The organism is Ohtaekwangia kribbensis (genome assembly GCF_042676245.1).
Classification (GTDB): Bacteria; Bacteroidota; Bacteroidia; order Cytophagales; family Cyclobacteriaceae; genus Ohtaekwangia; species Ohtaekwangia kribbensis.
In genome coordinates this window covers 1,211,099-1,441,784 of the sequence record NZ_JBHTKA010000001.1, presented here as the reverse complement: position 1 = coordinate 1,441,784, position 230,686 = coordinate 1,211,099, and the positions used below count along the sequence as shown (strand labels likewise).

General features: G+C 43.1%; 191 protein-coding genes, 1 tRNA gene and 1 pseudogene (2 of these 193 cut by a window edge). 128 read left to right on the top strand and 65 right to left on the bottom strand.

The window, feature by feature from the left end:
* Nucleotides 1–2,449: the 5' portion of an ELWxxDGT repeat protein gene (locus tag ACFQ21_RS05685; protein WP_377576049.1), read on the bottom strand. It extends 1,151 nt beyond the left edge of the window; 2,449 of the gene's 3,600 nt are visible here — the first part of the coding sequence; the start codon lies at nucleotides 2,447–2,449; its stop codon lies beyond the left edge, outside the window.
* A 254-nt stretch (nucleotides 2,450–2,703) separates the two neighbouring features.
* Here ACFQ21_RS05685 and ACFQ21_RS05680 point away from each other — a divergent pair, with 254 nt between their 5' ends.
* Both ACFQ21_RS05680 and ACFQ21_RS05675 read left to right on the top strand, forming a co-directional pair.
* The gene (locus ACFQ21_RS05680) at nucleotides 2,704–5,895 is read left to right on the top strand and encodes a SusC/RagA family TonB-linked outer membrane protein (RefSeq protein WP_377576046.1); all 3,192 of its coding nucleotides are present in this window, start codon (nucleotides 2,704–2,706) and stop codon (nucleotides 5,893–5,895) included.
* Nucleotides 5,896–5,921: 26 nt separating this feature from the next.
* Nucleotides 5,922–7,397, top strand: a complete 1,476-nt coding sequence (locus tag ACFQ21_RS05675; protein WP_377576044.1) for a SusD/RagB family nutrient-binding outer membrane lipoprotein — start codon at nucleotides 5,922–5,924, stop codon at nucleotides 7,395–7,397.
* A gap of 85 nt (nucleotides 7,398–7,482) precedes the next feature.
* On the opposite strand, the gene ACFQ21_RS05670 is transcribed toward ACFQ21_RS05675, so the two are convergent.
* From ACFQ21_RS05670 to cysS, 5 genes are all read right to left on the bottom strand, one after another.
* Nucleotides 7,483–8,937 carry a Gfo/Idh/MocA family protein gene (locus ACFQ21_RS05670; RefSeq protein ID WP_377576042.1) on the bottom strand — a complete coding sequence of 485 codons (1,455 nt, stop codon included), beginning with the start codon at nucleotides 8,935–8,937 and terminating at the stop codon, nucleotides 7,483–7,485.
* A 122-nt stretch (nucleotides 8,938–9,059) separates the two neighbouring features.
* The gene (locus ACFQ21_RS05665) at nucleotides 9,060–9,719 is read right to left on the bottom strand and encodes a gluconate 2-dehydrogenase subunit 3 family protein (RefSeq protein WP_377576039.1); all 660 of its coding nucleotides are present in this window, start codon (nucleotides 9,717–9,719) and stop codon (nucleotides 9,060–9,062) included.
* A 73-nt stretch (nucleotides 9,720–9,792) separates the two neighbouring features.
* A complete protein-coding gene (locus ACFQ21_RS05660) occupies nucleotides 9,793–11,538 on the bottom strand; it encodes a GMC family oxidoreductase (protein ID WP_377576036.1) in 1,746 nt (581 codons plus the stop codon).
* A 56-nt stretch (nucleotides 11,539–11,594) separates the two neighbouring features.
* Nucleotides 11,595–11,888: a membrane protein insertion efficiency factor YidD gene (gene yidD, locus ACFQ21_RS05655; RefSeq protein WP_377576034.1), complete on the bottom strand. Its 294-nt coding sequence runs from the start codon at nucleotides 11,886–11,888 to the stop codon at nucleotides 11,595–11,597.
* A 56-nt stretch (nucleotides 11,889–11,944) separates the two neighbouring features.
* Nucleotides 11,945–13,447 (bottom strand): cysteine--tRNA ligase, encoded by a 1,503-nt coding sequence (gene cysS, locus ACFQ21_RS05650; RefSeq protein ID WP_377576031.1) that lies wholly within the window; start codon nucleotides 13,445–13,447, stop codon nucleotides 11,945–11,947.
* A 462-nt stretch (nucleotides 13,448–13,909) separates the two neighbouring features.
* Here cysS and ACFQ21_RS05645 point away from each other — a divergent pair, with 462 nt between their 5' ends.
* From ACFQ21_RS05645 to ACFQ21_RS05615, 7 genes are all read left to right on the top strand, one after another.
* A complete protein-coding gene (locus ACFQ21_RS05645) occupies nucleotides 13,910–17,179 on the top strand; it encodes a SusC/RagA family TonB-linked outer membrane protein (RefSeq protein WP_377576028.1) in 3,270 nt (1,089 codons plus the stop codon).
* 21 nt (nucleotides 17,180–17,200) lie between these two features.
* On the top strand, nucleotides 17,201–19,078 hold the full coding sequence (locus tag ACFQ21_RS05640) for a RagB/SusD family nutrient uptake outer membrane protein (RefSeq protein ID WP_377576025.1): 1,878 nt from the start codon (nucleotides 17,201–17,203) through the stop codon (nucleotides 19,076–19,078).
* 133 nt (nucleotides 19,079–19,211) lie between these two features.
* Nucleotides 19,212–22,754, top strand: coding sequence for a VCBS repeat-containing protein (locus tag ACFQ21_RS05635; RefSeq protein ID WP_377576022.1), 3,543 nt, complete (start codon nucleotides 19,212–19,214; stop codon nucleotides 22,752–22,754).
* Between the two features lie 137 nt (nucleotides 22,755–22,891).
* The gene (locus ACFQ21_RS05630) at nucleotides 22,892–23,227 is read left to right on the top strand and encodes a TM2 domain-containing protein (protein WP_377576020.1); all 336 of its coding nucleotides are present in this window, start codon (nucleotides 22,892–22,894) and stop codon (nucleotides 23,225–23,227) included.
* A 28-nt stretch (nucleotides 23,228–23,255) separates the two neighbouring features.
* Nucleotides 23,256–23,669, top strand: coding sequence for a DUF2752 domain-containing protein (locus tag ACFQ21_RS05625; RefSeq protein WP_377576019.1), 414 nt, complete (start codon nucleotides 23,256–23,258; stop codon nucleotides 23,667–23,669).
* 13 nt (nucleotides 23,670–23,682) lie between these two features.
* Complete coding sequence (locus ACFQ21_RS05620; RefSeq protein WP_377576017.1) at nucleotides 23,683–24,114, top strand: DUF4870 domain-containing protein; 432 nt, start codon at nucleotides 23,683–23,685, stop codon at nucleotides 24,112–24,114.
* A 2-nt stretch (nucleotides 24,115–24,116) separates the two neighbouring features.
* Nucleotides 24,117–24,980 carry a M48 family metallopeptidase gene (locus ACFQ21_RS05615; RefSeq protein WP_377576015.1) on the top strand — a complete coding sequence of 288 codons (864 nt, stop codon included), beginning with the start codon at nucleotides 24,117–24,119 and terminating at the stop codon, nucleotides 24,978–24,980.
* Between the two features lie 585 nt (nucleotides 24,981–25,565).
* Here ACFQ21_RS05615 and ACFQ21_RS05610 read toward each other — a convergent pair.
* From ACFQ21_RS05610 to ACFQ21_RS05590, 5 genes are read right to left on the bottom strand one after another with little or no spacing between them, the layout of a single operon-like run.
* Nucleotides 25,566–26,519 carry a DUF72 domain-containing protein gene (locus ACFQ21_RS05610; protein WP_377576012.1) on the bottom strand — a complete coding sequence of 318 codons (954 nt, stop codon included), beginning with the start codon at nucleotides 26,517–26,519 and terminating at the stop codon, nucleotides 25,566–25,568.
* A 49-nt stretch (nucleotides 26,520–26,568) separates the two neighbouring features.
* Complete coding sequence (locus ACFQ21_RS05605; RefSeq protein WP_377576009.1) at nucleotides 26,569–26,766, bottom strand: hypothetical protein; 198 nt, start codon at nucleotides 26,764–26,766, stop codon at nucleotides 26,569–26,571.
* Between the two features lie 44 nt (nucleotides 26,767–26,810).
* The gene (locus ACFQ21_RS05600) at nucleotides 26,811–27,356 is read right to left on the bottom strand and encodes a DUF1579 family protein (protein WP_377576007.1); all 546 of its coding nucleotides are present in this window, start codon (nucleotides 27,354–27,356) and stop codon (nucleotides 26,811–26,813) included.
* Between the two features lie 10 nt (nucleotides 27,357–27,366).
* Nucleotides 27,367–27,651: a winged helix-turn-helix domain-containing protein gene (locus ACFQ21_RS05595; protein ID WP_377576005.1), complete on the bottom strand. Its 285-nt coding sequence runs from the start codon at nucleotides 27,649–27,651 to the stop codon at nucleotides 27,367–27,369.
* The gene (locus ACFQ21_RS05590) at nucleotides 27,651–28,223 is read right to left on the bottom strand and encodes a hypothetical protein (RefSeq protein ID WP_377576003.1); all 573 of its coding nucleotides are present in this window, start codon (nucleotides 28,221–28,223) and stop codon (nucleotides 27,651–27,653) included. Before ACFQ21_RS05590 ends, ACFQ21_RS05595 begins: the two co-directional genes overlap by 1 nt.
* A gap of 130 nt (nucleotides 28,224–28,353) precedes the next feature.
* Between ACFQ21_RS05590 and ACFQ21_RS05585 the strand changes: the two genes are divergently transcribed.
* Entirely contained in the window at nucleotides 28,354–28,944 is a 591-nt protein-coding gene (locus tag ACFQ21_RS05585) for a riboflavin synthase (RefSeq protein ID WP_377576001.1), read from the top strand.
* Here the strand turns inward: ACFQ21_RS05585 and ACFQ21_RS05580 are convergent, their stop codons facing one another.
* Together ACFQ21_RS05580 and ACFQ21_RS05575 are read right to left on the bottom strand one after the other, a co-directional pair.
* Entirely contained in the window at nucleotides 28,945–29,541 is a 597-nt protein-coding gene (locus ACFQ21_RS05580) for a phosphatase PAP2 family protein (RefSeq protein WP_377575998.1), read from the bottom strand.
* The gene (locus ACFQ21_RS05575; RefSeq protein ID WP_377575995.1) at nucleotides 29,525–31,513 is read right to left on the bottom strand and encodes a sensor histidine kinase; all 1,989 of its coding nucleotides are present in this window, start codon (nucleotides 31,511–31,513) and stop codon (nucleotides 29,525–29,527) included. Before ACFQ21_RS05575 ends, ACFQ21_RS05580 begins: the two co-directional genes overlap by 17 nt.
* Before the next feature lie 208 nt (nucleotides 31,514–31,721).
* Between ACFQ21_RS05575 and ACFQ21_RS05570 the strand changes: the two genes are divergently transcribed.
* A complete protein-coding gene (locus ACFQ21_RS05570; protein WP_377575992.1) occupies nucleotides 31,722–33,206 on the top strand; it encodes a dihydrolipoyl dehydrogenase family protein in 1,485 nt (494 codons plus the stop codon).
* Between the two features lie 244 nt (nucleotides 33,207–33,450).
* On the opposite strand, the gene hisIE is transcribed toward ACFQ21_RS05570, so the two are convergent.
* Genes hisIE through hisG form a run of 8 tightly spaced genes read right to left on the bottom strand, consistent with a single transcriptional unit; the run spans nucleotide 33,451 to nucleotide 40,647 of the window.
* Nucleotides 33,451–34,050, bottom strand: coding sequence for a bifunctional phosphoribosyl-AMP cyclohydrolase/phosphoribosyl-ATP diphosphatase HisIE (gene hisIE, locus ACFQ21_RS05565; RefSeq protein ID WP_377575990.1), 600 nt, complete (start codon nucleotides 34,048–34,050; stop codon nucleotides 33,451–33,453).
* Between the two features lie 43 nt (nucleotides 34,051–34,093).
* The gene (hisF, locus tag ACFQ21_RS05560) at nucleotides 34,094–34,852 is read right to left on the bottom strand and encodes an imidazole glycerol phosphate synthase subunit HisF (protein WP_377575987.1); all 759 of its coding nucleotides are present in this window, start codon (nucleotides 34,850–34,852) and stop codon (nucleotides 34,094–34,096) included.
* A gap of 52 nt (nucleotides 34,853–34,904) precedes the next feature.
* The gene (hisA, locus tag ACFQ21_RS05555) at nucleotides 34,905–35,618 is read right to left on the bottom strand and encodes a 1-(5-phosphoribosyl)-5-[(5-phosphoribosylamino)methylideneamino]imidazole-4-carboxamide isomerase (protein ID WP_377575983.1); all 714 of its coding nucleotides are present in this window, start codon (nucleotides 35,616–35,618) and stop codon (nucleotides 34,905–34,907) included.
* 43 nt (nucleotides 35,619–35,661) lie between these two features.
* Entirely contained in the window at nucleotides 35,662–36,246 is a 585-nt protein-coding gene (gene hisH / locus ACFQ21_RS05550; RefSeq protein WP_377575981.1) for an imidazole glycerol phosphate synthase subunit HisH, read from the bottom strand.
* 31 nt (nucleotides 36,247–36,277) lie between these two features.
* Nucleotides 36,278–37,393: a bifunctional histidinol-phosphatase/imidazoleglycerol-phosphate dehydratase HisB gene (gene hisB, locus ACFQ21_RS05545; protein ID WP_377575978.1), complete on the bottom strand. Its 1,116-nt coding sequence runs from the start codon at nucleotides 37,391–37,393 to the stop codon at nucleotides 36,278–36,280.
* A complete protein-coding gene (gene hisC / locus ACFQ21_RS05540) occupies nucleotides 37,390–38,439 on the bottom strand; it encodes a histidinol-phosphate transaminase (RefSeq protein ID WP_449290172.1) in 1,050 nt (349 codons plus the stop codon). Before hisC ends, hisB begins: the two co-directional genes overlap by 4 nt.
* 40 nt (nucleotides 38,440–38,479) lie before the next feature.
* Nucleotides 38,480–39,763, bottom strand: a complete 1,284-nt coding sequence (gene hisD, locus ACFQ21_RS05535; protein WP_377575976.1) for a histidinol dehydrogenase — start codon at nucleotides 39,761–39,763, stop codon at nucleotides 38,480–38,482.
* A gap of 23 nt (nucleotides 39,764–39,786) precedes the next feature.
* On the bottom strand, nucleotides 39,787–40,647 hold the full coding sequence (gene hisG / locus ACFQ21_RS05530; protein WP_377575974.1) for an ATP phosphoribosyltransferase: 861 nt from the start codon (nucleotides 40,645–40,647) through the stop codon (nucleotides 39,787–39,789).
* Nucleotides 40,648–41,088: 441 nt separating this feature from the next.
* Between hisG and ACFQ21_RS05525 the strand changes: the two genes are divergently transcribed.
* Both ACFQ21_RS05525 and ACFQ21_RS05520 read left to right on the top strand, forming a co-directional pair.
* Entirely contained in the window at nucleotides 41,089–42,105 is a 1,017-nt protein-coding gene (locus tag ACFQ21_RS05525) for a tetratricopeptide repeat protein (RefSeq protein ID WP_377575972.1), read from the top strand.
* Between the two features lies 1 nt (nucleotide 42,106).
* Nucleotides 42,107–42,736, top strand: a complete 630-nt coding sequence (locus ACFQ21_RS05520; protein ID WP_377575969.1) for an NUDIX hydrolase — start codon at nucleotides 42,107–42,109, stop codon at nucleotides 42,734–42,736.
* An 85-nt stretch (nucleotides 42,737–42,821) separates the two neighbouring features.
* Here the strand turns inward: ACFQ21_RS05520 and ACFQ21_RS05515 are convergent, their stop codons facing one another.
* The 3 genes from ACFQ21_RS05515 to ACFQ21_RS05505 form a co-directional block, all read right to left on the bottom strand.
* A complete protein-coding gene (locus ACFQ21_RS05515; RefSeq protein ID WP_377575967.1) occupies nucleotides 42,822–44,378 on the bottom strand; it encodes an NFACT RNA binding domain-containing protein in 1,557 nt (518 codons plus the stop codon).
* Nucleotides 44,379–44,454: 76 nt separating this feature from the next.
* A complete protein-coding gene (locus tag ACFQ21_RS05510; RefSeq protein ID WP_377575965.1) occupies nucleotides 44,455–45,216 on the bottom strand; it encodes an MBL fold metallo-hydrolase in 762 nt (253 codons plus the stop codon).
* The gene (locus ACFQ21_RS05505; protein ID WP_377575962.1) at nucleotides 45,213–45,503 is read right to left on the bottom strand and encodes a hypothetical protein; all 291 of its coding nucleotides are present in this window, start codon (nucleotides 45,501–45,503) and stop codon (nucleotides 45,213–45,215) included. Before ACFQ21_RS05505 ends, ACFQ21_RS05510 begins: the two co-directional genes overlap by 4 nt.
* Nucleotides 45,504–45,851: 348 nt before the next feature.
* Here ACFQ21_RS05505 and miaA point away from each other — a divergent pair, with 348 nt between their 5' ends.
* The 3 genes from miaA (at nucleotide 45,852) to ACFQ21_RS05490 (ending at nucleotide 48,719) form a co-directional block, all read left to right on the top strand.
* Nucleotides 45,852–46,745: a tRNA (adenosine(37)-N6)-dimethylallyltransferase MiaA gene (gene miaA, locus ACFQ21_RS05500; RefSeq protein WP_377575959.1), complete on the top strand. Its 894-nt coding sequence runs from the start codon at nucleotides 45,852–45,854 to the stop codon at nucleotides 46,743–46,745.
* 41 nt (nucleotides 46,746–46,786) lie between these two features.
* Entirely contained in the window at nucleotides 46,787–48,085 is a 1,299-nt protein-coding gene (locus ACFQ21_RS05495) for a glycosyl transferase (protein WP_377575956.1), read from the top strand.
* Nucleotides 48,086–48,290: 205 nt separating this feature from the next.
* A complete protein-coding gene (locus ACFQ21_RS05490; protein ID WP_377575954.1) occupies nucleotides 48,291–48,719 on the top strand; it encodes a hypothetical protein in 429 nt (142 codons plus the stop codon).
* A gap of 63 nt (nucleotides 48,720–48,782) precedes the next feature.
* Here the strand turns inward: ACFQ21_RS05490 and ACFQ21_RS05485 are convergent, their stop codons facing one another.
* Nucleotides 48,783–49,193: a MerR family transcriptional regulator gene (locus ACFQ21_RS05485; protein ID WP_377575951.1), complete on the bottom strand. Its 411-nt coding sequence runs from the start codon at nucleotides 49,191–49,193 to the stop codon at nucleotides 48,783–48,785.
* Between the two features lie 170 nt (nucleotides 49,194–49,363).
* Between ACFQ21_RS05485 and ACFQ21_RS05480 the strand changes: the two genes are divergently transcribed.
* Entirely contained in the window at nucleotides 49,364–49,741 is a 378-nt protein-coding gene (locus tag ACFQ21_RS05480; RefSeq protein ID WP_377575949.1) for a hypothetical protein, read from the top strand.
* A gap of 3 nt (nucleotides 49,742–49,744) precedes the next feature.
* Nucleotides 49,745–50,653, top strand: coding sequence for an alpha/beta hydrolase (locus ACFQ21_RS05475; RefSeq protein ID WP_377575946.1), 909 nt, complete (start codon nucleotides 49,745–49,747; stop codon nucleotides 50,651–50,653).
* 138 nt (nucleotides 50,654–50,791) lie between these two features.
* Here ACFQ21_RS05475 and ACFQ21_RS05470 read toward each other — a convergent pair whose 3' ends face one another.
* Entirely contained in the window at nucleotides 50,792–51,415 is a 624-nt protein-coding gene (locus ACFQ21_RS05470) for a GyrI-like domain-containing protein (RefSeq protein ID WP_377575943.1), read from the bottom strand.
* A 103-nt stretch (nucleotides 51,416–51,518) separates the two neighbouring features.
* Nucleotides 51,519–51,731, bottom strand: coding sequence for a hypothetical protein (locus ACFQ21_RS05465; protein WP_377575941.1), 213 nt, complete (start codon nucleotides 51,729–51,731; stop codon nucleotides 51,519–51,521).
* A 285-nt stretch (nucleotides 51,732–52,016) separates the two neighbouring features.
* On the opposite strand from ACFQ21_RS05465, the gene ACFQ21_RS05460 reads away from it, so the two are divergent.
* The 4 genes from ACFQ21_RS05460 (at nucleotide 52,017) to ACFQ21_RS05445 (ending at nucleotide 55,481) form a co-directional block, all read left to right on the top strand.
* Nucleotides 52,017–53,405 carry an ATP-binding cassette domain-containing protein gene (locus tag ACFQ21_RS05460; protein WP_377575938.1) on the top strand — a complete coding sequence of 463 codons (1,389 nt, stop codon included), beginning with the start codon at nucleotides 52,017–52,019 and terminating at the stop codon, nucleotides 53,403–53,405.
* An 80-nt stretch (nucleotides 53,406–53,485) separates the two neighbouring features.
* The gene (locus ACFQ21_RS05455) at nucleotides 53,486–53,770 is read left to right on the top strand and encodes an ArsR/SmtB family transcription factor (RefSeq protein WP_377575935.1); all 285 of its coding nucleotides are present in this window, start codon (nucleotides 53,486–53,488) and stop codon (nucleotides 53,768–53,770) included.
* 156 nt (nucleotides 53,771–53,926) lie between these two features.
* Complete coding sequence (locus ACFQ21_RS05450) at nucleotides 53,927–55,030, top strand: alkene reductase (protein WP_377575933.1); 1,104 nt, start codon at nucleotides 53,927–53,929, stop codon at nucleotides 55,028–55,030.
* A 37-nt stretch (nucleotides 55,031–55,067) separates the two neighbouring features.
* Entirely contained in the window at nucleotides 55,068–55,481 is a 414-nt protein-coding gene (locus ACFQ21_RS05445) for a DoxX family membrane protein (RefSeq protein WP_377575930.1), read from the top strand.
* A gap of 136 nt (nucleotides 55,482–55,617) precedes the next feature.
* Here ACFQ21_RS05445 and ACFQ21_RS05440 read toward each other — a convergent pair whose 3' ends face one another.
* On the bottom strand, nucleotides 55,618–55,986 hold the full coding sequence (locus ACFQ21_RS05440; protein WP_377575927.1) for a DUF4260 domain-containing protein: 369 nt from the start codon (nucleotides 55,984–55,986) through the stop codon (nucleotides 55,618–55,620).
* A 149-nt stretch (nucleotides 55,987–56,135) separates the two neighbouring features.
* On the opposite strand from ACFQ21_RS05440, the gene ACFQ21_RS05435 reads away from it, so the two are divergent.
* The 7 genes from ACFQ21_RS05435 to ACFQ21_RS05405 all read left to right on the top strand — a co-directional run bounded on the left by ACFQ21_RS05435 (nucleotide 56,136) and on the right by ACFQ21_RS05405 (nucleotide 59,785).
* Entirely contained in the window at nucleotides 56,136–56,567 is a 432-nt protein-coding gene (locus tag ACFQ21_RS05435; protein WP_377575924.1) for an SRPBCC family protein, read from the top strand.
* A 92-nt stretch (nucleotides 56,568–56,659) separates the two neighbouring features.
* The gene (locus ACFQ21_RS05430; RefSeq protein WP_377575922.1) at nucleotides 56,660–57,112 is read left to right on the top strand and encodes a GyrI-like domain-containing protein; all 453 of its coding nucleotides are present in this window, start codon (nucleotides 56,660–56,662) and stop codon (nucleotides 57,110–57,112) included.
* A gap of 52 nt (nucleotides 57,113–57,164) precedes the next feature.
* Entirely contained in the window at nucleotides 57,165–57,329 is a 165-nt protein-coding gene (locus ACFQ21_RS05425) for a hypothetical protein (RefSeq protein ID WP_377575919.1), read from the top strand.
* A gap of 206 nt (nucleotides 57,330–57,535) precedes the next feature.
* On the top strand, nucleotides 57,536–58,054 hold the full coding sequence (locus ACFQ21_RS05420) for a dihydrofolate reductase family protein (protein WP_377575918.1): 519 nt from the start codon (nucleotides 57,536–57,538) through the stop codon (nucleotides 58,052–58,054).
* 61 nt (nucleotides 58,055–58,115) lie between these two features.
* A complete protein-coding gene (locus ACFQ21_RS05415) occupies nucleotides 58,116–58,580 on the top strand; it encodes a nuclear transport factor 2 family protein (protein ID WP_377575915.1) in 465 nt (154 codons plus the stop codon).
* A gap of 58 nt (nucleotides 58,581–58,638) precedes the next feature.
* The gene (locus ACFQ21_RS05410) at nucleotides 58,639–59,214 is read left to right on the top strand and encodes a YkgJ family cysteine cluster protein (protein WP_377575912.1); all 576 of its coding nucleotides are present in this window, start codon (nucleotides 58,639–58,641) and stop codon (nucleotides 59,212–59,214) included.
* Nucleotides 59,198–59,785 (top strand): hypothetical protein, encoded by a 588-nt coding sequence (locus tag ACFQ21_RS05405; RefSeq protein ID WP_377575909.1) that lies wholly within the window; start codon nucleotides 59,198–59,200, stop codon nucleotides 59,783–59,785. Before ACFQ21_RS05410 ends, ACFQ21_RS05405 begins: the two co-directional genes overlap by 17 nt.
* On the opposite strand, the gene ACFQ21_RS05400 is transcribed toward ACFQ21_RS05405, so the two are convergent.
* On the bottom strand, nucleotides 59,777–59,980 hold the full coding sequence (locus ACFQ21_RS05400; RefSeq protein ID WP_377575907.1) for a hypothetical protein: 204 nt from the start codon (nucleotides 59,978–59,980) through the stop codon (nucleotides 59,777–59,779). The genes ACFQ21_RS05405 and ACFQ21_RS05400 overlap by 9 nt on opposite strands.
* A gap of 235 nt (nucleotides 59,981–60,215) precedes the next feature.
* Between ACFQ21_RS05400 and ACFQ21_RS05395 the strand changes: the two genes are divergently transcribed.
* Nucleotides 60,216–60,767 (top strand): thioredoxin family protein, encoded by a 552-nt coding sequence (locus ACFQ21_RS05395; protein WP_377575904.1) that lies wholly within the window; start codon nucleotides 60,216–60,218, stop codon nucleotides 60,765–60,767.
* 80 nt (nucleotides 60,768–60,847) lie between these two features.
* Here ACFQ21_RS05395 and ACFQ21_RS05390 read toward each other — a convergent pair whose 3' ends face one another.
* Nucleotides 60,848–60,976, bottom strand: coding sequence for a hypothetical protein (locus tag ACFQ21_RS05390; protein WP_377575902.1), 129 nt, complete (start codon nucleotides 60,974–60,976; stop codon nucleotides 60,848–60,850).
* Nucleotides 60,977–61,253: 277 nt separating this feature from the next.
* On the bottom strand, nucleotides 61,254–62,399 hold the full coding sequence (locus ACFQ21_RS05385) for a tetratricopeptide repeat protein (protein ID WP_377575899.1): 1,146 nt from the start codon (nucleotides 62,397–62,399) through the stop codon (nucleotides 61,254–61,256).
* Between the two features lie 131 nt (nucleotides 62,400–62,530).
* Between ACFQ21_RS05385 and ACFQ21_RS05380 the strand changes: the two genes are divergently transcribed.
* From ACFQ21_RS05380 to ACFQ21_RS05345, 8 genes are all read left to right on the top strand, one after another.
* Entirely contained in the window at nucleotides 62,531–63,034 is a 504-nt protein-coding gene (locus ACFQ21_RS05380) for a nuclear transport factor 2 family protein (protein ID WP_377575896.1), read from the top strand.
* A gap of 104 nt (nucleotides 63,035–63,138) precedes the next feature.
* Complete coding sequence (locus ACFQ21_RS05375; RefSeq protein WP_377575894.1) at nucleotides 63,139–64,221, top strand: ligase-associated DNA damage response exonuclease; 1,083 nt, start codon at nucleotides 63,139–63,141, stop codon at nucleotides 64,219–64,221.
* Between the two features lie 50 nt (nucleotides 64,222–64,271).
* Entirely contained in the window at nucleotides 64,272–65,843 is a 1,572-nt protein-coding gene (locus ACFQ21_RS05370; protein WP_377575891.1) for an ATP-dependent DNA ligase, read from the top strand.
* A 134-nt stretch (nucleotides 65,844–65,977) separates the two neighbouring features.
* Nucleotides 65,978–66,373 (top strand): OmpA family protein, encoded by a 396-nt coding sequence (locus ACFQ21_RS05365; protein ID WP_377575889.1) that lies wholly within the window; start codon nucleotides 65,978–65,980, stop codon nucleotides 66,371–66,373.
* 210 nt (nucleotides 66,374–66,583) lie between these two features.
* Nucleotides 66,584–67,270 carry an ABC transporter ATP-binding protein gene (locus ACFQ21_RS05360; protein WP_377575886.1) on the top strand — a complete coding sequence of 229 codons (687 nt, stop codon included), beginning with the start codon at nucleotides 66,584–66,586 and terminating at the stop codon, nucleotides 67,268–67,270.
* Nucleotides 67,271–67,275: 5 nt separating this feature from the next.
* Entirely contained in the window at nucleotides 67,276–68,631 is a 1,356-nt protein-coding gene (locus ACFQ21_RS05355) for a TolC family protein (protein WP_377575883.1), read from the top strand.
* Between the two features lie 226 nt (nucleotides 68,632–68,857).
* A complete protein-coding gene (gene rpsA / locus ACFQ21_RS05350) occupies nucleotides 68,858–70,849 on the top strand; it encodes a 30S ribosomal protein S1 (protein WP_377575880.1) in 1,992 nt (663 codons plus the stop codon).
* Nucleotides 70,850–70,988: 139 nt separating this feature from the next.
* Nucleotides 70,989–71,059, top strand: a tRNA-Cys gene (locus tag ACFQ21_RS05345).
* A gap of 144 nt (nucleotides 71,060–71,203) precedes the next feature.
* Here the strand turns inward: ACFQ21_RS05345 and ACFQ21_RS05340 are convergent.
* The 5 genes from ACFQ21_RS05340 to ACFQ21_RS05320 are packed head-to-tail and all read right to left on the bottom strand — an operon-like array spanning nucleotide 71,204 to nucleotide 74,159.
* On the bottom strand, nucleotides 71,204–71,491 hold the full coding sequence (locus ACFQ21_RS05340; protein WP_377575877.1) for a helix-turn-helix domain-containing protein: 288 nt from the start codon (nucleotides 71,489–71,491) through the stop codon (nucleotides 71,204–71,206).
* Nucleotides 71,492–71,499: 8 nt separating this feature from the next.
* Nucleotides 71,500–71,976, bottom strand: a complete 477-nt coding sequence (locus tag ACFQ21_RS05335) for a 3TM-type holin (protein ID WP_377575875.1) — start codon at nucleotides 71,974–71,976, stop codon at nucleotides 71,500–71,502.
* A 17-nt stretch (nucleotides 71,977–71,993) separates the two neighbouring features.
* On the bottom strand, nucleotides 71,994–73,379 hold the full coding sequence (locus tag ACFQ21_RS05330) for a hypothetical protein (protein ID WP_377575872.1): 1,386 nt from the start codon (nucleotides 73,377–73,379) through the stop codon (nucleotides 71,994–71,996).
* A 22-nt stretch (nucleotides 73,380–73,401) separates the two neighbouring features.
* Nucleotides 73,402–73,902: a JAB domain-containing protein gene (locus tag ACFQ21_RS05325; RefSeq protein ID WP_377575869.1), complete on the bottom strand. Its 501-nt coding sequence runs from the start codon at nucleotides 73,900–73,902 to the stop codon at nucleotides 73,402–73,404.
* A gap of 14 nt (nucleotides 73,903–73,916) precedes the next feature.
* Nucleotides 73,917–74,159, bottom strand: coding sequence for a hypothetical protein (locus tag ACFQ21_RS05320; RefSeq protein WP_377575866.1), 243 nt, complete (start codon nucleotides 74,157–74,159; stop codon nucleotides 73,917–73,919).
* A gap of 1,295 nt (nucleotides 74,160–75,454) precedes the next feature.
* Here ACFQ21_RS05320 and ACFQ21_RS05315 point away from each other — a divergent pair.
* From ACFQ21_RS05315 to ACFQ21_RS05145, 35 genes are all read left to right on the top strand, one after another.
* Nucleotides 75,455–79,471 (top strand): PKD domain-containing protein, encoded by a 4,017-nt coding sequence (locus ACFQ21_RS05315; protein ID WP_377575863.1) that lies wholly within the window; start codon nucleotides 75,455–75,457, stop codon nucleotides 79,469–79,471.
* Nucleotides 79,472–79,474: 3 nt separating this feature from the next.
* Complete coding sequence (locus ACFQ21_RS05310; protein WP_377575861.1) at nucleotides 79,475–79,885, top strand: hypothetical protein; 411 nt, start codon at nucleotides 79,475–79,477, stop codon at nucleotides 79,883–79,885.
* A gap of 62 nt (nucleotides 79,886–79,947) precedes the next feature.
* A complete protein-coding gene (locus ACFQ21_RS05305) occupies nucleotides 79,948–85,371 on the top strand; it encodes an Ig-like domain-containing protein (RefSeq protein WP_377575858.1) in 5,424 nt (1,807 codons plus the stop codon).
* A gap of 11 nt (nucleotides 85,372–85,382) precedes the next feature.
* Nucleotides 85,383–86,198 carry a hypothetical protein gene (locus tag ACFQ21_RS05300; protein WP_377575855.1) on the top strand — a complete coding sequence of 272 codons (816 nt, stop codon included), beginning with the start codon at nucleotides 85,383–85,385 and terminating at the stop codon, nucleotides 86,196–86,198.
* A gap of 243 nt (nucleotides 86,199–86,441) precedes the next feature.
* Nucleotides 86,442–86,882 (top strand): hypothetical protein, encoded by a 441-nt coding sequence (locus ACFQ21_RS05295; protein WP_377575852.1) that lies wholly within the window; start codon nucleotides 86,442–86,444, stop codon nucleotides 86,880–86,882.
* Between the two features lie 129 nt (nucleotides 86,883–87,011).
* Complete coding sequence (locus ACFQ21_RS05290) at nucleotides 87,012–87,620, top strand: hypothetical protein (RefSeq protein ID WP_377575850.1); 609 nt, start codon at nucleotides 87,012–87,014, stop codon at nucleotides 87,618–87,620.
* A 627-nt stretch (nucleotides 87,621–88,247) separates the two neighbouring features.
* Complete coding sequence (locus ACFQ21_RS05285; protein WP_377575847.1) at nucleotides 88,248–88,709, top strand: hypothetical protein; 462 nt, start codon at nucleotides 88,248–88,250, stop codon at nucleotides 88,707–88,709.
* An 810-nt stretch (nucleotides 88,710–89,519) separates the two neighbouring features.
* Complete coding sequence (locus ACFQ21_RS05280) at nucleotides 89,520–89,735, top strand: hypothetical protein (RefSeq protein WP_377575844.1); 216 nt, start codon at nucleotides 89,520–89,522, stop codon at nucleotides 89,733–89,735.
* A gap of 880 nt (nucleotides 89,736–90,615) precedes the next feature.
* Nucleotides 90,616–94,338, top strand: a complete 3,723-nt coding sequence (locus ACFQ21_RS05275; RefSeq protein ID WP_377575842.1) for a hypothetical protein — start codon at nucleotides 90,616–90,618, stop codon at nucleotides 94,336–94,338.
* Nucleotides 94,339–94,346: 8 nt separating this feature from the next.
* On the top strand, nucleotides 94,347–96,251 hold the full coding sequence (locus ACFQ21_RS05270) for a DUF6443 domain-containing protein (RefSeq protein WP_377575839.1): 1,905 nt from the start codon (nucleotides 94,347–94,349) through the stop codon (nucleotides 96,249–96,251).
* A gap of 10 nt (nucleotides 96,252–96,261) precedes the next feature.
* Entirely contained in the window at nucleotides 96,262–96,678 is a 417-nt protein-coding gene (locus tag ACFQ21_RS05265) for a hypothetical protein (RefSeq protein ID WP_377575836.1), read from the top strand.
* 12 nt (nucleotides 96,679–96,690) lie between these two features.
* Nucleotides 96,691–102,345 carry a leucine-rich repeat domain-containing protein gene (locus ACFQ21_RS05260; protein ID WP_377575833.1) on the top strand — a complete coding sequence of 1,885 codons (5,655 nt, stop codon included), beginning with the start codon at nucleotides 96,691–96,693 and terminating at the stop codon, nucleotides 102,343–102,345.
* Nucleotides 102,346–102,363: 18 nt separating this feature from the next.
* Nucleotides 102,364–102,762 carry a hypothetical protein gene (locus ACFQ21_RS05255; RefSeq protein WP_377575830.1) on the top strand — a complete coding sequence of 133 codons (399 nt, stop codon included), beginning with the start codon at nucleotides 102,364–102,366 and terminating at the stop codon, nucleotides 102,760–102,762.
* 60 nt (nucleotides 102,763–102,822) lie between these two features.
* Complete coding sequence (locus ACFQ21_RS05250; protein WP_377575827.1) at nucleotides 102,823–103,281, top strand: hypothetical protein; 459 nt, start codon at nucleotides 102,823–102,825, stop codon at nucleotides 103,279–103,281.
* 61 nt (nucleotides 103,282–103,342) lie between these two features.
* The gene (locus tag ACFQ21_RS05245) at nucleotides 103,343–103,870 is read left to right on the top strand and encodes a hypothetical protein (RefSeq protein WP_377575825.1); all 528 of its coding nucleotides are present in this window, start codon (nucleotides 103,343–103,345) and stop codon (nucleotides 103,868–103,870) included.
* Nucleotides 103,871–103,928: 58 nt separating this feature from the next.
* Nucleotides 103,929–105,395, top strand: coding sequence for a hypothetical protein (locus ACFQ21_RS05240; RefSeq protein WP_377575822.1), 1,467 nt, complete (start codon nucleotides 103,929–103,931; stop codon nucleotides 105,393–105,395).
* 314 nt (nucleotides 105,396–105,709) lie between these two features.
* Nucleotides 105,710–106,453, top strand: a complete 744-nt coding sequence (locus ACFQ21_RS05235) for a hypothetical protein (protein ID WP_377575819.1) — start codon at nucleotides 105,710–105,712, stop codon at nucleotides 106,451–106,453.
* Nucleotides 106,454–106,759: 306 nt separating this feature from the next.
* Nucleotides 106,760–107,032, top strand: a complete 273-nt coding sequence (locus tag ACFQ21_RS05230; protein ID WP_377575816.1) for a hypothetical protein — start codon at nucleotides 106,760–106,762, stop codon at nucleotides 107,030–107,032.
* Complete coding sequence (locus ACFQ21_RS05225; RefSeq protein ID WP_377575813.1) at nucleotides 107,022–107,501, top strand: hypothetical protein; 480 nt, start codon at nucleotides 107,022–107,024, stop codon at nucleotides 107,499–107,501. Before ACFQ21_RS05230 ends, ACFQ21_RS05225 begins: the two co-directional genes overlap by 11 nt.
* 59 nt (nucleotides 107,502–107,560) lie before the next feature.
* A complete protein-coding gene (locus tag ACFQ21_RS05220) occupies nucleotides 107,561–109,303 on the top strand; it encodes a hypothetical protein (protein ID WP_377575810.1) in 1,743 nt (580 codons plus the stop codon).
* Nucleotides 109,203–109,625 (top strand): hypothetical protein, encoded by a 423-nt coding sequence (locus tag ACFQ21_RS05215; protein WP_377575807.1) that lies wholly within the window; start codon nucleotides 109,203–109,205, stop codon nucleotides 109,623–109,625. Before ACFQ21_RS05220 ends, ACFQ21_RS05215 begins: the two co-directional genes overlap by 101 nt.
* A 2-nt stretch (nucleotides 109,626–109,627) precedes the next feature.
* Entirely contained in the window at nucleotides 109,628–110,191 is a 564-nt protein-coding gene (locus ACFQ21_RS05210) for a hypothetical protein (RefSeq protein WP_377575804.1), read from the top strand.
* A 173-nt stretch (nucleotides 110,192–110,364) separates the two neighbouring features.
* Complete coding sequence (locus ACFQ21_RS05205; protein WP_377575801.1) at nucleotides 110,365–111,093, top strand: hypothetical protein; 729 nt, start codon at nucleotides 110,365–110,367, stop codon at nucleotides 111,091–111,093.
* A 13-nt stretch (nucleotides 111,094–111,106) separates the two neighbouring features.
* A complete protein-coding gene (locus ACFQ21_RS05200) occupies nucleotides 111,107–111,487 on the top strand; it encodes a hypothetical protein (RefSeq protein WP_377575798.1) in 381 nt (126 codons plus the stop codon).
* A gap of 89 nt (nucleotides 111,488–111,576) precedes the next feature.
* Nucleotides 111,577–111,978, top strand: coding sequence for a hypothetical protein (locus tag ACFQ21_RS05195; RefSeq protein WP_377575795.1), 402 nt, complete (start codon nucleotides 111,577–111,579; stop codon nucleotides 111,976–111,978).
* A complete protein-coding gene (locus tag ACFQ21_RS05190) occupies nucleotides 111,975–112,286 on the top strand; it encodes a hypothetical protein (protein ID WP_377575791.1) in 312 nt (103 codons plus the stop codon). The genes ACFQ21_RS05195 and ACFQ21_RS05190 overlap by 4 nt, the downstream gene beginning before the upstream one ends.
* A 49-nt stretch (nucleotides 112,287–112,335) precedes the next feature.
* Complete coding sequence (locus tag ACFQ21_RS05185) at nucleotides 112,336–113,151, top strand: hypothetical protein (protein WP_377575789.1); 816 nt, start codon at nucleotides 112,336–112,338, stop codon at nucleotides 113,149–113,151.
* A gap of 2 nt (nucleotides 113,152–113,153) precedes the next feature.
* Entirely contained in the window at nucleotides 113,154–113,333 is a 180-nt protein-coding gene (locus ACFQ21_RS05180) for a hypothetical protein (RefSeq protein ID WP_377575786.1), read from the top strand.
* 26 nt (nucleotides 113,334–113,359) lie between these two features.
* Nucleotides 113,360–113,758: a hypothetical protein gene (locus ACFQ21_RS05175; RefSeq protein WP_377575783.1), complete on the top strand. Its 399-nt coding sequence runs from the start codon at nucleotides 113,360–113,362 to the stop codon at nucleotides 113,756–113,758.
* A gap of 4 nt (nucleotides 113,759–113,762) precedes the next feature.
* On the top strand, nucleotides 113,763–114,731 hold the full coding sequence (locus tag ACFQ21_RS05170; protein WP_377575780.1) for a peptidoglycan-binding domain-containing protein: 969 nt from the start codon (nucleotides 113,763–113,765) through the stop codon (nucleotides 114,729–114,731).
* Between the two features lie 23 nt (nucleotides 114,732–114,754).
* Nucleotides 114,755–115,279, top strand: a complete 525-nt coding sequence (locus ACFQ21_RS05165; RefSeq protein WP_377575778.1) for a glycoside hydrolase family 108 protein — start codon at nucleotides 114,755–114,757, stop codon at nucleotides 115,277–115,279.
* 243 nt (nucleotides 115,280–115,522) lie between these two features.
* The gene (locus ACFQ21_RS05160) at nucleotides 115,523–116,191 is read left to right on the top strand and encodes a hypothetical protein (protein WP_377575775.1); all 669 of its coding nucleotides are present in this window, start codon (nucleotides 115,523–115,525) and stop codon (nucleotides 116,189–116,191) included.
* 70 nt (nucleotides 116,192–116,261) lie between these two features.
* Nucleotides 116,262–118,028: a hypothetical protein gene (locus ACFQ21_RS05155; protein WP_377575772.1), complete on the top strand. Its 1,767-nt coding sequence runs from the start codon at nucleotides 116,262–116,264 to the stop codon at nucleotides 118,026–118,028.
* 467 nt (nucleotides 118,029–118,495) lie between these two features.
* Nucleotides 118,496–119,224, top strand: coding sequence for a hypothetical protein (locus tag ACFQ21_RS05150; protein ID WP_377575769.1), 729 nt, complete (start codon nucleotides 118,496–118,498; stop codon nucleotides 119,222–119,224).
* A gap of 164 nt (nucleotides 119,225–119,388) precedes the next feature.
* On the top strand, nucleotides 119,389–120,546 hold the full coding sequence (locus ACFQ21_RS05145; RefSeq protein WP_377575767.1) for a pYEATS domain-containing protein: 1,158 nt from the start codon (nucleotides 119,389–119,391) through the stop codon (nucleotides 120,544–120,546).
* Nucleotides 120,547–120,572: 26 nt separating this feature from the next.
* On the opposite strand, the gene ACFQ21_RS05140 is transcribed toward ACFQ21_RS05145, so the two are convergent.
* From ACFQ21_RS05140 to ACFQ21_RS05110, 7 genes are all read right to left on the bottom strand, one after another.
* Nucleotides 120,573–122,051: a hypothetical protein gene (locus ACFQ21_RS05140; RefSeq protein WP_377575764.1), complete on the bottom strand. Its 1,479-nt coding sequence runs from the start codon at nucleotides 122,049–122,051 to the stop codon at nucleotides 120,573–120,575.
* A 13-nt stretch (nucleotides 122,052–122,064) separates the two neighbouring features.
* Nucleotides 122,065–122,565, bottom strand: a complete 501-nt coding sequence (locus tag ACFQ21_RS05135) for a hypothetical protein (protein ID WP_377575761.1) — start codon at nucleotides 122,563–122,565, stop codon at nucleotides 122,065–122,067.
* A gap of 5 nt (nucleotides 122,566–122,570) precedes the next feature.
* Nucleotides 122,571–123,311, bottom strand: coding sequence for a hypothetical protein (locus ACFQ21_RS05130; RefSeq protein WP_377575758.1), 741 nt, complete (start codon nucleotides 123,309–123,311; stop codon nucleotides 122,571–122,573).
* A gap of 220 nt (nucleotides 123,312–123,531) precedes the next feature.
* A complete protein-coding gene (locus tag ACFQ21_RS05125; RefSeq protein ID WP_377575756.1) occupies nucleotides 123,532–124,077 on the bottom strand; it encodes a hypothetical protein in 546 nt (181 codons plus the stop codon).
* A gap of 65 nt (nucleotides 124,078–124,142) precedes the next feature.
* The gene (locus ACFQ21_RS05120) at nucleotides 124,143–124,439 is read right to left on the bottom strand and encodes a helix-turn-helix domain-containing protein (RefSeq protein ID WP_377575753.1); all 297 of its coding nucleotides are present in this window, start codon (nucleotides 124,437–124,439) and stop codon (nucleotides 124,143–124,145) included.
* Entirely contained in the window at nucleotides 124,436–124,639 is a 204-nt protein-coding gene (locus tag ACFQ21_RS05115) for a hypothetical protein (protein WP_377575751.1), read from the bottom strand. Before ACFQ21_RS05115 ends, ACFQ21_RS05120 begins: the two co-directional genes overlap by 4 nt.
* Before the next feature lie 106 nt (nucleotides 124,640–124,745).
* Nucleotides 124,746–125,363 carry a hypothetical protein gene (locus ACFQ21_RS05110; RefSeq protein ID WP_377575749.1) on the bottom strand — a complete coding sequence of 206 codons (618 nt, stop codon included), beginning with the start codon at nucleotides 125,361–125,363 and terminating at the stop codon, nucleotides 124,746–124,748.
* A 279-nt stretch (nucleotides 125,364–125,642) separates the two neighbouring features.
* On the opposite strand from ACFQ21_RS05110, the gene ACFQ21_RS05105 reads away from it, so the two are divergent.
* A complete protein-coding gene (locus ACFQ21_RS05105; protein WP_377575747.1) occupies nucleotides 125,643–126,341 on the top strand; it encodes a hypothetical protein in 699 nt (232 codons plus the stop codon).
* A gap of 134 nt (nucleotides 126,342–126,475) precedes the next feature.
* Here ACFQ21_RS05105 and ACFQ21_RS05100 read toward each other — a convergent pair.
* Both ACFQ21_RS05100 and ACFQ21_RS05095 read right to left on the bottom strand, forming a co-directional pair.
* A pseudogene (locus ACFQ21_RS05100) lies at nucleotides 126,476–126,997 on the bottom strand (IS256 family transposase); the annotation flags it as partial.
* Nucleotides 126,998–127,383: 386 nt separating this feature from the next.
* Nucleotides 127,384–128,121 carry a hypothetical protein gene (locus tag ACFQ21_RS05095; protein WP_377575743.1) on the bottom strand — a complete coding sequence of 246 codons (738 nt, stop codon included), beginning with the start codon at nucleotides 128,119–128,121 and terminating at the stop codon, nucleotides 127,384–127,386.
* 316 nt (nucleotides 128,122–128,437) lie between these two features.
* Between ACFQ21_RS05095 and ACFQ21_RS05090 the strand changes: the two genes are divergently transcribed.
* Complete coding sequence (locus ACFQ21_RS05090; protein ID WP_377575741.1) at nucleotides 128,438–130,159, top strand: hypothetical protein; 1,722 nt, start codon at nucleotides 128,438–128,440, stop codon at nucleotides 130,157–130,159.
* 93 nt (nucleotides 130,160–130,252) lie between these two features.
* On the opposite strand, the gene ACFQ21_RS05085 is transcribed toward ACFQ21_RS05090, so the two are convergent.
* Nucleotides 130,253–133,459 carry an ATP-binding protein gene (locus tag ACFQ21_RS05085; protein WP_377575739.1) on the bottom strand — a complete coding sequence of 1,069 codons (3,207 nt, stop codon included), beginning with the start codon at nucleotides 133,457–133,459 and terminating at the stop codon, nucleotides 130,253–130,255.
* 506 nt (nucleotides 133,460–133,965) lie between these two features.
* Here ACFQ21_RS05085 and ACFQ21_RS05080 point away from each other — a divergent pair.
* Together ACFQ21_RS05080 and ACFQ21_RS05075 are read left to right on the top strand one after the other, a co-directional pair.
* Entirely contained in the window at nucleotides 133,966–134,304 is a 339-nt protein-coding gene (locus ACFQ21_RS05080) for a PadR family transcriptional regulator (protein WP_377575737.1), read from the top strand.
* Nucleotides 134,301–136,907, top strand: a complete 2,607-nt coding sequence (locus ACFQ21_RS05075; protein WP_377575734.1) for an ABC transporter permease — start codon at nucleotides 134,301–134,303, stop codon at nucleotides 136,905–136,907. Before ACFQ21_RS05080 ends, ACFQ21_RS05075 begins: the two co-directional genes overlap by 4 nt.
* A 74-nt stretch (nucleotides 136,908–136,981) precedes the next feature.
* On the opposite strand, the gene ACFQ21_RS05070 is transcribed toward ACFQ21_RS05075, so the two are convergent.
* A complete protein-coding gene (locus ACFQ21_RS05070) occupies nucleotides 136,982–137,530 on the bottom strand; it encodes a GNAT family N-acetyltransferase (RefSeq protein ID WP_377575731.1) in 549 nt (182 codons plus the stop codon).
* A gap of 174 nt (nucleotides 137,531–137,704) precedes the next feature.
* On the opposite strand from ACFQ21_RS05070, the gene ACFQ21_RS05065 reads away from it, so the two are divergent.
* Complete coding sequence (locus tag ACFQ21_RS05065) at nucleotides 137,705–138,157, top strand: hypothetical protein (protein WP_377575729.1); 453 nt, start codon at nucleotides 137,705–137,707, stop codon at nucleotides 138,155–138,157.
* A 45-nt stretch (nucleotides 138,158–138,202) separates the two neighbouring features.
* On the opposite strand, the gene ACFQ21_RS05060 is transcribed toward ACFQ21_RS05065, so the two are convergent.
* Complete coding sequence (locus tag ACFQ21_RS05060) at nucleotides 138,203–142,345, bottom strand: T9SS type A sorting domain-containing protein (RefSeq protein WP_377575726.1); 4,143 nt, start codon at nucleotides 142,343–142,345, stop codon at nucleotides 138,203–138,205.
* Between the two features lie 282 nt (nucleotides 142,346–142,627).
* A complete protein-coding gene (locus ACFQ21_RS05055) occupies nucleotides 142,628–143,509 on the bottom strand; it encodes an NmrA family NAD(P)-binding protein (RefSeq protein ID WP_377575723.1) in 882 nt (293 codons plus the stop codon).
* Nucleotides 143,510–143,808: 299 nt separating this feature from the next.
* On the opposite strand from ACFQ21_RS05055, the gene ACFQ21_RS05050 reads away from it, so the two are divergent.
* Both ACFQ21_RS05050 and ACFQ21_RS05045 read left to right on the top strand, forming a co-directional pair.
* Nucleotides 143,809–144,975, top strand: a complete 1,167-nt coding sequence (locus ACFQ21_RS05050) for a zinc-dependent alcohol dehydrogenase (RefSeq protein ID WP_377575720.1) — start codon at nucleotides 143,809–143,811, stop codon at nucleotides 144,973–144,975.
* Between the two features lie 40 nt (nucleotides 144,976–145,015).
* Complete coding sequence (locus ACFQ21_RS05045) at nucleotides 145,016–145,537, top strand: hypothetical protein (RefSeq protein WP_377575718.1); 522 nt, start codon at nucleotides 145,016–145,018, stop codon at nucleotides 145,535–145,537.
* Nucleotides 145,538–145,625: 88 nt separating this feature from the next.
* On the opposite strand, the gene pncA is transcribed toward ACFQ21_RS05045, so the two are convergent.
* A complete protein-coding gene (pncA, locus tag ACFQ21_RS05040) occupies nucleotides 145,626–146,243 on the bottom strand; it encodes a bifunctional nicotinamidase/pyrazinamidase (protein ID WP_377575716.1) in 618 nt (205 codons plus the stop codon).
* A complete protein-coding gene (locus tag ACFQ21_RS05035; protein WP_377575713.1) occupies nucleotides 146,240–147,649 on the bottom strand; it encodes a nicotinate phosphoribosyltransferase in 1,410 nt (469 codons plus the stop codon). Before ACFQ21_RS05035 ends, pncA begins: the two co-directional genes overlap by 4 nt.
* Nucleotides 147,650–148,017: 368 nt before the next feature.
* Here ACFQ21_RS05035 and ACFQ21_RS05030 point away from each other — a divergent pair, with 368 nt between their 5' ends.
* Nucleotides 148,018–148,140: a hypothetical protein gene (locus ACFQ21_RS05030; RefSeq protein WP_377575710.1), complete on the top strand. Its 123-nt coding sequence runs from the start codon at nucleotides 148,018–148,020 to the stop codon at nucleotides 148,138–148,140.
* A gap of 161 nt (nucleotides 148,141–148,301) precedes the next feature.
* On the opposite strand, the gene ACFQ21_RS05025 is transcribed toward ACFQ21_RS05030, so the two are convergent.
* Entirely contained in the window at nucleotides 148,302–150,959 is a 2,658-nt protein-coding gene (locus ACFQ21_RS05025) for an ABC transporter permease (RefSeq protein WP_377575707.1), read from the bottom strand.
* On the bottom strand, nucleotides 150,956–151,285 hold the full coding sequence (locus ACFQ21_RS05020) for a PadR family transcriptional regulator (RefSeq protein ID WP_377575705.1): 330 nt from the start codon (nucleotides 151,283–151,285) through the stop codon (nucleotides 150,956–150,958). Before ACFQ21_RS05020 ends, ACFQ21_RS05025 begins: the two co-directional genes overlap by 4 nt.
* 619 nt (nucleotides 151,286–151,904) lie before the next feature.
* Here ACFQ21_RS05020 and ACFQ21_RS05015 point away from each other — a divergent pair.
* The 9 genes from ACFQ21_RS05015 to ACFQ21_RS04975 all read left to right on the top strand — a co-directional run bounded on the left by ACFQ21_RS05015 (nucleotide 151,905) and on the right by ACFQ21_RS04975 (nucleotide 160,745).
* The gene (locus ACFQ21_RS05015; RefSeq protein ID WP_377575702.1) at nucleotides 151,905–152,666 is read left to right on the top strand and encodes a ParA family protein; all 762 of its coding nucleotides are present in this window, start codon (nucleotides 151,905–151,907) and stop codon (nucleotides 152,664–152,666) included.
* A gap of 6 nt (nucleotides 152,667–152,672) precedes the next feature.
* Nucleotides 152,673–155,039, top strand: coding sequence for a methyl-accepting chemotaxis protein (locus ACFQ21_RS05010; protein ID WP_377575699.1), 2,367 nt, complete (start codon nucleotides 152,673–152,675; stop codon nucleotides 155,037–155,039).
* A 93-nt stretch (nucleotides 155,040–155,132) separates the two neighbouring features.
* Nucleotides 155,133–155,642: a chemotaxis protein CheW gene (locus ACFQ21_RS05005; RefSeq protein WP_377575697.1), complete on the top strand. Its 510-nt coding sequence runs from the start codon at nucleotides 155,133–155,135 to the stop codon at nucleotides 155,640–155,642.
* Nucleotides 155,639–156,094: a chemotaxis protein CheD gene (locus ACFQ21_RS05000; protein ID WP_377575694.1), complete on the top strand. Its 456-nt coding sequence runs from the start codon at nucleotides 155,639–155,641 to the stop codon at nucleotides 156,092–156,094. Before ACFQ21_RS05005 ends, ACFQ21_RS05000 begins: the two co-directional genes overlap by 4 nt.
* An 18-nt stretch (nucleotides 156,095–156,112) precedes the next feature.
* The gene (locus tag ACFQ21_RS04995; protein WP_377575692.1) at nucleotides 156,113–156,469 is read left to right on the top strand and encodes a response regulator; all 357 of its coding nucleotides are present in this window, start codon (nucleotides 156,113–156,115) and stop codon (nucleotides 156,467–156,469) included.
* 10 nt (nucleotides 156,470–156,479) lie between these two features.
* Nucleotides 156,480–157,520: a chemotaxis-specific protein-glutamate methyltransferase CheB gene (cheB, locus tag ACFQ21_RS04990; protein WP_377575689.1), complete on the top strand. Its 1,041-nt coding sequence runs from the start codon at nucleotides 156,480–156,482 to the stop codon at nucleotides 157,518–157,520.
* Entirely contained in the window at nucleotides 157,517–159,223 is a 1,707-nt protein-coding gene (locus ACFQ21_RS04985; protein ID WP_377575686.1) for a chemotaxis protein CheA, read from the top strand. The genes cheB and ACFQ21_RS04985 overlap by 4 nt, the downstream gene beginning before the upstream one ends.
* Nucleotides 159,220–159,834 (top strand): hypothetical protein, encoded by a 615-nt coding sequence (locus tag ACFQ21_RS04980; RefSeq protein ID WP_377575683.1) that lies wholly within the window; start codon nucleotides 159,220–159,222, stop codon nucleotides 159,832–159,834. Before ACFQ21_RS04985 ends, ACFQ21_RS04980 begins: the two co-directional genes overlap by 4 nt.
* A 65-nt stretch (nucleotides 159,835–159,899) precedes the next feature.
* Nucleotides 159,900–160,745, top strand: a complete 846-nt coding sequence (locus ACFQ21_RS04975; protein ID WP_377575680.1) for a CheR family methyltransferase — start codon at nucleotides 159,900–159,902, stop codon at nucleotides 160,743–160,745.
* Between the two features lie 45 nt (nucleotides 160,746–160,790).
* Here ACFQ21_RS04975 and ACFQ21_RS04970 read toward each other — a convergent pair whose 3' ends face one another.
* A complete protein-coding gene (locus ACFQ21_RS04970; RefSeq protein WP_377575677.1) occupies nucleotides 160,791–161,018 on the bottom strand; it encodes a hypothetical protein in 228 nt (75 codons plus the stop codon).
* 282 nt (nucleotides 161,019–161,300) lie between these two features.
* Here ACFQ21_RS04970 and ACFQ21_RS04965 point away from each other — a divergent pair, with 282 nt between their 5' ends.
* The 9 genes from ACFQ21_RS04965 to ACFQ21_RS04925 all read left to right on the top strand — a co-directional run bounded on the left by ACFQ21_RS04965 (nucleotide 161,301) and on the right by ACFQ21_RS04925 (nucleotide 173,489).
* A complete protein-coding gene (locus ACFQ21_RS04965) occupies nucleotides 161,301–161,648 on the top strand; it encodes a hypothetical protein (protein WP_377575675.1) in 348 nt (115 codons plus the stop codon).
* 48 nt (nucleotides 161,649–161,696) lie between these two features.
* Complete coding sequence (locus tag ACFQ21_RS04960; protein WP_377575673.1) at nucleotides 161,697–161,864, top strand: hypothetical protein; 168 nt, start codon at nucleotides 161,697–161,699, stop codon at nucleotides 161,862–161,864.
* 422 nt (nucleotides 161,865–162,286) lie between these two features.
* Nucleotides 162,287–162,631, top strand: a complete 345-nt coding sequence (locus tag ACFQ21_RS04955) for a hypothetical protein (RefSeq protein ID WP_377575670.1) — start codon at nucleotides 162,287–162,289, stop codon at nucleotides 162,629–162,631.
* Between the two features lie 55 nt (nucleotides 162,632–162,686).
* Nucleotides 162,687–163,238, top strand: coding sequence for a hypothetical protein (locus ACFQ21_RS04950; RefSeq protein WP_377575668.1), 552 nt, complete (start codon nucleotides 162,687–162,689; stop codon nucleotides 163,236–163,238).
* The gene (locus ACFQ21_RS04945; protein WP_377575666.1) at nucleotides 163,228–163,854 is read left to right on the top strand and encodes a hypothetical protein; all 627 of its coding nucleotides are present in this window, start codon (nucleotides 163,228–163,230) and stop codon (nucleotides 163,852–163,854) included. The genes ACFQ21_RS04950 and ACFQ21_RS04945 overlap by 11 nt, the downstream gene beginning before the upstream one ends.
* Nucleotides 163,855–163,866: 12 nt before the next feature.
* Entirely contained in the window at nucleotides 163,867–165,639 is a 1,773-nt protein-coding gene (locus tag ACFQ21_RS04940; protein ID WP_377575663.1) for a response regulator, read from the top strand.
* Nucleotides 165,639–169,928 (top strand): hybrid sensor histidine kinase/response regulator, encoded by a 4,290-nt coding sequence (locus ACFQ21_RS04935; RefSeq protein ID WP_377575662.1) that lies wholly within the window; start codon nucleotides 165,639–165,641, stop codon nucleotides 169,926–169,928. Before ACFQ21_RS04940 ends, ACFQ21_RS04935 begins: the two co-directional genes overlap by 1 nt.
* Before the next feature lie 293 nt (nucleotides 169,929–170,221).
* Nucleotides 170,222–172,015, top strand: coding sequence for a hypothetical protein (locus ACFQ21_RS04930; protein WP_377575659.1), 1,794 nt, complete (start codon nucleotides 170,222–170,224; stop codon nucleotides 172,013–172,015).
* 61 nt (nucleotides 172,016–172,076) lie between these two features.
* Entirely contained in the window at nucleotides 172,077–173,489 is a 1,413-nt protein-coding gene (locus ACFQ21_RS04925; protein ID WP_377575657.1) for a T9SS type A sorting domain-containing protein, read from the top strand.
* A gap of 30 nt (nucleotides 173,490–173,519) precedes the next feature.
* Here the strand turns inward: ACFQ21_RS04925 and ACFQ21_RS04920 are convergent, their stop codons facing one another.
* Nucleotides 173,520–177,749, bottom strand: a complete 4,230-nt coding sequence (locus ACFQ21_RS04920) for a hybrid sensor histidine kinase/response regulator (RefSeq protein WP_377575654.1) — start codon at nucleotides 177,747–177,749, stop codon at nucleotides 173,520–173,522.
* Between the two features lie 233 nt (nucleotides 177,750–177,982).
* On the bottom strand, nucleotides 177,983–178,972 hold the full coding sequence (locus ACFQ21_RS04915; RefSeq protein WP_377575651.1) for a helix-turn-helix transcriptional regulator: 990 nt from the start codon (nucleotides 178,970–178,972) through the stop codon (nucleotides 177,983–177,985).
* A 101-nt stretch (nucleotides 178,973–179,073) separates the two neighbouring features.
* Here ACFQ21_RS04915 and ACFQ21_RS04910 point away from each other — a divergent pair, with 101 nt between their 5' ends.
* Both ACFQ21_RS04910 and ACFQ21_RS04905 read left to right on the top strand, forming a co-directional pair.
* Nucleotides 179,074–179,802, top strand: coding sequence for a siderophore-interacting protein (locus ACFQ21_RS04910; protein ID WP_377575648.1), 729 nt, complete (start codon nucleotides 179,074–179,076; stop codon nucleotides 179,800–179,802).
* A 103-nt stretch (nucleotides 179,803–179,905) separates the two neighbouring features.
* Nucleotides 179,906–180,859, top strand: a complete 954-nt coding sequence (locus ACFQ21_RS04905; protein ID WP_377575644.1) for a bifunctional helix-turn-helix transcriptional regulator/GNAT family N-acetyltransferase — start codon at nucleotides 179,906–179,908, stop codon at nucleotides 180,857–180,859.
* A 53-nt stretch (nucleotides 180,860–180,912) separates the two neighbouring features.
* Here the strand turns inward: ACFQ21_RS04905 and ACFQ21_RS04900 are convergent, their stop codons facing one another.
* Nucleotides 180,913–181,272, bottom strand: coding sequence for a SnoaL-like domain-containing protein (locus ACFQ21_RS04900; RefSeq protein WP_377575641.1), 360 nt, complete (start codon nucleotides 181,270–181,272; stop codon nucleotides 180,913–180,915).
* 252 nt (nucleotides 181,273–181,524) lie between these two features.
* On the opposite strand from ACFQ21_RS04900, the gene ACFQ21_RS04895 reads away from it, so the two are divergent.
* Nucleotides 181,525–182,568 (top strand): NAD(P)-dependent alcohol dehydrogenase, encoded by a 1,044-nt coding sequence (locus ACFQ21_RS04895; protein ID WP_377575638.1) that lies wholly within the window; start codon nucleotides 181,525–181,527, stop codon nucleotides 182,566–182,568.
* Between the two features lie 143 nt (nucleotides 182,569–182,711).
* Here ACFQ21_RS04895 and ACFQ21_RS04890 read toward each other — a convergent pair whose 3' ends face one another.
* Complete coding sequence (locus tag ACFQ21_RS04890; protein ID WP_377575635.1) at nucleotides 182,712–184,046, bottom strand: sensor histidine kinase; 1,335 nt, start codon at nucleotides 184,044–184,046, stop codon at nucleotides 182,712–182,714.
* Nucleotides 184,036–185,403, bottom strand: a complete 1,368-nt coding sequence (locus ACFQ21_RS04885; protein ID WP_377575632.1) for a sigma-54-dependent transcriptional regulator — start codon at nucleotides 185,401–185,403, stop codon at nucleotides 184,036–184,038. Before ACFQ21_RS04885 ends, ACFQ21_RS04890 begins: the two co-directional genes overlap by 11 nt.
* A gap of 210 nt (nucleotides 185,404–185,613) precedes the next feature.
* Between ACFQ21_RS04885 and ACFQ21_RS04880 the strand changes: the two genes are divergently transcribed.
* From ACFQ21_RS04880 to treZ, 4 genes are all read left to right on the top strand, one after another.
* A complete protein-coding gene (locus ACFQ21_RS04880; protein WP_377575629.1) occupies nucleotides 185,614–187,974 on the top strand; it encodes an ABC transporter permease in 2,361 nt (786 codons plus the stop codon).
* Between the two features lie 203 nt (nucleotides 187,975–188,177).
* Nucleotides 188,178–189,035 carry an aldo/keto reductase gene (locus ACFQ21_RS04875; RefSeq protein WP_377575627.1) on the top strand — a complete coding sequence of 286 codons (858 nt, stop codon included), beginning with the start codon at nucleotides 188,178–188,180 and terminating at the stop codon, nucleotides 189,033–189,035.
* A 202-nt stretch (nucleotides 189,036–189,237) separates the two neighbouring features.
* Nucleotides 189,238–190,854, top strand: a complete 1,617-nt coding sequence (locus tag ACFQ21_RS04870; RefSeq protein ID WP_377575624.1) for an alpha-amylase family glycosyl hydrolase — start codon at nucleotides 189,238–189,240, stop codon at nucleotides 190,852–190,854.
* A 26-nt stretch (nucleotides 190,855–190,880) separates the two neighbouring features.
* Entirely contained in the window at nucleotides 190,881–192,722 is a 1,842-nt protein-coding gene (gene treZ, locus ACFQ21_RS04865) for a malto-oligosyltrehalose trehalohydrolase (protein WP_377575621.1), read from the top strand.
* A gap of 37 nt (nucleotides 192,723–192,759) precedes the next feature.
* On the opposite strand, the gene ACFQ21_RS04860 is transcribed toward treZ, so the two are convergent.
* Nucleotides 192,760–193,926, bottom strand: coding sequence for a DUF748 domain-containing protein (locus tag ACFQ21_RS04860; protein ID WP_377575618.1), 1,167 nt, complete (start codon nucleotides 193,924–193,926; stop codon nucleotides 192,760–192,762).
* 56 nt (nucleotides 193,927–193,982) lie between these two features.
* Nucleotides 193,983–194,180: a hypothetical protein gene (locus ACFQ21_RS04855; RefSeq protein WP_377575615.1), complete on the bottom strand. Its 198-nt coding sequence runs from the start codon at nucleotides 194,178–194,180 to the stop codon at nucleotides 193,983–193,985.
* A 112-nt stretch (nucleotides 194,181–194,292) separates the two neighbouring features.
* Between ACFQ21_RS04855 and ACFQ21_RS04850 the strand changes: the two genes are divergently transcribed.
* The 8 genes from ACFQ21_RS04850 (at nucleotide 194,293) to ACFQ21_RS04815 (ending at nucleotide 203,911) form a co-directional block, all read left to right on the top strand.
* Nucleotides 194,293–194,754 carry a low affinity iron permease family protein gene (locus tag ACFQ21_RS04850; protein ID WP_377575613.1) on the top strand — a complete coding sequence of 154 codons (462 nt, stop codon included), beginning with the start codon at nucleotides 194,293–194,295 and terminating at the stop codon, nucleotides 194,752–194,754.
* Nucleotides 194,755–195,264: 510 nt separating this feature from the next.
* Nucleotides 195,265–197,847, top strand: coding sequence for a sensor histidine kinase (locus ACFQ21_RS04845; protein ID WP_377575610.1), 2,583 nt, complete (start codon nucleotides 195,265–195,267; stop codon nucleotides 197,845–197,847).
* Nucleotides 197,840–198,208 (top strand): response regulator, encoded by a 369-nt coding sequence (locus tag ACFQ21_RS04840; protein ID WP_377575608.1) that lies wholly within the window; start codon nucleotides 197,840–197,842, stop codon nucleotides 198,206–198,208. Before ACFQ21_RS04845 ends, ACFQ21_RS04840 begins: the two co-directional genes overlap by 8 nt.
* A 7-nt stretch (nucleotides 198,209–198,215) precedes the next feature.
* Nucleotides 198,216–198,884: a response regulator transcription factor gene (locus ACFQ21_RS04835; RefSeq protein ID WP_377575605.1), complete on the top strand. Its 669-nt coding sequence runs from the start codon at nucleotides 198,216–198,218 to the stop codon at nucleotides 198,882–198,884.
* A gap of 113 nt (nucleotides 198,885–198,997) precedes the next feature.
* Nucleotides 198,998–199,495 carry a GAF domain-containing protein gene (locus ACFQ21_RS04830; protein ID WP_377575602.1) on the top strand — a complete coding sequence of 166 codons (498 nt, stop codon included), beginning with the start codon at nucleotides 198,998–199,000 and terminating at the stop codon, nucleotides 199,493–199,495.
* 140 nt (nucleotides 199,496–199,635) lie between these two features.
* Nucleotides 199,636–200,361, top strand: coding sequence for a sensor histidine kinase (locus tag ACFQ21_RS04825; protein ID WP_377575600.1), 726 nt, complete (start codon nucleotides 199,636–199,638; stop codon nucleotides 200,359–200,361).
* A 160-nt stretch (nucleotides 200,362–200,521) separates the two neighbouring features.
* Nucleotides 200,522–200,968 (top strand): Hpt domain-containing protein, encoded by a 447-nt coding sequence (locus ACFQ21_RS04820; protein ID WP_377575597.1) that lies wholly within the window; start codon nucleotides 200,522–200,524, stop codon nucleotides 200,966–200,968.
* Nucleotides 200,969–200,995: 27 nt separating this feature from the next.
* Nucleotides 200,996–203,911: a PAS domain S-box protein gene (locus ACFQ21_RS04815; protein WP_377575594.1), complete on the top strand. Its 2,916-nt coding sequence runs from the start codon at nucleotides 200,996–200,998 to the stop codon at nucleotides 203,909–203,911.
* Nucleotides 203,912–203,930: 19 nt separating this feature from the next.
* Here ACFQ21_RS04815 and ACFQ21_RS04810 read toward each other — a convergent pair whose 3' ends face one another.
* The 3 genes from ACFQ21_RS04810 to ACFQ21_RS04800 are packed head-to-tail and all read right to left on the bottom strand — an operon-like array spanning nucleotide 203,931 to nucleotide 208,114.
* Entirely contained in the window at nucleotides 203,931–205,832 is a 1,902-nt protein-coding gene (locus tag ACFQ21_RS04810) for a response regulator (RefSeq protein ID WP_377575591.1), read from the bottom strand.
* Nucleotide 205,833: 1 nt separating this feature from the next.
* Nucleotides 205,834–206,286 carry a response regulator gene (locus ACFQ21_RS04805; RefSeq protein ID WP_377575588.1) on the bottom strand — a complete coding sequence of 151 codons (453 nt, stop codon included), beginning with the start codon at nucleotides 206,284–206,286 and terminating at the stop codon, nucleotides 205,834–205,836.
* A complete protein-coding gene (locus ACFQ21_RS04800) occupies nucleotides 206,273–208,114 on the bottom strand; it encodes a PAS domain-containing sensor histidine kinase (RefSeq protein ID WP_377575585.1) in 1,842 nt (613 codons plus the stop codon). Before ACFQ21_RS04800 ends, ACFQ21_RS04805 begins: the two co-directional genes overlap by 14 nt.
* Nucleotides 208,115–208,554: 440 nt before the next feature.
* Between ACFQ21_RS04800 and ACFQ21_RS04795 the strand changes: the two genes are divergently transcribed.
* From ACFQ21_RS04795 to ACFQ21_RS04750, 10 genes are all read left to right on the top strand, one after another.
* Nucleotides 208,555–211,311: a triple tyrosine motif-containing protein gene (locus tag ACFQ21_RS04795; protein ID WP_377575582.1), complete on the top strand. Its 2,757-nt coding sequence runs from the start codon at nucleotides 208,555–208,557 to the stop codon at nucleotides 211,309–211,311.
* A 265-nt stretch (nucleotides 211,312–211,576) separates the two neighbouring features.
* Nucleotides 211,577–213,970, top strand: a complete 2,394-nt coding sequence (locus tag ACFQ21_RS04790) for a GAF domain-containing protein (protein ID WP_377575580.1) — start codon at nucleotides 211,577–211,579, stop codon at nucleotides 213,968–213,970.
* Nucleotides 213,971–214,048: 78 nt separating this feature from the next.
* Nucleotides 214,049–214,453 carry a hypothetical protein gene (locus ACFQ21_RS04785; protein WP_377575577.1) on the top strand — a complete coding sequence of 135 codons (405 nt, stop codon included), beginning with the start codon at nucleotides 214,049–214,051 and terminating at the stop codon, nucleotides 214,451–214,453.
* A gap of 31 nt (nucleotides 214,454–214,484) precedes the next feature.
* Nucleotides 214,485–216,170 (top strand): GAF domain-containing protein, encoded by a 1,686-nt coding sequence (locus ACFQ21_RS04780; protein WP_377575574.1) that lies wholly within the window; start codon nucleotides 214,485–214,487, stop codon nucleotides 216,168–216,170.
* Nucleotides 216,171–216,271: 101 nt separating this feature from the next.
* On the top strand, nucleotides 216,272–216,721 hold the full coding sequence (locus tag ACFQ21_RS04775) for a hypothetical protein (protein ID WP_377575571.1): 450 nt from the start codon (nucleotides 216,272–216,274) through the stop codon (nucleotides 216,719–216,721).
* Nucleotides 216,722–216,798: 77 nt separating this feature from the next.
* A complete protein-coding gene (locus tag ACFQ21_RS04770; protein WP_377575568.1) occupies nucleotides 216,799–217,767 on the top strand; it encodes a hypothetical protein in 969 nt (322 codons plus the stop codon).
* Complete coding sequence (locus ACFQ21_RS04765) at nucleotides 217,767–218,336, top strand: YfiR family protein (protein WP_377575565.1); 570 nt, start codon at nucleotides 217,767–217,769, stop codon at nucleotides 218,334–218,336. The genes ACFQ21_RS04770 and ACFQ21_RS04765 overlap by 1 nt, the downstream gene beginning before the upstream one ends.
* A 53-nt stretch (nucleotides 218,337–218,389) precedes the next feature.
* Nucleotides 218,390–221,557, top strand: a complete 3,168-nt coding sequence (locus ACFQ21_RS04760; RefSeq protein WP_377575562.1) for a SusC/RagA family TonB-linked outer membrane protein — start codon at nucleotides 218,390–218,392, stop codon at nucleotides 221,555–221,557.
* Nucleotides 221,558–221,576: 19 nt separating this feature from the next.
* Nucleotides 221,577–223,229, top strand: coding sequence for a RagB/SusD family nutrient uptake outer membrane protein (locus ACFQ21_RS04755; protein WP_377575559.1), 1,653 nt, complete (start codon nucleotides 221,577–221,579; stop codon nucleotides 223,227–223,229).
* A gap of 31 nt (nucleotides 223,230–223,260) precedes the next feature.
* Nucleotides 223,261–224,691: a glycan-binding surface protein gene (locus tag ACFQ21_RS04750; protein WP_377575556.1), complete on the top strand. Its 1,431-nt coding sequence runs from the start codon at nucleotides 223,261–223,263 to the stop codon at nucleotides 224,689–224,691.
* A gap of 55 nt (nucleotides 224,692–224,746) precedes the next feature.
* On the opposite strand, the gene ACFQ21_RS04745 is transcribed toward ACFQ21_RS04750, so the two are convergent.
* On the bottom strand, nucleotides 224,747–225,967 hold the full coding sequence (locus tag ACFQ21_RS04745) for a sensor histidine kinase (protein ID WP_377575553.1): 1,221 nt from the start codon (nucleotides 225,965–225,967) through the stop codon (nucleotides 224,747–224,749).
* Between the two features lie 421 nt (nucleotides 225,968–226,388).
* Between ACFQ21_RS04745 and ACFQ21_RS04740 the strand changes: the two genes are divergently transcribed.
* The 4 genes from ACFQ21_RS04740 to ACFQ21_RS04725 form a co-directional block, all read left to right on the top strand.
* Nucleotides 226,389–227,582, top strand: a complete 1,194-nt coding sequence (locus ACFQ21_RS04740; RefSeq protein ID WP_377575550.1) for a transcriptional regulator — start codon at nucleotides 226,389–226,391, stop codon at nucleotides 227,580–227,582.
* A 45-nt stretch (nucleotides 227,583–227,627) separates the two neighbouring features.
* A complete protein-coding gene (locus ACFQ21_RS04735) occupies nucleotides 227,628–229,208 on the top strand; it encodes a tetratricopeptide repeat protein (RefSeq protein WP_377575548.1) in 1,581 nt (526 codons plus the stop codon).
* Between the two features lie 260 nt (nucleotides 229,209–229,468).
* On the top strand, nucleotides 229,469–230,389 hold the full coding sequence (locus tag ACFQ21_RS04730; protein ID WP_377575545.1) for an alpha/beta fold hydrolase: 921 nt from the start codon (nucleotides 229,469–229,471) through the stop codon (nucleotides 230,387–230,389).
* 47 nt (nucleotides 230,390–230,436) lie between these two features.
* Nucleotides 230,437–230,686 carry the 5' portion of an OsmC family protein gene (locus ACFQ21_RS04725; RefSeq protein ID WP_377575542.1) on the top strand. It continues 161 nt past the right edge of the window, so only the first 250 of its 411 coding nucleotides appear in the window; it begins with the start codon at nucleotides 230,437–230,439; the stop codon falls past the right edge of the window.

The following is a 230,686-nucleotide window of genomic DNA, read 5'->3' as shown; positions in this document are numbered from 1 at the left end:
TCCAAAGCGTGCGTATGCTGCCATCAAACGCTGTGAAATATAAAAAGTCGTTAACAGCGAGAAGGTTTGCCGGTGCCGCGCTGACTGCCCCGGTATTTATATCCGATACGATGACTGTTCCCCCTGCCGTACCGTCACTCTTCCAGAGTTCCACACCATGGGTGCCATCATCTGCCGTGAAATATAGTATACCATTGGATGCCGTCAGCTGGCTGATGTTGGAAGATGCTGCACCGGGGTTGATGTCCAATACCAGGCTGGTATTTGCTTCAGTTCCATCGGTCCGCCATAATTCTTTTCCACTCACACCATCGTTCACTACAAAGTATCCTACACCATCCACTTCTTCAAACTGAAGTATATCCGTGCTTACAAAACCTCCTGCAGCGTTGGGGTTAATATCTTTCACCAACACAGTGCCGGCATCGGTGCCATCGCTTTTCCAGAGTTCAAGTCCATGAGTTCCATCATCCGCAAAGAAATATAGCGCTCCGTTTTTGTTCTTTAATCCTTTCAGAAAAGTAAACGTCTTGATTACGTTCGTACCTGTATTTAATTCACCACCATCGCTGGTCCATAACCCAGCAGTGCCTGCATCATTGGCAATGAAATATAGTTTGTCGTTGAAGTTAGTGAGTGAAGCAGGATTGGAACTGATGGAACCGCCTATATTAGCAACACGCTTGGTGCCAATTACAGTACCATCACTCTTATATAGTTCGATAGCAACATTGTTGGCTTCATATCCCGGGAAAAAAGCAATGTTACCTACACCGGTAATTTCAGAGCCATCCGAAGGTTTGGCACCTAATTCAATGGTGCCGGCTGTTGTTCCATCGGTCTTCCATAAACGTATAGGCTCTTTACTCATATCCCTTGCCGTAAAATATATAAGGTTGCTTATATGTTTCAGGTATGACGGATTGGACGAGCTATCGGCATTAAACCAGATTTCTTTCAGCAGCGCAGTGCCTGCACTGGTACCATCACTTTTCCAGAGCTCCTGGCCGTTGCCAGTATCGTAAGCAGAGAAATATAGGGCGTTGTCGAGGGATTCAAAATGTCCCGGATTTGAACCCGCATTTGTTACTGGTATATCGGTTATGCGATCTGTGCCTGCGAGTGTACCATCTGTTATCCATAGTTCGTTTCCGGTATTGCCATCATCAGCAACGAAATATAGTGTTGTGCCAAGGGGAGTAAGATCATTCGGAGGCCGTGTGCCCGGTGTTGTGCCTTTTGCTATATCCGTAACCAGTACGGTGCCTGATTCTGTTCCATCGCTTTTCCAGATTTGAAGACTGGCGCCTGCTGTCAGATCTTTCGGTGCTACAAAATATAGTTCACCGTTCATGTTGGCGAAATCAGCAGCATAGCTTCCTATATTTTTATAGGTAACGGTACCTGCAGCGGTTCCATCGCTCTTCCAGAGTTCGGATGTATTGGCAGTAAAATATAGTATACTTCCGACAGCCGTTGTGTTTTCTATGATACTGAATTCTCCGAGGTTTTTAACGAAGGTAGTTCCGGCCGCTGTTCCATCACTTTTCCATAGACCATTAATGATCGTGCCATCAGAAGCTGTAAAGAAAAGCGTGCCGTTTACATTGGTAAGCAGATCAGGCGATGAACCGTCTGTTCCGGGCAGTATGTCCAATACGAGTTCGGTGCCTGCATCTGTTCCATCACTTTTCCAGAGCTCATAACCGTTGGTGCCATCTGTGGCAATGAAATATAGCATACTTCCTACGGCACTGAATCGGGCAGGCGATGATGAGCCTGTTCCTGTATTTATATCTTTTACCAATACAGTTCCGGCTGATGTTCCATCACTCTTCCAGAGCTCAACACCGTTGGCTGCGCTGTTACCGGTGAAATATAGTGTGCCGTTCGCCTGACCAAAATACGGACTGCTGCTGGCGCTGATGATGTTGTTTCGGAGCAGTACAGTTCCGACTTCTGTCCCATCACTTTTCCAGAGGTCGAGAAAGTTGGAGCCATCGGTAATGGTAAAGAAAAGTAAATTACCGGCTGCAATCATGTTGGATATATTGGCTGAGCCAGACCCGGTTTGTATATCTTTCACCAATAGCGTACCTGCTTCGGTGCCGTCACTTTTCCAAAGTTCGGTTCCTTCTGTACCGTTGTTTGCGAGAAAATATACTATACCATTTACATCAACCAGACTGGATGGACTTGAAGAGCTGCTGCCCGGATTTATATCCTTCACAAGTATAGTTCCAGCTTCAGTGCCATCGCTTTTCCAGAGCTCTTGTCCGGCACCGGATCGTCCATTGAAAAGCACTACGCCATTAAGTGGTGTTATACTGTACGCATCTATACCCGATCTGTTTGGATCTGCTGCCTGGTTGATATCCTTCAGAACGCTTAGCTGAGCATGGCAAAAAGTAGTCGCCAATACAAAAAGTAAAAGTAAAAGTCTCTTCATGAAAGGGGAATTTTCTTCTAAGATAGGCACTATCCGCTAAAGAAATCACGTATCACATGAATTTTGGATGTCCGTTGTTGTAACGTTTATTAAAAAATATTTAAGTTTTTTTTAAGTCTACAACAAACGATTTAGTGCCCCAAAACGGGTGATAATTTTGGGTTATTGGCATATACAATACCCTCTTTGGTGGTATTTGTATTTTGTAGTATAAAATTTTGCTGGTAGTTTGGTTTAACCTAAACACAAACTATATGAAGAAACAACTACTAGTAATCCTAGGGGTTGCGCTCGCATTTCTGTGCTTTGAAGTGCGCGCGCAAAACCGAACGGTCTCAGGAAAACTTACCTCTGCTGAAGACGGATCAGGCCTGCCTGGAGTAAACGTACTCGTGAAAGGCACTACCATCGGTACCGTATCTGATGCGGAAGGTAAGTATACATTGTCAGTCCCACCGGAAGGCTCCGTCCTTGTCTTCTCGTTTATCGGACTCCGAACACAAGAAGTAGAAATTGGCGATCGCTCTTCTGTTGATGTCCAACTCAGCCAGGATATTCAACAGCTCAGTGAGGTAGTCGTTACAGCCCTTAACATTCCCCGCGAAAAGAAATCACTTGGCTACTCAGTACAACAAGTAGATGGCTCCGCAGTGTCTGATGTAAAGACGAATAACTTTGTAAACTCTTTGTCAGGAAAGATTGCAGGTATAGCTGTAAACGGTTCTCCTGGTGCTATAGGCGGAAGTACACAGATCATTATCCGTGGTATAAAATCAATTACCGGTGATAACCGTCCGCTATATGTAGTAGATGGTACGCCTATTGACAACTCGAACTTTAACGGTGCTCCTAAATCATCAGGCGGAAGTTCTCCGGAAGCAGGTGCCGGTGGTACCGACTTCGGTGATGCTGTTGCTGATATAAACCCGAATGATATAGCATCCATCACGGTACTGAAAGGCGCCAATGCTGCTGCCCTATACGGTTCGCGTGCCGCCAACGGTGTTATCATGATAACGACCAAGAGCGGCAAAGGAAGAAAGGGTATAGGAGTAGATATCAGTTCCAGTGTTGAGATCAGTAAAGTTGCTGTTCTTCCAAAATACCAGAATGAATATGGTGGCGGTTACGAACAGGAATTCGAGCTATACAACGGACAGCCTATTGTAAACTATGCGGCTGATGAAAGCTGGGGACCTCGTATGGACGGACAACTGGTGCGTGAGTGGTTCTCATGGTTTCCGGATGATCCAGACTATGGTAAATTAACGCCCTTCTCACCACACGCTGATAACGTAAAAGATTTTTACGAAACCGGTGTAGCATTGAACAACAGTATAGCATTAAGCGGTGGTAGTGACCAAACGAGTTTCCGTATAGGCTATACCAACTATAATGCAACGGGTACTTTCCCGAACGATGAGCTGAAGAAGAATAACATCTCCGTTAACCTTACCAGCAACCTTACTAAAAAGTTAACGATATCAACGCATGTTAACTATGCACATTTTCTGCATACCGGTATACCTACATCCGGATACTCCGATGCGATGGGTAATACCAACAACTCAACAAGCTTTAACCAGTGGTTCCAGCGTCAGTTGGATATGGAAAAACTGAGACAGTATAAAACACCAACCGGTGAACAACGCAGCTGGAACATCAGCAGTCCGACAAACATGCACCCGCTCTATTGGAACAACCCTTTCTGGGAAGTATATGAGAGCCCGACAAACCAGGCACGTGAAAGGGTGTTCGGTGATATATCGCTCAAGTATGAGATTGCAAAAGGACTAAATATACAAGGCTGGGCACGTACAGATTTCTATACGGATCGCAGAGAACGCAGACAAGCTACCGGCTCACTGGATCAGCCCTACTACGATGAAGATGTGCGTGAAGTACGCGATAACAACTTCGAACTTCACCTGACCTATAGCAAAGATCTGTCGAAAGACTTTTCGCTGAACGTACTGGCTGCAACCAACGTACGGAAACGTAAATACTATATCAACTACGGTCGTACGTCCGGAGGTTTAAGTTCACCGAATTACTTTAACCTGAATGCCTCTGTAGACAGACCAATCATCAACGATGTATACCAGGAGAAAGAAGTACAATCGGTATACGGACAGGTAAGTCTTGGTTACAAAGGTTTAGCATACCTCGATGCGACTATACGCAACGACTGGTCATCTGTTTTACCAAAGAAGAACTGGGCCTATACTTATCCATCTGTAACGGGTACACTTGTATTCTCTGAATTATTACCGGCACAGGAGATCGTATCATTAGGAAAAGTGCGTGCAAGCTGGGCGCAGGTTGGTAATGATACTGACCCGTATCGCATTGCAACAACCTATACCGGAGAAACTGCTTTCGGTTCGTATCCTACCTATTCTGTAGCGAACGCATTGAACAATCCGGATCTGAAAGCGGAGTTGTCTACAACAGTAGAGTTTGGTGTGGAGATGAGCTTCCTGCAAAATCGTGTAGGCTTTGACTTCACATACTACGATATCAAAACTACCGATCAGATCATCAACCTCGATGTATCTGCAGCGAGTCGTTATTCTTCTGCATGGGTAAATGCCGGAGAATTATCGAACAAAGGTTTTGAAGTAATGCTATACGGCACACCCATTAAATCAGCTTCAGGTTTCACCTGGGATATAACGGCTAACTGGGCGCGCAACCGTAACAAAGTTGAAAAGCTCTATGGCGATTTGAACAACCTCATCATCAACAGCTATAGCGTTACTACCAACGCAAGGGTAGGAGAGTCGTACGGTACATTTGTACTCATTGGCTATAAGTATGATGACAACGGTAATAGAGTAGTTACACCGGCTGGTGCGTTTGTGCAGAACCCGAACCAGGTGTTTGGAAGTTACCTGCCTGATTGGACCGGTGGAGTTACCAACACTTTCAGCTATAAAGGATTTAGTCTCGGTGCTACGATCGATATACGACATGGTGGTAATGTATACTCTACGACCAACCGTTATGGACAATATTCAGGATTGCTGGATGTTACTGCCGGTTTGAACGATAAAGGAAATCCGAAGAGAGATCCGGTTGCTGAAGGCGGAGGCGTACACGTAACAGGTGTTACTGCTGCCGGTGAGACATTTGATGATTATGTAGAAGCCGTTGATTACTTCGCGAACCAGTCAACCATTCGTGAGAACTATCTATACGATGCAAGCTTTGTTAAACTGCGTGAAGCAAAATTGACATATTCACTTCCGGGTACCATAACTTCCAAAACTCCTTTCACCGGTATATCGGTAGGTATATATGGAAGAAACCTGGCTATACTTCATAAGAATACACCGAACATCGATCCGGAAACAGCATTGGGATCAGGATCTATTCAAGGATATGAAAACGGTCAGCACCCAAGTACACGGGTAATCGGATTCAACCTGAATTTGAAATTATAGTATCCTGTCACTAAAAAATTAAGGAAATGAAAAACTATAGAAGATATAAAACCAAGATAGCAGCTGCGATTACAGCAGCTCTGATGATCGGGTGTACAGGAGATTTCGAAGAGATCAACACCAACCCGAACGATCCTGTTGTGGTGCCTACTTCGTACTTGTTAACACAAGCACAGCGAAATACACTGGCGCAACAATCATACTTTACAACGAACCTGTATGCGCAGCTGTTTGCCGAAACACAGTATACCAATACTTCGCGCTACGAAACCGAGCAAGCTTCGTTTGATGGTTTCTACCAGGGACCGCTGGCAGATTTGCAGGAGATCATTGATCTGAACACAAATGAATCTACCAAAGAATCAGCAGAGGTATTGAGCTCAGGTTCCAATGCCAATCAATTGGCAGTAGCGCGTATTCTGAAAGCCTATAATTTCCAGATTCTGACGGATACCTGGGGAGATATACCCTATAAAGATGCATTGCTGGGTATGGAAAATCTTTCACCGGCCTACACTCCGCAGAGTGAAATATATACCGACCTGGTGAGCGAGCTAAAGGCTGCCGCAGCACAGATCGATGCAGGTGCAGGTGTGGAAGGTGATGTTATCTATGGTGGTGACATGGACCTCTGGAAAAAGTTTGCCAACTCGTTGTTGTTACGGGTAGGTATACGCATGTCCGAAGCAAACCCTGATCTGGCGAAAGACGCTATAACATCTGCGCTTGCCGGTGGTGTATTTGAAAACAACGATGAGAGCGCGGTGTTTAATTACCTCAGCGCTTCGGTAAACTCCAATCCGATATACTCACACTTCCATGTGTCCAATCGTACCGACTACGCAATCAGCAATGTGCTGGTAAATTTCATGAAAGGTGTTAGCGATCCGCGACTTCCTGTATATGCAAATCCTACGGAGAACTCGGTAGAAGCAGGTACACCGGAATATGTAGGTGAACTATATGGTGTTACACAGGCGCAAGCGGGAGCAACCACCAATGCTTCCATATCATTCCTGGGGGATTATTGGAAAGAGAGCCCCGCTACAGCCATTATCATCATGAGCTATAGCGAAGTGTTGTTTATACAGGCTGAAGCTGCAGCGAGAGGCTGGGCAAGTGGTGATGCTGAAGAATTATACAATGCTGCTATTGAGGCATCCCTGAATTATTATGGTATAACGGATGAAGATGTTATTAACGATTATATAGCACAGACCGGTGTACAATTTGATGCCGGTAACTATAAGAAATCTATAGGTGAGCAAAAGTGGATTTCGCTTTATGCTGTAGGACATGAACCATGGTCTGAATGGAGACGATTAGGATATCCTGTATTATCTCCTGCACCGGCAGCGGTGGAAGGTCGTGGTATTCCGCTCCGTTTAACATACGCTACGCGCGAGTATACCTTGAACGCGGAGAATGTAAACGAAGCTGTAAAGAGACAAGCAGCATCGGGAACTCTTCACATGAGCGATGCCGTTTGGTGGGATGAGTGATAAGTTAAATACGCAAAGAAAAACCGACCTGTAAAAGGGTCGGTTTTTTATTTTATGGTATATCTATATATAGCTCTGTAGCGTGTTACCATCCGGTTCTGTACTCACGCTTTACAAACTGGTTGGCCTCATCGAAGTTGGTGATCTTCATGTTGGCACCGTCCCACATCAGTTTAATGTTCCGTCCCGGAAAATCGAATTGTTCAGCGTTGTCTTTCTTCGGGATACGAACATCGTAGCTGCGTATCGCGAGGTTACCCATCAATACTGTTTCGGTAAGCGGACCTGCAATTTCGAATGGCGAACTAACTTCCATTTTTCCATAACCTGCCTGGCAAGCTTCTACCCATTGTGCATAGTGGCCGTCAGCTCCGCCTGGTACACGCTTTATAGTCTGCGGTATATTTACTTCTTTATTTCGGGATGTTGGTATCAGGGATGGATACATACCGTAGGTACCGCACATCATCTTGCCTTTGGTACCAACAAATATAGCACCGTTGCCACCATCACCCATGCGTTCATTTGGTCCTAACTCTTCCGGTCTTTCCGGTTGTATACCACCGTCCATCCAGTGAAGTTTTACCGGAGGTTTACCGTTCCGTGCCGGGAAGGTAAGTACAATATAGGAGGAAGGAGGACAGCTCTCCGGGAAGTAGCCACGCTTGAATTCATCTACATATACACTACCGACACTCGCAGTTACATCCGTAGGATATTGAAGTCCTAATACGCGGAACGGAGGTTCAATAATGTGACATCCCATATCACCGAGTGCGCCGGTACCGTAATCCCACCAGCCGCGCCAGTTGAACGGTACTAATTTATCTACATAATCTTTTTGAGGTGCAGTACCTAACCATAAATTCCAGTCAAGCTCTTTTGGTATTTCTGTTTTCTGTGCAGGCCAGCTAATGCCTTGTGGCCATACCGGGCGGTTTGTCCAGCAATATACCGTGTGTACATCACCGAGTAACCCTGCATTATACCACTCCATCAATTGACGCACATCATTACCGGAAGCGCCCTGGTTACCCATCTGCGTAACTACTTTATACTTCCTGGCAGCTTCGGTAAGCGTACGTGCTTCATATATATCATGTGTTAGCGGCTTCTGTACATATACATGTTTACCGAGTTGCATAGCTGCCAGTGCCTGCACCGCGTGGTTGTGATCCGGAGTAGAAACTGATACAGCATCTATATGTTTATGCTCTTTGTCGAGCATAATGCGATAGTCTTTATAGAATTTTGCTTTCGGAAATGCAGCAACCGATTTGGAAGCTCTGCGTGTATCTACATCGCACAGGTATGCAATTTCTGCTTTACCGCTTTTTGCAAAGCTTGAGATATCGCTTTCACCTTTACCACCTACACCTATACCGGCCACGTAAAGCTTATCGCTGGGAGCGCGATAACCTTTACCGCCCAGCACAAAGCGCGGCAGAATGGTAAATGCAGCGGCCGTCATTCCTGCATTCTTGATAAAATTTCTCCGGGAGAGGTCGGTGGTTGGAGGAGTTGATTTTTTCAGTGGCATCTCGTCTGTTGGATTTGGGTTAAATGATTGTATCGGTATAGCGGCACTATAATTCTATACAGCTGTGCTATTCATTAAACGGGCTTCACGATATATACTATATAGGGTGAAGCCCGGAGTAACTACGCATTATCAAATTTTACACTGATCTCCAAAGTACGGTCATCATACTTCAAACCGTATTGATCCAGTACATCCTGCGGAACACCATCCCACTGGTTGGGTTTATTACCAACGTAGCCCAGATCTTTTATTCCGATCTTGCTGGTAAAAAATCCGCATGCTGTTAAATCGCGCATTGTGTTGAAGAAAGCAACACCTTGTTTCATTTCCGGCTTTGCCTGTTCAGGATACGCTATATCATCTACTATTTCAATTTGCTGTTCTGCCGAGCACGATACAAAGTCGGCATTGAATCGCTTCATGCTTTGAACATCCAGCCATTTTATACCACCGCGTAATGGGGTCTGGTAATCGGGCATATCTTTTACAATAAACTCGATGAAGTCCGGTACACCCGCTTCGGAAGCACTGCCCGATATTTCATCCTTTGGAATGATGATGTCGGAAAGAACAGTGATGGTTTTCATCTCATGCTCATCGAAGAATTTTTCAGCAGCAAGTTTTTGTTCACGCACCTGCTCGGCCGCGTAACGATCGATGGTTAAACCTTTCGGTGCTTCAACCACTTCTTTTTTCTCTTCAGGTTTGCACGCCTGGAAGAGTAAACCTGCGCCAGCGGTGCTGACAGCAAGTGTTTTTAAATATTTTCTTCTATCCATGATTTACACAGTTCGGTTGCGGGCGTTCCTACAGATATAAGACAGATATCCTGTAAGAAACCCTTAATTGATTTTAGAGATTTTGCTTTTTCATTTCTTCAATAATATACTCGGAAGCACGCATCGAGAGCGCGAGGATGGTCCACGTAGGATTTTTATCAGCCTGTGATACAAACGGACCTCCATCGACCACGAATAAATTTTTAACCTCGTGTGCCTGGTTGTATTTATTGACTACCGATTTTTTCGGATCATCTCCCATACGGGTGGTACCGACTTCGTGGATTATGCGGCCCGGAGCTTCAAGACCGTAATTGGTATCAGCACCAGCTTTACCCCATGTTACCTCCGCGCCCATCTTGTGAATGATCTCTTCGAAAGTTTCCTGCATGTGCTTGGCCTGCTTGATCTCCTGGTCGCTCCAGTTATAGTGGAAGCGTAACACCGGTATACCATATTTATCTACGACAGTCGGATCGATCTCGCAGTAATTATCTTCGCGTGCAATTGCTTCACCACGGCCTGCCATACCGAATGTAGCTCCGTAGAAATAGCGGTAATCATCTTTCAGTGAAGCTCCATATCCTCCGGCTTGTTTTTTCTTTCCATCGCGTCCGGCATATTTACCATTCACGCTGTCCATACCAAAACCAAAACCATAGCTAGGCATATCCATACCACCCCAGTATTCAATGTGATAACCGCGGGCGAAGTCGAGCTTTTTGTTATCGAGCCACCAGGGAGTATATACGTGCATACCGCCCACACCATCTTCATTATAGCGCTTGCGTCCTACGAGTTTCGGAAGAAAACCTCCCATCGCAGAACCGGTGGAGTCGTGCAGATATTTACCCACCACATTGCTGCCATTAGCCAGTCCGTTGGGAGTGCGCGATGATTTGGAGTTGAGTAACAAACGTGCCGATTCGCAGGCACTCGCAGCGAGTATTACAATCTTGGCTTTAACGGTATACTCTTGCTGATCATCCTTATTTACAAATGAAACTCCGGTTGCTATACCTTCATCGTTTGTTATTACTTCGCGTGCCATGGCATTCGGTATAACATCAACGTTGCCCGTTGCTATAGCGGGTTTGACAAGCACAGATGAAGATGAGAAGTCACCATATACTGTACAGCCGCGATTACACTGCGAGCAGAAGAAGCACGCACCGCGATCTTTATTACCGGGCAGCGGTCGTGTGAGTATCGATAGTCGTGAAGGAATTACCGGTACACCTAACGATGTAGCTGCATCTTTAATAAACAATTCATGCAGACGCGGTTTCGGTGGAGGCAGAAATATACCATTCGGTTCGTTCGGTAAATTTTCTTTCGAACCGAACACACCAATGAGCTGATCTACTTTATCATAGTAAGGTGCTACATCTTCGTAGCTGATCGGCCAGTCATCACCGAGTCCGTCAATACTTCTGTGTTTGAAATCTTTCGGGCCGAAGCGCAGCGAAATTCTTCCCCAGTGATTGGTGCGACCGCCCAGCATGCGTGAGCGGAACCAATCGAACTGTGTTCCATTCTTGTGTGTATAGGGCTCGCCTTCGAGCTGCCAGCTTCCATAGGCTGCATCAAAATCTCCGAAGCCTCGATAATAGGTAGACGCGCCCCTGCGTGGAGATTCCCACGGCCATTTTAATTGCATTACATTTTTAGCAGGGTCGTACATCGGACCTGCTTCGATCAATACTACTTTTACTCCGGCATTCGCCAGGGTATACGCAGCCATTCCACCACCAGCTCCAGAACCAACAATGCAAACATCGTATGATTTTGAAGTCTCTTTAATTTGAAATTTGGGCATAGAAAAGGTTAAAGATTTAAACTAAATGTAAATCTTTCCCCGCTAAATGCTACTTGTTATTTCTGTTTACTTGGCGATTTATGATGATGACCGGTGCTGTTGGGCTGTGTGTTTTTAGGCACGGGGTCGTAACCATGTGTTCCCCACGGATGGCAGCGTGCAATTCGTTTCATGCCGAGCCAGATGCCTTTAAAAACGCCCCACTCCTGAATGGCTTCAATGGTATATTGTGAGCAGGAGGGAGTATGCCTGCAGTTGGATCCTAACAACGGTGAAATGCTTAGCTGGTAAAAGCGGATGGGCAATATGAAAATTTTGCGAAGCACTTCTTTACTGGTTATATACTTCATCCTAACTGTTTTCGCTTCAGAAAAGTTGTCGGGATGAAATATATACTATGGTTATGTTATTCAATCGTAAAGTTTATCTCTCCGTCTTTGCCGTCTTTTAACTGCACGCCCAGTTGTTTGAGGTCATCGCGTATTTTATCGGAGAGTGCATAGTTCTTGTCGACTCTCGCTTTTTTGCGCAGGTCGATCAATACATTAATAACACCACTTAACAATTCATGATTGTGCTCTTCTTCTTCGCGAAGGCCGAGTACATCTTCCATGATCTGTATGTAGGCATTCCTGAATGCATGAAAGGTTTCTTCACTGATGTTCTTCAGCGATAGATTACCTGATTTAAAATCGTTAATGCGCGCAGACATTTCAAACAATGCAGCCAGTGTTTTAGCCGTGTTGAAATCATCGCTCATGTTGCTATAGCATGCATCCACCATTTTCAGAAGATCATCGCGCAGTTCTGCGTTGTCTGATCCTCCGGTATGCTCAAGCTTCTTCACCGTGCCCAGGGCATTGGATAATTTCCTGAATCCTTTTTCAGCAGCATTCAATGCTTCATTTGAAAAATCAAGTGTGCTGGAGTAATGCGATTGGAGCATAAAGAAACGTACCGTCATCGGGCCGAATCCTTTTTCAAGCAACGCATGATCTCCGGCAAATAACTGACGCGGTAAAAATGAGTTGCCTAATGACTTGCTCATCTTCTGTCCGTTTACTGTCAGCATGTTGGAGTGCAGCCAGTAGTTAACCGGTTGCTTGCCATTGGCACCTACGGCTTGCGCGATCTCACATTCGTGGTGAGGGAACTTTAAATCCATACCACCACCGTGAATATCAAATGTCTCACCGAGGTATTTTGTACTCATCACTGTACATTCAATATGCCATCCTGGAAAACCTATACTCCACGGAGAAGGCCAGCGCATGATGTGATAGGGAGAAGCTTTCTTCCACAAAGCAAAATCAATCTTGTTGCGCTTCTCATCCTGACTGTCGAGTTTTCTTCCGCTTTCAATCAGGTCTTCAATCACACGCCCCGAAAGTATACCATAGTTGTGACTGGTGTGATACTTCATCACATCAAAATATACCGAACCGTTTACTTCGTATGCTAAACCTTTATCAATAAGGTTCTTGGTAATTTCAATCTGCTCAACAAGATGTCCGGTAGCTGAAGGTTCAATGCTGGGAGGGAGGATGTTGAATTGACGCATTACTTCATGAAAGCCTTCGGTATAGTGTTTCACTACTTCCATCGGTTCCAGTTGTTCAACGCGTGCTTTCTTCGCGATCTTGTCTTCACCTTCATCAGCATCGTTCTCGAGGTGCCCTACATCGGTTATGTTACGCACATAGCGCACTTTATAGCCAAGATGTCGGAAGTATCGGGATACAATATCGAACGTGAGAAAGGTTCTTACATTTCCCAGGTGTACGTCATTATATACCGTAGGTCCGCACACATACATACCGATGTGACCGGGATTAACGGGTTTGAAGACTTCTTTTTTGCCTCCCAGGGAGTTGGACAGATGAACCGGATATTTTTCGTAAAGCGCCATAGCGTAAAAAAGTGGGCCGAAAATAACGTATTTACCAGATATAATACGATAAAGCACATCCCCGAAAGGGAGCGTTATATGTTTTTTAACAAATGGGGTGCTGATTTTTGTACTACGCCGATTTCAGGATTTCCATGAGCGGTCGCCGAAAACGTTTTCGTTGAATTCCTTGCTTTATTTTTTAATATTAATGAGCTTAGCAATCGATTTCATTTTCCCCTCACTTTTCTAGAACTCTCAACTTAATCCTTTATTTCATGCTAAACCCAACGTGCGATGGAAAACGGCCTCACAAACGCTTTCACTATCGAAACCGTAAACGTTTGTGAAAACGTTTACGAAAGTATTTTTAATTCTTTATGATTGAAGAATTAACAAAATTTTTATTTTCGAATGATGCATGATTCGCAATAATGTTTTGTGCGTCGATTTTTAACCAAATCAATTAACCCAAATCTATCTATGAAAAAACTCTACAGGAGCATGAGTTTGTCATTGGCAATGATGCTGATGCTTGCTTCAGTGGCGCTGGCACAAGAGCGAATTGTGACCGGTACGATCACTGACGAAACCGGTACCGGAATGCCGGGAGTGAACGTTCTCGTAAAAGGCACTTCGGCAGGTACAGCAACCGACACCGAAGGAAAATTCAGAATCGCGGTGCCTAATTCAGACGCTATCCTTATCGTAACATTTGTGGGCTATTCAACTACGGAAGTCCCCGTAGGCTCAAGGTCAGTGGTAGATGTTGCCCTGAATCCTGATGTTACAACCTTCCAGGAAATTGTTGTTACAGGTTATACTACGGAAAACAGAAGAGAAGTTACCGGTGCCGTATCCACTATACGTCCGGCAGAGCTTGTTGCTGTTCCTTCCGGTAACGTTGAGCAGCAGCTTCAGGGACGCGTGCCGGGTGTAACGGTAATCACCAACGGTCAGCCCGGTACAACCAGTGTGGTTCGTATCCGTGGTTTCGGTGCGTTTGGTGGTAACGATCCACTCATCATTATTGACGGTCTTCCGGTAGGCGCCAGTGATTTCCTTTCTCCGGATGACATCGAATCAACAACGGTGTTGAAAGATGCAGCCTCAGCTTCTATATATGGTGCCCGCGCAGCGAACGGTGTAATTGTATATACTACCAAAAAAGGTAAGAAGTCTGACGGTAAACTTCGTGTAAACTACGATGGTGTTTTAGGGGTTACTGTTCCCGGTAAAGTAGATAATATTATGAATCCACAGGAACAGGCTGACTGGACCTGGAATGCGATTCGTAACACTGCAACTCAGCTTGGTGAAACACCTGAGTTCAAGAGTGATCAATATGGCAACGGGGCAACGCCTGTGCTACCCGACTATCTGAAAGTTGGTGATGCATCGGGTGTGGTTGGATCAATCGATCTGAATGCTGAGCGTGCCAAGTATAATAATGATGCTTCTAAAGGTGCAGTATATTTAGTTATACCTGCTAACAAATCAGGAACAAACTGGTGGGATGAAATCACTCGTCCGGCAAGACTGCATCGTCATAACCTGAGCTTCTCAGGCGGTGGCGACAGAAGTGCATTCTATGTGAGCTTGGGTGTGCAGGATCAGGACGGTATCCTGATTCATCAGAACTTCAAACGCTATACATTCCGTATCAACTCGGAACATAACGTTCATAAAAATTTCCGCATCGGTCAGAACATTCAGTTCACATACCTGAGCAGAAAAGGAATTATCGGTGGTAGCGGAGGTCGTGGTGCAGCAAACGAAGAAAGCGATGTATTGTCTGCTTTCCGTATGCCAGCCATCATTCCGGTGCACGATGCTTTCGGCGGTTATGCCGGTACAATTGCAAAAGGATTTAACAACCCGCGCAACCCGGTGGCTGCACGCGACAGATCTTCTGATAACGGTTCGTATAGCATTCTTGGTTTCGGTAATATATATGCGGAACTCGATCTCCTTAAGCATCTGACATGGCGTACCAGCTTTGGAGGTGGTTTCAGCAATAACTACTTCAATAGCTATACTTTCCCGTCATACGAGAACTCTGAAAACAACTCGTCTTTTACCTATGCTGAAGGCGCAGGTTCATTTGCTACCTGGACACTTACCAACACTGCCCAGTATAAGAACAAATTTGATGCACACAGTATAGATATACTCGCAGGTGTTGAAGCGCTCAATACCGGAACAGGAAGAAGTGTTAACGGTTCAGGTTTGAATCCTTTCCTGTATGATTTAAACTATATCAACGTTACCAACACACAGCCAGGTGGCCGTGTTACCGGAAGTACCTATAGCAAAGGTGTTAACTTCTACTCAATCTTCGGACAGTTGAAATATAATTTCAACGAGAAGTATATGTTAACAGGGGTTATCAGACGTGATGGTTCTTCACGTTTTGCTTCGCGTAATCGCTTCGGTGTGTTCCCTGCAGTTTCAGTGGCATGGAGAGCTTCTGAAGAGGAATTCCTGAAAGGCCTGAACTTCATCTCTGATCTGAAGATCCGCGGTGGTTGGGGTGAAATGGGTAACTCGAACAACGTAGATCCTAACAACCAGTTCAGCCTCTGGAATGCAAGCCTTGGTCTTGCAGCGTATGATATAGCAGGTTCTAACTCAGGTGTAACATCCGGTTTGTACCGTTCAAGAATCGGTAACCCGAATGCGAAGTGGGAGACTTCTTCTACAACCAATATAGGTTTCGATGCTTCGTTATTCGATGGTAAAATAGATATAGCATTTGACGTGTGGAGAAAAAATACACGCGACCTGCTATACGGATCAGAAACTGCTGCCGTGGTTGGTCCACAGGCAACCGATCCTTCTATCAACATTGCGAAAATGCGTAACGCAGGTGTGGATATCGAAATTACCACACGTGGCGATGTAGGTACATCGGGTGTAAACTACGAAGTGAAAGCAACCGGATCGTTCCTGAATAACGAAATCGTATCACTGGTTCCCGGAGTTGAGTACTTCGATGGTGGTAACACCCGCAACGGTAACGTTATACGCAACCAGGTAGGACGCGCTATATCTTCATACTTCGGGTATAAAGTTGTAGGTCTGTACCAGGATGCTGCGGATGTAGCAAATTCTCCTACACAGGAAGGAGCTGCTCCCGGTCGTTTCAAGTACGCAGACATCAACGGACGCGATGCTGAAGGTAATTTAACAAACGCTCCTGATGGAAAGATCAACGCGGATGACAGAACATATCTCGGTGATCCTGTTCCTGATTTCTCGGGTGGTATCAACATCAAGCTGAAGTATCAGAACTTTGAACTCGAAACATTCCTCGGTGTATTCTTAGGATTCGAGAACTATAACTTCTCCAAGTGGTTCACAGACTTCTATCCTTCCTTTACCGGGGCTGCGATCGGAACTAACGTGAAAGATTCATGGACGTTTGAAAGAGGTGGTAACACAGTACCAATCTTTGAAAACGTTTCAAACTTCTCAACCAACACACAGTCTAATTCATACTATATCGAGAAAGGTAACTATGCACGTCTCACCAACCTGCAGATTGCATACAACCTGCCTTCTGATATGCTTGGTAACTGGGGTATAACACGTGCCAGAATTTATCTGCAGGCTACTAACCTCTTTACAATCTCTAATTACTCAGGACTTGATCCAGGCGTAGGTGGAGCAGCGGATACAACACTCGGTCTGGACTTCGGTAACCCTCCGGTAACAAGAGGTTTCAACATCGGTGTTAACCTGGGACTTTAATCACTTAATGAGATTACAGATATGAAATTTATATATAGAAATAAAAAGACAACGATATGGGTACTGGTTGCCGCCATTGTGCTGGGGCCTATTGCCTGTAAAGAAAGCTTCCTGGAAGTGCCGGTAACCGGTGAGCTTCAGGAAGGACAGATACTGAACCAGAAAGGTGTTGAAGGTTTGCTGATTGGTGCTTACTCAGTTCTTAACGGACGTGGTAACGGCTGGCACTCCGGTGCTTCCAACTGGATGTGGGGAAGTATACGCGGTGGTGATGCCAACAAAGGTACCAATGCCGGTGACTTTAACGCGATGAACCCTGTGCAGCGTTTTGAAGTAGATGCTGTGAACGGTGAAGTAAACGGTAAATGGTTAGGTGGCTACGAAGGTGTTAACCGCGCCAACTATGTGCTATATCTGTTGAACAACGATCTGGTTGAAAATATATCAGATGCTGTGAAAACAAGAATTATAGCAGAAGCACGATTCCTTCGCGGACATTATTACTTTGAACTCAAGAAGAACTTCAACAATGTGCCTTGGGTAGATGAGACAACCAACAAGCCTGCAAGTTCATCTGACCAGGAGATCATTGAGAAGAGTAATGTTCCGAACAATGTAGATATATGGCCTAAGATCGAAGCCGATTTTCAGTTTGCATACGACAATCTTCCTGAAACACAATCTGAAGTTGGTCGTGCCAACAAATGGGCTGCTGGTGCTTATCTGGGTAAAGTACTGGTATACCAGGCAAGCTGGCCGGATAATGACGGTGTGATTGTAACGAACGCAGCAAAATATACACAGGCAAGAACTGTGTTGGCAGCAGTAATCGCGAACGGTCAAACAACCAATGGCAAGAAGTATGCACTTGTGGCTAACTTCGAAGATGTATTCAAAGGTGAAAATGAAAATCACTCTGAATCTGTATTTGCATTCCAGGCAGCTGCCGGTACGGGTGATATAAATAACACCAACCAGGATCTTGCGATGAACTATCCGTATAACACAGGTCCTACAGGTCCGGGTGAGTGCTGCGGATTTTTTGCGCCAAGCTTCGATCTCATCAACTCGTATAGAACCAATGCATTGGGTTTACCGCTGCTCGATAACTCATACAGGGATGCTGACGAAGAGCTTGCTGATGACCAGGGTATAAAGAGTGATGAAGAGTTTGAAACAGACTTGACACACGAGGTAGATCCTCGCCTTGACCTGACGATAGGTCGCAGGTATGTACAATTCCTGGATTGGATGCCGCACCCTGGCTTCGACTGGATCCGCGATCAGTCGTATGCTGGTCCGTTTACACAGAAAAAATATTCGTATCGCAAATCTGATAAAGGTAAATATCAGGATGGTAGCTCCTGGACTCCGGGCTATCACTCTATCAACTTCATGATTCTGCGCTATTCAGATGTACTGTTGCTTGCTGCAGAAGCAGAGATTGAAGGTGGCGGTGATCTGAATCTGGCGATGGACTATATCAACCAGGTACGTCAGCGTGCAGCAAACTCTACCTTTGTAAAAGGAAGACTGACAGGTTTTGGTACTACCAGCGGTGCTACCGACTACAAGAAACCTATACTGGATTTCGATGAAGATGCTGCTGAGTATAACATTGGATTGTATATAGCATTTGCCAACCAGGCGGAAGCCCGTGCAGCACTTCGCTTTGAACGTAAACTTGAGCTTGCGCTGGAAGGTCAGCGCATGTACGACCTGGTTCGCTGGGGTATAGCAGAGGAAGAACTTAACGATTACCTCGACTATGACGGAGGTAAACTTCCTACAAACCTGGGTGGCGCAACCTATACAGCTACCGATCAGTTCTTGCCTATACCTCAACGTCAGATCGACTTGCAAGGTGCAGACGTGCTGAAGCAGAACAAAGGATATTAATCGTCCTTGAGCCGTTAATTGTTATCCGTTAATCGTTAATCCTGATATACAGATAACTAATAACGGTTAACGATTCAATAAAAAATACCAGCAAGACCAATGTATATTGGTCTTGCTTTTTTATGTTAGTACTATGAAAAGAATCTCTTCCCTGATACCCGCCTTTATTTTACTCGCCGTATTGATCAGCAGTTGTAAAAAGGAAAGCAATACGTTGTTTCGTCTTTTACCTGCGGCTGAAACAGGAATTACATTCAACAATGTTATACAGGATAATGACTCGTTTAATATTTTGTCGTACGAGTATATTTATAATGGTGGCGGTGTAGGTGTAGCTGATTTTAATAACGATGGCTTGCAGGATGTTTTCTTCTCCGGGAATCTCGTTCCCAACAAACTATATATCAATAAGGGTGAACTTGAATTTGAAGATGTATCAGACGTAGCCAATATATCCGGCAACGGACGCTGGTGCTCAGGTGTAAGTGTCGTGGATATCAACAACGATGGGTGGATGGATGTATACGTTACAGCGACCATGCATGCCGATTCTGCCGATCGTAAAAACATGATGTTTATTAACAAAGGTCTTAATAAAGATGGTATACCGGTGTTTGAAGATCAGGCAGCGAAATATGGTATTGAAGTTTTTAAATATAGTATTGCCTCTGCATTTTTTGATTACGACCGCGATGGTGACCTGGATCTGTATGTACTCATCAATCAGCGCCTCAATAATTTTCCGACCAACTATCGCCCTAAAATGACTGACGGAAGTTCTCCGAACAACGACAGACTCTATAAAAATAATGGCGATGGAACCTTTACCAATGTTACCAACGCAGCCGGAATTACTTACGAGGGATTTGGATTAGGACTGGCCATAGCTGATTTAAATAAAGACGGATGGCCGGATATATATGTTTCCAATGACTACCTCTCGAATGACCTGCTATATATCAACCAGCAGAATGGAACTTTCAAAAATGAAATTGCAAGTTATATAGGGCATCAAAGTCAGTTCTCTATGGGGAATGACGCTGCCGATTTTAACAACGATGCATGGCCGGATATCATTACACTGGATATGTTACCCGAAACCAACGATCGCAAGAAAACAACCATCAGTAATAAAAGTTACCAGACCTATATCAATAACGAGCAGTATAAATATGAGTATCAGTACGTGCGTAACATGTTGCACCTGAATAACGGTCTGGCACAGGGTATAAAGTTCAGTGAAGTAGGACAGTTGTCCGGAATATATCAAACGGAATGGAGCTGGTCGCCTTTAATGGCTGATATTGATAACGATGGATTGAAAGATATACTCATCACCAATGGGTTCCCCAAAGATATTACCGATAAGGATTTTGCAAACTACCGTGCTGATGTAGGCAATTTTGCAAGTATAGGTCACCTTAACGATTCGATACCGGTTATTAAAATTCCGAACTATGCTTTTCGGAATAACGGAGACCTTACGTTCAGCGATGTTACACGTAAGTGGGGACTGGATGCACCTTCGTTCTCTAACGGAGCAGCCTTTGTGGATTTTGATAACGATGGTGATCTTGATTATGTTGTCAATAATATCAATGCAGAGGCATCAGTTTATGAAAATACACTCTATGCCCATGGTGGTAAAAAAGATTCTGTAAAGAATAATTTTGTGCGCGTTGCTCTCAAGGGCCCATCACAAAATGTACAGGCGCTTGGTGCGAAGGTAACGCTCTATCAAACGGGTAAGGTGCAGTACCAGGAAAACTATATATACCGGGGCTTCCTTTCATCCGTAGAAGGTGTTATGCACTTTGGTCTGGGCGATGCAGCACAGTTTGATTCAATAGTAGTGGAATGGCCTGATGGCAAAGTCTCCGTTGTCAGCAACGCAAAGGCAGGGCAATTGATTACAGTTGATCATAAAGACAGTAAAGCCGTGGTAAGGAAAACATCAGCTTCAGCGCAGTCTGCCTTGGTACATGAAATATCAGAATCACTCAATATACATTTCAAACATTCAGAGGAGGATAAGATCGACTTCAATCTGCAACGTACACTGCCGCATAAATTTACACAGGACGGTCCGGGTGTAGCGGTAGGAGACGTTAACCAGGACGGTCGTGAAGATTTTATTGTTGGTGGCGCTGCGAATACTGTTGCCACTATATTTACCCAGCAGGCATCCGGTACATTTGTTCAGAGTCAATTGATAGCGGCAACAAAAAAGGTTGAGGAAGATGAAGGATTGTTGCTTCTTGATGTGGATGGAGACCGTGACCTCGATCTATATATAGTCAGCGGAAGTATAGAAGGTTCCTCCGATGCCGATTACCAGGATAAGCTATACCTGAACAATGGCAAAGGTAAATTTGAATTGGCAACTGATGCCGTGCCCGATACAAAAGCAAGCGGCTCGTGTGTACGTGCAGCCGATTATGATGCCGATGGAGACCTCGATCTGTTTGTAGGAGGCAGAGTAATTGCCCGCGGCTACCCGATGCCGGCAGCAAGCTATATACTTCGTAATGACAAAGGTAAATTTACGGATGTTACTGCGGAGGTTGCCTCAGCTCTTCAACAGGCGGGTATGATTACCGATGCACTGTGGACTGACTTTGATAACGACACTAAAATTGATCTGCTGGTGGTGGGAGAATTTATGCCGGTAACCTTCTTTAAGAACGATGGCGGTAAATTCACAAAAGCACAAGCAACGGGCATCGAGAAATATACCGGCTGGTGGAACAGTATAACCGCAGGCGACTACGATCGTGATGGTGATATCGATTATGTAGCCGGCAACCTTGGCATGAACAATAATTACCAGGTAACGGAGCAATCGCCACTGAAGGTTTTTGCAAAAGACTTTGATGGCAACGGCAGTGTAGATCCGGTTATGGCTTGCTATATGCGCGCGTCCATGGCATCGGAGGCAAGGAATCTATACCCGGTACATTTCTGGGATGAACTCAACTCGCAGAGTCCTAAATTCAGGAACAAATATTCGCGCTATCGTCAGTACAGTAAAGCAACGATGGATCAGCTGCTGCCTGCAGATGATCTGAAGGATGCCGTTGTACTCGAAGCCAATCACATGCAGACAAGCTATATCGAAAATAAAGGCAACGGTAAATTTGAGATGCGCGCACTGCCGGTGCTTGTGCAGGTTGCCCCCGTAAAAGGACTCATCTCTTTTGATGTGAATGATGATGGCAATCTGGATGTACTCATGACAGGCAACGATTATGGTAATGAAGTATTTGCCGGCCGGTACGATGCCTTTACGGGATTGATACTATTGGGCGATGGTAAAGGTAATCTCACCCCGGTACCATCAGCCACCAGCGGCTTTTATATACCAGGCGATGCCAAAGCTCTGGTGCACCTGGCCGGCATGAAGGGGGATTTATTTATAGCCACTCAGAATCGCGACAGTTTGCGTGTCTTTGTCCCGACAAAGAGCTCGACAGTAAATATGTTTAAACCGGAATTGCAGGATGTATATGCTCAGCTTATCTACGCAGACGGGCGCCAGCAGAAGGTAGAGTTTTATTACGGGGCCGGTTACTTGTCTCAATCCACACGAACCATTCGTATACCGGCAGGTGTAAAGGAGCTTAAGGTATATGATGCACAGGGGCAAAGCAGAACTGTGGCAGTGGCGGGGAGTTGACTATAGAAGCTGATTCTGCGTGTAGCCCACCCGGTTTTAGCCCCTTAAATCATGAAAAGTAACAACATTTCTGTCGTGTCCATTGAATTTCCTCCGGTTATAAATATCTTTCAAAAAAATCTTAATCTACCTTACTTATGGATGCACAAAAAGTTGACATGTACCTTATGACCAATGGAAAGTTTTTCGAAGGTCACCAGATCCCAATGGTCCGCGAAAAACTCCTGGCGATGGACGAAGCCCGTTTTGCTCAATTGCACTCTATCAATCTGAAAGATCCTACAACGATCCTGATCGTATCAATTGTTGGTGGTGGTTTGGCTATCGACCGCTTTATGATCGGTGATACCGGACTTGCTATAGCGAAACTGCTTACCTGTGGTGGTCTTGGTATATGGACTATCGTTGACTGGTTTATTATCATGGGCCGTACCCGTGAAGTAAACGCTACGAAGTTTTTCCAAATAGCGTAATCAACAAGGAGTACGTTTACATTCCGATATGAAACCGAATAACCGGAAGATATATTGGATACTATCACTCATTTCACTGGCCGGGTATGCATGGATCGGGTTTCATATTCTGGAACACGATCACACGGAATTTTCCGTATGCATCTTTAAAAATGTAACCGGTTGGGCTTGCCCTTCGTGTGGCATTACCCGGTCAGTACTTTCACTTCTGCATGGGCGCATAGGGGAGGCGTTGTGGATCAATCCACTGGGTATACTGGCTGCTTTGCTGCTGATACTGGTACCGGTGTGGCTGATCAGAGATGTTGTACTGAATCAACAAACCCTCTTGAAAGTCTTTCGCCAGGCAGAAGATGCAATCCGCACAAAAAAAAGTATCTACATTCCGTTGATCATGCTGGTTGTGATCAACTGGGGGTGGAACATCATGAAAGACCTGTAATACCTGTATCATTATGGCAGAAGTTGTAGTATTTCCATACCGGCCCGATGACTATGAAAGTGAGAAGGCTTCCAATAGTTATCTCATGTCGCTTATAGCGGTTATTGCCGGGTTGCCGTTACCAATCATCAACCTGCTGGCTACCGGTTTCTTCTGGCTCAGCAATCGCAAGGGAACATTCTTTGTACGCTGGCATTGTATGCAGGCATTGCTGTCGCAGGTCTTTGTGCTCATGATGAACAGTGCCGGGTTCTATTGGACACTATCGATCATCTTCGGCGATAACGAAGTTTCCAATACCTATATAGCCTACCTCATCACCATCTTTATTTTTAATGTGGGTGAATTTATCATGACTATATATGCAGCTGTCAATACCCGTAAAGGACAGCATGTTTACTTCTGGTTCTTTGGTCCGCTTACTGATCAAATCTGCAAACCCTGATTATGGCTAACAAGATCTTAACCCAACTGGTAGTTATTGTAGTCTCATTTTTCGGATTATGGTTTCTGCTTAGTCAGATTGAATATATAGGAGAGGGCGACATGCATCGTTTTGCCAAAGAGAGTGAGAAGAAGCTCAGCGAGATGATCCTCGAAAGCATTACCAATACACACGATGAGATTGAAAACGAGAAAGTAAAAGCTATACTTGATTCGATCAAAGTTCGTTTGTGTGAAGCCAAAAAACTGGATTGCGACAAAATTAAAATTCACCTGGTGCGCAGCAGCGAGATCAATGCATTTGCGTTACCGGATCATCACATGGTGATCTATACCGGCTTGTTGGAGTATGCGAAGAATGCAGAAGAAGTGGCCGGTGTTATGGCACACGAGATTGGTCACATGGAAAAGAACCACGTGATGAAGAAGCTGGTAAAAGAAATTGGCATGGAGATGCTTTTCACAATAGCAGCCGGAGATGCCGGCAATGATATATCACGCGAGACTGCCAAAGTCTTATCATCTACAGCGTTCGATCGGAAACACGAACGTGAAGCTGATGCGTTTGCCGTAGAGACACTTGCCAATGCCGATATAGATCCACAACATCTGAGCAATTTCTTTTTCCGACTGGCCCGTAAAGACAATTTACCCGAAGAACTCGCATGGATCAGCACACACCCCGATACCAAAGAGCGTTCAGCCGAAATCATCAAACAAAAGAAAGAATATACCTATACTAGCAAACCGATACTGGTTACTCCCTGGGAGAGTATACAGCAGCTACTTGTCAACACAGATGATGAAGATGTTGATGAAATAGAGGAGGTTGTAGCCGATGCTATTGATAGCACGGAGGTTGAGTAGTTGGTATTGGTTTGTTCTACCGTAAAATTCTCTGATATATCCTATGCCGGATAGATCTGGTATTGTGCACTTTGAGCATGTAATCTTATTCATGATCGACTCTTTATAGATGAAAACCGTGTAGCGGGCGATTTTGATTTTTTCGTAACTATTTTTGAAGACAATACTGGTGGATGGTATTTCTTATTGCCGGAAGGGACTTCTCAAACAGTACCTTCGCTGGAATTGCCTTCGTCTTTAAGCATCTATACATTTCCTGCCTTTGGCACACCAAAAGGCTATGGTGTATATGATGTGAAAGCCATCACGGATTAGGAAGGTTTGAAAAGTTATATACGTCAATCAACACGCGGCCTGGATACTATTTTTGACATCGGAGGCGCCTATACATCGGTGACGTATATAACGGACTCCAGCGGGGGCAGGGTAAGCAAACCTTCGCATCGTTCTATGCTGGGTTTGAATGCAAAGTGATTTTGCGCGCTTGAAGTGATATACTTTCAGTTTTATAGAAAGCCTTGCATAGTGATGTGCAAGGCTTTTTTAATGTCAGGGTCGATTGCTGCCAGGTATATATGTAAAAACTCACGAAGCCTTCTTCCGTGGCGCTCTTTTCTTCGGAGGTGCAGCACTGCCGAATAACTCCATGTCTTGTTCCACAAATTTAGGCACCGGTATAGATAGGCCGCAGTGGTTGTTGAGCTGCTCAATCAGGTATTTACTTAATTCAGGTGAGTGAAGTTCTTCGTGCTGGTGCATGAAGAAATATACTCTTTCTATACCTTGTGTCATCCATTGTTTGATGCGTTGTACCCAATCGTCAATGCGCGTGTAGTCACTGGGATGTAAGCCGTTGCCGACAAAACGGATGAAGGCTTCCGGTGTAGTGAGACGCATGTGTACGCAATCTCTGCGACCGGATGCATCGGTAATTACAGCACCTGCCTTATTCTTTTCTAACATGCTGAATGCGGATTGAAATGCTGTCTCATTCGAGAACCACTCCGGGTGTCTGAACTCAACAAAGAGCTTAATATCTTTTGGCAGGGATTGTATAAAAGCCTCAATCGTGTCTTGCGTTTTGGGAGCCATGCCGGGGTGAGGCATCAGAAATATAGGGCCCAGGTTTTCTTTGAAGCCGGATATACCTTCCAGGAAACGATCCGTTGCTTCCTTTACATCTTTTAGTCGTTTGATGTGTGTGATCTGGTCGGTAAACTTCGGACAGAATTTAAAATCACTTCCTACTTTACTGCGCCATCCCTGCGTTTGTTCAACCGTTGGCATGCGATAGAAAGTAGCGTTCAGTTCAATGCAGTTAAAGTGTTTGGCGTAGTGATTCAGAAATTCTGCTTCCTTCGTGCCCTTCGGGTATATCTTTCCAACCCAGTCCTTACGACCCCATTTAGCGCAGCCCACAAAAATTTCAGGCTTGGCTGATTTTGCTGATGCTAACAATCGCGTTGTTTCCTGGCGATCCGGAGGAAGTGTAAAGTCCACTTTCTCAAGTTCTTCTGATGTGATGCGTCCGAATTCCATAGTGAAAGATACACATCCGCGAACGATCACCCAAGAGACCTGCGAAATGTTAGCGGAACCATTTCTTTACTACATGTCCTTTCCACATCCAGAAACCGGAGAGTATTACGAGCGGAAAGATCACCCAGCGCACCATGGTTACGGCTTCGGGCATCGTAGACACGGGGCCGTATACAAAGCCAATGATCGGAATACTGGCCAGTATATGAAACCATCGGATGACCTTTCGCTCGGTTGCTGCTTTCATAACAATACTATATATACGTTGCTATATATTTTTCCGACAGCGCGTTATTCAGTCTTGGTAAGGTGCATGCTGAAGAACTTCATCCACGTGTTGCCGTCTTGTGAAAATTCTCCGGTCTCATCCCATGTCTTCTTTACCGGGTCGAGTACAATGCTATAGCGTGTTTTACCACGACCGGGTATATCAAATCCCCATTGAAATGTATTCTCGCCGGTAGGTTTGATCCAGGCATCGGTACTGCGACCATCTTTCAGGTACGATCGAAATTTATACTGCTCTGTATTTTTATCGTACGATAATACCGCGAGTGCATGGTGTACTACAATTTCCTGTTTGGATGCATCCTGTGCTTTACCTACGCCTTCCACCAACAGTACCATGCCATCGAGTTTGGCCTCAACACGTTCGTCTACTTTGGATTTGCGTGGCTCGCCCGGTCCCATCTGCATAGAGCCTTCGCCTTCCCAGCGGCCTATCCAGTTGGTGAATATTTTCATTTTTTCTTTATCGCCCATTTCCTGCGCAGCGGTGTTGCCGGTTGCTATAGTATAGAGTAAGGCAGCGAGAATAATGATCAAAAGGTTTTTCATATATAGGGGTTTATTTGTTGATATACTGTTTCAGGTTATTGACATAGTCTTCGAATGCTTTGATACCTTTTTTAGTGATGCTGCAGGTAGTTAAAGGCTTTTTACCACGAAATGATTTTTCTACACGTATATAGCCGGCTTCCGAAAGCTTGTCGAGTTGTACACTCAGGTTACCGGCCGTACTGTTGGTTTTCTCTTTCAGAAATGTGAATTCTGCTGATTCAACACTGATCAGCAATGACATTACTGCCAGCCGAAGCTGCGAGTGAAGTAAAGGATCGAGATCGTTGAACATTATTCTTCGCGCTTGTTCTTCAACATATAGCCGGGTATCAGGTAGCCGCAGAGTATAGCAACGGCACCGGCAAGTGATTGCATATAGGTTGGTAACAAGAACCCGATGATGCCGAAGACCCAGAAGAGAATGCCGCCAATCATGAGTGGTTTGAAACGCAGGATCATGCCGGAAATGAATGTAGGCAGCGCACTGACAATTAGTATAACGGGACCTAACTGGTAATTTATTTTATACCCGAATGCTACCAGGGTAAATATACAGATAGCATAACAGATCCACAGGGCTGCGCTGATGCGATCGAAGTGCGAGGTAGTGGTTTTATCCGTGCTGTTTTTAAAGCCGTGATACAAGGTATAAAACCATGCTGGTATGGTAATGAGCCATACTATATAGGGATGTTTATAGTGAAGTATAGATAAGGTAAACATGCCGAGGTTGGCCAGCACAACTACCCAGCCCCAAAGCAGAAAGTAGAAACTGTTTCGTTGAACATTACCTTTTGCCTGGTCGATCATACTGGTAATGATGTCGAGACTTTGCTGGGCACTTAGATTTTCAGAGTCTTTCATTTTATATACAGGTTAAGGGTTATTGCATTGTAGTGGCGTGTTGTTATACAAGTATACGACATATTCATAAACTGGTTTATATTATAAACCAAAATATTTTTAATAAACCGTTTTTAGCTATTTTTGCCGCATGTTTACAGGAATCATTGAAACAGTAGCTGAGGTTACGTCCATTCGCGATGAAGGCACGAACCGTCATTTCAAAATAAAAAGCACATTAACCCGCGAGTTGAAAGTTGATCAGAGTGTATCACACAACGGTGTCTGCCTTACGGTGGTGTCGCTGGAAGGTGATGCATATTGGGTAACGGCTGTTCAGGAGACTTTGCAGAAATCCAACCTGTCTCATTTAAAAGAGGGAAGCAAGGTAAACCTCGAACGTTGCATGCTGAACAACGGCCGGTTCGATGGACACATAGTTCAGGGGCACGTTGATCAGACCGGAGTGGTTAAATCAATCGAAGAGGTAGGCGGAAGCTGGCTCTTTCATTTTGAGTATGATGCTGCTCATGGAAATGTTACGGTTGAGAAGGGATCGATCGCGGTGAACGGTGTAAGTCTTACCTGTTTCAATAGTACAGCAAACAGTTTTACCATTGCTATCATTCCCTATACTTACGAGCACACCAGCTTCCACCAGCTGAAAGCGGGAGACGTTGTAAATCTGGAGTTTGATATTATCGGTAAATATGTAAAGCGCCTGCTCGGTATAGCCAAGTAATCACGAAGAGCGGAGCTGCCGCCTGTGGTATTGGTCTTGCAACCATTGATGAAAGGTATAGCTTATCATGCCGGCAGCAATGCCAACAAAGGCTCCTACAATTACATCGCCCGGGTAGTGTACACCGAGGTATATACGTGTATACGTTACGAGTATAGCCCAGAGGAATATCAGCCCGATGCGCTTTCTTGTTTTACGAAGCAGCAGGAAAAGTAATGTTGCGATACCAAAGGTGTTAGCTGCATGACTGGACGCAAATCCGAAACGTCCTCCTTTATAGAGTTCGCCACTTGCCTTGCGCGCCAGATGTACCAGGCCATCTAATGTAGGCTCGTGCGAAGGACGAAGTCTTTCAAAGTAGGGTTTCATCAAACCACTGGTAGTCTGGTCTGCAATAACGATAGTAAGTACAATAGCGATGATCGCAATCCATACTTCTTTTTTATACTCTCTGAAAAGCAGGTATAGCAGCACAGCATAGAGCGGCACCCACGCAATGGTTTGGGTAAGAAAAAGCATAACCTGGTCGAGCCAGGTTGTATGAAACCCGTTCAGGTAAAGAAATAACTTTTTATCAAGCTCAATTAACCTTTCCATTCGTTCTTATTTTCAAAGCTATCTTCTCATTCTCCGATTCAATCCACTCCACGGCATCCTGCATCGATGTAAAGTATCGTTGCGTGATACCGAAAGGCGCAGTAACGTCCTGTATACTTTGAATATAGTTGTCAATGTGGCTATCGGCATTTGGGTGTACCGTAGCAATACGTGTCAATCCGTTACGCGCTGATTCAGGAATTATCTCGCGGAACATCCATCGCTGGTCCTCCTTGTCAATATATCCGTGGCGCGAAAGGTCGGCAATAAAATTGGGAGTATTATATACTTTCACAAAATCTAATGTCTTCGCGAAAGCATGGCGGTATTGTTCGCTGGTAACAGACTCCTGCCAGATTATACCGGTAGCGTTAAGTTGTGCATCATAAAAGATCTCGGCATACCGCTCTTTCAGTAACACCTGGCGCTGTATATCTTCCGGCTTCTTCAGGTACACTGTAAATTTAGTATAGCGATTTATTTCGCTGTCAACCGTAATATGTCCTCCGAGCGCTTCTACCTGTAACTTCACCAGGTATAGCCCCAAACCTTTTCCTTCGGTGTGAAAGTGAAAACGCTTGTATAGCTTGAAGAGGTTATCGCGGTTTCGCTTCAGATCAATGCCCAGCCCGTTGTCCTGTACCTCCAGGATATAGTACATTTCATCTTCCGATGATGTTATTTCAATAATAACGGGTTGCCGTTCCGAGGAGCGGTATTTCAGTGCATTGTTCAACAGGTTATACACAATGCTGTGCACCATCGGCTTTACTGAGTATATATAGTGCTGATGAATGTTCTTGACCAGTATTACGTCCGACTGCAGCGTGTCTTTGTGCAGAATCGCGAATGTCTCATCGATCTCTTCCTCAATGCTGATCTTCTGGCGGATCTTGAATATATCATGACGAATGTCGATGATCTTGGTGAGATCTTTAATGATCATGTCCAATCGTTCGGTAGACGTGCGAATGTGATCGAGTATCTCGGCATCACTCTGAGCGAGTGCTGTAGGCTCCAACAGGTTGATCAGTCCGAGTAAGCTGGCTACCGGTCCGCGTAAATTATGAGACACCGTATAGGAGAACTGTCGCAGCTCGTTGTTGTGTTTGATCAGTTCCGAGTTTGTCTCCGTCAGATCTTTATTCTTTTCGAGTAACTCCGAGGTGAGTGATTGATTTTGGGTGAGCAGCCTGTTCTTTTGTTCTTCAATCATCCGATACGCATCGAGTAATTGCCGCTGGTTTGTTTCCAGTACATCACTTTGTGCCTGCAGCTCGGAAGTCTGTGCTTCGATCTCTGCATTCTTCTCTGTCAGAATTTCATTGGTATCATTCAGCTCATCGATTAACTCCATGTTTCGGGCTTCGTTCCGTTCGGATGTCCACTTCAGAAAAGCGAGTGCACTTACCAGTAAACAATAGGATATAAAGATGACAACATTGGCAAAGTAATACGTGGATGCTTTCAGACGATCCTGTGAATAACCAACACTGAACCACTGATGAAGCGGATCGTACGCCAGTAATATCACCATACCTGCGAGTGAACAAAACAGCAATAACTTTTTCTCGTGCAGGGAGAACAACACCCAGGGAAATGAGCAACTGCCGAGTATAACAAAGCGGAATGTAAAGTAGTCCAGCTCTTCGGGCGAGTTATAGTAAATTGTTTTGGAGTAAATAGAAAGCGCAGTAATGATAACAGGTATCAGAAGGCACGTCCATATACGGCTGATGTTAACGAACCCGAAACGATTTAGTAAAATCGTATTGGCCGCCAACAGCCCGATAGCCGGAATCGCACCGGTAACAACACTCCAGCCATACCATGTATAATAAAATACAAAGAGCAATAACGTTAATGCAACCAGGCTTAGTCCGATGGCATTGGCTATAGTAACGCCCCTTCTTTCAGACAACGTTCTGGTATACTGACGTCCGGAAAATACAACTGAGTAGATCGGTTTCATCCAATGCGCGATGGTATCAGGGCTTTGTTTCAAATTTAAACAATAAACGGTTACTTCAATCTGTATACCCCACAGATCAAAAGCTTATGGCCAGTACGTTGGTTACCATAAATATCGCCACGGTGTTTAAGTTTTTCGTTGATTTAAACCTGACGAAAGTCGTACCTTGGTGTGTAAAACAAACCATTTTGCCTTTAGTTGCTTTATTATGAATAGATATGATCTGGTCGTTATCGGGGCAGGCCCTTCCGGTTATGCTGCCACGATGCGCGCGTTGGACTTCAGAAAGAAAACACTTCTCATTGAACGGAACCTGGTAGGAGGTGCCGGTGTCGTGAATGGTGCACTGTCTTCCAAAACGTGGTGGGAGCTCTCGCGCGAAACGGCATCGTTCCTGAAGAACCTGAAGCGCTTCAACCTGCAGGTACCAACCATTAATTATAAAGAGATACAGGATGAAGTAATGCGTGCCATTGATGAACGCAAAGGTATGCTCGAAGAACATCTGCAACTGATGAAGAGCTCGCAGTATGCAGACCTGGTATCATTCAAACAGGGCACAGCAAAATTACTGAGTCAGAACGAGATCGAGATCACACAGGAAGACGGAACGCGCGAAGTAGTGTGGGCCGATTATATTATACTCGCTACAGGAAGCAGACCACGATATTTACCGGAGTTGCCGATCGATGAAAAGAGCGTAATGACCAGCGAGGGCATTGAGAAGATGGAAGATTTTCCGGAGAGCATGGTGATTGTCGGTGCCGGGGTTATCGGATGTGAATATGCTACAATCTTTTCGGGCTTTGGAAAAACAAAGGTACACCTGATCGATAAAGGCAATCGTATACTGCCGTTTGAAGATGAAGATATAGTACATGTTATTGAACGTAACATGGAGAACAGCGGTGTACTCATTCACCGTAACTCGCGTCTCATTCGCATGGAGATCAAGCACGGACGTGTAGAGTATGAATTGGAATACGATGACGGAACCAAGTCGGTGTTCAATGTAGAGAAAGCGCTTGTTGCTGTAGGACGTATACCGAATTATGAAGACCTGTGGGATGAGAAGGTTGATATCAGCATTTCAAAACGTGGCATTGAAGACAACGATACGCAAACAAATATATCCAACATTTATGCGGTAGGGGATATCACAGCTGATATATCACTGGTAAATGTAGGTGAACTCGAAGGACGTTATGCCGTAGAAAAGATATTTGGTAGTCCGGAGCGGAAGCTGGTATATGAGAACATCAGCACGATTATGTTCCTGAACCCGGAAGTGGCGGGCGTAGGACTGAATGAGACACAGGCACGCGAAAAAAATATAGATTACAAAGTAGTAACGCTGGACTATAGCTGCATTCCGCGCGCTATCGCGAAACGCAATACACAAGGATTTATCAAGCTGCTCGTTACCAACGATGATCACATGAAGATACTCGGTCTCAAGATTATCGGTAATCATGCCTCCAGCGCTATACAAGCCGTAGCATTGTTGATCTGGATGAACAAAGGTATAGAAGAACTGGCCGAGTGTGTCCATCCCCATCCATCCATCACCGAAGGTATACAGGAATGTGTACGCATGCTCTTAGGTAAATCACTCTTCAAACCCGATGCACTGAAAGGTAAACTATCCTGCCGCACCAGCATGAGTGGAGTCTACGCAGACATTCGATTTTAGGTTTGGCTGCGTGTATGCCATGGATGGCGATTTACCTATAGCAGTTGCTAGCTTCTGGCTACTAGCTGCTAGTCGTTGTTGCTATGGCTACTATTGCGTTAAATAAGCTGCTAGCCCCCGGACACTCACTAACTGCTAGACGCTCTTCTGTTAGTTGCTGATTGCGTTAAGTGGCGCAGTGCCTCTGCATTCTCCAGTAGCCAGCGGACAGAAGCCAGCAGCCTTTCTCGCGGCTCGCAGCTTTTTATTTCGCGTGTCGCTTCTTCAGCACGTCCAATACTTCATTCAGTGTATAGCCTTTCGCAGTAAGCAGCACAAGGTAATGGTATAGCAGGTCGGAGGCTTCTCCGAGGAACAGGTCTTTGTTGTCGTCTTTGGCTTCGATTACCAGTTCTACGGCTTCTTCACCAACTTTTTGTGCTACTTTATTTATACCTGAGTCGAGCAGCTTGTTGGTATAGGAACCTTTCTGCGGATTGACTTTACGATCTTCGATGATGGCCGCGAGTGAAGAAAGATTCCAGTCATCGTTCGTTTCGTTGAAGCATGTATCGGCACCGGTATGACATGCAGGACCTTTGGGATTTGCTTTGACAAGCAGCGTGTCCTGGTCGCAGTCGAGGAGTATATCTACTAATTCAAGAAAGTTGCCGGATGTTTCTCCTTTTGTCCAGAGGCGTTGCTTGCTGCGGCTGTAGAACGTTACACGCTTGTCGCGCAATGTTTTTTGATACGCGTCTTCATTCATAAAACCCAGCATCAGCACTTTGTTGGTGCGTGCATCCTGAACAACAGCCGGAACAAGTCCGTTAAGCTTTGAGAAATTTATTTTAAGATCTTTCATTATCAGTTCGGTTGAGGTACCATCGGATAAACTATATATAGTGTCAGTTCATGCGCATGGTAATGTTCTTGGTATTCAGGAATGCTTTCAGTTCCGGGATCTTGATCTCACCGAAGTGAAATATACTCGCTGCCAGTGCAGCATCTGCTTTCCCGAGAATAAAGGCATCGATAAAATGTTCTTTTGTGCCGGCCCCTCCGGAAGCGATCACCGGTATCTGTAACAAGTCGTGAAGTTTGCTGAGCGGATCGTTGGCGAAGCCTGCCTTTGTTCCATCGTGATCCATACTGGTAAAAAGTATTTCACCGGCACCGCGTTCCTGTCCTTCTTTTGCCCAGGTGAAAAGTTTTTTATCGGTAGCATTTTTACCACCGTGCGTATGTACAGTCCAGGCGTTGTCGATCTTGCGGGCATCAATGGCGAGTACAATGCACTGCGCACCAAATGCCTTTGAAAGTTCATCGATAAGATTTGGATTGCGTACGGCCGCTGAATTTATACTTACTTTATCGGCACCCGCTTCGAGCAGCGGAGCAACATCGGCAACGCTGCTGATACCACCGCCCACGGTGAATGGTATATTGATTTGGCGTGCTATATCTTTTACCAGCGAAGCAAATGTTTTACGTTGCTCATTTGTGGCGGATATATCGAGGAACACGAGTTCATCAGCACCTTGCTGCGCGTAGGTTGCGCCCAGTTCTACCGGGTCGCCAGCATCGCGGATGTTTACGAAATTTATACCCTTTACCGTGCGGCCATCTTTAATGTCAAGACACGGTATAATTCTTTTTGTCAGCACGGAAATATAGTTTAGTTCCTGATCGTATTTTCTGTTGCTATAGCTTATTATACTATAGCAGTGCCAGTTCTTCCAGTTTTACGCGTCCTTCGTATATAGCTTTCCCTACAATGACACCGTCTACACCAATCCGCTTCAGCTCCTGCAGATCTTCCATAGTGCCTACACCACCGCTTGCTACCAGGTGAAGCTGCGGGAAACTTAGTATTAATGTTTTATAGAGTTCAATATTCGGCCCGGTAAGCATACCATCTGTACTGATGTCGGTGCAGGTAACATATTCAATACCATTCTCAATATAGTCGCGGAGGAAATTCCGGATGTTGATGGAGGAACTTTCCTGCCAGCCGCTGATTGCGATCGTGTTATTCTTTACATCGGCGCTGAGAATGATTTTGTCTGACCCAAACTCATCGATCCACTGGATTACTTTCTGAGGTTCCTTCACCGCGATACTTCCTAAATTTACCTGCCGGATACCGCGCTCAAAAAGTTTTCGTATCTCATCGTCTGTTTTTATACCGCCACCAAAATCAACAATAAGCTTCGTGTGCGCAGTTATACTTTCCACCACTTTCCAATTGGTAACTTTTCCGGCTTTGGCGCCATCCAGGTCTACCAGGTGTAAATATTGCAAGCCCTGGTCTTCAAACGACTTGGCAACATCCAGTGGATTTTCGTTGTATACTTTTTTCTGAGCATAGTCGCCTTGCGTAAGCCTTACACATTTGCCGTCTATCAGATCAATGGCAGGAATAATTCTCATGAGGTTGATGCGGTTGGGTTGTTATTATCGCGTTAAAGTTACATTATACCTTCAAAAAACTTTTCAGTACCAGTTCACCGGCTTTGGCCGATTTCTCGGGGTGAAATTGTGCCGCATAAAAATTATCGCGGTGCATAGCCGAGCTGAAGGGTGTAATATATTCGGTTACAGCCGATGTATAGGAATTAACGGGTACATAATAGCTGTGTACAAAATAGGCGTACTGATTTTCAATAGCAGGATCGAGCCATCCGTTGGCTTTCACAACGTTGTTCCAGCCCATGTGCGGTACCTTCAGATCATCTTTCGGAACAAACAGTTTTACCTCTTCATCAAATATACCCATGCAGGTTGTATCGTTCTCTTCCGAGTGTCTGCACATCAGTTGCATGCCCAGGCATATACCCAGCACCGGCTGTTTGAGTGCAGGTACCAGCTGATCAAGTTTTTTATCACGCAGGTATCGCATGGTGGTGCTGGCTTCCCCTACACCCGGAAACAATACCTTATCGGCTTTCATGATCTCTTCCGCATTGTCGGTTATGGTAAAATCAACACCGAGTCGTTCGAGGGCAAACGAAACGGATTGAATGTTACCTGCATTATATTTAATGATTGCGAGCTTCATGTTTGTGCTACGTCCTGTTAAACGTTTGATGTTATAATATACCTTTGGTACTGGGCAGTTGGTTCCCTTCTTTACGGACTGCCATTTTAATGGCCTTCGCGAAAGCCTTAAATATAGCTTCGATCTTATGATGCTCGTTCGTGCCTTCTACTTTCACATTCAGATTGCTTTTGGATGTATCTGAAAATGATTTGAAGAAGTGATAGAACATCTCCGTTGGCATCTCACCGATCTTCTCACGCTTAAACTCGGCATCCCAAACAATCCACGGTCTTCCGCCAAAATCAATCGCTACCTGTGCGAGACAATCATCCATCGGTAAACAGAAACCATAACGCTCTATACCACGCTTGTCGCCCAGTGCTTTCAGGAAAGCTTCACCGAGTGCGAGCGCTGTATCTTCAATGGTGTGATGTTCATCAATGTGCAGATCGCCTTTTACTTTTATAGAGAGGTCTATATTACCGTGCCGCGCCAGTTGATCGAGCATGTGATCGAAGAAACCAAGTCCGGTCTCCATCTGCGATTTGCCGCTGCCATCCAGATCGATCGTTATGTCAATATCGGTCTCCTTGGTGGTGCGTTTTACTGTTGCCTTACGGTTAGGCCTGGTGAGGAAAGTATATATATCTTTCCACGATGTGGTTGTGAGTGCGCAGTGTTGCTCCAGGTTCTGCGCTTTCATTTTCTCTGCGAGACTTCCGTTGTTGAGCAGTATACCTTGTGCTCCTAAATTTTTGGCAAGTTCTACATCCGTGAGGCGATCGCCCAATACAAATGAATTCTTCAGATCATACGCATCGGTAAAGAATTCGGTAAGCATGCCGGTGCCCGGTTTACGCGTAGGTTTGTTCTCGCGCTGAAAACTCCGGTCGATATATATCTTGGGGAAATGTATACCTTCATTGGACAGCGCCTTGAGCATTTTGTTTTGAGCGGGCCAGAAGGTGTCTTCCGGAAAACTGTCTGTGCCGAGGCCGTCCTGGTTCGTTACCATCACCAGTTCAAAATCCGTTTCAGCGGCAATCTTGCTGAGCCAGGTGAATACACCAGGATAGTATTCCAGTTTTTCAAGGGAATCGATCTGCTCATCAGGTGGTTCGATGATGAGGGTTCCATCGCGATCTATGAATAATACTCTTTTCATAATTCTTCCAGGGCTTTCATGAGGCGTTCGTTTTCTTCCGGTGTACCAACGGTGATGCGGATGCAGTTATAGCAAAGCGTTACACGCGAACGGTCGCGCACAATGATGCGGTGTTCGAGTAAATATTGATACGTAGCCGGAGCATCTTTTACCCGTACCAGTATAAAATTACTGTCGGAAGGGTATATATTTTCTACGATCGAAAGTTTTTCGAGTGCTTTAACAAGCTTCGTGCGTTGCTTGATAATTTCCTTTACCCACTCTTCCATAACGTGTACATTCTCGAGTGCATCGAGTGCAAGCTCCTGCGTACGGATGTTTACGTTGTATGGATATTTGATTTTGTTCAGGATGTTGATGATGTCTTCGGATGCGAAACACATACCGAGGCGCAAGCCAGCAAGTCCCCAGGCTTTGGAGAAAGTCTGCAGCACTACCAGGTTCGGATATTTCGTAAGGTCTTCGAGGAAACTTTTACTCTTGGCAAAATCGATATAGGCTTCATCGATCACTACCAATCCGTAGAAGCGTTTTAATACTTCCAGAATTTTGTCACGACTTAATAAATTACCCGTTGGGTTATTCGGACTACACAGGAATATAATTTTTGTAGTAGCATCAAACGTTCTGGGGAACGCATCGAGGTCTATATCAAAATCCGGGGTGAGTAATACACGCTGAACGTTCACGGCATTAACTTCGGCACATACCGAATACATACCGTAGGTTGGCTCGGTGATGAGTATAGAATCCTGGTTTGGTTCGCAGAACGCGCGGATCAGTAAATCGATAGGTTCATCACTTCCGTTTCCTAAAAATATCTGCTTGGGATTTACATTCTTGATCGCAGCGAGTTCCTTCTTTACATTCCACTGCAGCGGATCCGGATAACGATTATAAGGCGATTGGTATGGATTCTCGTTGGCATCCAGGTATATTTCTGCTTCACCTTTAAATTCATCGCGCGCGGATGAATAGGGTTTCATGGTCAGAATGTTTCTGCGAACGAGGGTGCTGATATCCGGAAATGATTTCTTCTTACTCACTGTTTACGTGTTTTGGTGTTTATGTGTGCGGGTGTTTATGTTACTTTAGTTTTTCAAGGCGAATGGTTACGGCACGTTTGTGGCCTGCGAGTTGTTCGGCTTCCGCCATTTCTTCTACAACAGGACCGAGTGTCTTTATACCAGCTTCGGTAAGTTTCTGAAACGTTATATACTTCATGAAACTTTCGAGTGATACTCCGGCAAATGCTTTTGCAAAACCATTCGTTGGCAAAGTGTGATTGGTGCCCGATGCATAGTCTCCTATAGCTTCCGGAGAATAATTGCCGATGAATACAGAACCGGCATTGCTCACGGCTGCAGCAACGGCATCGGCATTTTTTGTGTTGATGATAAGGTGCTCGGGAGCGTATTCATTAATGAAGTCGAGTGCTGTTGCCTGATCGTTGATGATGATGACGCGGCTGTTGGCGAGTGATTTCTCTGCTATAGCTTTGCGCGGCAATTGATCGAGTTGTTTACTGATTTCGTTTTGTATAGCAGAAACCATGGAGTCATTGTTGAGTACCAGCATTACCTGGCTGTCTTCACCGTGCTCGGCTTGTGAGAGTAAATCTGCTGCGATGAACGATGCATCGGCTGTCTCATCGGCCATTACCAATACTTCGGATGGACCGGCTGGCATATCAATCGCGAGACCTTCTTCCATTACCAGTTGTTTAGCTTTGGTTACATACTGATTACCGGGGCCAAATATCTTGTGAACCTTCGGAATACTTTGTGTACCGAAGGCCATCGCTGCTATAGCCTGTGCACCACCCGCTTTGAAGATGCGTGTAACACCAACAAGTTTAGCTGCAAAGAGTATAGCCGCGTTGATCTTTCCGGATTTATCAGGCGGTGAGCAAAGCACTACTTCTTTACATCCCGCGAGTTTAGCGGGCACACCCAGCATGAGTACCGTAGAGAAGAGAGGAGCGGAGCCCCCCGGTATATATATACCTACTTTATCGATTGCTACACCTTTGCGCCAGCAGGTTACACCGGGCAATGTCTCCACGGTCATTACATCGCGCTTTTGGGCTGCATGAAACTTTTCGATGTTGGCAGCGGCTGTTGTAATGGCTTGCTTCAAGGAAGCGGGGAGTGATTTTTCGGCTTCAGCAAGTTCAGCCTCGCTTACACGCAGTTCCTGTATAGATACTTTATCGTATTGCAGTGTCAGCTCGCGCAAGGCATCGTCACCGGATTTTTTGACGCGGTTCAGAACGTTACGAACGGAGCTGTCCAGAAATTCAAGTTCCAGTTGTGGACGTTTGGACAGTTCGGTCCAGGTTTCCTGCAATGGATTGGAATATATCTTCATACTCTATTTATAAGTGATGTGTACTATACGATCATCTTTTCAATCGGTACAACCAATATACCTTCCGCACCGAATTCTCTTAGTTGGTCGATGCGTTCCCAGAAATCATTTTCATCAACCACAGAATGTAATGAGCTCCATCCTTCACGCGCCAGCGGTATAATGGTTGGGCTCTTCATGCCGGGTATAACACGTGTAATCTGTTCAATCGCTTCATTGGGACAGTTCATCAGTATATATTTCGTGTTCTTCGCCTTGCGTACAGCTTCAATGCGGAATAAAAGTTTTTCAAGGATCTTTTTCTTCTCAGCATCGAGTGTAGGGTTCGCAATGATCACGGCTTCGGATTGCATCACCACTTCTACTTCTTTCAGTCCGTTGCTTAACAACGTACTGCCTGTACTCACAAGGTCGCAGATAGCATCTGCCAAACCTATACCTGGAGCAATCTCAACCGAGCCGCTGATCTCATGAATACCGGCCTTGATATTATTTTTCTGAAGGAAGTCTTTAACAATGTTCGGGTAGGAGGTAGCAATGTTTTTGCCGTTGAGCCATTGTACACCGGTATAATTTTCAGAACGCGGCACCGCCATTGACAAACGACATTTTGCAAAGTCGAGTCGTTTTACCAGCTCATTGTTCTTTTTCTTTTCGCAGAATACATTCTCGCCAACAATACCAACATCGGCAACCTGGTCCTCAACATACTGCGGTATATCATCATCGCGTAAGAAGAGAATCTCTACAGGGAAATTCCGCGCTTGAGTTTTTAGTTGGTCTTTACCGTTGCTGAAAGAGAGTCCGCTTTCGTGTAACAGATCGAGAGAACCTTCCTGCAGGCGTCCGGATTTTTGAATGGCGATTCGTAACAAAGTACTCATAGTTGTTAAAGTTTTAGCAGCGTATTGCTGCCGATTCCTGTGCGTAGTGTGAACTATATATTCTTAAAATGCAGTAAACAAAAAGGGCTTGCCACACCGTGACAAGCCCATAAATTTTTTCTATTTCAAAATTCACTAAAAGGCGGTGCCACGCATCGTGTTGTTTCCATGATGGTGGTGGTGTAAGCCTGATGTGATGTTGTTGTTCATTGTTCTAAAGCGATGCGAATAAATCAAATTGTTGTGAAAAGTCAAAATCTGTAACGGCTAATTCAGAAAAATGATTAAAAAAATTAGCAATAGTTCCTGATATTCCGTACTAACCACCGTTCGGGAACTATGTAGACGGAACGAAAGGTATTGTTTGGTGTTTTAAGTTTTGAGAATCAACTTGCAGCCATAGCATTAAATATTGACGTGCACATTTTTGATTTCGTGTGAATGAGAAAGGTATTGTATTGGATCGCATTGGCAGGATTAGCAGCAGCCTGCAGCGATAGTAAGGAAACCAGACTGCAACGATATTTACTTCAGGGCAATGAGCAGGTTGCGCTGCGCAATGCAGAAGGAGCAGAACGTTACTTTAAAGAAGCGCTTCGACTGGACTCCTGTTTTGCAGACGCCCTTAATAACCTGGGCACTTTATATTTTACGCAGAAGAAATATACCGAAGCGGTTGAACAGTACGATCGTGCACTGACCTGCCGGCCCGGGTATATCGATGCCCTGCTGAATCGCGCCAACGCTAATTACGAACTGAAAGAATATTATCGCGCTTTGCAAGATCTCGATAAGGTTGTAAAAGTCAAACCGGATACTGCCATTGTATACTTTACACAAGGACTGGTATATACCAAGCAACGTAAGTTCGATGATGCGTTGGCAGTGTTTGGTAAAGCGGGTACCATTGAGCCTGAAAATGCGGAGATCGTAGTAAATATAGGTACACTCTATTTTTATAAGAAAGAGTTTGATCGTGCTGCGGCGGAGTTACAACGTGCTCTTCAGATTAATCCGAAGGAGGCAAACGCACTGAACGCGTTGGCCATGATCGAAGCAGAAAAGAAGAATTACGATCAGGCGCACGTATGGCTCGCACAGGCATTGACGATTAAACAGGATGATCCGTTCTTCCTCAATAACCGCGGCTATATATACCTGATGACAGATAACATTGACAAAGCACGCAGTGATATTGATCAAAGTATCAGTCTCGACCCGTACAACGGATGGGCGTATCGTAACAAAGGCATTTACTACCTGCAGACGAAACAATACGAAGACGCTGTTCGCGTGCTGAAGCAGGCGGAATCAATGGACCCGTTCATTGACAAAGTATATATATACCTGGCAGAAGCTTATCTGCAGACGAAAGACTTTGAAAATGCGTGCAAGGCATACGAGAAATCGGTTGCCAATAAGGAGGGCGGTTCCACGAGTATGAAACCTTGTAAGTAACATGTTTTTTGAAGAGCTGACACAAAAACTTTCTGAACGCTTATTGCTGGAATTGCCCGGGGCTACTGCGCATGAGCCCATGCGTGCTATACCGATCGGCTCTACCATTCCTAGATTTGAGCACAAGCTGCCTGCAAAACCCGGCAGCGTTTTGATACTGCTATACGAGGAAGATGGTATTGTGAAGTTTCCACTGATCAAACGTCCTGAGTATCTGGGGGCACATAGTGGTCAGATCAGTTTGCCGGGCGGTAAAGCTGAGAGCGGAGAGAACCCGATTGAGACAGCGTTGCGCGAGGGAGAGGAGGAGATCGGTATAGATGGCAGTAAAGTAAAAGTACTCGGAAGACTATCAGATTTTTTCGTGATACCCAGTAATTTTCTGGTAACTCCGATTGTAGGCACTATCGAGAAACCAATATTTACTCCTGATAAAAGAGAAGTAGCGCGAATACTGGCTGCTGATCTCTTCGATTTACTCCGTGAAGAAGCCGTACTCCAAAAAGAAATTATAGCAGCAGGACAGTATAGAATGATGGCTCCTCACTTTGAAATAGATGGTGAAGTAGTATGGGGTGCTACAGCGATGATGCTAAACGAACTTCGATTGGTGGTGCGTGGGCTTGAATAATTTTTTTTAACCCGCAGAGGACACGGATTTTTGCAGAGCAAACGCAGAATGTAAGTAACACCAACACTTGAGCACTACATGAGCACTACAATTGCTTCGGAGGCTCCACGAGAATTACTTCCTCGCGCTCCACAACCACTGCCCCTGCAGGATCTCCTTTTCTTTTGCGTACAAATTTTTTAGGCGTTACAATTACCGGACACAACGTTTCAGTTTTGCGTTTTGAATTGTAGGCTGCGAGCTGTGCTGCACGCTCAATAACATCCTTCGGATAATTTTTACCAGATTGATATTTGATCAGTACATGAGAGCCCGCTACATCTTTGGCGTGAAGCCATAAGTCTTCTTTAAAACCGTATTTGAAAGTAAGTATATCGTTATTCTGTGCGTTGCGTCCTACCCAGATTTTGAAACCGCTCATTTCGAACTCGTGAAATGGTAACGGTGCACTCTGCTTTTCTTTTTCATCAGAAAGTCCTTTGCTGGAAATGGTTTTACGGAGCGTCTTTAATTCCCCGATTGTTTCAAACTCGTGAAGTTGTTGCTTGAGGTTTTCGATCTCTTTTTCTTTTGCTTCGAGTACTTCCTGCAGACGTTGTATTTCGATGTGCTGGTTTTTGGCTTTGCGATAAAATACTTCTGCGTTCTTCTGCGGAGGTATATCTTTTTTTAGTTTTATCTCTACCGGTTTATTCTCGTGATAAAAATCAGGCAGCGTTACTTTTTCTGTTCCGGGTTTGATCTCGTGCATATAGGCCATGACCAGATCTGCCCACACTTTATAGTGGTTATCGCTTTCTACTTCAGTAAGTTTGTCGAATGTTTTTTGATAGTATGCTTCGGAGCCTTGCAGTTTATTGCGTAGCAGCGACAGCGTGGATGCTTTTTCACGGATGAAGGCAGCCTGCTGTGTATAGGTATAAAAGAACTCGTTGGTGGCCTTTACAGGATCACGAAATTCCTTTAGTGTATGTCCATATTGTATCAGCGAAAGCGCCAGGATATTGTCGGCTTGACTAATGAAATATACCGGGTTCTCAAGCTGCTGTTTTATGGTTTGAATTTCCTGCCATTGTTGTTCGGGAGAAAGTGCTTCAAAATTTTTTGTGGCGAGACTTTTCCAGATAATCTTTCCAAAGGTAAAATATAGCGACTGTAGTTTGGTGCGATGTTGCAGGAAGCTTTCATAGCTCCAGTCGATGGTGCGATCGAGCGCATTGAGCCGAAGTGTTATATCAGCCGGTATATTATTACGAAAGAGTTGTGCCGGTATATCTTTCTCAAAGAGTATAATGTTTGATCGGTTGCCATGCATCTTAAAGAGCAACGATTTGTCATCCGACAGAAGTATAGCAAAGCTGCGCTCATTTTCAAACTGACGGATACCGGCAACGCGATGGCCGATCATGTCACCAAAAAGATCAACACTGTTTTTTCTTGCACGACTAAAATCTCCCGGAAACGAAAGACAGGTAAACGAAGGGTCAAGGCTTGCTTTGATAAAGAAAGGCTCGGTGTGTGTCTCAAACCGAATTACAAGCTCATCTTTATTCTGACTGAAACACTCGGATATAACCGTTCCTGTTAAAGTTGTCTCTAACGATTTACTGAGCTGCCGGAGAAAGTAATAATTGTTATGCACAGAACTGAGTCCGATAAAATTGCGCTACCTGTTATGGGTAAAGATAAAACAAAATCAATAGCAGCGCGGTGTGATGTTACAGATCCAACTGCAGGCCATCGTAGGCGAGCGATACATTGTCTGGCAGTGTTTTCTCAATGGCAGCATGCAAACCCATTCGGTGACTCATGTGTATCAGATAGGTTTTCCTCGCATTGATCTCTTTTGCTTTGATCAACGCCTGCTCAAGATTGAAATGCGATACATGTGGTTCGTGTTGCAAGGCATTTAATACAAGTGTCTCGGTCCCTTTCAGGCGCTCCAGCGTTTCATCCGGAATAAAATTAGCATCCGTAATATAGCTGAAGTTGCCAAAGCGATAGCCGAACACCGGCATGCGTAAATGCATTACCGGCAAGGGTATAATTTCAAAACCTCCTATAGTGAAAGGCGTAGCATCGATCTCACGCAAATCAAGACGCGGTAATCCCAGCGGAGCATTTTTCTCGAACGCATACGCATACTCTACACGCAGTTGATCCAGCGTAGGCTTTGTGCCGTAGATAGGCATATCGATCTGCTGCCAGAAATTATAGGCGCGTACATCGTCAAGTCCTGCTGTGTGATCGCGGTGCGCATGGGTAAAGATCACAGCATCGAGTCGGTCTATGTGTTCGCGTAACATCTGCTGACGAAAGTCCGGTCCGGTATCAATCACCCAGCTTTGTCCATCCAATTGTATATGCAGCGCTGTTCGTAAGCGTTTGTCACGATAGTCAAGCGAACTACAAACTTCGCATGTGCAGCCAATCACAGGAACACCTTGTGAAGTACCCGTGCCTAAAAATGTTACTCTCAAGCGGCAGGTGATTGTTGTTGTTGCTGTTGTTGCTGAGTGAGCTCTTCATGGAGCTTCAGACTTTTTTCAGAGAACTTGGCGGGGTCCAGGGTAACGCCTTTTAATATATCCAGCAAGGCATTGATCTTACCTTCGGTTGTAAAGAACTTGTTCACGATCATGATTTTCTGATCCTTCAATACACAATATCCGGCTTTAAAATTTCCCTTTTCGTAACGAAGGGTATAGTCCGATTCCGTAATCATCTCCTCGAGCTTTAACAGGAACTGAGTTGTATACTTGATCATAGTGGTTGTATTCTCAGGCGCAAGATAAGCAATCGCGGGGAAAGTCGGAGAAGTCGGGAAGACAGGAAGTCGGAGAAGACCGAAAGTCCGGAAGACAGAAAAGCCGGGAAGTCGGAATGATGGGAGAATGAAAATTGGAAGTGATATGGCCTGAAGTTTTTATCTGAAAGGTTGAAAGAGATGATATTGAAAAGTTAGGGATACAGCCAAACCTGATATAACAAGGTAAAAGATATAGGATGTCGTGAGGTAAAGCCCTAACGTTCTTCTTTTCTTTCAAACTTTCGGTCTTCCCGTCTTCCGGACTTCCCGACTTCCTTCTCTTCCCTTAACTTGCGCCCTCGAAAAATGGCAAACCAGAAACTCATTGTAATTGTCGGGCCTACTGCTGTAGGGAAAACATCGGTGGCGATCCAGGTGGCGCGGCATTTCAATACGGAAATTATTTCTGCGGATTCGCGCCAGATATTCAGAGAGTTAACGATCGGTACTGCCAAGCCCGATGATCTTGAATTAGCCCAAGCGCCTCATCATTTTATAAACAGTCACTCGATCAAAGATGCGTATGATGCTGCCTCGTATGGGAGGGAAGCGCTTGCGCTGATTCACGAGCTTTTTAAAAATCACCAGTACCTGGTTCTCTGCGGTGGTTCCGGACTCTATGTAAAAGCAGTGCTGGAAGGTTTTGATGATATACCGGAAGTGCCTGATGAAATCCGTGAACAACTCACTGCGAATTTTGAGAAGCACGGTATAGAGTGGCTGCAAGACCAGATGAGACAACTTGATCCGGAGCATCTGGCGGTTATCGATCAGCAAAATCCACATCGCCTTATTCGGGCTCTTGAAATAAAAATCGGTACCGGAAATTCGATTTCCAGCTATCGGAAGCAAAGCAAACTCGAGCATCCGTTCGAGGTGGTGAAGATCGGACTGGAATTGCCGCGCGGAGAACTCTATCGCAGAATTGATGATCGCATGGACCAGATGATTGCTGCCGGGTTGTTTGAGGAAGCAAAAGAACTATATATATATATAGATCATAACGCGTTGCAAACCGTGGGCTACCAGGAGATCTTTGACTATATGGATGGTAAATATGATCGCGATGAAGCGGTGCGGTTACTGAAGCGTAACTCGCGCAGGTATGCCAAGCGTCAGCTCACCTGGTTTAAGCGTGATGAAGAAACACATTGGATGCATCCGCAGGATATAGCGGGTATATTAAAATTGATTAACTAGCAGAAGTATATATTAGTTAAAGCACACGTTCCGGAAGTTACATGGAAAAGAAAGTATTGATCATAACCTATTACTGGCCACCGAGCGGAGGGAGTGGTGTGCAACGTTGGCTGAAGTTTGTAAAGTATTTACCTTCTTTCGGATGGAAGCCCTATGTATTTACTCCGGAGAATCCATCGTTTGCCATTCGAGATGAATCGTTGTTGAAAGATATACCTGCCGAAGCCAACGTAATTCACTTTCCGATATGGGAACCTTATGAAGCATTCTTTAAACTATCCGGATTACTCGGCAGTAAAAAATCGGCCAAGCCAACGGATCTTGTATCGGGTAAAAAGAAATCGCTCTTTCAGAAGATCAGCACGTGGATACGCGGGAATTTTTTTATACCCGATCCGCGTGTGTTTTGGGTAAAGCCTTCGGTAAAATTTCTGCTGCGTTACCTGCAGGAGAATGATATACATACGATCATCACCACTGGTCCGCCTCATAGTGTACACCTCATCGGTCTTAAACTAAAACAGAAGCAACCAACTCTGAAATGGTTTGCAGACTTTCGTGATCCGTGGAGTGACTGGGGTTTGTTGGATAGTCTTATGGTTGGATCGATCGCGCGTAGCTTTCATAAAAAACTCGAAGCACAGGTAATGCGCACGGCTGATGAAGTAATTACCATAACACCCTTCTATGTACGCAAGTTTGAAAAGTTGTCGGGTAGAAAAGTACAGTTACTCACCAATGGTTTTGATGAAGATGACTTTAAAAACCTGGTGGTTCAAAGGCATGAGCGGTTTATTATTCGTCATGCCGGTATTGTAAATGAGAAATGTGACCCGCGCCCATTCATGCTCGCAGTGAAAGCATTGTCTCAAGAGCATACTGCATTTCGGGCTGCCGTGCAGGTTGATTTTGTTGGTGAGGTGCATCCGGATTTCCGTGCGTTTGTTTTGAACGATGACGTGTTGAAAGGTATCACTACGTTTACCTCCACCATTCCACACAAGCAACTGATGAAATGCTATGGCGAGTCTGCTATACTCTTGCTGGTGCTGACGGGCTACAAAGATGGTGAAGGATTTTTACCCGGAAAGTTATTCGAGTATCTCGCCACAGGACTGCCCGTGTTGGGTGTTGGTCCCGAGTATGGTGATGCTGCTGCATTGCTGAAGACTACAGGAGCCGGAGCGATGATCGATGGCGAAAAGACTGCCGCTATAAATACATTCCTGCTTCAGAAATTTGAGACATGGCAACAAGGCGAGTCAGTGGCACAGCCTGCCGGCTTCACCGAATATTCGCGCAGAGGAATTACACGAACACTCATCGACCTGCTTAGATAATTCGCGAGATGGTATATTTTTAGAAAAGAAATTCCCATTTTGAATATATACCAGACTATACACTTCTAATTACCGCCATCCGTGCACTGTTGTAATCTTTGATTTTGAGACAGAAACAAAGTATCCGAAAAAAATATCGTTGGCACGCGAGCATTCGCTCTATCTGGACCTGCATTTGTAAATGTTGAGGTAAGATTCATTAGCTATGACGACTTTTTTTGAACATCAACGATCAAGTTACAAGCGTAATTACATGCGTAACCTGATCTGTCTGGCTTCCCTGGATGGAAAGCTTGATGAAGAGGAAAGAACCCTGATCCAAAAGATCGGAGCGAAGCGCGGCTTGAAAGTATGGCAGGTAAGTGAGCTGGTTGAAAGCCCGGGAAATTGTGAGATTTTCTTACCTGAATCAATGAACAACCGAATGGATTTGGTATACGATCTCATGCAGATCGTACACATCGACAATGAAGTTACGGAGTATGAAACCGAATTTATGATGACGATAATCGAGGCATTGCATTTGCAGCCGGAGATCGTGAATCAATTAATGGCGATGTTCCAGGAAGGAGTTCCTTCGGTAGAAGAATGGAAAGAGTTTGTGAGTTTTACACGCGAGTGTGAGAACGGATAATTAACGCAGGGAGCCCATCCTCAAGTTGTGAGGCCAGTCTGTTCCAGAGCAGGCTGGCTTTTTTTATTTCTCCTTCTTTACGCCATTCACTTTGCCGCGTACCAGCCGTGTTACATCGCATACACCGGTTTCGCATTGATCGATCATGATCAGTAAATTATTTTTTGTGCGCGCCAGCTCGTCCAGTTGCTCCTGAACAAGTTTGAGTTTTTTTTCAAGATACTTCTTGGCGCGTTTAGGGTCCAGTGATCCATCGTTTATCAAGGTGATGATGCCGCGCGCTTCTTTCAGTGTAAACCCTCGGGCCGTAATTTCTTTAATGGCGGTAATGCGACTAAGCGTTTCTTCCGGATACTCCTTGTAATTGTTTTTACGTCTCGATTGCTCAGGCACTTGTATCAACCCGAGTTTCTCATAGAACCGGATCGTGTGTCTGGACAGATTTGTCTTTTGTGCAAGTTCACCAATCAGCATAAGCAACTGTTTAACGAGTGTAGAGTATACTCTATGGTTGTGTTTGATACTTTAAAATTAATACATCCTTCGAAAATAAACCATGCATTTCCTCTTGACAGTCGACTATACTCTACGCTATACCTTCGTTGTACGAAATCAATTTTCTAAATGCTTAAACAAAAAAGATCATGAAACAGGTTGGATTAATAATGTTGCTTTGCTTCACCTCGTTCTATGCCATCGCGCAGAGTAGTGTTGAGATACCCAAAAAAGAATTTACAGTACATGCCGATGCGCAGGCTGTAGACATTGCTGCCGGCAGCACCGGGAAAATAAATCTGCAGATCATGCGGTCGAAGAATTTTCAAAAGTCGGAAGCATCGTTTCGTGTTGCATCATCACTTCCGGAAGGTATAACGATTCGTTACGATGCACAGAACGAATCTGATTATGCAGCGGTTATCACTACAACAGCGCAGGTAACGCCCGGTACGTACCAGGTCATTATGAATTGTACCATTCACAACAAGACAAAAGGTGTTATTGTAAAACTCAAGATCATATAATGCATGGAGACTGTGATGAACAATACCGTGGTGAACCGATCTGCAGCGACATCAGCTAAAAAGAAATTTCACATCCCCCTGGCTATACGCTTTATCCGCTGGACGTTGCCGCGACTGGAGATGATCGCGCCTCGCTATGCACACAACTGGTTTGTGGATTTGTTCTTTAGTCCGCCACGGTATACTATACCACAGGTTGAACGTGAAGTGTTACAGCAGGCACAACGATCAAAACTATATATAGGAGATGTGCCAATAGAAGTATATACCTGGGGAACCGGGCCTGCTGTTCTGCTCGTACACGGTTGGGCTGGTCGCGCTTCTCAATTCAGAAATTTTGTTCTGTATTTAACCGATCGCGGTTACCAGGTTATAGCGTTTGATGCACCTGCACACGGAAACTCCAAAGGTAATCGAACCAATATCTTCCAGTTCAGGGATGCTATTCTTCAACTTGAAAAAAGGGCCGGAGCGTTTCGTGCCATCGTTGCACATTCTATAGGGGGCGCTGCTGCTATATTTGCGTTGGCGGAAGGTATAAAAACGCAAACGGTAATAACCATTGCTACGCCTTCTATCGGTGATGAGATCATCCACGAATTTGCACTGCGCATCAACGGCTCCGCAAAGGCTGAGGAAAAGTTGAAAGCTCATATCCTGAAAACATTTCAACGCCCGTTCCATGAGTTGATGGCTTCGCATTTCGCGCAGCAGTTAGATCAGAGTATAGACTGGCTCATCATCCACGATGAACATGACAAGGAAGCCTCGATGCAGAATGCACAGCGACTATACGAAGCGTATCCGCGAGCTACAGTTAAAATCACATCTACTTTAGGACACACGCGTATTCTGCGAGATGAAGAGGTTATTGCAACTTGCCTGAACTTCATTGAAAATAGAACAGTGTAGGGAAAGTTCATCCCCGCGGAAATTGCAGATATATGCAGGAGATTCGCATTTAACCTCTGCGCCAATCTGCTATATCTGCGGCAAAAGAAAAACGTCACGGCCATATATACTATACGTTCGTGACATTTTTTATTGATATCACTTCACCGGCTCGCGTAAAATAGTTTTGAGTTTTTCCGGTGCTGTCTTTCTGAAATCTGAAAGGTATATTTCGTGGTGGAGGCCGTTTTTCTTCAGGTTATGTTTTTCTATAAACTTTTGCATTTGCAGTAAAGTTTCAGGTTCCCGATCGAACGGTCCTACATGCAACATTTGAAGCACTTTGCCTTCGGCTAAAGTATATAAAGATGTCTCTGCTACGCTGGGTATATTTTTCTTTTTCGATACCGTTGCTTTAGCTTCTTCCACCATCGCTTCAGTGACAAAGTCAGGCATGCGTATCAGTAAACGCCAGTACCATTCGTCACGTGGTATACGTAGTGGAGCTTCCTCCATGGTTAGTGTTCCAAAGCGTTCGTCATCAAACCACCACAGTCCTTCGAGTTTGGGCACTGTAAAATCGTGTGCCGTTGCTTTTGCCATAAACTTTATCGCATACGCAACCGGGTATAGCGTCTCCAGTTTGTCTGCAAATGCGCGCGAGGAGGGATCTCCTTTACCGGTTATTGTCAGGTATGGTACAGATGGGAGTTCTATAATTTCTGGTTGTTGCTTGGCAGTATAATAGGATTTAAACTTTTTAGTGAGGTCTAACTTTTCCATACGTTGTTTTTGCACAAAGTGAATCTCACCCGGTGACAACACTATGTCAGTTGAGGTATGGGAGTTAAAATAATTTTAAGAAACAATGTGAAAGCAAATCCACTTATAGTTCATCAGGCTTTTGAAGTATTTCGTCCTGCATCTCGGCTAATAGTAAATCGGCATTGATGTGAATCGATTTACTCAGGCGATATTCAGTAGCTATATAGTCAATCCAGGCTGTAACGGATTTTTGAGGGACATGCGCAAGGAGCCAGAGTAAAACTTTGCGGTCTATCTCATCAAGTTTAAAGAACTCCAGTTTTTCGTTTTCCATGACTGGTAGGGGTAACGGTAAGAGCGTGGTCAATTTAGTACTTTATGACAAGCTTGTGAAGAAGCTTTCATAACTTATTCATCTGTTATAACAGCATTTGAAATACGGATACCAGAAAGCCGTATTTCGTTTGCATTTATAGTGGTATACCCTATACCCGACAGGGCTTATTTAGTAAGCTATAGTTATGTAGTATACGTATATTCTAAATTTATGTGCCTGCATTTCATGGATTAATGCACTATAATTCTTTCTATTTTCAGAAGGGCGATTAGTTTTGCTTCCATGATAGAACTGAGGAATGTAGAGGTTGTAAAGAACGGCAGGCGTTTATTTGAGACTCTCAATTGGACTATAAAACCGAACGAACATTGGGTTATAGCGGGGCCCAACGGTAGTGGAAAAACTATATTGCTGGAACTTATAGCCGGTAACGCACACGCAGCGCACGGTGAAGTGGTATATGATTTTGTGAACGGCAATACATGGGATGAACGGTTTATTCAGCGGAAACAAAACGTGCACTATATTCCTGCACATGCCATTCAAACATTCCTGCAGCACCACGAGTTGTTTTATCAGCAGCGTTACTATAGTATAGGAGATGAACGTATTCCGCGGGTGCGCGATCTGTTTGGCGATGATGTGGCGAGACTGCATGCGCTCGATTTTCCGCCAAGCTTCAACATCGATGGGTTATTGGACATTGAAGTAACAAGGCTCTCCAACGGTCAGCTCAAGAAGGTGCTGATTCTTAAAAACCTCGTGCGCGACTTGCCAAAAGTATTGCTGTTCGATTACCCGTTCGAAGGATTGGATCACGCCAGCCGTAATGATCTGATAGTTTTTATGGATCATCTCGCCATTACGTATGGTATACAGGTTGTGCTGGTAGATCATGAACATCACCTGCCTGCTGTAATAAACCGAAAACTTGTACTCAATCAATTCAAAATTGTTTCGGAAGAAGAAGTCAGGCATCAGCCGGCTTCGGTCATTCCAAACGATACTATATATAGCTATACAAACGGCTCGGGTACGCCTGTTGCCGAAATGAAGAATGTTACCATTCGCTATGGCGAGAAGGAAATCATCAGCAACCTTAACTGGAAAATTTATGCCGGTGAACGTTGGGCGCTAACCGGACGAAACGGTTCTGGTAAAACCACGTTGTTCAGTCTCATCTTTGCCGATCACCCGATGGCTTATAGTCAGAAGGTATATTTGTTTGGCAAGCGCAGAGGGAGTGGTGAGTCCATTTGGGACATCAAGAACCGCATTAATTACCTGGGGCCAGAGCTGATCAGTTATCTGAATCCTCAGCACATTACCATGACGGTAAAAGAATATATGCTGGGGCAGCAAAAGACCATGAGCGTTGCGGCACTGGAGCGTGTCATTGCCTTTTTCGATGCACAGTCATTTATAGCAAAGCCGGTTAAGCAACTTTCATCGGGACAGCTGCAGTTAACGCTCATTATGTTGAGTCTGCTGTCCGATAAAGAATTGATTTTGCTGGACGAACCTTTTCAGTTTCTGGACACCAATACGAAAGATCGCGTGAGTCAATATTTACAGGAGCATCTGCACGAAGACACTACGCTGGTGCTGATCACACATTATGAGCAGGACATTGCCCGTTGGACGAAGCAACGATTGCATTTGCAGCGTTAATAGTGTGCATACGTGTGGCTGAACCTTTTTGTGTGTCTTTGTGTACTTAGAACATATTGATATATTTGCATTTATTAGCGATGGCACTGAGCACAAAACAAATCGAAAAGATCTCCAAGGCATTGGGAGATAGTAATCGCCTCAAGATCCTTCAGCATATTTCCAAGAAGGGTGGTTGTGGTCACTGTTCGCAAATACAGGAAGAAAGCGAACTGGCACAGCCTTCTGTAAGTCACCACTTAAAAGTATTGATCGAAGCCGGTCTTATTGAGCCAGAAAAGGAGGGTAGAAACCATAAATATATTCTGAACGAGAAGGTGTTGAAGGAGTACACCCAAAGCATTAACCAGTTGAAATTCGTGTAGTTATATTTTTTTTATAAAATATATTGAAGAATTTCAATGCATCGATGAACTAAACGAGAACGTTTCGCATTGTAGAGTTTAACTGGCCTGACCGGCCACTTTTTTTAAATTAACGTATTGAAATATTTAAATGTATTAATTAAAATCCCTTGGCATATGAATACTAAAACTGCATTTTCCGCTCATCAATTAGGAGGTATAGCATTGAATAATCGTCTCGTAATGGCTCCGATGACACGCAGCCGTGCGCATGACAACAAGCCGAACAAATTGATGGCGACATATTATGAGCAACGCGCATCTGCAGGGTTGATTATATCAGAAGGAGTTTCTCCTTCACCCAACGGTTTGGGCTATGCACGCATGCCGGGTATTTTTTCAGAACAGCAGGTAGATGCCTGGAAACAGGTAACCGCAGCCGTACACCGCAGAGGCGGAAAAATATTTGCACAGCTAATGCACGCAGGTCGCATGGCACACGGACTTAATTTACCAAAAGGTGCACGCGTACTCGCACCATCTCCCATCGCTGCTGATGGACATATATGGACTGACCAGGAAGGCAAAAAAGAATTACCGATACCACAGGGAATGAGTGCAGGACAGGTAGAGGAAGTTATTGTTGAATTTATAACCGCTGCGCTGAACGCCATTGAAGCAGGCTTTGACGGAATTGAACTACACGCAGCCAACGGATATTTACTCGAACAATTTTTATCACCACACACCAACAGACGTACCGATAATTATGGTGGAAGCATTGAAAAACGCAGCAGGCTGTTACTCGAAATAGCAGAAGCGGTAGGCGATGCTATCGGCAGAGATAGAGTGGGTGTGCGTATATCTCCATACGGTGTAGCAGGCGATATGCCAAACTATCCGGAGATTGATGAAACCTATACATATGTGGCTACGAAGTTGAATGATCTCGGCATAGCGTATATACATATAGCGGATCACAGTGCCGGTGGTGCACCCGAAGTACCGCTTACATTGAAGCGTACCATTCGCGAACAGTTTACCAACACCCTTATTCTTTCCGGTGGATATACTATATCCCGTGCGGAGGAAGATCTCACATCGGGCATCGCAGATCTGGTAGCATTTGGTAAACCATTCATCAGCAATCCCGATTTAGTAGAGCGCCTGAGTAAAGGATTACCGCTCAATATTAAACTGGATGCCAGCACACTATACTCTTCAAATGCAAAAGGCTATACCGATTACCCGGTGTTTGAAGAAGAGATGGTCAATGCCTGATCAACAACAGAAACCTACTTTAAAAACTATATAATTTATGTCAGCTAAAATCAAATCAGTTGCAGTAATTGCAGCACGTGTTGTATTGGGACTTATCTATTTTGTTTTCGGTCTCAACTTTTTCTTTCACTTTATACCAATGAACGGCCCTACACCTACTCCACAAGCTGAAGCTTTTACTACCGGGTTGTTTCAATCAGGATACTTTTTCCCATTCCTTAAAGGACTGGAAGTGATATTCGGAGCCCTGTTGCTGGTGGGATTATTCGTGCCGCTCTCCTTGGTAATTTTAGTGCCGGTAAGTCTGAATATACTGCTATTCCATGTATACCTGGCACCGGAAGGCTCCGCGATGGGCGTAGTTATACTACTCCTCAACTTGTTCCTCGCGTGGGCATATCGCAGTGCCTTTAAACCATTGCTTGCCAGCAAAACAACTGCAAGCTTGTAAGCAGCACACACTTTATATATATCCAGTATCGCAAACCACGGTCTGCGATACTTTTTTATTTATATATAATACCATTCCAACTCAACCAGACCCTATACCCACACTCCCCACACAAACTTCCCGACTTCCGGACTTTTTACTTTTTACTTCTTACTTCTCTCCCAATCTCCCCCAAATGCGTAAACCTAAACCCGCTCTCATACTTCAACCCATATCCCAGCATCCGGTCCATCGTAGCGTGCGAGAATAGAATCAGTCCGATAAACTCAACGACTATATTTCCGAGAAAATATCCTCCAAGCCAGACAATAACTGCGAGGGCACGATGGTGAGCTATATTGTAGAGCCAGGCCCCCGTTCTGGCATTATGTATATACCCAATCATGCTTATGTCGGGCAACAAGATGCAGCCCGCGAACCACCACCAGCTCAAACCAAGAAAGTTAAACAGCACCAGCGTTGCCAGAAACATTATAAATTCTTCGAGTTGGATAAGTTTTTTCATGTGTGATAATATGATAGAATAATAAATCGATAGGTGAGGAGGTAAAGTAGCAGATTCCGGACGTTCCTGAAAATTTTAGAATCTTTTAAAAACTTGTTGACATACCGTTGTCACGGGCGGGGTGTTGCTTTATGGAAAAATCAAACCGTATGCGATCCATTCATCAACAAGTAGAAATTAACTGGCCGGTGCGGGCGCTGTTCAACTATGTGTCTGACATCAGTAACAATGCATCGTGGCAGCAGCGTGTTGAAGACACGGAATGGCTGAACGATGAGCGTAACACTTCTGGCGCTCGCTTTAAAGAAGTACACGCCAATGGTAAGTCGCACGTACTATGCGAGATAGCTGAGTTCATTCCATATCAGAAACGTTCGGTGGTTAGTAAGAACAGAGCTTTTCAATCGACCTGCACGTTCGAGTTCGAGCCCTGCCACAGTGGTACCGTTATGAAGGTTACGATGCAGGCGCGTGCCCGTGGTTTGTATAAACTCTTTGATCCTTTTGTTTCGAACCGGTTCCTCGAAGAGCGGTCGCGTGATATTTTCCGGTTGAAGGAAATGCTCGAGCTCGAAGATTAATCAATTTTCTTTTTTACTGATGACACAGGGCTGTCATGTCGCGATCGTTGATTTACAGAAATATAGTTCATAACCCTCTAAAAACTATGACCATGAAAATTAAAGAAGTTAAACCAATCAATTTTTTGTTCTTCCGTACGGAGACAAAAGTAGAAGAGCTTCATGCTTTTTTACCGATAGGACAGCAACTTTTCCGTGAAGCTGTAAAACAGCAACTGAGTATTACTGGTCCTGTGCACTGGCATTACTATGGATTTACGGGGGATGAAAGTAAACCGTTTACGTTGGAGGTAGCACTGCCTGTAGCCGATGTTCCGCACGACTACGATGGCGAGTTTCACTTTAAGCGAACCGAGGCCTTCAAGTGCGCTACGATGGAACACGAAGGTGCGTGGAACCTGATGCCACAAAGCTATGGCAAGCTCTTGCAATATATAGCCGACAACAAACTCACACCTAAAGCCGTGAATCGCGAGATCTACGTGAATGTCGACTTTCAACATCCGGATGCCAATGCAGTAGAGATACAGATTGGTGTTCAATAACAGAATAACTGTGCTATACCTGGTTAAACTATACACCTTGAAAAATCAGACTATGAAAAAGATAATTATCCTGATCGGTATACTGGTCGGCCTTACTGCTATATTCATAGCGTACTCGGCTCAGGGCAAGCGATTACTGGAAGCTGCACTGAAAATGGAATCAGGGAATATACCGTTGATCTGTTTACAATACAGTGAAGCATATGAAACGAATTGAATCCGCGCCACAGATCAGCTGCTTTCGCATATAGGCGGAAAGTCTGGCAATCGCGTTACAATACGTTTTGAAGAACTGGGATAGATCGAAAAAGATCCGCAGAGCAAACATTTTCTGATTACAACCCAAGGTGAAAAAGAGTTTAAAAAAACTGGGAGTAGACACTGCAGACCGATAACTAAAACAAACATAAGTATATATAGCAGATGAGAAAAATAACATTAGGACTTGCCGTAACATTGGATGGATATATAGAAGGACCGAATGGTGAATACGACTGGTGCTTTACCGACCAGGATTATGGTATAACAGAATTTGTAGAAAGCATTGATGCTATATTTTACGGTCGAAAAAGTTTTGAGATGGCCGGAGGAAACCTGTATCCCGATAAGAAGGCCTATATATTCTCTAACTCTTTGAAAACTGTACAGGAAGGAGCTGAGCTGGTATCCGGAGATATCATTGAGGCTGTAAAGAAGATTAAACAACAACCCGGTAAAAATATATGGTTGTTTGGTGGTGCCAGTCTTACTACAGCTTTTATCAACGCAGATCTTGTTGACGAGCTCTGGTTATCCATCCACCCGTTGTTGTTAGGCAGTGGTAAACTTTTGTTTCAGCAGATACGCGAGCGCAAATACTTTAACCTCGTCAAGACAAAGCACTATGAAACCGGACTGGTATCGTTGTGGTATACGCGGCAGGAGCAAGAGTTGAAGAAGTAATTTTCAGGGTGATGTTTCCGTTCGTCAGTATTTTGTTACTTTGATGTAAATGCTGAATGAAATGGAGCACAAACAACTGATTGAACAATTCTATACCGCGTTTCAAAACCGCGACTATACCACGATGCAAAACTGCTATCATGCAGACGCTACATTTCACGATCCGGCATTTCAGGATCTTCGCGCAAATGAAGTCCGGGTGATGTGGCAGATGTTGTTAACGTCAGCCAAAGATCTGAAGGTATCGTTCGATAATGTGCAGGCCACCGGCAATACCGGTTCGTGCACCTGGCAGGCGTGGTATACTTTTTCCAAAACAGGCCGGCCGGTGCATAATGTTATCCGGGCATCATTCGAGTTCAAAGAAGGAAAGATACTTCGCCACCGCGATTCATTCGATCTTTGGCGTTGGTCGCGGCAGGCGCTGGGAGCTTCCGGTTTATTGTTGGGCTGGAGTCCATTGGTGCAAAACAAGATTCACAGCAATGCCAAAGCTGCTCTTCAGAAATATATAGCAGGCCGTTAGCACTACAGATCATTTATTCATTTTTCGGTTAGCAATCCTTTCTTCGTAACTTTGTGCTATGGAGTTGGAAGAAAAAGTACGGGCGGTAGAGGAGGTCTTTGAAAAGCTCGATCGTGAGATCGCTTCGTTTCAGTCCTGGTCAGGACTTCACTGTGCGTGGGGTTGTGGCAAGTGCTGCTACAAGGCCGATATTGAAGCTACCATTCTTGAGTTTCTTCCATTTGCACATTATTTATACCAGCAAGACCTGGCCTATGCCTGGTTTGAAAAATTACAGGGTAACGATTCTTCTCTTTGTTTGATTCTTAATCCGACACAGGGAGGCGCAGGTTTATGTTCCGAGTATAAACATCGCGGATTGATCTGCAGGCTGTTCGGGTACTCTGCGCGAACTAATAAATATGGTAACCGCGAACTCGTTACCTGCCAGATTATCAAAACAGAACAGGCCGGTAATTATCAGCAGGCTTCACAAAAGATAGAAGAAAGCGAAGGAGAATTGCCGGTAATGAGTCATTACTACATGCAGCTTCATGCTATTGATTTTGAGTTGGCACGAGATTTTTTCCCGATTAACGAAGCCATGAAGCGGGCAATTGAAGTTATATTGCATTATTATGCATACAGATCGTAGCATATTTTCAGGAAGAATAATTTTATCAGCGCTGTTACTCTTTTGTACAACAGCACTGGTTGCTCAGGTTAGTGACTCTTCCAGTTCAAAGCCCTTTCAATATTACTGGACCAAACCACGGCTTGTACCCAAGGTTGGCGTGGGTGTACAAGACCGCGCTTTCTTTGAAGCCGGAGTATACTGGCAGAATATTTACAAGCATCCGTTAAGTCTTGCATCGAAAGGTCCTTATTGTACCATCGATATATTTATTGATGACAAGAACTTGCTGCTGGGGCCGAAGCTTGGTTATGAATTTACTGCGGGTATATTGGGCGTTGCTGCAGACATGACTTACTTCATTGATCGTAACTATAACGATGCAGGCCATGATCGTAAATCATTAGTGTTTACACCAAAAGTTGGCTTAACGATTCTGGGGTTTGCTGATTTCTTTTACGGGTATCAAATACCTCTTTCTGATGTTGAGATCACCACGATATACCGGAACCGTTTTTCTCTGGTATTTAATCTTAACCGCGATTACTTCAACCTGAAGGAAGCTCCGCGCAGATCAGGTAGATCAAAATAAAATCACTGTCATTACTTTTTCAGCAAAGCTATCGGCTGTAGAAACGAACGATGGTAACAATCCGGGGTGCGTAATGGTATAGGATGAAAGCTCGTGCGACTGCCGGTTCATGATGGTGAAGAGAATAACAATAGCCACCGCCACGATGATGCCGATGATAAGTGTGAGTTCGCGGTATGTAAAATGTTTTTTCACGCCATTCCTCTTTACCAACGGTGTGCCAGAGGTAAAAGACCGCTTTTTGGTCTGATCCTTGATTTGTAGCACAGTATGTTGTTCACTTATGAACATGGCGTCATTATATTTTCGTACAGAGATTACCGTCTTTATCGGAAAAGGTTACTACCAGCCGCCTGGAAATGATTAAGCACCGACAGAGATTTATTTAATCACTAAATTTGTTAACTACCAAGGCATAGGATTACAGCGTATGAAGAAAATATTATTAACAGCTACAGCACTGATTGGCGCGATGATGATCACCTCGATGACGTTGATTGGACCAACAGAAGCGATCGAAGAGGGACCTGTAAAATGGATGACCTTTGCAGAAGCGTTGGAAAAATCGAAGAAGAGCAAGCGCCCGATCTTCATCGATGTTTATACGGACTGGTGCGGCTGGTGTAAAGTAATGGATAAGAATACATTCAGCGATCCGAAAGTAGCGCAGTTACTGAACGAGAAGTTTTATGCCGTGAAGTTCAATGGCGAGCAGAAAGAAGATGTTGTGTTTAACGGCACTACATTCAAGTTTGTACCCAGCGGAAGAAACGGATATCATCAACTGGCAGCGGCACTGCTCAACAACCAGTTAAGTTACCCAACCGTAGTATTTCTCGATGAAGACTTCAAGATGATTCAGCCACTTCCGGGCTATCGGCAGGCTCCTGAGTTTCACATGATTGCCCAGTACATTGGCGAAGGGCACTATAAGAGTGTGAAATGGGAAGAGTGGCAAGCGAAGTATAAATCTCCGTTTTAAGACATAGGAGAGTACGTAAACAAAAAAGCCTTCATGCAGCAGCATCAAGGCTTTTTTGTTTTATAGCATGTTGATCTGCGTTAGTCTTTCTTCTGTTCCTTTTTAACTTTAAGGAAGTCTACATAGCCGAGGGCAGTTGCAAACCCTACGATTACAGCTACGATCGCGATGAAAATATTAGCTCCGTCTCCAATAAACTGTTGAAACATGGTTGTAGTTGTTTAACGGCAACAAAGGTATGTGTTGAACCCTAACCATGAAAGCATTTATGTTTAAAAAATTAACGTGCTTGAAACGGTTTTGACCCTCAGCAAGTTTCGTCCCCAGGTCCCCTAAACTTCAATCGATAGCACCGATAAGGACATTTTTAGACTTCCTGATTTTTCGGACTTCCCGTCTTTCTATACTCCCCGTCATTTTTGTCGCTTCCGGTCTTCCAAACTTTCCGACTTCTCGTCCTCCGGACTTCCCGACTTTCGGACTTTCCTAAACCCTCCGAATCTTCCTCCTATGAAAATAAAAGTTCAGCGCACCCAAAACCACGAGCCCTGCTAAAATGAAAAGCACAATGAACAAGCGGCTGTTACGAAGTTCAAGTTTGGTTATCTCGTCTTGCTGCTTGAGCAGATCGAACTCCTTATCCTTTTGCTGAAACTCCATGATCATTTCCATCTGCGCGATGTTACGGGTACTCTCTTCGCCATAGATCTTTTCACGCGTCTCATCATATTTCAACTGCGCTTCATACGCTTCCTTCCACTTGCCGAGGTTCGAGTAATTTTCGGCAATGGTTTTGTAAATGGTAGGATGGAAAGCATACGCCTGCAACTCGTTGGAGAGTAGCAGTGCTTCATCCAGGTATATTTGTGCCGGCTTCGGCTGCTTGGCTTTGGTATAGGTAATGCCCAGGTTGATAATAATGTTCAGCGCACCCAGCTTGTTGTTGCTTTTGCGTTCAAGCTCAAGTGCCTTCTCATAATTTTCAACAGCACGCTGATAGTTGTTCTGGCGGAAGTATAGGTTCCCCATGTTCATCAACGGATCAGCGTATATATTCCCTTTCTTCTCGCTTAGCTGGTATGCCTGCGAAAAGTAGCTCATGGCTTTTTCATATAGCTGTATTTCGCTGTGCAGGTTGCCGAGATTGTTCATTGAGCGGATGATCTTGTCTTCATCCCTCATCTCTACAAACAACGCGTACGATGCTTCCATATATTTCATAGCCTGCCCGTAGTCTTTCTTCATGGAGTAGATGGTAGCTATATTACTCTTGGTGGTAGCTATACCTTCCTTGTTGGTCAGCGATTCGTAGATGCGCAGCGAGGTAAGGTAATATTCCAGCGCCTTATCCAAAGCGCCTTGTGTTTTATAGGCTATACCGAGGTTGTTATAGGCGGCAGCCTGTCCTTTCTTGTCGTTGATCTCGGTAGCGAGGTTCAGGGCTTCACGCGCATAGCCAACCGCGCGTGCCGGGTCCTTTTCATGATAAGCTCGGAAAAACTCATTGAGAGCCTTTACCTTATATTGATTCTTGGCGGTATCGAGGGCAGCTTGAAGACTGTCAGACTGTGCCCATCCAGACAGCACGATAACGGAACAAAGCAAGAGCAGGCAGAGCTTTTTGTGGGTCATAAGAGTTGTAACAATACAGTGATAAAAGTAAGAAATATTTTGGCAGCGAGAGCGCATTATGCCCGTTAACGTAAATGTTATTCGGTGATTTGCGCGCTTTATACCATCTTTCGGTTACGAATATATTCTTTATGAAACACTGCTACTGCCTGATCATCTTCACATTCGGATTTTTTATTGCGGCATCTGCTCAAAAGAACACGATAGCTACAGACGAAGCGGCCGTGCAACAGGTAATTGCCGATCTCTTTAAAGGAATGGAGAAAGGTGATAGTGCGTTGGTGCATTTAACCTTTGCACGCGAAGTGACGCTTGCTACCATGGCACGTAATAAGAACGGTGATCCTATACTGCATCGCGAGTCTTCGCTGGACGGTTTTCTGAAAGCTGTGGGCACGCCACACCAGGAAACCTGGTACGAGGAAATCTGGAACCTGAAGATTCAGCTCGATGGCGATTTTGCACAAGCGTGGTGTGACTATGCATTCTATATCGATAAAAGTTTCAGTCACTGCGGAGTGGATGCCTTTCACCTGCACAAGGGTAAAGATGGCTGGAAGATCTTTCACCTGGCCGATACACGCAGAAAAACAGGATGTGACATCCCTAAAAAAATACAGACCAAGCATCAGTAGGGTTTGACGTTTTATTATTCCTGAAAGCATTCATTCTTGAATCTTAACCGGCCCGGTATATCTTTTTAGCAGATTACTTGTTAAACACCTGAAGTTTAAACACTATGGGTTTACTTGAATTTACAGAAAGAGGCATTTACTGTCCGAAGGCCGATGTTTACCTCGACCCGTGGAAGCCGGTAGATCGTGCTGTCATTTCGCATGGGCACTCCGATCATGCCCGTTGGGGACATAAAAATTATTTGTGTTCCGCTACGGCCGCTCCTGTAATCCGGCACCGGCTTCAGCTTGATACCATTGAGACAGCAAATTATGGTGAACCGGTATACATACACGGTGTTCAGTTTTCCTTTCATCCTGCAGGACATATACCCGGCTCTGCCCAGATTCGTGTAGAGCATAAAGGTGAAGTATGGGTTTTTACCGGTGACTATAAACTTGAACCTGATGGACTCTCGGAACCTTTTGAATTAGTGCGATGCCAGAACTTTATAACCGAGTCAACGTTCGGGCTACCGGTTTATCACTGGAAACCGCAGCAGGAAATTTTTGACGAGATCAATGCATGGTGGAGGAAGAATCAATCCGAAGGAAGAGTATCAGTAATAGCAGGATATACTTTGGGAAAGAGCCAGCGGCTGTTAAAAAATGTAGATGTATCCATTGGCAAAATTATAGTGCATGGTGCAGTAGATGCCGTTAACCAGGTAATGCGACAGCAAGGTATAGCTTTACCGGAAACACATCGCGTTACCAAAGATAGCAGGAAGCAGGATTTTGATGGAGCATTGGTGATATGTCCTCCATCCGCAGTAGGTTCTCCCTGGATCCGCAGGTTTCTGCCGTACTCCCTTGGTATAGCTTCCGGTTGGATGAGTCTTCGCGGAGCCCGTAGAAGGAGGGGAGCCGATCGTGGGTTCCCGTTATCCGATCATGTAGATTGGAAAAGTCTCAATATAGCCGTGCGTGAAACCGGTGCTGAAAAAGTTTTTGTAACGCATGGATACTCCGAAGTATTCTCGCAATGGCTGAATGAGAATGGTATAGAGTCGCACGTGGTAAAAACAGAGTATGAAGGCGAATTGAGTGAAATGGTGGAAGGAACAGCTACGACTCCTGCCGGTGCCGGTGAAAATATACCAGTCACTACAAATGATACTCCAAATGATGATACAGAGCAGTTGTGATGCTTGACTATATATATGATACAGGTTTAGATACGATGGTGTGATATACTATGAGGAACTTCGCGCAACTCTTTACGGATCTCGATCGCACGACCAAAACACTTGGTAAAATAAAGGCATTGACAGAATACTTTCAGAAAGTGTCAGACCACGATAAACTATGGTCTATAGCCTTGCTATCGCATCGCAGGCCGAGGCGTACTATCAACACAACATTGCTCGGTACATGGGCATCGGAGCTTTCAGGTTTACCTGCGTGGTTGTTTGCTGAGTCGTATCATGTAGTAGGCGATCTTGCTGAGACCATTACACTTCTTCTTCCGGAAACTGCTGAGCAATCGGATGAGTCACTCACCTATTGGATCGACTTCATTCGTTCACTGGAACCATTGACCATCGAAGAGAAAAAAGGAAAAGTATTGTGGGCCTGGAACAGACTCGATCAAACTGAACGATTCGTTTTCAATAAATTAATTACCGGTGGATTTCGCATGGGGGTATCACAACAGCTCATGGTAAAAGCGTTGGCAAAACATACGGGTACACGTGAAAATATAGTAGCACATCGCCTGATGGGAAACTGGTCGCCCGAGACTGATACATTTCAGCAACTGATGCTGGAAGAAGATCAGAAAGATATATCCAAACCCTATCCATTTTACCTGGCGTATGCACTGGAAGGTGAAGTATATACCCTGGGAGATCCGCAGGAGTGGTTTGCCGAACATAAGTGGGATGGCATACGCGGACAAATTATCGTGCGCGATCGCCAGTTGTTTGTGTGGTCGCGTGGTGAAGAACTTGTTACGGATAAATACCCGGAGTTTGCAACGCTGCTGGATATACTTCCGGATGGTACGGTGCTGGATGGCGAGATACTTCCGTTTAAAGATGATCAGCCGTTATCATTCAACCACCTGCAAACACGCATCGGCAGAAAAACACTGAGCGCTAAAGTATTGAAAGAAGTACCCGTGTCATTTGTAACGTACGATATACTGGAGTGGGAAGGTATAGATATACGTAATTGGACAATGGAAGCACGCAGGCGAAAAGTAGAAGAGATCTGCTCTGCCGAACATCCGGTATTGAGACTTTCGGCATTGGTGAATTTTGAAACCTGGGAAGAGCTTGCGCAGGAACGTTCGCGTGCGCGAGACTTGTTCAGCGAAGGCATTATGCTAAAACGCAAAGAATCTATATACCGTAACGGACGCAGGAGGGGAGACTGGTGGAAGTGGAAGATCGATCCATTTACTGTAGACGCTGTGATGATCTATGCCATGCACGGTGCTGGCCGCAGAGCCAATCTATATACCGACTATACATTTGCTGCCTGGGATGGTGAACAACTTGTTCCTTTTACAAAAGCCTATAGCGGTTTAACTGATGATGAAATTCGTGAAGTAGATCGCTGGATAAAACAAAATACGATCGAGCGCTTCGGACCGGTGCGCAGTGTAAAGCCCGAACTTGTATTTGAAATTGCGTTTGAAGGTATAGCGCAATCAACGCGTCACAAGTCCGGTATAGCATTACGCTTTCCGCGTATCAGGCGGTGGCGTAAGGATAAGCCGGCCAGTGAAGCCGATCGCATCGAGAACCTGCGTAAGCTCTTGTAGGCGTTAATCGTTATCCGTTATTCGTTAACGGTTATCTGTTGTCTGTCGGCTGCTATACGGATAACTTATAACCAATAACGATAACGATAGAATAACTTTTCCTATATTCACTTATGCTCCGGTGGTATATCATAATGCTATTCGTATTGCCTGCTGTTGCAAAGGCACAGAGCGAGTCGCCTGACGAAATCAGGATGAGCATTTACTTTGGCGGAGGCAGTTACGACATAGACGAATTTCAGGCTACTGAACTATACCATTGGCTGGACTCTGTTCCCAATCTTCTGGAGAAATACCAGATACATCTGATCAGTCATACCGATCCCATTGGAGGAAAGCAGTTCAATGAATGGCTCTCTAAAATGCGAAGCGAATCAGTGCAGCATTTACTCCTGAACAAACAGATCCCCGAGCACAAGATCACGATCAAGAACTGGGGACTTGAAAATCCGGTCTACAGCAATCAAACTTATTCAGGTATGCAGATGAATAGACGCGTTGACGTTATTCTGTACCCGATTGTTTTCTGATGTTCGTTTCTGTCCGATTTAGGACACCGTTTTGCACAACCGGACGAGCACATCCATTGTAAATCTTCATTTTCAGGCATTCAAACGCTAAAAATCCATTGGCACATTGTTGGCAAAGGGGAGACTCGGAAAGGATTATGTATTTTAACACGTATTGAAAAAAATCTATCGTGTCTAAAAATTCTGATCCCAATGCCTCAACCACAAATTATGATTAAACTACGTGATATCGACAAGTACGTGGACTCTCGTTTCCAGCGCACTTTTATTCTGAAGGGTGTAAACCTCGATGTTCAACAAGGTGAATTTCTAACCATCATGGGGCCGAGCGGTGCCGGTAAATCTACGCTGATGAACATCATCGGTATGCTCGATGAACCTTCTGCCGGAGAGTATTATTTCTTTGATGAGCCTGTGCACAAGATGAAAGAAAAACAGAAGTCTGACATGCACAAAAATTATATAGGCTTCATCTTTCAGGCCTATCACTTGATCGATGAACTAACCGTATACGAAAACATAGAAACTCCACTGCTCTATAAAGGTGTAAGCGGAAGCCAGCGTAAAAGCATGGTAGCAGAAATGCTCGATCGCTTTAACATGGTAGCCAAGAAAGATCTTTTCCCCGAGCAGCTTAGCGGAGGTCAGCAGCAGTTGGTAGGTATAGCACGTGCTATTGTTGGTCAGCCTAAATTATTACTGGCCGATGAACCTACAGGTAACCTGCACTCCGATCAGGGTAAACAGATCATGGAGATCTTCCAGAAGCTGAACGAAGAAGGTATAACTATTATACAGGTAACACACAGCGAAGAGAATGCACGCTATAGCAAACGCATTGTTCGCGTTGGTGATGGAGCCATCGTATCCGATGAAAAGGTATTGGTAAATGCATGAGTAACATGAAGAAAAAATTACTGACATTACTTTTTGCAGGATCGGCAATAGCAGGGTATAGCCAGCAGCAGCCAACTGCTCCTGCAGCATTGAGTTTCAAAGACGCAGTGAAAATTGGTTTGGATAATAACGTAACGCTGAACCAGCAAAAAAATCAGCTTGAGTATACACAGATTAACAAAACGTCTTCGCTGCTTCAGCTTGGTCCGAGTATAGAAGCGAACGGAAGTGCTTATCGTAACGATGGTAACTCCTTCAACCAAAACCGGGGCGAAGTTGTCAACGGGGTGATCGACTATGTGAATGGATCGATCAGTGCCAGCATGCCTGTTTTTAACGGACTATATCAGTTCAATTCATACCGACAAGCGAACAATGCCAATGAAGCGCAGCTTCACCAGGTAAATCGATCATCACAGGATGTTATTCGGGATGTGTCTAATCAGTATCTTCTGTGTATGTTGGATCAGCAACTGGTACATATCAACGAAGAGAATGTTCGTACACAACGCATACAGTATGACCAGATCAAAGCGCAGGTTGAGCTCGGCAGCAAAGCTGAAGCGGATCTATATAACCAGGAGTATCAATTGAAAAACGCAGAACTTACTTTGGTACGTTCGCGCAATACCTATAAGAATGATAAAGCTAAACTCGCAGTTACATTACAGCTTGATCCGATAACATTTGAAATCTCCGATGTTGATTGGGATATAAACAGTGTAATGATTGATAGCTTGTCGCTGAATGAGATGTATGCTACAGCTGTTGATCGCAGAAGTGATTTGAAGCAAGCTGAGTTTAACGAGAAGGCAGCACACTTCGGATATTCTGCTATGAAGGGAAGGTATATGCCAAGTTTATATGCAGGTGCCTCGTATGGTTCGCGTTATAACTATGTATATGGAGGACAAGACGAGAATCGCTCTTTCAATGATCAGTTCACGAAAGACAATACACAGCTTAGTTATGGTTTAAGTATAACGATACCCATCTATAACGGTTTACGCTACAGAGCACAGGCGGCACAAACAAAAGTTACATACGAGAATGCAAAGATAGCATCCAAGAATACAGAGATTGTTGTAAAGACCGATGTGTTGAATGCCTTCCAGAATTTTAACGATGCCAAAGCAGCGTATGAAGCTTCAGAGGCACAGCTACGTGCTGCAGAACTATCATACAAAGTGGAAAAAGAACGATACGACCTTGGCATTTCAGACATAACACAACTTACCGTGACGAACCAGGCATATGTGAAAGCACAGGGAGACTTTCAGAGCTCTAAATTTACACTGATGTTTCAACGTCTGTTGATCAATTATGCGATCGGTACATTGAAGTTTGAAGATATTCCATAAGAAAGAATTTTTCACCCAACCCCTAAAAGGCCCTTTCTGCTTGACAGAGGGGCTTTTTTGTTTCCTTCCGAAAACATCAATGCAAGAGATTTACACCTTGTTATAATTTTGTATCTTTGCACCCCTGTTCGGTTGAACGGGCCTCTTCATAAGTTTTGAAGGGTGATCTAAAACAAATTTGTAGCGACTCAGCCCGGTTAGCTACATGTATTACGAGGGCGTTTACATGGCAAAAACACAAAAGCCTGGTGAAAGACCCAGAAAACCTGCCGACACGAAGGAGCCTGTGAAAGGTGCTTCAAAAGCAAAATCAAAGATTGATGTTGACGAAGAAGATCCGTTGGCTGAAATCAAAAATCTTCAGAAAGAAGAAATCTCAACAGAAGCCATCCCGGTTTCAGAATTAAAGAAAGCGAAGTACGAAAAACAGATTCCTGGTCAGTTTGACTTTGAAGCATTCGCCTCTAAAGGTTTTGGAGAAGGATACTCAAAAGAGAAACGTGCAGAGATGGAGAACATGTACTCTGGCACCGTTACTTCTGTAAACAGTGGTGAAGTGGTAAAAGGTACTGTAGTAGGTATCAACGACCGCGATGTTATCCTGAATATTGGTTTCAAGTCAGATGGTCTTGTGCCATTGGCTGAATTCAAAGAGATGACCAACCTGAAAATAGGAGATGTTGTTGACCTCTTCATCGAAGAGCGTGAAGACGCAATGGGTCAGCTTGTACTCAGCCGCAGAAAAGCGAAACTTGTTAAAGGTTGGGAGTATGTACAGAATGCATTGGATAAAGATGAGGTTATCGAAGGTTTTGTTAAACGCAGAACAAAAGGTGGTCTTATCGTGGATGTATTCGGAATCGAGGCATTCTTGCCAGGTTCACAGATCGATGTTAAGCCGATTCGCGATTTCGATATCTATGTAAATAAGAATATCGAAGTTAAAGTTGTGAAGATCAACTACACGAACGACAACGTAGTTGTATCGCACAAAGTACTGATCGAGAAAGATCTCGAGCAGCAGAAGGCAGCTATCCTTACTAACCTTGAGAAAGGTCAGGTATTGGAAGGTGTTATCAAGAACATGACTAACTTCGGTGTGTTCATCGATCTTGGTGGTGTTGACGGATTACTTCACATCACAGACATCAGCTGGGGACGCATCAACCATCCGGAAGAAGTGCTCAAGCTTGATCAGACTGTTAAAGTTGTTGTGCTTGACTTCGATGAAGACAAGAAGAGAATTTCATTGGGTATGAAGCAACTTACAGCTCATCCTTGGGATGCGCTTGCTGCTGATATCCAGGTAGGTTCTAAAGTAAAAGGTAAGATTGTTAACGTAGCTGACTACGGTGCATTCCTTGAATTGCAACCTGGTGTTGAAGGCTTGATCCACGTAAGTGAAATGAGCTGGTCACAACACCTGCGCAATCCTCAGGACTTCATGAAAGTTGGTGACGAAGTTGAAGCTGTAGTATTGACGCTTGATCGCGATGAGCGCAAGATGTCACTCGGTATCAAGCAACTTACTGAAGATCCTTGGACACGTCAGGATGTTCTTACTAAATATGCTGTTGGTACGAAACATAAAGGTATCGTTCGTAACCTTACTAACTTCGGTCTCTTCATCGAGCTGGAAGAAGGTATCGATGGCCTTGTGCACGTATCAGACCTTAGCTGGACGAAGAAGATTAAACATCCTTCTGAGTTCGTGAAGGTTGGCGAATCAATGGAAGTACAAGTTCTTGAACTTGATGCTGCTAACCGCAGACTTGCATTGAGCCATAAGCACCTCGAAGAAAACCCTTGGGATACTTTCGAAACTGTATTTACAATCGGTTCAGTACACAAAGCAACCATCATTAGCAAAAATGATAAAGGTGCAGTACTTGAATTACCATACGGTATCGAAGGCTTCGTAGCAGCGAAGAACTTGGCGAAAGAAGATAACTCAAAAGCAGAAGTTGGTGAATCACTTGACTTCAAAGTACTTGAGTTCTCTAAAGAGGATAGAAGAATCGTTCTTTCACACAAATCAATCTGGTCAGCAGAGGAAGAAAAACCTGCAGCCGGAGCGAAAGGTGGCAAGAAAGCTCCGGCAAAAGGAGCATCGATCCAGTCTATCAATCAGCAGAACGAGAAGTCTACATTGGGTGATCTTGAAGCGTTAAGCGCGCTGAAAGAGAAAATGTCTGGTGGCGAAAGCAAAGGCGAATAACCTTTAGACTATAGAAATAGATAAAGGTGACTGAAATTTCAGTCACCTTTTCTTTTCTCACCGTTGCAATCACAATTGATTTTTATACTTTTGTGCTTTGTTGGCAAACGAACATAACGCGATGCTGACATACTTTGATGGTCTCGTGGCCGAGTGGCTAGGCTGAGCTCTGCAAAAGCTCCTACAGCGGTTCGAATCCGCTCGAGACCTCTAAAAACCTCGGATATAGTATATATTCGAGGTTTTTTTATTTCTTAGTTGAACAATTAGTTGAACAAAATATGTAAAAAATATTTTCCAATAAACGAAAAGAGCACCTATACTCAGGTGCTCTTTTCGTTTTTGGTTCCATTTTTAAGGTCGTAGCGAAGCTATAAATGCTTCGATATTTTCCTTTGAATATAGGACTCGCTTACCAGCTCTTTTGGGAATTAATCGCCCTTGTATTTCGTATAGCCTTAGAGTTGGTAAAGTGATTCGAAGTGCATTAGCTGCTTCCTTCCTAGTATACATTTTAGGTTCTGCTTTAATATCGGCTACCCGTTGTTGAAGAGTCTTTGTTACAGTATCAACAATTACCTTCTCAAGTTTTTGAATAAGGTCATCTGGTAAGTCTATTTTCAGATTAATAAAATTCTCCATAAGTGATATTATTTCTTTTTCGTGTTGAATAGAACCGGCCCCAGATTCTCACTGATCTTCTCTAGCGAACGTCCTGCGACATAGCCGCCCACACCCAATTCCATAAGTTGCCAGATGTGTTCATCAAGTACCGTAACTGGTATACCGAAGTATGGAACAAGTATATAGTTGTTGGCCATAATGAACATACAAACACACATCAGCATCGGACGCCAGTTTCGTTGCAGCCAGCTTTCGCCTCTCGCTTCACTTTGTACGATAGTAGATTTATTTTCGAGTAGTTTGCTCTCATAGTCAATACAAGCTCCTTCCATTTTCATCAGGAGTTCTTTGTACTTTAACTGTAGTCCCAATTTCTCATCAGACTTGTCAATCTTGTCAATCGCATTTCCGATAGAGTCTACAGTTTCTTTTACATCGGCACCGAGAATTTTAGACAAAAATCCTCCCAGGCCCGGCCCTCTGCCTGCTGTATTTGTTTCCATAATATAGTTTGTCTTTATTAGTTTATGTCCCCATCATCGGTTGATGCTGTATCTTCCGATGGTATTTGATTCATCTCATCTATTATTGGATAAGGTTTAGGTGTTGAGCCGCTATAGGACGGAGCTTCGCTCGATAATTTCTTCTTCCATTCGATACCGAATTGCCTAAAGAAGTTCAACGAGCTATTAGGTGCATATCTGTTTTTAGTAATGGTAATTATACCTTTACTAACTTCAGCAACGATTTCAGCATTATGCTCCCAATCTTTACCACCTTTGAAATATCCCCCTTTAGTGTGCTGAAGTATAAATAGGAATGCAGCTTTTGGATACTTTGCACGCAACTTGTCGTAGTCGCTTTCTTTTACCTTAAGGTGATTCACAGAATCAAGGATAATGAAATCATATTGCGAAAGGTCAGGCTGTTTAAGGTTCTCTGCGAAGTGCAATCGTTCGGGCCTCGCAGTTAAGACATCTTGCACCTTTTTAGTCATTGTAGGGGAGGAGAATTCTTCAGAAGATATATATAGGACGCTTCCGAATGTCTCGGCTAAGTATTGTGAAAACTTTAGAAGTAATATTGTCTTCCCGTTCCCCGGCTCGCCATGAAACATCATGGTAAAATTTCGCCCAGGATTTCCAAACAAATCAGCCCAGAATGAAGAGAATTCAAGTAGGTCGAGTTTTCGGCTCGCCATCTCCTCAGCAGTCAGAACGCCGCTCAATCCTCCATTGTGCGAGCATGCTCCTTTATTTTTTGAATCAGTGAATGACTTCTTCCTGCAAGGGCGCAGTCCCTTTATTTTTTCGGCTTTACTTTTCTTGATCCTGTAAATTTGACCAAGGTCTTTATTGCACTTACATGACTTTGCGATTGACTCTAGGCCATGTAACTGTTGATTTGAAACCGATATAGTGTTACCCACGCGGTTAGTGAGCTTACTATGTATATATTTGATTTCTTTTGCGTACGGATCGTTCTTGCCAATCTTTCCGTTCTTAAATGCATTCTCTAACGCTGAAGCTAATGCCTCAATTTTCTTTTTCTCTTGCTGCTGGCCCTGAAGGCTGATAAAGCGTTTAATTATATATATAGACGGGTATACTTTTTCTCCGCCTACAATGTCAATCATTCGTGCAATATCATCGGTAGGTATACTTATAACCTGTTCTCCATGCATATTTTTATATGCTTTGATGAGATAGTGCTGAATCGATTCAATTTCACTAGCTAGGGGTGATGTCTTTCGAATCAATTTTTGTACGATTGATCGCTGCAAACTTTTAATGAAGCTTAAGATTTCATTTGGGGACTTCTTCTTGTTATTGAGGTTGATAAATCGTTTTATAAACTTCACCTCCTCCAGGATTCGCTCCACCTTCTTCTCCTCTTTCCTTTTCATACGAATCTTTCTTTATAGTTGGTTATATTCTTCCTTCGTCTGCAAATGAATAGTATCCATTTATTGTAAGAATCAGGTGATCCAGTAAGGTTATATCAAGCAACCTTCCTGCTTCTTTTACCTTCCTGGTTAAGTCTATATCTGCCTGGCTTGGCTGTAAATTCCCACTTGGGTGATTGTGCGATATAATAATCCCCGAGCTTGCACTGGCAAGTGCCGTAGCATAAATCAAACGCACATCGGTTGTTACCCCCGTAATGCCACCTATAGCATGATTGTAATAGCCTAAAATTTTGTTTGCTCTATTTAAGTATAGGACTATAAACCTTTCTTGCAATTCTATACCTCCTGACGGATAAACAGTTTTAAGAAAATCGTAGGTGCTCCGGGAACTAGTCAATGCACCTGGATGCACCTTTCCATTTGTGTTATAGCTTATAGAAATCTCAGGAATCTCTTTTGATTTAATATTGTCATCCGACTTCGATGAACCCATTTTTTTTCGAACACTTGATGCACTCATTTCTGTAGATAATTTTATGTCAAGGAAGGGAGTGTTTTTGTAGGTCTATACATCGGAGGATATATAATTTCTATATGCAGTGGTAAGCCTAGCTTTTCAATGATGATGATGACTTGCTTTACAGTAAAGAGTTGTCCTATCTTCTTTCCAATTTCCTCTTCAAAGGGTTTGATATGTTTTTTGAATATTTTAAAGGAAACTCCATATATCTCCATGAGACATTTTGTGGTGCATGGTTGAATCGTCCAAGTTTTCATAGATGTAGTTTTTTGTTTTTTTTTCGAAATATATAGACGCTATAAAGTGCGAGTATCAGGTTAAGTCAGTGATTGGAATGAAGTCATCAGCGAATGGAAATCTTTGGCACTTAAATGGATTTTTTTTAACCACAAATGGCTGTGAACGAAAGATCGCTCGCAATCCATATAGTTAATCGTTATACCAAAGAGTATATATGTATGTGAAGCCCACGCTGGGACCAACTGTGTTTACGCCAGAAATGAATGAAAGGCTATCAATTTGAAGGTTTTCTGGCGTGCTATTGCAAGTGAGAGAAGTATGCGCTCTCTTACTTAAGAGACTCGCCCTGGATACACTATATGAATATTAGATGGTGGTCCTAGCTTGTCAAATATGATTAGTATTTGTCTGATGGTATAGAAGTAGCCAACTTTTTTTCCGATGGCTTCCTTTATTGGCTCAAGATGCTTCCTAAAGACACGTTCAGAAAGGCCATAAAGTGCAGCGAGTTCCTTGAACAAGCAAGGCTTGAGAATCCAGGTTTTCATATTGTTTACATTTAGTCTGTCTTTTCATAGAGGGTGTGAAATGACCGAATGCGTACTCAGAAAACTGTCAGGGAAGAATTTTTCGTGAGTATATATGAAGGCGTTGAAATCTTATGCTAAGATAGCAGATTGATATAGCCCCATGCTGATGGTGTTGGGTGTAATACTTACACTACACAAATTAGAATATTCTTATATGCGATAACCAATATGAAGCGCTGCATGCGGAATATTTCTAAGTTGAGAGACGGAAATTCTCTAGTATATTTTTACTAAGTACGTAGTACAATTTTACCATAAGTGAGGGTTGATGCCTGGCATTCGATGCCGTGTAGAATTATGAATGGCGTTTACAACTTTTGAATGGTATCATTTCAAGCTATTCTAAATCTTACATCTTGCTTTTGCAGATTCGTGGCAATGAGGGTAAAATTCCTTGTTGAAGAGGAAACTTTTAACTGTTGGAGAGATGAAATAGGGCAATAGAAAGGTGCTAAAACAATAAAAGGAGCTGACGCGAGAAGATATTGCTGTGAAATGAAGGAGAAAAAATAAAAAGAAAGGATGATTTGAAGTGATGGTGGGTTTTTAAGATATTTGTTTTAACACTATTGTTTGTGGCATAAAAAGTCCTGCGTTATTAGCGATTCCAAGCGTTTGAGGTAATGGCCGGTCTTCTATAAATGTATAATCATCTAGTGGTATTAAGTTTTTGTAACAACCTGTAGGGTTGTGCTATCTATTGTTTCTAACCTAACCTGAATATGAAAAAACAGGCATTCCTGTTGGCAGTAGGATGTATCTATTCTTGTGCCGTCTTGGCGCAAGGAGAAGTTCCGGTGGATATGTTTACTGGAACACCATCAATTGAAATTCCACTTTGGACCGTATCTGATCATGATCTTGCACATCCGGTATATATGACGTACCGGGGAGGCGGTGTACGCGTGAGTGATGCTACCGGCTCTTATGGTATTGGATGGGATTTGCTGGCGGGCGGTAGCGTGACCCGTGCACTTAAAAGCTTGCCAGATGACTTCACAGGTTCAGGCACAGATGTTCGAAGAGGCTGGTTATATAAGAATGCATCGAATGTAGGTGTAGGAAGCGCAACAAATAGCTTCGGTAACACTTCTGATCTAAGTACAGCTACCTGCACGGATGAAACCAGTGACTATACCTATCTAAATGGATTGAATTATAACATGGACACAGAGCCGGATGTGTTTTCTTTTTCGGCAGGCTCTCTTGCTGGTAAATTTGTGTTTGACAACAACGATCCTAATACAATAAAACTTATTCCTTTTCAGGATGTAAAGGTTGAAGCTATACCTGTCTCCGGAACGGATAAACGGATTGCCAGTTTCAAAATAACTACGAATGATGGTACAGTATATACCTTTGCAGAAGTGATCACAGCTAATCGCTGGACTATCAAGGGATCGGGTATTAGCACCGTAGAGTTTAATAAACGCATATTTGAGTTATATGATCTGGCTCGTTATACGACAAAGATTGCCTATACATCTGAATGGAAGCTTAGTAAAATAGAATCACCTTCCGGAGCTTCTATTGACTTCGGTTACTCCACCTCTCAATTAAACTCTTCAAGTGACACCTTAAAAGTTGGCATTCGTAGTGGTTCCAGTAGTGCGCTTGTCTCTAAGAATATCTATATAGCCAAAACGGACACAGATCAAAAGAAACTTCTTACGATAACAGGTTCTGCTGGCTCCAGAGTAACATTTTCGTATTTGGCTGATTTGCTGAATACTGTTTCCGTTACAGATACCAAGCGGGAAGGGTTTTCCGTGACATCGTTCAGCTTTACCTATAAAAATGCTTCGTTCAATCGTAGTTTTTTGACATCTATTCAGGAAGTACCTGGCTGTACCATTATACCTCCATATAAGTTTACTTATATCGGTATCGACCTAGCTACCGGTAAGAACAGTTTACCCTCAAGCTACAGTAATAGTAAAGATTTTTGGGGTTTTTATAATGGTAAGAAAAATTCGCTGCCCTACCCAAAACTATATGTATATCCAGCATTAGCACCAGCAGAGCGGTATAGACTTTTGCCAATACCTGGATATAGTGGTCAGGTTATTACGCTGGATGGAGCAGATCGAACACCTGATAATTATGCTATGCAGATTGGTTCGCTTGAAACGGTATCTTATCCGTGGGGAGGTGTTTCTTCGATCAACTATGAACCTCATACATATTACGATGATGCAAGTGTGCAGACTTACCAAGGCGGAGGCCTGCGCGTGAAGTCGGTGGTATATTTTGATGGTGTTAATAAGTCAGCAAATATGGTAAAGCAATTTAACTATGATGAGAGCGCTGGCAAGACATCCGGGCGCCTGCTGGTTAAGCCAATATTCGCTATACCAACCTTTGAATATCGAAATCCGGATGATGCTTCCGTAAAAAGCTATGCTACGCTTGCTGCCGGAACTGCACAAGACCTGTATGAGCATCTAACAGTTCGGACGCGTGATGATGTTATTGCAGACCAGCAAGGTAAACCGGTTGGATATAAGAATGTAAAGGTTACTCGTCCTGGTGCTGGTTATGCAACGTATGAGTTTTCGTTGCCTGGTATATTTGGTCAGGCTTCGGACGGTGCATGGACAGCTACAGAGAATAAGTTTGCACGTTCATCATCGTGCCCTTCCATGGGAGTTGTGACAGGTGGCGGTATATTTTCATATCCACATGCTATAAATCCGAATTACGACTATGAGCGAGGTCAGCTTATGAGACAAGCAGATTTCGATGCCACAGGGGTAAAGGTGCAAGAATTAGTTTATACCTATCAACTTTTATACAAGACCGGAACAACCGCTTCAAAGGTATGGGGCTTAGCCTACGAACAATATCCAAATAGTAGCGCAGGTGCTTACATGTTCGGAAAGTATTATTATCTGACTGATGTTACTAAAGCTGTTCAGATAGAAGCGGTTACTACAATTGATGCAGTCAATAGCAGCAGCAGTATAGCAACACAAAAAGAATATACCTATGGAAGCACATATCATAAGCTACTGACACAGGTAAAAAGTACAAACAGCGATGGTAGCATCAGCTATACCCGGATGAAGTATCCTCTTGATTTTGGTACTCTTCCTGCCAATGTTGACAAGGCTCTTGAAATGATCACCAGATTGCAAACAACTTTCCGGAATGGCGTTGTAATTGAACAAGTAAATACGTTGGTAAAACCAGGTGACACGGAAAAGACGATGGGTGCCTCACTTGTCAGGTATAATGATTTTGGAACAACACAGGCATTGCCGGAAAACTGGTCAACACTTCGACTGACAGCAGGTATAACGAATTTCGTTGCAGCTGATAAAGTCCTACAGGGAGCTACTTATGTACTTCAGCCTGATACTCGTTACGAAGTTGTCAAGACCGTTTCGGCTTACGATAGCTACGGTTTGCCGTTGAGTGTAATTGGTATTGATAAGATACCGGTGAGTACGCATTGGGGACAGAATAAAACTGCACCATTCCTTTCTATCCGCAATGCTTTACACGGTCAGGTTGCATATTCAAATTTTGAGACCAACCCCATAAGTCCATTACAACGGACAGGCTACGAGTTTTCGTTGAGCTCAAGTATATATGGAGCAGGCCGTACGGGTATAAATGCCGTACACCCGATTGTTAAATTAACGCGTACGGTTGAAAAAGCATCTGTTTCAAACTATAGGTTGTCGTTTTGGTTAAAGAAAAAAGATGTTGCCGTGAGCTATAGACTCGTGGTGAAAAATACTGCACTTACTACAACATATTATGATCAGACCTTTACCGTGACGCCTACTGGAAATAAATTCGAATACTTTGAAAAACTAATTCCAGTTACATCATTCCCTTCATCTTTTGTAGTTGAATTGCAAGGGCAATTTACCGGTATCACACCGGTTTCTGCACCGGACCTTCTACCAGTTATGGATGACGTAGCGTTCTATCCGGAGACCGCTGATATACTGATGTATAGTTATGATGTTCCGTTCGGCGTTAATGCTGTAACCGACTCGCGTGGTATATCTTCCTTTACCAAATACGATGACATCGGAAGGGTGAAATATGTACTGGATCAGGACTATTCTATTTTGAAAAAGAATACCTATCAGTTTTCTTCCGTGGCAGCACCTACTCTAAAAGCAAACATTTCCATACAATCACCTTATTATGATTATACCGCGCTTGCCTTTACAGCAACCGGTAATGAATGTCTGGATGGAGACGCTACTTACGAATGGAACTTTGGTGGCGGTGTAATACTCTATGGTAAAATGGTTAACTATACCTATACAACAACCGGTTCTAAAACTGTTACGCTAACTGTTACACATCCTGCGTTTGGGAGCGCTGTTACAGATACTGAAACCTTCACAGTTACGCTAAAACCCCTCGATGCCACACTGTGTGCAAAAGGTATACGTGAATTTGATACCTGTCCGAGTCCCGGTAATGTGGTCTATACGTTTACATGTGCTGGTATAACGGAGACCCCCGCTGACTACGCGACTATATTTAGTGCAGGAGGATATACGCTACCGGGAGGTGAGACTATTCAATCCTATCAATGGAAGAAGAAGTTTGTCAGTGAAAGTAGCTGGAGCAACGCAGTAACTACTGCCACCTATACCGCAACCAAGATCAATGAGTATACCTCCAACCTGCAAGTGCAGTGTGAACTGACTACATCCAGCGGACGGAAAATATACTCGGATATAATGACCATAACAGTTTATTGCAATTAAGTTATGATACGCTTCCTTATAGTTTTTGCATTTACGTCCCTTTTTGTAGTAACGACAACTTGGGGCCAGAATATACAGCAACAAACTATTCGATGGTATTCTTCGAATAGTGAAATATTACCAGTTGGTGAAACGCTCTCTTCTAGCTGTACGATTGAAAGTTCTCCTGCCAATCAGACGATCACAATAGATCAAAATGGAAGAGAGCGTACTTTTAGTATAACCGGACACGATGGTACATGGACTGACGTTCAAAGTGTCGGGAGTATACAGTATGATGTAGCATACGATACTTTCAATGGTACTATAACTTTTTTAAAAGATGAAACGGGTATTACTGTATTAGTAGACTTTAGTAATAACCCTGCCGGAATAAAGCGTAAAATTTTTATTGATAGAATTGTACTTCCATGAGCCGCATTAACCTACTTGTTTTTGTATTCATTCTTCTTGGATGCATATACACGCCCTTATATTTGCATGCGCAGTGCGAACAGATACGCGGTACATTTACTACTACGGTCGGAAGTTCTGTAAGCTATTCATATTGCTATAGTAGTGGCACGTTTTTTAGTGCGCAGTGGACTGCTACGCTCGGTACAATTACCAGTACAAGTTTAAGTCCTGACGGAACCACGGCATACGCCACTGTACAATGGACTTCTCCGGGAACCGGTACCATACGCATACGCGATGGTGCCATACTCGAAACTCGGAACGTTACCATTTCCTGTGCAGTGGGTAATCCATCGTTTTCTCCATCTTCCCCATCCGTGTGTGGATCCGGGAGCATTTCACTCACTGCTACCACCGGAAGTCAAGGTACTACGGTTCGTTGGTATAATGCGATTACAGGAGGAACACTTCTTACCACAGGAGGAAGCTACACCACACCGGTTCTTTCTTCCACGACCACGTATTATATATCCAGCTATAATAGTACTACGGGGTGCGAGAGTAGTCCGCGTGTAGCTGTTACGGTAGGTGTTAATGCTATACCTGCACAGCCTGCTGTTATCAATGCAACAATATGTATCGGTAAAACGGCAACACTTTCAGCAACGCCAGGTTCGGGAGGACAAGAAGTGCAGTGGTTTGCTGCATCAACCGGAGGAACGGCTCTGGCTACGGGATCGACCTTTGTTACGCCTGCGTTGACTGCCAGTACTACGTATTATGCCGCTACGCGTAATACTACTTCAAATTGCTCTTCCACACGAGTAGCTGTAACAGCAACAGTAGTATCGCCACCTGGTGATGCATTAGGAGGGAACTACGAAGAAGTTATATATGGTTCAGGTTCACTTTCGATACAAGTGCCTGCGGGCAGTGGCGGCAGCACGGTGCGCTGGTATACCGATGAGACTACCAGTACGGTACTTTATGAAGGTACAACCTTTGCAACGCCCACGCTCACTCAAAGTAAAACGTATTATGTAAGTACCTATAGCGCTTCATTGTCTTGTGAAAGCGCGCAGCGTACTCCGGTAGTTGTTACAGTTGTGCCGTTGATAACTCCAAGTAATATGAAGGAGGAGATAATTCGCGTTGAGGGTATTCAGCAAGACAACCAGATATACTCACTTACAGCAACGCAAAAGTCGTCAGTGATGTCTTATTATGATGGTTTGCTTCGTACACATCAACAGGTTGTTGTTAAAGGTAGTCCTAATGGATACGATGTTGTGCAGCCTGTAGAGTTTGATGCTTTAGGAAGGAGTTCGAAACGATACCTTCCTTATGTTGCCAATACAACAAATGGTACTTTACATTCTACTTTTAAAGCAGATCAAGAATTGTTTTATGCCACCGCGAATGATAAAATTGCTAACGATGCCAATCCTTATGCAGTATCGAGCTTTGAAAACTCCCCGTTAGGCAGAGTATTGGAGCAAGGTGATTTTGGACAAGACTGGCAGCCTGGTACTACGCACACCAGCCGCTTTGCTTATAGCTATAACACAGGATCTACGACCAGTGGTGCTGAAGATGTACGCATACTAAAGTCGGACGGCTCGAGTTCTGCGTTTTATGGAGCTAATGTGCTTGTTCGCTCTGAGGTAACTGATGCTAACGGCAATAAGGCGATACAGTTTCATGACAAATGGGGACGGTTGCTTGTGAGTAAAGATCAATTGGATGAAACGATTGACAATGTAACCGTGAGCTATCTGGAGACCTATTATATATATGATGACTTTGGACGCATAAAGTATATAGTATCTCCTAAAGGGACGGCAGACTTGAAAAATAATGGATGGACTTGGACACAGACATTTGCAGATAAATATGCCCACCAGTTTGTGTATGATGTACGTGGACGATTGATTGAAAAGAAAGTGCCAGGACAAGGGTGGCTCTATTATGCTTATGATAATTTGAATAGATTGGTATTAGCCCAAGATGGACTTTTGCGCGCGCAGAACAAGTGGAGTTTTGTGAAGTATGATGTCAAGGGGCGTACTGTGATGACCGGATTGTATCTTAATGCTACGCAAACAACGCGTGCTACTATACAAACGTTGCTCGATGGGCTATATGTGACCGGCAATGCAACTTATCCGGAGACTGCACGCTATGAAGACCGTGGAACTACATTACACGGGTATACGAATATAAGCTTCCCAAAAGTAAATGGGAATAACACAGCATTGGAAGTCCTATCTGTGAATTACTATGAGAGTCACGATTTTGATTATAACAAGAGTCGTGACTATAAATATGACAGCGCTACATTTGCGGGGCAGTCAACTACATCTTACTGGCAAGCTCGTGGACTTCCTACCGGCTCTAAGCGATTGGTGTTGGGGACAACTACTTGGTTATATAATTATATATTCTATGACAAATACGGTAGGCCGATCCAGGTTCGAAGTAATAACCATTTGAGCACAACCATTGACAACCTGCAAACAATGGTTTATGATTTTGAAGGAAAGGTTCTAAGTGTTAAAAATTATCATTCAGCAGGAAGTGGCAAGATTACTACAGTTATTAATCGCTACGAATATGATGCGCAGGGCAGGTTGGTGAAAATTTACCAGAATAACAACAGTGCATCTACGGATCAGTTGGTGGTTCAATATGTTTATAATGAGTTGGGGCAATTGGTTGATAAAAAACTTCATAATACTTCTGGTACATCTTTCCTTCAGTCCGTTGACTACCGCTATAATTTGCAGGGCCAATTGCAGTCAATTAACAATGCGCAGTTGAGTATAAATGCAAGTACCAACGATGAGACGGATGATTTTTTTGGTATGGAGTTTCTCTATAATACCGTGGAGAGCGGTCTGAGCAACAGTGCATATTACAATGGAAATATTAGTGCTGTAAAATGGAAAGGAGCAGGTGCAGCTTCTGGAGTAGCTGACCAAAAAAGTTATAAGTATACTTATGATAAGTCGTATAAGTTGAAAACGGCATCATCGCAGGCGACTAATGGAAGTGGAGTATGGAGTAACGAAGTCGGGGCCTTAAACGAAACTATAGCGTATGATCAGAATGGGAATATTAACAGCCTGCAACGTAATCAGCGCAAGCATCAACTAAATGGGTTGGTCGCTAGTTATACGGCAGAGACGATTGATAACCTTTCGTATGCCTATAATAGCGCTCAAGCAGACCAGCTTCTAAAGGTTGAAGATGGCAGCACTGCAGCCGGTTTTTCTAACGGAAATAGTGGCACGAACAATGATTATACTTATGATGTAAATGGTAATGTGTTGACTGATGCTAATAAAGGAATTTCTAATACGGTATATAATATATTGGGTAAGCCTGTTACAGTAACCTTCAGCGATAGTCGCAAAATCGAGTACGTATATGATGCAAGTGGTAACAAACTTACCATGAAGGCTTACAACACCAGTGCGCAATTGGAAAGCACTACTGATTATGTAAATGGATTTGTTTATGAGAACGCAGTCTTAAGTTATTTCGGATCACCGGAAGGACGCGTGGTAAAAAATGGAAGTACGTTGGATTATCAATATGCGATCGCTGATCATCAGGGAAATACACGAGTAGTGTTTACTTCGACAGCACCAACAGCTGATGTAAAGTCCACAAACTTTGAGACTACTGATGCGGGAGGTTTTCTTAACTATCCGACAGGAGGAAGCCGCAATGGTATGGAGCTTTTTGATCACACTGATTTTTCTGGTACTACTTATACGTATTCGCAGCTGCTTAATGGAGGTAATAATTCGCAAGTTGGTGTAGCCCGGACTTACAAAGTTTATCCTGGCGATAAAGTCAAAATTGAGGCATATGCTAAATACTATAATGCTCAAAGTAACAGCAGTAATATTGCAGGTTTCGCTGCAGCGTTAACACAAGCGTTTGGAGTGACGGCAGCATCAACCGGTGAAGCAGCGAAGGCTTACCAGGCATTGAATTCTTATGGAGGTTTAGTTGCTTCAGGCGGTGGTCAGGGGTCTTCAAGCTTTCCAAAATTGTTTGTGAATATTTTACTGTTCGACAAAGACTATAACTTCCTGGATATTGCTTTTGAACAAATTGATGGTGGTGCCCAGACTGGCATTACTCCCAAGGCAGCACATGACTATATGAGTCGTGAATATACGGTCAAGGAAGTCGGTTATGCATACGTATACATATCCAATGAAAGCTCAACGTACGTTGAGGGATACTTTGATGATATTGTATTCACGTACACGCCAACAAGAGTACTTCAGTATAACGAGTATTATCCATTTGGTTTACAGGCAAACAGTAGCTGGACTCGTGACAATAACCAGAATGTATATCTGTATAATAGCGGTAGTGAACTGAATAAAGTTGCCGGTTGGTATGAGACTAATTTCCGAGGCTATGATCCTGCCATGGGCAGATTTTTACAGGTGGACGGTTTGGCTACAGTATCACACAATCAATCGGTATATCAATTTGCCGGTAACAATCCTATTATGTTTAATGATCCGACTGGTTTAACACAGGAGGCGAGTAATGCCAATGCTTGGGATGAGGAAGGATTTGGTAATGTAAATCGTGGCAATGGTGGAGGCGGTGCTATGATACCTGTACGCTTGCATGGTAGCGTGTGGGAATACGCCAGAACTGGGCCGGGATCAGGCCGCCATTGGACTGATCACGTTGCTACTGTAGAACGGAACGCTGTCATGATGAGTCGCAGTACTTTTGATAATTTCTATGGGATTCATTCGGATGAGGAACGAAGAGAGTTTTGGAGAAAACAAGGTCAACAGGTAACTGGTTACATGACATATGTAATAGGTGCTGATGGAAACATCGTTGGAGATATTGAGATCACTGTTGATGATGTAGAAACGACTGCTTATATTTTGGGTGCCCAGCAGCAACAGGTGGGAGCCGGTAATCTTGTAATTAGTTTTGTCCCTATTGAGCACGGTGGCTACAAGGGAACAGCTTGGGACGTGAGTCCAGCGAATTCATTACAGGATGCGCTTCGTATAGCAATTGACTACAGAAATAAATACGGATTGCAGAATTTGATACTATTGTCACATGGTCGCTCAAATAGTCTGAGCTTAGGAGATACAAAGTTCTCTACGCACGACCTAATATGGCATACTTATAATTTAGCGGATATGATTTCGTTGTTTAATACCGTCAATTCAGGTGGGACGCTTTTATTCTACGGTTGTACTGCTGGGAGGTTATTAGGGCCACCGCTTCAGGAATACGCCAGATGCGATATTAACACATATATGAATACAAATTTCAATGTTGGCATTAGTATTAACGATCAAAGAAAAAATGCTGTAAAGATGAATGGGCCCATTACTGAACCGATCTCCCGAGATTATCCAGGACTTTTAAATCTACGAGATGGTTCTTTTACTTATGATATGATTATTAATAGTAATGGATCATTCAAGCCAGTAAATAAATAAAAATGAAAAATATGAAAGTTGTAAAAATTGTAATCTTATTGTTGTTGTGTCATGTAGGATGTAACGGCCAAGAAAAATGTCAAACGGTTTCGTTAGGCGATCTTTTTTCAGTTCTAACGGCGAACACAAGAAATGCATTACCGGTAAAATATGTAAAGTTCAAGGATTTTGATTTTAAGATTTTTAAACCTCTGGATGGGAGTATAGATCAATCTAATTTTTATGAAATCGGTTATGACAAAAGTGGGTCGATTACTGAGATTATCCATTTTCAAAAACTTCCAGTTGAAGTTAAGCAGAAGATACTGGTCAGTGAAGATGGTAATTTTAGAGTCCTTAAATATCAAATAGAGGATAATGGTAAATATTACTTTTTGCCGATTGCGATATTTATGATGAAAATTTTTGATGAAAAACATCCTCGAAATTTCATGATTAACACGTTGCCGTTATTTGGCGACGAAAACAATATTTACCGCCCAGGAAAACTGTATACTAATTTTCCGATTAGTGATGTAAAAAGCATTTCGGTAATTATGATTTTGAATGACGAATTATTTCCCGTTGACATTTTTAAGCTGTATGAAGGGAATGTTGTTTTTCATTCACAAGTATACTATACAGCATCCAATCTTGTGGACTATGAATTTGCAGGTATATATTATAAGAAAACTGATGATCTTACAATTACCGAGTCAACATGTATTTCTCAGTTAATGTTTCACAAGACCAATCCTGACATGACTCTGTCTCTACACCCAAAAGTAAATGCTTTAACTAAGGTACAGCCCCTGTGGATACGTGGTGGCGCACATGAGTATGAATAACTATGCTTCACGAGAAGTTAATTTCATTCACTTTACATAATGATTCAGACGATCTATTTATACTATCAATTTTGTTAGAGGTCACGTTTTCATATATCCAACAGCTTCGTTTAGGAAATACGATATGTAGTGGGATTTTTCGCACGCTTAGGGAAATACAACATCCGTTCTTTTTAAAGATGCTAAAGATTACGAGATACACATAAGTTGGTCAGAGAATGACTGGGAATTTAGAAGGTAACTATGAAGACTTATATTGATTTTTTGCGATTTATTGTCACACTTCTGTTGTTGACGTATATGGGGAGTTGTGATAAAGGTGTTATGCATGTGGAAAGTAATGAGCCTATTTTTGATGCCGGTGTCTATCAGTTAGATAACCCCAATTTAAAACTTGACATCTATATTGAAAACGATCTAGTTAGGTATAAAGTGACTGAAGCAAACAGTAAAAAGATTTGTAGCCATCAAAATGACATAAGTACATTTCAAAAATGGGCATTTTGTTGGGATCAGAATGCCACCCAATGGGTATTTAGTAGTGATGTTGGACATACCTATTGGAAGTATGATACTTCCGCTAGTGCGTACGAGTATCATGAAATGGAATATCGATTTGATAAAACTATAGTGCCTCAGGAGGTACGTGAGGCAATGAAAGGCGCTTTCAGCAATTTGGAGTAATCACACTATAATGTGACGTCCGTTATCTAATTACATGCACTTCCAAGAGAGTACATAGAACAATTGTGGCACCACTATAGGCACCTAACCCGAATCCGACACGGGCTATTAAGTGAATGGATGACTAATATGAAATTACTTGTAATAATATTGTCATGTACACTTCCATGTGCCTTTGCCCAAGATGTCACTTCGAACCCGATATCCTTAACGATTTCAGGGGATAGTTTAATCTGCTCTGGAGTATGCAGAACATTGGAAGTTTCCTTAATCTCTAGCAATAATTCAGATCATGATGTTCATGTTTATGGACTTAAAAATGGTGGGCCATACCCAGTGTCTTTCAGTCTTTCTGAATTATGTGATACAGAGAATGTGGGGACTGGAATTGGATTCGCTATATATAGTGGGAGTACACAGATGAAGCCGATTCTAACCACTGGTGGCAACAGAAAGAATAGGCGGGTGACGAAAGAGAAACTTGATAGTGCTCTTCTAAAGACCAAAGTAGATTTTTTGAAGAGCGGTATGGTATTAAAAAAGCATGAATCGATAACACTTGAAAAAATGGTGCCTCTTGAGGATTTTAATTTTGGGCCTGGAATTTATTACCTACAAATTGCATACTACTGCGGCAAAGAAAGTTTGAATATCTTAAACTTAGAGAATCGAAATTCCCCTCTGACCAATTTGTTCCAAGGATGTGCCACCTCCTTTAAAATCCCCATTTATAATTAATAAACTATTGGATCTCTTTCGAATCTAGAAATCATTATTTTTTGAGCAACACCAGATAAATGATATAAGACTGTCAGCTAGTACTCGAATTGATACCGACTTAGGCTGCCTGTCCTTACAAAGAGAAGCAATACTCCACTCGAAACAAAGAGCATTGATTTATATCCGGAATGTCAGATTTAAATAAATCAACGCAAGTACTATTCTGGGAAATAAAATGAGAGCTGTAATTAAAATACCGTTATTAAGCATCGCCTCTGCTATTATCACCATAGCGATAATAACACTTACACCTAAATTGCTGGGTTATATTACTTATCCCTTCATGCTATTGAGAGGCACAGAACGATTCGAAGGTGAAACAAAATTTGTTGAGATGTTCTTTATTTCAGATTACATTCTAACTCCAATAATTTTTGTAATAACGATATTGTTATTTGCTTTTTTTAAATGGTGAAAGATAAAAAACACTCGCACCGTCTAAAGATATAATGAGAAGGTTCTGGAAATGTAAATAATAGTGGTGGAGGTGGGCGGAGACCAAAACAGCAAATATTATGTAGCCTCCTCCGAAAGCCTAATGAATGGGAACTTGAATTTAATGACGTTAATTCCTAAATGAAGATTATGAGATTTATAGTATATACAGCTGTTATGCTTTTGTATTTAGATTTCACCAGCAGAGAAACAGTTCCTTATGTAGTGCAAAAAAATCAATTGAAAGATCCAAGGCTTAATTCAATACTGAGAGAATATACAACTGAAAATCATTTGTTTGATGTTGAGGGTGTACTTCAACTGAAGTATAGTAAGGATTCGTTGGAGAATTTTTATATTGGGTATATGGTATATAACGAACTTCCTGCTGATCCTCCAAGTTACTATACTATTGTCGATAATAAGTTGATTTTAATCTACTCTGGTCTTGAAAAGCATATGATTTACGATAAAAATAGTTTTAGAGAGGTCAGTAAGGATTGTAAGAATTGCTTTGCAGAAGGACCAATCATAGTTGAGCCAACTTATTGGAAAGTTAATCTTACCAAAGATGGCTATATAAAGCAGGAAATTAAGCAGTTACCGTATTAGCGTTTGACGTTGCAGGAATAGTATTGGAAATTTCTTTATTGTCCTTGGTATCAATGCCAATATGTGTAATATTCACTCTACGGAGCTAGGAGAATATAGAATTTGCCAGCGTTGTGGTTTAGAACAAGTAAATATCGTTACACAATGAAAAGATATTTTTGTTTCTCGGTTTTGATGATTTTGAACATCAAGGTTGCTCGAGCACAGGAAGCCTATATAGTGCAACCTGTGGATATCAAGAATTCCTTACTGTGAAAGCGATACAGGACTACATCATGGGGCATAGATTTAACTTGTGACGTTTCCAATGATAATTACTATATAGGTACATGCTTTTTAATTCAGAAGTAATTAAGCGCCCGCCTGCGTTTTTTATGAAAATCAACGGTAAGATTATTTAAATATACACTGGATTCGAAAAAACAACTTACCTACGAATCAAGGAGTTTTGATAAGCTTTTTAAAGCGGCAGGTAAGGAATTGGAAGATTCATCGGCAAATTCGTTCTATGCCCTGCGATATGGAAAATATCATTTTCACATACTGGGTATTTTAAAGATGTGGTAGTAAAAGTTCCTTCGTTATATAAGTAAATTAATAGTCAGTTCGCTAAGTTTGCTAAGGGACTTGTTGCTGAGGTATGGGAAAGATATATATATGAAAGGGGTCAAGTCAGATTTCAAGTAATTAATTCAATCAATAAAAGATTGTATTCATAAATACCTAACCGAAGATAACAAAAAGGCAATTTTAGGAATTCAAGAAGAAGATAGAATATATACTATTCTTGGTGAAAAGAGTATATACTATATGGCTTCATTAGGTACAGAGGGAGAAGTATCACATTCATACTTTTTAAAGATACTCACTCAAAATGCATTGAGCCAGGGAAAGGCTGGAGATTTTGCTTTTGTTATGGGTGAACTCGAACGATTCTGTTTGGTTGAAGGATGCGGGAACAATGAATGCAATTTGGAATACTGTTCTTTTATTAAGCAAGAGGTGAATCGATTTGGAGATGTTTAAGTGTAAAATAATTTTGTTTTAGCTTTTATTGCTGGGATACCATGGTGAGGTATAGAAACAGTTCGATGTATTTTACCTCATGGTGGCATTAATGATCCTCTCGCGGAGATAGTAAAGCAAAATCCGTATAAATACGTAGAAGTATATATGTAAATTCATTTTTGCCGTTGACTAAATTGTGTATTGTAATTTTTAGGATATTTGAAATGGAAATTCTGATTTACGTAACTGCGTCCGTTGTAATCCGGCAATTGTCATGTGGCGCATCGTATTATGGCATGTTGATATAGTGTTGTTGATTTAAGTAAGCCTTCAAATTCCGTCTTGTCTGCATTTATAAATGTATGTAACGATTCTATGGGAACAGGTTTTTTGTACGTGTACAATTAACTTGTTTTATAGAGTATATATAAGTGTACTGCTTGTTGAGGCCATATTTATACAGGTATCTCAAGAACAGGTGGAAGGCTCTTGTCCATGGATGCGAACTTCTTTGTGACTTCGGTAAAGGTCAGGATTATGACTAAAGTCGGTGTTATAAGGGAGATAGTATCTGTAAACAAGTGCTTAAAAAATTTGTGACTCGTCATTTTGGGAAATGTAAAGCGTAAGAGATAATTTCTATTCCCAATAAAAGAAAATGAGAATGCTTGATGCTGCAACATTGATTTTGAAAAGATCAAGCAACAAAGAGCGACTGCTTTGAATTTCGAGGATTTGACCAGAAAACGATGGATTGAGCTACAACGAAAATTTCGAAAACTATAAAAACTAAAATTGGTGCAGAATTTGAAAACCTATTTATTTATAAGTTGAAGGAATGATAATCCGTTTTAAATAAAGAAAGTATTTTAATAATTTCTAACCTGTCTATAAAAATATGCCTCATCTCGTTGAAAGTGTAGGGAACAAATATTGGCGTTGCAATAAATCCAATCGCTATCATTCCAAAACAACGTTACTATTACTTGTATTTTTGTTAACGATGTTAGCCAATACTGAGCTGTTAGCACAAGGCCAGCTACCTAAGATAATACCACCGTCTCCGAACGCGGCAGCGTTAGCTAAATACGGAAATATTCCTATTTCAACATATACCGGCCTACCAAATATAAGTATCCCAATATATGAGATAGCAGCACGTGATATAAAAGTACCAATTTCAATTAGCTATCATGCGTCAGGTATAAAGGTTTCTGAAGAGGCTAGCAATGTTGGACTTGGCTGGGTATTAAATGCAGGTGGAGCAATTAGTAGAAATATTGTCAATAAGGATGATTTCTTAGTCGATCCGAGTGCATATTTGAGTCCATCAAATAATTCTCCTATTATCCCGCAGGGCCCTGGCTTTTCATTCCCTTATACAGCTACTGCCGGAACTACGTTGACATACTATAATAATGGTGGAGATCCGGGTGGTCCTACTCAGCAAACATTAAATCTTTTGGACTATACGTACGGTGCAGACTACGACTTTGAGCCGGATCAGTTCAACTATAATTTCGGTAATTACTCTGGTAAATTTGTGTTAACGCGCGACCGCCAGGTCGTGCTTGAAAAGAAAGAGAAAGTCACCATCAAGTCTCTAACACAAGATGGTTCATCATGGGAAGCAAAAACACCTGATGGGTTTACATATAAATTTTCTGTGTTTGAGTACTTCGTAGATTATAACAATACTCAAGGATATCAGCAAAAGTCAGCATGGTATGTTACTGAAATCATATCACCGCAAAACGAACATGTATACTTTAATTACTCGAATAATGGCACGCAAATGATCAGCCCTGTAGGATCTTATATGGAGACTATCGAGCCAGTAACGCTAAGTTGCACAGGTTCTAATTGTCGCCCACAGTTCGCTTCGCCGCAAACAGGTACAGTGCCGCGTAAATCTTATTCGAAAGTATCACTACAAAGCATTACATGGACACATGGTCGAATTGAATTTGCAATGGTTAATGATCGTCTGGACATAGAAGGTGATCAAAGGCTGGAATCAATTAAGGTCTTTAGAGCGGGCGCAACTGTACCAGAGCAGGAGTTTATTTTTCAGCAGCAGTATTTTCTCAGTGGGAGCATAGGTGGTTTTCCTACTTCTGTATCTGCGGATTACTTGCAAAAGCGTCTCAAGCTTTCGTCCGTTACTAAACAAAGTCCGGCTTCAACTCAAAAAGAAATACACCGGTTTGCTTATTATGAAGATAAGCTATTGCCAGTTAAGAACTCGTATGCAAAGGATCATTGGGGTTATTATAATGGACGCGGAGGATCATCTTTTATTCCTTCTTTTGAGACTATAGGGGGTACTAATCCTCAATCGTTAATTGGGATTATGGGCAAGGAGCGTGATGCTTCTGCTTCAGATATGTATGCCTATAGCCTGAAATCTGTGACATATCCGACAGGTGGTAAGTCCACGTTTTATTATGGAGCCCACGACTATCAAGACAATCCCAATCATCACAATGTTACACTTCCGGAGTCGTGGCAGGATTTTGTCAGTTTTTCCTATGATATATCGCAACGTGGCACTATAGAAGAGAGTACATTTGATATAACTGATGAATTTGTTGATGCCTACGGCCACGTGTTGCCAGTAACTATTGACGCAGCATTCAGATTAAATATTCCTTGTAAAGATCTGACAGCCAATCCTGAAGTATATTTCGAATTATACAATGAAAGTGGCGGACGCATAAGTCGGGTTGATTTAGGACACAGCAGTTGTTCTGTTAACACGGACCAGAACTGCCTTTACTGCGATCGTAGTTCTAGTTCCCAAAGTCCGGTTTTTACTTTTTTGAATACTTATACACTGTATCCGGGTAAGTATACATGGAAAGCATTCATTAACGGTGCAGAGACAAGATTCGAAAATATTATAGCCACTTATGCTTATTGGGTTGATACGGATAAACGTGCGCCTTCCAGTGCGGGTCCTCCTGTTTACTATAGAACTGGTGGCGGCTTACGAATCGAAAAGATCGAAGATTATGATATTGAGACGGCTAAAATAGCCTCAGTTCGAAAATATATATACCGATATAAAACTGATCTTGATGAGAATGGAATCCAGGAGGAACGCTCTTACGGAAAATTGATGGTATATCCGGAATACTCTTACTTTGATGTAAGCAGGCAACAAAACACTGAGCCCGGTATTCCAGAACCTGTAGCCTGTTTAGAGTGTGTTCACCTGCTTCGTCAAGCGGATAGTAGTCTGCCATTGATGAATTCTAAAGGCACTGTTGTGGGGTACGATAAAGTAATCGAGTTATTCGGAGAGCAAGGCGAATTTGGTCGAATAGAGCATGAATACAACAATGAGTTTGATGCAGTAAATCGTTATAAATATCCATATAACCTTGCCTACTTTATAAGGCCGTCAACAGTTGCTACAACTACGAATGATCTTAATGGTCTTCTGAAGAGACAAGTCTATTTTGATGCTACCGGTAAAAAAGTAAAGGAAATTGTAACCAACTATGAATCTAAGTTTCCATCCACGATTTATGGTATTGAAAAAAGAACTATAAAAGTTGATCCGGGATTGGCGATAGGACCAGCTCAAACTATTATGTTGTGTGTATACCCTGCCATACGTTCATCCTTTACATTTCTAGAGTCGTCAACGACTATAGATTTTGGTCCTTCTGAAATTCAGACTTCAAGTGTTAAAACAAGCTATAGTTATGGTAATTCAAATCACTTGCAACAAACGCAAGTAATTAAGGAAGATAAAAGCAGTAAGCATAAGACTATCGTAACCTATACATATCCGGCTGACTATTTAGAATCAGAAAGTAATTCAGTAATAACTTCTATGAAAGGTGATAAGCACCTACATGATAAAATAGTACAAACAACAGTGATTGATGAGGCTCCTAACGGTGATCATAAGGTTGTAGAAAGAAGCTTTACGGAATACCAGGATTTTTCGGGAATCATTTTACCTCAAAGCCAGGTGTTATTGGTTAATAGTAAAATTCTTCTGGAGAACGAAGTCCCTAAATATATACCTGCGGTTTCATACGATCCGGTGCTGTATCGCAAAAGCTATACCTCGCAGTATACATCTACAGGTAATATTTCAAGCATTGCAAAGTCGTTTGACCAGCCTGTTTATTACCAGTGGGGTTATGCAAATACTTATCCGGTTGCAGAAATCAGAAATGCGACAACAGCTGAAGTATACTATAATGGTTTTGAAGATAATGGTACTGATGGTAGCCCTAGTCTTCCTGCAGGAGCTGGTAGTCGATATCGCGCTGGCGGTACATACACCATTCCTTTTACACCGCCGGCTGGACGAACCTATTTAATGTCCTACAAGTACTATAGTGATGGTAAATGGAACACAAGAGTTCTGCCTTTTGCTTCCAATATCAGCGAAGGTTCTCATTTGGACGAGGTAAGAGTCTATCCAATCAATGCACAGCTAACTACCTATACATATGATCCTTTGTATGGGGTTACTTCCATTACAGATTCTAACGGCAAGACAGCGTACTATGAATATGATGCCTTTGGTCGATTATCACTAATCCGTGATAATGAGAAGAAGATTTTAAAAACCTTTCAGTATAACTACCGAAACTAGCGATGTATATGAAGAAAGTTAAATTTGGTTTTGTTGTTTTCATAGGTTTGCTATTGCCTGTTTTTGCGGCTTTGGCACAAATCTCAGGTCCAACACCTGTAAACCTTGGACAAATAGAAACATATAGGTTTTACAATGGTACTACGTATACAGGCTATTCTTGGGGGACTGGAGGTAAAGGGTATATAGTTTCGACAAGTAATGAAGGTGCTAACTTCTATGTAAGGATTCAGTGGCTCGTGGCTGGTTCAGCTACTATCACTTTTTTTGATAATAATCGAAATCAGATGGGAAGCCACTCTGTGACGATTAACGACAATGTATCTACTCCTACAGCAACTTTTACGATTGCGCAGAATTGTAATTCCACTACAGTGACACGTAGTGCAAATACTTCTGGTGTGGATTGGTACTGGCAAATTTCCCCTTCGGGGACGACTACCAATCTGGGGGACGTCAATACCATTGTGCGAACCACTCCGGGACCTTTGTACCTGCGAGCACGATTTAGTGGCACTGGTACATGGAGTTCGGGTTACCAAACTGTCGGCGACATCAACATTGTTACATCAGTAGGGTCACCAACTTCGTCGACCGATGGACACAAAATTTCAAACAGTCCAAGTGTGTCAGTACAACTGCTTGTGTCATCTGTACCGGGGTCAGAATCCTATATATGGTATACTGATCCCACAGGAGGCAATGCAATATATAGCGGTATGTTTGCAACATCGTATAACGCGCAACTTAATGGGAATAAGACTTTCTATATTGAAACGATTAACGGACCTTGTATAAGCACACCGAGAAAAAGCGTCACAGGATACATACATCCTGAACCTATTGTAACGGTTTCCAATGGCGGTAAGCTTTATAATGGGAAAGCAACTCTTACAGTAGATAATTATACTTATGACACATATACGTGGCTGAATTCGTCTAAACAGGCGATTTCAGGAACTACAGGCAATAATTATATAGTTGATGCTGCAGGTACATATTATTTGCAGGTAACAAAAGGGAATTCCCCTCCCTTTACCTCTGGGGCGATAACGGTAAGCTCTATTAACTATATTATAGGAACCGATGTTTTAGTTGATAACGTATATACTACAAACGATGCTCACCAATTGCCCGTTGGTTCCCGAAGTCAGACAACTCAATTCTTTGATGGATTAGGACGACCTCTTCAAAATGTTGCATGGCAGGCGTCACCAAGTAATCAAGATATAATTCAACCAGCGGTGTACGATGCTGCCGGACGTGAGGCAAAAAAGTACCTGCCTGTGACAGGCGGAACAGATGGATGGTACAAAGGAACCAGTACAATAATTGATCCTGCTACAGGAAATTATATTGGAATTGCCCAGCCATTCTATCAACCTGGTAGTGACAATGCCGTGGCTGATGATATTGTACCTTATTCAGAAACGATTTTTGAAGCATCTCCTCTCAACCGACCAACAAAAACGTATGGTGCTGGCAGTAGTTGGGCAGCGCAAAGTACAGCCAATCCGGATGGCGCTGATAAGTATATAGAGTCCCAATATACTGTTAATGTACATGGTGAAGGATTGTTGCCAGAAGAGAAAATAACTGCATGGAAGATAAATTCTTCCGGTTCTTTAGAGAGGGAAATTGCAGTAACAGGAACTATTGAATCTGGCGGATACTATAGTTCGGGACAATTGAAAATTCAGATTACTATTGATGAATCCGGCAACTCTGTACGCGAATACGTCAATAAGGAAGGTAAAATTGTTCTCAAGAAAACGCAGGTAACGGCAGGTTCTGCGAATTTGAATAACGCTATAGATTGGGCACTTACATACTACGTCTATGACGATTTTGGAAATTTAGCCTTTGTCCTTCCTCCAGAGGCCGTTGAAGCTGTTAAATCATCATCTAACTGATATACTATATATGAGTTTAAGGATATTACTATCTATAATATTTGTCTTCACAGGCTTAGCCTTGCATGCACAGAGTATTGTCACTGAGAACCTATCTTGGTATATCTCATCTATGGATGATATTAATAATGGTGAGCGCGTTGCAGCAGAGAACGAAAAACTTATTACGTATGGTGCTGAACGTATAGAATGGCTCAATGCCGATGGGAGTATAAAGCATACCTATTCGGTAAATAATGTAGGGGGAAACTGGGAAAATGTGAGCAGCAGTGGTTCAATTATCTACCAGTTTAAAGATGGCGATCAACTAGGTACAATAACCTTTGAACGTGCAAAAAGTGAAATCATAGTTCGTGTATTGCTTGGTAAAGATGATGCACTACCTGAAATCTATGAAATTAAAATTCTTAAAATTACCACACTATAAATAGTTGGCAAGATGCGATCTACTTTACCTGTTTTTATTTTAACGACTATACTCACCGGAATACTAAATTTTGGTGGTTATGCTAAATCGCCTGCACCTGTTGATGCGATACCGGATGCTGTTGAATTCGCAGCACTTAAGGCTATATATGATAATCTTGGCGGAGCCAGTTGGAAAACAAAGACGAACTGGCCTGCCAGCGGAAGTTGGCCTACATCAGCCACCAGTGCCCAGTTTGGTACGTGGTATGGTGTGACGGTAACCAATGGTGATATTACGAGCATAGCGTTGGGGAACAACAACCTGATAGGCACAATCCCCTCTGAAATAGGAACACTGCAAGCGCTGAATACCATCAACCTGTATAACAATCGCGGTATTACCGGAAGTATACCAGAGTCTATCGGGCAAATCAGTACTTTGAAATATGTATATCTTTATACCTGTAGTCTGGCAGGTACTATTCCTTCATCTTTGTTTGATATAAGCGGGTTGCTATGGGTGTCAGTTGCGGATAATAAACTGAGTGGCAGTATTCCTTCCAACATTGGCAATGCTACGGCACTTACCTATATAGGTTTTCATGCGAATGATTTGACAGGTACCATTCCTTCGAGTATTTGTAATCTGGTTAATCTTACCGGATTGTATCTTTATGAGAATAACCTTACCGGAAGTATTCCATCTGATATTGGGAATCTTTCGAAACTTGTTAATCTTTATTTATACACTAATCAATTAACAGGAGCTATACCATTCAGCATTGGCAACCTTTCAAAGCTTACTAACCTCTGGTTGTATACGAATCAGTTAAGTGGAGACATTCCATCTTCTCTATGGAACATGACCACTTTGGTGGATTTACGATTAAGTACTAACCAGTTAACAGGTGCTATTCCTTCATCTGTAAGTAATCTGGTAAATCTTCAAACGTTCACGCTTCACACCAATAAATTGAGTGGTTCGATTCCTTCTGAAATTGGCAGCCTCACAAAGCTGGTAAACTTATATCTGTATAATAATCAACTCACTGGAACTATACCTTCATCGATCGGTAACCTTGTTAACCTTGTTTACTTCCAGATTCACAACAATAAGTTGAGTGGCAGCTTGCCTTCGAGTTTAGTTAACCTTACCAAGGTGAAATACTTTTATGTTAACGACAATCAACTTACGGGCAACATTCCGGCAGGCTTCTCCGCGCTGAACCAGATGGTGACGTTCTATATCTATAATAATAAATTTAGTGGTGAACTTCCTGCAACTGTTTTTAATGGATGGAATAAAGTAACGGCAATGAATATCTCGAATAACCAGTTTGTCGGAGCATTTCCTTCATCGATATCTTCCTGCGTGGCTCTGGCTAGTATAAATGCACTGAAGAATCAGTTTACCAGTCTCCCTTCCGGGTTACTATCGTTGCCAGTTTTCAACAGTACGAACTTTAGCTATAATGAGCTTACAAGTCTTCCGGATTTTACTACACACGTAAACAAGGCAAACCTATATTTAAATATTTCTTACAATCGCCTCGACTTCGGTACTTTGCAACCACTGGTAGGAGCTGGGTTTCGCTCACTGGTATTAACACCTCAGAGGAATATTCAGGACGTGCTCTACGTGACGGCTGTCATAGGATCATCACTAACTGTACCGGGACGTTCAGGCGGTAGTAATGGAACAATCATTTGGGAGCGACAGCGGGGAGGTGGCGATTGGGAAAGTGTCATTGTTCAAAATCAGGGGCCTACGAATACAAGCTATGTTCGCAATGCATTTGCTGCTGAAGATGAAGGTATATATCGTATTAGAATGACGAATACTTCCTTTGCCGGAATTACGATTGCAAGTGAGCCGATTAAGGTTAAAACTGCAATGAACCTTGCTATCGACAACTGGGGTTTCCAATATAAATATGACGGACGCAGACGTATGACACATAAAAAAGTGCCGGGTGCTGACTGGGTATATATGGTATACGATGAACGTGATCGATTAGTGATGACGCAGGACGGAGAGCAACGCAAGAACAATCAATGGCTTTTAACTAAATACGATGCTTTAAATCGTCCGATTCTGACAGCAATTTATACTCACAGCGAAGCAATTGATCAAGCTGGGATGACCTCTCGCATCAGTACAAGTGCGTTCTATGATGCCTTTGATGGTACAAGTACTTTTCACGGATATACCAATACTGTGTTTCCAACGGATCTAACAAAGCTTAATGTACTTACGGTAACGTATTACGATTCGTATGATTTCAAGAATGTCATCAATGACGAAAGATATAGCTATAAATCGGACGAGCTGATAGATCAATATAAATACGATGCAGCAGGGAACAGCTTCTTTGGCGTTATTGGTCAAGTTACCGGAACAAAAAGCAAAGTATTAGGACAAGGTAATTATATAATTACAGCATCCTATTACGATGATAAGTATAGAGTGATACAAACCGTGTCCAATGACATGCATGGGAGCACTGATCGGATAACCAATCGATATGATTTTGCCGGAAAGGTAAAGGAATCTAAGACTACACACACTGATTACGCTATTACATGGACTAATGTGGTTGGTACGGCAACTGTTAATAAATTGAACAATACACTGAGTACAACGGGAAGTGGTTGGGTATCAGGTGCATCTTCTCAGGAGATTTTGCCAGCTGGTCAGGACGGCTGGATGGAAGTGACAGTTTCTGAACTTGGAAAGAACCGGATGGTAGGACTTGCTTCATCGGATCCAGATGGTGGATATAGCAGCATTAACTATGCGTGGTATATGTATAGTGGTACTAACCCAATGTGTATATATGAGAGTAATAGCCTGAAATATCAGGCTGCCGGCTTAGCTACAGGCGATATTCTACGTATTGAGCGAAAAGGGACAGCGATCATCTACCGATGCAATGGTAGAAAGATTACGCCAAACGTAGCTTCAGCGCAATCAACCAGCGACCTACGTATAGACGCTGCGTTGAATATCACAAGTGCAACTCTTCAGGACGTACGTGCTTCGTTTGCAGCGCGCGCTACCAGTGTAACAAAGACATTTGAATACGATCATGCAGGTCGATTGCTAGAGGTATGGCATCAGGTGAATGCTTCACCGAAGGTATTGCTTGTTAAAAATGAGTATAATGAACTAGGTCAATTAATCACGAAGAAGCTTCATTCAGAAGATCAAGGAACCAGCTTTAAGCAACATGTTGATCTGCGGTATAATATTCGCGGCTGGCTTACGCGTATAAACAATGCAGACCTCACACCGGAAGAGACCAATGATCCACGTGACCATTTCGGAATGAATCTTGCCTACAATGAATCTGTCGCGACATTGAATAATTCCCCGCAGTTCAATGGAAATATCTCAGCAATGCGTTGGAGTAATAATCAAGGTTTTGATGATGTAAAGGAGAATGCCTATGCATATACTTACGATGCTATGAACCGGATTGCCGGAGCAAACTTCCGTCAGAAACACGCTTCGAATTGGGGACTCCCTGAGCATAAAGATGCAAACGACAATACTGTAACCAGCGAAGCCTTTACGGAAGCCGGGTATAAATATGACCTGAATGGTAACTTACAAGAACTCTCCAGGAAAGGTAAAGATGGTATATCCATGGATGTGCTTAGTTATGACTATGGCACGGGGGCAGCAAAGAGTAATAAGTTGCTAAGTGTAAGTGATGCCGGTGATATACGACAAGGCTTTACCGATGGAAATATAGGCAGTGATGACTATACCTACGATAACAATGGCAGCATGAATGCCGATAAGAATAAAGACATCAGCGCCATTACTTACAACCATCTGAACCTGCCACTACAAGTAACGAAAGTTAGTGGAGATTACATCAAATACTTCTACGATGCTGGTGGCAGAAAGCTATGCCAACAAGTATACACGAGCGCAAGTGTATTGACGAAGCAGACTGATTATGCAGGCGAGTTATTTTATGAGAACGATACATTGAAGTTCATCAATTATGAAGAAGGTCGTGTGGTGATGACAGGGACAAGTCCTGAATATCAGTATCACCTGAAGGATCACCTGGGCAATGTTCGAGTAACATTTACTGCTAAAGTAGAAGTGGAGAGCCCGGTAGCGACCATGGAGACAGCGAACGAAGGAACAGAGCGCAATGACTTTTTATACTATGACGAGGCTGTAAAAGTAAACTTCGAATTGTTTGATCACACGAATGCAGGCACAACCTACTACTCGACTCGTCTCAACGGTACGGCTAGTGAACGAACAGGCTTAGCCAGATCATTGAGTGTAATGCCGGGTGATGTGGTCAAAGCTGAAGTATACGCTAAATACCTGGATACCAACACAGCTAACTGGTCTACGGCCGTTACGAACCTGATTGCTTCGATCGCCAACGGAACAGCAGCAACATCGGGAACATACGTGGATGGCGGTGCTATAGGAAGTATCGGAGGAGCAGTGAACCCATTTGCAGGCCTTCTTAGCAAGACAAATGAAACAGGCACAGGACCAAAAGCTTACTTGAACTACATAGTCTTTGATCGCGATTACAATGTACTGGATGGCGGCTTTGTGCGATTGACAGAAGCAGCCAAAGAGAGCGGCACAGACGTGCCTCATGAACTACTCTCCAAAGAGCTTGTTATAGAGAAACCAGGATATGTTTATCTTTACCTGAGCAATGACAACGTGGCTTTAGGTGGAAGCTCGGTAGAGGTATATTTTGATGACTTTAACGTAGAGCATACCAAATCGCCTGTTATTGCAAGTCAGGAGTATTATCCTTTCGGGTTGACGTTTAATGCTTACTCTAAGGAAAATTCAATGCCAAATCTTTATCAATTTAATGGGAAGGAAAGACAAAATGAACTTGATCTTGACTGGTTGGATTATGGGGCAAGGATGTACATGGTAGATATAGGCAGATGGGGTGTTGTGGACCCGTTGTCTGAAAAAATGCGAAGACATAGTCCATACAATTATGCCTTTGATAATCCAGTTAGGTTTATTGATCCTGATGGAATGAGGCCTGAAGGGGCAAATCGCGAAGAACAAAAGGGAAATGGTATTACTGTATCAAGGAAAAGATTCGATAAAGATCATAATGAGTTAAAAGGTTTAAAAGGTTTTTTTAAGCGGGCAGCAAGCATAGAAACTACTGTTACAATAAATGGTGCGAAGATTTTTAATAATTCTGATACTAAACTTACCGGCGAGCAATTAAAGCATGCAGGAGAGATGATGGTGAAGGAGATTGTTGATACTTGGACTGTTAAACTATCTGAGTCTGGTAAGAACGTCAGCACAACTGTAAAGTTCGAGGGAGATATAGAGGTCATCAACGATAAAAGTCAGGTAAAGAAATCTGAATTTTTAATAACTGTTAATAATAATGGAGAAAGTGCCCCAATGACACATGGGTCCTTTGCAGGTACTCGGCGAGGTTCTAACCATATTGGGATGGATGTGGGTGCAGTAGGGTATTTTTCTTCGAACTCCACTGCATTAAAGGGCTACAGTAATGGTCGGACAGCGGCACACGAATTTGGTCACGTAGGTAATCTTGGGGATAGATGGTATAAACCTGAAGGAGGTATAATGTCTGATTCAGGTCACTCCCCTCCAGGATTTGGAGAATTATGGAATTTTTTCCGAGGCAGATAATTTCTAAAATATAATTTCATGCGCTGCATATTATTTTTTCTCATTCTTCTATGCTCCTTTGAAGCGTTTGCCCAAAGAGATTCTATCACCGTATATTTTCTTGGTTATAACAAGAAAGGAGAGAGTTATCGGGTGTATAATGATGACAGATTGGTTCTTGATGTTAAAACAAGCGACTCCTTCATGTATTCATTTAAAATTCCTAGGGACACTTCTCTAAAAAGCGATATGGTTGGTTTTAGGTCCATCAAAGTTTATAAAAGAAAATTATTGGGTTACCGTGTAGTAGGACCAGTGACTGTCTATCAAAATAAAAAATACTTCGTGATTAGACGTAGTCCTCTTTTGAGAAGAAAGTTTTCAATTGAATTTTTTTGGACGGATGATGAACCTAGAAATCCATATTGGCATCCCTAATTACTTAAGTAATCATGATACGACTTTGAAACGAGAAGCGGGGTGGCGGTTAAACTTTTTATGAAGTATATAAAATTAATAATTCCATTGATTTTCATTGCTTGCTCAAGTACGTCTAAGATTTATAATAATAAGGCAGGTAGGGTGCATACTTTCATAAGAAAAGGGTATTTCAGTGGAATCACATATCTAGTGATTGATAAGCATGATTCCATTAACGAGGGGTTAAAACTACATTTTGATTGCGAATGCGATAATTGGAAACAAGGGTTATCAAAAGAGTTTAAGTCTTATTACTGGAAGGCTGTTACCGATACTATTCAAGTATGCAAGTTCTATGATTATGAATTGAGTGGTTCACTGACCAAACCAATGCAGTTTTTACCAATAACAAGAGAGGAAAGTTTATTACTTGAAAAGGCAATTTCGTTGTCTGCTGAATCATGCTGTAACAACGCCAATAAGCCAGTTGGTAAAATAATAGGATTCGTTAGAACAGATATTAAGGTTAAAAATTAATGAAGGAAGGTTTAAAAGTGATGCTGTATTGCAGAATACAATAAACCTATCTTTTTCTGCTATGAAAAAAGTATTTTGGATTATACTCCTTTTGATCTTTATATTACTAGTCTATATAGTATACCAATGGAGATATATTCATACAACTAATGATATGCCGTATAAAAATCTTAGCTATTTTGGTACGGGAGGTTGTTTGATTTATGCTAACATAGAATATGATGGGGTTATCTATCCAGTGGTACAAACTAATATCTTTATGGTAGAGCGATTGTCCATTAGGAATAAATTTGTACGCATGAATTTGTATCCTATATATTTAAAGGAAGCTATTAAGCATGAATGGAGTATAAAGGTTGATAAAGAATTATTTGATGAATTTAGTTACGATATAGTAGATAGAAAGTTAATTGCTTTATATAGTAAAATAGATTTTAAGACTGATACAGCTATACTTAAGGGAGATCAAATTGCTGAAAAATTCAAAGGAGAACATTATAAAGCAATATTGTACGTATTGCTTAGACAAGGAATAAACTGTTGTATAGCCTGTGAATCCGGAACTATTTTTATAGGCTCGGATCAGTAAAGGAGAATGGATATTAACGAGATGTATCTGATATAGTTTTTTATATTATGTTTTGTTCATGCGTTACGCATACCTAATCTTCCTGCTCACCGTTGCGGCTTCTTTACAGGCTCAACAAGCTGATAGCCTTTTAAACAGGTTGTCTCTCGATAGCATTCCTGTTGTGAAAGCGGATGCGTTAGATTCCATTCAGTATTCGTTTTATGGTAAGTCAGATAGTCTGAAGCTTGAATATAAAACAAAGTTTAATTCGATTGATTCAACACGTAACGGACTTCGGACAAAGATTGATAGTCTGAACGCGTTACAACTCCCCACCGATAAGTACACTCACAAACTTGACAGTGTGATGCAGCAGCGCGAAAAAGCTGTGGCTTCGCTGAACGAAAAGATGGATGGTCTTAAATCAAAAGCGACCGATAATATTAATAAGCTGGAGTTGTCTCCAGAGCTGCAAAGTAAAGCGGATGCATTGACAGGTGATATTCGGGGATTCAAACTTCCGGTGAAGGATATGAATATACCATCATTGGATTTACCCGATAGCCCGTTGAAAAATTTAGATGGACTGAATACTTCAATCGATTCACCAGTAGGCAAGATTGGTGAATTGGACGGTCTGCAAGGGATAACCGGAAAAGCAGGTAATCTTTCTTCTCTAACGCAGCAGGCCGGTGGCTATCAAAGCGACATTCAAAATTTAACAAAAGGTAACATGCAGGACGTAAAACAACTTCCGAATGCTCTGGAGTCTAAAGCCGGAGATGTGGCAGGTGTTGGCGATCTCAAGAAATCAGCAGAGTCGTTGACTCCGATGTTAGACGCTGCACAAAATCCGGATGCTATGAAAGAGCAAGCTGTGAAGAAAGTGAAGGAGGTAGCCGTGAATCACTTTGCCGGTAAAGAGCAAGTACTGCAGCAGGCGATGGAAAAAATGTCGAAGCTGAAGAATAAATATTCGAGTCTCAACAGTTTGAGTGAAGTGGGAAAGAAGCGCCCGAATGAAATGCGCGGTAAGCCGTTGATCGAGCGGCTGCTTCCCGGTATAGCATTACAGATACAACGCAAAGGCGATAATATACTTGTAGATTTTAATCCCTATATAGGCTACCGTCTTTCTGGTCGACTCACATCCGGATTAGGTTGGAACCAACGGTATGGCTATGATACAGATCGCAATACATTTAGCGCAGGAACAAGAATATATGGTCCTCGCGTTTACTCCGAATTCAAGATTGGTAAAGGCTTTTCTCCACGGGCAGAAGCAGAGTTAATGAATACATCTGTGCCACCACGACTTCATTCTGGCCCTACTGATCCACTGGGCAGAGAATGGGTACCCGGTGCATTTGTTGGTTTGAAGAAGGATTATAAATTCATGCGAAAAGTAAAAGGCACAGCTCAGATCATGCTTCGTGTATTCAATCACGAAAATAAAAGTCCGTATGGCGATGTGTTGAATATGCGTGTTGGCTTCGAATTTCCGATGAAGAAAAAAACTATCAAACAATCTAAGACTTTATAGTGGTAAAACAGAAATACATCACGAACGAGTTCAACTGCCAGGGCCCTACGTTTTCAGCATAGGGCTTTTTAGTTTTGAAGTTAGAATCTTGTTTTATATTTGTGTTCCTCCTGAATACTCAGGTAGGTTAGGAATCAAAAGCCGATAAGTCCAGACGGGATATATCGGCTTTTATACTTTAATAACTGAGCCCTTGATTGTTGGAATAAATTCGATGTTATCGCTTAATCTCACAATTCTAAACAGCTTGATTCAATTCTTAAATAAGGTTTGTACATTATAGTTAGATACTAGCCCCGTTAACACCAATTATTATGAAAACAAAAGATTTAATTGTTTACTCTCTCATTATGTTATTTGCTATCCTAGGTTGTAGTGAATCAGACACTGCATCCGACCAACAGGTATTTTCTTCAACATCTGTATTTGATAAAGACTTAGGAGACTATGTTGCCACAAACTTTTATGATTATGAATTCCAATGGGTGGACGCGAAAAATGGACGCACTGAAGGTTTATCTGCTAATCAAGAGATAAGGTTAGGAATTGAACCTAATTCTAGTCTTGAGGCTGATGGAGCTTTGCCTGCAGGTACTGTCCTAACCGGCATTGGCGCGCGAGTTAATAGTAATAGAAATGTGTCAACATTAACTTTAGAGTACAGGTATTTAAATGCTGATGGTACATTAGGCCCGAGGTACAGAATTCAGCTTGGTACAGAGCCACAATACACCCCAACTGAAGTTTGGTATGCAGTTCCTCCTGACAACAAAGTAATAACAGGCGTAGGATTCAGAGCACGCTATAATAATATGCAGACAATGTGGGTTTATTATAGATCTGTCATTGCACAATCTGACGGTACATTGTTATTGTCAGGATTACCACAAGAGGTTAGGGTTGGAGTCGAACCTAATTATCAGTGCGAGGTTTTGTATACGCCAAACTTTGGAAATACAGACAACGACAAAGCTATAATTACAGGTGTCGGCCTTAGATGCGACAATAATAGTAATATAGCAACTATGAAAATACTAGCTGCATTTATGCAGCCGTAGGCGTTATCAGTTAGTCATTATTCATTGGGTCTAGTATCTTCTTTTCTTTTTGAATTATATCCACCTACCTATACATATATGGATATAGTCTAATGTTTCACGAAGAACATGTAGTACTGAAAATGTCCAATCAGGTGTCAAATATTGCCGGTCGCGCACAAAACATATCCAATCACAGACAGTAGATTGCTAATCACGGCTTAACATATCCAGTCACTGACAATCAAATTCCATTGTTATACAACATATATCGAATGTAGGTCGGAAGGAGGGAGTCATGCTTTGTGGTCGTGCTATGTTTACATCATGAACACGACAACACCAACAAACAACAGTGCAGGAAACAACTGGTTTGCTTTTCTGTTCGGAGCGGTCTTCAATCTGATGGCTCATATTGATCTGTCCTTTATTATGGACTATATACTTCAGGCAATAGCCGGTGGTATTATATGTCTTGCCTTCAAGATCATCGGAGATATACTTAGCCCGCTATGGCTAAAGCAAAAGGAACGCGTTCGGAATTATGCCCGCTCACGCAAAATAGCAAACAGAAAAAAGAAGCGCACGCATGAAAACTAAATATATAGTACTAGGCGCTGGTGCCCTTGCTACTATATATGGAGCAAGCTACCTGCTAAAGCTCAACCGTCTGTCAAACGAGCTTGAGACCGTGACGAAAGCATCGATACATAAAGTGAGCCTGCAAGGAATTGATTTACGCATCGAGGTGACGCTTAAAAATCCGAGCGGAGGTACAGTAAGAGTAAAACAGCCTTTTGTGAAGATGATCCACAATGATGCAACGGTGGCGTCTTCGCAAATGGAGAACGTAAATATAGAAGTACCAAAGTTCAGTGAAGTAAAGATGAAGCCTATCGATATAAATATAGGTTTCATGACACTGGCTACTAAAGTGCCAACATTACTTAAAGAGTATCGCGACACAGGACAGATAAATATGGTAGTTGAAACGATCACTACTATAAATGACAAGCTGCCCTATAAGAAAGTAGATAATATAACGCTGGGTGGCGGAAAGAAAGCCTGAGGGTAAAGAAGAAGAAGGAATGATTGAGGGGAAGATAAGAGGGGAAAAGGAATAGAGGTATGAAGTCGAACGGAAAGAGAATGATACGAAGTGGTGAGGAGTTCGACCACCTCATTCCAAAAGCTACAGGTAAGGATCATCGCGTAAAAGGTTATGCTGATGTAGAAGATACGCTGAAGCTGATCAAAAAAACAGTACCGAAAACATTATGGCAGACAAAAGCTATAGCCAAAGTATTGCGAGGGAAAACTCTCGAAGATACCTGCTCGAACATCTGGCACTTTATCTACAACCATGTACAGTATAAAAAAGACAAGGATGGGGTTGAACAGATACGCAGTCCGAGACGAACGTGGAGGGAGCGTTTTAGCGGTGTTGATTGTGACTGCTATACGGAGTTTATCAGCTCTATTCTTTCCAACCTCGGTATACCACATGTACTGCGCATAACAAAGTATCCGCAGAAGCCTCCGGATATACCACGCTGGCAGCATATATACCCTATTGTCCCGGTGACAGGCCGATTGGATGGGACGCTATCGGGACGTAGAGAATATATAGTTATGGACTGCGTGAAGGATGATTTCAACGATGAACAACCATTTTTAGAACATAAAGATTACGATATGAGACTGGATTATTTGGATGGGATAGAGGGAGATGATGCCTCATACGAAGAAAGTGAAAATCCGCTGGAAATGCTCCTGCGCGAATCACGCGAACCTGAGAATGTAGATATAGCGGACATTGAATCAGTATACGATACGGAAGAGATGGGGAGCCTCTTCAAGAAGATTGGCAATGCTGTAAAGAAGGTCGCTGATGTACAAAAGAAAATTGTCAAGAAAACAATTGACATAAACAAAGCCATTGTCAAGAAGACAATTGTCGCACCCACCAAGAAAATAGTGGAGGTTGCCAAGAAAGGAGTACACTTTATAAACCGCTTTACCAATCCGGGTACTATACTTCTTCGAAACGGGTTCCTGCTTGCTGTAAAAGTAAACCTGTTCAATATAGGTGGCAGACTCCGCTATGCATACTTAAGCGATGAAGAAGCGCGCAAGCGTGATATGAATCCGGAAGCACTGGCGAAGGTTCGCAAGATCAAAGACAAAGCGGAGAAGATATACTACGATGCCGGAGGTATGAAAGCAAACTTCAAGAAAGCAGTTCTTAAAGGCCGTGGAAATAAGAAGCACAATCCTGTTCCACTCAATGGTCTTGGAGGCTTTGATGAAGATATATATGCCGATGAACAGGAGTACGCTGTTCTGTATGGTCTTGACGGAGATCTAAATGGTCTTGGCGAGATAGCAGCAGGTGCATCTATAGCGGCAGCAATGGCAGCGGTGGGTGCTGTCGCCGGTGCTTTAAAACAAGTCAAGGGACTCTTCAATAAAGGAGGTTCAGAAGAAAAAAGCTTTCAGAGCGAAACCGACAATGCCGCGACCGTGGATGAAGCTAAAAGCGGAAATATACCCGACAGTGAAGATGAAGTAAGAACGGATGATGATGCACCTGATGCATCCTCTATTGATGCAGACTCCGATCCTACATTATGGCTTACGGAGGCAGCTAACACTGTATCTCGTGTTGCCTCGGAAGCAAAGCCATTGGTTCAGGCAGCGCGCGCATCAACGCCCTCTATACCACTGGCACCTGTACCAAGTATAACAAAACCACAAATAGAGAATAACAATGAAACAACTACTCAGGCAAAAAGATACTGCCAACAGTTCTGCGACTGCTCGAACAGCAGTACCAAATATACATACCGCCTCCGGAGGGAATACAACTGATGTTGTCAAGGCACCTGAAGGTGGTGCGATTACTAAGCCAACGGACAAGCCGGGCATTTTTCAGAAGACTACAACCTGGGTCAAAGACAACCCCGGCAAGTCTTTACTGATTGCAGGTGCCGTAGCAACGGGTGGATTTATAGTCATGCGAGCGATGCGCGGAAGCAAACCTGGCAGCAACGGCCAATCATTAAGTGGATTTTCATTGAGTAAATCACCAAAATATAGCAGAAAGAAGAAGCGAAGGAACACCAAGAAAAGTCGCAGTGGGCGCAAGGCGCGTCACGCAACACAAAGAATAACATTTACAAAACTTTTATAGACATGGGACGGACAAAGAGGAAGAAGGGAAAGAAAAGTAAAAAGCGCGGTGGCCTGTCAGGTATCACCGGTGCGATCACAAAGGGCAACAATGTGGATGCTCTGAAAACAGCCGGAGGCATTCTACTGGCGGGTATAGCAGGCGGTATAACAGCAGCAGCCGTAGGAAAAATATCACTTCTGGCAAGTATACCGGTATTGTTTATCGGTGCTAAGACTGAGAACAAATTTATTCTGGCAGCAGGTGCCAGTCTTGCTGTGACGAGCGTAGTGATAAAGAAGCCCACATCGGTAAGTGGAGTCGATGGTTTTGACTTTAAGCAGATAGCAGAGGATGCTAAAGATCGCGTAGGTCAGTTTTTTGAGAACTTCAAAGAGAAACTATATATACCGGCATCCAAATCAGAAGGAACCAATGGACTGTACGGAGGCGAGCAAGTAAAGTACTTCATCAATCCATACAATTCAAACGATGATGGTATGTCGGAACTTGATCGCGTTAACGATGATGTACTGGCCATGAATGAAGGTACAGCAGGACTATTCGACATTGACCGTGAACTATAAATATATACTTATAGCAAAGTAGCCAAGTATATAATTTATACCTGCCACAATCATAATCAGATAACACTAATCGAAGAAAATTCAATACAGGTCTTTCCAAAAAGACCTTGCGTGTCACACCCATGCTCACACTATAAGATTTTAATCATAAAACAATTTAAGCAAACAAGAATATGCTAGGAGCATTAGGACAAATCATGGACAGTGAGTACACGAACCCCGGAGATTTACTGGGTTTGGAAGGCGATGGGAATGCGGAGTTGATGGGGCAGTTGAAACAGCTCGATCCTATTTCCAAAGCAAGAGCGATAAGTAAACTTACCAAAAAGCATATACCCTCACAGGGTTCACGTGCAGAGTTTGAGAAGTTTTTCGCAGAGCTTCCGAAGTCAATCAAAGATCAGCTCACACAAGGTAAACTTCGTCTGGCCGATCATGTAATATACTCGATCAAACCGGTACGCGGAGCCAAGACGATCAAGATGTTCGAAAGTCAGGACGTAAAAGAAGTTGGTCTTCGTAACATCAGCAATGCAAAGCTTCCAAAGAACATGGCCTTGCTTGTATCCGGTATATATCTGTTGCAAGGTAAAGCGACATCACAGGATTCAGAAGCTATCAAGGTGGCAACCTTCGATACCATCGATGGAATCGGATCGCTTGCCAGTGGCGAGTTCAAACTGAAAGCAAACAAGAAGCAACTGGTAAGCGATATTTCGAATCGCGTATTCATCACCGATGGATTTTCACAAGTACCGAAAGGCTTTTACAAACTCGCCAACCCGCGACTCATCCAGGATGATATAGACATCGAGTTTGAGATCGAGCTTGGTACACTGTCGGGCCTTGATCCCAACGCAGTGATCTATGTGGGCCTTGTGGGAACAGCTACTATACCTTAACCTATAGCGGACAATGGAAAGGCGAATAGTAGACAAACCTTTCACCTTCATGGTAGAAGCGGAAGGAGAACCGGTAAGCAAGAAATTCGATTTGGACAAAAATGTAAAACTGGTGCGCGGCATCCTGGTAAGTTCCAACTATCCGAATCTCTTGTTTTACCGGGGTTCCCAACGCATCGAGATTAGTGGAGAAGAAATCTTCCCGGAGAATTACGAAAGTAAAATTCTCATGAGTGGAATCTCGGTAGCACCCGATCAGAAATTCCGAACACTCGGAAACGGCGTAGTAGCCGGTAATGGAGAAGTGAAAGTGCAGTATAAGGATACAGCGAATTTACATGCTCCCTTCGAAAGATATAGCGTGACAATAATTCTTCAATGTGAAATGAAGTAAGCGATGATACTTACCAGAACAAAAAGGAAGACCGTAATTACAACGGTGCTGATCAGTAAGCCGAGCGATACAAGACTATAGATGTTCGCTTGCCCTCGAATGTTACGCGTATCACCGGTATACTGGTCACCACGACAGCTTCATGGCCAGATGCAGGAACGGTAACGCTTCAGGCGCACGACTCCTCGGATATATTCTATATGGACTTCGTGACACCAACTAACATTGTGCTCACAGACGAAGCACAGATGGGAATCGAAGACACTGCTATTGACAGTGAAAAGCCGTGGGTGACTGGTAAGGTGCCACAGCTAAATCCTGTACAGATAGCGGGTGACAATGTATATCTCAAAGCATGGTTCAAGGGAGCGAAGTATAGTCAGCCCTTCAAGCTGAATATATACGTGGAAGTTGAGGCGGCAGAAGAGTACTTCGGCACAGAGCCGGGACACGCGCAAGAGGAAGAACAGCCGGTAACAATCATTATATGACTGAGAGCTATATACTTCATTATGTGCCGGTAAGGGTAAAAGAACTTGGCCATGAGGCGTACCGGGTGCGCTATCGTGACCTGGTGATCGAAGGTGACAGTACACTTATCATACCGGCATTTAATGAGCTATACTTTATCGTGGATGATCCACCGGGGTTAATTGTCGAGTCAGCCTATGGCATGTATGACTCGACAGATGATCCGCTTGCAGAGAATGTACATGAACATCACGGAGAGATAGTGATTACCAATCCGGGTACAGGCAGACGAAAGATCAAATTTATACAGGTGATCATCGTGAGCTAAAAAGAGAGAAAGGAAGAAGAAAAGTAAAACGAGAAGTTGATTAGAAACAATGGGACTGATAGCAAAAGAGAAATACGATCAGCGGAAGATAGATCGCCTGCTCGATCACTTGAAAATATACTTTGAGAAAGGTAGACCGATCGATTTTGAAATCATCGTGGATGGCTTCAAAGTAGTACGAAGAACGAGCGATATTGAAATGTTCGGACTATATGAAAATCATGTTGATGCCGATACCAAGAGCGTTGAGATTCTTCTGTACTCGGGCACAAGCAACAGCAACGACAAACACATCTTTTTCTTTGGCAATGCGCCAAAGGAAAATTTCGATGGTATAGATGTAGATGATCAAATCGAGAACGGTGTCACGCAACGCCTGCGCGAACAGGAGTTTGTAAAACTTCAGGACAAGAATAAAGAACTGGAGGACGAAGTAAAGGAACTTGAAAAAGAAGTCGAGCGCCTTGAAAAGACAAATGAACAACTGGAAGCAAGTCGCTCACCGTTGCATGGTGTATTGGGCAGTTTAGGTTCCAGCATGGTGGAAGCGTTTATCAAACGCAATCCGAAGATCATGGCCAGTATACCGGGCGGTTCAGCACTGGCAGGTTTGCTTGATGATTCTATACCACCGCCACCGGCAGAAGATGTTGAGGTAAGCTTTAAACCAAAGAGCAGTGAAGAGAGTAGCGCACCACAAGTCTTGAGCGACCTCGATCAGCAGGCTCTGCAATTTGTCAATCAGCTCAAAGCAGTTTTCAATAAGGAAGAGTTTAACAAGATCAATCTTATCCTTCAGAGTCTTGCTCAGGACAAGAGCAGGTTTGATTCAGTATTTCAAACCCTGAACATTCAAACAAACTAAAGATGAAGTACACATTTGAAATAAACATGGAAGCACCGACACAGGAAGAGGCTTCGCTAAAAATACAGGCAGCCTCTACGCTGATGCAAAAGTTAAGCGCACGGGAAATCTCCAAGCTTGCCGAAGTGGTAAAGAATGATCCGGTAAAAACGACACTGGCTAAGAAAGCGCTGGGACTTTAAGACTATAATTAAGAACAAGTATATATATGAAGACAGACGCGCAGAAAATACAGGACTTAAAAACAGTAGTGATATACTCTTCTCTGGGAGTAGGCACAGCAACAGGCTTGTTCTTCCTTGTGCGTCACTTCTATAAGAAGTCACAAACGAATCGTTCGGAGAAACATAGTCTGGAAGAAGGAGATCCCGCTGCATACGCTAAACAATTGAAGATGGCCTTCGACAATGACAACTACATGGGCTGGGGAACAAATGAAGAAGCCGTAACAAAGGTCTTTGAAGAACTGCCAACGCGGAAGATGTATGAGCGAGTGCAAAAGGAATACTTTCGGATGTATAACAAAAGTCTGAATGCAGACCTGGAGGAAGAACTAAGCAGCGATGAGTATAACAACCTTATCCGCTTACTAAATGCAAAGAAATAAATGTATGAAACGGAAGAAGGGACTGAGGGGAATAGAGAGTAACGGGAAGGCAGCCACATCGAAGCGAAGTGTACGACCGTCCAGAATATTCATTTATGCTTTAGCACTTGCTGCACTGGGTGGCGGTGGGTATTTAGTATATGATCATTTCAGGAGAAAGAAACTCACAAGTCAAAATAACTCCGAGATTGTTGATACTGTAACCACAGGTGAAAGTATAAATACGAATACGGCATATACCAGTAATGCGGCAAGCACCGCTTCAAAAAAGAAATCCACAGCACGTACAACTACTGCGAGCGATGATTTCCCATTAAAGAAAGGAAGTAAAGGGCCGCGTGTTGTACAGCTTCAGCAGGCACTTATCAGTAAGGGCGCCAGTATAGCGGCAGACGGAATTTTCGGCCCGGCAACACTAAGTGCATTGAAAGCACAAGGCTATAGCAATACTATAGATGAAACTGCATTCACCAAACTTACCGGCAGTGAGCCAGTGTTAAAAATTGTTTTTAATCCCGCTGACCTTGCCAAGAAGCTGTTGAGTGCAACCAATCGAAATAATGCTGACGATGTGGTATATATACTCCGGCAGATCAAAACTGTGAATGAATACACCGCGGTGAATGAGCAGTATAAAAAGCTATTGCTTATCTCCAAGACTATTGTTACGCATTTGCTGGACTATGCATTCAAAGACGATGAGGCGGCACGTGAGTTAATCAAGGTTGAGTTCTTTCGTATAGGACTCAAAGTAAACGAAGCGGGTATATGGAGCTTGCAAGGTATACAGCTCTATAAAGATTTGATCACGATACGACCTACGATTGTGATCGATGCGTGGAATAATCGTTTGCCCGTAAAAGGAAATACAATTCTGGGAGACGAAGTAAAGATCGAGAATGGTATGACCTGGTTCAGATCAGTTGATCGCACCATTCTAAAGGTTCCTACGCAAGATGTGAAGTACGCGTAACACAAACTAAAACAATTTTAACAATGGCGGATTTTGAGGGGTTCGCAGGTAAAGTCCTGCGGCTGGAGGGAGGTTATGTGAACCATCCAGCGGATAAGGGAGGGCCAACGAAGTATGGAGTTATCCTGTCAACATGGAAAGAGCACGGCTACGACAAGGATAAAGATGGAGACATTGATGCAGAGGACATCAGGCTCCTTAGCGAAGATGATGCAAAGTATATAGCCAAGAAAGTATTCTGGGACTTCTTTCAGGGAGACTTTATACTCAATCAATCTATAGCTGAGTTCATCGTTGATTGGGGTTATAATTCAGGACGAGTAACAGTAGCCAAGAAACTTCAGAAGTTACTAAATATATCTGCCGATGGTCTTATCGGAGTGCAGAGCCTGAATGCTATTAATTGTGCAGATCAACAGAATCTGTTTGACTCACTGAAAGCAGCACGAAGAGTCTTTATAGATAACATTGTTGCTCAACGCCCTGACCAATTAGTTTTTCATAAAGGCTGGGTCAATCGCATAAACAGTTTCCGATTCTCTAAATAAGGTGGCATTTACTATAGGGTTTATATAGACCTCATAGGACATGCTATATCTCCGGAGTTGCTGTATAAAAGAATAGACCTTACTGGTATCTACAATAAACAAGTAAGAATCAGTAAGGTCTTCAATATCCTGAGATACAATAGATAGATGCCATGTGACATCGGGATGCCTTAACAAATCCCGTGTGGAGATTTTAAAAACAGAGATCATAAGAGTAGTGGTTTTGGGTATAACTAATATACAATGCTTTCGAGAATAAAAGCAATCCTGAATAGTCAAGCGTATGAAGTTTACGTTAAGCCGTATCAGCTTAACATAGTAGGCTTACGAAGCAAGAACACAAATGCGAACAGCTTTGACGATGAGATACATGTGTTCTATAGAACTGAGAAAGGCGATTGGAACTATCGTAGCTATAAAGCTACCACCGACCCCGGAACGTTCTGGCTTAACAATCCATCGTATTCACAAGGCACCGCTATACTGGCGCAAGGGCAATATAAAGATGCCTATGCTATAGGATTGCACAGGGGTAAGTATGAAGCGTTGCGACAAGTAAAGCCTGTTACCGTAATCAGAGACTATAATCGTGATTCCCTGCTTGATTTCAATAATGGAACGGAAGAGACCGGAATATTTGGAATTAACATCCATCGTGCAGAAAGTAACGGCACAACAAAGTATATCGATAAATATTCAGCGGGGTGCCAGGTGTTTCAGAACGCAGGGGACTTTAACCAGTTTATGGATTTGTGCGAAAGGCATAAATCTCTTTACGGAAACTCTTTCACCTATACATTGATTGATTTCAGGGCTGTACGAAGAATCACCTGGAAGCGTGTTATAGCTGCTTCAGCTGCAGCCGCTGCGATAACACTTGGTTTTGTAATATCTGACCTTTACAACGATTAATATGCCTAATCCACCATTTCATTCGGTCACAGAGGAACTGTTATATAGTATACTTCAAAAACTACCTGCTATGGCTTCATTAACCAAAGACGATATTAATACCATCGCCAAACTGAATGCAATTATTGAAGATGGCGATATAGCTTCAGATGCTGCGATTACAGAAGCCATTAACGCTCTAAAAGGAAATGTACCGGAAGCAGGAAATACACTTGCCAAACTATATAGTATCATTCAGGGATTAGGCAACCTGAAAAGAGAAGACATCGATACGCTGGCTGAGATAAACGCAATCCTTTCTGACGCCAGCCTTGCAACAATGGCCGATCTGGAGGAAGTGCTTGTTGGCTTAAACGGCGGTGTACCCATTGAGGGCAATTCGCTAGCCAAGCTGTATAACCTGATTGCCGGAAAGAAGGATAAATTTTCCGATTACTATCCTAGTACATACTTTGTTTCCCCGTTAGTTACGGATGACATTGGAGTAAAAGGTGACTATACCTTGCCCTTCACTCCGGCAAGAGCATACGAACTGGCCGTTCCCGGTGATACCATTGCATTCCTTCCGGGCTTGTACTACATGACCGGTAATATAGCGAAGAATGGAGTTGTCTATACAACCTTCGGAGGCAAAGCACTCCTGGTGACAGGAGGGTTCAATCTATTCGATTATGAGTCCCTTGAAGATGCCAGTAGCGATATAGTGATAGACGGAGATTTTGAGTTTTCGCACGGTGGCGAAACCGTTTTTAAATTCAAAGACAGCCCCACACCAAGAAGATATAGAATTCGGTGGTCATACGCTTTTGTTCAAGCAGGTACGTTTATACGAATGCCTGCGGTATTAACGACCGGAATATTTGAGGGCAATATAGAAATTGCATTTGGCTGCGGTGCGCCAGCTATTGAATGCGTTGAGACGGCGGTAACAACCGGAGCAGGTGTAATGAATCTGATCATCGTAAACAACTCCCACTACGCTCATGCCATTAAGCCGTGGTTTTCTGGCTTCAGATTTAATATATCCTATATAGGGGCTGAGTATGGATTGTTTGCACAGCCAGTAGGGGAAGGGGCAGACAACAATGTGTTTGTTCTCAATATAAAGCAGGACGTTACCTGTACAACATATTTGTGCGCTGGCGAATATAGCGGGACTATACAAGGCGGATTAGTGTTCCTTTATCAAGGAAGTATAAATCTGAATGCAAGGCTCAATAACTGTGAGTTACACGTCTCGGAACAAACATCCTGTAAAGTCACCGCGGTGGCCAGTAGCGTAACTATACACAATGATTTACCCAAGATGTTAAAATTGGATGGGGTGTGGTATAACACTATCTATCACAGTAACACACAGTCACCTTGCATTATGGAAGGTGAGTTTTACGATTTACAGTTTAATACCTCGGCAGGTCAATTAAAGATCACGGGATATGTCAAAGTTATAGATGACAATTCAGTACTGGTGAGCAATACCGATACACTGGAAGTTACAGGTAAACTTGTTGGTAACGCACCGGAGGTTATTCGGCTTGCTGAAGATGGCAGTGCTGTTATCTCAGGGTATATAAAGCAACTGGCGGTTGATAGACCTGCTATAATGTTTGAACCAGATAACTATACAATTGCATTAACGTTGAGAAATGCCATAATACAATCGGGAAGCTTTTCGCAGGAAAGTATACTTGCCGAAGCCCCAGGTAGGATCAGTTTAAGACTATACGGTAACAGTTATAGTAATCGGCCTATAGCTGGTGGAGCAGAGATTAACTACCGAATAGGTAGCTCCGTTGATTTTATAGTTGACTTAAATGTAGATGTAAGTGATGAGTAAGTTTAAAAATAAGCTCTTGATGGTGGAAACTTAACTCTAAAGTTGCCGATCAGGTGCTGCCGTTGAAAACACAATTCAATTTAAGCCAGCCCGCACCGTCTCTTGCGTATGATCCGGTCTTGACGTTTAAATTTTAGATATATAAGCCTAAACTGCGTTATATGCGCCCGTTATTGCCAATTGAGAAAAGCAATTTTTAGATAATCATCGTTACGGGAAAATATAGATTTTATTAACCGGGTGTAGTGTACCTTGAGCATGTATATATATTGAGCGTCCTGAATTCAGGGATACATTTTTAGGGTTAAAAGTTGCAAGTAGACCATAAAATAGTATATTTGATAGAGCCCATCAACTTGTCTCTTAATGGAGACAAGTTGGTGGTTTTTTTTTGCGCAAAAGTAGATAACAACAAAGAGGTGTATCCTAGAATATTCACCGTATTTATAAACTAAAATAACAAACAAATGAAAAACCCTAACCTGATTCATTGTGGGCTATTGGCTCTATTATTATTGTCCTGTAAAGATGATGTTAAGCAATCAAATTATGTTGAAAATCCCAATGAGAGCGAAATCTCTGATGAGGATTTTACGAAGGCTTTTGATGAGTCAAAGGCACAGCTAGCGAAAGATTCAACCCTGAAATATGAAACAGCAGTTGCACAAGCTGTGCATTCTACATTGCCAGCTCTTGTTATTCTTGATGGACCAACCTGCACGGCGCCTCCTAAAAAGATTTCCGATTTAATCGGAGGGGCGGAACTGAATATCTATAAATTCGATCAATCATTGGCGGCATCGGCTAGTGCAATGGGCTTCACTGGTAGTATAGGAAAGAAGGAAATGGTCTTTATACAAGACTTTGTCCGATTTAAAGTTGTCACTTGTGGTGATAAGTCGGTGAAAATGGGCATTGGACTGAGATGTTTTATTCATGTTAAAAGCATTAAGGGTAAAATAGGGGGATCACTGTCGAATATAGCCGCTAGTGTTGAATTGGAGCGAGCCAAAGCTACATTCAACCTAAAGTCAATAGGTTTTGGTATTGACGGATCGGTCTTGGCTGACGGTATGTCACCTCAAGGGGACTACAATGTTGAAAATTTTGGAAAGTTAGCTGTTACATTTCATAAAGTTTTAAAGACTTTAAACTCCGACAACAACATGGAGATTCAGCCAGCGCAACTTCCGTAATGTTAGCAAATGTATCACTTTCTAGGAGTGATACATTTCGTATATATATTTGTCTTCATATTCAAAAGTTTTAGTACTCACTATTTTTAGGAAAGAACTTACAGAATAAATTGTCAATGAGTTAAAGTATCTAGTGATTTTAAAGTACATATTTATTTACATATATGTTCCAGAACCAAAAAAAAATTAGCCTGTTATTAATATTAGCTATTGGTGTTTTTCCAACCTACGGGCAAAAGATATATAGTTACGTATTTTGTCACACAAATGACAAAGATTTAGCGATCCCTGCTGAGGTTAACTTCGCTAAAGTGAGCGTCCTCTTTTCGAACATTGCACAGAGCTTGCCAAAGTATGAGTATATACCGCGATCGTTAACGGCCACCGGCTTCAATGAGAAAGATGTTATCGCTATGTTGGAAAAAGATAAATTTGGGGCCGATGATATCGTCCTATTTTATATAAATACACACGGTAAGAATAACCGGTGGGGAAATGAAGCACTATTTCCAGTTGTGACGGTTCCATCTAATCTATTACCATCTTATAATTTTTTTGCGACATTATATAAGAGGCGCCCTAAGCTTTGCATTGCCATCATAGAAGCATGTAACGGATTTGGAGATAAAGACGATTTTCAAATTAGACAAGAAGCGTTTGTTACAGAAGAATATTCACAACAGCAAACCGAGAGTATAGAAATGCTTAATTTGAGAACCACGTCTAACTTGTCTCAGTTGGTGCGTGAGCCAATCAGTATAATTGTTACAGGAGGCCCTCCAGGAATGGAAACCTACGCACTAGGAAATGGATCAATTTTTACCAACGCGTTTATCAAAGCGTTTAATGAAACGCTGTTAACAACAGACCAAAAAAAGGCAAACTGGAGAACTCTGTTGGAGAGATCTAAAGAATTAACTTTGAATCGGACCCAATCAGATGTGTTCAGGGATAAGCACTACCCCGTTTGGCAGATATATAAGAACGGGGGTGTCTCCCAAACTGTTAAAGATTCATCAGCTAGATTTACAGAGTTAAGTATAGATACTCAAAAAAAAGTCAAGTGGCCGTTTCAGCGCACGCAATGGTATAAAATTTCATTAACTGTAAATAGTGGAAAAACAGTCGATTCGGTTCAATATTTCCTTGACCATACTATGCCCAATCCCATCGTAACTGTAAAAAATGCCGATCAAAAATTCCTTTATTCTTTTACCGTGTGGGGGCAATATCCTATAAAAGCAAAGGTATATTTTAGAGATGGCAGTATTGAGGAGACGTTTAATGACATTAGGTTTAGAAAAGGGCCAAGCAAGATATAATAATTACACTTAGGTTGTATATGCAATTAAGTAAGATGAAATTTTCTACTTGCTTTTAGAAAGTAATAGATAAAGTAGCCAGAGGATATTCGCATCATTGTATCAACTAATCCGTAAATAGGTACATTATCTACCATAAATGGATGTGCGGGATTCATCATGAAGATGAATATTTTTACCCCTCTTGAAAATGCTTGCCAATTGTGCTCTTGTAGCGAGGTAATTTGCACCGGAAATGTTTCATTATTTAAAACTAATAACGTAAAAAAAATCAGATGAAATTTTATCATTTGATATAGTGGAAGACCTACGCTCTCGCCAAAGTTACTACCCTTTTTACTCGTCCATAGAATCAAAAATTCTCCGAGGTATTTCCACCAGCTTTTTCTATGATGTTTCCACCAACTCCGCAGACTATTTAGACAGAATCCATGCCAAGTATAATAGTGCATGAGCTGATAATATAGTCGCAATTCATTATAACGAAATTTTGCTGCCTCAAAATAATTCTGTTGGCTTTGGTATGCGAACTTCAATTGTCTGTATGAGTCCATATCCTCCCACAGCCTATCTTCACTTTCTTTATCCGTTATCCTGATTATTTCTGTGATACGATAATCCTCGGGCCAACCAATATTGAAGAAGTTGCATTTGCTAATATGTGATCGATTGAAATCGATCTTAGCTTTAGGCCAGTCTACACCGTTGAATATTCCATTGCTCAATTCTGAGTTCGTTATTTGAATAGATTTGTTGACGTTACTATTGATAAACTTGAATTTTCCCTTGTTATAATAATCACCTAGTGATAGGTTGTCAATCCGGGAATTTGTAATAGATATATCCGTTTCTTTAAATTTGGATAACTGAAGAAAATTAAGATCGGTCACTTCTCCGTCATCAAAAAGAAAGTCTTTGCATGACGCGGAATATGTAACATCTATCTCTGAGATTTTAACTTGGGAACATCTTAAAGAATTTATGTCTGTGTTTTGAAAAACAAGCTTATCGAATTGACACTGAATAAATTCAATATCATTCACGTTCGCTTTGAAAAAATAAATCTTTCCTTTGTTGACGGCACCGTTAAAACGAAGGGAATCAATCTTGACTCCGTTCTTAAACTCCATCTCCTCAGGGAGCTGAAGGATCATGACTGATGAAATCTCACTTCGATCCTCTATAACGAGTTCTTTGCATTCGCACCCTCTTTCAAAATATATACTGCCAATTTTAGACCCACCCTTAACTTTGATGTGCCCGATTCTTGCTTGTTTGTCTACGTTTATTCTCTTTATACTGCAATTCTCAATTGACAAGGTTAGCAATGGTTTGTCAAGACTTACTTTTAACGACACTGCATCGCAATTGTCAAGAATATAAATATCTTTAGTTGCAAACCGCAGATCGATTTCTCCAGAAACAATTCTACTAGCGATTATGCCATTTACATCAAGAAGCTTCAGGGCGCTCCGGGCATCAATACTATCTCTAAAATCAATCAATGGTTATATTTTGTTATAAGCCAAAAAATAAATAAGCACCTAAGATAAGAATTAACAGGCTACCTAACATCCAAGCGACTAGCTTCAACATATTTGATTTTACAGATGGCTCTGCTTTTTCTGCCACACCGCTCTGCTCTACCACCGTACTGTTCATGTTTTGAAATACGTTTTGTGCGTTAATAGTTTGAACAACCGGTTCACTATTTGTTTCTGATGATGGCTGACCTATACTCTGTCTCTGTTGCTCTCTAACCTGCCAAACTTCAAAATAGTGTATTGCATTTCTAATAGCTTTAAGAATAAGCCTATATTTTTCTTCATCGGTACGTATGTCATATATACTTTTAAAGGTCGTCTGGCTGCGAAATCTTTCTTTGAAGCTATCCTCAGCATATCGATATACTATGTTACGTGCGGCGTCTCTTACTGGACGAAACCCTTCACTAACAGAAAAGGGTGCTTCTAAAATCTCGCGCAATTGTTGAATGGGATAATCAAGCCAATGGGCCATGGCTTTTACTTGATATAATCTAAAATAATGGGTTTAAAAAAGGCGTACAATACTGTCAAGGAAACCAAAATAGCAGCTATCCAAGATAAAGTTTCCAACCAGTTGTTCTTCTTTTCCTCCTTTTTTATCTCATTAAATATACCTTGTTTGTCAATTGTGCTATTTGTAGCACTAAAATAATTTTCTGCTTGAATATTATTTATAGTTTGTGGGAATACCGCCATTTTCTCTTTGGTAGCCCTAAATTTTTTAATAGATTGTTCAATTTGCAAAGTCATTTGGTGCCTATATCCACCACTAACCAAAATCCAATTCTCACCAGATTTCGATATAATATAAGCATAACTGGATTTGTCCGAAACGGATGCTACCATACCCTCATGCTCCAATCTAGGCGCATAGGTTGGCGAAAATGCAACATTAATCTGCCTACATATATACTGCATTTCTAAATATGCAGTCTTATTTTTAACAAGGTATTTTAGTATTTCATCAAGAACTTCAAACTCTTTCATTTCGCGAAGAAACCTAGTTCCATAGGTTGTAAGGCTATACCTCGGATCCCTGCCAAATTGATTTCCTTCACCATCAAAATCTTGAACTATATTCTCGTCAATTAAAAATGTTTTAAGTTTCTCCACATCCGCTGGAAGCAATCCCAACTCCGTATTTTTTGCGAGTTGCTTAAACGATACGGCATGATTCTTTGAAATAACGTCGAGAGTGTTTTTGATTTGATCAAACATATCGGGTAGAAGTAGTCATTATTTAAAGGTAGCAATTCCGTGCCATAGTTTCTATATAGTACATTAGTGTAATACATGCAATATGCTGAAGCAACGCTGCACGAGTTGCTTTCGTACAAACTTACCTGGTGAGCTTTTATTGATAATGATGTAGCAGCGTAGCAGCATAATCCTGTACAACATGTTCTGAATGTGTCATTTTAGGTAAGATTATATTTTCTCATCCACATACTTTTTCAATAATCGTACAATAGCCGTCATCTGTTTGTATCGCTTTGAAATTTCTGTTCTGCTTAATTACTATTTCATTATTCAAAATTATTGAAGCAATCCTATGTCTTTTCTCCGGGTCCGGAATCGTGTCTTTAAATATTTGAAACAGCGCAGTGTAAATAGCGTCGTATTCACTCACACCAGGTTCTAATACTGCGTGTCCCTTATCGATTGCAACATTACCTTTTGACTCTTCGCCCCACACTAACACACCATCGTAGATATTAATGCTATAGTCCTTTAGTCCATTAAATGCATGCATTTCGATTGTGATTGGATATAGTTGAGAATTTGCAGCAAGGACTTTTATGTTTACCACCCGAGTGGCATTAACTATTAAATCCTTTGTCTCGATGAACTTATTCTTTCTTAGGGGCTTTCCATCGATAGAAAGGCATTCGCTTTCTTCTTGGAATGAAATAAGATTTATTTTAATTGGGAGTATTTTACTAATCAAATTTTGCCCCGCCTTAAATTCTAACGTTGTAATCATATAAATCAGTTAGTATATAGTATATGAGAAGAGTACGCTCGAAAAAATGATCTCGGGGTCCGGGATCATTTTGTTTCATGCTGATTTTCAAGGAAGATATGATTGATGATCTTCGTAAGGATTTCGTAATGATCTCGCTTATTTTCAGGGAGATCTTCTCTATCTACACTAAGCATCAATAACATTTTTGTATTGACGCCCAGTGCAGTTGCGATAGCCTCCAGTGTGTCCTTTCGAGGCTGAGCTTTGTCTTGCATGATCTGAGAGAGTGAAGTTTCAGACTTACCGATTTTTTCGGCCAAGTCTTTTTGACTCATCTTACGCTGATCAAGCAATAGCTTAATCGCTTTTCCAATTTTCATTCTAAATAATCTTTAAACAGGTCGTAAAGTTTGTAACCAACTATTGACAGGTTCCATACATCATTTATCGTTATTCCTCGTTTGCGATCTGTGGCAAGGAATTCCGAAATGTGTTTTTTGTCTTCTGCGCTAAGAGTTTCATCGCGCAGAATTTTTTCGAGCGCCTCGATTAAATCCGGAGTTAAATTTGTTTTCTTCATAGTTCTTTAGGGAGTGCTCGTTAGTGAGCGTGGCCCTCTTTGCTGTTGTTGTTTCCATTTTTCCATTTTTATTGTTAATTTTTATCACTGTTACAGGTCGTGATATTTACCTTACAATCAAGTGCTCATCATCAAGTATTTTGAAGAGAACACAGATTTTTTTTCTAATTGTTAAGCGAAAGTCAAGTTTTAAAGTTGATGGTGATGAGAGCACTCTTCGCAGTGCACGGACACGATTCAGTATACCTTCAACACTTCTTTGAATGTGTTGAACTTTTTCGTGGAACCGTTGTAGCCAGCCTTCCGAAGTACGAATCGCATCAGGGGTCTCGCTAAACCACTCATCGATTTTGTCGTACCAGTGTTGAACTTCTGCTTCGAGGCTATTGAGTTGAAAATCTAAATTCCAATTGAGATCAATGTATGAATGTGAAAAGTCGTGATGGGAGAATAAGAACTTGGACTTGTCCCATTGAACAAATTTTGAAGTATCCCATCGAACAACTGTGCTATCGTACCATTCACAAGCAAGATGATCAGGCAGTTCGCTGTAGTATTGAAGCGCAATGAAATAATCTTGATACGCGGAACGAAGGCGACTCTCTTTCTCTGAACGTAGGGTGATCTTCTGTTTCAAAGCAGGAAACGCGTCAAGAGACGAGGGACGTGTTAGATGGTCTCTTACCCAACCTTGCATCAGCCAAGACGGCTGGTGGTCTTTCATACCCGTTATCTGCACAGAAAAATTCATATAGCATTAAATTCCTTTATAAACCTTAATTTTGTGTCAAAAATACTAATATAATTTAAGTTTAACTTAAATTTTCAAAAAAAATATAGAATATCTTTTTTAGATTTTTGCTCAGGCTATCTGACTTATGTGCTGCAAGAGCTGGTAAAAATCCCAACTCCCAATGCCTTAATGTCCACTCGTTGGTTTGTGTAGACCTCGGTAAAATGTTAATTTTTAGAGGCTATTTTTACTTGAACCCTATTAACTACTATGAAACTCAAAACCTTTAAACTTTATGATCTTTTAATCAGCAAAAATATACATCATCTCCACCATGCTAATACGGTTCCAACAGCTCTTACTTTCATTCAGCAGGGTGGCCTAATGTCTCGTGGTGCTGTGGAGAAGAAAGGTCTATATCAAACATCACAGAAGTCTGATTGGCTTGATAAGAGATTCGACATATGGACAGATGTTTTTCTTGATACCTTAGATCTCCATAGCCATTTTAACAGGCAGAATCATTATGGTCCAGTACTTTTCAAATTCTCAATCGATTTTTTATTAAAGATCAAATCAGAAATATGGGTGACAAAAGATAACCCTGTACATTGGAATACAAGAATGCCTCAAAATCAAAAATATTTTAGGAGTGTTCTGGAAATGAAAAAAACTTGGAACAAATACAAGCCTGAAAAAAGGATAATAACAATTAGGAAAGTTTTAAAACCTATACTCTTTAACTATCTCGATGAAATCGTGCTAGATGAGCCGGAGATATTGCTTGGTCAAATTGATTTATATAGCACGGCCAGAAGACTCCTGCAACGCACAATCAAATCAAAAGGCGTTGATATTAAAGTTAAGGTTAGAAAATGCAACAAACATTGTTTTTGTAGGGACAATTATTTCGAAGACCTAAGTAACAGTCAATTAAGAACAAGCTTTCTTATGCAGTTGAAACCATGATTATACGAAGAGTAATTTACTCGGAGGAGTCTGACAGTTTAGAGATAGAAGGAGCAGTTAAAGTTGGGAAAAAAATAAAAGACACTGCCTAAAAAAGTGTGTAAGTATCGCGTCTAAGCAACTGCGTAAAGGGTCTATATTTTGCACCGCTCTCCGAAGATGTTGATAAATTGATTTACCACCAAATTCCAGTTGCGTACGGGTAGCGTCCACCTTCGAGTTATTTCTCGCAGGGCCAGATAAACCGATTTCAGAACGGATGCATCATCCGGGAAGGACATCTTTGTTTTGGTATACTTCCTGATTTTACCATTGAGGTTTTCAATGATGTTGGTGGTATAGATCATCGTTCTGATCTCCAACGGAAAATCGAAGAAGTGAGATAGTTCCTGCCAGTTGGCTTTCCAGGATCGGATGGCGTGAGGATATTTCTTACCCCAGGTGTCTTCCAATTTCTCTAAAGCAGTCCAAGCAAGGTCTTTGTTGGCTGCGGTATATATAGGCTTAAGGTCAGCAGCAAATTGCTTCTTGTCTTTCCATACTACATAGCGTGAAGCATTACGAATTTGATGGACTACACATATCTGTGTTACCGACTGAGGAAATATACTTACGATAGCCTCTGTGAAGCCTTTCAAATTGTCGGTGCTAGTGACTTAGACAGTTTAATGGGTTTAACTTTTTTAGTTTGCACTTCTAAGTTAACCCAACTGTCAGATTAAGTCGGAACTACTTCACATTAGTTCTTTAATTGATGAAAACTTGATTCCTTTGATTGAAAATCCAAAAAACTTTTAACTCAAAGGTCTTTTTTCAAGATCAATACTTGCGCTGAATATCTTTTCAAGTCCTAAAATGTCCGCTAGTGTCATGTTAGTTTGATCTAGTTCTACAAATCTAATTAAGCATTGCCGCCAGCGCTTAGCTATAGAGCGTGTGCGTGCAAAACTTATTCATTCTCTGGCGTTGCTGAACGAAGTTGCTTGCAAACATTTGAAATACCTGCAAAAAGCACATGCTTTACAGCTGTTGTTGGCGGTAGTTATAGTATTTCAATGTCAGTTGCCATTTTAGAATCGCCGAGTAAAGACGGATTAAACCTTACTTTCTTATTAACCCAAATTGCTTTTCCTGAATCAGATTCAATGATGTACTGTGCTGAAAAGAAGTATTCGTTCTCATCTTCACCCCTAATAAATCCCTTTCCATTCGTCAAATAAGAAATTTCGCCATTTATCTTGTTGGGAATCTCTGCTTGAGCAATAATTTCACTATTAATGTTGGTGACCCTCGTGATCCATTCACCACTTCGAAGTGATCTTAACTTATCAATTTTTTCTGATTGCCTTATGTAATGCGTAGGCAAGTCGTTTAATACGCAATAACTATAGTCAAACGCATAAGTAGTTCCTCGTCGGCCTGTACCTGCTTCAACGACTTTTACAAGATTGAACTCTTGTGATTTGGTCATATATTTATACAGGACTTGTGCATTATACAAATATTTAAATCTATAAGTACTTCGACTTTTGCAGACCTTTGCAATACTTAGGAGGTACTCTCGCTCAAGATCAGTAAATAGGCTTAATTGCTGTTGACAATGCTTCTGTAGGGTAAGTATTGCGTCTTGATGCTCAATTTTTCCTTCTCCTCCATGTCGTTTGAAAGCTTCATTCATTGCAGAATCCAGTAATTGAATTAATCGTCTATAATTTCCCCCTGAACCATTTATTAGCTCTTCAATCGGATCACCTTCTTCATTGTCTTCAAATTGAAACAATTCAGCAACTCTTATGATCGTTTCATTTAGATTAACTGATTAAAGTCTATAAAGAAGAGAACATCGTACCTAAATATGGATTGAAAACTTTAAATCTGAACCCGAGGTGGACTTACTGGAACCACTTTTATATTCGCCATCTTTTATTAAACAAACAAAAGGAATCGATTGGAGTAAATATAACTCTGTTATAATTCTTTATGATTTTGAATATGATGACAGTGTTGATTCCACCGATAAGATGATTTTTGTTGGCTCTTATGGATACAGAAAATGACATAATACATCTAGCTTTTAATTTGAATAACTCTACAAAATGTTACCTATTAATAAGTATATCCTAACACTTGCGTTGCTGGTGAATGGGCTATTAATTACGCATGCTCAAAACCTGGAATCTATCGGTGTTAAGAAGGGAATCAAAATGAATGGTTCCTTGAATCTCAATACAGTTAGTTATTATGCGCATGGTATCGAGCAACGGAGAGATCCTTTCAATTGGTTCTTTACCGGAAACCTGAATATAAATCTGTTCGGGTATGATGCTCCGCTCTCCTTCAGCTATAGCAACGCAAACAAAAGCTTCAGCCAGCCTTTCAATCAATTCAGCTTTCAGCCACAGTATAAGTGGGTAAAAACCTATGTCGGGTATAATTCCATGACATTTTCAAATTATACCCTTGCCGGCCATGTTTTTCTTGGTGGTGGCGTAGAGCTATCCCCTGGTAAATGGAAAATTGCAGCTATGTATGGTCGTTTAAAAAAGGCTGTGCCCTTTACGGAGACTGATACAGTTAATGCAATTTACAAGCGCATGGGCTATGGGCTGAAGGTAGGTTATGAAGACAACGGCAATTCTATATCTGCTAACATCTTTACAGCCAAAGACGATGTCAATTCAATTCCTTATACTTTGTTTAACAGTACACTTACTCCAAAACAAAATATAGCACTGAGTATAAATGGACGGAAGACATTTTTAAAGCGTTTCTTCGTAGAAGCTGAGTACGCGGTGTCTGCGCTGAACAATGACATACGCGCTAATGATAGTGAGGAAGATACCGTTGTGAACAAACCCACTAATAATATAATCAAAGGACTTTTGCCCGAAAATGCCACAAGCCGTTATTATGATGCATTGAATGCAAGTGTTGGCTATCAGGGAAATTGGTATACTCTTCAGTTTCGCTATGAGCGTATAGCGCCCGAGTATCAAACGTTGGGTGCTTATTATTTTAATAATGATATGCGTAACATCACGGTTGTCCCCAGCGTGCGTTTATTTAAAAATAAACTTAACCTCAGCGCTAATGTAGGCTTCCAGGAAAATAACCTTGATGAATCAAGGACATCAACAACGAAGCGGACAGTGGGTGCATTCAATGCTACTTATGTGCCAAACGAAAAGTGGAGTTTCGCGGGCAATTATTCCAACTTTTCGTCCTATACGAACGTGAGGCCTCAGGTTGATCCATATTATAGGGATAACCTTGATACATTGAATTTTTATCAAGTAAGCCAAACAACTACGGGTACTGTTATGCGTAATCTCGGTGGCCAGGAGAATCCTCAGAGTATAATGTTAACGGGAAGCTACCAGAAAGCCAGTGACGTTGCGGAGTATGAAGGAGGAAGTCAGCAATCAGATTTTCTCACCATGAATATAGCCTATAGTTATTCTCTGGTTCCTTCCAATCTTACTCTTGCGTTAGCAGGTAATGTGTATACCAACAATGCAGCAGGAGTAAAAAGTACTTATTGGGGGCCGACTGTGAGTGCTACAAAATCCTTTATGGACAAAACCTTACGCGGATCACTTGCCAGTTCTTATAATGAAACATCGGGTGACAACATTCAATCAAGCCCTGTGCTTAATTCGAGGCTAAGTATCAGTTATGCTCCAAAAGGAAAAGAAGGAGCAAACAGCAGTCATAACTTTTCGCTTGGTATGAACGTGTTAAATCGACTTAAAAGTACGGAGCAACAGCCTTCCTATACCGAGCTGACCGGAACACTGAATTATACCTACTCGTTTTGATTTCTTTTGCCAATACTCCGTGTGAACTGCATTTGCAGGTAAACAAAGGGTAGTGGTTGTCTGGTGTATTAAGTTGAAACGATACGAATCGATTTATTCCGCATCAGGTGTACCTTTCAGATTTTGTGTCTTCTTAAAAAACACTTTGAATGTAGTACCCGTGTTTACTTCGCTTTCAACTTCAACGTTGCCGCCTAAGGCAGACATTTGTGTTTTGACCAGGTAGAGTCCTAATCCTTTACCTTCAAGGTGCAGGTGAAATCTGCTATAGAGGGTAAAGATCTTGTCCTTGTTCTTCTGTAAATCAATTCCCAAACCATTGTCGGAAATAACAAGGCCGATATAATTTTCTGAATCTATAGCCGATATCGTAATATAGGGAATCCGCTCCGGGTGTCTGAATTTTATAGCGTTGCTTAGCAGGTGGTATACAATGCTATAGAAGTAAGCTTGTGAAGTTATGATGGTGCTAGCTTCTGAAAAGTCAGTGCGGATGATTGCGTTAGAATTTCTGATACCTTTTTCAAGACCTGCAATCACCTTGTTAATCTCTTGCACAAGGTTGAGTTCTTCGAAATGACTTGGTGCATTTTTTATATGCAGAATCTGGTTGAGATCTCTGATAACAGAATCGATCTCGTGTGCCGTAAAGATTAACTTATCGTTGATTGTTTTTACTTCATCAGGCACGTGATCGATCATTCGTAAAACCGTACCAAGTCCTAATATCCTGGCAACGGGTCCGCGCAGGTTGTGCGCTGTTACAAATGCAAATTGTTCGAGTTGCTGATTGTATCGTACCAGTTCCTGGGTACGTTTGTCCACTTCGTCTTCAAGTGTTTCGTTTCTGTTTTTTATCTCCTTGTTCTGATTCTCAATCGTTGCATGAGCCTTTTGAAGCTGGTGATTTCTTTCCGACAGTAAATTACTTTGCGTAAGAAGCTCTTCATTAACATCGATCAGTTCTTTCGTCTTCTCTTTAACAATTCCCTCCAGAAATATTTGTCGTTTTTTTGCCCTTTGTATGTTAAGTTGAATGATCAGGTAGATAAAGAAAATGAATAAGATAGAATATATGGCATAGGAGAGCCGGGTCTTGTACCACGGAGCATCAATATGAAAGGAAAATGAAGCCGGTTTACTCACCACATCATATACATTCTTTGCCCGTACATAAAAAATATAGTCGCCAGCGGGCAAGTTCGTGAAGATAGCTTCCTTGGTTGGCGTCCAGTCCGACCACTTGTTTTCAAACCCTTTTAATTTATACTGGTATTGGTTTTTTTCGTTGTCTTCAATAAACGAACACAGGAATTCAAACTTCAGGTTATTCTGGGTATATGGTAATGAATGGATCGAATCTTTGGCAGAGTTCTGGTATATCAAAGAATCCCTGGACCAGACTTTCTGAATGGATAAAACTATAGGGTCGTTATAAAAGGAATTCTGGTTGGGATTGTAGCTGAAAATTTTCTGATTATTCCCAAGCCATACTTCTCCTGAATTTGTGATGAGTATAGGTGCATCAACGTCTACTCTTAAATTCCGGGAGGGGACGGCGATCTTTTTAAACGGAGTTAGTAAAAGTTTAAAGCTGCCATCTGGTTGTTTTTTCATAACGCCCTCCATTTCTTTTTCCTTGGGCTGAGCTCCCCAGAAATATATATCGCCCTCGTTACTCTCCGCGAGGCTATAGATACAAAAATCTCTACCAAGTACTTTTCTGTATTTTTCTTCCGGTTCGAACCGATTGTGGGTTGGATTGTAACTATATATGCCTTCAATGGTAGTGGCTATAATTTTTCCGTTTAAACGGTGAAGTCTGTTGTTGAAATTAGCGGGTAATCCTCTGGTGGTATCATAAGCAGTTTGAGAAATAACAGAATCCATTTGCTCATTCAACCGCAGTTTCCAAATGCCATTAATAGGTTGACTGATCCATATACTTCCATCTTCATCTTCTAGTATACAACGTACTTCCTGTTCAAATCCTTTGATTTTTTTTGTACTCCATGTATTTCCTTTTTTCTGTAATAATCCAATGCCGCTATAATTGGTGCCTACAATCATTCGGTCAGAATAATTCCGGAGTGCACACATGGAAAGTATATATTGCTCCCGGGTAATTTGGATAACCTTTTTTCCTTGTAGTTCCAGCACACCGGAGTCATGGAGAGCATAGAGCCTGCCGTGTGCATTGTAGAAGTTCCAGGTATTGCCTTCTGTTCCGGGCAGCAGTACAAAAGTATTTCGGTCTTCCTGGTATAGTATACCGTTGTCTGTTCCTATATAGTGATGACTCCCTTGTCTGCCCAGTGAAACGATATAACCGGTCAATCCATTTCTGGAATCATAATAGGACAGGGGAGAGCTTGATACAATGTTGATAATGTCCGAGTCGGCATTTGCCCAAAGATTATGTTGCTTGTCTTCATAAAGCGAGCCCCATTGGATGAGTTTATTATTGGCAATATTGTATTGTAGTTTTCCGTCCTTGCTATAAAAATCAATTCCTTTACTGGTGTGAATAGCAATGTTGCCATTGTCGAGACAAGTCATGCTCACGATGTCCTCATTCTTCAGATTCCGGTTGAGTTCATGTGAAAGGATGTTCCATCGATCGGGATTTTTTTCGTTGACCATCCATACCTGGTTCTTGTCGTCCAGTATCAGGTAACTCTCGTGGTCGTAATCTGTAATCCACTTGTATTTCATGCCCTCTATTTTTCTGAAATAGGGTCTGGTCTCAAAACCTCCGTTTTTATACTTATACAATGCGTCTCCTTTTCTAAGGTATAGACTGTGTTTGTTTCGTATCAGTCCCTTGCTGGCGATGCGCAGCACATTGAAATGGTTACCAGTATATATATAGACGTGTTCTTCGCCCAGGAAGAAAACCTTGTTTTCGAAAACCCTAACTAGGTTGCCCCCAAGATCGTATTTGCAGGAGTCCGGGAACTGCGCCAACAATGAGATGTATTCATACTTGCCGCTGGATCCTTTCTGGAAATAGCCCATATCATCATCAGAGCCGATATAAATTCGGCCTGTTGAGTCGGTGTCAATTGAATTAACGGATACTTTATTCGGAAGTGAAATCAAATCCCACTTGTTGCCATCATACCGAAGCAAACCTTCGGTGTTGGCAACATAGATAGCGCCATACTTATCTTGTCGGATAGCCCAGTTCTGACTGGCTCCCTGGTAAACTTCAATAGGATAATGTTGTGTGAACGGTTGTTGTCCACGCGTAATGAAACAGCTCGAAAGAAATAAACAGATAATTAACAGACTGCGCATTTGGTCATCGTCAGGTAAGATATGTATACCAGCTTTTGACCATGGCTCCATGCCAGTGTCCAATCTTCAATAACCCATGTTTCGTCATTGATGCCAGGAATTTGCTTCAAAACTATGGCAATTAAAAGATGAATGAAACAAGGTGAATACCTACAGGGGCATCGGTATTTTTACGGACAAGGTTAAGCCAGGCAGGGTATCGGCTCATTTCTTAAAGTAAATAAGCGGCAATATCACCGCATTACTTACACAGGCTGATTTCGGTAGAAACGTGGATATGCTTTTTGGACATTCTTTATCCATTTATCGTGAATCGTTAATAGTCTTCTTTAAAGCCTTATTTTCAATTATGGCCGGAAGTTTTACTTTATGCGTCAAGCCCCGTTTACGGATTGCGTTTTACGACTAACGAGTCACGGTTAACAAAAAAAATGATATATTAACTGCAATTACGAATTAAATGTAACTATATTTACTGCAATTACGAATAATACTATGGGTTGTATATGAAAATAACAAAGCTTGGCGAGTTTGAGGAATTGGTATTGTTAACGGTGGTGGCCCTTCGGGATGACGCCTATGGTGTTGAGATCAAGCGGGAGTTGGAGGAACGACTTGGGGAGAAACTGAGCGTGGGATCTATTCAATCAGCGTTGAAACGGATGGAGGAGAAGGGCTTCCTCAAATCAGAATTCGGTGAGGCAACACAAAAACGAGGAGGCAAACGCAAGCGTATATATACTGCTACACCTTACGCACTCAAGGTACTTCGTGAACTCAAAGAAATACGGGCCGGCTTGTGGAAATCCATGCCACGACTGGCGCACGACCTGAAAATGATATGATGCAACCCAACACGCCTCGCCCTCCGGAATGGCCTTTGAAACTTCTCCGGTTCTTTTTAAAGAAAGAATACCTGGAAGAGATCGAGGGTGATATGGAAGAGATCTTTTGTGATGCGCTTGAGCAGGAACAGTCGTATCGCAAAGCGAGGTGGGTATATATAGTAGAGGCACTCAAATTAATCAGGCCTGTGCTCATGAAGAACATAAGTGGCATTCAACCTGTAACCCCATACCCTATGTTTAAAAACTACTTCAAGACATCATTCCGGAGCCTGATGAAAAATCCGTTGAGCTCCTTTATCAATGTGTTTGGATTGTCCGTGGCTATCGGTATTTGCCTGCTGGTATATACATTCATGGAGTATGATTACAGCATCGACCAGTATCACAAAAACAAAAACGAAATATACCTCGCTACTTTCTTTGCTGCCAGCGATGGTGCCACGCAGCAATATGGAACAGCACCGAGACCATTGGGTGATTTGTTAAAGCAGGATTTTGGACAAGTAAAAAAGATGTGTAGGGTAGAGGACCGGAATGTTGTATTGAAGTATGATGACAACGTATTTCACGAGAATATTCGCTATGCTGATCCTGCATTCCTGGAGATGTTTACGTTCCCGTTGAAATGGGGAACAGCATCATCGCTGGCCGATCTCAACACGATTATACTGAGTGAGGATATGGCTATTAAATATTTTGGTGAAGAGAATCCGGTGGGGCGTGATATGCTGGTGATCTTCAATGATCGGATCAAGAAGACATTTACGGTAGGCGGTGTGGCCGCAACCTTTCCGAAGTCGCGGGATATAGATTTCAGATTCCTGATCAACTTTGAAAACATTCGCACTGCAGAACCTGCCTATGATATAAATGATTGGAGTAAATTTTTGAGTGCCACACTCATTCAAGTTGAAAATCCGTCCGATCTGAAGGCCGTGGAGCTGAAGATGGAGAAGTATAGGGTTTTACAAAACGCAGCGCAACCGGATTGGGCGATTACTGCATTTGCTTTTGAGCCGCTGGTTACCTTGCACGAAAGAGCCGCTAACATCAAAGATGGTATCGCACACGACTATAACGTAGAAGGAAGAATCGGCATGCCCATCATCGCGATCTTTATGATCGTGCTGGCATGTTTCAACTATATCAATATAGCAATTGTATCAGCAGCAAAGCGCCTCAAGGAAATTGGTGTTCGCAAAGTGATCGGTGCCAACCGAATGAAGATAGTTGTCCAATTCCTTACAGAGAACATCGTGGTAACATCGCTCGCACTTGTCATGGGGATAGCACTTTGCTTCTTTATATTCCTGCCGTGGTTCGTTCAGTTTACCGGGTGGGAACTGGAACTCCGGTTGCTGAACCAAAACCTGTGGCTGTTTATGATCGCTTTGATTTTTATTACCGGTATAGCTTCCGGTATATATCCCGCCTTCTATATATCCAGGTTTGATGCCGTGCGAATATTCAAAGGCTCCCTTCAGTTCGGTAAAAAGAATCCGCTTACCAAAGTATTCCTGGCGGTTCAGTTGGTGCTGGCATGCATTACCATTACTGCAGGGGTAGTTTTTACACAAAACAATCATTTTCAGAATAACCGGAGCTGGGGATACAACCAGAAAGATGCGCTATATATAGAGGTTCCTGATAAAGCTGCTTTCGATCGCATGCACGCGGCCATGGTACGCCTCCCGGATATAGTATCGGTATCCGGATCGGCCGATCACCTGGGAAAGACAGTATCAACAGCCGTATTGAGAACAACGGCTAATCAGTCGTACGAAGTGAACCAGTTCTCCGTAGATGCAGACTATATACAAACCATGGGACTACAATTGATCGATGGAAGATCGTTGCGGAAAGATTCTGAAACAGACAAGCAGGCACTGATGGTAAATGAGACATTTGTTAAACACTTGAATCTTACTAAACCTATAGGACAATTTTTTGAAATCGATAGTGTGAAGTATGAAGTAGTCGGTGTCCTGAAAGATTTTCATACAAAAGATTTCTTTAGTAAAGTTCGTCCCGCTGTTTTGAAACTTGCCGCTGAGCAAGACTATCGATATTTATCGTTACGTGTAAAAGAAGGCGGAAGGGAAGAGACTCATAAAGCATTACTGGCAACGTGGACTGAGATATATCCTGAGATTCCATTTCAGGGAGGCTACCAAGAGGATGTATGGACCAATTATTTTGACAGCGTTGATCGTTCAGAGCAATTCAACAAAGTGATCGCATCGATAGCAGTACTACTGGCAAGCCTCGGACTATATGGTCTTGTAACACTAAATGTATCCGGCCGACAAAAAGAATTCAGCATCCGTAAAACGCTGGGTGCCGGAATTCGAAATATAGCTTCGGTTATTCTTAAGCAATATGCGGGGCTTACCGTGATATCGCTGATCATCGGAGCACCTGTCAGTTATCTGTTTACAAAGGCGTACCTGGATATGCTCTTCGCGTATCCCATGCCGATCGGATATTCCGGTATTGCTATAGCACTCGTGATACTCGTCATCGTTTTGCTGGCGGTGGTTGCTACGCAAATTCGAAAAGTACTGAAACTAAATCCTGTGGATGGATTGAAGGTTGAATAGTAAGTTCGATATAAATATATAGGCACAACCTGTTCGATATATAGCGTTAGGAATATATGGTTCGTGCTCTGGCCTCATTTCAATTTATAGGTCATGACGTTTCGCCTTGTTCCGGCTTTTTTTACAAATTCGAAATCAGCTTTTTTGAACGTCTTTGTAAAGCCCATAAAGCGGTAGCTGGGCGACCCGGGCGCAACGGGATACGCTTCTATATATTTTGCTCCATTTTTACCTGCATACTTTTGTGCATGCGTGATCAGTTGATCGACAAGCCCTTGTTCACGATACTCTTTCCGAACAAAAAAGCATGTGATAGACCAGACTTTATCCAGACTTTCATCACCACCGAGACGAAGGTGTGTCTCTCGCGGAGCTACGGAACACCAGGCGACTGGCTCATCATCTATATAGGCCAGCAAACCGATAGGCGTTTTTGATCGGACACGCTTCTTTATGAATTTTTTCCGGTTCACGGTGTTGCTGCGCTTTTGCTCTTCCTTCGTCATACGCCACACCATGCACCAGCAATAATGCGGACTGCCTTTTAACTCAAAAAGCTTTTCAAAATCGTCCCAGTTGGTTTCGTCAACGGGTTTTGTTTTTATTTTTTTAGTCGTTGCCATGCAGCGGGGATATAATTGGGAGAAGATAATTTTTATGCCTGCACATGCTCAACGTTCTCCATGCTGAAACTCATTTCCCGAATTGATAGCATTGAGAGATGCGTCTACAGGCTCTGCAGCGAGGATAGCGATATGGTACGCTAATTGTAATGCACCGATTAAACACAATGAGCCATGTTCTATAAGATTCGCTGGAGGAGTTTATCAACGGCAGGGAAGGTATACGGCAAGAGTAAGACACCGTGGGCTGTGGATGAGCTCTATGTTGTTTTTGATGCACTGTCTGACGATGATCTGATCAAGATCAAACATTATTACATCGTCACTGAAAAACTCCTGAAGTTATTTCGGGAGAGCTATCTTTCCGGTTTAGGAATTTGCCGAAAGATCGAGCCCCGGTTATCGGGAGGCCTCGAAGAGTTTATTGAAAAAGATAAACTGCCGACATACTACCTGATGAAGGTTGTTGGAGTTCCCGGTGAGGATGATCTCGGTGTTAACAAAGCCGGTGAACTGATCATCTCCGAAAAAGTTTACCAGCTTTTGAAGGGGATGACCCTGAAGCACCTGGCCATTGACGAAGTAAAAGTAATCAAGCTGTTTAAAGAGCTTCGTAAAGATATTTAGCGCAGATGATTAGATGTTTACTTCAAAGTATGGGTTTCAGTACAGTTAGTTGATCACGATAGACTGTTTTACTGTATTCTCACCGTTGCTCACCTGTAGTATATATATACCCTGAGGAAGTTCTTTAAAGTGTGAACCCGTTAACGGATAGTCAGTCTTGTTCTCAGAGACTTCAACCAATGCGGTATACCGCAGAACACCAAAACTGTCATATATATGTATCGATACGTTTTGTTTTCGGTCGGCTGTTATATACAAAATGGGCAGCTCTCCCCGTGTTGGGTTGGGAAACAGGATGCAGTTGAAAGATGCATCACGATCCGAAAATATAGGTACGATATTCGAATGGGTATATTTTAAATCAAAATCGATTTGTTTCAGCCGGTAGTAATTAAGTCCTGGTAATGGACGTCTGTCCCGGAACGTATAGTCCTTTCTGGTGGTGCTGTTACCTGCAGCCGGTATACTATCTAAAGCATAAAAATTAATTCCATCTTTTGAGCGGTCAACGGAGAAGAAGTAATTGTTGGTTTCGGTAGCCGTAGCCCACTCCAGAACGTTTTCGTCATGATCATTGTATCCTTTAAAATATAGCAGCTCGATCGGCAGCGGAGACTGACCATTGTTTCCTCCCGACCACCAGCTGAATTGTGTAATGTCCGGCACTACAACGGTACGGGTAGGCGAAGTATTCGAAAACGACTGTCCACTCAGCGCTGCGTTCCAGGCGTTGGTTCCGTTCCACCGCTGCATCTTTATACCATTGGTTGTTATATCGCTTATCCCTGCAGTCGGATCTTCCGTATTGGCAAAGCTGAAGGTAACGGTAGCGGTATAGGTACCGGCAGCCTGCGTACTTGAAAAATGCCAGTAGCGTCTCAATGCCTGCGCGGGTGTCGCTACGGATGTTACAGCTTCCGATCCTGTTGGCCAGGCGGCAGGTGAACTTTGTGTGGCGAACAATGTATTAACACCCAGCGTGCCTGCATTTCCGGAGGCGAGATTAACGGTAACCGGTATATATACTTTCGAAGCATTGCCCATCGGAAATACATAGTTGGTAGCCGTGGTGTTGCCAATGGCCCAGCGCAATTCTCCATTCGCATTCTGACTTTCCGAAATAACACAACCCGGTGATGTTCTCACAATTGCAGAAGCACTTGGATTGAGGGCCGTAACTTTGCGTCCATTCAGATTCAAAGCACCACCATTCAGATTCAACACACCATTGGTGTTTAACGATACATCGACCAATGGTTGTACCACCGTATTATTGCCTTCTATGATAATTGAACTGAATGTTTCACTGCCACTCGCACTATATATAGTTTGTGTAGTGCCTCCGTTGAACTTAATGGTGCCACGATTTGGAACGAGTGTCCCGGAGTTACTCCAGTTGCCCGTTAATGTTATGGCTCTTTCGGAAGGTGTATTTTCCAATGATAATGTTGCCCCGGAGGCGATCGTAATATTTTTTGCTACGGCTGGTGTTGTAGCAGTTGCAGATGTAATAATGATCGGTTGATTGGTGATACACGTTTCCATGGGTTTGATCACAACATTATCAGTTGTTGTGGGAGAGACGCCTACGGTTTCGAAAGCTGTTCCGTTCCACTTAACCCAGTTGGCATCATCGGTCCAGTAATTATTGGAAGATGATCCTGTCCAGAAATAATCACCACTAAGTACACCGGTCGTGTTGCTGGGTGGTGTTACCGTTACCGTTGCCATTGTGGAGAGTGATGAATTGCAAGCCGTATTCGGAATCTTTACAGCTTTGATAATAAAGGTTTGCGTAGCCGTAATGCGAAAGGACTGCAGTGTTACTGTTCCTCCGGTACCCAAGGTAGAAGAACCTGCATCACTTGTGTTTGCAAAATTGCGCAAGGTATAGATTACGTTGCTCTCGGATAACAATACTTGCAAGGAAGCTTTTGTGTTAACGCATGTAGTGCCGGTGAGTATATTGATTCCTAAAGATCCCGAGGGTAGTGCACATGTGACGGTAACCGATGTCGAAGGAAGACTTTCCGCGTTGCCAGTTTCGGTAGCGGTAGCAGTGAGCACCCCACCGGGATATAGATCGGTGACGAGCGTTACAATTGTCCACAACCCAGCTGCGACTACGCCCGTTCCAAGCGCTACACCATCAATATATAGTGTAATGGTTGAGCCTGTCAATGCAGAAGATGTACCACCTACAGCGAGCGCTCCTTCCAGATAAGTTCCGGTAATAACCGGTGCGGTCGTGCGTGACTGAACGGTGACTTCATTGGAGAATCCGCTTACTGATTCTCCGCTTGCTGTAGCCGTTGCCTTTATCAGATTGCCACCAGCCAGTGCAGGTGATAGCCCGGTGATTGTCCAATTGCCATTGGCATCAACTGTAGTTGTTCCTGCCGATACTCCGGTTTTGTATAGCGTTATCGTTGTGCCCGCAGCTTCTACCGAGGTGCCCGATACACTCGTGGCACCGGTAACGATTGGACTTTTAACAACAGGAGCTGTTGATGTTTCGGTAACGCTTCGTGTTGCAGCGGACGATATACATTGACCGGTTTGTACGGTATATACTGAAACAGATTGTCCTAAGGTTAAAGTAAGTCCCGAGAAAGTCCAGTTACCTCCGGTTGCCGTAGTACTGGCTTGCAGATAACCGTTAATATGTAGCAGTACGGTATTACCTGCAGTGGCCGTTCCGGTAATGGTTGTTGTAGTTGCTAAGATCGGGTTCGTAGTGATTACCGGTGTAGTTGCTGTACCAGATGTACCGATACAGACTGTTGTTGTTTTAGGCGACTGACATTTGCCACTTTCCTGCGCTGTTATCCAATATATACCGGAAGTAATACAGTTGGGCCCGCCACCGGTACAATTGGTCGTACCACCGGCACAGTTATAGAGAAACGTATTCGATGCGTTTGTTGTAACGGATGTGAAGAATGTACCGGGAACATTAGGTCCGTAAAAGGCAATGGTTGTTCCGGCAGCCGCTCCGGTTGGGCCGCTTCCTCCTATACCTTTGTTGGATTGACACGAAGCAGCAGGAGGAGCAAGACTGCACGTTGCTCCGACCGTAACTGCATTGGAATCATAACTCACCGATTTACCTGTAGCTGTCGCGGTGGCTTTTACCGAAGCGCTCAATGTTAACGCTGCTATACCGGAGAGTGTCCACGTGCCGCCCGTAACTGTAGTTGCACCGACTGACACGCCATTCACATATACATTTATAACTGTGCCGTTGGCTTCAGTAGATGTACCGCTTACGGAAGTAGCACCAACAGACAATGGACTGTTTACAACGGGTGTAGCTGATCGTACCGCAGGAAAACCACTGTTAAAATTAGAAGGCGCTGTGGGAACGGAGGCATTGACAACAGCTGTCCATGCGTTGCTATAATTGCCTGCGTATGTCCCATCATTTATACCTCCTATATCACTGGGGCCACCTTGCAATACCGACTGCGTACTGATAACTGTGTTGGCAACCATCCGTACTGTAGTTGAGGCACTAAACGAAGGAAAGTAAGTTGTGATGGTAGCGATCGGTATATAAAAATCATAGAAGTAATCCGGGTTGCTGCAATTCGTAGTGAATGCTACCGACTTCTGACTGTAGTCATCGTGTGATAATGTGGTTCGCAAAGTTGGTGATGCAGTGCCATCGGCATCATACAATCGTACTCCGTGATTGGTAACGAGTATAATTTCAATTTCGAATCCGGGATTCCCCGTGGTATAGTTTGGATCTTTAAGTGTTCCTGAATTACCAAACAAACCATCGGTGTCGAGCAGGATGCTATACCCTTTCGAATTGGTAGCGTAGTTGCCAAGCCTGAATCTGAAAAGCCAGTTGCTGCCGGATATATAGGTATAGGCTGCGCTATAGGAAGTAGCATCATCCACCAAATCGGTAAAGCCGCAGGAGGGACCCGTAGCAAGATCGCTGGTGGGCTCCGGACTAACCAGAACTATAGGAACGAATGGAATCTCGCTTTCGCCTTCATCATTGCTGACAAAGCCTTCGTTGTCAGATGAAGTATAATTATCGAGGTTAGGATCCAGTACTGATTTTCCTGCTACAGCAGGTTTTACAATAAGACCAGGTGTCTGTGCTAACAGATCTTCACTAACAAAATGCACAAACATCCATGCTGCTATAGCAAGTGTGGTAAGGGTTCGCATATGTTTCGGTATTTAGATAACAGTCTGACTGCACTAAATTTACGAAGACACGTGAGCCTATTTGTGGAAATCCGTAGAAATTAATAACGCAACATCAATTTTTTTACGTCAGATGGTAAATAACCGTTGGTAATAAAAAGTGTTACTCCTTACAATAACTATAAAACCTAATAGCGTTTAAACATAATTTAATTATGCGAAATTTTATGGACTTAGTATATACAGTGTATATCATTCTTTACCCTGTGCAGTAGTATATATGCGTAGTAATACCGATCGGCATCATTTGTTTAATGCCGGCTCTTGCAATACAGATTGAAAGTATGTTTCGAGGGTAGTGGGAAGTTGTATGCGCTTACTTTCTTTTTGTTCGGGGCGTGTTATTCCGGCAATAACAGCTTGCGTCATTTTGGACATGTTGGCTGCTGCATTTTCGGAGAAGCCTGCCTGCAGGAGTGTGTTATGCCATTGGTCGGCAGGTATAGTTTGGGCGGATACTTTATGATGAAGTATATTTTCAAGTGCAGAGGCTACGTCAGCACTGCTATAGGCTGGTCCGGTAAGTTCATATAGTTTCTTTTGTTCCGGTATAGCGTTCGTTATAGCCCTGGCGATAAAGGCCGCTACATCAGCCGGTGCACCCATGGAGATTTTCAGATCAGCCGGGAAGAAGGTGGGTAATATGCCTTGCTCCTGTGCGGCAGATAGATAAAGCATCCAGTTGCTATAGTAATAGGGTGCGCGAATAAAAATCTGCTGTACTGCCAGTCCCTGAAAGGCATGCTCCAGCATATACGACATTTCCAGATTGCCTGTGCCGGATGCATGTTGTGCTCCGAGCGAAGAAAGAGCTACTAGCTTTTTAACGCCTGATGCCTGTATCGCGTCTCTGTAATTTTGTACGATCGATTTTGCATCGTGCAGAACATCCTGCGATGCGGGATCTTCCGGTGTCAAGAGAAAAACAGTATCGACATTTCGGAAGGCTTCCTGCAAAGCAGCTGCATCAAACAAATCTGCCTGAGCAATAGGCACACCGTTGCGCCTTAATTCATTTGTTTTGGCAGGATTTCTGACAACAGCTGTAACAGACTGTTCACTTTTCAGTAGTGCTTTAACTACGGCTGATCCCACTTGTCCGGAGGCTCCCAAGATGACATGCATAAGCATTAGTTTAAAATGCGATTATTATGACAAATACTTTTCAGAGTAATTCACTTCAATTTTTATTCCTGCTGATAAAGAAAGTCTAAGTGATTCGTGCAGGAGTTTCATAGTAGCGTGTTCGGTATATATTTTTCCCACATGGGGCAAATCAGTGAAAGGAATAGGACACATCCCCGAAGCATGCAGAAGATTATTGCACGAATGTCTACATAAGTTATCCCTTTCATTTTTACATGTGAATGGCATATTTTTTACGGCATGCACCAGCATAAAGAGCAAACTATAAATGAATTACTATGCTGGCAATGAATTATCGCGGTCCCTACAGAGTCCGTGCAGATCGCAATAGACCCGATCCTGAAATTTTGCATCCGCGTGATGCTATAGTACGCGTTACCCGTTCCTGCATATGTGGATCGGATTTACATCTATACCATGGACTTGTCCCGGATACACGAGTAGGAATGACGTTCGGTCATGAATTTACTGGCGTTGTCGTAGAGCTTGGCTCCGAAGTAACCAATCTTCACGTGGGCGATCATGTGCTGGTTCCGTTTAATATAGCGTGTGGTACATGTCCGTTCTGTCAACAGGAACTCTATGGAAACTGCCATGAGTCCAATCCGGAAGCCACAGCCGTAGGTGGTATATTTGGATATTCTCATACGGCGGGTGGATACGATGGAGGCCAGGCCGAATATGTTCGTGTACCATACGCAGATATAGGTCCCACCGTTATACCACCGGGAATGGATCTGGATGATGCTGCATTGTTAACCGATGTGACACCTACCGGGTATCAGGCAGCGGAAATGGGTGGTATACAAAAAGGTGATACGGTAGTTGTGTTTGGTGCCGGTCCTATCGGTTTGATGGCTGCCCGTTGTTCATGGCTCTTCGGTGCCGGCAGAGTAATAATCATTGATCATATTGATTACCGGTTGGAGTTTGCAAAACAATATGCACAATGTGAAGCCTATAATTTTGTAAAGGATATGGATGACCCGGTAGTCTTTATAAAAAAGACAACGGATTTTTTTGGAGCGGATGTATGTATTGACGCTGTTGGTTGCGAGGCATCTGGCAGTGCGCTGCAAACCATCACCGGAAGAAAATTAATGCTTCAGGCCGGATCGGCTACTGCTTTACAGTGGGCGATCAATTCGGTAAAGAAGGGCGGTATAGTTTCTATTGTAGGTGTGTATGGACCTACGTGGAATTTAGTGCCGATCGGCAACGTGGTAAATAAAGGTATCACCATTCGTGCTAACCAGGCTTCCGTGAAACGATTGCTCCCGAGATTGATTGAACATGTTATGGCAGGAAGATTGAATCCCAAAGGTCTCATTACCCATCGTGTACCATTGGAAGAGGTGGCTGATGCTTATCATATCTTTTCTGCCAAACGCGATAATTGTATCAAGCCTATGCTTATACCCAACCAGGCACCCGTTGCAGCCTGAGTCAATTGAAATATAGATATATAGTATTAGATATATAGTTATGGAGAATTTAGCAGATACATTACTGGCGGATAAAAGTAAAACGATTGAGGGATGGGGTATTGATGCTGACCCCAACAACAATCCTACATATCCCATGAAACATTATACCGGTGCTGATCACCAGCGCCTGGCATACGAACGCAGCAAACAGCAAATGCCTCGTGAAGAAATTCTTCACTCCAATGAGCGCCCAGGTATCACGAGAGTGTTTGGTACGTCCTCGCCTCCTTCCGGGTTGAGTGGACACCTTCGCAGGTATGCGTTTCGATTCAGTGAAGGAAGTTCTGCACACTGGCTAACACTTCTGATGGCGGATAGGGTTAACGTTGTGGAAGGTCTTTTAGATGATTTGAGACACGGCCATGTGCCCAATCTGTTCAAAGAGCACGGTTGGAGTGCTGAGTGGAGATATAACCGCCCGGGTGTTATACGGAAAGTTGCTGTCGGGGCTGTTATTGCAACAGCTGTGGTAACATTGCTCATGCTTCGAAGCAAGCGCAGAAAGTCGCAAGTGCTGTAAAGCTTTCGATATATATAGTATTCAAGATAAGCGGGTGTACGTAGCTATGCCCACTTTTTTTGCTGAAGATTGACAGGGGAAATAGGTCTCAGAGATGTCTGTGAAGAAATTTACTTTCAATCAACTGTCCGCCTTCGGCAAGTATAGTGCTTTTGGCATTTTCAAAGTCAGCAACATTGATGGCGCGGGTTGCGTCTTCAATAATATAGGTCTCAAAATTTTCCTGCAGAGCATCTTTCGCGGTGTAAAAAACACAGTAGTCGGCAGCGAGACCACAAATGAAAATCCGCTGTACTTTATGCTCACGAAGGTATCCGGCAAGACCTGTTGATTTTTTATGACCGTTGTCGTAGAAGCCGCTATAGCTGTCAATCTCTAAGTCCATTCCCTTTCGAAATATAGCTTCCACCTTATTCATGCTGAGTGCAGAATGAAACGCAGCACCGGTTGATCCCTGTACACAGTGGTCGGGCCATAACACTTGCTCCTGACCATGCAGTGTAATGATATCAAACGGTTTTTTACCGGCATGACTCGATGCAAAGCTTTTGTGTTGAACCGGGTGCCAGTCTTGTGTTGCTACGATCAGATCAAAAGTTCGTTGAAGCGAATTGATCAACGGTATAATGACATCTCCCAGTGGAACAGGCAGAGCGCCTCCGGGTATAAAATCATTTTGAACATCAACAATGAGCAGTGCATTCATGGCTTGTGTAGTCGTTTCAGTTCATCACGTTCATGGCGCAGTTGTTCGCTGATGCCGACCTTATAGGTATGCGGATAATGAAACCGCTTGTGTTCTTCCGGCAACATGCGAAGACGCTTCTGCGTATAGCGTGCTATATCTTTTAGGGGAATCGGTGTATTGCCGCGTTTACCATTTTGCATAACAAGATGCAGTAGCGGTTCCTGTTTTCGCCCGGTGAGACTTAACGACTTATCCGGCTCGAACGGATGATGCATGACAGAGGGAGCTTTCTCGTCTTGCAAACAGATTACATCCGCATCAAAATGATGTTCATCTTTCAGGTACGTACGGTATATCTGCTTCTTATCCGGGAGTGTGATCTTCTTCAGATTTTCGGATAATTTGATTCTTGGTTTGCCATCTGCATAGGCAAGTTTATATACTCCATCCAGTGCTGCATCAGGTGGCGCAGTTACGAGACTTGTACCGACACCAAATATATCGATCGGTGCATGTTGATCTTGCAGACTTTTAATTACCCATTCATCAAGTTGATTGGACACCGTTATCTTAACATCATGTAGCCCTGCATCATCGAGCATCTTACGCGCGTGCTTCGAGAGATAGGAGAGATCTCCACTATCGAGCCGTATACCTTGAAGCCGATGCCCGCGTGCTTTCATCTCCCCGGCAACCGTGATCGCGTTGGGGATTCCGGAGCGAAGTGTATCATAAGTATCAACCAGCAGAACGCAGTGCTCCGGACGGTTCGCGGCGAAATCGCGAAAGGCCGAGAGTTCTTGATCATAACTTTGTACGAATGAGTGTGCCATGGTACCTACACAGGGTATACCAAAATCGCATGCAGCCTTAACGTTGCTCGTAGAATCAAATCCTCCAATGATAGCTGCACGCGTGGCATGATAGCCACCCGTACCTTGTGCCCGTCTTAATCCGAAATCGATGAGTGTCTTTGTGCCGGCTACGGATTTCATACGCGCTGCTTTGGTGGCGATAAGCGACTGAAAGTTGAGGATGTTCAGCAGCATAGTCTCAATGATCTGCGCTTCGAGTATATTCCCTTCCACACGGAGAATGGGCTCGTTGGGAAAAACGATCTCGCCTTCTTTTACGGCATATATAGTTCCGCGAAAGCGGAAATGTTCCAGGCTATCGGCAAATTCTCTTTTCAATCCTATATCTTTCAGATAGTCGATATCATCTTTTGAAAAGTGAAGCTCCTGTAGCAAGTCTATAACATTTTCCAGTCCTGCAAATACAGCGTAGCCTCCTTCAAAGGGTAACTTGCGGAAGAAGTAATCGAAGCAGCAGTGAAGGTGGCTCTTCCCGGTAAGAAAATATACCTGTGCCATCGTGAGTTGATACAGATCGGTATAGATGCCGGTAATTGAAAAATTCTTCATGGACTTTCAGATTCGTTAATGGGGATACGGTAAAGTTAGCAAGGTTAATATCGATGCGGTATACTTCCTGCAATTATCTGCCGGGGTATTTGAGTGGTTATAATTACTTGTTTAAACGTTTACAGTTTTTAATTGCGTAATGATTATTGGAAATAATTTATATACCTGGACGTATTCGCGGAGTCCTCTTTGTGAAGCCGTTATGGTTGTGGTGAATTGTTATTGTATATACCGGAAGGTATGGCTTTCAATGAGGGTAGGTTGGTGCGTCAGAAAACTTATAAAACTCTTATACAAATATAAAACTTGTCCTTTACTGCCTGATGGGCATCCAGCTCATTTTGTCTCAAGTGTCCTGCGGCCATAACATGAAGCCAACGGTTAATGCCGGAGCGGATCAGTTCCGCTCCTCCGAACAATTTCAATTTACATTAACCGGAAGTGCTTCCGATCCGGAAGGCGCTCCACTACCTACGCATGGACGAAAGTGAGTGGTCCTTCTGCTACATTCGCATCAACCGCCACGCCTACACTTTCGGTGTCCAACTTAAACGCGGAGTATATGTGTTCAGGCTCACGACCAGTGATGGCTCGTTGTCGGGTAGTGATCACGTTTTGAGTATAGATTTATTCTGACTCTTTACTTCTGGTTTTACTCGTATTTGAGCTTATCCACCGGGTTGGCCTGTACGGTGCGCATCGATTTTAGTATGATTACCATCACGGCAATGCATAATACTAGTATACCGGGCAGTACGAACATCCACCACGCCATCGGTATTCTATTTTTAAAGTTGCTGAGCCAGCTGTCAAGTATATAGTATGCAACGGGTACAGCCAGCACAAAGGATATCACAATGAGTTGTATATATTCTTTCGAAAACATAACGAGTATATTAGAGATTGTTGCACCGAGTACCTTCCGGATAGCCACTTCCTTGCTTTTGCGATTTACAACAAATGCAATAAGACCGTACAATCCGAGACAACCGATAAGCAGGAAGATGATGGAAAATATCTGGAAGAGCTGTGCGTATTTTTGTTCCTGCTCATAGTATGCTTTCACATTATCATCGAAGAAACGATACTCGAAGAAATGTGTAGGGTATGTTTCTTTCCATATAGCCTGAAGTGCTCCCATGGCCTGCTGCAGCGCTTCATATTGCTGAACAGACTGAAGCTTTACACTCACGGAAGTGAACGCTTTCGTATTGTTGGTGATAACAATGCTGCCCAGATCTTCTTTCAACGAGTTGTTATAAAAATCTTCTACTACGCCAACGATGGTAACATCTTTTCCAGACATAGAAGCAGGTTGTCCAATGGCTTCTTCCGGTGTGGAGAAGTGGAGGCGTTTCGCCAGGTTGCGTGTTATCAATACTTCCGTTTCACGATCATAGTTGTTAATGTTTCGGCCCGCGAGCAATTGAATGCCGAACAGATGTATATAGGAAGAGTCAGCTGCCTGGTATTCAAAAATTACATTGGGTGCACTCTCCCCCGAAAGCCAGATACTTCTGGCATTCTGTCTTCGGTGAACTCCGGCCGGTAATGTATAGCTGAAGGATACATTGGATACGAAGGCTTGTGCACGAAACCGGTCTTCCAGTTGATGTCGTGCCACGGAGTCATCATGATGCGGAATCGGAAAAGTTATAATGGCTTCCTGGTCGAAGCCCATGTCCTGGTTTCGGAAGAAATGCATTTGACTGACCACGATAAATGCACTCACCGCTATAATTTGTGTAATGGTGAACTGTACTACTACCAATACTTTTCTGAAACTGAAGCCGCCTAATGTCTCCGTTGTAAATTTACTTTTCAGTGAATTTACCGGGTTCATTTTAGAAATGGAAAATGATGGATATAGCCCGGAGAAAAGTATAACCGTCAGCATAACAATACCGAGTGTTGCCAGAATAAACGGATCGTTAAGATGACGTTGTAAAGGCAGGTTTAGTAATGACTGTAATTTGAATAATAATAATTCTGACAACGCGAGTGATATGAAGCCCGCTATCAATACGACAACGCAGGTCTCGGTTAAGAATTGCCAGATGAGACTTCGCCTGCTGCTACCCATTACTTTACGAAGACCAACTTCTTTTGCACGCATCGCGGATTGAGCAGTGGCGAGGTTTATATAGTTAATGCAGCAGGTGAGCAATAGAAATATAGCTACCAGCGCCATGGCTAACAGCATGGTTTTGCTAACGGAGCGGCTGTTGTAATTTCCGAAACGCGATTCGAAGTGTACATCCGAAAGCGATTGAAGGATATAGAGCCGGTTTCGGTGCAGGTCTTCTGGTGTATGCGCGGCATGTACTTTGGCAATCTGTGCTTCGGCTTCTTCCTTCGTGATATTTTCCGGAAGTCTGATATAGGTTTGATGGTTGTCTTCAACGCTTGACCAGTCATCTTGCATACGTGCTTTGATCTGACGCAACGTAGAGTACGAGATCAGCATTGTAAAGGGAAAATCAGTGTTGGCAGGAAAATCTGATACTACCCCGGTAACTTTGCAGTCGGCTTCTTTTTCGAAGCGCAGGGTTTTGCCCACTATATTTCCTTCGCCAAAATATTTTTTAGCAAGCGACTCCGTAAGTACAACAGAGAATGGATCAACTAATGCCCTGGCAGGATTCCCCTGAAGCCATCGAATCGGTTTATCTTTAAAGTCAAGTACTTCGAAGAACGAAGGTTCAACCATCGCCAGTCCGCTGTTCTCTTTAAACTGTGCGATAACGGTTCCGCTTGTATCCGGCACCTCTACCAATATCTCACCGAAATATTCCATCGATGTTATCTTTTGAAAGGAAGCGATCTCATCTTTCAAGGCTCTTGGCACCGGGTAAGAAACTCCGGTTCGTGCCTCAGACCTGTCTTTTCCACTGACGCGCACAACACGGTATATATGTTCAATGTCGCTGTGAAAAGTATCGTAACTCAGTTCATGCCGGATGAAGGTAAAGATGGTAAGCGCAGATGCTATTCCAATAGTAAGGCCGAGTACATTAATAACGGTGTTGCTCTTATAGGACAGTAAACTCCTATAGGCAATGGTAAAGTAATTTCGTAGCATGGCAGGGATGTTTAGTGAGAGAGAATTTCTTTTCCAGAAGAAACGCCGGAATAAAAAGCCAAAGGCATTGGCGATATAGGCCAGGCGTGCAGCGGGTATACTTTTACGATTTATATCGATACGGTATAGTTCATACAGGTCGCCCCGTATTTCTTCAGCTAGATCAAAAGGTGCGAAGAGGTCGATCAGGTTATCGATCCAGCGTGGGGGCTGAGGAGTCTTATTCATGCCGGAGATACTTTTGAGATGAGTGACCAGATTGTGTTGCGGGTATCGCGCAGTTCTTCCAAAGCGTTACGGCCGTAAGCAGTAATCGTGAAAAGTCTTTTTCGTCTGCCGCCTCGCTCGTCCGATGCGCCACCCATCTTCGATTTAACAAATCCTTTTTCTTCCAGCCGGTGCAGCACCGCGTGTACAGCACTGATGCTCAGGTCGCGGTCAGCATGTTTCTTGAGTTCTTCCGTAATGGATACTCCATACGCTTCCCGGTTGTGCAGGGCTACCATCAGGAGTATAAGTTCCTCGAGTTCTCCAAGGTATATGCGTGATGCCATTGATTTATATTTTCAACTTTTGTAGAACAAATGTCCTGCCAACGGCATAAACTTCTGATTTCGAATGTTTTTTGAAACTATACTGTACGTTTGAAGTAATGGAATGACCGATTTCGAGCACTTGACGGTATGTGTTAATAGATCTTCATCACCCGAATTTTTAGAAAAGCATGCTGATTGATCAGGTAGGGAAGTATTGCTGTAGTTTCGTTCGCAGTGCCCGCGGGGTTTCGGTTTATATTTTAGAGGTATATTTTAAGGCTATATTTATAGCTACTTATTGGGTATATTTTTAAGGTATACTTCAGTGGTCAATGTCGTCTGCAAAGTATTTCAATTGGTCTCATGTATCGAAGCAAATCTGTTTGCTTGGGGGGTAAATGTCGAAAAAGTATATTTTGATACTGTTTCGTAACACGTCATGAGCCATATACATATCAATGGGTAAGTAAAAACACTGAGGTTGTTCTTTGTAGTTAGACTTAAAAATGAACAGCTTTTTTTAATATCACCATAAACATTACAATGACGGTGTAATGGTGATTAGAATTTAATCCGGTTAATCAGGAATCTCGACTTTTGACCTATAAATAAAACTCGCTGTGTCGAGTATGGTCAAATGATCATTTCTATAGTCAACCATAAAGGCGGAACCGGTAAAACTACTACCACCCTGAATCTGGGCGCAGCACTTGCCAGGCGCGGATGTCGTGTGCTGTTGGTAGACCTTGATGCCCAAGGCAACCTGAGTTATTCATTGGGTGCGGCTGATGCTATATGTACGCTGAGTGATGTACTCTTTGAAGAAGCAGCGTTAAACGAGGCTCTTGTTTCCTGCGAAGGCATGCACCTGCTGCCAGGCAATATGAAACTTGCCGATGTGGAACTTGCACTCGCGAAGATTGAGGACCGCTACACCGTGCTGTCTGATATACTCCGGCCTGCCATCGTTCATTACGACTTTATACTGGTAGACTGCCCACCGGCACTTTCACTTCTTACAGCCAATGCTTTAGCCGCATCGTATGGTATAATTATACCGCTGCAGCTCGAAGTGTTGTCGGTTCGCGGTCTTGATTTAATGCTGCAGTCTGTTGCAAGCATACAGCAAAGTCTTAATCCTGCTCTGAATGTGCTGGGTGTTTTGCCGGTACTGGTGGATAAGCGGAAGAACCTGAATGCAGAAATTGTATCCTATATACAGGATAATTACAAACTAAAAATATTCGACAGCTATATACGGGCGAATGTGAAGGCATCAGAAGCACCATCGTTCGGTACGAGTGTTATTCACTATGCCCCGGCTTCTTCCAGTGCGCAGGACTATATAAGCTTTGCTGCTGAATTTGTAAGAACTATACCAACGTATACCGCTAAATAAATCATTATGGCATTAGGTAAAAATCTGAAGAAAGAATCTGTACTGCCTGTACGCGAGCCTGCGGCTGACATTGCTGATATCCAAATAAAAAAGACCATGAATAAAAATTTATATACCCAGACGAACGGATCGGGAAGTGATGCATCACCGGCAACAACACTGTCTGGTGAGCAGGAGCATGCGCAGCAAGAGTCTGTTTTGAAATTGGAGCAGATGCAGCGGGAGCTGGAGGCACGTATGGAGCAGATCAACGTTTCATGCATTGTTTCGGAAGCTGATCTGAAAGGAAATATCATTTATGTAAATGATAAACTTTGCGAAGTATCACAGTATACGCGCGAAGAATGTATAGGGCAACCGCACAGTATGTTCCGCCATCCGGATACACCCAAAGCTGTATTCAAGGAATTATGGGCAACGATCGGCAAGGGTAAAACATTTCGCGGTGTCATCAAAAACAGACGTAAAGATGGCACGCCTTACTGGGTTGATGCAGTTATAGCACCGGTTTTGGGGCCGAATGGTAAACCTATTAAATATATGGGGGTGCGTTATGATATTACCGATCAGATCGTGCGCGAAGAAGAGCTTCGGAAATCGCAGCTGGAAATAACAGGTCAGTTGGATGCCATTAACCTGACCAATGCTTTGATTGAATTTGAAACGAATGGAACGATTGTAAAAGCAAATGATCTTTTCTTACAGGCTTTAAAGTATAGCGAACAGGATATTATCGGAAAGCATCATCGTATTTTCTGTGATGGAGAATATGTAAAATCAAAAGATTACGAACGTTTTTGGGATGATCTGCGCAAGGGTAAACCGCAGACCGGTGAGTTTAAACGTATAGCGAGCGATGGATCAGACGTATGGATACAGGCGAGTTATACTCCGGTAAAAGATGAAACCGGAAATGTGATCAAGGTGATCAAGATTGGTGTTGATGTGAGTCTCCAGAAATTTCAGAATGCCGATTATGAAGGACAGCTGAATGCAATTGGAAAATCCAACACGGTAATCGAAATGAATATGGACGGTACGGTAATTACCGCCAACGATAATTTTCTGAATGCCATGGGATATTCACTTCATGAGGTGAAGGGTAAACATCATCGCATGTTTGTAGAACCAAACTATGCCCGCAGCGAAGAGTATAAAGAGTTTTGGCGCAAACTTAACCGTGGCGAATTCTTTGTAGGCACCTATACCCGTATTGATAAGTTTGGAAACGAAGTATACCTGCAGGCATCTTACAACCCGATACTGGATCTGAACGGAAAGCCTTTCAAGGTTGTAAAGTTTGCGCTTGACATGACGGGTGTAATTCGCGTTATCAAGGCGATGGCCAGCGGTAACCTGAGTCTGCGATGCGATACATCGGTGGATAACAGTGGGTTGACTCAGGAGATCAACAGGACATTGGATAATCTCACGTCTGTGTTGAGCAATATCAGCCAGGGTTCTGATGTAGTGGCCAAATCATCGGATCTTCTGCAAAAGAAAACAGAAGATATGAAGCGCAACACAACCGAGGTTGCTGCTGCTATAGCACAGATGGCTAAAGGTGCACAAGACCAGGCACAACGCACAGACGAATCATCGAAGCTTGCTAATCATGTTATGAGTTCGGCTGCGGATATGGAGACGAAAGCTGGCTTCATTAACAAAGCTGCCGAGCGCGGGCTGGAAAGTTCCAATGCCGGCCTCAAAACGGTGAAGCACCTGGTGAAGAACATGAGTGGCATAAAAGACTCAGCAAGTCTTACTGCACAATCTATAAATGTGCTCACCAAACGTTCAGAGGAAATAGGTCGCACGTTGCGCGTTATTACAGATATAGCGAGTCAGACAAATTTACTGGCATTGAATGCCGCGATCGAAGCTGCCCGTGCCGGTGATGCCGGAAGAGGTTTTGCCGTAGTTGCCGAAGAGATACGCAAGCTTGCAGAAGACTCCCGTAAATCAGCAGTTGAAATTGAAAAGATCATTGCCGATGTACAAAAGGATACGCATGCAGCCGGTAAAGCCATCGAAACGATGGAAGCCAGCGTGAAGGAAGGTAATCAGGCAACAGAGGAGTCGGAACGTATATTCCAGGAAATATCCAAGTCAACGGATGAGACTTTCAGTTTCTCTAAATCCATACTTGAAGCTGCATTAGGACAGAAAGGTGCTATTGATAGCGTGGTAAAGAATATAGAACAGATTGTTGTTGTTGCGGAAGAAACCGCTGCAGGTACTCAGCAGGTTGCCAGCTCCAGTCAGCAAATGAACAGCGGTATGCAGGAGATTTCGCGCGCAGGCGATGAGCTTGCAGCAGTAGCAGCTGAGCTCCAGGCGGGTATACAGCAGTTTAAACTTAATAAAGGATAAGTCGTAAAGTATACATCAGGCTGAATAGGCAAGAGTATATATATCAAACTATACAAATTAACAGATAACGATTAACGGACAATGTATAACAATATGAGGCAGGAAGAGGAGCGAAATCAAACGAACCATGTACGCTATGTACAGATCGTAGTGTTTCGCCTGGGTGATGAGGAGTATGCGCTTAATATTGATCAGATTAAGGAAGTTGTTATTACGCCTTCTATAACACGTGTACCCCAAAAGCCTTCGTTTATAAAGGGCGTTGCCAATATCCGTGGAAATATTATCGCAATGCTGGACCTGGAAGAAAAATTCGGTCTTCGTAAAACCATCGATGAACACGCCGGCAATAATTTTACATTGGTCATCGATAGTGCAGAGTATAAAATGGGCGTGCTTGTAAAGGAAGTACCCAACACACTATCCATTGCAGAATCGTCTATTGAAGAAATCACATTGGCGGGTGATAGCGGTATAGAACAGTCGTACATCAAAGGTATAGTAAAACTGGAGAAGCGGCTGATTATCATGATTGACATCTTCAAAGTGTTGAGTCAATATGAAGAACAGCAGGTTTTCAAGAAACAAACAGCGCTTGTATGATGTCGTGTGTGCTGGATATAAATGAAGTTGAGGTTTCGGTAAGGCCTGTAGAAATGGTATGTGTAGGGCTTGGTTCGTGCGTTGCTGTTTTTGTTACTGACAGAATACGGAAAGTATACGGAGGCGCACATATTCCGCTACCGTGTGGTGAGTTCACTGCCGGAATGAAATCGGCTGGAGAGATTATTGACGAGTTGTTATATAAGCTTCAGCGAAAAGGTGGTGATGTAAACAGGCTTCGCGCCAAAATAGCAGGCGGAGCAAATGTACTTGATCAGACCCTTGATATCGGGAAGCAAAATGCAGAAAGCGTAATGGAGTTGCTGCACGCCCGGAAGATATATATAGCTGGTTCGGACCTGGGAGGAACGATATCGCGCTCGGTGCGCTTCAACAGCGTTACACAAGAGCTGACTATTTCTACTTCCGAACAGGAGAAGTACACTATTTGAAGAAGTAAAAAAATCGGTATGAATAAAAACGTGTTAATCGTAGACGACTCGCTGTATATGCGAACGATTATAAGAGATGCACTGCAACAAAATGGCTATCATATAGTGGGGTTTGCTGCCAACGGTGAGCAGGCTATTGATATGGCTTTTGAATTGAAACCCGACATTATAACCCTTGACAATATTCTTCCGGATATGATCGGAACGGATGTACTGAAAGTATACCGTGAAGAAGGACTTCGGTCGAAGGTAGTCATGATCAGTGCCGTGGGGCAGGAGTCGGTTATCCAGGAAGGAATAGCATTGGGAGCGAAGGCATATATCATTAAACCTTTTACAACGGAACATCTATTGGAAACCGTTCAGGCACTTTAGATCAACAGGAGTGGCGAGCAGGAAGGTCAGGACGTTGCTTATTGAAGATTCCGGGTTTATGCGCATCATTCTTTCCGATCTTCTTCGTGGAGACGGAATGATTGAAGTAATGGCCACGGCTAGCAATGGTTTTGATGGTGTGTCAAAAGCAAGACAACTGAAACCAGATGTAATTATTACCAATATGGTTATGCCTCAATACGATGGATTATATGTAGTACAAACATTAGTGAAAGAAATGTCTGTACCCATTATTGTATTGAGTTCATTACACCGCTGCGATCCTAAAATATATAGTGCGCTCCGGGAGGGAGCCTTTACTTTTTTAGGTAAACCAGCCAAGAGCGAGATCGAAAATGGCTATGCCCGCTTGTGTAAGGTGGTGCACGAAGCTTCGCAGGCCGATGTGCAATACAAAGAAGATGCGATCCTTCATTATAGTACAGCATCGCGTGTTGGTACGCCCCGTCCGCAGTTTGATATTATAGCGTTGGGGGTTTCCACGGGTGGACCTAAAACGATCGAATATATCGTAAGTAACCTGCCCGAATATATAGATGTACCCATACTGGTGGCGCAGCACATGCCCGATCTGTTTATAGAGTCGCTTGCCAACAGGCTCAACGATACATCGTCATGGCGTGTTTCCGTTTTGCAGGATGGAGAAGAGATGAAGCCCAATCGTATCTATTTTGCTCCAGGTACATCCAACGTTCGCATTGTTCGTAATGAGTCGAATACACCGGTGATTGAATTTGTTAACGATGTATATAAAGAATTCAACAATCCATCAGTAGACTGTTTGTTTGAATCTATAGCGGAGGTATACGGTCCACGGGCCCTCGCGGTAATTCTTACCGGTATGGGTAAAGATGGCGTGGCCGGTTTACAAAAGATAAAGGAAAGTGGCGGAGTAACCATTGCGCAGGATGAAAACTCTTCTGTTGTGTATGGTATGCCGCGTGCTGCATTTGAATCCGGTGCAGCATTACATAAGTTATCGATTCAGGAAATTCCTGATTTCATTATACGGAAACTATATACGGCATGAGTACAAAAGAAGAAGAATACCGCGATATATTTCTGACGGAAGCAATCGAGAACTTTAACGAGATCAACCGGCTCCTGATTGTTCTGGAGAAGAATCCTGAAGATATAAAATCGGTTCATGCGTTATTTCGCATTACCCACACATTGAAAGGCAACGCTACGGGTATGGGCTTTGAACACATTGCCGAACTCGCCCATGTGCTGGAAGATCTTTTCGGGGCGGTGCGCGAAGGTAAAGTTATCATCAGCTCCGAGATGTTTGTGTCGGTTTATAAAGCTGCCGATATACTGAACGAATTGATCGATGCTGTTAAAAACCCGAGAGAAGTAAAATATAGGGGTATAAAAACCAAGCTGGAAGTAATGCTGCGTTCTGCGCTGGCAGAACGATCACAAAGTATAGATGAAACTGTACCCGCGGCCTCCGGTTACGAAAATGCAATAGCACCCGAACTGCTGGATATGCTGCAGAATGATGATGAAGATCATATTGATACAGCGACAAAGCTGTCGTTTTCGCATCTTGTGCAGGTGCCGGTTCAAAAGCTTGATAACCTGCTGAACCTGGTAGGAGAGTTGGTGATCGAACGCGATCGTATTATTGCATCGGGCATGCACAGTGCCAGCGAGTATTCGCGACTCAACCGTATATCATCCGATTTGCAATATTCGGTGATGGATGTGCGGCTCGTTCCCGTTGATTTTCTCTTCAATAAATTCCATCGCATTGTGCGCGATGCCGCCTCGAAGGAAGAGAAAAATGTTAGTCTGAAACTGAAAGGTACAGAGACTGAGATTGATCGAAATATACTCCAGGTAATCAGCGACTCTCTTATCCACCTGGTGCGTAATGCTATCGGACACGGTATAGAAAAACCGGAAGCACGGAAACAAAGTGGTAAACCAGAGTATGGAACCGTTACGCTTGAAGCCAGCAGTGAGTCTGATATCGTGATCATCGCTATACAGGATGATGGTGGAGGTATAGATGCCGCGCGCATTCGGAAAAGAGCCGTAGAGAAAGGTATACTTACACTGGCTGATGCATCTCAATGGAGCGATCGTGATATTATAATGCTGATCTTCGAGCCCGGCTTCTCCACAATGGATGAAGTTACCTCGCTTGCCGGCAGAGGTGTTGGAATGGATGTAGTGAAGAGGGCGCTGGATTCTATTGGTGGCACAGTACATATTGAAACGAAGGTGGGCGAGGGAACCACGTTCTTCCTGCGACTTCCCTCTTCCATGGCTGTTAAGGCAACGTTGTTGTTTGAGTTGGACAATGAGACATTTGCCATTCCGCTGTCGTATACCGAACGCGTTATATCCGTTTATAAATCAGATATACATACAGTAGCAAACGGGTTGATTACAGTTTATCAGGGCAGAACAATATCGCTGATATTTCTCAATGACCTGTTCCGGCAGGAGCGAAGTAGTATGGCAACACTTGAACGATTTCATCCGGAAGCCAAACTCGAGATTGTTGTTGTTTCCTTTAACGGCAGGTTGGTTGGTTTTATAGTTGACAAATTGCTGCAACAGAAAGAGATCATTGAAAAACCGCTGCAAAAACCTGCCGATGGTGTTTCATTTATCAGCGGAGTCACCATCCTGGGCAATGGCAAGGTATGCCTTGTGCTAAGCATCCCGGGTATATTAAATACAGTCAATCATACACAACATAATAAAATAAGTTTATGATCATACCGGACAGACTAAAAACGGAATCTGGCGTACGTGTGCTGGAAGCATTCGAGAGCGGCTACATAAATGCAGCCCACTCGTTTTCCAAATTTATTGGTGCGGACATCGGTTATGTGAGAACGCATCAGGGGCTACATGTTGTGGCCGATGATGAAACCGAATACATGGCGCAGATTGGCAGGCATGATGCAAACTTGTTGGTTGCTACCGATGTGATTGGCGAAGTGTGTGGTAAAAGTTACCTGTTGTTAAATACACGCGAGCTCGATCAGCTCTCGCAGCGCGCATACGGCACCCATGATGCTGTGATGGATTTTAAGGAAGAGCTTGTGAAAGAACTTGATAACATTCTTTCGGCTTCCGTTATCTCGAAACTGTCCAATGCCTTGCATCTGAACATGTATGGCAATATCCCGATGCTGGTAAATCCATTCAACTGCAATCTGAAGAACATGATCTACGATGATTTCGCAGAAGAAGCGGAGTCGGTATATATCAATGCCATTCAATTCACTTTTGATAAATATCCGGAACTGCGACCTTGCTTTATATGGGTGGTAGACCAGGATATATTTGACAGGATCGAATCGAAACCCGTACACTCCTGAAGTATATATAGCGGTAATGTCCGATGTGAGAAAATCAACCGGGTGCGTGAGTAAAGTGATAATGTATGAATGACAGACCTGGTAAACCTGTAGAATCTTTAACGGTTTCAGACGAAGAACTTCAGTCGCTAACCCAGGCAATCTTTCAACGGCATGGTATTGATTTTACCTGCTATGAACGGTTGTCGCTGAAGCGCAGGGTGATCCGTGTACTCGGAGTTTTTAATGTCGATTCCATACACGCTCTGTGGCGGCTGATACTCCGCGACAGAACGTTTATCTATACCTTCATGGATGAGGTTAGCGTTGGCCTTACCGCCATGTTCAGAGACCCTGTGCTCTGGAGAAAAATGCAATACCTGTTAAACAACGATCTCGTAAAAAAAAGTGAACTGGCTATATGGCATGCCGGCTGCTCATCAGGGGAAGAGATTTATACTTTCGGCATTGTGTTACGGGAGTCGGTATTCGCCAATAACGTTACTGCCTGGGCTACCGACATCAGCAAACAAGCCATTGAACAGGCACAACGGGGTGGCTATCATGCATTGAAGTTCCCGGAGTATGAGCAAAATTACAAGGAGTTTAATCCGTTTGGTTCTTTAAAGCGATACTCCACATCTGGTAAAGGCACGTTTCAAATGCACAGCGACCTGATACGACATGTATCATTTGAATATCATAACCTGATTACCGATCCGTTTCCTGTAAACCTTGATATTATTTTCTGCCGCAATGTTATGATCTATTTTGACAGCGGAGCCAAACTTAAACTACTGAAAAAGTTCTACGACTCGCTGAAGCCTGGCGGGCTTCTGATCATTGGCTTCTACGATGCGGTAATGCCGTTGATTGATCCGCATCAATTTGATGTACTGGATATAGAAGCAAAAATATTTGTAAGACTATAGCAACAGGTAAAAACCTAAACAGGTTCTATACATGAATTATATAGTTTATTGCAATACATCACTTCTTTCAAAGGCACAGTCTGCTTTGGTAACAGTCATCAGCTGCCGTACCGAAGGACTGGTGATACGTACGATCCAGTCTTTCCAGATGGGATGCAGCACAATTTTACAGCAGTCATCGCATGTAAGAACGTCCGGGTGTTCATCAAAGAAAACAACGTACAGGTGTTTCTGGTATCGTATTTTCAGATGAGCTTCGGTATTAAACTCCATGGGGTATGAAATTATAACAGGTGTTTGGATGGATGTAATACTACAAATACACAATAGAATGTATAGTTTGGGAGTAGTAAAATTTTACCATGAAATGACTGGTAAAAAAATACTATTGACACATTTTTTTAGAAGTTATAGGCAGAGGCACAGGAATTTTTTCGATTCTTTCCTTGTAATAGACAGGGAGTTGAGAAACAATGAAGATTTTCTGGATTTGCAAGGCAAGAAAATTATGTTGTTGAAATCTTTTTGTAGTATCATTGAACATTGATTCGTCTTATGTCAAACATACCGGCAGAGGTTGAGGTGTTGAGGTTATCAACGGAGAAGATTATCGAACTCATTCGGCAAACCCGTAACACACTAATAGAATTTTACCAGGAAGATGAAGCTATCCGTGCCTACTTTTCAGAACACTACGGTCTTGAGAAAGTAAGTGCTATAAAAAACGAATTTCTGAAACGCGATCTGAAAGAACTCTGGTCTGCTCCCGTAGACCTGGTGCATTACGCTGCACTCATCAAAGAGATAAAAGACTCCGGCAATGTTGCCATCATTAACCAGGTGCAACACCAGCAACGTTTTGTTCAGGAGATCAGCGCGCTCTTTAAAAAATATACCTATTGATAATAGAAGACTAGATCTTCTGCATGATTCTTTTTAAAAACAAATTATATGGAAATCGAAAATGGCCGTCAGTATCTGCTGGACGGTAAAACCCCTGTGTCCGTTGTTAAAGCCATCAACAAAGCCAAGACTGTTTATAGCATCATCATGGGCCAGAGCATTATAACCGTTGAGAAGGAACGACTGAAAAATATAGAGACCGTTAAGGAATCTTAGTCTGTTACGGGCGATGCCGCCACATAACATTCGCGTTCCGGATGCAGCAGCATTCCCCTCCTGATATACCATTCTAAGGGAAGGCCTCAGGACATCAGGAATTTCCTGACGCTTTCTAAGACATATCTGATAGCTTCACTGTCAGATCCAGATTTCCTTTTTCCTGTTGAAAACACGAAGGCTGCAGAAAAACAGCTTTCCCGTTATATTTTTAACTCCGGTAAGAAACACCTTACTCCGGAGCGCTTGGCGTTGTACTCTATTCAGTTCTAAATACTCTTCCACGAGCGTGGAAAAGCCTTTTTCCAGGGTCATCATTCTGCTTATTCACCCGTTTGTCCTGATTTTTTAAAATCAGTTTTCTCCTGATTTATACCGCCCCCAGACCCGGCATCTTTGCTTCAACATAACACATACTGTATATGAGGACCTTCAGAACTTCAACCGATTCAGCCCGAAGACCCCTTTTTATCGATTTCGATGCTTACACAGACGGTGATCCTGAATTCAAAAAAGAGATAACCGACCTGATGATCGATAACCTTCAGGAAATGCAACAGGTATTGGGTGAAGCTACCAAGCAGAAAGATGTTGTACTCTTTCAGCGCGTTTGTCACAAGATAAAAGCTACGCTCGATATGTTGGAAGATCGCGAACTGCTCGACATCGTGCAGCAGTTAAAAGCCGATATCACCAACATTGAACAAGCTCAGGACCTTGACAGGGTCTGTGCAGAGATTATCATCAGCCTGCACGATAGCAAGTAAACCACCAGTGTTCATTTAGACTTTAGCAAAACAGTTTTATTGTATATATCTAGACATGGACGAGTCTGCTGCATCCGACAAAATTGATATCTTCCTGACGGTAGATCGGCAAACCATTAATAATTATTTTAATAGTCACGATCCGGCTCCGATCTATAAGCGACAACTCAGTCATCAGCTGGAAGAGTATATCAGAACATCGGTCGTTTCTGCGAAACGATACTCGGCCGTATTCTACAAGTTTAAATGCATTAGTGAAATAGACAAGCAATACGCGCAGCCGTTGATGTATGCTATACGCACGCATTACCAGATGAAGAAGGAGATGCGCGAGAAGGAATTTAAAAGATTTAAAAACCGAAGCTGGATACTGTTGGGCATCAGTCTTTTTATGGTATTAATCTGCCAGGGATTTGTGCCCATGTTTCTCGATGAGCATAACCGTTTTCATACTGCATTCGGTAACAGCCTTGATATTTTCAGCTGGGTGCTTTTGTGGAGACCGATCGATCTGTTGCTGTTCTACTGGAATCCGCACCTGAAAGATATATCCATACTGAATAAACTGGCGACAGCAGAATTAATCATTATCGAAAATGAAAAGTAAAATCATTTTCATATCGGTATATATAGCGTTGTGCAGCACAACTGTGTTCGGACAGGCGGGTGTTGAGCAGTATTACTACGTACAGGGAAAGCAACCGGTGGAGTTTGTGCCCATCGTTAGTTTTGAGACTTCCAATAACTGGTATACCGAAGCACGCTATAACTACGAAGAGAAGAATACATTTTCGCTTTATGCCGGAAAGAAATTTTCTGGCGAACGTAAACGACTGATGTATACATTAACGCCTATTGTGGGAGCTGTTGCCGGTGATTTTGATGGTGGCTCTGCCGGATTGAACACTACGGTTGAATTGAAGAAACTATTCTTCTCATCCCAGTCGCAGTATACTTTTTCAACGCAGGACCCAATGGCTGATTTTTTCTTCAGCTGGTCTGAAGTAGGCTATGAAGTGTCATCGTGGTTTTACCTGGGCTTAAGTTTGCAGCATACACAGATGCTTCATGCAAATACAGCGTTGTTTGAACATGGTGCCGTAATTGGTTTTGAGTTTGGAAGATGGAGTATACCGATATATAGTTTCAATACCTTCGATAACAGCCGGTATTTCGTGCTGGGTATAAATCTTGGAATTGAGACATCAAAAAAGACCCCCTAATAGTTGATATATATGACATCTCTTTTTGCAGCTACTTCGACAATGTTTATGCTTTCATTCGGATGGATGGAGATTCTTGTCATTACCGCGCTGCTATGCGTTTTACTGATTGTGTTGTCGATAAAAATAAATCGCCTCAAACACGATAAGCTCGAGTTGAAACGCATGCTGAACGAAAAATCAGAGTTGCTGCTATATTCCGGTAAACGCGAACAAAAAGCACTGGAGGATAAAGCAGAAGTAGAAAAGAAAAAGAAAAACCTGCTGAGCCGTATCAACCACGAAATACGAACTCCCATGAACGGTGTTATGGGAATGGTTACGTTGCTGTCGGAAACACAACTGACCAACGAACAGAAAGATTTTAATGATACCATTCGCAATTGTAGCGAAAGCTTACTCACCGTTATCAATGATATACTTTTGAGCGATGTGTTGTCCTATGCAAAAGTGGAGTCTAATGCAGCCGAGCTTGAACAAAACGATTTCGATCTGCGCAACGCGATAGAAGAAGTGTTTGATATTTTCGCAGGGCAGGCCGCGCAGAAAGATATAGAGTTAATATACCAGGTAGACCACCGCATACCTTCGCAGATCATTGGTGATAATACGCGACTTCGCCAGGTACTTACCAACCTGATTGAGAACTCGGTGAAGTTTACCAAGCAGGGAGAGATATTTGTGGAAGTATGGGTACGTAACGAAGAGCCGAATGGTGTAATGGACCTTGGCTTTGAAGTGCGCGACTCCGGTGTAGGTATAGCAGAAGATGAACTGCGTTTCCTCAGCAATACCATTACACAATCAGGCGCGCAACAGTCCGGTATAGGATTGTTTTTGAGCAATCGTCTGGTAGGGGTTATGGGCGGATCGTTCAGCATCGAAAGCTGGGTAAATGAAGGTACCGTTGTTAAATTTAATGTTCCTGTTAATACCGGTTCGCATACATTGCGCAGCAATCCGGATATGGTGGGCGTGGAAGGTAAACGCGTACTCATCGTAGAAGACAACACTACATTACGTAATGTTCTGAAAGAAGAAATTTCATATTGGAAACTGATTCCGGTAATTGCCGACTCAGGTGCACAGGCATTGGAGTTATTGTCTCATGGTGCCGGTATAGATTTAGTGTTGGCCGAAATGCAGATGCCGGAAATGAATGGCATGGAATTGTCGCTCGCCATACGCAAGAAACATCCGCAGTTGCCGATTATACTCATGAGCACGATCGGTGATGAGAGCAGTAAAAAATATCCGGAGTTATTCAGCTCGGTGGTAACGAAACCAATACGCCACAGTATATTAAGCCAGCACATGCTCAGCGCGTTGCTGAACAGAGGCGATGTCTCTGCCGTTAATGCTGCTCCGGCTAAAGCAAAACTGACAACAGACTTCTCCAAGAAGTATCCGCTGCGCATACTCATTGCGGAGGATAACCGTATGAACCAGAAGCTGGCCATGCGTATACTCGGCAAGCTCGGGTACGATCCGGATATAGCCGAGAATGGTAAAGAAGTTCTCGAAGAAGTGAGTAAACGTAATTACGATCTGATCCTGATGGATGTGCAGATGCCGGAGATGGATGGCCTGGAAGCAACGCGCATGATCCGCGTGTGTCTGGAGAGCCAGCCAGTAATTATAGCGATGACGGCCAATGCCATGCAGGGCGATCGTGAAGAATGTTTGAAGAACGGAATGGATGACTATATCAGCAAGCCGGTAAACCTTGAAGAGCTGGTAATCATTTTGGAGAAGTGGGCTGTACAGGTAAAAGTAAGACAGTAATGCTTCGCAGGATACCGAACTATATTGATATATATATGGGCTGCATCGTGTTGTGCATGATGTTGTCAGTGGCAGCTTTTGCCCAAAACAAAAATTTAAGTTTCCGCCATATCGGTAAGCGTGATGGACTATCGCACAGTAATACAGTATGTATACTCGAAGACAGCCGCGGCTTTATGTGGTTCGGTACCAGCGATGGTCTGAACAAGTACGATGGCTATACATTTACCGTGTATCGTAATAATCCGAAAGATCCAAACTCCATAAGCGGTAACTTCATTCAAGCCATTATAGAAGATAAAAAAGGCAATTTGTGGATTGCAACATCCGGTGGAGGCGTGAGCCGTTTTAATCGCGATAAGGAAAACTTCACACACTATAAGAACGATCCCCGGAATGTAAATTCAATCTCTGGTGATGACGTAACAACCGTAATGCTCGATCACGAAGGGCTGCTGTGGATTGGTACGGACAATAATGGTGTGGATGTATATAATGAAAAGGACAATTCTTTTGTTCACTATACCTATAATAAAAACAATCCCGCCAGTTTAAGCGGCAATGCGATTACACACATATTTGAAGATCACGCGCATAATGTATGGATTGCAACGCGGGCCGGTATCAGTCTCTTCGATCGGAAGACTAAGACATTCAGCCGTTTTCAGCATGACGAAAAGAACCCGCGATCTCTCAGCGGTAACAATGCTAAAATAATCTACGAAGACAACCATCACCAGATGTGGTTTGGTATATGGGGCGCAGGTCTTAATAAATTTAACGCGGCTACAAAAGATTTTGAACACTTCAGACATCCACAGGGATTGGCAAATGATTTTGTGATGTCCATAAGCGAATCGTTTGATGGTGATCTGTGGGTTGGTACTGAAAATGGCGGACTGAGTGTACTCGATCAGCATGCGAATAAAATATATACTTATCGTCATGATGATATAGATCCGGCAAGCCTGAGCATTAACTCCGTTTGGTCTATATACAAAGATCGCAAGGGTAATATGTGGGTAGGTACATTTTCCGGAGGTATAAATTTGTTAAGCAAAGATGGATCACGCTTTACGCATTACCGACATACTTCTTCGCCTGTAAGCCTGAGTTATAATAAGGTTCTTCATATATTCGAAGATTCCAAAAAGAATATATGGATTGGTACAGATGGTGGCGGTGTAAACCTGTTTGATCGCAAGACTGGAAACTTCAAACACTTTCTGCACGATCCGAACAATCCTGCCAGTATCTGCGGTAACTATGTGCTGAATGTTAATGAAGATAGCAATGGTAATTTCTGGATCGGTACATGGTCAGATGGTTTAACGGTATATAATCCCACGAAAGATACATACGTACACTATAAAGTAAATCCCAAAGACTCCACTACCATTAACTGCAATAACGCGTGGGCATTTCTGGAAGATAGTCACAAGAATATATGGATTGGGACATTCTACGGAGGGTTAAATTTGTTTAATCCGAAAGACAGTTCATTCACGCATTTTGTACATGACGATAATGATCCGAACAGTCTTAGCGGAAATAAAGTATACCTGGTCTTTGAAGATTCAAAAGGCAGGCTTTGGGTTGGTACACAAGGTAACGGACTTAATCTTTTTGATCCGGTAACAAAGAAGTTTACAGCCTTCTTACATAAAGACGGTGTGAACAGCATCAGCAATAATGCTGTGAACCAGATGTATGAAGACAAGAACGGAAATTTCTGGATTGGCACGATGTCGGGTTTAAATTACCTCGACATGAAAACCAAAAAGTTCAAGATATACCGCACAACGGATGGGCTACCCAGCGATGCCATCTATGGTATACTGGAAGACTCAAAAGGAAATCTCTGGTTAGGTACGAATAACGGTTTGTCGAAGTTTACTCCACCAACGGGTACATTCAAGAATTTTGGTATGGCGGATGGATTGCGCTGCACCGAGTTTAAACAGAGTGCTTTTCTGAAAGGTAGCGATGGTGCCATGTACTTTGGTGGCGAAGATGGTTTCATCGAGTTTTTTCCTGACAGTATTAGAAGCACGAGTTACCAGGTGCCCATCGTGTTAACCGGCTTTCAGTTATTCAATGCACCGGTATCTATTGCTGATAGCGTGAATGATTCTCCGCTTTCGAAGAGTATTACGGAAACCGATGGCATTACATTGTCGCACAGTGCTTCTGTTATATCGTTTGAGTTCGCATCCCTGAACTATATTTCAAACGAACGGAAAGTATATAGCTACATGCTGGAAGGCTTCGACAAGGAGTGGAGTATAGAGCGCGACATACGCAGTGTTACCTACACCAACCTCGACCCCGGTCAGTATATATTTAAAGTACGCGGCCGCGACAGCGAAGGCAATTGGACAACGGATACGCTGCAGTTGCACCTAACCATAACGCCACCGTTCTGGCGTACCTGGTGGTTTATGACCAGCGCTATATTACTGGTAATCGGAACTGTCTTCCTCGGGTATCAGGCACGCATGCGGTCTATGCAGAAATTGCAGGAGGCACTGGAGAAAGAAGTGAATGAACGCACAGCAGAAGCGATTGAACGCAAAGAAATACTCGAAGCGCAGACGGAAGATATGCAAACGCTGAACGAGCAGCTTCAGGAGCAAACTAATTTTCTGCAGTCGATAAATGAAGAGATACACCTGCAGCGCGAAGAGGCAGAAGCAGCACGGAATGAAGCCGAGCGCGCCAACCAGGCCAAGAGTATATTTCTGGCTACCATGAGTCACGAGATACGCACCCCGATGAACGGTGTGCTGGGTATGGCTGCGTTGTTAGCGGAAACCAAACTTACCGCGGAACAACAGGAATATACCAATACCATTCGCGGAAGTGGGGAAGCACTGCTTACGGTGATTAATGATATCCTGGATTTCTCGAAGATTGAATCGGGTAATCTTGAATTGGACAGTCACTCGTTCAGCCTGCGTCAGTGCATCGAAGATGTGATGGATGTGTTCTCCGGAAAAGCAGCACAGAAAGGCCTTGATCTTTTATACTATATAGATCCGCTCATTCCGGATCAGATCATCAGCGACAGTCACAGGCTGCGACAGATATTGATCAATCTCATTGGTAACGCCATGAAATTTACTCACCACGGTGAAATATACATTGGTGTGGATTTACTGAGTAATGGCGGTGATAAACTGGAACTGTCGTTTCATGTGCGCGATACGGGTATAGGTATACCATCGGATAAATTGTCGAGGCTGTTCAAGGCTTTCTCGCAGGTTGATTCCTCTACGACACGCAAGTATGGGGGCACAGGGCTTGGCCTTGTCATCAGCCAACGATTGGTAGAGTTGATGGGAGGAACTATTGGTGTTGAGAGCGAACCCGGTGTAGGTACTACATTTACCTTTACCTTAAATGGTACAGTAAGTAATGAACGCCCGGCAACTATACAGGTTGCTGCCGAGGGTGATCATGTAGGCAAGCGTGTGTTGCTGGTAGATGACAACGCAACGAATCTCGCTATTCTGAAAAGTCAGATGGAGCAATGGAAGCTGATTTCGGTACTGGCTGTATCCGGTAAAGAAGCGCTTGATATACTTTCATCCGGCACGGGAAGGTTCGACTTGGTGATTACCGATATGCAGATGCCTGATATAGATGGTGTGCAACTTACGCAGGCACTGAAGAAGAGCAATGCTGATCTGCCGGTTATACTCTTAAGCTCTGTAGGTGATGAAAATAAAAAGCAGTATACAGAATTATTTGCTGTTGTCTTAAATAAACCTGTGAGACAACAGGCGCTATACCGTGCTATACAAACAGCACTTCAGCCTGTGCAAAAGGCAAGTGTGGTGGAAGATACAGCACCGAAACAATTACTGTCGGAAGAATTTGCAAAACGTTACCCGCTGCGTATACTCATAGCAGAAGACAACCCGGTGAATCAGAAATTAACAACACGTATACTCAGCAAGCTTGGTTATAACGATGTTGAAGTTGCCAATAATGGTCTGGAAGCGTTGGACAAATTTGACGAAGATTTTTACGATGTAATCCTGATGGATGTACAGATGCCGGAGATGGATGGCCTGGAAGCCACGCGCATGATCCGCCTGAAACGATACCATCAACCCATTATCATATCCATGACAGCCAACGCCATGCAAGGCGATCGCGATGAATGTATGAAAGCAGGCATGGACGATTATGTAAGCAAGCCCGTAAAACTCGAAGCCCTCGTTGCTGTATTGGAGAAGTGGGCGTTGCACATGCAGTCGAATCAGGGAAGCATTACTATTTAGAAGTAAGAAGTAGGAAGTAAGATCAGATAAGGCTAGTAGTGAAATGTCGCTTCGGAGAATCTTAGAATCAGTTGTAACACTTCTTCCTGAAAAAGTATTTCAGCATACATCCACATTCTTACTTCTTACTCCAGGCTTCTTACTTCTACTTCTAAAAGAAGTTTGAACTTCGAAAAGAAAATTAGCCTTAAGCATAAGCCTAATCCAAAATCAGCTTTTTCCTGATTCATAGCAGTATATATGTTTCCACCTTTGTTAGTGTTCCTCACACTATACTTAATCCCAAGCTGTATATGATGAAACGATTTTTACTTCTTATCTATTTATTGATCCATCTTATTTTTAGTGTTCATGCACAGGTCAAAGTGGGGAATAACCCGACTACGATCGACCCCAACTCGTTGCTTGAACTTGAAAGTACCAACAAGGGATTACTTCCTCCGCGTGTTATCATTAATAACTTGTCTTCGGTATCTCCGCTCACTGGAACTGTACCGGCAGGGATGCTGGTATATAGCAGTGGGGGAGCGGTTGCTGATGGATATTATTATTGGAACGGTGGTCAATGGGTGCCGTTTATTACTTCGGGCGAACCGAGCCTTACTTCAAAAACAACAACTTCCATTATTGCCAAGAGCGAAACCTTTGTGGTGGCGAGCAATGATATAACGCTGACCCTGCCGGCCGTTACTGCTGCAGACAATGGTCTCTCCATAACCGTTAAGAACATTGGAACACATACCGATGAAGTAGATGTTATTCCCAACGGCTCTGCTACCATTGAAGGTTCCACGATATCGAAACATTTTCGATGGGTAGGGAAAACATATATAGCCATGAACGGCAACTGGATTATGAAAGGAAGTGAAGAAAGGGATGATAATGTGTTTGAAGTAAAACCCGGTGGAAGTTGGACAACGATTGAAGAGATACTGGAGTTTCTGGATTTACACATGGTGGGGCCTTCGATCATTAAACTCGTAGGTGGTGATTATCCTATATCTTCTACGCAAACAATAGACCTGCCGCATCCGCTCACGATTCAGGGAAGCTCGTACGGCACATCGTATCTTACGGCTGCCTCAGGTTTAGGTGGATCACCTATGTTTAGTTGTGTATCCGAAAGTTATTTCAAGATGCTGGCCTTTGATGCTACAACACTCGGTGGCTATGGATCAAATTCCGGTGATGTTGCGATACAATTGGTAACGGGTGGTGAATACTTCGAAGTAAAGGATTGCACATTTGACAGCTTTAACAAAGCAATCGCTGCCATCAGTAACGTTGAGTTGTGGGTGTTTGAAGTTGACATCACCAATGCTGTTGCAGCTGGTATAGAACTGGCTGCCGGTGGATCAAGCGGAGTTTCTTTCAAGATATCAGAGACGGACTTTATCGGTTGTGCGAAAGGTATAAATTTCTTGTCGGGATCTGCTTCCGTAACTTCGGTGCTAAACTGTGGCTTCTACAATGCTTCTGGTGGTATAGGTATAAATTACGTACCAGGCTCATTTACTTCTATCTCCAGTATGTTCATTACCAATAACACCTGGAACAACGTTGGTACCTTCATGAGCGGCTTTGATTTTTCACGCTCCGATGGCCGGGATGCAAACGTGTTTATTCGTAACAACTCCGGTGGTCCGGATCAGAACCCGCACAGCAGGATAAATGTGAATAACAATAGTGCCACTACAACGGTAACAACAGCCGGAACATGGTATAAAGCCAATTGGACAGCAGGCAATCAAACATCACTCACTACCAAATGGACAATTGCTACAAACCGGATTACGTATCAGCCTGTTAATAAAAGTGAAGGATGGGCCATCATCTCCGGCAATATAGCCGTGCCCAGCAACAACCGGACTATATCGATAGCCATTGTAAAAAACGGAGTGGTGGCAACACGATTTGGTGAAACTGATCTTCGCCTGACAACGGCTAACGATCCTTACCAGTTTGCTACGACCATTTACTTGACAGACATAGCACCCGGAGATTATTTTGAAATATACTGTACTTCAGCCAACAGTGGCGATGCGATTACCTTCCGCGATATACAGTGGTATACTGAAACAAAATAGTGCGCTATAGTAATCCTATATTTTTAACCGAATGTCATACAGACTATACTATAAACAGCGTATGAAGCAGATAGCGATATATAGCGCCTTGTTTTTGATTTGTACGTTTGCCAATGCACAAAGTCAGTTTACCAATACCGGAAACGTGCAGGTGTTTTCGGGAGCTTCTGTAGCGTTCTTTGGTGATTTTGTTAATAACGGAACGTTTACGGATCTGGGGGGTGTATACTTTTACGGAAGCTCAAGTCAGATCATTACTGGTACATCGCCCATTACATTTTATAATCTGCGAGGGAATAATGCCGCGGGTATAACCATGCAGCGTGATGTTGCCATCAGCAATGCGCTCACGTTAACAGCAGGACCTTTGATCCTGAACGGAACAACGCTTACTATAAATAACAGCGCATCCAATGCCATTACGCGTGTTACCGGGTATATATTAAGTGAGCGAACCGATAATACAAGTAAGTTACGGTGGAATATAGGCACCAATACAAGTGCGCACGTTTTTCCTTTCGGCACAGCATCCGGTGGCTATATACCATTTACGCTTACCCTTACGGCCGGAAATATAGGCAACGTTACGGTATCCACATTTCCTACGGCCACGAATAATACACCGTATCCTTCTTCGCCTGTCGCAGTAACGAATATATACCGGAACGGAGCCGATAACAGTGTAAATGTAGTAGACCGGTTCTGGCAGGTTGATAAAGATGGAGTAAGTGGTACTGCTACATTACGTTTTGATGCGGCAGCAGGCGAGGTAGGCACTATAACGCAGTTACGTGCACAGCGTTGGAATTCATCGGCCAATGGATGGGATGCTCCGCTGGCAGGACAAACCAGTACTGCAACCAGTGCCACGGTTCCCGGTGTAACTACTTTTTCTCCGTGGACATTATCGGGTAACAATGCGCCTTTGCCGGTTGAGCTGTTAAGCTTTTCGGCACAGCCGAATGAAGAAGGAAATATAGATATATACTGGGAAACATCTTCTGAAACCAACAACGATTACTTTGCCGTACAGCGAAGCAACGATGGTATAAATTTTTCGGAGATAGGGCGCGTGTCGGGTGCTGGTACGAGTCAGATTTTAAACAGCTATAGTTATACTGATGAAGACCCGCTGTCCGGTCGGTCGTATTACCGTTTGCGCCAGGTTGATTTCGATGGTATGTATAAATTCTCGGATATAGTACGGGTAGATCTGCAAGGACAGTTGAGACTCACGGCATTCCCCAATCCGGTAAAAGAAGATAAGTTTCTTCTTGATTTCCATACGCAGCTGGAAAGTCCAACGTATATATCATTGCACGATCGCACGGGCAGGTTAATATATACCGGTGTGGCACGGTCCGGCACCAGCACCTATGAAGTAAATCTCTCAGCAAGTCCTTCCAGCGGAGTATATCTGCTGCGGGCCGTTAACGAAGAGTCTACGTTGCAGAAGTCGGTGATGATAGAATAGTATAGTATATATGCTGCTTGTGCGGACGGATTAACGCTGGTTTTTTGCCTGTATAGCCCAGCGTTCAATCGTCTTCATTAACTCTTCAAGATTAACCGGCTTGCTGATATAGTCATTCATACCAGCCTTTATACATTGTTCGCGGTCGCCCTGCATGGCGTTGGCAGTCATGGCGATGATAACGGGTTGTGTGCCGTTGTGCTGGCGAATACGTTGTGTGGTTTCAAGTCCATCCATCTCCGGCATCTGTACATCCATCAGAATCATATTGTGGTGCGAAGCCATGAACGAGTCCAGCGCTTCGCGTCCGTTGGAGGCAACATCCGGATTATAGCCAAGCTTGTTCAGTACGCGGGTAGCCAGCTTCTGGTTTACCAGGTTATCTTCTGCGATCAGAATATGCAATGGGAATTGCTGCGCAAAGTCATCGCGTAGCTTTTGATTCACCTGGTCGGCCGGAGCCGGAGTTTTATCATGTTTGCGCAGGTTCATAAGTATAATTTTGTAGAGCATGCTATGCTTTACAGGCTTGGTTAATATAGAAGAGAATATTTTCGTAAAACGTTCACTGCGATCATCCCCAATTGAACTTAAAAGGACCATCGACAGTTCCGGATAGCGCTCCCGAATCATTTTTCCCAGCTCCAATCCATTTATTCCGGGCATTTGCATATCTGTCAGCACCAGGTCAAAATCGGAAGTCTTGGAGAGTATATCCATGGCATTCTCTCCGGAATTGGCCAGTACAGGTTCAGCCTGCCACAGCTGCAGTTGGTTTTTCAGAATAAGACGGTTCGTAGCGTTGTCGTCCACTACCAAAATCTTTTTATCTCGCAGCGCATCTTTGTCATATATATAGGTTGGCGGTTTCTCTTTGCTTAACCTGGTTTTAATCGTGAAGAAAAAAGTTGTCCCTTTGCCAACCGTACTCTCAATCCAGATGTGTCCACCCATCAGGCCAACCAGTTTTTCAGATATAGCGAGTCCTAATCCGGTGCCACCATATTTACGTGTGGTAGATGCATCAACCTGCGAAAAAGCTTTGAACAAACGGTTCAGTTTGTCTTCGGGTATACCTATACCGGTATCGCGAACAGTAATGCGCAATTGATACCGGTCGCCATCTTTACCTTGCACATGCGCACTCACAAAGATTTCACCCCGTTGGGTAAATTTGATAGCGTTTCCTACGAGGTTGATCAAAATCTGTCGCAGGCGCAGACTATCACCAACAATATATTCCGGTACATCAGGGTCCAGTTCGTAAAGTAGATCGAGTCGCAGATCAGACGCTTTGTTGGCAAACAGGTCCAGCACTTCTTCCACACAATTGCGCAGATCAAAATCCTTTTCCTCCAGTTCCATTTTACCGGATTCAATCTTGGAGAAATCCAGTATATCATTGATCACACCTAACAGACTTTCCCCGGAGCTTCGTATAATTTCTGTATACTCGCGTTGCTCGGAAGAAAGCGGAGTCTCGGCCAGTAACGATGCCATGCCGATCACACCGTTCATAGGTGTACGTATTTCATGACTCATGGTAGCCAGAAATATACTCTTGGCCTGGTTGGCACGTTCGGCTTCACTGCGAGCTTCTTCTGCCTCTATACGTTGCTGTTCAATTTCATCATTGAGGTTTTGCAGAAATTCAGTCTGCGCCTGCAACTGGTCGTTCAGCGTCTGCATGTTTTCAGCCTGCGCTTCGAGTGCTTCTTTCCGCTCTACCGCTTCCGCTGTATGGATCTTTACCTGGTGTTCCAGCGCTGCACGTTGTTTATCGACAGCCTTTACCCGGATGCGGACAAAGATAAATATAGTGCCTGCAATGAGACACGCTATCAAAATTCTGAACCACCATGTATACCAATACGGTGGTGTAATAACAATGCGTATGCTCGCGCCGGTTTCGTTCCACAAACCGTCATTGTTAGAGGCCTTTACGTGAAATATATACTCGCCCGGGTCGAGGTTGGTATAGGTTGCCGTGCGTTTGTGTCCTACATAGTTCCATTCTTTATCGAAACCATCCAACTTGTAGGCATATTGATTTTTTTCGGGCAGTACAAAATTGAGCGCAGCAAACTCCAGCGTAAATACAGATTGATCGTAGGATAGCGTGATCTCTTTTGTTTCGTTGATCTGTTTCTCCAGTATAGAATCTTTACTGTGCACAGTAACCGGTTTATTGAAGATCTGAAGACCGGTAAAATATATAGGCGGTATAGACGTGTTGTCTTTGAGACTATCGGGGTAGAAACTATTCAGCCCGTTGGGGCCACCGAAGAATAATTCTCCGTCTGCAGTCTTGTAACAGGAATGAGACTTGAACTCATTTCCCTGCAAGCCATCGGCAGTAGTATAGTTGCGAACTGCTTTTGTTTTCGGGTTAAAGCGAGAGAGACCCTTGTTGGTAGCGACCCACAAATTACCATGATTGTCTTCCAGTATACTTCGGATCATGTTGTTGGGAAGTCCGTCATGCTCCGTATAGGGAGTGAACGTCTGGGTGGTTTTGTTGTAGAGATTCAGTCCACCGGAAGTACCGAACCACATGTTGCCGAGATGATCGCACAGCATGGTGCCCACTACATCATGCCCCAGACTTTTGGGATCAAATTTATTATTGTAGAACCTTGTAAATTTTCCGGTCTTCTTGTCCAGCCTATTCAAACCGGAAGTAGTACCGACCCATATATTCCCCTCGGCATCCTCGCCCAATGTATAAATGAAATTATCACTGAGACTGTTCTTGTCATGGGGGTGTTGCTGATACCAGGTGAATTCTTTCTTATCCGGATGATATATACCTATACCGCTTCCCCACGTGCCAATCCAGATGTGCCCATCGCGGTCTTTGAACACGGCCGTCAGCGTAGTGTGTGCGAGGCTCGTGGGATTTCCTTCCTCCGGCATGTGGTGTATAAATATACCGGTGCGCGTATCGAACAGGTCTAGTCCACCGCGATGATATCCTAAGGCCAGCACTCCGGGTGTTGCTTCCACAACAGAGAGTATATAATCACTCGCAGGACTATTGGGATTTTTCGGGTTGTGTTGAAAATGTGTAAACGTGTGGGTTTTACGATGAAAGAGATTTAGTCCGCCACCATCGGTCCCAATCCACAGATCTCCTTTGTAATCTCCGGTTATAGCCAGCACAATGTTATTACTCAAACCTTTATGGTCAGGTTGCTGTTGATATAGATTGAATTTTTGTCCGAACTTCGGAACAAAATTTATACCTCCCGACCACGTTCCAATCCACATATTGCCGGTATCATCTTTATACAGGCTATAGATCGAATTATTGCTGAGGCTGTTGGGGTCAAACAAATTATAGGTATAGCGGGTGAAGGTCTGTGTCTTTTTATGAAATATACTAATGCCGCCATTCTCGGTTCCTACCCATAAGTTTCCATTGTCATCTTCAGCAAACGAAAGTATATCGTTGTGACCGATGGAAGTAGTATTGTTCGGATCGTGCCGGAAACTTTTGAATGAATCAGTTTGAGGATTGTAAAGTGCAATGCCACTGCCCAGTGTGCCGATCCATACCCGGCCCTGCGCATCGGTATATACAGCCTTGATTGTATTGGACCCAATGCTGCCCGGATCTTCAGGCCGATGCGTATACCGTTTAAAAGTTTTGCTTGCGGGGTTGAAGCGGTTGAGACCGTTATCTGTTGCCAGCCACAGGTCACCAGACAATTCCTGTGTAATGCGATAAATGAAATTCTGAGCGAGGTTGAGGATTCCGTTTTCCGCATAGGGATAATACTGGAAGGATTGATCTTTCGGGTTGAAGGCAAATAGCCCTTCCGTTGTACCCAGCCAGATTAACTTTTGCTTGCTGTCGAAAAGAATGTCGCGGGTAATGATGGTTGAATCGCCAGGTGTAAAATGTGTAAAAGTATCCTGTGCCCGGCTGAAACGATCGAGGCCGCTGGCTGTGGCGATCCACAGATTTCGCTCATCGTCTTCCATTATATCATGTATATAATTACTGCTGATGCTGGCCGGTATAGCATCGTCATGCTTATAGGTTTGAAACTGGTAGCCGTCATATTTGTTAAGGCCTTCATCGGTAGCAAACCACATGAAACCCTTATAACCTTTCAGAATAGCATTAACGTGATCTTGTGAAAGTCCATGCGAAGTGTTGAGATGTCGGAACATCAAATCCTTTTTCTGTCCCCATCCGACCTGTGCGATCATGAGAACGAAGAGAACCAGGAAGTGGTAACGGCTACTATGCATACAAAGGTGCCCGATTAAGCAAAGGAATATACTGAAAAATTGAAACGCTGCGAATACCCGGATATATATGTTACAGCATTTATTTATTTGATGTTGTAACGATAAATTATCCCGAAGACGTTCGAACTGAGCATAACAAAATTACCGCGCCAGCCCATGCGTGATACAATTACAAAGTGAAAGGAAAATACATTGTATGAAAGGTATATATAGCCTGTGCGCTATACGGAGTGTTATACACGCATACCACCGGGCGTGATGCCAAATCGTTTTTTAAATGCCGTGGAAAAATGCTGCACGTATTGGTAGCCACAGTATTCGGCAACTTCGTGGATTGATTTCTGCTGGTCGAGCAAAAGTTTTTTGGCTTCCTGCATACGTATCTCGTGCAGGTACCCGAATACCGTATTGCCAAACACTTCTTTAAAACCTTTCTTCAGCTTAAAGTCGTTCAGGCCTACCATGCGCGATAGCTCCAGCAGCGAATAAGGCTTGCTTATATTTTGTTCGAGCAGATGGCGGGCATGATGAATTTTCTCTGCATCGTTGGCCTTGATCACCGTAGACTGTTTTTTCTCCACGCTCGTTTCAAACTGCTCGATCTGCAGCATAAGCAGCTCCATAACTTTCGACTCCAGGAACAAGCGCTTCATAATGCCCTGCTTGCTGCATTGAAGAATCTGCTGAACCAGTGTCTCCATATAGGGCGTGATCGTCATGTGCAGGTGGTGTAGCATCGACAACTCTTTCTTGTCGATCTTTTCCGTAAAACGATTTAACAGCGTTGAGTCAGTTGAGACAAAGCGTTGAAAGTATGCTTCGGTAAGGTGTATTTCCAACATTTGTGACGTCTCTTTTTGCCTGGCTGATTCTATATAGCCCTCGAACTCAGGCATGTAAAACATATTGTGCTGGCGTTCGCGAACCACAAACTTCTGGCCGTTACCATAGACCTGTGCATACTGCGTTCCGGCCAGGTTGAAATGCATCTCAATGATCGGAGTATCACTTTCCAGTTTTAGTGATATATCATTCTGAAGACTGATGCTGCCGTGGCTGATGTGCACCCCTTCGAACCACGTTTCGCGCATGGTCGCTTTACCAAACCGGCAGTCGATCAGGGATATATTTTCAGCTATACCATCCTGACATTTCAGATCGGACGGCAGATTCCGTTCGTATATGATTTCCTCGAGGTCTGCATCGGTCAGCCGCACTACCATAAATAATCCTTTAAGAGTAAAACAAAATCCTTTTAAGGTACAAGGCCCTTAACGTATAAAGGGATCTTTGTGGCTAATCTAATCATATAAATATTATCACTATGCCACACATGCCAAAATGGATGGGAAACGTTGTGGAGACTGTCTTTAAAAGATTTATACACGATGTTACCGTATCGGATGTTGAGTATATACATGCTAATTTGAAGAAGGTAACGTTTACGGGCGACTTCTCGACTGTTGATTTCAAACTGACGCAGGCCGTTGCCTTTCGTGTAGACGATATACACTATAGGAATTATACGCCTAATTTTTTTGACAGCGAAGCCGGTATATGTTCGGTGTGTTTCTATTTACACGGCAATGGTCCCGGGAGCACCTTTGCATCCGGTCTTCAGGTGGGCGACAAGCTGAAGATGATCGGTCCGCGCGGAAAGAGTTTGTATGAAGCCGAAAGTAAATATCATTTCTTCTTTGGTGATGAGACATCGCTTGGACTTTTCAATAGTCTTAAGAATGAGATTCACGCCAACCAGCAGGAGTACCTGGGTGTGTTAACACTTCACCCGGATCTGTTTGATCTGCCCGATAAACTTGATCTGATGCTGGATGTAGTCCCGAAAGATACCGTGATGCCGTATGAACATTCTGCTGCTTACCTGAACGGTTTGCACGGCAAGCTATGGGACGTTTGGCGCGCGAGTACATTTTACCTGACGGGAAATGCCAATGCTATAAAAGGTGTACGCAAGGTGTTGTTAACCAAAGGTGTACCACCCCGAAACATTCGGGCGCAGGCGTTTTGGGCAGAAGGCAGGGAAGGGCTTTAAATATACCTCTGCTGTTACGATAAAGGTGTTCTGAAAAGATTCAGACGAAAAAGTTTTTGCATTCATTCATAATTTACGTAATTGGTTACATAATTGATTACGTATGGAATTCTTCAATCAGGTTGGCAAGCTTGCGTTGGGTAGCAGGCTGCGCATGTTAACAGAACGCATCACCGATGATGCGGCTCATATTTATAAACTTTACGATGTTGAACTACAACCGAAATGGTTCCCAGTATTTTACGTGCTCTCGCAAGGTGAGCCTCGAACCATCACAACCATTGCCCGCGAGATAGGACACTCGCATCCGTCTGTAAGCAAGATCATTGGCGAGATGACAAAGAAAGGGTATATCACAGAGAAGAAAGACAAGGCGGATGGTCGCACCACGCTGGTTACACTTTCACCCAAGGGGAAAGCTATAACCGAAAAGATCGCTGTACAGTATACGGATGTGAATAATGCGATCGAAGAGATACTCACACAAACCCGACACGACCTGTGGCAGGCGTTGGAAGAATGGGAGTTTCTGCTGGAACAGAAACCATTGCTGAAGCGTGTGCAGGAACAAAAGAAAAAGCGCGAAAGCCAGCATGTCAAGATTGTTGATTATACTCCGAAATATCAAAAAGCATTTCGCGACCTGAATGAACAGTGGATTACACAATACTTTAAAATGGAGGAAGCGGATTACAAAGCACTGGACAATCCGAAAAGTTATATATTAAAGAACGGTGGACATATTTTTGTCGCCTTGTACAATGATGTTCCTGTAGGTGTGTGTGCGTTGATCAAAATGGATGACCCGGTATATGATTTCGAGTTGGCCAAGATGGCGGTGTCGCCACTGGCACAGGGTAAAAATATAGGCTTTCTCCTCGGACAGGCCATTGTTAAAAAAGCAAAATCCCTCGGTGCATCCAGACTATATTTGGAGAGCAACACCATTCTTGCGCCTGCCATCAACCTCTATCACAAACTTGGTTTTAAAAAAGTAATCGGGCACGCAACACCGTATGAGCGTTGTAATATTCAAATGGAACTTATACTTAAATGAGGAGTTGAATATATACTATAGGTCATCAGTCTAAGCGCCCCGTATCGCAAAGGCTACATAAAGAATTGTTCAGATACGATCTTGCCATCCTTTACGTTGTAGACGCATAGCTCGCTCATGGTTGAGCGCGGTCTTCCTTTCATCGTCATATCCATGGAGAGTAAAAAGGCGATGCTATTCTGTGTAACCAACGGCTCGGTAACGGTGATCGAATGACTCTTTTCAACCATGGACTCGAATTTTTTTCCTTTTTCAATAATAGCAGTTAATCCGTGGGTCTCTTTTTCAAAGCCATTTGATGCTTCAGGTTCTATGCTGATCGCGTTATCAGCATAAAGTTCTTTTTGTGCCTGCTCATACTTTTCTTCACGGCATAAAGCAGCAAGTCTGTTTGCAATTTCTTGAGTTTTCATAGCTGGTGGGTTTATAGTACAACTTAAAAAAATTGTGCCTGATGGTATCGGAAGGAGATATAATTTTTACGGATGGATTTGTAAGAAGGAAGAATTTTGCATTATGCAGCACTCCGTGGTTGCAAAAATCTGCAGCCTTGACAGGAAAAGAAAATTGTTTGAATTTTATACCTTTCTGTTTGAATTTTGATATCCGGTATAACTCGGTTCTTTCGACTTTTGAAACTTCATTAAACTTTATACTAGCCATTTATGATACAAGCAAAAGGATATGCCGTGCAAAACGCCACTTCGGCTTTAGCACCCTGGAATTTTGAGAGACGCGAAGTAGGCCCTCATGATGTTCACTTCGATATACAATATTGTGGCATCTGCCATTCAGACCTTCACCAGGCACGCGATGAGTGGGGAGGATCTATATACCCGATGGTACCAGGCCATGAACTGGTAGGTAAAGTAATTAAAGTTGGTGCGCACGTAAAGAAATTCAAAGCCGGTGACCTTGTAGGTGTTGGATGTCTCGTGGATTCATGCAGAACCTGTGAGAACTGTAAAGAAGGTCTCGAACAATATTGTTTGAATGGTATGTCGCCAACCTATAACGGTTACGAGCAAGACCACAAAACACCAACGTATGGCGGTTACTCCAACACCATTGTAGTGCACGAAGATTTTGTGCTGAGCGTGTCTGAAAAACTTTCACTCGCTGCAGTGGCACCATTACTGTGTGCCGGTATAACTACATACTCACCGCTTCGTCACTGGAAAGTTGGAAAAGGACACAAGCTTGCTGTAGTTGGTCTTGGCGGTCTCGGCCACATGGCTGTGAAGTTTGGTGTAGCGTTCGGTGCTGAGGTAACGGTGTTGAGTACATCTGCGTCCAAAGAAGCAGATGCGCGTAAACTTGGAGCACACAAGTTTGTTGTTACATCTGACGAAGCGCAAGTGAAAAGTGTTCGCGGATATTTTGACTTCATACTCGATACGGTTTCTGCCGCCCATGATTTCAACCTATATCTGTCGTTGTTGAGAACCAACGGTACACATATATGCGTAGGCGTTCCGCCAGATCCTGCTGCTGTTCATGCATTCAGCCTGATTGCAGGGAGAAAGACACTGGCAGGTTCAATGATCGGTGGACTTCCTGAAACACAAGAAATGCTCGACTTCTGTGCCAAGCATAACATCGTTTCTGATATTGAGATAATCGATATCAAAGACATCAACAAAGCCTACGAGCGAATGGTAAAGGGCGATGTTCGCTACCGCTTCGTTATCGATATGGCTACATTATAGTATTTAAACCTATATATAAATGGAAAGCCTTTTGCATCAGCAGAAGGCTTTTTTATTGCCCGCAGTTTTGCAGGTATACGCAGAAAGGTTTCGTGCATGTATTTATACTCTGCGTAAATCAGCGTCCTCTGCGGGAAAGAAAATTATAACGTAATAATAAACTCGGTGCCCAGCGATGGCGCACTATTCACCCGGATATCAGCATGATGTAACTGCAATATCTGCTTCGATATAGCCAGTCCTATACCGGAGCCATTTTTTTTGGTAGTATAGAATGGTATAAATATTTTTTCCAATGTAGTTTCATCCATTCCCTCGCCATTATCGCGAATATGAATATTTACCTGGCCTTTGGCCGAAGGTGTAGTATAAATGTGAATAGCAGGAGCAGCTTTACCCGCTACAGCATCAATAGCATTCAATAATAAATTGATCAGCACATGTTCCATCAGACCAGGATCAGCTATAACAGGCCGATCGATGTCAGAAGTGGTTAAAGCTATGCCTTGTTCCCTGATGTTCGCGGCCATGAGTACTTCCACCCGGTGAACAATTTCACGCAGGTTAGTTTCGGTTGCGTTGAGTTTGGGTATAGCCGCCAGTTTCCTGTAAGTCTTTGTAAAATTATAAAGTCCTTCACTTCGTATATGGATGGCGTCCAGCCCCTGATTCAGGGAATCATAGATCGATGGCATGGGCACATCGGCAGCTTTACTTTGGACAACGAGGCCATGTAACGTTGAACTTAATGATATAATAGGCGATACCGAATTCATGATCTCATGACTCATAACATGAATCAGTTTTTGCCACGCATCCATTTCATGTATATCCAGTTCCTGCCGGATGTTCTGCATGGAGATCAATTTATAGTACATATCCTCCAGCTTGAATTCGGAAGCGTGTATAGAGAGTTGTAATACTTCCTGCTGCACGCGCAGCTTTACCAGGCGTGTTTCTCCTGTACGTATTTCACGTATTGTATTCGCCAGCGAAGCATCAATATTTTCGAAAGCATGAAGATCGGGCAGTATATTTTTTTGCAGCATGGTTTTCAATGCCTGGTTGGCGTGCTGTACCTTGCCCGTGGCATCCACGCTGAGTATACCGACACGCACATGCTCAAACAACATTTCGAGGTAACGGTATTGCACTTCTTTCTGCACGCTGATGTTGCGAAAGGCAGTAGCAATCTTGTTGAGCATGCTATATAACTCATCGATACTCTTGCCATTACCCGAAGTATGAAAATGCGTAGTGAAATCACTTTGCAGTAAACTCGTCAGGAAGTTTTTCAGGTCGCGATTAAAACGGTCGGTATACCACACCAGTTCAACGAGCAGAATCAAGATCGCGCCAGCGAGGTATATACTTCGAAGATAATACCCGAGCACGATGCACCAGGCAAATAGCGTGACAGCGCCCGTCAGCAATAACACACGGAAAACGATCTGAAGTTTGAAATTCTTAAATACCATAGGTTTGGATTCTTCGGTATAGTGCACCACGCGAAAGTCCTAATTCATCGGCAGCATGACTGATGTTTCCGTGGTGTTTCGCTATAGCTTTGCGGATCGCCCAGGCTTCAAGTTTTTCGAGGTTGAAATCTTCAAAGGTAACTTCAGAAGACATTTGTTTTTGCAGGGTTCCGAAATCTGCAGATTCGATCTGCTGTCCTTCGCACATAATTACCGCACGCTCAACCGCGTGTTGCAGTTCGCGTATATTACCCGGCCACCGGTATTTCTGAAGAGTATAGATAACATCATCGGTAAACTTTAAGTAAGGCTTCTGGTATTTATGACTGAAGCGGCTCAGAAAGTGTTCAGCCAGTAAAGGTATATCTTCTGCGCGATCCTGCAGCGGTGGCAACGTGAGCTCTACCGTGTTAATGCGATAGTATAGATCTTCCCTGAATTTACCTTCCTTTACCATAGCCTGCAGGTTGCCATTGGTGGCACAGATAATTCGTACATCCAGATCGATACTTTCATGCGTACCCAGTCGGGTAACTTTTTTGTGTTGTAGCACGGTGAGCAATTTGGCCTGAAGCGAAAGTGACAGATTGCCGATCTCATCGAGAAATAAAGTACCACCAGCCGCAGCTTCAAACCGGCCTGCGCGGTCTTCTTTTGCATCGGTAAAAGCTCCTTTACGGTGTCCAAACATTTCACTTTCAAAAAGACTTTCGCTTAGAGAACCTACATCCACCGTCATAAATATACCGTTGGCCCGGGCGGAGTTCCGGTGTATTTCGCGCGCTATAATTTCTTTACCCGTACCGTTTTGTCCGAGAATTAGGACATCAGCTTCCGTGGGCGCCACTTTCTCAATCGCCTTTCGGATGGCAAGTATAGATTCAGATATACCGATAACCGGTTCGTGCCGATCCAACGCAGAGGCTAGTGATCGCTGCTGCGATTTCAACTGCTTTACTTTCTTTTTCTCCTGGCTTAACAAGTGCGCTGTCTTAACGGTAGCCAGTAGCTTTTCATTCTGCCAGGGCTTCACTATAAAATCGAGTGCACCTTCTTTCATTGATTCTACGGCTACATGTATATCACCGTAAGCCGTTAATAAAATTACCTGTGTCTCAGGCGCTATACTTTTGATCTTCTTCAACCAGAACCGTCCCTGGTTCCCCGTGGTATCGCCCTGGCGAAAATTCATGTCGAGCACTACCACATCAAATTGTTCGCGGTCCAGCAACGCCTGAATGCGCTCGGGGTTGCTGATCGTTTTAACGGAAGTAAAATAGGGTTCGAGCAATAGCTTGACCGAGAGAAGAACAAATTCATCATCATCAACGAGCAGTATATTTCCGGCTGCTTTCATGGCTGTTCAGACTTATAGGTACCGATCGTTAAAGGTATAGACAGCATGGCTGAAAGCAATAGAAAGTGCCCACCAATGGACAGTTTTATTTTTATGAATGGGCACTCGCTATAACGATTCAGGTGAATACGCTTGTATTTCGCACGAAAAGGAGCATATTGTTTATGGCATCGTGTTGGTAAACACCTAGAGAAAGAAACAGGGATCTATATGCTCCGACATAATTTTTTACTCCTTTACCGGAATTTCAAAAGGTTCAGAGGTACATTCTTTATCAACCTGGCTGGTCTTTCCACAGGTCTTGCCTGTACCTTGCTGATATACCTGTGGGTATATGATGAGTGGCAGGTTGATAAATTCCACGCCAACGACAGCTGGCTGTATAAAATATTTGAGAAGCAGCAACACTCCGGTAACATCGGAGTTACTGATTCAACGCCCGGGCTACTGGCTGAAACACTGGCGGAAGATATGCCCGAGGTAGAGTATGCATCAACGGTTACGCCTCCCTATTGGTTTGACCGCTTTACGTTATCGGTAAAGGACAAGCGGATAAGTGCAGCCGGTATATATGCCGGTAAGGATTACTTTAATATTTTCTCGTTTGACCTGCTTCACGGTGATGCCAGCCGTGTACTCGCAGATAAGAATTCCATTGTGATATCCGAAAGTATAGCGAAGAGTCTGTTTACAACAACAGCCAACGCGATGGGTAAAGCAATCGAATGGCAGCGCGAGCAGGAGTATATCGTGAGTGGTGTATTCAAAGACATTCCTTCTGCTTCGTCTCTGCGATCTGATTTCGTTCTGTCGTTTGAGGTTATGAAGGACACCAACAAAGGTGTACTCAACTGGGCTAACTCCGGTCCCATGACTTTTCTTGTTTTAAAGAAAGGAACCGATGCCACTTTGTTCGAGCGAAAAATATCAGGTCTCATTAAAACAAAGACAACCGCTACACACCGCGATCTGATTTTACAGAAATATTCAGATGGGTATCTCTTCGGCCGGTTTGAAAATGGTATAGCCACCGGTGGCCGAATTGACTATGTGATCTTGTTTAGTGTAATCGCTGCTTTTATACTCGTTATTGCCTGCATTAATTTTATGAACCTCTCTACAGCAAAAGCATCACGCAGGCTTAAAGAGATTGGTATAAAGAAAGCCATAGGTGCAGGCAGACGAACATTGGTTATACAACATTTAGGAGAGTCGATGTTTATGAGTTTCCTTTCGCTTCTGCTCGCAGTGCTCATGGTAGATTTGGTCCTTCCCAGCTTTAACATCATAACGGTTAAGCAACTGGTATTAACATTCAGCACCGATCTTGTGGTGGCATCGCTCCTCATAACATTGGCAGCCGGTTTATTGGCAGGCAGTTACCCGGCCCTATATCTTTCCGGGTTTAGCCCGGTCCATGTATTGAAAGGCAAACTGAATTCGTCAACAGGCGAACTGTGGGCACGAAAAGGTCTTGTTATATTCCAGTTCACGCTCTCGGTAATCTTTATCGTTTCTGTTTTGATCATATATATGCAGATCGATTTTCTGCAATCCAGAAACCTCGGGTATAATAAAGACAACGTCATTCATTTCCCGATGGAAGGACGTGTGAAAGAAAATCCGGAAACATTTCTGAATGAACTCCGAAAACTTCCCGGCATTGTGAGCGCTTCGAGTATAGGACAAAGCATGGTAGGCGGAGGTAACACCACTGAAATAGAGTGGGAAGGTAAAGAACCGAATATGCTTGTCCCATTTGCTATACGTCCGGTTAACTATGATGTTATCGAAATGCTGGACCTGGAACTACTGCAAGGTCGCGCATTCTCGCGGGACGATAGTCCGGGGTTTAAAGCTATATTTAATGAGACAGCCATTGATATCATGGCACTTAAAGATCCGATAGGTAAAACGATACAGCTTGGCAACGATAAACTGAATGTTGAAATTATAGGTGTAGTGAAAGATTTTCATTTTGAATCGCTGCACAGTAAAGTTGCACCGATGTTCTTTGTTATAGCACCTCCTTATACAAGCAAGATCATTGCGCGTATGACGGCCGGCTCCGAGCGTGAGACAATTGACAGGTTGCAGAATTTTTACCGGACTTATAATCCGGAATTCGATCTTGATTATCGTTTTCTCGATCAGGACTATCAGGCACAATATGCTGCAGAAGAACGCATCGGTACACTATCAGAATACTTTGCCGGGCTTGCCATTCTTATTTCATGCCTGGGTTTATTTGGACTTGCATCCTTTACGGCTGAGCGAAGACTCAAGGAGATTGGCATTCGTAAGGTGCTGGGATCGAGCGCAACAAATATAGTTATACTGCTTACGGCAGATTTTACGCGCATTGTCCTGGTGGCTATTATACTGGCATTACCTGTGAGCTATTATATAGGTAAATTCTGGCTGGATAACTTTGCCTATAAGATCCCGTTAACGTGGTGGTATTTTGTAAGTGGCGGATGTATAGCGCTGTTTATATCCTGGTTAACGGTTGGCTTGCAGGCTATTCGTGCTGCGCGTGTTAATCCGGCACGGTGTCTTCGTGATGAATGAGGTTACGTGTTTAGGTGTTTATGTGTTTACGTGTGTGGGGATTTCGTTTATGGTTGTTTATCGGTATATAGCGATCGTTTATATAATGTAGGTTGTTGATGGGTGGCAGAAATAAATATTCTGAAAAAAGACACGCTTCCTAAAAATGTTTTCGATTCGGGTTGTGTTGTAAGGTACATTTCAATTGTCTAAACGATACAATTATGAGTACAAAAACAATCAACGACACATTTCGTGTGGGAGGCGATCTTACTGTTAACCGTTTGGGTTATGGCGCTATGCGTATTACAGGTGAAGGTATATGGGGACCACCAGCCGATAAAGCCGAAGCACTCCGCGTATTGAAGCGTGCAGTAGAGCTGGGCGTAAATTTTATAGATACTGCAGATAGTTACGGACCAGATGTTTCGGAAGAACTGATAGCCGAAGCATTGCATCCGTATCCGAAAGACCTGGTGATTGCAACGAAAGGTGGCTTCGAACGTTCCGGTCCGAATGTATGGAATGTCAATTCACATCCCGATCATTTGAAACGTGCGTTGGAAGGAAGTCTGAAACGTCTCAAACTTGAACAAATCGATCTGTATCAATTACATCGCATTGATCCCAAAGTACCGGCTGAAAAATCATTTGCGTTTTTACGCAAGGCACAGGAGGAAGGAAAGATAAAGCATATAGGACTCTCGGAAGTTAGCGTTGATGATATACAGCGTGCACAGAAATTCTTTCCCGTGGTATCGGTGCAGAACATGTATAGTGTTGATAACCGGAAGTGGGAAGCGGTACTGGAATATACCCATAAAAATAGTATAGCCTTCATTCCGTGGTATCCGCTTAGTGCCGGAAATGTAGCAGCACAGCAAACGTTGAAAAATATAGCAGACCGACACAATGCTACCGTACACCAGGTCGCGCTTAGCTGGCTGTTGCACCGCGCTGATAACATCTTGTTAATACCCGGTACATCGCGCGTAAAGCACCTCGAAGATAACATGAAAGCCGCAGTACTTGATTTGAACGATCTGGATCTGCGTGAGCTGAATGCCATTGCCCCGGTCTAATCAATTGCTGGAGAAGCGAAAACGATATAAGCAGAACCTGAGGTATAACACTCAGGTTCTTTTTTTATGTCGAATATCAATGACTTTCCTCATTTTCAGAAGGGTATACTTTTTTATGAGTAAAAAAATGCCAATTCGCGACTTATTCATTTTCATATAGCTTTCTATTGTACTGGCACAGCTTTTTGGAAACAAGAATGGTATGGGAGTACAAAACAATCAACCAAACACTTTGTGGTGGCAGAGCGGAGTTATTTACCAGATATATCCGCGCTCGTTTCAGGACAACAATGGCGATGGCATTGGCGATCTGCGAGGCATCATAACCCGACTGGATTACCTGCAATGGCTGGGCATTCGCGCTATATGGATTTCCCCTATATATCCTTCGCCCATGGCCGACTTCGGGTATGATATAGCAGATTATACCAATATACATTCCATGTTTGGTACGATGGATGATTTTGATGAACTCGTGCGTGAGATACATGCACGGAACATGAAACTCATCCTCGATCTTGTTCCCAACCATACATCCGATCAGCATCCGTGGTTTCTCGAATCAAAATCTTCACGCAACAACCCCAGGCGCGACTGGTATATATGGCGAGACGCACGACCGGATGGTGGCGTGCCGAACAACTGGCTTGCAGCTTTTGGCGGATCGGCCTGGCAATGGGATGAGACAACACAGCAATATTATTATCACGCGTTCCTGAAAGAACAGCCCGACCTGAACTGGCGCAACCCGGCTGTACGGCAAGCTATGCTTGATACCATGCGCTTCTGGCTCGAGAAAGGCGTGGATGGTTTTCGGGTGGATGTTATGTGGCACATGATCAAGGATGAGAAGCTGCGTGATAACCCGGTGAATACCGCGTATCAGCATCACATGGCTACATACGATCAGTTATTACCAGTATACTCAACCGATCAGCCGGAAGTACATGATATCGTTCGTGAAATGCGTGCGTTGCTCGATCGCTATACCGAGCGCATGCTGATTGGTGAAATATACCTTCCGATTCATAAGCTGGTTACGTATTATGGTAAAGATAATCAGGGGGCACATCTTCCGTTTAATTTCCAGTTGCTTACGCTGCCGTGGAATGCGCGCGTCATTGCTTCTGCCGTGAGCGAGTACGAAGGAGCATTACCTTCACAGGGCTGGCCGAACTGGGTATTGAGTAATCATGACCAGCCTCGTATTGCCAGTCGGGTTGGAGCCCACCAGGCGCGTGTAGCTGCTACGTTGCTACTGACTTTGCGTGGCACGCCCACGGTATACTATGGTGATGAAATAGGCATGCGCGATGTACCCATTCCGTTTCATGAAATACAAGATCCACAGGGACTTAATATGCCCGATAAGAATTTGAGTCGTGATCCTTCGCGCACACCTATGCAATGGAACAACAGTGAACAAGGTGGTTTTACAGCTGGTAAACCATGGTTACGACTCGATCGTAATTTTTACCAGGTCAATGTACAGGCACAGAAGGATGATGCATACTCCATGCTTCAGCTTTACCGGAAATTGATTCGGCTGCGTGAAGAATATATAGCACTGGTAGCCGGTAATTATATGCCAGTATATGCCGATCACCAGATGATGGCCTATATACGTGCTGCTGAAGGAGCACCGCGTTTGTTGATTGTATTAAACTTTAGTCATCGCCCGTGTTATTTCAAATCGCTGGCAGAACCTTTGAAAGGCACCATCCTTGTGTCTACTTCGCCTGAGCTGGAGGGAACGACCGTAGAGGGTACCACCAGCCTGAGTGGCGATGAAGCCATTGTTGTGCGGCTCGATGCCTAAAATAAATTTGTTGATTAACTATATATATGTCTACAGACGCACGCATTCACGGTGCAGTATATGCTGAAGATGGTACCTGTACATTTTCTGTATGGGCTCCTGAAAAGAAGAAAATGATACTACACCTGGTGGCTCCACAGGAAGAGAAAGTGGAGATGATAAAAGACGAATCCGGATACTTTTATAAGAAGCTGAGCCGTGTAACGCCCGGTACGCAATACTTCTTCATGCCGGAAGGAGCGGAAGATATACCGGATCTCGCTTCTCATTTTCAACCGCACGGTGTAAAAGGCCCATCTGAAATAGTAGATCACAATGCTTTTGTCTGGGAGGACGAAGCGTGGCGCGGCAAGCCCCTGGAAGATTATATACTATACGAACTTCATGTCGGTACATTTACCGAAGAAGGAACTTTCGAAGCAATTATACCGCGCCTCGAAGATTTATTGGACAATGGCATAAATGCATTGGAGATTATGCCGGTGTCTCAATTCTCAGGTGAGCGAAACTGGGGATATGATGGTGTATTTCCGTATGCAGTACAGAACTCATACGGAGGTCCGCAGGGATTGAAAAAGCTGGTGAACGCGTGTCATAAAAAAGGTATAGCAGTGGTACTCGATGTAGTATATAACCATATAGGGCCGGAAGGAAATTGGTTTGAGCATTATGCCCCGTATTTTACTGATACCTATCGTACCCCGTGGGGGAATGCTATAAATTTTGATGGCGAGTGGTCGGATGGTGTGCGCGATTATTTTTCCGGCAATCCTATATATTGGTTCAACCATTTTCATATTGACGGCTTACGACTGGATGCTATACATGCTGTCTTTGATACGAGTGCAGAACATTTCTGGGAACTCTGTCATAAGCGGATTAAAGCGCTTGAAAGGCGAGTAGCCAGGCCGTTGTATATGATCGCGGAAAGCGATTTTAACAGTCCGAAGATAGTAACGCCAATCGGGAAGGGTGGTGTTGGTTTTGAGGCACAGTGGCTAGATGATTTCCACCATGCCCTATATGTCTTGCTGGACAAACGCGGAAAGAAGCGTTATGAAGATTTCGGCTCGATGGAACAATTGGAGAAAGCCTATAACGAAGGCTTTGTCATGAGCGGTGAGTACGTGAAATTCCGGAAACGTAAATATGGTGCTTCATCTGCCGGTATTCCACCCAATCGGTTTTTAGTTTTTACCATGAATCACGATCAGGTTGGTAATCGTGTGCGAGCCGAGCGGTTATCGGCACTGGTTGATTTCGAAAGACTGAAGCTCGCAGCGGCAGCCATGTTACTGTCTCCGTATATACCCATGCTCTTTATGGGCGAAGAGTACGCGGACGAATCTCCGTTTTTTTATTTTATCAGTCATGAGGACCCTGATTTGATTGATGCGGTACGCGAAGGACGTAAGAAAGAGTTCGCTGCATTTGCCTCTGAAGGCGAACCACCCGATGCCTATGCGCAGGAAACGTTTCATGCATCCAAATTGAAATGGGACAAGCGCAATGAAGGGAAGCATGCGGTTATGCGCAATTGGCACAAACAACTCATCAGCATGCGACAGAATCATGTTGCCTTGAAGAGTTATGCCCGAAAAGATTTTCAGGCAACGGTAATAGGTGAAAAAGGCTTGCTGTTGCATCGTAAACATAATCGTGCACATCTATTGTGCCTGTTTAATTTTTCCGAAGAGAAGTATGTGTATACCATGGCTGCCTACACCACACAATGGCTAAAGGTACTGGATTCGAAAGAGGACCAATGGTGTATAACAGGAAACCCAAATAAACATCCGGAACAGGTCCTGGCCGGAGAAGTTGTTACGATACGGCCGCTAAGCGTTGTTGTATATACCAATCTGTAAAAAGGAGACAGGCTGATTCGAAGATGTAGTGTTTGAATCAGCTTTTCTTTTTGTCTTTGTCCTTATTCTTATCCTTTTCTTTGTCGTCTTTTTTGCCGAACACTTTTTCCAGGAAAGTTTTCTTTTTTTTCGATTGTGATTCTACGGTTGCTATATTTATCTCCTGGTCTATGGAAGGTTGCAGCGCCTGTATAAAAGCATTTTGCAGCACACGCGTAAGCGCGAACCATACATTTGTCTCCGGGTTTTTGAGACTTCCCTGGAAAGGAATTTTGGTAGCAACCTGGTCTTTGCGTTGGTTTTCAAAAATTTCTCCCGCAACACCGACTGTAGCTTCCCATGCTTTTCGCAGAATGTTATCATCGCGATCTTCTTGTCCCAGAATGTCCAGATCCTGAATGAGCGGTTTAACATAACCGGTAAATTTACCTTTCTTCGCTGCCACCTCAGTATAAAGTCCAAAGCGGCCTTTGTTAACATCTACCTTAGCATAGGCTTTAAAGAAGTCGTTAAGCTTAACAAGGTTCGTGTTCTTTAATTCAGCGTTCACATCGAAAGTTGGTTCATCCGCCAGTGGGTTAAGTTTCATGTTAATGGCAAGATCTCCTTCATATACATTGGCGTGTGCCCGAAGGGATGCCGGTAACACAACCGTTGAGTCATAACTGTTCCGAAGGTTTTCCGCCAGTGCGTAGGCATTGGTAAGACTGATGTCCACACGAGGCTTAGAAGTTTCATCTATATACTGAATGCTGCCATTGTTGATCTCCACGCGGTTTACCTGCAAAGGCATGAAGTCATCGAGCAGATTTTTAAAACTGCTGGAGTCGTCTCGCACTTCATCCGGCTCCACTTTGTCTTTGGTAAATCGTATCATCGGGTTTTCAAAGACAAGCTCTCCCACGATCGAACCGTGAAACAACGCTTTCCACTCTACGGATAAATCAATCTGAGACGCACCAAAAAAAGGTGTCTCCTTTTGTGTAGTACTGTCTACTTTGTTCAGATATATACTGTCAATCTCATAGGCGCCCCGTATCAATGCTATATCTATATCATCGGCCTTGCCATAATAACCATCCATGTTGGCAAGTGTTTTGTTCAGGTAATGAAGAACAATATAGGGGAGTGCCAGTCGCACGGCTACCAGCAGCACGGCAACAATTGCTAACGCCCATAGAATTTTTTTCTTTCGTGAGATCATGTTCTATACGTCATGCTTGGAAAAAAACATTCCTTGTAACTTTAATTGCGAAAAGGCTATATCGTGGTTTCGTCATTAATTTCGATTTGTGACTCGCCCAATCGTTTTGGTTTGCCAGGATCTTCTTTCGAAGAATCGGTAGATATATGTTCGCCTGTATCTACATTACTTTTGGGGGAAGATGCGTCACGGCCCTGCTTTTGTCTGCTGATGCGGGGGGTGTTTTGTGTATGTGATTTAGTGTGCGTTTTCATAATTGGATTGGTTTCGTTAACGGAAGTGAATAAAAAAATAATGCCGTGAGAATATACTTTCCACCCGGGAATGGATTTTTAAACAGTGCTACACAACAGAGTTACACTACGTATGAATTCATCTTGTAAAAAAATAACCCCACTGGAAAAATTTTCCACTGTGGTAACGGGTGCTGCTGGCAGTTCATCAGCTTTCCTGGTGGCGGTGTTATTGATATTGGTGTGGTTGATTACCGGGCCTATTTTTAATTATTCTGATACCTGGCAACTCGTTATTAATACGGGTACTACCATTATTACTTTCTTAATGGTATTTCTCATTCAACGAAGTCAGAATAAAGAATCAATTGCCATACATCTTAAATTGAATGAATTGGTTGCAGCGCATAGCAAAGCAAGCAACCGGCTTGTTTCGGTAGAAGATCTCACGGAAGAAGAGTTAAGAGTACTGCGCAAGTTCTATGCGAAACTCGCCACCATGAGTAAGGAAGAAGATAGCATGCAACAAACACACTCCATCGAAGAAGCCGAAGAACTGCATGAAGAAAAGCAAGCCGAAAAAGAGGGTCGGTAGATTGCTCGCTATATTTCGTTTTGCTGTGAAGTATTTTCTCGCAGTAGGAAATAGTCTTGCTGTTTTAACGGGAGCACTTCCTGATAGGATACTACACGCACGCTTATCTGCGTTTCACCATTTTTTAAAATACGTTGCAACATTTTGTCCTGATCCTGATAGGACAATACTACCTGTCTCAAATCGTGTTATTTGTAATTTTTTTATTCTGCGTGTATTCATACGGTTGGATTTTTTTTATTTCTGATATTTCACTATTTTCTACATTAAATTGATCGAGTAGAGATTGTTTGAATTGTTCCTGCACATTCCTGACGGTGCAATAGATTACAGGTTATTATTGGTTAAGATCATTAAGTAGATCATTTTAGAATTAGGTGTGTTGATCTGAATTTTTCAACGATGCGGATACATCATTGGCTTTGTATTTTGTTTTGTTTGGAGTTGTTGTTTTCCTGTAACCGGGCGAGCAGTAGTGGAAAACTCAGTGCAGAGTTTTCGTATGCCGTAATGGTTCCTGATATTGTGATTGTACATGCAGGTATGCCACTGCTTCAACCTGACTTTGAAGTTGAACGCATTACCGGTACTCAACCTATATCTATACTGTTAGGTGCTTTTGTGTGCCTGTTGGTATTAAGCGCAGTTGTGATGGTGTTTGCACTTCGGAAAAGCCGGGCGTATCGCGAATTAAACAAACGCCACGAAGCATTGTTAATTACCAATAAAGAATTTGCTGCAGCTAACGAAGAATTGAAATATACCAACCAGAAGCTGGAAGATGCTCATGTAAAAATAGCAGAGCAGACACAAACGATACTTCGTCAGAAAGATGAACAACTTAACCGTGTGCTCGATTCTTCGCAGGATATAATCTGGTCGATCGATTTAACGGGGGCCGGCAAACATTATATCAGCCGCTCTGCCACGCAGGTGCTGGGCGACAATGTTCGGGGAGAATTATTGATCGATGCTATATATTGGCAACACCTCGTGTTGGAGGAAGACTGGCCGTTAAAAGAAGAAGCGCTCCGAAATGTATCCCTCGATGGCTACGCAGAGTGTACGTATCGCATACGCACCGCTGATGATGGTTATCAATGGCTGTTCGAAAAAATGCACGTGGTGGATGATGAAAACGGAATGCCGTTACGACAGGAGGGGATCATTGTAGATATTACTAATCAAAAGAAGGCAGAGGAAATTATACTTCGCTATCAGCAGCAAATCGATATTATATTTTCCAACACTCAGGAAAATATAGTGCTGATGGATTTTACCGGAAAAGTTTTGTTGTTTAATAAAGCGTTTGAATACTTCGCGGAAGCTGTAACAGGCGTTCGGCCGGTTGTAGGAAAGTATATATGGGATATAACTACCAAAGATCGCAGGGAGGTTTCGCAGCGATTGTTCCAGGAAGCGCTTGAGGGTAAATTGATAAAGACCACGGCGGTGTTTTATATGCAGGATAATGCTATATATCATTCTGTTCGATACGAACCGATTATTAGCGATGGTAAAACTACGCATGTTGCCATTATAGCATCCGATATCACGCAATTGAAAGAACAGGAAAATATACTGCGCGAATCGGAAGCAAACCTGAAAGCTATATTTGATAACACCCGCGATTCTTTTACGTTGCTGTCTCCGGATTATACGATCATTGCTTTTAATAAAGCTAATTTTCAGAATGTGCTGCTGCGCACCAACAAGGAACTGCGTACAGGTGTAAACCTGCTGGAGTATATAGATGAAGATCGCAGAAGTGCTTTTACTTATTTACTGGAACGTGTTGAGAATGGTGAGATGATTTCCTACGAAGCTAATCTTCAGAACGGAGGACTTGAAGCTGCGTGGTTTAAAATAACCATCAGTCAGGTACGATCGGCTGAAGGTAAACTCTTTGGTTATTGCATCGAAGCGCATGATATAAATGAGCAGAAGGAATTTGAAGGTACATTAACGGCAATAGCGCGCGAGCTGTCAAGCTTAATCGAGAATGCCAACGTGCCTATATTTGGCATTGATCAACATGGAAAGATAAACGAATGGAATCGTGTCTCAGCAGAACTCACAGGTTTTTCAAGAACCGAAATGATCGGGCGTGACTGGATAACGAATTTACTCGAACCGGAATATCATGAAGTAGTAACAGCGATTATGAAAGATGCACTCAGCGGTGTACCCGTAAGTAATTTTGAATTGCCGGTGCTGAGTCGGAAGAAGCAGAAGATATCCTTGCTACTCAGTGTTTCACCACGGAAAGATGCTGAACATAAAATTGTTGGTGCAACGATTGTCGGTCAGAATATAACGGAGCTTATAGAGTATAAACAAAATCTGGAGCGTATGGTCTACGATCGCACACGCGAGTTGAACGAGGCGTTGCAGAAGGAAAAGGAGCTTGTAGAGATGAAAAGCAAGTTTGTCTCCATCGCGTCCCACGAATTCCGTACACCGCTCTCTTCCATTTCACTGGCATCAGGTTTTATCAAAAAGTACAAACAGAAGATTACACCGGAGGAAGTTGATAAACGATTGGACAACATTGAAAAGCAGGTGGGACACATGACGCATTTGCTGGACGATGTACTGCTGATCGGAAAAACGGAAGCCGGAAAGCTGGTGGTACATCCATCGGAAGTAGATATTGCTGATACGTTTGAGCGGTTGAAAAATGAGATAGAGCAAAGTACTGGCAATACACATATTATACGGTTACATATCGATAGTATAGAAGGTAGCGTGAATACCGATGAGAAACTGATTCGTACCATGGTAATAAACCTGCTCACCAATGCTGTCAAGTTTTCTCCGGGTGCTTCATACGTTGATTTGTTTGTAACTGCAGACTATAACAAGCTTGCGATAGGTGTAAAGGATTATGGTATAGGTATACCGGAGCAAGATATAAAAAATCTGTTCGAACCGTTTTACCGCGCCAGCAATGCTGCCGATGTGGAAGGTACCGGGCTTGGTCTTTCTATTATTAAGAAAGCGCTGGACCTGCTCAGAGGTTATGTAGATATAAAGAGTGTAATCGGACAAGGTACAGAAATAACTATAGTAATTCCGTTGGAACATGCCTAAGAAAATTATGGTAGTAGAAGATACTCCTGACCTGCTGCAGCATGTAACAGATTTCCTCACGATGGAGGGATATGATGTAGAGCCTTGCTCGAATGGTCATGATGCGTATCGGAAACTGGCATATAGTAAACCGGATCTGATCATCACGGATTTGCTAATGCCCAAGCTCGATGGATTTGCATTGATTGAAAAAATAAAACAGGACAAGACTATGCAACATATACCGGTTGCAATTTTTTCGGCAAAGCCACCGCATGAAAACGAAGCGCGGGCATTGAGTCTCAATGTGCAGGCCTTTATAAAGAAGCCGTGCTCGCTGGACGATCTGCATGAGATAGTAAAAAGTATACTGGATAAATAAGAAGATCATGAGTGCTGTAAAAGTTATAGTTGTAGACGATCACGGATTGGTGCGACAGGGTATCGTTTCGTTGTTACGTGAAAGTGGTGAAGTGGAAATCCTGAAAAGTGTAGATAGCGGAGAAGAAGCCGTGAACTACGCTACGGAGCTTTCACCGGATATAGTTATTATGGATATTGTGATGAGAGGAATGACGGGTATAGAAGCCACGCGTTGGATTAAGGAACAAAACCCGCATGTAAAAGTTATACTGGTGTCAAGCGAAGTAAATAAGGATTTTATACGCGCAGGTCTTCGCAGCGGTATGGATGGCTATCTCAACAAGAGTACAACATCCGATGTGTTGATGAAAGCTGTGCGCAGTGTAATGAAGGGAGAGAAATATTTTGGTACTGATATCACTTCGCTCGTGCTGGAAGAATTTTCATCACCACAAAAATCCACGCGCGATAATGACCGGGGAGAAAAGCTGAAGGGCAGCGTACTCTCCAAACGCGAAGAAGAAGTACTCACGTTGATAGCCGAAGGAAAAAGTTTGAAACAGATCGGAGAAGAACTTTTTATCAGTGTGAAAACGGTGGAAACGCATAAACTTCATATCCAGGATAAACTCGGGCTCACCGGCACGGCACAGCTTGTGCGATATGCCCTGGAGCGCAAGGTAACGCGATACTAAGCTTTTCACGTAGGCTACATCAGTAATATCCTGATTTTGTAAAATCATTCTATTGCTGTCAGATTTTAGGGTGCGCAATCAGACATTTGTTTCTGATTAACGCATATTAAACCATGGCAACGCCCGACACTGATTTACTGGCAGGAGAAAAACGAAAGGGCTTTTTGTTTCATACGGATGCCAGTGTTTCCAACGAGCGTTTCTGGAAAGAGCTCGCACAGTTGTCCATCACCATCAGCCGTACAACTTCCGTGTCCATTTGTGTTTATGACAATACAGTGTTGCGCGTAACAGCATCAGCCGGTACTATACTTTCAACCGAACGCATCGGGTTATGGGAAGCATTGATACAGCATGAACAATATACCGAAGTCGAAGACACGTTGAAAGATGTAGTGTTCAAATTTGATTCACGTGTACTCGATCAGCCTGTTATTCGTTTTCTGGCGGGTATGCCCATCGTTAATGGTCAGGGAAGTCGCATCGGTATAATTGCTTTGTCTGACAGCAAGCCTCGTAAATTTTCAGGAGAGCAGATCCAATCGTTAAGCATCATCAGCCGTGTTATTGCGGTACATCTTGAAATGAAGAATCGCATTTCTGCAGTCTAAGGATTTTACTGAGGAGATTTACTGAACAAATCTGCGTCCTTATTTTTTCAAAATCAGCATCACACGGATTCAAGTCTACACATTGTTATAGAATTTTGACGCATCAGTTTACAGTTATGATACAAGTCAATTTACAAACAATGGGAGAACAGAAGCGCACCGATACATCAATAGCACAAGAGCTTGCAAAAGCTAAAAATGTTATTGATAAATTTTTGTACGGCTGTTCTCATACCATGCGTGGACCATTGAAATCTATTTCAGGTCTTATAAAACTTTTGCAGAATCCGGAAGCAACAGAAGATCCTTACAAACATCTTGAGCTTATCCAGAAGACGGTTAATAAAATGGAAACCATTCTGAATGACCTTGAGCAGTTCCTGGTGAACTCACGAAGAGATCTTGTTATTGAATCGGTGTCGATGTCCAAAACGATTGATCTTATACTCGAACGCTATAGCAGAGAGGCTGAAAGTAAGAACATCCGTTTTTCGAAAAGTATAACGCAAACAGTTCCGTTGTTCACGGATGTGGAGCGTCTCAATCTTATCCTGATACAGCTCATCTCGAATGCGCTGGTGTTTAATGATTCCGAGAAGGCCGACAAGCACATCGATATATTTGTGCGCGTTAACGAAAACGGATGTCATATTAAGGTATTGGACAATGGTATCGGTATGTCGTCTGACATTCAGAAGAATATATTTCAACTTTTCTTCCGCGGAGCGCAACAGTCGCAAGGTGCAGGCATAGGACTGTATGTAGTAAATGAAGTGCTGCGAAAAATGGGCGGCAGCATTACCGTTACGTCAGAGGAAGGATGTGGTTCAAGCTTCTTCGTGTGGATTCCCAACCTCAAATCGTAATGCCATCTAAGTGTTCTACGTATTTTCTAGGGAAAATCCTTAGGATATGGAGGAGCTCTTGATCTCTGTAAAAATCAGCTTGTCACTGATTTTTTAGATGTTTTTTCATTCCACTTTTGTATGACGAATAACCACGCAGTAACAACTAAATTTTAAAATTATGAGCGCGAACAGATCCATTAACCCAGCATTCTACAATAAGCAGACATTCGTAGAGTTATCTGTTCATGGCCGGGATGTTATGAATAAACCGAAGGCTGTGGGCCGTTATTTCGATCACGACAAGTTTGATAAGCTCACTGGTGGTTATGACAAGATACAGGCGGAACTGATCGAAGCGTTCCTGGAATTTACACCTGCGCTGCTGGAAGAACTTCGCACCATTGCTATGGCCGAGAACGTTGCTGATGTGGCGCGTATACTCCATAAACTGAAATCGTCAACATCTTTGTTGTGTTCAGACTCGCTATACTCTGAGATTATACATCTGGAAGAAAATGCAAACCATGTAAGTGATCCTGACTATAAAAGCCGGATCGCTGCGCTCATTACTTCGCACGAAGTATTGATGGAAGAAGCCGAGACCATTCTTAAAAAACTGACGTAATCAAGCCCCTCTCTATAACAATCCCCCATGAACTGCTTTCTGCCTACAGCTTTTGAAGACAGTCGGTTGGAGACACTTCGCAAACTTGAGATACTGGATACGAGTGATGAGAAAGATCTGGATGATATAGTCCAATTGATCGCTACCATCTGTGATGTTCCTATAGCACTTATCAGTTTAGTCGATGAACGCAGGCAATGGTTCAAAGCAAAAGTTGGCGTAGCTATATCAGAAACTCCGCGCGAACACGCTTTTTGCGCGCATGCTATATTACAAAATGAATTGATGATTGTGCCGGATGCGCTGGCTGATGAACGATTCGCTGCGAGCCCGCTGGTTACAGGCTCTATGGGAATCCGGTTCTATGCCGGGATGCCACTGATTACAACGGATGGCTACACGCTAGGTACGTTGTGCGTGATGGGCCGCAAGCCCGGAAATCTTACCGACTTTCAATGTCTCAGTTTGCGTACACTCGCACGCAACGTCATTAAACAAATTGAGTTGAAATACATGGCGCGCCAGATGGATGAGCGCGCTCGCACGCTGGAAGAATCCAACATGAAGCTGGCTATATTGAACCGCGAGAGTCGCGGTAACCTGGAGCATATCAAGTCGCTTCAGGACCAGCTCGAAATTCGCGAACGTCAATATCGCGAGATGGTGGAGAATGCCACCGACCTTATATATGAACTTAACACAGAAGGATATTTTTCATTTGTAAACCCGGTAATGGAACGCGTATCCGGGTATACAAGAGAAGAGTTGTTTGCCATGCGGTATTGGGAACTGGTATCTCCGGACCATCGTGATCGCATCGTCAACTTTTATAAAGAGCAGCGTAGGTCCGGTAAGCGTAATACTTACCTGGAATTTACTATGCTTACAAAAAGCGGAGAAGGAATCTGGATCGGTCAGAATGTAAACATGCAGTTTACCGATGACTATAAAGTTATAAAAGTAAGTGTTATATCACGCGATATAACAACATTGAAGAATACAGAGCTGAAGCGTATGGAGAGTGAAAATCGTTTTCGTACGCTGGCTGAAAATGCACCGGTCGGAATTTTTCAGACTGATGCAACGGGTGTATGCACGTATGTGAATAAACGTGTCAGTGAAATTACAGGCATGCCGGAAGAAGATATGCTCCGGGAAGGCTGGATAAAAGCTGTATACCCGGAAGATCTTTTGCGTGTAACCACTACGTTGCAACAGTCGGTTGAAGAAAAACACGGCTTCAAAATCGAGCTCCGTTTTGTAAATGATACACAGGGTATACGCTGGGTGATCAGCGAAGGTGTACCGGTGCTGGACGACAACGGAGTACTGACGGGCTATATTGGCACTACACACGATATAACCGAGCGCAAGCAAATGTTTCAGAAGCTGCGTGACAGTGAAGAGCTATACCGCCTGCTCTCCAGCAATACGCGCGACATGATTGCGCTTTACAAGATTGATGCGTCTGCAACACGTACGTTTATATCACCTTCAGTAAACGATATACTGGGATATACTTCGGAAGAGTTGGTGGGAAGTTCTCCCTATGATAATATACACCCCGAAGATGAAGCACAGGTAAAGAAGATATTGAAGTCTGTTGTGTTTACCGGAAACTCCGCGACACTTGAATATCGCATGCGCAGGAAAGATGGTACCTATGTATGGCTGGAATCTCATGCGCATCCGTTCTATGATGATAATGGAAACATGACCGGGTTTCAGAGTTCATCACGTGATATATCAAAACGAAAAGAGTTTGAAGCTTCGCTGAAGGTTGCCAAGGAGAAGGCCGAGGAAGCAACGCGCGCGAAAAGTTTATTCCTGTCGATGATGAGCCACGAGATACGCACACCAATGAACGCTATAGTCGGGCTCACCAATTTACTTTTGCAGAATGATCCGCGCGAAGATCAACGCGAGCGTCTCAACTTGTTGAAGTTTTCAGGGCATAACCTGTTAACGATTATCAACGATATACTTGACTTTAGCAAGATTGAAGCTGGTAAACTGGTTCTCGAGTCTATCGATATAAACCTGAAGAAACTGCTTTCGGATACAAGACAAATGCTGGAGCAGCGCGCGCAGGAGAAAAATATATCGCTCTATATGAAGTATGATGCGAAGTTGCCTGAATTTTTAAAAGGCGATACGGTTCGTATTTCACAGATTGTTACCAACCTGCTGAGCAACGCTATTAAATTTACCGAGCGCGGTTATGTTGAGCTGTCTGTAAAATTACTGGGCGAAGAGAAAGGTAAATATAAAGTACAGTTCGCTGTAAAAGATACCGGTATCGGTATAGAAGCCGATAAGCTTGAGACAATCTTTGAACATTTTACCCAAGCTGATAATGATATTACCAGGAGGTTTGGCGGTACCGGTTTAGGACTTACCATTACCAAAGGTTTACTTCATCTCATGGGCAGCAAGATTGATCTGGAAAGCGTGCCCGGCTATGGTTCTACCTTCTCGTTTGTATTAACGATGGACAAAGGTAAAGATGAGCCTGTTGCCGAAACTAATTCCGTGCCCGGTAAACTTGTTAATGATGAAACGATCAGCGTGTTGCTGGTAGAAGATAATCGCATCAATCAGATTGTAGCACTTAACTTTTTACAGCAATGGGGTGTAGCGGTTGATATAGCGAATGATGGATTTGAAGCGCTCACCATGATCAAACGCAAATCCTATAACATGATATTTATGGATCTGCAGATGCCGGGTATGGATGGCTATGAAGCTTCGCGAAAGATACGTGCCATGGAAGATCCGTATTTTAAAGAAGTACCTATCATTGCATTGACAGCCGCAGCCATGAGTGGTATGCGTGATAAAGTAATAGAAACCGGAATGAATGACTTTATCAGTAAACCGTTTGATCCGGAAGAGCTGCGTCTTAAGGTGGCAAAATTTACACTCTGGCAACAGAGCGCGTGATATAGCGCTGGGCGAATCGCTATACCGTTGCAGGTGCGTGAGAAGAGGCGAGTGGCAACCGTATCACCACAGTAGTGCCGGCATCCTTCTGACTGGATATACCTACAGTTCCATTTAGTTTTTCAACAATGTGTTTAACAATATAGAGACCTAGTCCCGGGCCTCTTGCTTTTTTATGTGCCCGGTAAAACATATCAAATACGCGCGGTAAAAACTCTGGTGGTATACCATCGCTATTGTCTGTTACTTCAATTTTGGCGCGGTTATTCTCTCGCGTTACCGTAATGTTGATCGCACATTCCTGTGTATCATCAGTATAGGTCATGGAATTTTTAATGAGACAATAAAATATAGGCTTGATGATAAACGGATCGCTGTAAAAATTTATATCATTGTCTTGATGTATCGAAAGTGTAGTACGTTCGCTGTTGGGTAAATATTGAAGATCGCGGATAGCCTCGCGTGCTATTTCTTCAAAGTTGATTTTGTCGTTGATAATCGGGTTGTAATATAGCGTAGAGATGCGTGTCAGTTCTTCGAGAATTGTTATCATATCTACGTTGCAGTCGTCAAGCATTTTCAGAAAATCCTGCTCTTCGGTATCTTGTGAAATCATCTTCAGTACATTGATCAATCCTCGTGCAGAAGATACCGGTCCGCGCAATACATGCGAAGTGTGGTATAGAAATGCATTCAACTCCGTAATCTTGGACTCGAGACTAAACTGTACAGTCTTAAGGGCTGTTATATCCGTTATCATTCCAAACGCACCGCTATAGCTGCTTTGGTTATCGTAGAGCGGGTTGCCGGATATAGAAGTCCACACTTTTTTACCAGTCTTGGAGTTCAGTTTAATTTCGAGCGATATCTTTTTACCCTTGCCCAGTTTTTTGAAATGCTCAATGGAGCGGGCACGGTCATCGTGATCCATAAAACTGAAGAACGATCGCGTGATCATTTCTTTTTCAGAGTATTCCAGCATTTCAGCCAGGCGCCTGTTTACAAATATAGTCTGGTTGTGGGCGTTGAGTACCCATATACCTTCCTGCGCTGTTTCGATAATCTTACGATAGCGCTCCTCGCTTTCGCGCAGCATCTGCAGCGCCAGTTCTTTTTCATCTTCTGCTTTCTTTTTCCGCAGCATGTTGGTGAGGCTTATCGGGAAGCGCTTCAGGTTTGATTTCAGCAGGTAATCATCTATACCTTCGCTTAAACAACCTGCGGCAAATTCTTCCGTCAATCCTCCGGAGATAAGTATAAAAGGAACGCGTGCGTTCTTCTTTCGCAGTATACGTATAGCCTGTATGGCATCGAAATTGGGTGGAATATTAAAATCTGCAATGACTACATCCGGATCGAAATTTTCTACCGCTGCTATATACTCCTCTTTATTGCTGGCAATTTTAGAGACCAGCTGAATGTTGAAGGAAGCGATTTCGTATAGCAGCAACTCGGCATCGTCAGGGTTATCTTCCAATATTAAAATACGATAGGTTTTCAGGTATAGCTGTACCTGGAGCAGCGCTTCTTCGAATTTTTCAAAATCGAGTTTCTTGTGGATATAGGCAGTAACACCCAGCTTGTACTTTTCGAAAACTTCATTCTCATTTTCATCTGATGTGAATACCATCACTGGAATGTTGCGCGTTGATTTGTTGCTGCGCAGTTGCCTGAGTACCTCGAGTCCGCTGATGGTGGGAAGATTTACATCCATCAGAATTACTTTCGGTAAATGTTTAACGGGTGTTTGTATATAGGGGCCGCGTGCAAATAGCATGTCCAGCAATTCATCGCCGGTCCGGAGGCGCACAGTATTATTGTGAATGCTGTTGCGCACCAGCAAATCCCTGATCATTTCGGAATCATGATCATTTTGCTCAACAAGAACAATCTCCGGGTGGGGGCTTTCGGTTGTGTTCATGCTAAATCTGTCCTATAGGCTTTTCATTTATAGTATTCCAGTATAGTGTAAGAGTCTTTACTACGTGTACATAAAATTCAAACTCTACGGGTTTCACTACATAGCTGTTGACACCCAGGTTATAGGCTGTTGCAATGTCTTTCTTTTCCCGCGAGGATGTGAGTATTACAACGGGTAGGGTACGCGTTCGTTCGTCTTCACGAATCCGCTTCAGTATTTCCAGTCCGTCTATTTTCGGCAGCTTCAGATCAAGCAATACAAGTTTGAGATCATTTTGAATGCGCTTGTTCTCAAAGCTTTTTTTGGCGAACACAAAGTTGAGCGCTTCTGCGCCATCATTCAGGTGCAATAGATTTATTTTATTATCTCCGAGACGAAGCGCATGCATGGTTAGTTCTGCATCATCCGGATTATCTTCTACCAATAATACTTCTACACGATCAGCTTGCTCCATGAGTTGTTGTATTTAGTGAAAAATAAAAAGTAGCTCCTGTACCTTCTTTGCCTTCTGCCCAAACCTGTCCGCCATGTCGTGTTATAACGCGCTTTACAATGGCCAGACCCACGCCCGTACCGTTGTAATCCTGCGGACTGTGCAGCCGTTGAAATACCCCAAACAGTTTGTTATAGTATTCCATATCGAAGCCAACGCCATTGTCCTTTACGTAATATTGAATTTCTCCCTTCTTTTCAATCGATCCGATTTCAATATGCGGCTGTTCTCTTTTGGAAGAGTATTTAAAGGCATTGGAGACCAGGTTCAGAAAGACCTGTCTCATCAATGCTATATCTCCGGATGCCGGGTGCAAATCGCCTACCCGTACCGTTGCATGACTATGCGTCCCCTTGAATTCATCCAGTACTGAATTTACTAAAGTTTTCATATCTATGAACGTACGGTCTATATCTTTTGCACCAATGCGTGAAAGCATGAGCAGATCATTGATAAGGTTGCTCATCTTGGTAACATTTCTGCGGATGTTGTCCAATAGTCGTTTGCCCTCCGGATCAACCGTGTCCTGAAACTTGTCCATGAATATGGCGATAAACCCATCGATAGCACGCAGCGGTGCCCGCAGATCGTGTGATACGGAATAGGAAAAAGATTCCAGTTCTACGATATGTTCCTCCAGTTCGCGATTGAGTTGCTGGATCTGGTGTTCCGCTTTTTTTCGTTCGGTGATGTCGCGTATTGCTGCGAGCGCCAGGGTGCCGTCTTCCGTTTCCAACGGACTTAAACTGATCTCTACGGGAAATTCGGTTCCGTCTTTTCGTTTGCCGTACAACTCCAGTCCTATACCCATGCCCCGCATACGGGGATCGTTGAAGAATCCATGCCGGTGATGTGGATGTGCATGATGAAAACGTTCCGGTATAAGAATCTCGATAGGCTGTCCTAAAATCTCGCTGCGCTCAAACTGAAATATATTTCGCACCTGGGCATTTACCATTTGTATATTACCGTCTTGTCCTACAATAACCATGGCATCCGGGGCAGATTCAAGGAGTGCTTTGAATTTCTCTTCCGATTTTTTCCGGAGCGAGATATCGCGTATGGCTGCGAGTGCAACTATACCGGCTTCTGTTTCCAGTGGACTCAGACTGATCTCTACCGGAAACTCCGTCTCATCTTTTCGTTTGCCATATAACTCCAGGTCTATACCCATCCCTCGCACACGCGGATCGTTAAAGAAACCTTTACGATGATCCGGATGATTCTGGGTATATCGCTGCGGAATCAGTATTTCAACCTTATTACCAACAAGCTCTTCGCGTTTGTACAGGAAAAGTCTTTCAGTTTGTTCGTTGACCATCTGAATCTTGCCGTCACGTCCTACAATTACCATGGCATCAGGAGCAGATTCGAGTAACGCTTTGAACGTTTCGCGCGATTTCCGTTGCTTGGTAAAGTCGCGCGCGATCTGTCCTATACCGGTAATGTTACCCGCTATATCCCGAAGAGGCGAAACCGTTAGTGATATATATACCGGTACACCGTCTTTTCGCAGCCGCTCTGTCTCAAAGTGATCAATGGATTCACCGTTCTTCAACCGCTCCAGTATAGTTTCAGCTTCAGCCGTGCGGTCGACAGGTAGTATAAATGTTATTGGTTTACCCAATGCTTCGTCACGGGTAAAACCAAAAAGTTTTTCGGCTCCCTTGTTCCAACTTGTAATAGATCCCGCCAGGGTAGTACTAAAGATGGCATCCTCCGTGCAATCAACTATTGAAGCTAAAATTGCTTGTGTGTGATCGGGCTTATTATTAGCGAACAGTTCCATTTAAAACAACAATATTAAGTATTCACTGTCTTGTAAAGGACAGGACTATGAAAACAGGTTATACATAATCGCACAAAACACACCTGCATCTGTGGCGAACAGGCTGACGATCAAATCTTAATAATAAGATAAGCGTATTGATGGTCTAATCCAAATATAGTATTACCGTATTTTTTTAGCATGCAAGCCGCCATTGGTTTTGAGTTAAACTATAAACGACCGCAATAAAGCAGTTTAGTCTCTCGCTTGTATCCGTATAATTACGGATATGAAACTCTATATTTTATGTACATACTCTTCCTGATCAATTAGGACAAGTGTATTTTTATATATGCGCTACTTTTGATCTTCAGAAACACCTGACTTGCTGTATGAGTTACCCGTATGGGGAGCTGGTGCTAAATCTATTCTGATTTCCGGAACGTAAAAAGAGGGTTGAGATGAAGCTGCATATAGCATTGTTCTTACTGGTGTTTTTTCATTCGGCATGCCTGGCACAGGAAGGCGACTACTTTTTAACACATCACAAGTACGATGATGATCGCTACGATCCGGTAAATTTTGATGTAGCGCAAGACAGCAACGGTCTTATCTATATTGCCAACAAAGGGGGCATATTGCGTTATGATGGTCACAACTGGGACCTTGTTTCGTGCAACGGTTCCGTTTACGATGTTCACATCACACCACAGAACCGGGTATATGTAGCCGGTAAAACCGGTTTTGGTTACCTGCAAAATGTTACAGGCTTGTCAAATGCATCCTATATCCCTATATTCAGTAAAGCTCCGGTAGAAGGCATTATTCGCATTGAGCAGCGCGCGGATAGTATCCTGTTCCTCAGTAATAAGACACTCTATATATACCAGGAGTCGAAGAATACCACCAGCCAGGTTCAGGCTCCGGAGAATAATGATTTTACAAATATATTTATCCTGTCAGGAAAGGTTCTGTTGCAGACACAGAACAAGAATATATATACGCTGCAAAATGGAAGGTTAAAGGAGGCGGTAACGGCATGCCCGCGAAATGCGTGGATATTATTTGCGGCAGATCATCCGTCTAATAAATCAATCAGCCTCATTGGTACAGATCGTAATGAACTTTACTGGATACGTCAGGGTAAAGCATCGCGAATATATCCGAAGGACGATGGGTATATCGAGCAATCTGAATTGACGGCGTGTAGCTGGGTAAGTAATAATCTGATCGCGATCGGTACACTGCGGGGTGGTGTTGTATTTCTCAATGCTACCACGGGCATGATCGATAAGATCGTTAATTACCATACCGGTTTACCGGATAATGAGGTATATGCGCTGGGCAGCGATCGCGATAAAGGAGTATGGGTAGCACATGAGTATGGCTTCACACGCATAGCACCGGAACTTCCTTTTCGTTGCTTCTCTAATTTTCCGGGTATAGAAGGAAATCTGTTAGCGGTAATGCCTTTTGAAAATACAGTATATGCAGGTACCAGCACGGGCATGTACTACCTGGAAGAGACTAAAAATTTTCAGACAACACTGCAGCGTGTTGAGGTAAAAGGATCACCCCGACAAAACAGGAAAGAGCGTACCGAGAACAAATTGTCCGTTAAGACAGAGGCGCAACCGGTAAAGACAATAACGGAAGAGGCAAATACAAAAACAAAACGCAAGGCCTTTTCATTTCTGAAGTCGAAGAAAAAGAAAGCACGTGAAGAAGAAGTAAAAGAAGAAGAAAGTCGGCCGGAGGTTGAAGAAAAAACGGTCGAGCCTGCTAAACGAAAAAGTACGTTTATACAACGCATTTTTTCACGCAAGCCCAAGACTATTTTTGAACGTCATCGCCAATTAAAATCTGTGCGCTATATCTATAAGGCCGTAGCGGGTTTTACGGGCAAAAGCAGTAGCATAAGGCATCTTAAAAACAGCCTGCTGTCAGGTGGTACGGGTGGTTTATTTGAGATCAAAGAAAAAAAGGCAGTTCGCATTGATGACGATAACACACTGGTGTTTTCCTACGATGCGACTCTTAACGAGATATTCTCGTTTACGGGCGATCATATCTTAAAAGTATTCTCGCAGGAAAAAGACAAATGGTCAATGTCATCTTCGATAAAGATCGAGGATGATATAGTACATATTAACCGTACGAGCCAGCAGGACATATGGCTGGCTGGTCGCAATGCTATATATCTGTTACAGCGCAATATTGCGGGTCAATTGCAGGTAGTGCGTACGTTGGGCATCAGCAATCCATTCAATGACGATGTATACTCGTTCGTGCATAATGATAAAACATATTTTATCACTTCGCACGATTGTTTCTATTACGATGCATCGCGTAAAGTTCTGTTGCACGATCGTGAATTCAAAAAGCAGTTCGGTAAAGCGGAGCGCGTTATCATGAGCAATGAGAGTATATGGATTTTCAACGGCACCCGATGGATCTGTCTCACCGATAAAGACACACAGCATCGGGCATTAAATGTACTTGGATTCTTCAAGCAGGTAAAATCGCTGTATGCACAGCAAGGCGGAGAATGCTGGGTAACAACCAGTACCAACGAACTATACAAGGTTTCTTCTGCCGGGTATAACGAGTCTTCCATGATGCACAAGGTTTTGTTGCGTGAAGTCCGGAGTAAAGAAGGACAGCCGTTGCCACTCGAAGACCTTCATGTAGAGCAGGATAACAGTTCGCTTGCGTTTGAGTTTGTTCATCCGGATTACCTGGGATTAATCGGTGTTCAGTACCAGTATAAACTCAACGGACTTTCTGATGAGTGGACAGCCTGGACTCCCAACTCGTCACTTTCATACCAGTTGTTGCCCGCAGGTTCGTACAATCTTCATGTGCGTATACGGGATACGTTGGGTAAGGTATCTGAAGAACAGGTAATCCATTTTAATGTAGTGCCTCCGTACTGGAAGACCTCGTGGTTTTACCTGTTGGAAATTATCTTCTTCGGTTCATTGTTGTGGGCAACCTTCAGACTTAATCGTAAAGAGAGTCGCTATGAGTTTATTACGCGTATACTTACGTTGCTAACGTTGGTGCTCATCATCGAGCTGATCCAAAACCTGGTAGAGAGTTACTGGGCTACCAACACATCTCCTGTTATCAACTTCTTTGTGCAGGCAGCCATCGCGTTGCTGGTATATCCCGTTGAAAAGATTCTTCGACAATTTCTATCCGGCAAACCAAGTTAGATCCTTTCATTTCTTTAACGTATGATGATATCCGTAGAAATACGGAGGTTGTTTTCGGTAATTATAGATTCTGAGTTAAGCATTAAACCAGACAACAGTTCCTTGGGGAAGAATATACTTTTGCTTCTATAAAATTGTCAACTATAAAACGAAAGTATATATATGAAATATCCGGCAAAAGAGAAGTCGATATGTCGGTAATACAACCAAACAGATACGACCCCTAAACCCATTTCCCTTTATTAAGAAGAACATTGATCGAAACATGAAGCTGAAATTCAAACTTTCTTACCAGATATCTGCGGGATATCTGGTAATCGTACTGGTCGCTATCATCGCTATAGTATCATGCTTTAGCGCGTTGGAAAGAAACAAGGATCTGGATACACGTATACAGCAAGTGTACATGCCGTTTTACTTTTCCCTGAAGGATCTTGATGCACTGCTGGCAAATTCATACAGACTAACCAGTCGTTGGGTGGCGCACGAAGACAGTAACCAGGAGAAACAGGAACTAAGAACTATTCATAAGACACAATATTTCGAAGTAAAACAAAACCTGGATGAAATACTGAAGAACTCATCACTGGCCTCTGATCGCCAGGCAATTCAGGAGTTGTTTAGCGATTTTCAAACTGTAATTTCTGCGCAGAATGAATTGATGAGTTTACTCAAAAACGATTCGTCATACCTAAACACAGAATCTTTTGATCGCGCGCATCGCGTTTTTGAACAAAAAGTTACCCCTCAAACCAGGCAGTTACGCGATAAACTCGACACACACATCCACAATCTTGATACTACCATCGATGAAGTACGAGCAGACAAACAGCATGCCTATACGCGTGTAGTCATTACGTTGATTGTGATGCTTGCCATGTTTATAGGTATAGCGGGGATGGCGTATTTCTTTTCCATTACGCGCGTGGTAGATCCCATCATTGAGTTGAAAAAAGTGATTCGCGAAGTAGGAGAGGGCAGTAAAGCAAAAGTAGCTTTTGAAAAGAGAAACGATGAGATAGGTCAGATCGGTCAGGCACTTGCTTCTCTTACAGAAGGTATGAATTCCAAGCTCGTATTTGCCGAGAAGATTGGTAAAGGCGAATACGATACGGATTTTGAATTACAAAGCGATCGTGATGCTATGGGTAAGGCATTGCTCGATATGCGTGACAACCTGAAGCGAAATACAGAAACCGAGCGTCAGCGAAACTGGTCTATAGCAGGTCTTGCAGATTTTGCAGAGATCATTCGCAGTCAGGATGATTCTCAAACACTGGCCGATACCATCATCAGTAACATTGTACGGTATACTAACTCAAACCAAGGAAGTCTGTTTGTTGTGCAGGACAGTGCCGAAGGCGAAGAAGAGCACCTGCTGCTATATTCTTGTTATGCGTGGGATAAGAAGAAATTTGAGGAGAAGAAAATCTATAAAGGACAAGGACTTGTAGGACAATGCTGGCAGGAGGGCAATCCTGTTTTTCTAACGCAGGTTCCGGCCAACTATGTGCACATTACTTCCGGTCTCGGCTATGCTACTCCGCGATCTATTTTTATTGTACCGCTCAAGATCAACGAAGCTATATATGGTGTGCTGGAACTCGCATCCTTCGAACCATACCCCCAACACAAACAGGAATTTATAGTAAAGGTTTGTGAAAATATAGCGGCTGCTATAGCATCTGCAAAAAATGCCGAGCAGACCAGGCATCTGCTGGAGGTAAGCCGACTTCAGACTGAAAATCTGCACGCACAGGAAGAAGAGATGCGGCAGAATATGGAAGAACTTGCAGCTACGCAAGAGGAGATGCAGCGTATTCTTACTGAAACACAGAATAAGGAGCGTTACTTGCGTGATCTCATGAATGCATCAACAGATGCGATTGTAACATTCGATCGCGAATACAGGGTTATACATTTCAACACTGCGATGCAAAAGAGCTTTGAGGCAGAGGGCATAAGGCTGCAGGAGAAAAGTAATTTTCTTTTGCTGAGTAATAATACGAAAGATCCTGACTGGAAGAAAATATATGATCGTGCGCTGACCGGAGAAACTATCCATAAAGAAATAACGCTCCGGGATAGACATTTTATAGTACAGTATGTACCCATGCGTGATGATAGTAATCATGTATTTGCTGTAGCACTTTTTTCGAAAGACGTAACTGACATCACAAAAGCTAAACTGGAAGTTGACAGGTTGTTAAATGAAAGCCGGCTGAAGGAAGTTGAATTGCGCGACACGATGGACAGACTGCAGGCTACGATGGAGAGTGATGCAAAACGTAGTCGCGAACTGGAACGCAATACTTCTCAATTGGAAGCGCAGAAGCAGATGATGCTAAAGGCTATTGAGAAGCTGAAAGAGAAGGAAAAGGAAACACAGGCGCAGGAGGAAGAACTTCGTCAAACGATGGAAGAACTGCAGTCTACTTTGGAAGGTGAAGCTAACCGAAGCAGAGAACTCGAGCGAAGCGCAGCTCAAATGAAAGCGCAGGAGCAGATGATGTTGAAAACGATTACCAAGCTGAAGGAGAAAGAAAACGAAACGCAGGCGCAGGCTGAGCAGATCCGGTTAAAGGAAGAACAACTGAAAGCGCAGGAAGATGTACTCCGACAGATGATGGAGGAACTGCAATCCGGTGGTGTAAAATAACTGATAACGAGTTGAAGGGTGGCGGTTGGCAATCAACCGGATAAAAGTAAGGATATACTATATATAGTCTCGATAAGCATGCGCGTATATTTTGATAACGACTTTGTAAACATAGAGTATAATACAGACTATACATTCATTGTTTTGAAATGGAAGATAGCCCCCTGTTCAGATGATTTCAGGCAAGGTCTGCATACGTTGCTTCTGGCGATGCAGCATTTTAAAACGGGAAAAGTTGTTGTTGATGCATCGCAGCTGGGGACGTTGTCTTCGGAAGACCAGGAATGGTCCGTTACATCATGGGCCAATAAAGCCGTTCGCGCGGGATACTCGCATCAGGCTACCGTTGTGTCCAAAGATATTTTTTCAAAAATACCTAAGAGTGAGAGACTCACGAATATTGGTATACTGACGTTTGCTGTTTTCGAATCATTTGAAGATGCTATTCGCTGGATGGAGCAGGCTACTCAAAGTTATCAATGAATATACGCTAGATCCCAATCAGGTATAAAGGATGAAAACCAAAGTAAAAAAATTTCTTACCCGAAATGCAATCACGGTAGCGATCATCATGATCGTATTGTTGTTGGTAACAAACGTTGTGCTTATTCTTCAATATAAAGCAACGCTTGTAAAGAACACCGCCATTAAGCAAAAGGCTGAAGAGATTAAGTATAAGTCTGGCCAATTGATTGACTACGTATTGCATAATATGGACCTCGGTATACGTGCGTATGGTGCAACCAAGAACAAGGATATGTTAGCTCCTTCGATGACAGCCATTGAAAAAATAGATCAAGTGTTTGATGAACTGGAAGGCGGCCTGCAGGAGCAGGCACAACCATATGATGTGGCGGGATTGAAAGAACTTCGCAAGACCTATATCGAGTACGGTAAGTTTATTCATGAGATGGCACGCATGATTGAGCTGGACAGTATGAATACATTTCGCGCAATGATGTCGGAAGATCGCGGATTGAAAGTGTTTATGCATTGGAACGATGTCGGGGTAAAGATCAGTATTCACGAAGATGTCATTAACGGGCAAGCCGAAGAGAGTTATCAGGCTGCCATAAATAATAATATATACCTGCAGTTCTTTATATTGATTGTGAGTTTGCCGACACTCGGGTTTGTAATATATAAAATTCGAAAAGATAACAACGAACGCTTTTCTTTGCTCACAGAACTCGAACAGAACAACCGTAAATATGTTTTCAATCCGGGAACGTCATCCTATTCCAACGATCAGAAACAGTTAATCGAACACTCAATCAAAAATCTTCAACAGGCGAGTGAGTTCATTGAAAATATATCGGAAGGACGATATGATACCACGTGGACTGAGTTGAACGATGCCAATAAAGCACTCAACGAAATGAACCTGGCCGGCAGACTTACGCGCATGCGCGATCAGCTAAAGCAAATGAAGAAAGAGGAGGAGCGCAGGCTGTGGAGTAACGAAGGTATAACGCTGTTTTCGGAAACCGTTCGCAATCACCAGAAGAACTTAACGGAGCTGTCGCTCGAAGTAGTGCGTTTCCTTACCAAGTATATGAATGCACAGCAGGGCGGCCTTTTTGTTTTGAAAGAAGATGAAAGTGAATCTTACCTGCAGCTTGCAGCGTGCTATGCCTTTGATCGCAAGAAATATATAGAGAAGAAAATAGAAATAGGCGTGGGGCTCATCGGCCAGGTGTACCTCGAAGGACAAACCACCCTCATTACGAAAGTTCCACAAGGATATACCTATATAACATCCGGAATGGGAGAAGCTACACCAGAGTGCTTGTTGATTGTGCCGATGAAGTATAATGAGCGAACGGAAGCAATCATTGAGTTGGCGAGTCTGGAGAAATTTGAAGATTACCACGTAGCGTTTATAGAGAAAGCAGGGGAGTTTGTTGCTTCTGCATTGCAAAGCGTACGAACAACAGAGAAGATGCAGAACCTGCTTGATGCTTCACGACACCAGGCAGAAGAGATGCGATCTACGGAAGAAGAAATGCGCCAGAACCTGGAGGAGCTGCAGGCTACGCAGGAGGAAATGGTTCGCAAGCAAAAAGAGATTGATCGCATACGCGAAGAAGAGGCCGAACGTGCGCGTAAAGTAGCTGAGAGCAATCGCCAGGCTACCAATAAAATTATAGAGAAGCTGAAAGTTACGGAAGAAGAGCTTCGGAGATTAAAGGAAGCCTGAAAACTGATAACTACTTTGATACTATTATAAACAGTACTTACAGATATATACCATAAAAGACCTGGACATAATTATTGCTTTTGGAGCTAAACAGAACTGAAATGATATCTATGCGTGTGACGGAGTTGCTCAGGCTTACAACAACATCAGGAAGAACTTATCTGATCGTTAATCAGCTTGACACAGAGGGGTTGGAAGTGATCTGGAAAGGATTTACTCCCCAGGGAATTTTTAAGGCAGGTATAGATATGGTTGCGGAATTGATGGTAAAGCATCGCCCCGCAATTTTGGTGTTTAACGTCCTGGAGCATAATACGAGCGAAGAGTTGCAGCGGTATGCTACTGCTGCGCTGCTTGAGTACGCCAAGAAGTACTTTATGCGTACTTTCTCGGGGCAGAAATTCAAGCGTGTGATTGTAACGAATACGATTGGCCCGGAGGATGTTGAAGAACCCTCGAAGGGATATTTTGTGCGACTATCTGAGCCACGTGTAGAGACTGTATATACATCGAGTACAGAGGAAGCTTATCATATTGCCGGACTCCGGTAAGAACCTTGATCAATGAAATATACTGCGATGTATAGCGGGTGCTGCCTGATAACCACATTGGATTGAACTGATTTCGGATGATTTTTAATTACCCCCGGGAAGATCGATCACTGGAAGTGAACATTGTGCTTAGCTTCACCAAGAGCACAATGATCATTACGGCACTCTATGCAATTTATGATTTTTTTCAGAACGATTTTGATGCTGGTGTAAAGGCCGGTGTTACGATGATTGTATATAGCAGCCTGTATGTTCTCATTCTATATACGAGAGGTGCACGTGGCATTATCAAAGTTATCATGGGCATGTATATGCTCTCCGTTCTGGGAGGTTTCTTTTTTCAGGGTGGACTATTCAATGTCAATGGCTTTGATATGTTTGCACTTATTATTGCGCTTACGTTCGTGTTTAACGGGAGCGAACGCGTTGTGTTTTTGTCGTTGTACACACTGCAGATTCTGACTGTGTCCTATATTCAGATTGCACATCCGGAGTGGATATCCAACGTGCGCGACAAAGATTCCGTGCTCGTGAATATAGCCGAGATATTTGCCCGCATTTTAAATGTACTCTACATAGTTTACCTCTATAAGAAAGAATTTGAGAAAGAGCGCGAGCGTGTATTTGAGACCAACGAGAAACTGGAGGAAGCAAACGCAGAGGTATACGCGCAAAATGAAGTTATCGCGTCTTACAACCGATCACTCGAAGTACTGGTTGAAGAGCGAACCAAGGATATACAGTCGCTGAATCAGAAATTGATTGAATACGCTTTCTTCAACTCTCACAAAGTAAGAGGGCCGTTAGCCAGAATACTGGGGCTCATATACCTGATCCGGTTAACCTCCGCAGTTAATCAAAACGAGAGTATCCGTTCAATAGACGACCAGATTGAAATGCTGGAGAAAAGTGCCACCGAACTTGATGACGTAATCAAAGCCATTACCGTTCTGCTGGACGAAGAAACAAAAGATATACTTGAATATCGAACAGCACTCTCTGTAAGAAAGGGAGATGATCGTTCGTCAACACAATCCATTTCGTAATGCGTTTAGAGTTAGGAGGATTTTTTCAATGGACGCATCGTTGGAGAATCAAACTTCGGCCATCATTCATTTCTACAAACATAATGATGCTTGCCCTATACGTGCATAGCTATGCACAACCTTCGATCCATTACTCGTATGCCGTGTTTGTTCAAAGCTTCGCCCGGTATAGTTCGTGGCCTGTATCACCCAGTGGTTTTAAAGTGGTGGTTGTAGGAAATACAAAGGCTTACGATGAAATCGTAAAGAGCGTTGCAGGTAAAGTGATAGCCGGGTCTGCCGCCACTGTTGTAAAGAACGATGATGATGATGCCAGTATAGAGGATGCGAGCATTATATATATAGCGGATGGTGCGAGTAATCAACTATCGCAGCTGTTGAAAGTAACAGATGGTAAACCTGTAATGATTATAGCGGAAAGGGAAGGACTTCATAAGAAAGGCGCTGCAATGAGTTTTATAGTGATCAACAGCAAATTGAAGTTCGATATCAATATGAAGGAACTGGACAAACGCAATCTGAAAATTTCGGCACAACTAACAGCGTTAGCCAACAATATTCTTGAGTGAATCCAAATAATGAGAGAACTATACATGACAACCTTACTTTACCTGACAATTGTATGAAAAAAGGACGCAACAGGCGACACTATTTGCTTTTTACTTGTTTTATACTCATGGGAATTTCCAGCGCACTTGCTCAGAAGCAGGTGGTGAGTGGAGTTGTAACCGATCCATCACTGGGAGCACCGATTCATGGCGTAAGTGTCATGGTTAAGGATTCCCTCACCTTGACAACTACTGATGCCGAGGGTAAATATTCGATCCTGGTAAAATCAACCGACATACTGGTTTTTTCGATATCAGGGTATATATCTGCCGAACTCCCTGTAGGCAACAACACACACCTCGATGTTGCGCTTGAAGAAGATATACAGTCACTCGCAGAACTTATGGATGTTGTATTGGTTGGTTACGGTGAATTGAAACGAACGGATCTTTCGAGTGCGCAGGTATCGTTGGATGACAAACAAGTTGACATGACATTGAATACTACGGTTGAGCAGGCGTTGCAGGGTCGTGCAGCCGGAGTATATATTACGCAGAACACGGGCCAGCCCGATGGATCAGTATCCGTAAACGTACGCGGTATAAATTCTGTAAACGGTACAAATGATCCGCTCTATGTAATCGATGGTATACAGATTAATACCAGCGGAGCATTCGGCAGTAACAGTGCAGTATCTCCTTTGGCGGGATTGAATCCGGCAGATATTGAGACGATCGAAGTGTTGCAAGGACCTTCTGCCACGGCTATATATGGATCGCGTGCTACCAATGGTGTAATTCTCATCACAACCAAACGCGGCAAACAAGGTGATCTGAGTATACGATATGGATTTCAATATGGTATACAGAATACCCCAAAGCAACTTCCGGTGTTGAACCAGCAACAGTATGCTCAATTTACAAACGAATTACATGCGAGTGCGGGGGGGACAAGTCCGGAAGAATTTCAGGACGTATCGTTATTGGGCAAAGGTACTGATTGGCAACGTGAACTGTTTACAACGGCCCCCCTGGTGAACCATCAGCTCAGCATCAGTGGTGGTAAAGAAGATACTCAATTCTATTTGTCGGGTGATTATTTCAAACAGGATGGTATTACTCCGGGAGCAGGCTTTGATCGCGGAAGCATTCGGTTAAATGTCGATAACCAGACGCGCTCTTGGTTAAAACTGAATTTGAATCTGAATGTTAACCAGACCGATGATAAACTTACTGCACAAAGCGAAAATGTAATTGTAAATACACTTGCTATTGCTCCTAATATAGCAGTACGAAATCTCGATGGTAGCTGGGGCGGAGCAGATAATGCCAACGGCAACAGCGTGCAGTATACGCCTTACAACCCGGTAGCCATTGCCAACCTCATCCAGAATAAATATAAACGCAGACAGTTACTGGGCGGTGTAGGTGCTGAGGTCAATCTTGCGAAGGAACTTACGTTCAAAACATCACTCAATACAAATATAGGTACAGCCAGCACGACATACTTTGTACCGACCTATACGCTTGGGCAACAGGCAAACAATATAGCAAACCTTACCATAACAGAGACAAATTCTAGCTACTGGAGCTGGAACCAATTGCTGCAATACAATAAAACAATAGGTGATCATGCTGTTGGCGTTATGGTGAGTCATGAAGCGCAGTACGGTCTCGTGAAGAATGTCTCCAGCGGACGCATGGGCTTTATTACTACCAATATACTCGACCTGAATGCCGGTAACAGCAGTGAATCATCAAACAGTAGTACGCAATCGGATTGGGCGATGGAGTCTTACTTCAGCCGGGTAAACTATACATTTAGAAATAAATATATAGTACAGGCAGCGATGCGTGCTGATGGATCATCAAACTTTGGTCGCGACCATCGTTGGGGAGTGTTCCCATCGGGTTCCGTAGCGTGGCGTATTTCGCAGGAACCGTTCATGAAGAGTATAACTCCAATCAACGAATTGAAGCTCCGCGCTGAGGCCGGTGTTACGGGTAACCAGGGTAATGGCGGAGTATATAGCGCACTTACCCCGATCACTACTTCATGGGGAACAGGTTTCGTTACCAGCCAGTATGGAAATCATAATCTGAAGTGGGAGCAAACTACGACTTATAATATAGGTTTCAACCTGGGACTGTTGCAGGATCATATTCATATTGAAGGCGACTTCTATATCAAGAAGACTGATAACCTGATCATGAAAAGTCAGTTGCCTGATTATTTAGGAACGAACGGAAACGGTTCGATTGCTTCGCCAACGGAAAATATAAGTGCACTTGAAAATCGTGGCTATAGCATTACCGTAAGCACCGTAAATCTCGATCGGAATAATTTTGTGTGGAATACCAACTTCAATATATCCGGGTTTAGAACGAAAGTTACCAGGCTATATTCCGAGTCCGCTATTATCGATCGCTCGGCCTGGTATATGAATAATTTTACACAGCGTTCTGTGGTGGGTAAAGCTCCATGGCAATTCTATAGTTACCAGGAAGAAGGACTGTTCAAGTCTGTTGATGAGATTAATGCGAGTGCGCTGCCGGTTGGCAGTGATGGAAAAGAGTTATCCGTTGGCGAGTATGGCGTATGGGTAGGCGATACCAAGTATAAAGATGTAAACCAGGATGGTGTTATTGATGAAAAAGATCGCACCTATATTGGTAATCCCTGGCCGAAATTTTTCTTCGGTATTACCAATACATTCGAGTATAAAGGTTTTGATCTCAACGTGCTGATCACCGGTTCGTATGGAAACGACATTTATAACTATATGCGTTATGCCAATTCATATCCCAACAATGTAAATCTGGGAATGAATGTTTTTGACGAAACGATGAGCTATGCACAGGTAGCAACTGATGCACAGGGTAATCCTTATCTCTTAAATGCGGGCACACAGCAAGCCCGTCTTGTAGGTACGGCCAACGGTAACAATACACGCATCAGTAACCGGTTTGTAGAAGATGGATCTTACCTGCGGTTGAAAAATGTACAGCTTGGGTATACACTGCCGTCATCACTGCTGTCCAAACAGAACCTGGTTAAAGATGTGCACATCGCAATAGGTGCACAGAACCTGGCCACACTTACGGGCTATAAAGGATATGACCCTGAGGTGGGAGCGTATGTAGGTAAATCGATGACGGCTAACAATCAGCCTATAGGTGTCGATTACGGACGATACCCATTGACACCGGTATATACCTTTAGTATCCATGTTGAATTGTAAGCCAATAAAGACTATCGAAATGAAAAGAAATATTAATCGCCGATATTACCTTGGAGCTGCTGTTGGACTGTTGCTGTCACTGGCCAGTTGTCAGAGCGACTTTCTTGACCGTGAGCCATTGGATGCCCCGTTGAATGAGAACTTCTACCAGACTAAAGACCAGGTGCTGGCTGCAACGGCATCCCTATACGGTTACGCATGGTTTGACTATAACACAACGCCATCGTATGGTATAGGCGATGCGCGAGGTGGAACACTTACCGGTACTGTTAACCAGATCGATAATATACTCTTTGAGACATCCGGTGCTTCATCGGATAACAGCAGTGCGTGGCGTGCTTTTTATAATGTGATAGGACAAGCCAACCGGGTTATGAGTGATGTAGAGAAATATACGGCATCAAGTGTTTCCGAAAGTACGAAGCTATACGCTATAGCAGAAGCGCGTTTTATGCGCGGTCTTGCCTATTCATACCTGGTTCAAAACTGGGGTCCTGTTCCCATCATTACCGATAATGAGGCATCGCTTAGTGATACCGAAATAACGCGTAACACAGTTGAGTCGGTATGGGAGTTTGTTGTCCGCGATATCCGCTATGCAGCAAAAACGTTGTCAGCTACACCTATTCAGGATGGACGACTCACCAAGTATGCTGCGCAAGGCGTTCTGGCGAAAATGTTTCTTACCCGTGCCGGTATATCCGGAACACGAAATCAATCGGATCTGGACAGCGCTGCTTACTATGCCAAATCCGTGATCGATAACAGTGGTGCTTCGTTGTTAGCAGACTATGAAGAGCTCTTCAAGATGAAAAATAACAACAACACGGAAAGTCTGTTCGCACTGCAGTGGATATACAACGGAACTTGGGGAACGCAGAACGCGATGCAATCGTACCTGGCGTATAGTCCGGAAATTACCGGGTTCAACGATGGCTGGGGGGGCGACCTTGGCGCTTCTATGTTTATACTTGAAAAGTATGAAGCTGCTGATAAGCGCAGGAAGGGAACGTTCATGTTTCCGGGCGATCACTATAGCTATATACATCAATCGGTAACAAATGCCCAGACCGGTGAGAGTACCATTCAGGAATTGAAAGTTCCTTTGAGCAACGGTTCTTTCGGAGCGCGGGCATGGGTAAAGAAATATGTAGTGGGCAGACCGGAAGATAATGATGGTAAAGTATTGCAACAGCGTACAGGTATAAATACCTATATATTACGGTTGGCAGATGTATACCTCATCTATGCAGAAGCTATACTGGGGAATAATGCTTCTACGGCCAATGCGGAAGCCTTGAAGTACTTCAATAAGGTTCGTGCACGTGCGGGACTCTCATCAAAAACCTCCATCACGTGGGATGATATTTATACCGAGCGCGTTCTCGAATTTGCTATGGAGGGACAACTCTGGTACGATTATGTTCGGTTGCATTACTATAGTCCTGCAAGAGCATACGATCTTCTCAGCGACCAGGAGCGCGGACTATATACGATTACACCGGTATATACCGGTAATGATCTTTCGGCAGAGCCTACGAGCTGGACTATATCGTTGAGTTATTCCAGGAAGATCACAGCCAACTCCGGCAATTTTACAATGCCGATTCCTACCGTTGAATTAACACGTGCACCGAACCTGTTGAGGGATCCTGTGCCGTATAGTTTTTGATTGATCATTAAAGAAGAAACATAAGAATTGTATGAATAAGAATACTACAAGCACAGCGATAACAAGAGCTTTTCTGCTTCTTTTAATGGTGGCAGGTGGCTATAGTATGATATCCTGCAACGATGATGAAAAGATTGGTGCTCCCGTTATCACGCAAGTGCGACTGATTGACCCTGCTCATCAGGACAGTACATTTACTGAAGCTTTTCCTGGAATAAAGGTTGTTGTGGAAGGACAGAATTTCATTGATGTGAAAAGCGTTGCCATGAACAACACGGTGGTGAGTATTAATCCTGCATACGTGCGGGACGGAAGTATAATAGTGGAGATTCCGGAAGACTTGCCGTTACATGGCACGGATGCTTCGTTGCCCAATCAGATAAAAATAACAACAGCGCATGGTGAAGCAGTATATAGCTTTACCTTTCTGTCACCAGCACCAACCATTGCGCAGTTTAATTTTTCGCTCCCAGCTACCGCAGGGCAGACGCTGGACATAATCGGTACTAATTTTTATAACGTGCAGAAAGTTATTTTTGCTACCGGTGGTCAGGCAATTGATGTGACTGCGTTCACGGTTAGCGGCACGTATGATACTATATATGTAACAATTCCCACGGGAGGCGATGCGGATGGTACCATCACCGTAGTAACGGAGAGCGGTGAGGCTTCAAAGATTTTCAGAGCAACCGTTACTCCTTTTATCACCGGTATCAGTACGGATATGCCGGTGTGGGGCGATTCGCTTGTGATTAGCGGTGAGTATTTTATGGGTATTAAGAGAATTGTGCTGCCCGGTAATGTGGAAGTACCAGCAAGCGCTATTCACATCAATGCAAGTCAGACGCGCCTGTCTTTCATAACGCCAAGGCTACAGGCCGTAGGTATATTGAAAATTGTAACCAGCAGTACGGAAGTACCGGGTACAGTGGTGCTTAATGATACGACAAAAGATATATATAATCACGATGGTATCGGCAATTGGACATGGGCCAGCAGTGAATCGGTTAACGGTTCATCGCCGGCTGTAGCGCGCAGAAAGTTCACACGATTCTCGGGAACAATTCCTGCCTATACCGGTTGGGGCCAGGCCAACGGTTATGCTATCAATAGCTGGCCAACGTCAATTAGCGATGATACACCGATCAGCGATCTGGCGCTCAAGTTTAATTTTTATTCCGGCTATGAATGGAAAGATGCTGTATATATAGATGTACGCATTGCCAACAACGAAAATTATTCGGTAAAACTGGAGCCGTGGAAGACCGGAACAGTTCCTGTAGGTCGCTGGTTTGAATTTTCGATATCATTAGCCGATTTCAATATCCCCGATAAAAACATCTACGCAGATTGGAAAAGTCTTCCGCTCGATAATGCTGTTGTGCTGGTTGTAGCCAATAACAATGAAAAGTCGCTGCAGATAAACTTTTGTGTAGATGATTTACGGATCGTAAAGAAATAGGATAGTATATATATTACCTAAAGTATGGAGCGGTCTTTTGTTTTTTTTATACTACTCAATTTTGAGCAGGTAAGGAGAAATAGAAGGTCGCTCCTTCGTTTACAGACGCTTCAGCCCAGATGGAGCCTCCGTGTTTACTAATGATGCGCTGTACAAGTGCGAGCCCTATACCAATGCCTTCAAACTCAGTAGGCTTGTGCAATCGCTGAAATACACCGAATAATTTATCAGCGTAAGCCATGTCAAAACCAGCACCGTTGTCTTTAATGAAATATACGATATGGGTTTCGGTGGTATACGAACCCACCTCAATGAATGGAGATTCCTTTTTCGATGAAAACTTGATGGCGTTCAATAGCAAGTTTGTCCACACCTGGCTTAGCAAAGCATAATCTGCGAAAGAAGGTAACAACGCACCGATCTGAATTGTACTCTTGTGCGAGACAGAATTATTGATTTCATTGATGGTGCTCTGTACCAATCTTGGAGTGTCGATAACAATCTTTATAATCTCTTTTCTGCCAACGCGCGAAAGCTTGAGCAATTCGTCAATCAGATTCTCCATTTTATAGGCATTGCGCTGCACAACACCGAGTATGCGAGAGCCCTCGGTATTCAGCACATCGCGGTAATCTTCATCCAGCATCCTGGAAAAACCGACAATAGCACGTAAAGGGGCGCGCAGGTCGTGTGACATGGAGTAGGAGAAGGACTCGAACTCTTTATTTAAACTGTCGTATTCTTTTTTCAGATGGTCCAGTTGTATTTCAGTCTGTTCCTGCTGGCGAAGTATATGAATATTCTCAAGCGCAGCAGTTGCTATACCAGCCAGTGATTGAAGCAGGGCAATTTCTTCATCAGAAGAACGATGTATATAAGGCCAATATATACCGATCGCTCCGGTTGATGAAGCACGATCAAATGGAACGACAGTAAGACTCTTGATAAATGTAGATCGGTATATTTCCGGTTCGATACGATCATCAGTATAAATATCTTCAACGCATAGCGTTTGTTTATTCTGTAGTGCTAAGCCTTCTATACGTTGATGGATAGGGAAGTATAAATCTTTCCAGAGAGGTTGTGTTGCATCTTCATCTGCAAAAAAGCACTGCTCACCCTCATATACGATAAAGACAGCACCCTGTGCACTGGTAATTTTTCGGGCAACGGAGAGTATAGTTGCCATCACGCGATCGTTGTCGCGGGCCTGCAGCAAGGTTTGCGTGGCTTGTAACAGGAGTGTGGTGCCGGATGGTGTGGAGAGATTATTCATATGCCGAGTAGCAGTTAAAAAGATGTGTGCACGTGGTGATTAAATAAAAGTATCGAAATTCCCCAGTACATTAAAGCGTTGCCGGATGAGCGTTACCTGTGGACGGCTGCTGGTTTTATAATCTGTTGAATTTTTAAATATGTATTTTTTAGATCATACTTTTTGTCTTGATAAAATAACATTTTAGTAGTTATTAATATATTGTTTACATACCCAATATAGATGTATGTTAATAGTTTGGTGAACTCTTTTTTGGATGAACGGACATTTAAGTAGACATAAGCGATAAAAAGGATTACTTTTGAATTCGGTAATGCAGCTATACATAGGGAGATGTGTTCTGAATTATACCTGTATATTCTTTAGCGATACCTGTGAACCAAAGACCCGGCCTATGGTTTACTGAAAAGAGAATCAATAGATGAAGAAGGTCATTTTTGTTATTCTATGGGCGATTGTCGGTAGCTCGGTGCAAATTTCGTTTGCCCAATCCAGCATCCTGTATAATTTTAATTCAACAGAAACGTTTGAAAAAATCGCGGATCGTTTTCGGCAAAAAGCCAATGATTCGCTTGCACTATATTTTTACCACCAGTCACTCGCCAGCGCAACAAGGGAAGGTGACAGCGTTCGTATGGTTCATTTGCTCAGTAACATCGGAGCGATATACCTGCATCTTGAAAATTATACTACCGCCATGAAATATCAGCAAGATGCCATGCAACGGGCGTCCTACACGCATGATACCGTTGCCGTGGCGACTATATACATGCGACAGAGTGCAATACAGCAGGCACAAGGACATTGTAGCGATGCATTGATAACTGCTAATAAGGCACTGATGTTCAAAAAAAAGCAAATGCGCGCGGAAGATGTCGCAGAGCTATATTTCGAAATGTATAAGGTATATGCGTGTTTATCTGATTTTAAACAGGCCTATGATTTTCAGGCGAGGTACGTGCGGTTGAACGATAGCCTACAGCGCGCAATCAGCCACCATGAAGCAGCCCGACTGCACTTTAATTACGAGTTGGATAAAAAAGAAGCAGCTATAGCTTCCATTCAGCATCAACGCGATGGCGAAGTGTTTCGCAGAAATGCGTTTATCGGCGCACTGGTCGCTTTTCTTGCTATTGGCGGGCTGCTTTATAATCGACAAAAAATTATTTTCGATAAGAAGCTGATGCTGAAAAGGCAACGGCTTGATAATTATACACAAAGTCTGGTGGAGAAATCCGAAATGATACGCCAGGTGAATGAGGAGCTTGCTACATTACGAAACTCGTTGTCAACTGAAGATATACACATTCGGAAGTTTAACGAAGTATTGAACCTGCAGATATTAACAGAAGACGACTGGGAGAGTTTCAAGATTGCGTTTGAGGGCGTGCATCCGGGGTTCTTTGCTAAATTGCGATATCATTATCCGGGCATAACCGTTTCGGAACTTCGCCTCGCAGCGCTCATCAAATTAAAACTCTCCTTGAAAGAATCAGCAGCCATGCTGGGTATATCTCCTGAGAGTGTAAAGAAATCGCGGTACCGTTTAAAGAAGAAGCTGGAAGTCCCCGATTCAGAAAATGTCGATGAATTCATTATTCGGCTTACTGCATAATATAGGAGTGGTTGAGAATACGCGCAGAAGAAATATTGAGTTGAAATGAAGCACCTGAGTTTAAGCATTGTATTGTTTGTATTCTACAACGGCATGGCTACGGCACAGACACACGCTATAGACAGTCTGATTCATGTATTGAAGGAGATTCCGAAGGACTCAAACTACGTTCATGCCCTGGTCGACCTGAGTCTCGAATATCAATATACCAATCGGGGTGAAGCGTTATTGACAGCAGATCAGGCGCAGCGCCTGGCGAAAGATATAGGGTATAGCAAAGGCGAAGCCATGGCTTACAACAGTGAGGCATGGACGTATGTGTTGATGAACGACCCGGTAAAAGCTATAGAGCATTACCTCTATTGTCTCCGGATATATGAAGGGATCGATGACCAGGACGGTGTTGCATGTTCCTACAGCAACATAGGAGGCGTATACATGGATGTGAATAATTTTCCGATGGCGCACGAATACTATGGGAAAGCATTGGCGATATGGCACAAGCTGGGATGTAAAGGTTGCGTTATGAACACCTGGTTTAATATAGGATTGATCTGTCAGAAGCAGGAAGACTATACGAGGGCGCAACGTTTATACGAGCGGTCACTATCCATGGCCGAAAATCTGAAAGACACGGCTTTAATGGTATACACGCTGTTGAATACAAGTGAAATATACCAGGCTCAAAAGGACTATGCGCGTGCCTTTACGTTACGTCAACGTGCTTTTGTGTTTGCTGAGGCAACCCATAACGATGAGATCATTTCTGAAATATACGGTTCGATGAGCGAACTCTACGTGATTAAGCAGGATGTTAAGCAAGCCCTATATCTGGCAGGCAGGGGGCTTGAATTAAGCCAACGTACGCAGTCAACTATATATATAATGAACAACTATAATCGCATGGCCCAGGCACTCTACCTGGCGCGCGATTATAAAAAAGCATTTTATTATCAATCGCTCTATAATACCATGCGCGATTCGCTCAACCACGCAGAGGGCGGGCAAAAGCTCGTACAACTGGAAGCCGCATACCAATTGGAGAAGAAGCAAGCGCGACTAACAACGGCAACGCAGCAGTATGAACATCAGCGGTTCAGGCGCAATGTTGTGGTAATTGCCATAGTAGGGATTCTGATCATCGGACTATTACTGTATAGTCAACGGCTTGCGTCTGTATCGAGGCAACTGGAGTTCAATACACAGCAATTGAACCTGCAGGTTCAAAATCTGAAAGAGAAGTCAGAACTGTTGGAAAGAATAACACAGGATGCTGAAGAGCTGAAGAAAACAATACCGCTGCAGAACGAGGCCAAGCTCGCCGAGGTTCACACTATTTTACTGAGCAACATTATAACGGAAGATCATTGGGATCGTTTTAAGAAATCATTTGAGGAAGTATATCCCGGCTTCTTCGGTCGCATACGATACTTCTATCCCGATATTACCGCTTCAGAGCTCCGGTTGGCTGCCTTTATACGCTTAGGCATAACGTTGCAGGATGCAGCAACCATCCTGGGCATCTCCACCGACAGCATTAAGAAATCACGATACAGGCTGAAGAAGAAGCTCAATATACCGGATGGAGAGGGGCTTGACGAATTCATTCTTCGCCTTACAACCTGATTTGCTGGTGCTTATGTAATCGAGTAACATATTATTATATGCGTAAAGGATGGCTTTACACCTAGCCTGTGACCGGTCTTAGCGACTTCATAGGGCCGTTTATCCATGTTGCCGGATTGCTTCGAGTTTAGAAAAATATGACCTTCCATGCCCGGTCAGGGAAAAATGTCCAATTCTTGTAGAAAAATGTCTATCCCGCAGGTTAGCCCGTTGCTATACTTTTGTGTCGTTGAACATTAAATAAAAAAACAACACAAACTATGAAAACAATAAATAAAATGATTGACGCGAAATCAGTGCTTATCGCTGTTTTTGCTCTGGTAAGTTTTGCTCAAGCCTGGGCACAACCTCGTGTAAATGCTTCTGCCGGACGCAGTGAGTATATAGAAGTGGAACCCAACGTTAAGCTGCATGTTACAGACCTGGGGGAAGGTAAGCCCGTAGTATTGATCCACGGCTGGCCATTAAGCGATGCGATGTACGAATATCAATACAGCGAACTTGTTAAAAACGGTTTCCGCGTAATAGGCATCACGTTGCGTGGCTTTGGTAAATCCGATAAGCCTTATGGTAAATATAACTATGATGTATATGCCGATGACATTAAAGTTGTATTGGACAAACTGAAGATCGAGAAAGCAACGCTGGGAGGTTTCTCCATGGGTGGTGCCATCTCCATTCATTATGTAGCCCGTCACAACAGTGCACACGTTGCTAAACTTGTACTCTTTGGTGCTGCCGCTCCGGTGTGGACACAACGCAATGACTATCCGTATGGATTCTCTGTAGAAAGTGTAAACGAACTGATCGCGTTAAGCGAAACCAACCGCCCGCAGCTACTGGAAAACTTCGGTACCATCTTCGCAGCTTCTGAAACCTCTGTATCCAAAGGACTTGCAAACTGGTTAGGTGAAATCAACCTGTCGGCTTCACCGTATGCTACCACACAAAGTCTCATTGCATTGCGTGATACAGACCTTCGTCCGGAGCTTGCTAAAATAAAAATACCTACTGCTATATTTCACGGTCTCAAAGACAAGATCTGTTCATACGACCTGGCAAAACAAATGAATGCCGGCATCAAAGGTTCAGTGATCGTACCTTTTGAAAATAGCGGACACGGCCTCTTCATCGAAGAACGCGAAAAGTTCAATGCTGAACTAATCAAGTTTGCCAGGTAATCACAATTCATTAAAAAAATAAAGTATAATTATAACCTATATATAGTATGAAAAGAAAAGCAACAGCCGTATGGAACGGTTCAGGTAAAGATGGTAACGGTAATTTAACAACACAAAGTACCGTACTGAACGCCACTCAATATTCTTTCAACTCACGTTTTGCAGAAGGAATCGGAACAAATCCGGAAGAACTTATAGCAGCTGCGCATGCCGGATGCTTCACTATGAAACTCAGCTTTGTATTGGGTGAAGCAGGTTTCACCCCGGAGAAACTTACCACAGATTGCAGCATTACAT

Excerpts from the sequence above, each read along its gene's own strand:
- ACFQ21_RS05680 (WP_377576046.1), top strand. The coding sequence starts at position 2,704 with ATGAAGAAACAACTACTAGTAATCCTAGGGGTTGCGCTCGCATTTCTG.
- ACFQ21_RS05675 (WP_377576044.1), top strand. The coding sequence starts at position 5,922 with ATGAAAAACTATAGAAGATATAAAACCAAGATAGCAGCTGCGATTACA.
- ACFQ21_RS05670 (WP_377576042.1), bottom strand. The coding sequence starts at position 8,937 with ATGCCACTGAAAAAATCAACTCCTCCAACCACCGACCTCTCCCGGAGA.
- ACFQ21_RS05665 (WP_377576039.1), bottom strand. The coding sequence starts at position 9,719 with ATGGATAGAAGAAAATATTTAAAAACACTTGCTGTCAGCACCGCTGGC.
- ACFQ21_RS05660 (WP_377576036.1), bottom strand. The coding sequence starts at position 11,538 with ATGCCCAAATTTCAAATTAAAGAGACTTCAAAATCATACGATGTTTGC.
- yidD (WP_377576034.1), bottom strand. The coding sequence starts at position 11,888 with ATGAAGTATATAACCAGTAAAGAAGTGCTTCGCAAAATTTTCATATTG.
- cysS (WP_377576031.1), bottom strand. The coding sequence starts at position 13,447 with ATGGCGCTTTACGAAAAATATCCGGTTCATCTGTCCAACTCCCTGGGA.
- ACFQ21_RS05645 (WP_377576028.1), top strand. The coding sequence starts at position 13,910 with ATGAAAAAACTCTACAGGAGCATGAGTTTGTCATTGGCAATGATGCTG.
- ACFQ21_RS05640 (WP_377576025.1), top strand. The coding sequence starts at position 17,201 with ATGAAATTTATATATAGAAATAAAAAGACAACGATATGGGTACTGGTT.
- ACFQ21_RS05635 (WP_377576022.1), top strand. The coding sequence starts at position 19,212 with ATGAAAAGAATCTCTTCCCTGATACCCGCCTTTATTTTACTCGCCGTA.
- ACFQ21_RS05630 (WP_377576020.1), top strand. The coding sequence starts at position 22,892 with ATGGATGCACAAAAAGTTGACATGTACCTTATGACCAATGGAAAGTTT.
- ACFQ21_RS05625 (WP_377576019.1), top strand. The coding sequence starts at position 23,256 with ATGAAACCGAATAACCGGAAGATATATTGGATACTATCACTCATTTCA.
- ACFQ21_RS05620 (WP_377576017.1), top strand. The coding sequence starts at position 23,683 with ATGGCAGAAGTTGTAGTATTTCCATACCGGCCCGATGACTATGAAAGT.
- ACFQ21_RS05615 (WP_377576015.1), top strand. The coding sequence starts at position 24,117 with ATGGCTAACAAGATCTTAACCCAACTGGTAGTTATTGTAGTCTCATTT.
- ACFQ21_RS05610 (WP_377576012.1), bottom strand. The coding sequence starts at position 26,519 with ATGGAATTCGGACGCATCACATCAGAAGAACTTGAGAAAGTGGACTTT.
- ACFQ21_RS05605 (WP_377576009.1), bottom strand. The coding sequence starts at position 26,766 with ATGAAAGCAGCAACCGAGCGAAAGGTCATCCGATGGTTTCATATACTG.
- ACFQ21_RS05600 (WP_377576007.1), bottom strand. The coding sequence starts at position 27,356 with ATGAAAAACCTTTTGATCATTATTCTCGCTGCCTTACTCTATACTATA.
- ACFQ21_RS05595 (WP_377576005.1), bottom strand. The coding sequence starts at position 27,651 with ATGTTCAACGATCTCGATCCTTTACTTCACTCGCAGCTTCGGCTGGCA.
- ACFQ21_RS05590 (WP_377576003.1), bottom strand. The coding sequence starts at position 28,223 with ATGAAAGACTCTGAAAATCTAAGTGCCCAGCAAAGTCTCGACATCATT.
- ACFQ21_RS05585 (WP_377576001.1), top strand. The coding sequence starts at position 28,354 with ATGTTTACAGGAATCATTGAAACAGTAGCTGAGGTTACGTCCATTCGC.
- ACFQ21_RS05580 (WP_377575998.1), bottom strand. The coding sequence starts at position 29,541 with ATGGAAAGGTTAATTGAGCTTGATAAAAAGTTATTTCTTTACCTGAAC.
- ACFQ21_RS05575 (WP_377575995.1), bottom strand. The coding sequence starts at position 31,513 with ATGAAACCGATCTACTCAGTTGTATTTTCCGGACGTCAGTATACCAGA.
- ACFQ21_RS05570 (WP_377575992.1), top strand. The coding sequence starts at position 31,722 with ATGAATAGATATGATCTGGTCGTTATCGGGGCAGGCCCTTCCGGTTAT.
- hisIE (WP_377575990.1), bottom strand. The coding sequence starts at position 34,050 with ATGAAAGATCTTAAAATAAATTTCTCAAAGCTTAACGGACTTGTTCCG.
- hisA (WP_377575983.1), bottom strand. The coding sequence starts at position 35,618 with ATGAGAATTATTCCTGCCATTGATCTGATAGACGGCAAATGTGTAAGG.
- hisH (WP_377575981.1), bottom strand. The coding sequence starts at position 36,246 with ATGAAGCTCGCAATCATTAAATATAATGCAGGTAACATTCAATCCGTT.
- hisB (WP_377575978.1), bottom strand. The coding sequence starts at position 37,393 with ATGAAAAGAGTATTATTCATAGATCGCGATGGAACCCTCATCATCGAA.
- hisD (WP_377575976.1), bottom strand. The coding sequence starts at position 39,763 with ATGAAGATATATTCCAATCCATTGCAGGAAACCTGGACCGAACTGTCC.
- hisG (WP_377575974.1), bottom strand. The coding sequence starts at position 40,647 with ATGAGTACTTTGTTACGAATCGCCATTCAAAAATCCGGACGCCTGCAG.
- ACFQ21_RS05525 (WP_377575972.1), top strand. The coding sequence starts at position 41,089 with ATGAGAAAGGTATTGTATTGGATCGCATTGGCAGGATTAGCAGCAGCC.
- ACFQ21_RS05520 (WP_377575969.1), top strand. The coding sequence starts at position 42,107 with ATGTTTTTTGAAGAGCTGACACAAAAACTTTCTGAACGCTTATTGCTG.
- ACFQ21_RS05505 (WP_377575962.1), bottom strand. The coding sequence starts at position 45,503 with ATGATCAAGTATACAACTCAGTTCCTGTTAAAGCTCGAGGAGATGATT.
- miaA (WP_377575959.1), top strand. The coding sequence starts at position 45,852 with ATGGCAAACCAGAAACTCATTGTAATTGTCGGGCCTACTGCTGTAGGG.
- ACFQ21_RS05495 (WP_377575956.1), top strand. The coding sequence starts at position 46,787 with ATGGAAAAGAAAGTATTGATCATAACCTATTACTGGCCACCGAGCGGA.
- ACFQ21_RS05490 (WP_377575954.1), top strand. The coding sequence starts at position 48,291 with ATGACGACTTTTTTTGAACATCAACGATCAAGTTACAAGCGTAATTAC.
- ACFQ21_RS05485 (WP_377575951.1), bottom strand. The coding sequence starts at position 49,193 with ATGCTGATTGGTGAACTTGCACAAAAGACAAATCTGTCCAGACACACG.
- ACFQ21_RS05480 (WP_377575949.1), top strand. The coding sequence starts at position 49,364 with ATGAAACAGGTTGGATTAATAATGTTGCTTTGCTTCACCTCGTTCTAT.
- ACFQ21_RS05475 (WP_377575946.1), top strand. The coding sequence starts at position 49,745 with ATGGAGACTGTGATGAACAATACCGTGGTGAACCGATCTGCAGCGACA.
- ACFQ21_RS05470 (WP_377575943.1), bottom strand. The coding sequence starts at position 51,415 with ATGGAAAAGTTAGACCTCACTAAAAAGTTTAAATCCTATTATACTGCC.
- ACFQ21_RS05465 (WP_377575941.1), bottom strand. The coding sequence starts at position 51,731 with ATGGAAAACGAAAAACTGGAGTTCTTTAAACTTGATGAGATAGACCGC.
- ACFQ21_RS05460 (WP_377575938.1), top strand. The coding sequence starts at position 52,017 with ATGATAGAACTGAGGAATGTAGAGGTTGTAAAGAACGGCAGGCGTTTA.
- ACFQ21_RS05455 (WP_377575935.1), top strand. The coding sequence starts at position 53,486 with ATGGCACTGAGCACAAAACAAATCGAAAAGATCTCCAAGGCATTGGGA.
- ACFQ21_RS05450 (WP_377575933.1), top strand. The coding sequence starts at position 53,927 with ATGAATACTAAAACTGCATTTTCCGCTCATCAATTAGGAGGTATAGCA.
- ACFQ21_RS05445 (WP_377575930.1), top strand. The coding sequence starts at position 55,068 with ATGTCAGCTAAAATCAAATCAGTTGCAGTAATTGCAGCACGTGTTGTA.
- ACFQ21_RS05440 (WP_377575927.1), bottom strand. The coding sequence starts at position 55,986 with ATGAAAAAACTTATCCAACTCGAAGAATTTATAATGTTTCTGGCAACG.
- ACFQ21_RS05435 (WP_377575924.1), top strand. The coding sequence starts at position 56,136 with ATGCGATCCATTCATCAACAAGTAGAAATTAACTGGCCGGTGCGGGCG.
- ACFQ21_RS05430 (WP_377575922.1), top strand. The coding sequence starts at position 56,660 with ATGAAAATTAAAGAAGTTAAACCAATCAATTTTTTGTTCTTCCGTACG.
- ACFQ21_RS05425 (WP_377575919.1), top strand. The coding sequence starts at position 57,165 with ATGAAAAAGATAATTATCCTGATCGGTATACTGGTCGGCCTTACTGCT.
- ACFQ21_RS05420 (WP_377575918.1), top strand. The coding sequence starts at position 57,536 with ATGAGAAAAATAACATTAGGACTTGCCGTAACATTGGATGGATATATA.
- ACFQ21_RS05415 (WP_377575915.1), top strand. The coding sequence starts at position 58,116 with ATGGAGCACAAACAACTGATTGAACAATTCTATACCGCGTTTCAAAAC.
- ACFQ21_RS05410 (WP_377575912.1), top strand. The coding sequence starts at position 58,639 with ATGGAGTTGGAAGAAAAAGTACGGGCGGTAGAGGAGGTCTTTGAAAAG.
- ACFQ21_RS05405 (WP_377575909.1), top strand. The coding sequence starts at position 59,198 with ATGCATACAGATCGTAGCATATTTTCAGGAAGAATAATTTTATCAGCG.
- ACFQ21_RS05395 (WP_377575904.1), top strand. The coding sequence starts at position 60,216 with ATGAAGAAAATATTATTAACAGCTACAGCACTGATTGGCGCGATGATG.
- ACFQ21_RS05390 (WP_377575902.1), bottom strand. The coding sequence starts at position 60,976 with ATGTTTCAACAGTTTATTGGAGACGGAGCTAATATTTTCATCGCGATC.
- ACFQ21_RS05385 (WP_377575899.1), bottom strand. The coding sequence starts at position 62,399 with ATGACCCACAAAAAGCTCTGCCTGCTCTTGCTTTGTTCCGTTATCGTG.
- ACFQ21_RS05380 (WP_377575896.1), top strand. The coding sequence starts at position 62,531 with ATGAAACACTGCTACTGCCTGATCATCTTCACATTCGGATTTTTTATT.
- ACFQ21_RS05375 (WP_377575894.1), top strand. The coding sequence starts at position 63,139 with ATGGGTTTACTTGAATTTACAGAAAGAGGCATTTACTGTCCGAAGGCC.
- ACFQ21_RS05370 (WP_377575891.1), top strand. The coding sequence starts at position 64,272 with ATGAGGAACTTCGCGCAACTCTTTACGGATCTCGATCGCACGACCAAA.
- ACFQ21_RS05365 (WP_377575889.1), top strand. The coding sequence starts at position 65,978 with ATGCTATTCGTATTGCCTGCTGTTGCAAAGGCACAGAGCGAGTCGCCT.
- ACFQ21_RS05360 (WP_377575886.1), top strand. The coding sequence starts at position 66,584 with ATGATTAAACTACGTGATATCGACAAGTACGTGGACTCTCGTTTCCAG.
- ACFQ21_RS05355 (WP_377575883.1), top strand. The coding sequence starts at position 67,276 with ATGAAGAAAAAATTACTGACATTACTTTTTGCAGGATCGGCAATAGCA.
- rpsA (WP_377575880.1), top strand. The coding sequence starts at position 68,858 with ATGGCAAAAACACAAAAGCCTGGTGAAAGACCCAGAAAACCTGCCGAC.
- ACFQ21_RS05340 (WP_377575877.1), bottom strand. The coding sequence starts at position 71,491 with ATGGAGAATTTTATTAATCTGAAAATAGACTTACCAGATGACCTTATT.
- ACFQ21_RS05335 (WP_377575875.1), bottom strand. The coding sequence starts at position 71,976 with ATGGAAACAAATACAGCAGGCAGAGGGCCGGGCCTGGGAGGATTTTTG.
- ACFQ21_RS05330 (WP_377575872.1), bottom strand. The coding sequence starts at position 73,379 with ATGAAAAGGAAAGAGGAGAAGAAGGTGGAGCGAATCCTGGAGGAGGTG.
- ACFQ21_RS05325 (WP_377575869.1), bottom strand. The coding sequence starts at position 73,902 with ATGAGTGCATCAAGTGTTCGAAAAAAAATGGGTTCATCGAAGTCGGAT.
- ACFQ21_RS05320 (WP_377575866.1), bottom strand. The coding sequence starts at position 74,159 with ATGAAAACTTGGACGATTCAACCATGCACCACAAAATGTCTCATGGAG.
- ACFQ21_RS05315 (WP_377575863.1), top strand. The coding sequence starts at position 75,455 with ATGAAAAAACAGGCATTCCTGTTGGCAGTAGGATGTATCTATTCTTGT.
- ACFQ21_RS05310 (WP_377575861.1), top strand. The coding sequence starts at position 79,475 with ATGATACGCTTCCTTATAGTTTTTGCATTTACGTCCCTTTTTGTAGTA.
- ACFQ21_RS05300 (WP_377575855.1), top strand. The coding sequence starts at position 85,383 with ATGAAAGTTGTAAAAATTGTAATCTTATTGTTGTTGTGTCATGTAGGA.
- ACFQ21_RS05295 (WP_377575852.1), top strand. The coding sequence starts at position 86,442 with ATGAAGACTTATATTGATTTTTTGCGATTTATTGTCACACTTCTGTTG.
- ACFQ21_RS05290 (WP_377575850.1), top strand. The coding sequence starts at position 87,012 with ATGAAATTACTTGTAATAATATTGTCATGTACACTTCCATGTGCCTTT.
- ACFQ21_RS05285 (WP_377575847.1), top strand. The coding sequence starts at position 88,248 with ATGAGATTTATAGTATATACAGCTGTTATGCTTTTGTATTTAGATTTC.
- ACFQ21_RS05280 (WP_377575844.1), top strand. The coding sequence starts at position 89,520 with ATGGCTTCATTAGGTACAGAGGGAGAAGTATCACATTCATACTTTTTA.
- ACFQ21_RS05275 (WP_377575842.1), top strand. The coding sequence starts at position 90,616 with ATGCCTCATCTCGTTGAAAGTGTAGGGAACAAATATTGGCGTTGCAAT.
- ACFQ21_RS05270 (WP_377575839.1), top strand. The coding sequence starts at position 94,347 with ATGAAGAAAGTTAAATTTGGTTTTGTTGTTTTCATAGGTTTGCTATTG.
- ACFQ21_RS05265 (WP_377575836.1), top strand. The coding sequence starts at position 96,262 with ATGAGTTTAAGGATATTACTATCTATAATATTTGTCTTCACAGGCTTA.
- ACFQ21_RS05260 (WP_377575833.1), top strand. The coding sequence starts at position 96,691 with ATGCGATCTACTTTACCTGTTTTTATTTTAACGACTATACTCACCGGA.
- ACFQ21_RS05255 (WP_377575830.1), top strand. The coding sequence starts at position 102,364 with ATGCGCTGCATATTATTTTTTCTCATTCTTCTATGCTCCTTTGAAGCG.
- ACFQ21_RS05250 (WP_377575827.1), top strand. The coding sequence starts at position 102,823 with ATGAAGTATATAAAATTAATAATTCCATTGATTTTCATTGCTTGCTCA.
- ACFQ21_RS05245 (WP_377575825.1), top strand. The coding sequence starts at position 103,343 with ATGAAAAAAGTATTTTGGATTATACTCCTTTTGATCTTTATATTACTA.
- ACFQ21_RS05240 (WP_377575822.1), top strand. The coding sequence starts at position 103,929 with ATGCGTTACGCATACCTAATCTTCCTGCTCACCGTTGCGGCTTCTTTA.
- ACFQ21_RS05235 (WP_377575819.1), top strand. The coding sequence starts at position 105,710 with ATGAAAACAAAAGATTTAATTGTTTACTCTCTCATTATGTTATTTGCT.
- ACFQ21_RS05230 (WP_377575816.1), top strand. The coding sequence starts at position 106,760 with ATGAACACGACAACACCAACAAACAACAGTGCAGGAAACAACTGGTTT.
- ACFQ21_RS05225 (WP_377575813.1), top strand. The coding sequence starts at position 107,022 with ATGAAAACTAAATATATAGTACTAGGCGCTGGTGCCCTTGCTACTATA.
- ACFQ21_RS05220 (WP_377575810.1), top strand. The coding sequence starts at position 107,561 with ATGAAGTCGAACGGAAAGAGAATGATACGAAGTGGTGAGGAGTTCGAC.
- ACFQ21_RS05215 (WP_377575807.1), top strand. The coding sequence starts at position 109,203 with ATGAAACAACTACTCAGGCAAAAAGATACTGCCAACAGTTCTGCGACT.
- ACFQ21_RS05210 (WP_377575804.1), top strand. The coding sequence starts at position 109,628 with ATGGGACGGACAAAGAGGAAGAAGGGAAAGAAAAGTAAAAAGCGCGGT.
- ACFQ21_RS05205 (WP_377575801.1), top strand. The coding sequence starts at position 110,365 with ATGCTAGGAGCATTAGGACAAATCATGGACAGTGAGTACACGAACCCC.
- ACFQ21_RS05200 (WP_377575798.1), top strand. The coding sequence starts at position 111,107 with ATGGAAAGGCGAATAGTAGACAAACCTTTCACCTTCATGGTAGAAGCG.
- ACFQ21_RS05190 (WP_377575791.1), top strand. The coding sequence starts at position 111,975 with ATGACTGAGAGCTATATACTTCATTATGTGCCGGTAAGGGTAAAAGAA.
- ACFQ21_RS05185 (WP_377575789.1), top strand. The coding sequence starts at position 112,336 with ATGGGACTGATAGCAAAAGAGAAATACGATCAGCGGAAGATAGATCGC.
- ACFQ21_RS05180 (WP_377575786.1), top strand. The coding sequence starts at position 113,154 with ATGAAGTACACATTTGAAATAAACATGGAAGCACCGACACAGGAAGAG.
- ACFQ21_RS05175 (WP_377575783.1), top strand. The coding sequence starts at position 113,360 with ATGAAGACAGACGCGCAGAAAATACAGGACTTAAAAACAGTAGTGATA.
- ACFQ21_RS05170 (WP_377575780.1), top strand. The coding sequence starts at position 113,763 with ATGAAACGGAAGAAGGGACTGAGGGGAATAGAGAGTAACGGGAAGGCA.
- ACFQ21_RS05165 (WP_377575778.1), top strand. The coding sequence starts at position 114,755 with ATGGCGGATTTTGAGGGGTTCGCAGGTAAAGTCCTGCGGCTGGAGGGA.
- ACFQ21_RS05160 (WP_377575775.1), top strand. The coding sequence starts at position 115,523 with ATGCTTTCGAGAATAAAAGCAATCCTGAATAGTCAAGCGTATGAAGTT.
- ACFQ21_RS05155 (WP_377575772.1), top strand. The coding sequence starts at position 116,262 with ATGGCTTCATTAACCAAAGACGATATTAATACCATCGCCAAACTGAAT.
- ACFQ21_RS05150 (WP_377575769.1), top strand. The coding sequence starts at position 118,496 with ATGAAAAACCCTAACCTGATTCATTGTGGGCTATTGGCTCTATTATTA.
- ACFQ21_RS05145 (WP_377575767.1), top strand. The coding sequence starts at position 119,389 with ATGTTCCAGAACCAAAAAAAAATTAGCCTGTTATTAATATTAGCTATT.
- ACFQ21_RS05135 (WP_377575761.1), bottom strand. The coding sequence starts at position 122,565 with ATGGCCCATTGGCTTGATTATCCCATTCAACAATTGCGCGAGATTTTA.
- ACFQ21_RS05130 (WP_377575758.1), bottom strand. The coding sequence starts at position 123,311 with ATGTTTGATCAAATCAAAAACACTCTCGACGTTATTTCAAAGAATCAT.
- ACFQ21_RS05125 (WP_377575756.1), bottom strand. The coding sequence starts at position 124,077 with ATGATTACAACGTTAGAATTTAAGGCGGGGCAAAATTTGATTAGTAAA.
- ACFQ21_RS05120 (WP_377575753.1), bottom strand. The coding sequence starts at position 124,439 with ATGAAAATTGGAAAAGCGATTAAGCTATTGCTTGATCAGCGTAAGATG.
- ACFQ21_RS05115 (WP_377575751.1), bottom strand. The coding sequence starts at position 124,639 with ATGAAGAAAACAAATTTAACTCCGGATTTAATCGAGGCGCTCGAAAAA.
- ACFQ21_RS05110 (WP_377575749.1), bottom strand. The coding sequence starts at position 125,363 with ATGAAAGACCACCAGCCGTCTTGGCTGATGCAAGGTTGGGTAAGAGAC.
- ACFQ21_RS05105 (WP_377575747.1), top strand. The coding sequence starts at position 125,643 with ATGAAACTCAAAACCTTTAAACTTTATGATCTTTTAATCAGCAAAAAT.
- ACFQ21_RS05090 (WP_377575741.1), top strand. The coding sequence starts at position 128,438 with ATGTTACCTATTAATAAGTATATCCTAACACTTGCGTTGCTGGTGAAT.
- ACFQ21_RS05085 (WP_377575739.1), bottom strand. The coding sequence starts at position 133,459 with ATGCGCAGTCTGTTAATTATCTGTTTATTTCTTTCGAGCTGTTTCATT.
- ACFQ21_RS05080 (WP_377575737.1), top strand. The coding sequence starts at position 133,966 with ATGAAAATAACAAAGCTTGGCGAGTTTGAGGAATTGGTATTGTTAACG.
- ACFQ21_RS05075 (WP_377575734.1), top strand. The coding sequence starts at position 134,301 with ATGATGCAACCCAACACGCCTCGCCCTCCGGAATGGCCTTTGAAACTT.
- ACFQ21_RS05070 (WP_377575731.1), bottom strand. The coding sequence starts at position 137,530 with ATGGCAACGACTAAAAAAATAAAAACAAAACCCGTTGACGAAACCAAC.
- ACFQ21_RS05065 (WP_377575729.1), top strand. The coding sequence starts at position 137,705 with ATGTTCTATAAGATTCGCTGGAGGAGTTTATCAACGGCAGGGAAGGTA.
- ACFQ21_RS05060 (WP_377575726.1), bottom strand. The coding sequence starts at position 142,345 with ATGCGAACCCTTACCACACTTGCTATAGCAGCATGGATGTTTGTGCAT.
- ACFQ21_RS05055 (WP_377575723.1), bottom strand. The coding sequence starts at position 143,509 with ATGCATGTCATCTTGGGAGCCTCCGGACAAGTGGGATCAGCCGTAGTT.
- ACFQ21_RS05050 (WP_377575720.1), top strand. The coding sequence starts at position 143,809 with ATGCTGGCAATGAATTATCGCGGTCCCTACAGAGTCCGTGCAGATCGC.
- ACFQ21_RS05045 (WP_377575718.1), top strand. The coding sequence starts at position 145,016 with ATGGAGAATTTAGCAGATACATTACTGGCGGATAAAAGTAAAACGATT.
- pncA (WP_377575716.1), bottom strand. The coding sequence starts at position 146,243 with ATGAATGCACTGCTCATTGTTGATGTTCAAAATGATTTTATACCCGGA.
- ACFQ21_RS05035 (WP_377575713.1), bottom strand. The coding sequence starts at position 147,649 with ATGAAGAATTTTTCAATTACCGGCATCTATACCGATCTGTATCAACTC.
- ACFQ21_RS05030 (WP_377575710.1), top strand. The coding sequence starts at position 148,018 with ATGAAGCCAACGGTTAATGCCGGAGCGGATCAGTTCCGCTCCTCCGAA.
- ACFQ21_RS05025 (WP_377575707.1), bottom strand. The coding sequence starts at position 150,959 with ATGAATAAGACTCCTCAGCCCCCACGCTGGATCGATAACCTGATCGAC.
- ACFQ21_RS05020 (WP_377575705.1), bottom strand. The coding sequence starts at position 151,285 with ATGGCATCACGCATATACCTTGGAGAACTCGAGGAACTTATACTCCTG.
- ACFQ21_RS05015 (WP_377575702.1), top strand. The coding sequence starts at position 151,905 with ATGATCATTTCTATAGTCAACCATAAAGGCGGAACCGGTAAAACTACT.
- ACFQ21_RS05010 (WP_377575699.1), top strand. The coding sequence starts at position 152,673 with ATGGCATTAGGTAAAAATCTGAAGAAAGAATCTGTACTGCCTGTACGC.
- ACFQ21_RS05005 (WP_377575697.1), top strand. The coding sequence starts at position 155,133 with ATGAGGCAGGAAGAGGAGCGAAATCAAACGAACCATGTACGCTATGTA.
- ACFQ21_RS05000 (WP_377575694.1), top strand. The coding sequence starts at position 155,639 with ATGATGTCGTGTGTGCTGGATATAAATGAAGTTGAGGTTTCGGTAAGG.
- ACFQ21_RS04995 (WP_377575692.1), top strand. The coding sequence starts at position 156,113 with ATGAATAAAAACGTGTTAATCGTAGACGACTCGCTGTATATGCGAACG.
- ACFQ21_RS04985 (WP_377575686.1), top strand. The coding sequence starts at position 157,517 with ATGAGTACAAAAGAAGAAGAATACCGCGATATATTTCTGACGGAAGCA.
- ACFQ21_RS04980 (WP_377575683.1), top strand. The coding sequence starts at position 159,220 with ATGATCATACCGGACAGACTAAAAACGGAATCTGGCGTACGTGTGCTG.
- ACFQ21_RS04975 (WP_377575680.1), top strand. The coding sequence starts at position 159,900 with ATGAATGACAGACCTGGTAAACCTGTAGAATCTTTAACGGTTTCAGAC.
- ACFQ21_RS04970 (WP_377575677.1), bottom strand. The coding sequence starts at position 161,018 with ATGGAGTTTAATACCGAAGCTCATCTGAAAATACGATACCAGAAACAC.
- ACFQ21_RS04965 (WP_377575675.1), top strand. The coding sequence starts at position 161,301 with ATGTCAAACATACCGGCAGAGGTTGAGGTGTTGAGGTTATCAACGGAG.
- ACFQ21_RS04960 (WP_377575673.1), top strand. The coding sequence starts at position 161,697 with ATGGAAATCGAAAATGGCCGTCAGTATCTGCTGGACGGTAAAACCCCT.
- ACFQ21_RS04955 (WP_377575670.1), top strand. The coding sequence starts at position 162,287 with ATGAGGACCTTCAGAACTTCAACCGATTCAGCCCGAAGACCCCTTTTT.
- ACFQ21_RS04950 (WP_377575668.1), top strand. The coding sequence starts at position 162,687 with ATGGACGAGTCTGCTGCATCCGACAAAATTGATATCTTCCTGACGGTA.
- ACFQ21_RS04945 (WP_377575666.1), top strand. The coding sequence starts at position 163,228 with ATGAAAAGTAAAATCATTTTCATATCGGTATATATAGCGTTGTGCAGC.
- ACFQ21_RS04940 (WP_377575663.1), top strand. The coding sequence starts at position 163,867 with ATGACATCTCTTTTTGCAGCTACTTCGACAATGTTTATGCTTTCATTC.
- ACFQ21_RS04935 (WP_377575662.1), top strand. The coding sequence starts at position 165,639 with ATGCTTCGCAGGATACCGAACTATATTGATATATATATGGGCTGCATC.
- ACFQ21_RS04930 (WP_377575659.1), top strand. The coding sequence starts at position 170,222 with ATGATGAAACGATTTTTACTTCTTATCTATTTATTGATCCATCTTATT.
- ACFQ21_RS04925 (WP_377575657.1), top strand. The coding sequence starts at position 172,077 with ATGAAGCAGATAGCGATATATAGCGCCTTGTTTTTGATTTGTACGTTT.
- ACFQ21_RS04920 (WP_377575654.1), bottom strand. The coding sequence starts at position 177,749 with ATGCATAGTAGCCGTTACCACTTCCTGGTTCTCTTCGTTCTCATGATC.
- ACFQ21_RS04915 (WP_377575651.1), bottom strand. The coding sequence starts at position 178,972 with ATGGTAGTGCGGCTGACCGATGCAGACCTCGAGGAAATCATATACGAA.
- ACFQ21_RS04910 (WP_377575648.1), top strand. The coding sequence starts at position 179,074 with ATGCCACACATGCCAAAATGGATGGGAAACGTTGTGGAGACTGTCTTT.
- ACFQ21_RS04905 (WP_377575644.1), top strand. The coding sequence starts at position 179,906 with ATGGAATTCTTCAATCAGGTTGGCAAGCTTGCGTTGGGTAGCAGGCTG.
- ACFQ21_RS04900 (WP_377575641.1), bottom strand. The coding sequence starts at position 181,272 with ATGAAAACTCAAGAAATTGCAAACAGACTTGCTGCTTTATGCCGTGAA.
- ACFQ21_RS04895 (WP_377575638.1), top strand. The coding sequence starts at position 181,525 with ATGATACAAGCAAAAGGATATGCCGTGCAAAACGCCACTTCGGCTTTA.
- ACFQ21_RS04890 (WP_377575635.1), bottom strand. The coding sequence starts at position 184,046 with ATGGTATTTAAGAATTTCAAACTTCAGATCGTTTTCCGTGTGTTATTG.
- ACFQ21_RS04885 (WP_377575632.1), bottom strand. The coding sequence starts at position 185,403 with ATGAAAGCAGCCGGAAATATACTGCTCGTTGATGATGATGAATTTGTT.
- ACFQ21_RS04880 (WP_377575629.1), top strand. The coding sequence starts at position 185,614 with ATGCTCCGACATAATTTTTTACTCCTTTACCGGAATTTCAAAAGGTTC.
- ACFQ21_RS04875 (WP_377575627.1), top strand. The coding sequence starts at position 188,178 with ATGAGTACAAAAACAATCAACGACACATTTCGTGTGGGAGGCGATCTT.
- ACFQ21_RS04870 (WP_377575624.1), top strand. The coding sequence starts at position 189,238 with ATGGGAGTACAAAACAATCAACCAAACACTTTGTGGTGGCAGAGCGGA.
- treZ (WP_377575621.1), top strand. The coding sequence starts at position 190,881 with ATGTCTACAGACGCACGCATTCACGGTGCAGTATATGCTGAAGATGGT.
- ACFQ21_RS04860 (WP_377575618.1), bottom strand. The coding sequence starts at position 193,926 with ATGATCTCACGAAAGAAAAAAATTCTATGGGCGTTAGCAATTGTTGCC.
- ACFQ21_RS04855 (WP_377575615.1), bottom strand. The coding sequence starts at position 194,180 with ATGAAAACGCACACTAAATCACATACACAAAACACCCCCCGCATCAGC.
- ACFQ21_RS04850 (WP_377575613.1), top strand. The coding sequence starts at position 194,293 with ATGAATTCATCTTGTAAAAAAATAACCCCACTGGAAAAATTTTCCACT.
- ACFQ21_RS04845 (WP_377575610.1), top strand. The coding sequence starts at position 195,265 with ATGGTTCCTGATATTGTGATTGTACATGCAGGTATGCCACTGCTTCAA.
- ACFQ21_RS04840 (WP_377575608.1), top strand. The coding sequence starts at position 197,840 with ATGCCTAAGAAAATTATGGTAGTAGAAGATACTCCTGACCTGCTGCAG.
- ACFQ21_RS04835 (WP_377575605.1), top strand. The coding sequence starts at position 198,216 with ATGAGTGCTGTAAAAGTTATAGTTGTAGACGATCACGGATTGGTGCGA.
- ACFQ21_RS04830 (WP_377575602.1), top strand. The coding sequence starts at position 198,998 with ATGGCAACGCCCGACACTGATTTACTGGCAGGAGAAAAACGAAAGGGC.
- ACFQ21_RS04825 (WP_377575600.1), top strand. The coding sequence starts at position 199,636 with ATGGGAGAACAGAAGCGCACCGATACATCAATAGCACAAGAGCTTGCA.
- ACFQ21_RS04820 (WP_377575597.1), top strand. The coding sequence starts at position 200,522 with ATGAGCGCGAACAGATCCATTAACCCAGCATTCTACAATAAGCAGACA.
- ACFQ21_RS04815 (WP_377575594.1), top strand. The coding sequence starts at position 200,996 with ATGAACTGCTTTCTGCCTACAGCTTTTGAAGACAGTCGGTTGGAGACA.
- ACFQ21_RS04810 (WP_377575591.1), bottom strand. The coding sequence starts at position 205,832 with ATGAACACAACCGAAAGCCCCCACCCGGAGATTGTTCTTGTTGAGCAA.
- ACFQ21_RS04805 (WP_377575588.1), bottom strand. The coding sequence starts at position 206,286 with ATGGAGCAAGCTGATCGTGTAGAAGTATTATTGGTAGAAGATAATCCG.
- ACFQ21_RS04800 (WP_377575585.1), bottom strand. The coding sequence starts at position 208,114 with ATGGAACTGTTCGCTAATAATAAGCCCGATCACACACAAGCAATTTTA.
- ACFQ21_RS04795 (WP_377575582.1), top strand. The coding sequence starts at position 208,555 with ATGAAGCTGCATATAGCATTGTTCTTACTGGTGTTTTTTCATTCGGCA.
- ACFQ21_RS04790 (WP_377575580.1), top strand. The coding sequence starts at position 211,577 with ATGAAGCTGAAATTCAAACTTTCTTACCAGATATCTGCGGGATATCTG.
- ACFQ21_RS04785 (WP_377575577.1), top strand. The coding sequence starts at position 214,049 with ATGCGCGTATATTTTGATAACGACTTTGTAAACATAGAGTATAATACA.
- ACFQ21_RS04780 (WP_377575574.1), top strand. The coding sequence starts at position 214,485 with ATGAAAACCAAAGTAAAAAAATTTCTTACCCGAAATGCAATCACGGTA.
- ACFQ21_RS04775 (WP_377575571.1), top strand. The coding sequence starts at position 216,272 with ATGATATCTATGCGTGTGACGGAGTTGCTCAGGCTTACAACAACATCA.
- ACFQ21_RS04770 (WP_377575568.1), top strand. The coding sequence starts at position 216,799 with ATGATTTTTAATTACCCCCGGGAAGATCGATCACTGGAAGTGAACATT.
- ACFQ21_RS04765 (WP_377575565.1), top strand. The coding sequence starts at position 217,767 with ATGCGTTTAGAGTTAGGAGGATTTTTTCAATGGACGCATCGTTGGAGA.
- ACFQ21_RS04760 (WP_377575562.1), top strand. The coding sequence starts at position 218,390 with ATGAAAAAAGGACGCAACAGGCGACACTATTTGCTTTTTACTTGTTTT.
- ACFQ21_RS04755 (WP_377575559.1), top strand. The coding sequence starts at position 221,577 with ATGAAAAGAAATATTAATCGCCGATATTACCTTGGAGCTGCTGTTGGA.
- ACFQ21_RS04750 (WP_377575556.1), top strand. The coding sequence starts at position 223,261 with ATGAATAAGAATACTACAAGCACAGCGATAACAAGAGCTTTTCTGCTT.
- ACFQ21_RS04745 (WP_377575553.1), bottom strand. The coding sequence starts at position 225,967 with ATGAATAATCTCTCCACACCATCCGGCACCACACTCCTGTTACAAGCC.
- ACFQ21_RS04740 (WP_377575550.1), top strand. The coding sequence starts at position 226,389 with ATGAAGAAGGTCATTTTTGTTATTCTATGGGCGATTGTCGGTAGCTCG.
- ACFQ21_RS04735 (WP_377575548.1), top strand. The coding sequence starts at position 227,628 with ATGAAGCACCTGAGTTTAAGCATTGTATTGTTTGTATTCTACAACGGC.
- ACFQ21_RS04730 (WP_377575545.1), top strand. The coding sequence starts at position 229,469 with ATGAAAACAATAAATAAAATGATTGACGCGAAATCAGTGCTTATCGCT.